This window comes from Brevibacillus sp. AF8 (assembly GCF_021270385.1).
GTDB lineage: Bacteria > Bacillota > Bacilli > Brevibacillales > Brevibacillaceae > Brevibacillus.
On the sequence record NZ_JAGQDN010000002.1, the window covers coordinates 286,968 to 517,653 of the forward strand.

Annotated in this window: 244 protein-coding genes, 4 tRNA genes, 2 pseudogenes and 1 other annotated feature (1 of these 251 running past the window's edge); of the genes and pseudogenes, 214 read left to right on the plus strand and 36 right to left on the minus strand. The window is 47.7% G+C overall.

The window, feature by feature from the left end; translation table 11 throughout:
• Window positions 1-177: 177 nt before the first annotated feature.
• The 3 genes from mce to KB186_RS04515 all read left to right on the plus strand — a co-directional run bounded on the left by mce (window position 178) and on the right by KB186_RS04515 (window position 3,152).
• Complete coding sequence (mce, locus tag KB186_RS04505; protein ID WP_142065105.1) at window positions 178-594, plus strand: methylmalonyl-CoA epimerase; 417 nt, start codon at window positions 178-180, stop codon at window positions 592-594.
• A 91-nt stretch (window positions 595-685) separates the two neighbouring features.
• Complete coding sequence (locus tag KB186_RS04510; RefSeq protein WP_173609577.1) at window positions 686-1,807, plus strand: M20/M25/M40 family metallo-hydrolase; 1,122 nt, start codon at window positions 686-688, stop codon at window positions 1,805-1,807.
• A 145-nt stretch (window positions 1,808-1,952) separates the two neighbouring features.
• The gene (locus KB186_RS04515) at window positions 1,953-3,152 is read left to right on the plus strand and encodes a DUF3866 family protein (protein ID WP_221867135.1); all 1,200 of its coding nucleotides are present in this window, start codon (window positions 1,953-1,955) and stop codon (window positions 3,150-3,152) included.
• 7 nt (window positions 3,153-3,159) lie between these two features.
• Here KB186_RS04515 and KB186_RS28405 read toward each other — a convergent pair.
• Window positions 3,160-3,207: pseudogene (locus tag KB186_RS28405) on the minus strand (hypothetical protein); the annotation flags it as partial.
• A gap of 105 nt (window positions 3,208-3,312) precedes the next feature.
• Between KB186_RS28405 and KB186_RS04520 the strand changes: the two are divergent.
• The 43 genes from KB186_RS04520 (at window position 3,313) to KB186_RS04730 (ending at window position 45,493) form a co-directional block, all read left to right on the plus strand.
• A complete protein-coding gene (locus KB186_RS04520) occupies window positions 3,313-3,870 on the plus strand; it encodes an NUDIX domain-containing protein (RefSeq protein ID WP_007720749.1) in 558 nt (185 codons plus the stop codon).
• A 4-nt stretch (window positions 3,871-3,874) separates the two neighbouring features.
• Window positions 3,875-5,047 (plus strand): endonuclease Q family protein, encoded by a 1,173-nt coding sequence (locus KB186_RS04525; protein ID WP_173609575.1) that lies wholly within the window; start codon window positions 3,875-3,877, stop codon window positions 5,045-5,047.
• A gap of 67 nt (window positions 5,048-5,114) precedes the next feature.
• Window positions 5,115-5,741 carry a stage II sporulation protein M gene (gene spoIIM, locus KB186_RS04530; RefSeq protein ID WP_232773168.1) on the plus strand — a complete coding sequence of 209 codons (627 nt, stop codon included), beginning with the start codon at window positions 5,115-5,117 and terminating at the stop codon, window positions 5,739-5,741.
• A 94-nt stretch (window positions 5,742-5,835) separates the two neighbouring features.
• Window positions 5,836-6,300 carry a ferric iron uptake transcriptional regulator gene (gene fur / locus KB186_RS04535; protein ID WP_007720739.1) on the plus strand — a complete coding sequence of 155 codons (465 nt, stop codon included), beginning with the start codon at window positions 5,836-5,838 and terminating at the stop codon, window positions 6,298-6,300.
• Window positions 6,301-6,454: 154 nt separating this feature from the next.
• Complete coding sequence (locus KB186_RS04540) at window positions 6,455-6,694, plus strand: YqzK family protein (RefSeq protein ID WP_173609573.1); 240 nt, start codon at window positions 6,455-6,457, stop codon at window positions 6,692-6,694.
• Between the two features lie 94 nt (window positions 6,695-6,788).
• Window positions 6,789-7,676: a site-specific tyrosine recombinase XerD gene (gene xerD / locus KB186_RS04545; protein ID WP_173609572.1), complete on the plus strand. Its 888-nt coding sequence runs from the start codon at window positions 6,789-6,791 to the stop codon at window positions 7,674-7,676.
• A 118-nt stretch (window positions 7,677-7,794) separates the two neighbouring features.
• The gene (deoB, locus tag KB186_RS04550) at window positions 7,795-8,967 is read left to right on the plus strand and encodes a phosphopentomutase (RefSeq protein ID WP_232773169.1); all 1,173 of its coding nucleotides are present in this window, start codon (window positions 7,795-7,797) and stop codon (window positions 8,965-8,967) included.
• A 60-nt stretch (window positions 8,968-9,027) separates the two neighbouring features.
• The gene (locus tag KB186_RS04555) at window positions 9,028-9,837 is read left to right on the plus strand and encodes a purine-nucleoside phosphorylase (RefSeq protein WP_056492641.1); all 810 of its coding nucleotides are present in this window, start codon (window positions 9,028-9,030) and stop codon (window positions 9,835-9,837) included.
• Between the two features lie 24 nt (window positions 9,838-9,861).
• Window positions 9,862-11,169 carry a pyrimidine-nucleoside phosphorylase gene (locus tag KB186_RS04560; RefSeq protein WP_173609570.1) on the plus strand — a complete coding sequence of 436 codons (1,308 nt, stop codon included), beginning with the start codon at window positions 9,862-9,864 and terminating at the stop codon, window positions 11,167-11,169.
• Window positions 11,170-11,499: 330 nt separating this feature from the next.
• Window positions 11,500-11,970 carry an Lrp/AsnC family transcriptional regulator gene (locus tag KB186_RS04565; protein WP_012686077.1) on the plus strand — a complete coding sequence of 157 codons (471 nt, stop codon included), beginning with the start codon at window positions 11,500-11,502 and terminating at the stop codon, window positions 11,968-11,970.
• 114 nt (window positions 11,971-12,084) lie between these two features.
• Window positions 12,085-13,734, plus strand: coding sequence for a peptide ABC transporter substrate-binding protein (locus KB186_RS04570; RefSeq protein WP_173609569.1), 1,650 nt, complete (start codon window positions 12,085-12,087; stop codon window positions 13,732-13,734).
• Between the two features lie 249 nt (window positions 13,735-13,983).
• The gene (locus KB186_RS04575) at window positions 13,984-14,916 is read left to right on the plus strand and encodes an ABC transporter permease (RefSeq protein ID WP_173609568.1); all 933 of its coding nucleotides are present in this window, start codon (window positions 13,984-13,986) and stop codon (window positions 14,914-14,916) included.
• A 6-nt stretch (window positions 14,917-14,922) separates the two neighbouring features.
• Window positions 14,923-15,840, plus strand: a complete 918-nt coding sequence (locus KB186_RS04580; RefSeq protein WP_173609567.1) for an ABC transporter permease — start codon at window positions 14,923-14,925, stop codon at window positions 15,838-15,840.
• Between the two features lie 14 nt (window positions 15,841-15,854).
• Entirely contained in the window at window positions 15,855-16,844 is a 990-nt protein-coding gene (locus KB186_RS04585) for an ABC transporter ATP-binding protein (RefSeq protein ID WP_012686081.1), read from the plus strand.
• Window positions 16,845-16,858: 14 nt separating this feature from the next.
• The gene (locus KB186_RS04590) at window positions 16,859-17,818 is read left to right on the plus strand and encodes an ABC transporter ATP-binding protein (RefSeq protein ID WP_370646646.1); all 960 of its coding nucleotides are present in this window, start codon (window positions 16,859-16,861) and stop codon (window positions 17,816-17,818) included.
• A gap of 179 nt (window positions 17,819-17,997) precedes the next feature.
• On the plus strand, window positions 17,998-20,070 hold the full coding sequence (locus KB186_RS04595; RefSeq protein WP_232773170.1) for a methyl-accepting chemotaxis protein: 2,073 nt from the start codon (window positions 17,998-18,000) through the stop codon (window positions 20,068-20,070).
• A gap of 144 nt (window positions 20,071-20,214) precedes the next feature.
• Entirely contained in the window at window positions 20,215-21,399 is a 1,185-nt protein-coding gene (locus tag KB186_RS04600; protein WP_232773171.1) for a D-alanyl-D-alanine carboxypeptidase family protein, read from the plus strand.
• Between the two features lie 147 nt (window positions 21,400-21,546).
• Entirely contained in the window at window positions 21,547-21,897 is a 351-nt protein-coding gene (spoIIAA, locus tag KB186_RS04605; protein WP_007724108.1) for an anti-sigma F factor antagonist, read from the plus strand.
• Window positions 21,897-22,346, plus strand: a complete 450-nt coding sequence (gene spoIIAB / locus KB186_RS04610; RefSeq protein WP_232773172.1) for an anti-sigma F factor — start codon at window positions 21,897-21,899, stop codon at window positions 22,344-22,346. The genes spoIIAA and spoIIAB overlap by 1 nt, the downstream gene beginning before the upstream one ends.
• 11 nt (window positions 22,347-22,357) lie before the next feature.
• Window positions 22,358-23,113, plus strand: coding sequence for an RNA polymerase sporulation sigma factor SigF (sigF, locus tag KB186_RS04615; RefSeq protein WP_221867132.1), 756 nt, complete (start codon window positions 22,358-22,360; stop codon window positions 23,111-23,113).
• 141 nt (window positions 23,114-23,254) lie between these two features.
• A complete protein-coding gene (locus KB186_RS04620) occupies window positions 23,255-23,869 on the plus strand; it encodes a stage V sporulation protein AA (RefSeq protein ID WP_173609563.1) in 615 nt (204 codons plus the stop codon).
• The gene (locus tag KB186_RS04625; protein WP_173609562.1) at window positions 23,866-24,285 is read left to right on the plus strand and encodes a stage V sporulation protein AB; all 420 of its coding nucleotides are present in this window, start codon (window positions 23,866-23,868) and stop codon (window positions 24,283-24,285) included. The genes KB186_RS04620 and KB186_RS04625 overlap by 4 nt, the downstream gene beginning before the upstream one ends.
• Window positions 24,286-24,366: 81 nt before the next feature.
• On the plus strand, window positions 24,367-24,852 hold the full coding sequence (spoVAC, locus tag KB186_RS04630; protein WP_172137891.1) for a stage V sporulation protein AC: 486 nt from the start codon (window positions 24,367-24,369) through the stop codon (window positions 24,850-24,852).
• Window positions 24,853-24,865: 13 nt separating this feature from the next.
• Window positions 24,866-25,891 carry a stage V sporulation protein AD gene (spoVAD, locus tag KB186_RS04635; protein WP_173609561.1) on the plus strand — a complete coding sequence of 342 codons (1,026 nt, stop codon included), beginning with the start codon at window positions 24,866-24,868 and terminating at the stop codon, window positions 25,889-25,891.
• Window positions 25,891-26,241 (plus strand): stage V sporulation protein AE, encoded by a 351-nt coding sequence (gene spoVAE / locus KB186_RS04640; RefSeq protein ID WP_173609560.1) that lies wholly within the window; start codon window positions 25,891-25,893, stop codon window positions 26,239-26,241. The genes spoVAD and spoVAE overlap by 1 nt, the downstream gene beginning before the upstream one ends.
• 29 nt (window positions 26,242-26,270) lie before the next feature.
• Window positions 26,271-26,885 carry a stage V sporulation protein SpoVABEA gene (gene spoVAEA, locus KB186_RS04645; RefSeq protein ID WP_173609559.1) on the plus strand — a complete coding sequence of 205 codons (615 nt, stop codon included), beginning with the start codon at window positions 26,271-26,273 and terminating at the stop codon, window positions 26,883-26,885.
• On the plus strand, window positions 26,839-28,308 hold the full coding sequence (locus KB186_RS04650; protein ID WP_173609558.1) for a spore germination protein: 1,470 nt from the start codon (window positions 26,839-26,841) through the stop codon (window positions 28,306-28,308). Before spoVAEA ends, KB186_RS04650 begins: the two co-directional genes overlap by 47 nt.
• 179 nt (window positions 28,309-28,487) lie before the next feature.
• On the plus strand, window positions 28,488-29,810 hold the full coding sequence (gene lysA, locus KB186_RS04655) for a diaminopimelate decarboxylase (protein ID WP_173609557.1): 1,323 nt from the start codon (window positions 28,488-28,490) through the stop codon (window positions 29,808-29,810).
• 124 nt (window positions 29,811-29,934) lie between these two features.
• A complete protein-coding gene (locus tag KB186_RS04660; protein ID WP_232773173.1) occupies window positions 29,935-32,208 on the plus strand; it encodes a GGDEF domain-containing protein in 2,274 nt (757 codons plus the stop codon).
• A gap of 67 nt (window positions 32,209-32,275) precedes the next feature.
• Window positions 32,276-32,704: a peptidylprolyl isomerase gene (locus KB186_RS04665; protein WP_173609555.1), complete on the plus strand. Its 429-nt coding sequence runs from the start codon at window positions 32,276-32,278 to the stop codon at window positions 32,702-32,704.
• Between the two features lie 183 nt (window positions 32,705-32,887).
• Window positions 32,888-33,556, plus strand: coding sequence for a site-2 protease family protein (locus KB186_RS04670; RefSeq protein ID WP_232773174.1), 669 nt, complete (start codon window positions 32,888-32,890; stop codon window positions 33,554-33,556).
• 19 nt (window positions 33,557-33,575) lie between these two features.
• Complete coding sequence (locus KB186_RS04675; RefSeq protein WP_232773175.1) at window positions 33,576-34,340, plus strand: segregation/condensation protein A; 765 nt, start codon at window positions 33,576-33,578, stop codon at window positions 34,338-34,340.
• The gene (scpB, locus tag KB186_RS04680; protein WP_016739982.1) at window positions 34,330-34,914 is read left to right on the plus strand and encodes an SMC-Scp complex subunit ScpB; all 585 of its coding nucleotides are present in this window, start codon (window positions 34,330-34,332) and stop codon (window positions 34,912-34,914) included. The genes KB186_RS04675 and scpB overlap by 11 nt, the downstream gene beginning before the upstream one ends.
• Window positions 34,915-35,058: 144 nt before the next feature.
• Window positions 35,059-36,228 carry a D-alanyl-D-alanine carboxypeptidase family protein gene (locus KB186_RS04685; RefSeq protein WP_232773176.1) on the plus strand — a complete coding sequence of 390 codons (1,170 nt, stop codon included), beginning with the start codon at window positions 35,059-35,061 and terminating at the stop codon, window positions 36,226-36,228.
• Window positions 36,221-36,811, plus strand: coding sequence for a nucleoside recognition domain-containing protein (locus tag KB186_RS04690; RefSeq protein ID WP_173609551.1), 591 nt, complete (start codon window positions 36,221-36,223; stop codon window positions 36,809-36,811). Before KB186_RS04685 ends, KB186_RS04690 begins: the two co-directional genes overlap by 8 nt.
• 11 nt (window positions 36,812-36,822) lie before the next feature.
• The gene (locus tag KB186_RS04695) at window positions 36,823-37,356 is read left to right on the plus strand and encodes a spore maturation protein (protein ID WP_007724050.1); all 534 of its coding nucleotides are present in this window, start codon (window positions 36,823-36,825) and stop codon (window positions 37,354-37,356) included.
• Between the two features lie 114 nt (window positions 37,357-37,470).
• Window positions 37,471-38,220 (plus strand): pseudouridine synthase, encoded by a 750-nt coding sequence (locus KB186_RS04700; protein ID WP_232773177.1) that lies wholly within the window; start codon window positions 37,471-37,473, stop codon window positions 38,218-38,220.
• A 108-nt stretch (window positions 38,221-38,328) separates the two neighbouring features.
• A complete protein-coding gene (resA, locus tag KB186_RS04705) occupies window positions 38,329-38,853 on the plus strand; it encodes a thiol-disulfide oxidoreductase ResA (protein ID WP_173609549.1) in 525 nt (174 codons plus the stop codon).
• A 13-nt stretch (window positions 38,854-38,866) separates the two neighbouring features.
• Window positions 38,867-40,501 (plus strand): cytochrome c biogenesis protein ResB, encoded by a 1,635-nt coding sequence (gene resB, locus KB186_RS04710; protein WP_173609834.1) that lies wholly within the window; start codon window positions 38,867-38,869, stop codon window positions 40,499-40,501.
• 24 nt (window positions 40,502-40,525) lie between these two features.
• Complete coding sequence (gene ccsB, locus KB186_RS04715; RefSeq protein ID WP_173609548.1) at window positions 40,526-41,755, plus strand: c-type cytochrome biogenesis protein CcsB; 1,230 nt, start codon at window positions 40,526-40,528, stop codon at window positions 41,753-41,755.
• Window positions 41,756-41,844: 89 nt separating this feature from the next.
• Complete coding sequence (locus KB186_RS04720) at window positions 41,845-42,561, plus strand: response regulator transcription factor (protein ID WP_012686105.1); 717 nt, start codon at window positions 41,845-41,847, stop codon at window positions 42,559-42,561.
• Between the two features lies 1 nt (window position 42,562).
• Window positions 42,563-44,347, plus strand: a complete 1,785-nt coding sequence (locus tag KB186_RS04725; protein WP_173609547.1) for an ATP-binding protein — start codon at window positions 42,563-42,565, stop codon at window positions 44,345-44,347.
• A gap of 15 nt (window positions 44,348-44,362) precedes the next feature.
• Window positions 44,363-45,493 (plus strand): HAD family hydrolase, encoded by a 1,131-nt coding sequence (locus tag KB186_RS04730; RefSeq protein WP_232773178.1) that lies wholly within the window; start codon window positions 44,363-44,365, stop codon window positions 45,491-45,493.
• Between the two features lie 41 nt (window positions 45,494-45,534).
• On the opposite strand, the gene KB186_RS04735 is transcribed toward KB186_RS04730, so the two are convergent.
• The 6 genes from KB186_RS04735 to KB186_RS04760 form a co-directional block, all read right to left on the minus strand.
• Complete coding sequence (locus tag KB186_RS04735) at window positions 45,535-45,810, minus strand: hypothetical protein (protein ID WP_229088043.1); 276 nt, start codon at window positions 45,808-45,810, stop codon at window positions 45,535-45,537.
• 13 nt (window positions 45,811-45,823) lie between these two features.
• Window positions 45,824-47,107, minus strand: coding sequence for an ArsB/NhaD family transporter (locus KB186_RS04740; protein ID WP_221867122.1), 1,284 nt, complete (start codon window positions 47,105-47,107; stop codon window positions 45,824-45,826).
• A 119-nt stretch (window positions 47,108-47,226) separates the two neighbouring features.
• A complete protein-coding gene (serA, locus tag KB186_RS04745) occupies window positions 47,227-48,810 on the minus strand; it encodes a phosphoglycerate dehydrogenase (protein WP_221867121.1) in 1,584 nt (527 codons plus the stop codon).
• A complete protein-coding gene (locus KB186_RS04750) occupies window positions 48,803-49,957 on the minus strand; it encodes a pyridoxal-phosphate-dependent aminotransferase family protein (RefSeq protein WP_232773179.1) in 1,155 nt (384 codons plus the stop codon). The genes serA and KB186_RS04750 overlap by 8 nt, the downstream gene beginning before the upstream one ends.
• Before the next feature lie 70 nt (window positions 49,958-50,027).
• Window positions 50,028-50,276 (minus strand) — a binding site (T-box leader).
• Between the two features lie 369 nt (window positions 50,277-50,645).
• Complete coding sequence (locus KB186_RS04755) at window positions 50,646-50,852, minus strand: ferredoxin (protein WP_047068940.1); 207 nt, start codon at window positions 50,850-50,852, stop codon at window positions 50,646-50,648.
• 103 nt (window positions 50,853-50,955) lie between these two features.
• The gene (locus KB186_RS04760) at window positions 50,956-51,867 is read right to left on the minus strand and encodes a hypothetical protein (RefSeq protein WP_173609541.1); all 912 of its coding nucleotides are present in this window, start codon (window positions 51,865-51,867) and stop codon (window positions 50,956-50,958) included.
• Window positions 51,868-51,947: 80 nt separating this feature from the next.
• Here KB186_RS04760 and KB186_RS04765 point away from each other — a divergent pair, with 80 nt between their 5' ends.
• From KB186_RS04765 to KB186_RS04790, 6 genes are all read left to right on the plus strand, one after another.
• Complete coding sequence (locus tag KB186_RS04765; RefSeq protein WP_173609540.1) at window positions 51,948-53,063, plus strand: YpbB family protein; 1,116 nt, start codon at window positions 51,948-51,950, stop codon at window positions 53,061-53,063.
• A complete protein-coding gene (locus tag KB186_RS04770; protein ID WP_232773180.1) occupies window positions 53,060-54,571 on the plus strand; it encodes a RecQ family ATP-dependent DNA helicase in 1,512 nt (503 codons plus the stop codon). Before KB186_RS04765 ends, KB186_RS04770 begins: the two co-directional genes overlap by 4 nt.
• Before the next feature lie 16 nt (window positions 54,572-54,587).
• Window positions 54,588-55,166 (plus strand): CPBP family intramembrane glutamic endopeptidase, encoded by a 579-nt coding sequence (locus KB186_RS04775; RefSeq protein ID WP_221867118.1) that lies wholly within the window; start codon window positions 54,588-54,590, stop codon window positions 55,164-55,166.
• Window positions 55,163-55,840, plus strand: a complete 678-nt coding sequence (locus KB186_RS04780) for a LysM peptidoglycan-binding domain-containing protein (RefSeq protein WP_221867117.1) — start codon at window positions 55,163-55,165, stop codon at window positions 55,838-55,840. Before KB186_RS04775 ends, KB186_RS04780 begins: the two co-directional genes overlap by 4 nt.
• Before the next feature lie 50 nt (window positions 55,841-55,890).
• Complete coding sequence (locus KB186_RS04785; RefSeq protein WP_173609536.1) at window positions 55,891-56,805, plus strand: NAD(P)/FAD-dependent oxidoreductase; 915 nt, start codon at window positions 55,891-55,893, stop codon at window positions 56,803-56,805.
• A 375-nt stretch (window positions 56,806-57,180) separates the two neighbouring features.
• Window positions 57,181-57,780: a genetic competence negative regulator gene (locus tag KB186_RS04790; RefSeq protein WP_007723994.1), complete on the plus strand. Its 600-nt coding sequence runs from the start codon at window positions 57,181-57,183 to the stop codon at window positions 57,778-57,780.
• A 73-nt stretch (window positions 57,781-57,853) separates the two neighbouring features.
• Here KB186_RS04790 and KB186_RS04795 read toward each other — a convergent pair whose 3' ends face one another.
• Window positions 57,854-58,597, minus strand: a complete 744-nt coding sequence (locus KB186_RS04795; RefSeq protein ID WP_173609535.1) for a PIG-L deacetylase family protein — start codon at window positions 58,595-58,597, stop codon at window positions 57,854-57,856.
• Between the two features lie 310 nt (window positions 58,598-58,907).
• Here KB186_RS04795 and KB186_RS04800 point away from each other — a divergent pair, with 310 nt between their 5' ends.
• Window positions 58,908-60,197, plus strand: coding sequence for a Glu/Leu/Phe/Val family dehydrogenase (locus tag KB186_RS04800; protein ID WP_007723992.1), 1,290 nt, complete (start codon window positions 58,908-58,910; stop codon window positions 60,195-60,197).
• A 639-nt stretch (window positions 60,198-60,836) separates the two neighbouring features.
• On the opposite strand, the gene KB186_RS04805 is transcribed toward KB186_RS04800, so the two are convergent.
• On the minus strand, window positions 60,837-61,808 hold the full coding sequence (locus tag KB186_RS04805; RefSeq protein ID WP_232773181.1) for an asparaginase: 972 nt from the start codon (window positions 61,806-61,808) through the stop codon (window positions 60,837-60,839).
• 82 nt (window positions 61,809-61,890) lie between these two features.
• Here KB186_RS04805 and prsW point away from each other — a divergent pair, with 82 nt between their 5' ends.
• The 17 genes from prsW to KB186_RS04890 all read left to right on the plus strand — a co-directional run bounded on the left by prsW (window position 61,891) and on the right by KB186_RS04890 (window position 75,001).
• Window positions 61,891-62,565, plus strand: coding sequence for a glutamic-type intramembrane protease PrsW (gene prsW / locus KB186_RS04810; RefSeq protein WP_017248088.1), 675 nt, complete (start codon window positions 61,891-61,893; stop codon window positions 62,563-62,565).
• Between the two features lie 20 nt (window positions 62,566-62,585).
• Window positions 62,586-62,744, plus strand: coding sequence for a hypothetical protein (locus KB186_RS04815; RefSeq protein WP_232773182.1), 159 nt, complete (start codon window positions 62,586-62,588; stop codon window positions 62,742-62,744).
• Between the two features lie 26 nt (window positions 62,745-62,770).
• Window positions 62,771-63,430, plus strand: a complete 660-nt coding sequence (locus KB186_RS04820; RefSeq protein ID WP_221867114.1) for a cell wall hydrolase — start codon at window positions 62,771-62,773, stop codon at window positions 63,428-63,430.
• A gap of 32 nt (window positions 63,431-63,462) precedes the next feature.
• Complete coding sequence (ypeB, locus tag KB186_RS04825; RefSeq protein ID WP_173609531.1) at window positions 63,463-64,830, plus strand: germination protein YpeB; 1,368 nt, start codon at window positions 63,463-63,465, stop codon at window positions 64,828-64,830.
• A gap of 113 nt (window positions 64,831-64,943) precedes the next feature.
• Window positions 64,944-65,627, plus strand: coding sequence for a flagellar brake protein (locus tag KB186_RS04830; protein ID WP_173609530.1), 684 nt, complete (start codon window positions 64,944-64,946; stop codon window positions 65,625-65,627).
• A 16-nt stretch (window positions 65,628-65,643) separates the two neighbouring features.
• Complete coding sequence (locus KB186_RS04835) at window positions 65,644-65,835, plus strand: hypothetical protein (protein ID WP_229088044.1); 192 nt, start codon at window positions 65,644-65,646, stop codon at window positions 65,833-65,835.
• Between the two features lie 210 nt (window positions 65,836-66,045).
• Window positions 66,046-66,717 carry a (d)CMP kinase gene (gene cmk, locus KB186_RS04840; protein ID WP_173609529.1) on the plus strand — a complete coding sequence of 224 codons (672 nt, stop codon included), beginning with the start codon at window positions 66,046-66,048 and terminating at the stop codon, window positions 66,715-66,717.
• Window positions 66,714-67,307, plus strand: coding sequence for a lysophospholipid acyltransferase family protein (locus KB186_RS04845; RefSeq protein ID WP_221867113.1), 594 nt, complete (start codon window positions 66,714-66,716; stop codon window positions 67,305-67,307). The genes cmk and KB186_RS04845 overlap by 4 nt, the downstream gene beginning before the upstream one ends.
• A gap of 185 nt (window positions 67,308-67,492) precedes the next feature.
• Window positions 67,493-68,665, plus strand: a complete 1,173-nt coding sequence (rpsA, locus tag KB186_RS04850; protein WP_173609527.1) for a 30S ribosomal protein S1 — start codon at window positions 67,493-67,495, stop codon at window positions 68,663-68,665.
• 74 nt (window positions 68,666-68,739) lie between these two features.
• The gene (gene fni, locus KB186_RS04855; RefSeq protein ID WP_232773183.1) at window positions 68,740-69,792 is read left to right on the plus strand and encodes a type 2 isopentenyl-diphosphate Delta-isomerase; all 1,053 of its coding nucleotides are present in this window, start codon (window positions 68,740-68,742) and stop codon (window positions 69,790-69,792) included.
• A gap of 83 nt (window positions 69,793-69,875) precedes the next feature.
• Window positions 69,876-70,511 carry a YphA family membrane protein gene (locus KB186_RS04860; RefSeq protein ID WP_232773184.1) on the plus strand — a complete coding sequence of 212 codons (636 nt, stop codon included), beginning with the start codon at window positions 69,876-69,878 and terminating at the stop codon, window positions 70,509-70,511.
• A 7-nt stretch (window positions 70,512-70,518) separates the two neighbouring features.
• Window positions 70,519-71,424 carry a YIEGIA family protein gene (locus KB186_RS04865; protein WP_173609524.1) on the plus strand — a complete coding sequence of 302 codons (906 nt, stop codon included), beginning with the start codon at window positions 70,519-70,521 and terminating at the stop codon, window positions 71,422-71,424.
• Between the two features lie 3 nt (window positions 71,425-71,427).
• Window positions 71,428-71,610 carry a capping complex subunit for YIEGIA gene (locus tag KB186_RS04870; protein WP_173609523.1) on the plus strand — a complete coding sequence of 61 codons (183 nt, stop codon included), beginning with the start codon at window positions 71,428-71,430 and terminating at the stop codon, window positions 71,608-71,610.
• A 54-nt stretch (window positions 71,611-71,664) separates the two neighbouring features.
• Entirely contained in the window at window positions 71,665-72,978 is a 1,314-nt protein-coding gene (gene der / locus KB186_RS04875) for a ribosome biogenesis GTPase Der (protein ID WP_173609833.1), read from the plus strand.
• A 15-nt stretch (window positions 72,979-72,993) separates the two neighbouring features.
• Entirely contained in the window at window positions 72,994-73,596 is a 603-nt protein-coding gene (plsY, locus tag KB186_RS04880; protein ID WP_173609522.1) for a glycerol-3-phosphate 1-O-acyltransferase PlsY, read from the plus strand.
• Window positions 73,597-73,609: 13 nt separating this feature from the next.
• Window positions 73,610-74,662 (plus strand): NAD(P)H-dependent glycerol-3-phosphate dehydrogenase, encoded by a 1,053-nt coding sequence (locus KB186_RS04885; protein WP_217367021.1) that lies wholly within the window; start codon window positions 73,610-73,612, stop codon window positions 74,660-74,662.
• A gap of 72 nt (window positions 74,663-74,734) precedes the next feature.
• A complete protein-coding gene (locus KB186_RS04890; protein ID WP_173609521.1) occupies window positions 74,735-75,001 on the plus strand; it encodes a stage VI sporulation protein F in 267 nt (88 codons plus the stop codon).
• Between the two features lie 120 nt (window positions 75,002-75,121).
• Here the strand turns inward: KB186_RS04890 and KB186_RS04895 are convergent, their stop codons facing one another.
• Window positions 75,122-75,607, minus strand: coding sequence for a hypothetical protein (locus tag KB186_RS04895; protein WP_173609520.1), 486 nt, complete (start codon window positions 75,605-75,607; stop codon window positions 75,122-75,124).
• A gap of 133 nt (window positions 75,608-75,740) precedes the next feature.
• On the opposite strand from KB186_RS04895, the gene KB186_RS04900 reads away from it, so the two are divergent.
• From KB186_RS04900 to KB186_RS05115, 44 genes are all read left to right on the plus strand, one after another.
• Window positions 75,741-75,929: a DUF2768 family protein gene (locus KB186_RS04900; protein WP_173609519.1), complete on the plus strand. Its 189-nt coding sequence runs from the start codon at window positions 75,741-75,743 to the stop codon at window positions 75,927-75,929.
• A gap of 12 nt (window positions 75,930-75,941) precedes the next feature.
• Window positions 75,942-76,238, plus strand: a complete 297-nt coding sequence (locus KB186_RS04905) for a 2Fe-2S iron-sulfur cluster-binding protein (RefSeq protein ID WP_173609518.1) — start codon at window positions 75,942-75,944, stop codon at window positions 76,236-76,238.
• Window positions 76,239-76,254: 16 nt separating this feature from the next.
• A complete protein-coding gene (locus KB186_RS04910; protein WP_173609517.1) occupies window positions 76,255-76,602 on the plus strand; it encodes a 2Fe-2S iron-sulfur cluster-binding protein in 348 nt (115 codons plus the stop codon).
• 16 nt (window positions 76,603-76,618) lie between these two features.
• Window positions 76,619-77,347, plus strand: coding sequence for a hypothetical protein (locus tag KB186_RS04915; RefSeq protein ID WP_221867110.1), 729 nt, complete (start codon window positions 76,619-76,621; stop codon window positions 77,345-77,347).
• A 180-nt stretch (window positions 77,348-77,527) separates the two neighbouring features.
• Window positions 77,528-79,006 carry a stage IV sporulation protein A gene (spoIVA, locus tag KB186_RS04920; protein ID WP_047069484.1) on the plus strand — a complete coding sequence of 493 codons (1,479 nt, stop codon included), beginning with the start codon at window positions 77,528-77,530 and terminating at the stop codon, window positions 79,004-79,006.
• Between the two features lie 237 nt (window positions 79,007-79,243).
• Window positions 79,244-79,516, plus strand: coding sequence for an HU family DNA-binding protein (locus KB186_RS04925; protein ID WP_005831316.1), 273 nt, complete (start codon window positions 79,244-79,246; stop codon window positions 79,514-79,516).
• A gap of 236 nt (window positions 79,517-79,752) precedes the next feature.
• A complete protein-coding gene (gene folE / locus KB186_RS04930) occupies window positions 79,753-80,316 on the plus strand; it encodes a GTP cyclohydrolase I FolE (protein WP_173609515.1) in 564 nt (187 codons plus the stop codon).
• A gap of 69 nt (window positions 80,317-80,385) precedes the next feature.
• Window positions 80,386-80,462, plus strand: a tRNA-Pro gene (locus tag KB186_RS04935).
• A 111-nt stretch (window positions 80,463-80,573) separates the two neighbouring features.
• Entirely contained in the window at window positions 80,574-81,284 is a 711-nt protein-coding gene (locus KB186_RS04940) for a lytic transglycosylase domain-containing protein (protein ID WP_232773185.1), read from the plus strand.
• Between the two features lie 37 nt (window positions 81,285-81,321).
• Window positions 81,322-81,552 (plus strand): trp RNA-binding attenuation protein MtrB, encoded by a 231-nt coding sequence (gene mtrB / locus KB186_RS04945; protein ID WP_047068979.1) that lies wholly within the window; start codon window positions 81,322-81,324, stop codon window positions 81,550-81,552.
• Between the two features lie 76 nt (window positions 81,553-81,628).
• Complete coding sequence (locus tag KB186_RS04950) at window positions 81,629-82,144, plus strand: hypothetical protein (protein WP_232773186.1); 516 nt, start codon at window positions 81,629-81,631, stop codon at window positions 82,142-82,144.
• A gap of 135 nt (window positions 82,145-82,279) precedes the next feature.
• The gene (locus KB186_RS04955; RefSeq protein ID WP_232773187.1) at window positions 82,280-83,116 is read left to right on the plus strand and encodes a heptaprenyl diphosphate synthase component 1; all 837 of its coding nucleotides are present in this window, start codon (window positions 82,280-82,282) and stop codon (window positions 83,114-83,116) included.
• Window positions 83,117-83,120: 4 nt separating this feature from the next.
• Entirely contained in the window at window positions 83,121-83,840 is a 720-nt protein-coding gene (locus KB186_RS04960; RefSeq protein WP_304502561.1) for a demethylmenaquinone methyltransferase, read from the plus strand.
• 48 nt (window positions 83,841-83,888) lie between these two features.
• Window positions 83,889-84,758 carry a UbiA-like polyprenyltransferase gene (locus KB186_RS04965; protein WP_173609512.1) on the plus strand — a complete coding sequence of 290 codons (870 nt, stop codon included), beginning with the start codon at window positions 83,889-83,891 and terminating at the stop codon, window positions 84,756-84,758.
• Window positions 84,755-85,351, plus strand: coding sequence for a UbiX family flavin prenyltransferase (locus KB186_RS04970; RefSeq protein WP_007716550.1), 597 nt, complete (start codon window positions 84,755-84,757; stop codon window positions 85,349-85,351). The genes KB186_RS04965 and KB186_RS04970 overlap by 4 nt, the downstream gene beginning before the upstream one ends.
• Window positions 85,352-85,355: 4 nt before the next feature.
• Window positions 85,356-86,219, plus strand: a complete 864-nt coding sequence (locus tag KB186_RS04975; protein ID WP_232773188.1) for a menaquinone biosynthesis protein — start codon at window positions 85,356-85,358, stop codon at window positions 86,217-86,219.
• A gap of 9 nt (window positions 86,220-86,228) precedes the next feature.
• Window positions 86,229-87,194: a polyprenyl synthetase family protein gene (locus KB186_RS04980; RefSeq protein WP_173609510.1), complete on the plus strand. Its 966-nt coding sequence runs from the start codon at window positions 86,229-86,231 to the stop codon at window positions 87,192-87,194.
• 104 nt (window positions 87,195-87,298) lie between these two features.
• Window positions 87,299-87,742, plus strand: coding sequence for a nucleoside-diphosphate kinase (gene ndk / locus KB186_RS04985; protein WP_007716560.1), 444 nt, complete (start codon window positions 87,299-87,301; stop codon window positions 87,740-87,742).
• A gap of 128 nt (window positions 87,743-87,870) precedes the next feature.
• Window positions 87,871-88,644, plus strand: coding sequence for a CheR family methyltransferase (locus KB186_RS04990; protein ID WP_173609509.1), 774 nt, complete (start codon window positions 87,871-87,873; stop codon window positions 88,642-88,644).
• Window positions 88,645-88,720: 76 nt separating this feature from the next.
• On the plus strand, window positions 88,721-88,879 hold the full coding sequence (locus KB186_RS04995; RefSeq protein ID WP_173609508.1) for a hypothetical protein: 159 nt from the start codon (window positions 88,721-88,723) through the stop codon (window positions 88,877-88,879).
• Window positions 88,880-89,216: 337 nt separating this feature from the next.
• Window positions 89,217-90,380, plus strand: a complete 1,164-nt coding sequence (aroC, locus tag KB186_RS05000; RefSeq protein ID WP_173609507.1) for a chorismate synthase — start codon at window positions 89,217-89,219, stop codon at window positions 90,378-90,380.
• A complete protein-coding gene (gene aroB, locus KB186_RS05005) occupies window positions 90,380-91,480 on the plus strand; it encodes a 3-dehydroquinate synthase (RefSeq protein WP_232773189.1) in 1,101 nt (366 codons plus the stop codon). Before aroC ends, aroB begins: the two co-directional genes overlap by 1 nt.
• Before the next feature lie 2 nt (window positions 91,481-91,482).
• Complete coding sequence (gene aroH / locus KB186_RS05010; protein WP_048032642.1) at window positions 91,483-91,860, plus strand: chorismate mutase; 378 nt, start codon at window positions 91,483-91,485, stop codon at window positions 91,858-91,860.
• 288 nt (window positions 91,861-92,148) lie between these two features.
• A complete protein-coding gene (gene trpE, locus KB186_RS05015) occupies window positions 92,149-93,663 on the plus strand; it encodes an anthranilate synthase component I (protein WP_173609505.1) in 1,515 nt (504 codons plus the stop codon).
• Window positions 93,657-94,682 carry an anthranilate phosphoribosyltransferase gene (gene trpD / locus KB186_RS05020; RefSeq protein ID WP_173609504.1) on the plus strand — a complete coding sequence of 342 codons (1,026 nt, stop codon included), beginning with the start codon at window positions 93,657-93,659 and terminating at the stop codon, window positions 94,680-94,682. The genes trpE and trpD overlap by 7 nt, the downstream gene beginning before the upstream one ends.
• Window positions 94,672-95,472, plus strand: coding sequence for an indole-3-glycerol phosphate synthase TrpC (gene trpC, locus KB186_RS05025; protein ID WP_173609503.1), 801 nt, complete (start codon window positions 94,672-94,674; stop codon window positions 95,470-95,472). Before trpD ends, trpC begins: the two co-directional genes overlap by 11 nt.
• Window positions 95,469-96,137, plus strand: a complete 669-nt coding sequence (locus KB186_RS05030; RefSeq protein ID WP_173609502.1) for a phosphoribosylanthranilate isomerase — start codon at window positions 95,469-95,471, stop codon at window positions 96,135-96,137. Before trpC ends, KB186_RS05030 begins: the two co-directional genes overlap by 4 nt.
• A complete protein-coding gene (trpB, locus tag KB186_RS05035; RefSeq protein WP_173609501.1) occupies window positions 96,100-97,320 on the plus strand; it encodes a tryptophan synthase subunit beta in 1,221 nt (406 codons plus the stop codon). Before KB186_RS05030 ends, trpB begins: the two co-directional genes overlap by 38 nt.
• A gap of 2 nt (window positions 97,321-97,322) precedes the next feature.
• Window positions 97,323-98,141 carry a tryptophan synthase subunit alpha gene (gene trpA, locus KB186_RS05040; RefSeq protein ID WP_173609500.1) on the plus strand — a complete coding sequence of 273 codons (819 nt, stop codon included), beginning with the start codon at window positions 97,323-97,325 and terminating at the stop codon, window positions 98,139-98,141.
• Window positions 98,142-98,170: 29 nt separating this feature from the next.
• A complete protein-coding gene (gene hisC, locus KB186_RS05045) occupies window positions 98,171-99,265 on the plus strand; it encodes a histidinol-phosphate transaminase (protein WP_173609499.1) in 1,095 nt (364 codons plus the stop codon).
• A gap of 69 nt (window positions 99,266-99,334) precedes the next feature.
• The gene (locus KB186_RS05050) at window positions 99,335-100,438 is read left to right on the plus strand and encodes a prephenate dehydrogenase (RefSeq protein WP_173609830.1); all 1,104 of its coding nucleotides are present in this window, start codon (window positions 99,335-99,337) and stop codon (window positions 100,436-100,438) included.
• Between the two features lie 91 nt (window positions 100,439-100,529).
• The gene (gene aroA, locus KB186_RS05055; protein WP_173609498.1) at window positions 100,530-101,810 is read left to right on the plus strand and encodes a 3-phosphoshikimate 1-carboxyvinyltransferase; all 1,281 of its coding nucleotides are present in this window, start codon (window positions 100,530-100,532) and stop codon (window positions 101,808-101,810) included.
• Window positions 101,811-102,133: 323 nt separating this feature from the next.
• Window positions 102,134-103,255, plus strand: a complete 1,122-nt coding sequence (locus KB186_RS05060) for an amidohydrolase family protein (protein WP_173609497.1) — start codon at window positions 102,134-102,136, stop codon at window positions 103,253-103,255.
• Between the two features lie 148 nt (window positions 103,256-103,403).
• A complete protein-coding gene (locus KB186_RS05065) occupies window positions 103,404-103,994 on the plus strand; it encodes an RNA polymerase sigma factor (protein WP_007716581.1) in 591 nt (196 codons plus the stop codon).
• A complete protein-coding gene (locus KB186_RS05070; RefSeq protein WP_173609496.1) occupies window positions 103,991-104,641 on the plus strand; it encodes a zf-HC2 domain-containing protein in 651 nt (216 codons plus the stop codon). The genes KB186_RS05065 and KB186_RS05070 overlap by 4 nt, the downstream gene beginning before the upstream one ends.
• A gap of 128 nt (window positions 104,642-104,769) precedes the next feature.
• Complete coding sequence (locus KB186_RS05075) at window positions 104,770-105,717, plus strand: tetratricopeptide repeat protein (RefSeq protein WP_232773190.1); 948 nt, start codon at window positions 104,770-104,772, stop codon at window positions 105,715-105,717.
• Between the two features lie 103 nt (window positions 105,718-105,820).
• On the plus strand, window positions 105,821-106,939 hold the full coding sequence (locus KB186_RS05080; RefSeq protein ID WP_232773191.1) for a hypothetical protein: 1,119 nt from the start codon (window positions 105,821-105,823) through the stop codon (window positions 106,937-106,939).
• 9 nt (window positions 106,940-106,948) lie between these two features.
• Window positions 106,949-107,164, plus strand: a complete 216-nt coding sequence (locus KB186_RS05085; RefSeq protein WP_173609493.1) for an IDEAL domain-containing protein — start codon at window positions 106,949-106,951, stop codon at window positions 107,162-107,164.
• 88 nt (window positions 107,165-107,252) lie between these two features.
• Window positions 107,253-107,675 carry a DUF2487 family protein gene (locus tag KB186_RS05090; RefSeq protein ID WP_232773192.1) on the plus strand — a complete coding sequence of 141 codons (423 nt, stop codon included), beginning with the start codon at window positions 107,253-107,255 and terminating at the stop codon, window positions 107,673-107,675.
• 251 nt (window positions 107,676-107,926) lie between these two features.
• Window positions 107,927-108,445 carry a Rieske (2Fe-2S) protein gene (locus KB186_RS05095; protein WP_173609491.1) on the plus strand — a complete coding sequence of 173 codons (519 nt, stop codon included), beginning with the start codon at window positions 107,927-107,929 and terminating at the stop codon, window positions 108,443-108,445.
• A 1-nt stretch (window position 108,446) separates the two neighbouring features.
• The gene (gene qcrB / locus KB186_RS05100) at window positions 108,447-109,118 is read left to right on the plus strand and encodes a menaquinol-cytochrome c reductase cytochrome b subunit (RefSeq protein WP_007716591.1); all 672 of its coding nucleotides are present in this window, start codon (window positions 108,447-108,449) and stop codon (window positions 109,116-109,118) included.
• A gap of 28 nt (window positions 109,119-109,146) precedes the next feature.
• Complete coding sequence (locus KB186_RS05105; protein WP_173609490.1) at window positions 109,147-109,938, plus strand: menaquinol-cytochrome c reductase cytochrome b/c subunit; 792 nt, start codon at window positions 109,147-109,149, stop codon at window positions 109,936-109,938.
• Window positions 109,939-110,014: 76 nt separating this feature from the next.
• Entirely contained in the window at window positions 110,015-110,614 is a 600-nt protein-coding gene (locus KB186_RS05110) for a DUF1405 domain-containing protein (RefSeq protein ID WP_017248137.1), read from the plus strand.
• A 48-nt stretch (window positions 110,615-110,662) separates the two neighbouring features.
• Complete coding sequence (locus tag KB186_RS05115; RefSeq protein WP_173609489.1) at window positions 110,663-111,478, plus strand: sporulation protein YpjB; 816 nt, start codon at window positions 110,663-110,665, stop codon at window positions 111,476-111,478.
• A 68-nt stretch (window positions 111,479-111,546) separates the two neighbouring features.
• On the opposite strand, the gene KB186_RS05120 is transcribed toward KB186_RS05115, so the two are convergent.
• Complete coding sequence (locus KB186_RS05120) at window positions 111,547-112,404, minus strand: YitT family protein (protein WP_173609488.1); 858 nt, start codon at window positions 112,402-112,404, stop codon at window positions 111,547-111,549.
• 215 nt (window positions 112,405-112,619) lie between these two features.
• Between KB186_RS05120 and KB186_RS05125 the strand changes: the two genes are divergently transcribed.
• From KB186_RS05125 to KB186_RS05195, 15 genes are all read left to right on the plus strand, one after another.
• On the plus strand, window positions 112,620-112,967 hold the full coding sequence (locus KB186_RS05125) for a nucleotide pyrophosphohydrolase (protein ID WP_016740047.1): 348 nt from the start codon (window positions 112,620-112,622) through the stop codon (window positions 112,965-112,967).
• Window positions 112,960-113,712, plus strand: a complete 753-nt coding sequence (gene dapB / locus KB186_RS05130; protein WP_232773193.1) for a 4-hydroxy-tetrahydrodipicolinate reductase — start codon at window positions 112,960-112,962, stop codon at window positions 113,710-113,712. Before KB186_RS05125 ends, dapB begins: the two co-directional genes overlap by 8 nt.
• 50 nt (window positions 113,713-113,762) lie before the next feature.
• Window positions 113,763-114,173: a methylglyoxal synthase gene (locus KB186_RS05135; RefSeq protein WP_173609486.1), complete on the plus strand. Its 411-nt coding sequence runs from the start codon at window positions 113,763-113,765 to the stop codon at window positions 114,171-114,173.
• Window positions 114,170-114,865: a bacillithiol biosynthesis deacetylase BshB1 gene (gene bshB1, locus KB186_RS05140; protein ID WP_221867099.1), complete on the plus strand. Its 696-nt coding sequence runs from the start codon at window positions 114,170-114,172 to the stop codon at window positions 114,863-114,865. Before KB186_RS05135 ends, bshB1 begins: the two co-directional genes overlap by 4 nt.
• Before the next feature lie 16 nt (window positions 114,866-114,881).
• Window positions 114,882-116,024 (plus strand): N-acetyl-alpha-D-glucosaminyl L-malate synthase BshA, encoded by a 1,143-nt coding sequence (gene bshA / locus KB186_RS05145; protein ID WP_173609484.1) that lies wholly within the window; start codon window positions 114,882-114,884, stop codon window positions 116,022-116,024.
• 127 nt (window positions 116,025-116,151) lie between these two features.
• A complete protein-coding gene (locus KB186_RS05150) occupies window positions 116,152-117,375 on the plus strand; it encodes a CCA tRNA nucleotidyltransferase (RefSeq protein WP_232773194.1) in 1,224 nt (407 codons plus the stop codon).
• The gene (locus KB186_RS05155; protein WP_173609482.1) at window positions 117,365-118,348 is read left to right on the plus strand and encodes a biotin--[acetyl-CoA-carboxylase] ligase; all 984 of its coding nucleotides are present in this window, start codon (window positions 117,365-117,367) and stop codon (window positions 118,346-118,348) included. Before KB186_RS05150 ends, KB186_RS05155 begins: the two co-directional genes overlap by 11 nt.
• Window positions 118,349-118,607: 259 nt before the next feature.
• Window positions 118,608-119,471 carry a 3-methyl-2-oxobutanoate hydroxymethyltransferase gene (gene panB / locus KB186_RS05160; RefSeq protein ID WP_173609481.1) on the plus strand — a complete coding sequence of 288 codons (864 nt, stop codon included), beginning with the start codon at window positions 118,608-118,610 and terminating at the stop codon, window positions 119,469-119,471.
• A complete protein-coding gene (panC, locus tag KB186_RS05165; RefSeq protein WP_232773195.1) occupies window positions 119,468-120,334 on the plus strand; it encodes a pantoate--beta-alanine ligase in 867 nt (288 codons plus the stop codon). Before panB ends, panC begins: the two co-directional genes overlap by 4 nt.
• Before the next feature lie 20 nt (window positions 120,335-120,354).
• Window positions 120,355-120,738 (plus strand): aspartate 1-decarboxylase, encoded by a 384-nt coding sequence (panD, locus tag KB186_RS05170; RefSeq protein ID WP_007723146.1) that lies wholly within the window; start codon window positions 120,355-120,357, stop codon window positions 120,736-120,738.
• Window positions 120,739-120,820: 82 nt separating this feature from the next.
• Window positions 120,821-122,275: a tetratricopeptide repeat protein gene (locus tag KB186_RS05175; protein WP_173609480.1), complete on the plus strand. Its 1,455-nt coding sequence runs from the start codon at window positions 120,821-120,823 to the stop codon at window positions 122,273-122,275.
• 91 nt (window positions 122,276-122,366) lie between these two features.
• Window positions 122,367-125,270 (plus strand): ATP-dependent DNA helicase DinG, encoded by a 2,904-nt coding sequence (gene dinG, locus KB186_RS05180; protein WP_232773196.1) that lies wholly within the window; start codon window positions 122,367-122,369, stop codon window positions 125,268-125,270.
• Between the two features lie 41 nt (window positions 125,271-125,311).
• Window positions 125,312-126,217, plus strand: a complete 906-nt coding sequence (locus KB186_RS05185; RefSeq protein ID WP_232773197.1) for a ComEC/Rec2 family competence protein — start codon at window positions 125,312-125,314, stop codon at window positions 126,215-126,217.
• Between the two features lie 15 nt (window positions 126,218-126,232).
• The gene (locus tag KB186_RS05190) at window positions 126,233-126,856 is read left to right on the plus strand and encodes a redox-sensing transcriptional repressor Rex (RefSeq protein WP_173609477.1); all 624 of its coding nucleotides are present in this window, start codon (window positions 126,233-126,235) and stop codon (window positions 126,854-126,856) included.
• Window positions 126,857-126,872: 16 nt separating this feature from the next.
• Window positions 126,873-128,177, plus strand: coding sequence for an amidohydrolase (locus KB186_RS05195; RefSeq protein WP_173603902.1), 1,305 nt, complete (start codon window positions 126,873-126,875; stop codon window positions 128,175-128,177).
• 63 nt (window positions 128,178-128,240) lie between these two features.
• Here KB186_RS05195 and KB186_RS05200 read toward each other — a convergent pair whose 3' ends face one another.
• Window positions 128,241-128,420: a hypothetical protein gene (locus tag KB186_RS05200; protein ID WP_133257456.1), complete on the minus strand. Its 180-nt coding sequence runs from the start codon at window positions 128,418-128,420 to the stop codon at window positions 128,241-128,243.
• 133 nt (window positions 128,421-128,553) lie between these two features.
• Between KB186_RS05200 and KB186_RS05205 the strand changes: the two genes are divergently transcribed.
• From KB186_RS05205 to KB186_RS05310, 22 genes are all read left to right on the plus strand, one after another.
• Entirely contained in the window at window positions 128,554-129,255 is a 702-nt protein-coding gene (locus KB186_RS05205; RefSeq protein WP_221867091.1) for a hypothetical protein, read from the plus strand.
• A 29-nt stretch (window positions 129,256-129,284) separates the two neighbouring features.
• A complete protein-coding gene (locus tag KB186_RS05210; protein ID WP_173609475.1) occupies window positions 129,285-129,764 on the plus strand; it encodes a cell wall elongation regulator TseB-like domain-containing protein in 480 nt (159 codons plus the stop codon).
• 151 nt (window positions 129,765-129,915) lie between these two features.
• The gene (locus KB186_RS05215) at window positions 129,916-130,443 is read left to right on the plus strand and encodes a hypothetical protein (protein ID WP_173609474.1); all 528 of its coding nucleotides are present in this window, start codon (window positions 129,916-129,918) and stop codon (window positions 130,441-130,443) included.
• Entirely contained in the window at window positions 130,436-131,947 is a 1,512-nt protein-coding gene (locus tag KB186_RS05220) for an AAA family ATPase (protein WP_173609473.1), read from the plus strand. Before KB186_RS05215 ends, KB186_RS05220 begins: the two co-directional genes overlap by 8 nt.
• A 177-nt stretch (window positions 131,948-132,124) precedes the next feature.
• Complete coding sequence (locus KB186_RS05225) at window positions 132,125-134,911, plus strand: WIAG-tail domain (RefSeq protein WP_232773198.1); 2,787 nt, start codon at window positions 132,125-132,127, stop codon at window positions 134,909-134,911.
• A gap of 216 nt (window positions 134,912-135,127) precedes the next feature.
• Window positions 135,128-136,417 (plus strand): asparagine--tRNA ligase, encoded by a 1,290-nt coding sequence (asnS, locus tag KB186_RS05230; protein ID WP_221867089.1) that lies wholly within the window; start codon window positions 135,128-135,130, stop codon window positions 136,415-136,417.
• Between the two features lie 120 nt (window positions 136,418-136,537).
• A complete protein-coding gene (locus KB186_RS05235; protein ID WP_173609470.1) occupies window positions 136,538-137,221 on the plus strand; it encodes a DnaD domain-containing protein in 684 nt (227 codons plus the stop codon).
• Window positions 137,222-137,326: 105 nt separating this feature from the next.
• Window positions 137,327-137,749: a hypothetical protein gene (locus KB186_RS05240; protein WP_173609469.1), complete on the plus strand. Its 423-nt coding sequence runs from the start codon at window positions 137,327-137,329 to the stop codon at window positions 137,747-137,749.
• A complete protein-coding gene (locus KB186_RS05245) occupies window positions 137,730-138,902 on the plus strand; it encodes a glycosyltransferase family 4 protein (RefSeq protein ID WP_232773199.1) in 1,173 nt (390 codons plus the stop codon). Before KB186_RS05240 ends, KB186_RS05245 begins: the two co-directional genes overlap by 20 nt.
• Before the next feature lie 122 nt (window positions 138,903-139,024).
• Window positions 139,025-140,071, plus strand: coding sequence for a glucose-1-phosphate thymidylyltransferase (locus KB186_RS05250; RefSeq protein ID WP_173609467.1), 1,047 nt, complete (start codon window positions 139,025-139,027; stop codon window positions 140,069-140,071).
• Window positions 140,068-140,871 carry a glycosyltransferase family 2 protein gene (locus KB186_RS05255; protein WP_173609466.1) on the plus strand — a complete coding sequence of 268 codons (804 nt, stop codon included), beginning with the start codon at window positions 140,068-140,070 and terminating at the stop codon, window positions 140,869-140,871. Before KB186_RS05250 ends, KB186_RS05255 begins: the two co-directional genes overlap by 4 nt.
• Window positions 140,868-141,818: an NAD-dependent epimerase/dehydratase family protein gene (locus KB186_RS05260; RefSeq protein WP_173609465.1), complete on the plus strand. Its 951-nt coding sequence runs from the start codon at window positions 140,868-140,870 to the stop codon at window positions 141,816-141,818. Before KB186_RS05255 ends, KB186_RS05260 begins: the two co-directional genes overlap by 4 nt.
• A gap of 26 nt (window positions 141,819-141,844) precedes the next feature.
• A complete protein-coding gene (locus KB186_RS05265) occupies window positions 141,845-142,918 on the plus strand; it encodes a glycosyltransferase (RefSeq protein ID WP_173609464.1) in 1,074 nt (357 codons plus the stop codon).
• Between the two features lie 12 nt (window positions 142,919-142,930).
• A complete protein-coding gene (locus tag KB186_RS05270) occupies window positions 142,931-144,217 on the plus strand; it encodes a UDP-glucose dehydrogenase family protein (RefSeq protein WP_232773200.1) in 1,287 nt (428 codons plus the stop codon).
• Window positions 144,218-144,314: 97 nt separating this feature from the next.
• Window positions 144,315-146,174, plus strand: a complete 1,860-nt coding sequence (gene pepF, locus KB186_RS05275; protein WP_173609462.1) for an oligoendopeptidase F — start codon at window positions 144,315-144,317, stop codon at window positions 146,172-146,174.
• Between the two features lie 248 nt (window positions 146,175-146,422).
• Window positions 146,423-147,646, plus strand: coding sequence for an efflux RND transporter periplasmic adaptor subunit (locus KB186_RS05280; RefSeq protein WP_232773201.1), 1,224 nt, complete (start codon window positions 146,423-146,425; stop codon window positions 147,644-147,646).
• Between the two features lie 4 nt (window positions 147,647-147,650).
• Window positions 147,651-150,746 (plus strand): efflux RND transporter permease subunit, encoded by a 3,096-nt coding sequence (locus KB186_RS05285; protein WP_173609460.1) that lies wholly within the window; start codon window positions 147,651-147,653, stop codon window positions 150,744-150,746.
• A 124-nt stretch (window positions 150,747-150,870) separates the two neighbouring features.
• Window positions 150,871-151,659, plus strand: coding sequence for an SDR family oxidoreductase (locus KB186_RS05290; RefSeq protein WP_173609459.1), 789 nt, complete (start codon window positions 150,871-150,873; stop codon window positions 151,657-151,659).
• Window positions 151,660-151,679: 20 nt separating this feature from the next.
• Window positions 151,680-152,171 (plus strand): YajQ family cyclic di-GMP-binding protein, encoded by a 492-nt coding sequence (locus KB186_RS05295; RefSeq protein WP_047069044.1) that lies wholly within the window; start codon window positions 151,680-151,682, stop codon window positions 152,169-152,171.
• Window positions 152,172-152,298: 127 nt separating this feature from the next.
• Window positions 152,299-152,775, plus strand: coding sequence for a hypothetical protein (locus tag KB186_RS05300; RefSeq protein ID WP_173609458.1), 477 nt, complete (start codon window positions 152,299-152,301; stop codon window positions 152,773-152,775).
• A gap of 141 nt (window positions 152,776-152,916) precedes the next feature.
• On the plus strand, window positions 152,917-154,575 hold the full coding sequence (locus tag KB186_RS05305) for an AMP-binding protein (RefSeq protein ID WP_232773202.1): 1,659 nt from the start codon (window positions 152,917-152,919) through the stop codon (window positions 154,573-154,575).
• Between the two features lie 115 nt (window positions 154,576-154,690).
• Window positions 154,691-155,197 carry a GNAT family N-acetyltransferase gene (locus KB186_RS05310; RefSeq protein ID WP_173609456.1) on the plus strand — a complete coding sequence of 169 codons (507 nt, stop codon included), beginning with the start codon at window positions 154,691-154,693 and terminating at the stop codon, window positions 155,195-155,197.
• A gap of 75 nt (window positions 155,198-155,272) precedes the next feature.
• On the opposite strand, the gene leuD is transcribed toward KB186_RS05310, so the two are convergent.
• Window positions 155,273-155,857 (minus strand): 3-isopropylmalate dehydratase small subunit, encoded by a 585-nt coding sequence (gene leuD / locus KB186_RS05315; RefSeq protein ID WP_173609455.1) that lies wholly within the window; start codon window positions 155,855-155,857, stop codon window positions 155,273-155,275.
• Window positions 155,854-157,284: a 3-isopropylmalate dehydratase large subunit gene (gene leuC, locus KB186_RS05320; RefSeq protein ID WP_232773256.1), complete on the minus strand. Its 1,431-nt coding sequence runs from the start codon at window positions 157,282-157,284 to the stop codon at window positions 155,854-155,856. Before leuC ends, leuD begins: the two co-directional genes overlap by 4 nt.
• Before the next feature lie 114 nt (window positions 157,285-157,398).
• Here leuC and KB186_RS05325 point away from each other — a divergent pair, with 114 nt between their 5' ends.
• The gene (locus KB186_RS05325; protein ID WP_173609454.1) at window positions 157,399-158,286 is read left to right on the plus strand and encodes a LysR family transcriptional regulator; all 888 of its coding nucleotides are present in this window, start codon (window positions 157,399-157,401) and stop codon (window positions 158,284-158,286) included.
• Window positions 158,287-158,314: 28 nt separating this feature from the next.
• On the opposite strand, the gene KB186_RS05330 is transcribed toward KB186_RS05325, so the two are convergent.
• Entirely contained in the window at window positions 158,315-159,004 is a 690-nt protein-coding gene (locus KB186_RS05330) for a class F sortase (RefSeq protein WP_232773257.1), read from the minus strand.
• 31 nt (window positions 159,005-159,035) lie between these two features.
• Window positions 159,036-159,254 (minus strand): hypothetical protein, encoded by a 219-nt coding sequence (locus tag KB186_RS05335; protein WP_173609453.1) that lies wholly within the window; start codon window positions 159,252-159,254, stop codon window positions 159,036-159,038.
• 150 nt (window positions 159,255-159,404) lie between these two features.
• Between KB186_RS05335 and KB186_RS05340 the strand changes: the two genes are divergently transcribed.
• The 3 genes from KB186_RS05340 to KB186_RS05350 are packed head-to-tail and all read left to right on the plus strand — an operon-like array spanning window position 159,405 to window position 161,872.
• Window positions 159,405-159,752, plus strand: a complete 348-nt coding sequence (locus tag KB186_RS05340; RefSeq protein WP_173609452.1) for a thioredoxin family protein — start codon at window positions 159,405-159,407, stop codon at window positions 159,750-159,752.
• A 33-nt stretch (window positions 159,753-159,785) separates the two neighbouring features.
• Window positions 159,786-160,694 carry an RluA family pseudouridine synthase gene (locus tag KB186_RS05345; RefSeq protein ID WP_221867081.1) on the plus strand — a complete coding sequence of 303 codons (909 nt, stop codon included), beginning with the start codon at window positions 159,786-159,788 and terminating at the stop codon, window positions 160,692-160,694.
• 59 nt (window positions 160,695-160,753) lie between these two features.
• Window positions 160,754-161,872: a YheC/YheD family endospore coat-associated protein gene (locus KB186_RS05350; protein WP_173609450.1), complete on the plus strand. Its 1,119-nt coding sequence runs from the start codon at window positions 160,754-160,756 to the stop codon at window positions 161,870-161,872.
• A gap of 66 nt (window positions 161,873-161,938) precedes the next feature.
• Here the strand turns inward: KB186_RS05350 and KB186_RS05355 are convergent, their stop codons facing one another.
• The 3 genes from KB186_RS05355 to KB186_RS05365 all read right to left on the minus strand — a co-directional run bounded on the left by KB186_RS05355 (window position 161,939) and on the right by KB186_RS05365 (window position 163,786).
• Entirely contained in the window at window positions 161,939-162,739 is an 801-nt protein-coding gene (locus tag KB186_RS05355; protein ID WP_173609449.1) for a VOC family protein, read from the minus strand.
• Window positions 162,740-162,823: 84 nt separating this feature from the next.
• The gene (locus KB186_RS05360) at window positions 162,824-163,276 is read right to left on the minus strand and encodes a GNAT family N-acetyltransferase (RefSeq protein ID WP_173609448.1); all 453 of its coding nucleotides are present in this window, start codon (window positions 163,274-163,276) and stop codon (window positions 162,824-162,826) included.
• Between the two features lie 18 nt (window positions 163,277-163,294).
• On the minus strand, window positions 163,295-163,786 hold the full coding sequence (locus tag KB186_RS05365) for an NUDIX hydrolase (RefSeq protein ID WP_173609447.1): 492 nt from the start codon (window positions 163,784-163,786) through the stop codon (window positions 163,295-163,297).
• A 163-nt stretch (window positions 163,787-163,949) separates the two neighbouring features.
• Here KB186_RS05365 and KB186_RS05370 point away from each other — a divergent pair, with 163 nt between their 5' ends.
• On the plus strand, window positions 163,950-165,311 hold the full coding sequence (locus KB186_RS05370) for a D-serine ammonia-lyase (protein ID WP_173609446.1): 1,362 nt from the start codon (window positions 163,950-163,952) through the stop codon (window positions 165,309-165,311).
• A 124-nt stretch (window positions 165,312-165,435) separates the two neighbouring features.
• Here KB186_RS05370 and KB186_RS05375 read toward each other — a convergent pair whose 3' ends face one another.
• Window positions 165,436-166,182 carry a class I SAM-dependent methyltransferase gene (locus KB186_RS05375; RefSeq protein ID WP_173609445.1) on the minus strand — a complete coding sequence of 249 codons (747 nt, stop codon included), beginning with the start codon at window positions 166,180-166,182 and terminating at the stop codon, window positions 165,436-165,438.
• A 239-nt stretch (window positions 166,183-166,421) separates the two neighbouring features.
• Here KB186_RS05375 and KB186_RS05380 point away from each other — a divergent pair, with 239 nt between their 5' ends.
• A complete protein-coding gene (locus KB186_RS05380; RefSeq protein ID WP_017248186.1) occupies window positions 166,422-166,871 on the plus strand; it encodes a hypothetical protein in 450 nt (149 codons plus the stop codon).
• Between the two features lie 66 nt (window positions 166,872-166,937).
• On the opposite strand, the gene KB186_RS05385 is transcribed toward KB186_RS05380, so the two are convergent.
• Together KB186_RS05385 and trhO are read right to left on the minus strand one after the other, a co-directional pair.
• The gene (locus KB186_RS05385; RefSeq protein WP_173609444.1) at window positions 166,938-168,389 is read right to left on the minus strand and encodes an amidase family protein; all 1,452 of its coding nucleotides are present in this window, start codon (window positions 168,387-168,389) and stop codon (window positions 166,938-166,940) included.
• 139 nt (window positions 168,390-168,528) lie between these two features.
• Window positions 168,529-169,473 carry an oxygen-dependent tRNA uridine(34) hydroxylase TrhO gene (trhO, locus tag KB186_RS05390; RefSeq protein WP_173609443.1) on the minus strand — a complete coding sequence of 315 codons (945 nt, stop codon included), beginning with the start codon at window positions 169,471-169,473 and terminating at the stop codon, window positions 168,529-168,531.
• A gap of 196 nt (window positions 169,474-169,669) precedes the next feature.
• On the opposite strand from trhO, the gene dut reads away from it, so the two are divergent.
• Window positions 169,670-170,206 carry a dUTP diphosphatase gene (gene dut / locus KB186_RS05395; RefSeq protein ID WP_173609442.1) on the plus strand — a complete coding sequence of 179 codons (537 nt, stop codon included), beginning with the start codon at window positions 169,670-169,672 and terminating at the stop codon, window positions 170,204-170,206.
• A gap of 91 nt (window positions 170,207-170,297) precedes the next feature.
• Here dut and KB186_RS05400 read toward each other — a convergent pair whose 3' ends face one another.
• Window positions 170,298-170,600, minus strand: a complete 303-nt coding sequence (locus tag KB186_RS05400) for a DUF3846 domain-containing protein (RefSeq protein ID WP_255688421.1) — start codon at window positions 170,598-170,600, stop codon at window positions 170,298-170,300.
• A 149-nt stretch (window positions 170,601-170,749) separates the two neighbouring features.
• On the opposite strand from KB186_RS05400, the gene KB186_RS05405 reads away from it, so the two are divergent.
• The gene (locus KB186_RS05405; RefSeq protein WP_232773204.1) at window positions 170,750-172,000 is read left to right on the plus strand and encodes an NAD(P)/FAD-dependent oxidoreductase; all 1,251 of its coding nucleotides are present in this window, start codon (window positions 170,750-170,752) and stop codon (window positions 171,998-172,000) included.
• Between the two features lie 125 nt (window positions 172,001-172,125).
• On the opposite strand, the gene KB186_RS05410 is transcribed toward KB186_RS05405, so the two are convergent.
• Entirely contained in the window at window positions 172,126-172,578 is a 453-nt protein-coding gene (locus tag KB186_RS05410) for a VOC family protein (protein WP_221867075.1), read from the minus strand.
• Window positions 172,579-172,672: 94 nt separating this feature from the next.
• Window positions 172,673-172,808 (minus strand): annotated as a pseudogene (locus tag KB186_RS28365) (IS1595 family transposase); the annotation flags it as partial.
• Window positions 172,809-173,138: 330 nt separating this feature from the next.
• On the opposite strand from KB186_RS28365, the gene KB186_RS05420 reads away from it, so the two are divergent.
• From KB186_RS05420 to KB186_RS05440, 5 genes are all read left to right on the plus strand, one after another.
• Complete coding sequence (locus tag KB186_RS05420; RefSeq protein ID WP_370646654.1) at window positions 173,139-174,131, plus strand: sulfate ABC transporter substrate-binding protein; 993 nt, start codon at window positions 173,139-173,141, stop codon at window positions 174,129-174,131.
• A 30-nt stretch (window positions 174,132-174,161) separates the two neighbouring features.
• Window positions 174,162-174,998, plus strand: a complete 837-nt coding sequence (gene cysT / locus KB186_RS05425) for a sulfate ABC transporter permease subunit CysT (protein ID WP_232773205.1) — start codon at window positions 174,162-174,164, stop codon at window positions 174,996-174,998.
• A gap of 12 nt (window positions 174,999-175,010) precedes the next feature.
• Entirely contained in the window at window positions 175,011-175,877 is an 867-nt protein-coding gene (gene cysW / locus KB186_RS05430; protein WP_173609436.1) for a sulfate ABC transporter permease subunit CysW, read from the plus strand.
• The gene (locus KB186_RS05435) at window positions 175,874-176,995 is read left to right on the plus strand and encodes a sulfate/molybdate ABC transporter ATP-binding protein (RefSeq protein WP_173609435.1); all 1,122 of its coding nucleotides are present in this window, start codon (window positions 175,874-175,876) and stop codon (window positions 176,993-176,995) included. Before cysW ends, KB186_RS05435 begins: the two co-directional genes overlap by 4 nt.
• Window positions 176,996-177,345: 350 nt before the next feature.
• Window positions 177,346-178,959: an ABC-F family ATP-binding cassette domain-containing protein gene (locus KB186_RS05440; RefSeq protein WP_047069488.1), complete on the plus strand. Its 1,614-nt coding sequence runs from the start codon at window positions 177,346-177,348 to the stop codon at window positions 178,957-178,959.
• 65 nt (window positions 178,960-179,024) lie between these two features.
• On the opposite strand, the gene KB186_RS05445 is transcribed toward KB186_RS05440, so the two are convergent.
• Complete coding sequence (locus tag KB186_RS05445; RefSeq protein WP_048032716.1) at window positions 179,025-179,210, minus strand: hypothetical protein; 186 nt, start codon at window positions 179,208-179,210, stop codon at window positions 179,025-179,027.
• A 43-nt stretch (window positions 179,211-179,253) separates the two neighbouring features.
• Window positions 179,254-180,897 (minus strand): PucR family transcriptional regulator, encoded by a 1,644-nt coding sequence (locus KB186_RS05450; protein WP_221867071.1) that lies wholly within the window; start codon window positions 180,895-180,897, stop codon window positions 179,254-179,256.
• Window positions 180,898-181,050: 153 nt separating this feature from the next.
• Here KB186_RS05450 and KB186_RS05455 point away from each other — a divergent pair, with 153 nt between their 5' ends.
• The 18 genes from KB186_RS05455 to KB186_RS05540 all read left to right on the plus strand — a co-directional run bounded on the left by KB186_RS05455 (window position 181,051) and on the right by KB186_RS05540 (window position 197,941).
• A complete protein-coding gene (locus KB186_RS05455) occupies window positions 181,051-181,248 on the plus strand; it encodes a DUF3311 domain-containing protein (protein WP_026043050.1) in 198 nt (65 codons plus the stop codon).
• Window positions 181,245-182,735 carry a sodium:solute symporter family protein gene (locus KB186_RS05460; RefSeq protein WP_173609433.1) on the plus strand — a complete coding sequence of 497 codons (1,491 nt, stop codon included), beginning with the start codon at window positions 181,245-181,247 and terminating at the stop codon, window positions 182,733-182,735. The genes KB186_RS05455 and KB186_RS05460 overlap by 4 nt, the downstream gene beginning before the upstream one ends.
• Window positions 182,736-182,762: 27 nt before the next feature.
• Window positions 182,763-184,385, plus strand: a complete 1,623-nt coding sequence (locus KB186_RS05465) for an amidohydrolase (protein WP_232773206.1) — start codon at window positions 182,763-182,765, stop codon at window positions 184,383-184,385.
• Window positions 184,382-185,641, plus strand: coding sequence for a M20 family metallo-hydrolase (locus tag KB186_RS05470; RefSeq protein WP_221867069.1), 1,260 nt, complete (start codon window positions 184,382-184,384; stop codon window positions 185,639-185,641). The genes KB186_RS05465 and KB186_RS05470 overlap by 4 nt, the downstream gene beginning before the upstream one ends.
• A gap of 128 nt (window positions 185,642-185,769) precedes the next feature.
• The gene (locus KB186_RS05475) at window positions 185,770-186,627 is read left to right on the plus strand and encodes a carbon-nitrogen hydrolase family protein (protein ID WP_221867068.1); all 858 of its coding nucleotides are present in this window, start codon (window positions 185,770-185,772) and stop codon (window positions 186,625-186,627) included.
• 36 nt (window positions 186,628-186,663) lie between these two features.
• Window positions 186,664-187,335: a GNAT family N-acetyltransferase gene (locus KB186_RS05480; RefSeq protein WP_221867067.1), complete on the plus strand. Its 672-nt coding sequence runs from the start codon at window positions 186,664-186,666 to the stop codon at window positions 187,333-187,335.
• A 41-nt stretch (window positions 187,336-187,376) separates the two neighbouring features.
• On the plus strand, window positions 187,377-188,048 hold the full coding sequence (locus KB186_RS05485; RefSeq protein ID WP_173609428.1) for a GNAT family N-acetyltransferase: 672 nt from the start codon (window positions 187,377-187,379) through the stop codon (window positions 188,046-188,048).
• Window positions 188,049-188,168: 120 nt separating this feature from the next.
• The gene (locus KB186_RS05490; RefSeq protein ID WP_173609427.1) at window positions 188,169-188,504 is read left to right on the plus strand and encodes a DUF4406 domain-containing protein; all 336 of its coding nucleotides are present in this window, start codon (window positions 188,169-188,171) and stop codon (window positions 188,502-188,504) included.
• Between the two features lie 24 nt (window positions 188,505-188,528).
• Window positions 188,529-188,771, plus strand: coding sequence for a hypothetical protein (locus KB186_RS05495; RefSeq protein WP_173609426.1), 243 nt, complete (start codon window positions 188,529-188,531; stop codon window positions 188,769-188,771).
• Entirely contained in the window at window positions 188,768-190,066 is a 1,299-nt protein-coding gene (locus KB186_RS05500) for a sigma-54 interaction domain-containing protein (RefSeq protein WP_232773207.1), read from the plus strand. Before KB186_RS05495 ends, KB186_RS05500 begins: the two co-directional genes overlap by 4 nt.
• Before the next feature lie 162 nt (window positions 190,067-190,228).
• On the plus strand, window positions 190,229-191,098 hold the full coding sequence (locus KB186_RS05505; RefSeq protein ID WP_232773208.1) for an energy-coupling factor transporter ATPase: 870 nt from the start codon (window positions 190,229-190,231) through the stop codon (window positions 191,096-191,098).
• On the plus strand, window positions 191,095-191,955 hold the full coding sequence (locus KB186_RS05510) for an energy-coupling factor transporter ATPase (RefSeq protein WP_173609423.1): 861 nt from the start codon (window positions 191,095-191,097) through the stop codon (window positions 191,953-191,955). Before KB186_RS05505 ends, KB186_RS05510 begins: the two co-directional genes overlap by 4 nt.
• Window positions 191,956-191,968: 13 nt before the next feature.
• Window positions 191,969-192,805, plus strand: a complete 837-nt coding sequence (locus tag KB186_RS05515) for an energy-coupling factor transporter transmembrane component T family protein (protein ID WP_173609422.1) — start codon at window positions 191,969-191,971, stop codon at window positions 192,803-192,805.
• 66 nt (window positions 192,806-192,871) lie between these two features.
• The gene (locus tag KB186_RS05520) at window positions 192,872-193,429 is read left to right on the plus strand and encodes an ECF transporter S component (RefSeq protein WP_056493023.1); all 558 of its coding nucleotides are present in this window, start codon (window positions 192,872-192,874) and stop codon (window positions 193,427-193,429) included.
• Window positions 193,429-194,391, plus strand: coding sequence for a P1 family peptidase (locus KB186_RS05525; RefSeq protein WP_221867066.1), 963 nt, complete (start codon window positions 193,429-193,431; stop codon window positions 194,389-194,391). Before KB186_RS05520 ends, KB186_RS05525 begins: the two co-directional genes overlap by 1 nt.
• Window positions 194,392-194,428: 37 nt before the next feature.
• A complete protein-coding gene (locus tag KB186_RS05530) occupies window positions 194,429-195,646 on the plus strand; it encodes a M20 family metallopeptidase (protein WP_173609420.1) in 1,218 nt (405 codons plus the stop codon).
• A 144-nt stretch (window positions 195,647-195,790) separates the two neighbouring features.
• The gene (locus tag KB186_RS05535) at window positions 195,791-197,578 is read left to right on the plus strand and encodes a M3 family oligoendopeptidase (protein ID WP_221867065.1); all 1,788 of its coding nucleotides are present in this window, start codon (window positions 195,791-195,793) and stop codon (window positions 197,576-197,578) included.
• Between the two features lie 120 nt (window positions 197,579-197,698).
• Window positions 197,699-197,941 carry a hypothetical protein gene (locus KB186_RS05540; RefSeq protein WP_173609418.1) on the plus strand — a complete coding sequence of 81 codons (243 nt, stop codon included), beginning with the start codon at window positions 197,699-197,701 and terminating at the stop codon, window positions 197,939-197,941.
• A 77-nt stretch (window positions 197,942-198,018) separates the two neighbouring features.
• Here the strand turns inward: KB186_RS05540 and KB186_RS05545 are convergent, their stop codons facing one another.
• Window positions 198,019-198,927 (minus strand): C40 family peptidase, encoded by a 909-nt coding sequence (locus KB186_RS05545; RefSeq protein ID WP_173609417.1) that lies wholly within the window; start codon window positions 198,925-198,927, stop codon window positions 198,019-198,021.
• A 177-nt stretch (window positions 198,928-199,104) separates the two neighbouring features.
• Here KB186_RS05545 and KB186_RS05550 point away from each other — a divergent pair.
• The 11 genes from KB186_RS05550 (at window position 199,105) to KB186_RS05600 (ending at window position 206,712) form a co-directional block, all read left to right on the plus strand.
• A tRNA-Asp gene (locus tag KB186_RS05550) sits at window positions 199,105-199,181 on the plus strand.
• A 42-nt stretch (window positions 199,182-199,223) separates the two neighbouring features.
• Window positions 199,224-199,299 (plus strand) — tRNA-Thr (locus tag KB186_RS05555).
• 7 nt (window positions 199,300-199,306) lie between these two features.
• Window positions 199,307-199,393 (plus strand) — tRNA-Leu (locus tag KB186_RS05560).
• A gap of 179 nt (window positions 199,394-199,572) precedes the next feature.
• Entirely contained in the window at window positions 199,573-200,619 is a 1,047-nt protein-coding gene (locus KB186_RS05565) for an NAD(P)/FAD-dependent oxidoreductase (RefSeq protein WP_173609416.1), read from the plus strand.
• Window positions 200,620-200,777: 158 nt separating this feature from the next.
• On the plus strand, window positions 200,778-201,068 hold the full coding sequence (locus tag KB186_RS05570; RefSeq protein WP_232773209.1) for a hypothetical protein: 291 nt from the start codon (window positions 200,778-200,780) through the stop codon (window positions 201,066-201,068).
• A 3-nt stretch (window positions 201,069-201,071) separates the two neighbouring features.
• Window positions 201,072-201,410 carry a VanW family protein gene (locus tag KB186_RS05575; protein ID WP_370646649.1) on the plus strand — a complete coding sequence of 113 codons (339 nt, stop codon included), beginning with the start codon at window positions 201,072-201,074 and terminating at the stop codon, window positions 201,408-201,410.
• Between the two features lie 133 nt (window positions 201,411-201,543).
• The gene (locus KB186_RS05580) at window positions 201,544-202,089 is read left to right on the plus strand and encodes a hypothetical protein (RefSeq protein WP_173609414.1); all 546 of its coding nucleotides are present in this window, start codon (window positions 201,544-201,546) and stop codon (window positions 202,087-202,089) included.
• Window positions 202,090-202,147: 58 nt separating this feature from the next.
• On the plus strand, window positions 202,148-202,774 hold the full coding sequence (locus tag KB186_RS05585; RefSeq protein ID WP_173609413.1) for a fumarylacetoacetate hydrolase family protein: 627 nt from the start codon (window positions 202,148-202,150) through the stop codon (window positions 202,772-202,774).
• Window positions 202,775-203,075: 301 nt separating this feature from the next.
• Window positions 203,076-203,978: a C40 family peptidase gene (locus KB186_RS05590; RefSeq protein WP_173609412.1), complete on the plus strand. Its 903-nt coding sequence runs from the start codon at window positions 203,076-203,078 to the stop codon at window positions 203,976-203,978.
• Between the two features lie 225 nt (window positions 203,979-204,203).
• Complete coding sequence (locus KB186_RS05595; RefSeq protein ID WP_173609411.1) at window positions 204,204-205,787, plus strand: acetate--CoA ligase; 1,584 nt, start codon at window positions 204,204-204,206, stop codon at window positions 205,785-205,787.
• 109 nt (window positions 205,788-205,896) lie between these two features.
• On the plus strand, window positions 205,897-206,712 hold the full coding sequence (locus tag KB186_RS05600; protein ID WP_173609410.1) for a transglycosylase domain-containing protein: 816 nt from the start codon (window positions 205,897-205,899) through the stop codon (window positions 206,710-206,712).
• Between the two features lie 67 nt (window positions 206,713-206,779).
• On the opposite strand, the gene xerS is transcribed toward KB186_RS05600, so the two are convergent.
• Window positions 206,780-207,892 carry a tyrosine recombinase XerS gene (gene xerS / locus KB186_RS05605; protein WP_232773210.1) on the minus strand — a complete coding sequence of 371 codons (1,113 nt, stop codon included), beginning with the start codon at window positions 207,890-207,892 and terminating at the stop codon, window positions 206,780-206,782.
• 146 nt (window positions 207,893-208,038) lie between these two features.
• Between xerS and KB186_RS05610 the strand changes: the two genes are divergently transcribed.
• From KB186_RS05610 to KB186_RS05630, 5 genes are all read left to right on the plus strand, one after another.
• The gene (locus KB186_RS05610; RefSeq protein ID WP_173609408.1) at window positions 208,039-208,416 is read left to right on the plus strand and encodes a (2Fe-2S) ferredoxin domain-containing protein; all 378 of its coding nucleotides are present in this window, start codon (window positions 208,039-208,041) and stop codon (window positions 208,414-208,416) included.
• Window positions 208,417-208,709: 293 nt separating this feature from the next.
• Complete coding sequence (locus KB186_RS05615) at window positions 208,710-209,903, plus strand: glycine C-acetyltransferase (protein ID WP_173609407.1); 1,194 nt, start codon at window positions 208,710-208,712, stop codon at window positions 209,901-209,903.
• Complete coding sequence (locus KB186_RS05620; RefSeq protein ID WP_048032750.1) at window positions 209,900-210,862, plus strand: L-threonine 3-dehydrogenase; 963 nt, start codon at window positions 209,900-209,902, stop codon at window positions 210,860-210,862. The genes KB186_RS05615 and KB186_RS05620 overlap by 4 nt, the downstream gene beginning before the upstream one ends.
• 133 nt (window positions 210,863-210,995) lie before the next feature.
• The gene (locus KB186_RS05625; RefSeq protein ID WP_173609406.1) at window positions 210,996-211,331 is read left to right on the plus strand and encodes a hypothetical protein; all 336 of its coding nucleotides are present in this window, start codon (window positions 210,996-210,998) and stop codon (window positions 211,329-211,331) included.
• Between the two features lie 36 nt (window positions 211,332-211,367).
• A complete protein-coding gene (locus tag KB186_RS05630) occupies window positions 211,368-211,526 on the plus strand; it encodes a hypothetical protein (protein ID WP_173609405.1) in 159 nt (52 codons plus the stop codon).
• A 107-nt stretch (window positions 211,527-211,633) separates the two neighbouring features.
• On the opposite strand, the gene KB186_RS05635 is transcribed toward KB186_RS05630, so the two are convergent.
• From KB186_RS05635 to KB186_RS05645, 3 genes are all read right to left on the minus strand, one after another.
• A complete protein-coding gene (locus tag KB186_RS05635; protein ID WP_173609404.1) occupies window positions 211,634-212,188 on the minus strand; it encodes a spore coat protein in 555 nt (184 codons plus the stop codon).
• 107 nt (window positions 212,189-212,295) lie between these two features.
• The gene (locus tag KB186_RS05640; protein WP_173609403.1) at window positions 212,296-212,523 is read right to left on the minus strand and encodes a YozQ family protein; all 228 of its coding nucleotides are present in this window, start codon (window positions 212,521-212,523) and stop codon (window positions 212,296-212,298) included.
• Window positions 212,524-212,577: 54 nt separating this feature from the next.
• Complete coding sequence (locus KB186_RS05645) at window positions 212,578-212,946, minus strand: hypothetical protein (protein WP_047069110.1); 369 nt, start codon at window positions 212,944-212,946, stop codon at window positions 212,578-212,580.
• Between the two features lie 131 nt (window positions 212,947-213,077).
• Here KB186_RS05645 and KB186_RS05650 point away from each other — a divergent pair, with 131 nt between their 5' ends.
• On the plus strand, window positions 213,078-213,242 hold the full coding sequence (locus KB186_RS05650) for a hypothetical protein (RefSeq protein ID WP_173609402.1): 165 nt from the start codon (window positions 213,078-213,080) through the stop codon (window positions 213,240-213,242).
• A 78-nt stretch (window positions 213,243-213,320) separates the two neighbouring features.
• Here the strand turns inward: KB186_RS05650 and KB186_RS05655 are convergent, their stop codons facing one another.
• Window positions 213,321-214,925, minus strand: coding sequence for a glycosyl hydrolase family 18 protein (locus KB186_RS05655; protein ID WP_229088046.1), 1,605 nt, complete (start codon window positions 214,923-214,925; stop codon window positions 213,321-213,323).
• 148 nt (window positions 214,926-215,073) lie between these two features.
• On the opposite strand from KB186_RS05655, the gene KB186_RS05660 reads away from it, so the two are divergent.
• Complete coding sequence (locus KB186_RS05660) at window positions 215,074-216,048, plus strand: YpdA family putative bacillithiol disulfide reductase (protein WP_232773211.1); 975 nt, start codon at window positions 215,074-215,076, stop codon at window positions 216,046-216,048.
• Window positions 216,049-216,061: 13 nt separating this feature from the next.
• Here the strand turns inward: KB186_RS05660 and KB186_RS05665 are convergent, their stop codons facing one another.
• Complete coding sequence (locus KB186_RS05665; protein ID WP_007727375.1) at window positions 216,062-216,400, minus strand: histidine triad nucleotide-binding protein; 339 nt, start codon at window positions 216,398-216,400, stop codon at window positions 216,062-216,064.
• 74 nt (window positions 216,401-216,474) lie between these two features.
• Complete coding sequence (locus tag KB186_RS05670) at window positions 216,475-217,764, minus strand: acyl-CoA thioesterase/bile acid-CoA:amino acid N-acyltransferase family protein (RefSeq protein ID WP_232773212.1); 1,290 nt, start codon at window positions 217,762-217,764, stop codon at window positions 216,475-216,477.
• Between the two features lie 155 nt (window positions 217,765-217,919).
• Between KB186_RS05670 and KB186_RS05675 the strand changes: the two genes are divergently transcribed.
• On the plus strand, window positions 217,920-218,360 hold the full coding sequence (locus tag KB186_RS05675; protein ID WP_173609397.1) for an Rrf2 family transcriptional regulator: 441 nt from the start codon (window positions 217,920-217,922) through the stop codon (window positions 218,358-218,360).
• A gap of 86 nt (window positions 218,361-218,446) precedes the next feature.
• Here the strand turns inward: KB186_RS05675 and KB186_RS05680 are convergent, their stop codons facing one another.
• On the minus strand, window positions 218,447-219,502 hold the full coding sequence (locus tag KB186_RS05680; protein WP_173609396.1) for a bifunctional transcriptional activator/DNA repair enzyme AdaA: 1,056 nt from the start codon (window positions 219,500-219,502) through the stop codon (window positions 218,447-218,449).
• A 264-nt stretch (window positions 219,503-219,766) separates the two neighbouring features.
• Between KB186_RS05680 and KB186_RS05685 the strand changes: the two genes are divergently transcribed.
• The 13 genes from KB186_RS05685 to KB186_RS05745 all read left to right on the plus strand — a co-directional run.
• Window positions 219,767-220,141: a response regulator gene (locus tag KB186_RS05685; RefSeq protein ID WP_173609395.1), complete on the plus strand. Its 375-nt coding sequence runs from the start codon at window positions 219,767-219,769 to the stop codon at window positions 220,139-220,141.
• A gap of 138 nt (window positions 220,142-220,279) precedes the next feature.
• Window positions 220,280-221,641 carry an ethanolamine ammonia-lyase subunit EutB gene (locus KB186_RS05690; protein WP_173609394.1) on the plus strand — a complete coding sequence of 454 codons (1,362 nt, stop codon included), beginning with the start codon at window positions 220,280-220,282 and terminating at the stop codon, window positions 221,639-221,641.
• 20 nt (window positions 221,642-221,661) lie between these two features.
• Window positions 221,662-222,495: an ethanolamine ammonia-lyase subunit EutC gene (gene eutC, locus KB186_RS05695; RefSeq protein ID WP_232773213.1), complete on the plus strand. Its 834-nt coding sequence runs from the start codon at window positions 221,662-221,664 to the stop codon at window positions 222,493-222,495.
• 76 nt (window positions 222,496-222,571) lie between these two features.
• Entirely contained in the window at window positions 222,572-222,781 is a 210-nt protein-coding gene (locus KB186_RS05700) for a hypothetical protein (RefSeq protein WP_047069123.1), read from the plus strand.
• 374 nt (window positions 222,782-223,155) lie between these two features.
• A complete protein-coding gene (locus KB186_RS05705; protein ID WP_173609392.1) occupies window positions 223,156-224,085 on the plus strand; it encodes a helix-turn-helix transcriptional regulator in 930 nt (309 codons plus the stop codon).
• Between the two features lie 82 nt (window positions 224,086-224,167).
• The gene (locus tag KB186_RS05710; protein WP_173609391.1) at window positions 224,168-224,662 is read left to right on the plus strand and encodes a GyrI-like domain-containing protein; all 495 of its coding nucleotides are present in this window, start codon (window positions 224,168-224,170) and stop codon (window positions 224,660-224,662) included.
• 126 nt (window positions 224,663-224,788) lie between these two features.
• Window positions 224,789-225,373 (plus strand): TVP38/TMEM64 family protein, encoded by a 585-nt coding sequence (locus KB186_RS05715; RefSeq protein WP_232773214.1) that lies wholly within the window; start codon window positions 224,789-224,791, stop codon window positions 225,371-225,373.
• A gap of 11 nt (window positions 225,374-225,384) precedes the next feature.
• The gene (locus KB186_RS05720; protein ID WP_221867056.1) at window positions 225,385-226,074 is read left to right on the plus strand and encodes a response regulator transcription factor; all 690 of its coding nucleotides are present in this window, start codon (window positions 225,385-225,387) and stop codon (window positions 226,072-226,074) included.
• Window positions 226,075-226,081: 7 nt separating this feature from the next.
• The gene (locus KB186_RS05725) at window positions 226,082-227,428 is read left to right on the plus strand and encodes a HAMP domain-containing sensor histidine kinase (RefSeq protein ID WP_232773215.1); all 1,347 of its coding nucleotides are present in this window, start codon (window positions 226,082-226,084) and stop codon (window positions 227,426-227,428) included.
• A gap of 80 nt (window positions 227,429-227,508) precedes the next feature.
• Complete coding sequence (locus tag KB186_RS05730) at window positions 227,509-228,135, plus strand: LysE family translocator (RefSeq protein ID WP_173609387.1); 627 nt, start codon at window positions 227,509-227,511, stop codon at window positions 228,133-228,135.
• A 215-nt stretch (window positions 228,136-228,350) separates the two neighbouring features.
• A complete protein-coding gene (locus KB186_RS05735) occupies window positions 228,351-229,562 on the plus strand; it encodes an MFS transporter (protein ID WP_173609386.1) in 1,212 nt (403 codons plus the stop codon).
• A 79-nt stretch (window positions 229,563-229,641) separates the two neighbouring features.
• Window positions 229,642-230,616, plus strand: a complete 975-nt coding sequence (locus KB186_RS05740; protein ID WP_173609385.1) for an LLM class oxidoreductase — start codon at window positions 229,642-229,644, stop codon at window positions 230,614-230,616.
• A gap of 27 nt (window positions 230,617-230,643) precedes the next feature.
• Window positions 230,644-230,686, plus strand: the beginning of a protein-coding gene (locus KB186_RS05745) for a winged helix-turn-helix transcriptional regulator (RefSeq protein WP_173609384.1). The gene runs 287 nt beyond the window's last position; the window shows 43 of its 330 coding nt (coding positions 1-43); its start codon is at window positions 230,644-230,646; the stop codon falls past the right edge of the window.

Consider the following 230,686-nt stretch of genomic DNA (forward strand, 5'->3'; position numbering starts at 1 on the left):
ATTGGTGTCTCATTCTAATCAAACCTCCTTTCAAGGTAGAGGAAATTATCAGGTGATTCTGTAAGTGGCTGTGCTAGAATGAAGAAAAGGATATCATTGGCTTTCTTTTTTCGCCCATGGTGAAATTGTACCGAAATGTAGCCAATGAGACAACCACTTACAAAAGGATGATGATTCGTGAGCGCACCGAAAAAAATTGCCCATATCGGCATTGCGGTAAAAAGCTTGGAAAAGACGCTTCCCTTTTATACCGAGCAATTGGGATTGGAGTTGGTTGGAACCGAAATCGTAGAGAGCGAACAAGTACAAGTGGCATTTTTAAAGATCGGGGAAAGTCATATTGAATTACTAGAGCCGTTGAGTGATGAGAGTCCGATAGCAAAGTTTATGGAAAAACGCGGAGAAGGCATTCACCACATTGCGTTTGATGTAGATGATGTTGCGGGTCGGCTAGTTACATTAAAAGAACAAGGTGTACCTCTAATCCACGAGGTCCCCAAAGCGGGTGCGCACGATGCGTTGATTGGATTTTTGCATCCGAAGGCTGCGAATGGCGTGTTGTATGAGCTCTGCCAATATCCGAAAGAATCATAGGCGTTTACGTAGTAGAAAAAATTTTTTTGCGGTATACTGGAACTTGTGAATATGTACCAAAATCGGGCAGTACGATCAGGAGGTAACGAGTGTGAGTACGATCAACCAAGAGCGTTTGTTAAATGAATTTTTAGAGCTCGTCCAGATTGACAGTGAAACGAAGAACGAAGCAGAGATCAACAAGGTGCTCAAAGAAAAACTGATTGAGATGGGCTTTACCGTAGAAGAGGATGACGCAGCAGCGAAAACCGGACATGGTGCCAACAATCTGATCGCAACTTTGGAGGGCACTGGAAAAGGTCCAACCATCCTATTTAGCAGCCATATGGATACGGTTGTGCCAGGAAACGGAATCAAGCCTCAGATTCGCGATGGCTACATTTATTCTGATGGAACGACGATCCTCGGTGCGGATGACAAAGCAGGAATAGCAGCGATTTTTGAAGGCATTCGCAGCATGAAAGAGCAAAACCTGCCACATCCAACGATCCAAGTCGTATTGACGGTAGGAGAAGAGTCCGGACTTGTAGGCTCCCGTGCAATGGATTCCAGCCTGCTGAAAGCAGAAATGGGCTTCATCCTTGATTCGGAAGGTCCAGTTGGAAAAATTACAGTAGCTGGTGCTGGCCAATACCGCATCGTAACCAAAATCCACGGCAAAGCAGCGCATGCAGGTGTGAATCCAGAGGATGGCATCAGTGCTATATCGGTGGCTAGTAAAGCAATTTCCCGTATGCCACTGGGCCGTATCGATGCGGACACAACTGCGAACATCGGTCGTTTTGAAGGCGGAAAAGCGTACAATATCGTAACAGATTATGTGGAAATTTGGTCTGAGGCTCGCAGCTTGGTAATGGACAAGCTGGAAGCTCAGGTGAAGAAAATGACGACAGCATTTGAAGAAGTGGCAGCCGAGATGGGTGCGACTTGCGAAAATGAGGTTATCTTTATGTACCATGGCTACAAGTTCAACGAAGAAACGCCAGTTGTACAAAAAGCGATTGCAGCGGTTAAACGTGTAGACCGCAATCCTGAACTGGTTGCAAGCGGCGGTGGAAGCGACGGTAACGTATTTAACGGCTACAACGTACCAAGCGTAAACTTTGCCATTGGCTATGAAGAAATCCATACAAAAAATGAGCGCATGCCAATCGCTGAACTGAACAAAGCGGCTGAGCTGGTGCTTGCTGTTATTGCAGAAGTACAAGAGTAACCAACAGAAGTCGGAATCTCCTTGCGAGGGGTTCCGGCTTTTTTATTCGCTTGCTATCTGGTTTTGCATGATTGAGACAACCACTGTTCATCATAGACTGAATAGAAAGCTCGGGGACGAGGCAGGCATGAAAGGGGGAGGCTGAGTGCTTCGTTTGGCGGTGGGGACGGTCCAAAAAGTTCTGGAGAAGCAAGCGGGTATGCAGATACTCGAAGTCCGGACAGAGTCAGTTGCTGGATGCAAGCTGCAGAGAGTACTGTCTTTTTTGCAGGAGGATTATAAAAGTGGCGATTTACTTTTGATCAATACAACCGCTGTTCACCTTGAATTGGGAACAGGCGGGTATCACTTTGTTGTAGGGAAGGTAAACCAACCCGTGGAAACCGATGTCCTTCCGAATGAGTGGGGCCATGTCATGAAAATGCGCTATTCACCTTGGCAGCTCGCGGTTGATTCGGTAGAAGAACAGGCCAGCCCGTACCACGATTTGTTTGTACAAGAAGACTTGTCCTTGGAAGGTACCCCTGTTTTGATCGGCGAGCTGCACAGTCTTCTACCTGTTGCTGTCCTTACTTTGCGTAAAAAAAATCCAAATGTCCGTATCGTATATGTCATGCCAGATGGCGCATCCTTGCCGATTGCCTTGAGCCAGCACGTCCAACAATTAAAAGCAACCGGGAGCTTGGCTGCTACAGTGACGACAGGTCATGCATGGGGTGGTGATCGTGAGTCGTTGACGATTCATAGTGGCTTATTGGCTGCACGCCATGTAGAACATGCCGATATCATTATATGCATGTTGGGACCTGGGGTAGCAGGTACGGGTACATCTTATGGTTTCTCGGGAGTTCAGTTGGCTGAAGTCATTCATGCTGTATCCACTCTTGGCGGAACACCCTTTTTTATTCCCAGAATCAGCTTTGGGGATCAACGTGCCAGACATTACGGCATCAGTCACCATACTATATCGATCGTAAACAGGTTTACTCTCTGTCCTGTTCTGGTTACAATCCCGATTTTCGGAGATGAAAGAGATGAAATCCTTTCACGGCAGATGAAAACAATAGAAGGTGCGGGGAAGCATATTTTCATAAAGGGAAAAGTCCCAGATCTGTCAGGGCTGGCATCACTGGAAAAGGGGTATGGCTTGTCCTTTTCTACAATGGGGCGGAATTGGCAAGAGGATCCTGCGCCTTTTCAAACGGCATGGATGGCAGCCGATTTTGTAGGAAACAGTCTGGGGTACATCGTCCAAACCGTTAACGACGCTCCGCATTCGCCCGCCTCATCAAGTACTCTTGAAGGGTTAGGTCTTTATTTGACCAGAAACGAAGTGCGGCCTTGATCTGCCAAGCTTTCCCGACCATACGCAATTGCTTTTCGCTAACATATGTTTTCATTCATGATCTCCTCCGATACAATAAGGTGGACAAGCTCTATGCTCCCAACTTATGGAGGGAATCGACGATTTAGAACGACTTCATGGAAAAAGGATGATGATGACCGTGAATAAATATGATCACTTATATGAAAAAACCATTTCGAGTCAGCCGATTTATGACGGGAGAATTATCAAGGTTAAGGTAGATGAAGTTCTTCTGCCCAATGGCAACACAGCCAAGCGAGAAATCGTAAATCATCAAGGGGCGGTTGCCGTATTGCCGATCACTGATGATAACAAAATGGTGGTGGTTCGACAGTTCCGCAAGCCGTTGGAGCGTACGATCGTGGAGATTCCAGCAGGAAAACTGGAGCCAGGGGAAGAGCCGCTTGCATGTGCAATGCGTGAGCTGGAGGAAGAGACGGGTTATGTTGCGAGTCAGTACACACCGCTTAGCTCTTTTTACACATCGCCGGGCTTTGCAGATGAAATTTTACATGTTTTTGTAGCCACTGGTTTGAAAAAAGGAGAGAGCAAGCCGGACGAGGATGAGTTCGTTGATGTGCTGGAAGTGACACTGGAAGAAGCGCATGCCCTGCATCAAAGTGGAGAAATTCGAGATGCCAAGACGGTCGTGGCATTGTTTGCGTGGGAAAACAAAATGCTGCGTGAGCGTGGATAGACCCATGCTTCCTACCTATTTTTGCGACATGCATATTCACATCGGTGGTACGTGGACAGGTAAACCTGTGAAAATAACGGCTTCACGCCAAATGACTCTCACAAAAATTTTAGAGGAGGCCTCCGATAAAAAAGGGATGGATGTCATCGGGATAATCGATGCACATTCGCCTGAGGTTCAGGATGAGCTGGTAGATCTGTTGGAAAAGGGAGTAGCGACTGAACAGGAGTATGGAGGAATTTCCTACAAAGATACGTTGTTAATCTTGGGGTGCGAAGTAGAAATCAAAGAGCCAGAACGCGGTGCAGCTCACTTTCTCGTTTATCTGCCGAAGCTGCAAGAAATGAAGCGATTTACCGCATGGCTGTCAGAACGCTGCAAAAATGTTCAATTGAGCTCTCAGCGTATCTACACATCACTTAAGGAATTGCAAGCTTGTGTCCAGCAATTACAGGGTCTTTTGATCCCGGCACATATTTTTACACCGCATAAAGGGTTGTACGGGAGCTGTACGGATTCAATGGCTGAAGTGTTTGATCCTTCGCTCATCTATGCGGTTGAGCTGGGCTTGAGTGCGAATACGAATATGGCGGACCGCATATCCGAGCTACATGACAAAACCTTTCTCACGAACTCAGATGCCCATTCTCTGGCGAAGATAGGCCGGGAATATCAAGCGATATATATGCAAGAGCGTTCCTTCGCAGAGTGGGTGAAAGCGATCAAGCGCATCGGTGGAAGAGGGGTTCATGTGAATTACGGTCTGCATCCCGAGCTAGGCAAGTATCACCAGACGGCGTGCCAAGGTTGTCAGTCTCTACTCGCGGCGGATGCCTCAGGCAAATGTCCGGAATGCGGCTTCCAACGAATTGTGCGAGGGGTTGCAGCGCGCATTGATCAGCTAGCGGATGTTGAGGTCGGCCAGCATCCGGCGTTTCGTCCTCCTTATATCGAGCAAATCCCGTTGGAATTCATTCCGGGAATTGGTCCCAAATTATTGGACAAGCTGTATCGGTCGTTTGGTACACAGATGAACGTGCTGCATCGCGTGAACGAAGAAGAGCTCTCCCATGTTGTTGGAGAGAAAATCGCTTCACTTATCGTACAAGCACGAGAGGGAAAACTCTCTGTCCAAAAGGGCGGCGCCGGTACCTACGGAAAGATCGTCCCGATGTAGATTGTCATAGGGGAGAAATCGTCCGCATAAGCTGTACAGTAATCAGCCAAGCGGGAGGCGACGAAGCGTGCGTTCACGAGTCGGACAAACTATCCAATCCTATGCGAGAGAACATCAGTCACTCTACTGGTTCACGATCGTCCTGTTTACAATGGGCATTATTTTCGGAGCCGTCCTCGTCAATTCACTGCCATTGTCACAGAAGCAGGAGCTATACAGTTTTCTGCAATATTTTTTCAACAGTCTTGGCAGTGATGGAATCCCTGAGACCAGTGCCCATTTTCAGCAGGCATTTGGTCATTATGCCAAGACCACTGCAATCATGTGGGTACTAGGGTTATCCATCATTGGGTTGCCGATGATTTTGTTGATGCTCTTCTTAAAAGGAGTCGTGGTCGGTTTCACCGTCGGTTTTTTGGTGAGTCAGCTCCAATGGCAAGGCGTAACATTTGCCATGGTGGGTGTTCTCCCACAAAATTTATTAGTCGTCCCTGCCCTTTTTATTGTAGGCGTCAGTGGAATATCGTTTTCACTTCGACTCATACGTACGAGAGTGCTGAGCAAAAGAGATGTTATCATGCCGCACTTTATGGGCTATACCGTCCTCGTGCTTAGTATGCTGGCGGTATTGACGATTGCAGCCTTGTTTGAAACCTTCATTTCCCCTAGGTTAATGCAGCTCGTACTTAATTAAGAATAATTCTCAGGTAAGAACTTATGCATTTGACTTATTCGATGCCCCTCTACTATAATAGGAACAGGTTTCATGCGAGCGGGGAGGGGCATTAATGTTGGAAGAAAAATTAGAGAAAATTAAGCAGCAGTTGCATTCACAGAACTACAAGCTGACACCACAGCGTGAAGCCACTGTTCGCGTGTTGTTGGAGAATGAAGAAGATCACTTGAGTGCGGAAGATGTTTACTTGCTGGTGAAGGATAAAGCACCGGAAATCGGGCTTGCTACCGTATACAGGACATTAGAGCTGTTGAGCGAACTAAAGATCCTTCATAAAATGAATTTTGGCGATGGCGTAGCTCGTTACGATCTCCGTGATGATAATGCTGCCTATCACCATCATCACCTTATTTGCCTCAATTGTGGTACGGTGGATGAAATTTTTGAAGATCTGCTTGTCACAGCAGAAGAAAAAGTCAAGAATGTTTACAACTTTTATATTACCGACCACCGATTGACCTTCTACGGGATCTGCAATCGTTGTGTAGATAAAGTGAACGTGGAGGACTTCAAATAAAGTCGACTTCTCTGGGAACGGAGAAGTTTTTCTTTTTTCCTGGGAGCTTTTGTAATGGCAGACCTATTCCTGTGGAATCCTAAGAGAGGATGAATCGCATGGAGCAAGGGACAAGTGCATATAGATGAAAGAAAGTCTGTAAGGAGGCTTACGGATGAAAGTCTCTTATCGTCGCGTGATGGAGGGTCTGCGTTTCTTGCTTCTATTCATTACTTGTACCTTGCTCTCCTACGGCATCATTACCTTGCTGGCGGACAAATTTCTCCCGGCAAACCCTTATCATGAACCACATGGAAATGCGGTGAAGGTAGTAAAAGTCATCAATACCTCTCAGGCACAGGATTTTGACGGATATGTCGCACGACTTCAGCTCTTTTTTTTAACGGGAGAGTAAATGCAAGTTTGTGTTTTTTATCTGGAGAAGCAGGAGTTTCTTTTTCTTTGTGGAAAGCAATACAAGATACTTATCAGCTGAAGGGGACAGCTTCATGGACAGTCTGATTGATCAGTTTATTCATTTCCTGACTGTGGAGAAAGGGTTAGCGAGAAATACCCTGGAATCCTATCAACGGGATATGGTGGCCTTTACCTCGTATTTACAAGAGCAAGGTGTCGCTCGAATAGAGGATTCTACTCGGACGCACATCATTGGGTACTTGCTTGTTTTACGGGAAAAAGGACGTGCTACAGCAACGCTTTCTCGCAATATGGCATCGATACGAGCGTTTTATCAGTTTCTCATTCGGGATAAATACATAGATAAAGATCCATCCATTCATCTAGAAACACCGAAGATCGAGAAACGCTTACCCAAAGTGCTCTCTGTTGAGGAAGTGGAACGTCTTTTGGAAAGTCCTCCTGTCAATCATCCTGCCGGGCTGCGGGACAAAGCGATGCTTGAGCTTTTATACGCGACAGGCATTCGTGTCTCGGAGTTAGTCAATCTGGATAGTGCTGATGTGAATCTGGATATGGGCTTTGTCAAATGCTTGGGAAAAGGATCAAAAGAGCGAATCATTCCGTTAGGCTCGGTTGCCATTCAAATGGTTCGCCACTATTTGCAGGCAGGGCGCCCCAAGCTGGTAAAAGGAACTGGCGATACTGCATTATTTCTGAATCACTTGGGCAAACAAATTACACGGCAAGGTTTTTGGAAAATTATTAAACGATATGCCCAAAAATCAAACATTCGTGCTGAGATTACACCCCATACGCTTCGCCACTCTTTTGCCACTCACTTACTGGAAAATGGAGCCGATTTGCGCTCTGTTCAAGAGATGCTTGGGCATGCTGATATTTCAACCACCCAGATTTACACACATGTGACCAGAACGCGGATTAAGGACATCTATGCCAAGACGCATCCGCGAGCATGAGTATGAAAAAACGATCGTCTCCGCCTGATTGTCGGGCGGAGAAAAATTTTCTGAATCAGGTCAGACGTCTGACGACTTGATGAGCGAAATGAATGACTGGTAAACAGGAGGCGTTAAGATGCAGTATTCACGAGTTTTTTTGATCGTAATGGACAGCGTAGGGATTGGCGAACAACCTGATGCGCCTAAGTTCAATGATGCAGGAGCGAACACCTTAGGTCATATTGCGGAACGAGTTGCGGGATTTTCATTGCCCAACTTGCAAAAAATGGGTTTGGGAAATATAGCACCACTCCAAAACGTTGCGCCAGTTGCAACTCCTATGGCCCATTATGGAAAAATGCAGGAAATTTCTATGGGGAAAGATACGACGACGGGCCATTGGGAAATCATGGGTCTGCATGTGTCCACTCCGTTTAACACGTATCCAGACGGATTTCCTCAAGAGCTAATCTCGGAATTTGAGCAACGTATCGGTCGTAAGGTACTCGGGAACAAAGTCGCTTCTGGGACAGACATTCTCGACGAGCTTGGCGAAGAGCATATGAATACGGGTGCAGTGATTGTCTATACATCTGCGGACAGTGTATTTCAGGTGGCAGCACACGAAGAGATTGTTCCGCTTGAAGAGCTGTACCATATTTGCGAGGTAGCTCGTGAGTTGACGCTTCGTGATGAGTTCGCCGTAACTCGTGTCATTGCGCGTCCATTTGTTGGACAGCCAGGCAATTTTAGCCGTACAGCAAATCGTCACGATTATTCCGTGAAGCCATTTGCTCCGACAGTCATGAATCGTTTGCAAGATGCTGGCCTTGCTTCTATTGCCATTGGCAAAATCAGCGACATTTACGCGGAAGAAGGCGTTACTCAATCTATCCGTACCAAAGATAACATGGATGGTGTGGATCAAATTCTGGGTACGATGAAACAATCGTTTACGGGCCTTTCCTTTGTCAATCTTGTGGACTTCGATGCGAAGTTCGGTCATCGCCGTGATCCAGAAGGGTATGGTCAGGCATTGATGGAGTTCGATGCTCGTATTCCAGAGCTTTTGGAAGCGCTACAAGAAAATGATTTGTTGGTAATCACGGCAGACCACGGAAACGATCCAGTACATCATGGCAGCGACCATACCAGAGAATACGTTCCGTTGCTTGTCTATCACAAGGGTATTCAAGCTGGACAACATTTGGGCATCCGCGAAACATTTGCGGACTTGGGTGCGACCATCGCAGACAATTTTGGGGTGACTGCTCCGACAATTGGGAAGAGCTTCCTTAATCATTTATAAAGGTAAAGTAAAAATAAACATTTATATAATAGAAGAAACACAAAAAAGGAGAGAGTTAAATTGGCAAATTTCCATGATGCAGTAGCATATATCGAACCGAAATTGACAGAAAAACCAACCATTGGTCTCGTGCTTGGATCAGGGCTAGGTGTATTGGCAGATGAAATCGAAAATCCAGTGATCATACCTTATCATGAAATTCCTGGATTCACAGTGTCCACTGTTGTTGGGCACAAAGGACAACTCGTGATTGGTAAGCTGCAAGGCAAACAAGTCGTTGCGATGCAAGGTCGTTTCCACTTTTATGAGGGACATGGTCTGGATGCCGTTGTTTTCCCAATCCGTGTCATGAAGTTGCTCGGCGTAGAAACGATTATTGTGACCAATGCGGCTGGCGGAATTAACGAAGGCTACAATCCAGGCGACCTCATGCTGATTTCCGATCACATCAACATGACGTTCCGCAATCCGTTGATTGGTGCAAACGATGAACAATTGGGAGCGCGTTTCCCGGATATGTCTGAGGCTTATTCCAAACAGCTCCGCAAGCTCGCCCATGAAGTTGCGTCCGAGCAAGGAATCCAGCTTCGTGAAGGTGTATACGCAGGTCTACTAGGACCAACCTATGAAACTCCTGCTGAAATCCGTATGCTTCGTCTGTTGGGCGGGGATGCTGTAGGGATGTCAACCGTACCAGAAGTAATCGTGGCACGACACATGGGTGTGAAGGTGCTCGGTATTTCGTGCATTAGCAACATGGCTGCAGGTATTTTGGAGCAACCTCTGTCCCATGATGAAGTTATGGAAACAACAGAGAAGGTAAAATCGCAATTCCTGGCTCTGGTGAACGGTATCGTAGCCAAAATGTAAGTAACGGATTCGGAGGGATTAACAATGCGTATGGTCGATATGATCGCCAAAAAACGTGATGGCGGAGAACTGACAACAGAAGAGATTCAATTTCTGGTGACAGGCTATACAGATGGAAGTATTCCTGACTACCAAATGTCCGCGTGGGCAATGGCAGTCTTTTTCCGTGGCATGACTGCGAGAGAGACGGGAGATCTAACCTTGGCAATGGCAGGGTCAGGCGAACAGCTTGACCTGTCTTCTCTGCAAGGAATTAAAGTAGACAAGCACAGTACAGGCGGAGTAGGGGACAAGACTACTCTTGTAGTTGCGCCATTGGTAGCGGCAGCAGGTATTCCTGTGGCAAAAATGTCTGGAAGAGGCCTTGGATACTCAGGAGGCACCATTGACAAGCTGGAATCCTTCGCAGGTTTTGAAGTAGAACGCACACGCGAGCAATTTTTGCAGCAGGTGCGTGATATTGGCGTGTCTGTAATCGGGCAGTCCGGCAACCTGACACCTGCAGATAAGAAGCTGTATGCTCTGCGTGACGTGACAGCTACTGTAGAGGCTGTGCCGTTGATTGCAAGCTCCATTATGTCCAAGAAGATTGCTGCTGGGGCAGATGCCATCCTGCTTGATGTAAAAGTAGGGAAGGGCGCTTTCATGAAAAGCATTGAAGAGGCAGAAACATTAGCAAATGCGATGGTTGCAATCGGCAGCCAAGTAGGACGTAAAACGGTGGCGGTTATCAGCGATATGAACCAGCCGCTTGGCTTTGCTGTGGGCAATGCACTGGAAGTGAAAGAAGCGGTTGAGACACTTGCAGGTAAAGGGCCACGCGATTTGACCGAGCTGGTATTGGCTATTGGTTCGCGCATGCTTGTTATGGGTGGCCTTGTTACTGATGTGGAAGAAGGGCGCAAGAAGCTTGAAGACCTGATGGCTTCCGGAAAAGCAGTGGATAAACTGGCGGAAATGGTAGAGGCTCAAGGCGGCAATAAGCAGGACGTCTATGATTTGTCTCGTTTGCCGCAAGCAAAGATCATTCATACGGTAACAGCCGAGCAGGACGGCTTTGTAAGCGCGATTGATGCGGAAGCGATCGGTCATGCTTCTGTTGTCTTGGGTGCTGGCAGATTGACAAAAGAAATGCCAATTGACTTGGCAGTAGGTCTTGTCCTGCACAAAAAACGCGGGGATCAGGTGAAGGCTGGAGAAGTTTTGGCCACCATCCATGCTAACGAAGACCATCTTTTGCAAAATGCGTTAAAAGAGATGGAAGGCGCCTTCCAAATTTCGACAGCAATCGATGGAGAACAACCGTTGATTTATAAAATTATCGAAGTATAGAATGTCCAGGTATTAGTTGATCAATCAAATAAAACAAGGCGTGCACAGCACTTGAGCACGCCTTGTTTTATGAGTAAAAATACAGTTTCTCGAAAAAATATTGTTGATTAAATCGAGTTTTTCATATTCAATAGAAAGATATAACTCGTTTTTTGTTATATAAAATATATTTTACTGTTCGGATTGACTTTATAAAGTTTTATTATTCTACTTGTCAAATTTCGTTGACACCGCTATCATTTCCGATTACTTTTATTGTATTAGACTGTTTGTAAAAGATTATTGCGAAATTCGTAAAAAAATGATGGAGGTTCCCAGAAAATCGTATTTATGAAAAAGCTGGACCATGTCGATAGACAGATTCTGCAAATCCTCCATGAAGATGGGCGTATCCCATATACAGAAATCGCCCATCAACTAGGCGTGAGCGAAGGAACGATTCGATCGCGCATCACTCGACTTTTGCAAGACGGAGTATTCCAATTCGTAATACAACCCGATCCAGAGAAATTAGGATTACATGTGCAGGCTATCATCGGGTTAACCACAAAGCTAGGTTTGCAGAAAGAAGTGGCAGAGAAATTGAGCAAATTTTCTGCAGTACGCTTTGTAGGCGCTTATAGCGGTAAGCACGACTTGATCATCCAAGCGTGTTTCCATAGTAATGATGAGCTGATCACCTTTGTCAATGAACGACTCTCTCAAATTGAAGGCATAGCAGCTGCGGACGTTTCACTGGAACTGAAGCAGTACAAAGACACCTTCTCTTTCGTTCAAGACGACGAGGTGACCCTGCAATGAAAGGGGTTGATGCCTTCCAGCCGAAGTCAAGCAGCTTCGTGTAGTTTTCATTTTTTTTCGTCCTTTATTTTCAGAAAAAAGACAAAAAAGAAAAACGTACTGGGGGTTATTGCGTTGAAAAAGAATGTGTTTGCACTTGTGAGCTCGATTGCTGTTTTAGGAACCGCCCTAGCAGGGTGCGGAGGAGGACAACAAACTGCCACTCCACCGGCAGGAGGTACACCAGCACCTTCACAGCCTGCAACACCAGCTGCTGAGAAGAAGCCACAAGTTTTAAAGATGAACCTGCACTCGGAGCCACCTACAACTGATCCTGGGCTCGCAGAGGACACGACTTCAGGCGCGATTATCTTGGCAACCTTTGATGGTTTGACCCGCATTGGGACTGACGATAAGCCGCATGAAGCTGCCGCTGAGAGCTACACCGTCTCTGATGATAAGCTCACTTACACATTTAAAATCAGAGACGCGAAATGGAGCAATGGTGACCCAGTAACAGCACATGACTTTGAGTATGCTTGGAAGCGTGCTCTCGATCCAAAAACAGCTTCCAACTACGCATATCAGCTGTACTACGTGAAGAATGGCGAAAAAGCAAACAAGGGCGAAGCAAAGCTTGATGAAGTAGGCGTGAAGGCACTAGACGATAAGACGCTGGAAGTGAAGCTGGAGAATCCGACTCCTTACTTCCTGGAACTGCTCGCATTCCGTACCTACTTCCCAGTTAACAAAAAAGTAATTGAAGCAAATCCGAAGTGGGCAGGCGAAGCAAGTTCGCACGTCGGGAATGGACCTTTCAAAATCGAATCTTGGGAGCACAAGAGCAAGATGGTGCTCGTGAAGAACGAAAATTACTGGGATAAAGACAATGTAAAGCTTGAGAAAATCGAATTCTCCATGGTAGAAGACGAAAATACAGAGCTCTCCATGTTCGAAAATGGCGAAATCGATTGGGCTGGCGCACCTATGAGCGCTTTGCCAACAGATGCGATTCCTGCATTGAAAGAGCAAGGAAAAATTCAAACCAATCCAATCGCGGGTACTTACTGGTACAAGTTCAATACCGAAAAGCCGCCATTTAATAACATAAAAGTAAGGAAAGCATTTGCCTACTCGATCGATCGACAAGCCTTGATCGACAACATTCTCCAAACGGGTCAAATCCCGGCAATTGGCGCTGTTCCTCCATCCATGGTGCTGAATCCAAATGGCTATTTCAAAGACAATGATGTAGAAAATGCGAAAAAGCTCTTGGAAGAGGGACTGAAAGAAGCAGGTATGAGCAAGCTTCCACCGATTGTCTTGTCCTACAATACATCTGAGGCTCACAAGAAGATTGCGGAGGCCATCCAAGACCAATGGAAGAAAAATCTCGGCGTAGAAGTGAAACTCGAGAATAAAGAATGGAAAGTTTACCTCGAAGATATGCATGAGGGTAAATTCCAGATTGGACGGATGGGTTGGCTGGGTGACTTCAATGACCCAATCAATTTCCTGGAACTCTTCAAAGATAAAATGGGTGGGAACAACGATACGCGTTGGGAAAATGCAAAATATAAAGAGTTGTTGAACCAATCTGCAAAGGAATCCGACCTCGAGAAACGTAAGAAAATTTTGGCAGATGCCGAGCAAATCCTGATGGATGAAATGCCAATCATGCCAATTTACTGGTACACACAATCTTGGGTTCAGAAACCAGAGGTGAAAGGTGTTCACCAAACGGGTCTGGGTGACGTGGATTGGAAAGGCGCATACATCGAGTAATTTCATAACGAAGGAAACGGGATTTGCAGCAGAGGGTATATGGTTGCACATATACCCTCTGCTATGCAAGCCCTTCCCATAAATTTCAGCTGACATGATTGCCAGCAAAGAGAAAATAGAGAGAGAAGCTTTACTGCAAGAGATCTAAGGGTTATTTACACAGCCGATTTTTACACTGTGTCGGCAGCGTTCCGCAGTGTAAACATGGGACGTGAAAGCAATCAAAAATCTACCAAGGGGGTAAGTTAGTTGATCCGTTATCTCGGTAAGCGCATCATTTTTATGCTCATCTCGCTCTTCTTAATTGTAACGGCCACCTTCTTCATCATGAAAGCAGTACCAGGTGGTCCATTTACATCCGAGAAGCAGGTCCCGCCGGAAATTAAGGCAGCACTAGAGGCAAAGTACAAGCTGAACCTGCCGTTGCATGAACAATACTTTGAATATTTGAAAGGTGTAGTCACATGGGATCTCGGTCCGTCGTTTACGGAGAAATCTTCGAATGTTAACGACATGATTAATCGTGGTTTCCCTGTTTCTGCTCACTTGGGAGCACAAGCTTTATTGCTCGCTATCTTTGGTGGAATTACGTTAGGGGTTATCGCAGCGCTAAACCACAATAGATGGCAAGACTATTCTGCAATGGTTATCGCCGTTTTGGGATTATCGGTACCAAGTTTTATTTTGGCGTCCTTTTACCAATACATTTTCGCTATTAATTTGGGCTGGTTTCCAATCGCGAAATGGGAAGGATTCGAATACACCATCCTTCCATCATTGGCACTCGCCGCATCACCGATGGCATTTATCGCGCGTTTGACGCGTTCCAATATGATTGAAGTTATGGGTCAAGATTACATTAAAACAGCAAAAGCAAAAGGGTTGCACACTTTTACTATTACAGTAAAACACGCTATCCGTAATGCGCTCTTGCCAGTTGTTACTTACCTGGGTCCACTGATTGCTGGTATTTTGACAGGTGCATTCGTTATTGAACGTATTTTCGGTGTTCCTGGTCTTGGTCGCGAATTCGTTTTGTCTATTACAAACCGTGACTATACAGTAATCATGGGTACGACCGTGTTCTACTCCATTATCCTGGTTGTGATGATTCTGATTGTTGACATCGCATACACCTTGGTAGATCCACGGATCAAACTTTCGGACGCAGGAAAGGAGTAATGACACGTGCAAAACTTGACTAAAGAACATTTCGAGCCAATTTCCGTTGACCTTCGTCAAGCTGAAGCAATTAAGCGCCCAAGTCTCTCTTTTTGGTCTGACGTTTGGCGTCGTTTGAAAATGAATAAAGTCGCAATGATTTCTATGATCTTCATTGCTGCGTTAATCGTATGTGCCATTGTGGTCCCATGGCTAACTCCACAAGATTATTTTACGACGGATCTGGCTGGCAAGAACAAAAAGCCGTCTGCTGAACACTGGTTTGGCACAGATGACCTAGGTCGTGACGTATTTGAGCGTATTTGGTACGGTGCACGTATCTCTCTGCAAGTAGGTCTTGCGGCAGCGTTCATTGACCTGATCATTGGTGTGATCTGGGGTGGTATCGCAGGTTTCTATGGCGGTAGAGTAGATGAAATGATGATGCGTATCGCGGACATCCTGTTTGCGATTCCTTACCTGCTGGTTGTTATTTTGTTGATGGTAGTGTTAGAGCCTGGTGTCGGAACGATTATTATTGCCTTGACGATAACGGGATGGATCGGTATGGCCCGGATTGTGCGTGGTCAGATCCTTCAATTGAAAAACCAAGAATTTGTACTGGCTGCACGCTCCCTTGGTGCTGACGCCAACCGTCTGATCTTCAAACACTTGATTCCTAATGCTTTGGGTCCAATCATCGTAACGCTGAGCTTGACTGTACCGTCCGCGATTTTCGCAGAATCCTTCTTGTCCTTTATCGGACTAGGGGTTTCGGCACCGATTGCATCGTGGGGAACGATGTCCAATGAGGGCTTGCCGGCCATGAAGTACTATCCATGGCGTTTGACATTCCCGGCAATCTTCATTTCCGTGACCATCTTGGCATTTAACTTGTTCGGTGACGGTCTGCGCGATGCAGTAGACCCACGCCTGCGTAAATAGGAGGGATAGTCGTTATGGAACGCATTCTTGATGTAAAAGACCTGCACGTATCCTTCCATACGTATGCAGGTGAAGTAAAAGCAGTCCGCGGTGTGAATTTTCACGTCAACCGCGGAGAGGCTGTAGCGATTGTAGGGGAGTCCGGTTGCGGTAAATCCGTAACCGCTCAAACCCTCATGAAGCTGATTCCTATGCCTCCAGGTGAAATTAAAAAGGGACAAATTCTCTTCAATGGAGAGGATATCGTCAAGAAGTCCAAAAAAGAAATGGAATCGATCCGCGGTAAAGATATCGGGATGATCTTCCAAGATCCAATGACTTCCTTGAACCCAACAATGACCATCGGCAGCCAAATTACCGAGGGCTTGATCAAGCACCAAAACATGTCGAAAGCAGCAGCACGTGATCGTGCCATTGAGCTATTGACCATGGTTGGTATTCCGCAACCTGAGAAACGTGTGGAGCAATATCCACACGAGTTCTCCGGCGGTATGCGTCAACGTGCAATGATCGCGATCGCACTCGCCTGTTCACCGAAGCTGTTGATCGCGGATGAACCGACGACAGCTTTGGACGTAACGATTCAGGCGCAAATTTTGGACCTGATGAAAGAATTGCAAAAGAAAACAGGCACTTCCATTATCTTGATCACACATGACCTTGGTGTAGTTGCTGAGATGTGTGACCGCGTAATCGTTATGTACGCAGGAAAAGTGATCGAGACAGGAACAGTTGACGATATTTTCTACAATCCGCAACACCCTTACACCAAAGGCCTGCTTCGCTCGGTACCACGTCTTGACTTGAACCGTGACGAGCCACTGACACCGATTTTTGGTACGCCGCCAGACCTTCTGCGTCCGCCAGTTGGCTGTGGATTCACTGCGCGTTGCGAATCAGCGATGCGTGTGTGCCAAGAGATCGATCCTGAGCTGAACGACATCAGCACAACTCAGCGAGCAGCTTGTTGGCTTCAGCATCCGCTTGCTCAGAACCGTGCGTAGAAGGAGGGATATCAGTGGGTAAACGTGAAAATTTGATTGAAGTACGCAATCTAAAGAAATTCTTTTCCATTGGCGATAATACTCTGAAAGCTGTAAATGATATCTCGTTTGAGATCAAACGTGGAGAAACATTGGGCGTAGTAGGAGAGTCAGGCTGTGGAAAGTCCACTGCTGGTCGTACCATCTTGAGACTGTACGATGCGACTGAAGGGGACGTCCTGTTTGAAGGCAAGAGCATCATGAACCTGAACCAGCAGGAAATGAAGGCAATGCGCCGCAACATGCAAATGATTTTCCAAGACCCTTACGCATCCTTGAATCCGCGTATGACAGTAGGGGATATCATCGGCGAGGCGCTGGATATTCATGGCCTGGCGACTGGTCAGAAGCGCAAAGAGCGCATTCAGGAGCTCCTTTCCTTGGTGAGCTTGAATCCTGAGCATATGAACCGCTTCCCACACGAGTTTTCAGGTGGTCAGCGCCAACGTATCGGAATTGCCCGTGCATTGGCAGTAGAGCCAAAATTCATCGTGTGTGACGAGCCGATCTCTGCTTTGGACGTATCCGTACAAGCACAGGTTGTAAACCTGCTCGAACAGCTGCAAGAAAAAATGGGTTTGACCTACATGTTCATTGCCCATGACTTGTCCATGGTAAAATACATTTCCGACCGTGTAGCGGTTATGTACTTGGGTAAAATGGTTGAGCTGGCAGAAAGTGATGCTTTGTATGAAAAGCCGCTCCATCCGTATACGCAAGCGCTGTTGTCTGCGATTCCGATCCCAGACCCAGAGATTGAGCGTAACCGTGAGCGCATTGTATTGCAAGGCGATGTACCTAGCCCGATGAACCCACCAAGCGGTTGCCATTTCCGTACCCGTTGCCCGAAAGCAATGCCGGAATGCGCTGCATCCGTACCTGTGTGGAAAGAAGTAGAGCCAGGACATTTCGCGGCTTGTCATTTGTATAACTAAATCAATTGCAAATAGCGAGTTCCGAGGCTACTCGTGCAGCCCGGAACTCGTTTCCCTTCATAAGGGAGGTTTTACCTCTGAAAAAAATGGGTATTGTACCCAGAGGCAGTTTTTTCAGGGGTATTTTTTCGGAATTCTTGCACTGGAAAATGGTAGCAGTGATAAAGGGGGCAAGTAGCATGAGCAAATTTTTGTCGCCACGATGGAAAAAGAAGGAGGGAATATTGAATCTCTTAAAAAAAGTGAATCTGACTAGCCAAGTAGCAACGGAAAAGCTAAAAGGCTCTCTTGCTACAAAGATGATTGTGTTTGGTCTAATTCTCGTACTTATTATTATCGGTTCTTTGCAATACATAGCCCTTTCCTTCTCGAAATCAACGCTGTTTAGCATTACCTCTAATCAAGCAAAAATGCTGGCTGACCAGCATGCGAATAGCATGGAAGATGACCTGAAAGCGATTGTGAACTCGACGAAATCGGCGGCAAGCAAGCGTGTGATGATGACAGAGCTGCAGCCGCTTATCATGGAGCAGTTTACTCTATTGCGCCAGGCACATAAAGAAGTATCCCGAATCTATTTGATTGACACGGCTAGCGGAAAATCTCTGTATTCCTTGACAGGTACAAATGAGATTGACTTCAAGCAAAAGCAATACTTCCAGAGAGCACTAACTACGAAATCCTTGGTCATTTCTGATGAAGAAATCGTTGAGGGCAGCAACAAGAGTTTTCTTTATATTGCGACACCCATAGGGGAAAAGGCCGATGATACGAGCCGATTGTTCGTTGTTGGTTTTACGATTGACCAAATGATTCAAAAAATTCCTGAGATCTCTTTCATGGAGAATGGCTACGCTTTCGTCGTTCGACAAGACGGTTTGGTTGTCGCCCATCAAAATCCGAATAACAACAACAAGCTCGTGTTGGCTGGTGACAAAGATTACGAAGAGATGCTTTCCCTGATGAAGCAAGAGACAAGCAACAGCTTGCTGTACTCTGACCATGGCATTGATTCATTTGCAGCTTTTGCACCGATTCCCATGTTGAAATGGAATGTCGTTTTATCAACGGGAACTGACGAGGTATATGGTGAAGTAGACGGAATGTGGCTGTACTTCGTGCTCTTCAGCTTGCCAATCATCGGACTCTCGGTTTGGGCAATCTGGTGGTTTGCGAAGCGGATTCGACTATCCCTGTTCGCGATCGCCCGAGATATGGATCAGATCGGCGCCGGACATTTTAATATCAACGTAAAAGTAAATGGCAATGACGAGCTGGCTATGGTTGGCCGCAAAATGAATGAGATGGCAGCTGAACTTCGCAAGCTGATTGCCCTTGTACAGGGACAAGCAACACAACTGAACGTAGCGACAGATGAGTTGACTCTGTTTGCGCAAGAAAACAAAGGAGCCATTAACGTTATTACGGATAATATTTCGACGATTGCCCATCGCGTTTCTACGCAGACGAATGAAGTGCAAGCAACGGCGAATACTGTCTCGGAAATATCGGAAGGCGTTGAACAAGTGGCGGTGGCTGCTGAATCTACATCGGTTGCCACGACTCGTACGTTTGAGAGAGCGCAAGGCGGAATGGAGTTAGTAGAAAACGTAATCAATACGGTAAGACGTGCCACTAGCGAAGTAGAGCGTACTGCTGGGCAAATGCACAGTCTTCGTGAGCGGGCTCGTGAAATTACGAGCATCGTCGAAATGATTACGAGTATTGCGTCGCAGACGAATTTGTTGGCGCTGAATGCCGCCATTGAGGCTGCACGTGCTGGAGATGCTGGACGAGGCTTCTCGGTTGTCGCCAGCGAGGTTCGCAAGCTTGCAGAGGAAAGCAGCTCCTTCTCTGAGCGTATCGCTGCCATTGCCCATTCGATCAATGATGAGGCAATGGATATGAGCAAGCATATGGACGAGATCGTTACCATGGTGAGTGGAGGCTTGCAGTCTGTAGAATCTGTGGGTACTGCTTTCCAAAATATCGTGGCAGAGATTCAATCGGCTGCAGAGCAGAGCGAATCGATGACGGCGACCTCAGAAGAAATGGCGGCGGGTAATCAGGTTGTGACGAACTCCATGCAACGCCTTGCCACCATGTCGGATGAAATTAGTGAATCCATCTCAGGTGTGGTAGAGACAGTGGATGAACAATTGAATTCGATTGCACGCATTAATGAAAACGTAGAGCAATTGAAAAAAATGGCGGACGAGTTAACGCAAAATGTGAGCCGCTTCGTCATTTAAGAAAGTATCCCTTCTGCTAGTAGCGGAAGGGATTTTTTTGTGAAACCGGATGGTCTTTTGAGAAGATAATCTTGCTGTTTTTGTGTGAATATTTTCCTTTCATGATGGTGAGAATAAAACCATGAATGGAGGGAAGAGACTGCTATGAAACGGAATGGATACCTCGCTCTATGCTTCGTTATGTGCTTTACCATCTTTTCTCCGATGGCGATTGCCAAAGAAAAGGCTGGACAGCAAAAGAGTGACAATCATTTTGCCCCACAAGCTTCATCCGCAGTGATGATTGAAGCGGATACGGGAACAGTCTTGTATGAAAAGAACGCCAATGAAAAAATGCCACCCGCCAGTATCACCAAAGTTATGACCATGCTTTTGATCATGGAAGCGGTGGAGCGGGGAGAGCTTAAGCTTACCGATAAGGTTCGAACAAGTGAAAGAGCAGCATCAATGGGCGGGTCGCAAATTTTTCTTCAGCCCGGTGAAGAAATGACGGTAGAGGACATGATGAAAGGGATTGCGATTGCCTCAGGGAATGATGCCTCTGTAGCGATGGCTGAGCACTTGGCTGGGACAGAAGAGAGTTTTGTCGCGCGAATGAATGAACGCGCTCAGCAGCTCGGCATGAAAAATACGCATTTTGTTAACTCTAATGGACTTCCTGCCGCGAATCACTACTCTTCGGCAGCAGATATTGCGATCATGTCACGCGAGCTCTTAAAGCATGAAGGCATCACGAAGTTCACTGGTACGTACCAAGACTATTTGCGAAAAGATACAGAAAGCCCCTTCTGGCTTGTGAATACGAACAAGCTAGTGCGTTTTTATGAAGGGGTGGATGGTTTGAAAACAGGGTACACAGGTGAAGCGAAATACTGTTTAACAGCGACTGCCAAACGCAACAACATGCGTGTCATTGCAGTCGTCATGGGCGAGCCTGATGTAAAGACACGCAATAATGAAGTATCGACTATGTTCAATTACGCATTCACACACTTTCAGGTGACACCGATGTACAAAAAGGGAGAACCTGTGCGTGCACTCGTAGTGGATAAAGGACAGAAACCGCAAATCAATGCGGTAACACCACATGCAGTGAGTTTGTTGATGAAAAAAGGAGAATCGGCCGATACATTCCAGAAGGAAATTGTCATCAATGAGACTGTTCACGCTCCAATAGCAAAGGACCAAGTAATCGGCCACATTTTCATCCGGACGAAAGATGGCAAGGAAGTAAATCGAGTCGATCTGTTCCCGGAAGATCAGGTAGAAAAAGCCAACATGTGGGAGATTCTCAAGCGAACCACCAAGAGCATTTTGATTAGCTACTAACAGACAGCATGAGCGCGAAAAGAATCGAGTTGCCCCGAATGGAATGGCGCGGCTGCTCGATTTTTTTGTTCTTTTGTCGGCTGGCAGGAATTGGTTTCGCTGAGGAAGAAAGAGAGTTTCTATCAAGGGAGAAGGAGTGTGGCAGCTATGAGTTTACGAGTTGCGATGGAGACACGGCAGGACGTGCTAGTGATCCGTTTGCAAGGTGAGCTGGATCATCATACGGCAGAGGAGTTGCGCAAGAAGGCGGATGATCTTTTGCGTACCTCTACTATCCGTCATATTGTGCTGAGTCTGGCTGATTTGACGTTTATGGACAGCTCTGGCATCGGGGTTATTTTGGGAAGATACAAGCAGATCTCTGCCCGATCTGGAGAAATGTACGTCTGCTCGATCAATCCTACGATCTATCGAATATTTGAGATGTCCGGGTTATTCAAGGTGATCAAGTTTCGCGAAAACGAAGCGGATGCTTTGCATGTTCTGGGGGTGGCGTAATGATGGTACAGCGTAACTTTATGTCAGTGTCGTTTGCAGCATTGAGCCAAAATGAAGCATTCGCACGTGTAGCAGTTGCAGCTTTCATTTCGCAACTCGATATTACGATGGACGAACTGGAAGAAATCAAAACCGTAATATCCGAGGCTGTTACGAATGCCATTATTCATGGTTATGACGAAAATCCAGAGGGTGTGGTACAGATCTCTTTGCGAATTCAAGAGGACAGCATTGATCTAATTGTGGAAGACAATGGACGAGGAATTGAGGATGTAGAGCAGGCCATGCAGCCACTCTATACGACGAAACCGGAGCTGGAGCGCTCTGGAATGGGCTTTACGATTATGGAGAATTTCATGGATTCTTTGGAAGTGGCAACGGTTGTGGGTAAGGGAACAACTGTGCGCCTCACCAAACGCCTGGCGTTTGCCAAAGCCTTGCAAAATTAGGGGTAGTGCCTATGGGTGCCGATATCAAAAACGCGAGTCAACCATTTCTGACCAATGACCAAGTAAAAGAGCTAATCGCCAAAAGCCAATCTGGCGATACTGAGGCACGAGAGCTTCTCGTCAACAGCAATATTCGGCTGGTCTGGTCCGTCGTTCAGCGCTTTATCAACCGTGGATACGAAGCGGATGATTTGTTTCAGATCGGTTGTATTGGCCTTTTGAAGGCCGTAGACAAGTTTGATCTCTCCTATGATGTTCGATTTTCAACCTATGCTGTGCCGATGATTATTGGGGAAATTCAACGCTTCTTACGCGATGACGGTACAGTCAAGGTGAGTCGATCACTCAAAGAAACAGCCAACAAGGTACGACGAACAAAGGATGAGCTGTACAAGCAATTCGGTCGCGCACCCACGATTGCTGAGGTTGCGGACGCGGTGGGGATTACACCAGAGGAAGTCGTGTTTGCGCAAGAAGCAAATCGGGCACCTTCTTCCATCCATGAAACGGTTTTTGAAAATGACGGGGACCCCATTACGCTGATCGATCAGATTGCGGATGAAGGAGTCAACAAATGGTTTGAAAAGATTGCGCTCAAGGATGCGATCAGTCGATTGACCGAGCGGGAACAACTCATTGTCTACCTGCGCTACTACAAGGATCAGACGCAATCGGAAGTAGCGGAGAGGCTGGGAATCTCGCAAGTCCAGGTATCGCGCCTCGAGAAGCGCATTTTGCAAACGATCAAAGACCAAATTGAGCATTAACAGATGCAAACACTCCGGTCACTACGTGGCTGGGGTGTTTTGTTTTGTGAAAAAAACGGCCATTTCCGTTTAATTGCATGGGTTTTGTGGCTCGGCACATACTAGCGAATAATCAGGTATGTGAGGGAAGGGGAAGGTACCATGAAAGACGCGTTGTTTCTGCTCCTGAGAAAGCGATTGGCTGTACAGCCACAAGCCATGATTACACTTGGAGACATTTGCCAGCTTTACTGGGATGGAGAGCGCGAGGAAGCGTTAAGGCGGATGCCCATTTATCAGACAAAGCCAACGGATGGCAATTTGATCATCATCGATATTATGCAGGTAATTAAAAGGCTGCGTTCTGTCTATCCTGACGTGGAACTGGACGTCCAGGGTGCTCCCCAAATCATTGTGGAGGTGCTTAATCCACGAAAGAAATCGAACCCGATTTTGGTGGCGATGGTGTGGATTCTGCTGTTCATTGGCTCTGGATTGGCGATCATGAATTTCCATACCGATGTCAGCATGATGCAGGTTCACGAACGAATCTATTATTTGATTACAGGTGAAAAGAGCCATCAGCCCTTGTGGATGCAAATTCCTTACTCCATCGGAATCGGTTTGGGGATGATTCTGTTTTTCAACCATATCTTCCAGAAAAAAATCAACGAAGAACCTAGTCCGCTAGAAGTGGAATTGTTTATGTATCAGCAAAGCCTGGATCAATACTACATACAAAATGAAAACAAGGAAAACCAACGGACGAAGAAATGAGCGTCATCAAGTGCTTGTTGCTTATTTTGATCGGACTGGGTGGAGGTCTTGCTGTAGGGAGCGGGCTGGTCGCGTTTATTACCGTTCTGGACATCATTCCGAGGTTGACACAATTAACGAATGCTCATCGATATATCCGCTCCCTGGAATGGGCCTTGGTGGCAGGAGCGCTTTTTTTTACGTTTATTGATTTTTTTCACTGGGGTGCTCATTTACCCGTTCTCGTATCTTCGATTTACGGGATATTTGCAGGGATATTTGTGGGCACACTCGCCGCGGGCCTGACGGAGGTATTGAATGTCTTCCCCATATTAGCGAAGCGAATCCACATGGATGGCAGTCTTCTCTTTCTGTTGATGGCAGTAGTTTTGGGAAAAGTGACGGGTTCCTTACTGCAATGGCTGCTCCATCTGTGAAATGGTAAATACCACTATTCATAGGCATCTTTAGAAAAAGGAAGGATATAGGAAGAAAGCTTACAAAGGGAGTGAAAGGGCATGGCAACCAAAACAAAATCCAAAAACCCCGGATCGATGCAGATGACCAAACAACTGTATCAACAGCAGGCTTCGAAGTTCCAGCCCAAACGAAACGTTCTGCTTAACTCGTTTCGTGCTTTCTGGGTAGGAGGGACCATATGTTTGTTGGGTCAGGCCATTCAAAATATGTATATTACCTTCTTCGGATTTACGGAGAAAACGGCAAGCAATCCGACTGTTGCGACGCTCATCTTTCTGTCCGTTTTGCTGACAGGGTTAGGTGTGTATGACAATATCGGGCAGTATGCTGGAGCAGGATCAGCCGTGCCTGTTACAGGCTTTGCCAACTCGATAGCGTCTGCTGCCATCGAACATCGGAGCGAAGGGTTAGTGCTCGGCGTTGGCGGAAATATGTTTAAGCTCGCTGGTTCGGTCATTGTATTTGGGGTTGTTGCTGCTTTCATTGCGGGAATAATAAAGAGCCTGATCAACATGCTTTTCTAAGGGAGGGCTGTCGGTGTCAAGCAATCAACCAGTGAAACGAGTCAATCGGCAAACCTGGCACTTCGATCAAAATGTTCGTCTGCAAAGCTCGGCAGTTGCTGTGGGACCAAAAGAAGGCGAAGGACCGCTGGCGCACTTGTTTGATAAAATCCACGACGATATGTATGCAGGCCAACAGACGTGGGAAGACGCGGAACGCCAACTGATGGAGGATGCGGTTAATACATTGCTGCAAAAGGCGGGTATCACCGGCAAGGATGTGGATCTCATTCTCGCTGGCGACCTGTTGAACCAGAACATCACGACCAACTTTACAGCAGAAAAGCTGGCCATGCCTCTGCTCGGCATGTACGGAGCATGCTCAACCTCGATGCTCACACTGGCAAATGCGGCGGCTCTGGTAAACGCAGGCTATGCGAGCAAGGCGATCGCTGCTTGCAGTAGCCACAATGCCACAGCGGAGAGGCAGTATCGTTATCCCACGGAATACGGAGGACAGAAGCCCCCAAGTGCCCAGTGGACGGTGACAGGAGCTGGCGCAGGATTGGTTGGAATCGGGGGGAATGGTCCGCGCATTACATATGCGACGATGGGAAAAGTAGTGGACATGGGGATTAAAGACCCGTTCGACATGGGGACGGCCATGGCGCCAGCAGCTGCATCGACGATCCAGACGCATTTTCAAGATACAGGGCGTTCCCCACAATCCTATGATTTGATCGTGACTGGCGACTTGGCTGGTGTCGGCTATCCGATTCTAAAGGAGCTCATGTTGACGGAAGGATACGACATGGATCAAGTCTACAATGATTGTGGGCTGATGATATACTCCCCTGATCAGGATGTGTTTTCAGGAGGAAGCGGTTGCGCAAGCAGTGCCGTGGTCACGTATAGCTACATTATTGATCAGCTCAACCGTGGGTTACTGAAAAACGTGTTGGTTTGCGCCACGGGAGCACTCTTAAGCCCGGTAAGCACTCAGCAGGGAAATTCGATACCGTGCATCGCTCACGCGGTTGCGCTTGAAGGAGGCAGCTAATGGAATACCTGATTGCTTTTGTCGTAGGGGGATTGGTTTGTGTAGTGGGTCAGCTCCTTTTGGATGTTGGCAAGCTAACGCCTGCTCATGTCATGAGTACGCTGGTCGTGGCAGGAGTTTTTCTCGATTTTATCGGCGTGTATGACAAATTTATCGATTTTGCAGGCGCAGGTGCGACTGTACCGATCACGAGCTTTGGTCACTCTTTGTATCATGGAGCCATCGGCGAGGCCGAACAACATGGGTTGATTGGTGTCGCCACGGGGATTTTTGAGGTCACGAGTGCGGGTATATCGGCTGCGATCGCATTCGGATTTTTGGCCTCACTCATTTTTAAACCCAAAGGGTAAGTCCAAGCAGGAAAAGGCGGTGACCCAGCATGGACACAGTACGCCGGAAAGTCATAGTGGTGACAGACGGAGATCATATTGCCCAAAAAGTAATCGAGAATGTCGCCAAGCAATTTGGTGGTCGATGCATATCACTGTCTGCCGGGAATCCGACTCCACTGCGAGGGAATCAGATGGTCGAACTGATTAAAATGACGCCATACGATCCTGTTATCGTCATGTTCGATGACAATGGAGATTACGGCAAGGGTAGAGGGGAACGAGCCCTCGAATACGTGGTGAAGCATCCTGATATCGAAGTAATCGGTGCGATTGCAGTAGCCTCGAATACACATTGGGTCAAGGGTGCGACCGTCGCTTATTCCGTAAACAACCAAGGACAAATTGTAGAAGAAGCCGTGGACAAGGACGGGTACGCAGACGAGCAACTTCAGCATCACATTTATGGAGATACCGTAGATATTTTGAATTCCCTGCATGTACCCAATGTCATCGGTATTGGAGATATAGGCAAAATGGAAGGTAGAGATAGTTTACAAAACGGTTGTCCCATCACAACGAGAGCGGTGCAATGGATAATGGAAAGGAGCGGCGCTCATGGCACAGGTCACGGAAAAACGTCATCCCATTTCAACTTATCTTGAAGAGAATCAGAGGTATTTGAACGACAGACTTGGTGTCGGTAAGAGTTTTGACATTGGGGTTCATGATTTTTATGTGGGTCATACACGAATGTTGTTGTATTACATAAACGGCTTCGCAGAAAGCATACTGATTTCGCAGATCATGCGTGAGCTGAACGATGTACGTGAGCGGGATATGGGTGACAATGCTTTCGACCATTTGTTTCATAAATTCATCCCTTTCTACCAACTGAGCAAGGTAGAAACCACTGACGAGTTTATGGATAAATTGCTCGTTGGCCAAGTAGGACTGATCATTGACCGATCTCCCCATGCCATTATCCTCGATGCCAAAATCCTGCCGAATCGCACACCGCAGGAGCCCGATACGGAAAGAATCGTCCGCGGCGCCCATGACGGCTTTACTGAAGTGCTTGTAACCAATACAGTTCTTACGCGCCGACGGATTCGTGACGAACGGCTCCGATTCGAAATCATGCAGATAGGGGAGCGTACTAAGACAGATGTTGCGGTTGCCTACTTGCACGATGTAGCAAATGAAGAGCTGGTCCATACATTGAAGGAGCGTCTACAAAACATCCAGATTGACGGGATACCGATGGCAGAAAAAACCGTCGAGGAATTTATCATTGGAAAAACGTTGAACCCCTTCCCGTTAGTCCGATATACAGAGCGGCCCGATGTGGCTGCTGTACATCTATTGGAAGGTCACGTACTGATTTATGTGGATACTTCACCGAGTGTCATGATCACACCCGCCACCTATTTTCATCATGTACAACATGCGGAGGAGTATCGACAAACACCGGTAATCGGTGCTTATCTGCGCTGGGTTCGTTTTCTGGGAATCTTTGCTTCCGTTTTTGTTTTGCCGATCTGGTTGCTGTTGGTCATGCACCCTTCCATGATACCGGAGCCGCTTCATTTCTTAGGGATTAAAAAGATGGGCAGCATTCCTATTTTGGCACAATTTGTGATCGCTGAGGTCGGTCTGGACTTGATGCGAATGGCCGCCATTCATACGCCTGCGCCGCTCTCGATTGCCGTAGGTTTATTGGCCGCGATTCTGGTCGGGGACGTGGCGATCAAGGTAGGACTCCTTGCACCTGAGGTTATTTTGTATTTGGCAGTGGCGGCAATCGGGATGTATTCGACTCCCAGCTATGAGTTAAGCTTGGCCAATCGACTTATTCGCTTGTTTCTGATACTTATGGTGGGCTTTTTCTCTACACCGGGACTGATGATCGGGATTACGATCATCCTGATTTTCTTGGCTTCTACCCGTTCACTGAATACGCCTTACTTATGGCCGTTCATTCCATTCAACTACAAAGGGATGAAGGATATTGTGGTACGGCTGGCTGTGCCAAGCAAAAACAACAGGCCGAGTATCGTTCGCTCGCAAAATTCCTCTCGGCAATAATATTCTGAAAACGGATGGGATCACCCATTGTCAAACGCACAACCTTGTAGTAAATTGTAGGGAAGCCTTACGAACAAAAGTTTCTGTATGGCAACTGACGCTCCTTGTTGGTTGCCTTTCTCTATACAAGGTTGTCTATATACATCATCGGTGCGAATGAATTGGGGAGGAAACAGAACATGTACTTACACGGGACAAGTCGAGTGAATGAACAAGGAAACCTGGAAATCGGAGGCTGTGATACGACACAGCTAGCTGCTACTTACGGAACACCTTTATATGTGTATGACGAACAGCAAATTCGCACCAAATGCCGAGAATTTGTCAATGCGTTTCACAATACGGGTTTTTCGTTCCAGGTTGCTTATGCGAGCAAAGCATTTTGCACGTTGGCGATGTGCAAGCTTGTTGAAGAGGAGGGCTTGTCACTCGATGTAGTATCTGGCGGCGAATTGTATACGGCTCTGCAAGCTGGATTCCCCGTAGAGCGCATCCATTTTCATGGCAACAACAAATCTCATGATGAGTTAATCATGGCGCTTGATGCCAAAATTGGCTGTTTTGTTGTGGACAACTTTTATGAGTTGCACATGTTGGCACAATTGGCCGAAGAGCGAAACGAAAAAGTCGCCGTACTCTTGCGTGTCACGCCGGGTGTAGAAGCTCATACACATGAATACATTTCTACTGGGCAGATCGACTCCAAGTTTGGCTTTGATGTGCAAAACGGCCAGGCTCTTGAGGCGATTCAATTCTCTCATGAAAGCAATCATCTCCATTTATTGGGAGTTCATAGCCATATTGGCTCACAAATATTTGAAACAGAAGGCTTCCTCGTGGCTGTCAAACGATTGACAGAGCTGTTGGGCGAAGCAAAAGAAAAGCTAGGATTCCTCCCGGAAGTTTTGAATGTAGGAGGAGGCTTTGGTATTCGGTATGTAGAAAGCGATACACCGCAGCCAGCGGAAACGTATATCAAAGCCATAACAGATATCGTTCGCCAAGAGCTAACAGCGCTTGCGATTCCTCTACCTGAGATTTGGATCGAGCCAGGTCGGAGTATTGTAGGGGATGCAGGGACAACCTTGTACCGAATTGGATCGCATAAGAACATTCCAAATGTCCGAAAGTATATTGCGGTCGATGGTGGGATGACAGACAATCTGCGACCAGCTTTATACGATGCAGAATACGAAGCAGCGATTGCGAACAAAATGAATGCACCTGCCTCAGAAGTTGTATCCATTGCAGGAAAGTGCTGTGAGTCAGGTGATATGCTCATCTGGGATGTGAAGCTGCCAGAAGCGCAAGCGGGCGATATTCTCGCAGTCCCAAGTACAGGTGCATACGGTTATTCCATGGCGAACAACTACAACCGGATTGCTCGTCCGGCAGTTGTATTTGTAAAGGACGGAGAAGCAGAAGTAGTCGTACGGCGCGAAACGTACGCAGAAGTAGTCGGTCACGATGTTTTGCCAAAACGTGCGCAGCTTATGCGTTAAACTTCATAAAAAATGCACAAACCTTCCCGATCGTTTGGGAAGGTTTTGTATTTCCTTCATCTCCCATTCATGATTGCTTAATGTTTTCTCGGCATAATGAAAGGGTGAGGGGGAGCGATTCATCATGTTGTCGACTCTTATGAAGCGGTTTCGACGAATACCCTATATTTCATTGGACAAACGCCAATGGATGAAGGCGATGATTCGGCAAGAAGTGGAGAGAGAGAAGAAAGTCGTCATGTTTTATATAGATATCGTCAAGCTGACGGAGGTGGAGCATCGCTATGGTGATACGAGCGCCAAGAGAGTTCTTCATATATTCGAAAGCATTTTGCCAGCTGTCGCTCGTCAAGCATTTGAAATCAAAGGGAGAATCATCGCGATTCAAAAGCTGTGGGGCGATGATTTTGCCATCTACACTTCCTTTTCGAAAATGATGAGTGAAGAAGACTGTCAAATGCTATCCATTCATTTTCAGGAGCTGGCTGAACGACAGTTAAATCGACAAGTGAGCTTCGTTAATCGCGAGGAGCTTCGTGTCCATATCGGCTTTTCGGAAATCATCGGGGAAGATATCGTGAAAGAGATGTATACCTCTGTCAAACATGCTGTATATATGGCCAAGTATGGGATTACCTCCGAAAAATATGCACACATTAGACAATTTCACAAGCTGCTTGCAGAGGAAAACGTTCAGATGCACTTCATGCCGATCATTCATTTGCCAAATGGCGAAGCACTGGGGTGGGAGGCACTGGCGCGCGGACCGGTCAACAGTCTTTTTGCAACTCCCGCAGCCTTGTTCAATTATGCCCAAGAGACGGATACGGTGTTTCGTTTGGAGCATATATGTCGCAAGCGGGCATTGGAGCATATACGCTACCTGAAGCCTCATGAAAAACTATTCATTAATTTGGACCCACGGGCGATTGACGATCCGTTTCTGTTGCGTGGCAAAGTGCAGATGCTTTTGGCAGAGTATGAGTTGACGCCACAAAACATTGTTTTTGAAATTACAGAGCGTCATGCGATCACGAATTACGCTGTCTTTCGAAAAATCATTGAGGAGTATCGCAAGCAAGGATATATGATCGCCGTAGATGATGCAGGAGCAGGGTATTCCAGCTTGGAATCGATTACAGAAATCTACCCGGACTTTATTAAGCTCGACATGTCCTTGATTCGTAACATCGATGTCGATCCGATTAAGCAGGCGTTGTTGGAGACGTTTGTATCCTTTGCTGACAAAGTGAACTGCAAAATCATAGCAGAAGGGATCGAGACAGAGCGTGAGCTGGAAACGCTCATGGAAGTCGGTGTCATCTACGGACAGGGTTACTATTTAGGCAAGCCGGACAAAGGAATGGCGCAGCTATGTGGAAAGGCGATGAACTTTCTGCGTTTTACGATGGAAAAGCGGATTGAGCAAGAAGCAGCGCCAATACTGCCCACTCCCGCTATGACGGAAATCTTGGCGAAGACGATCAGTGTTGAAAAGCACGTGAAAGTAAGACGCATCCATGAGATTTTCGAGCAAAATCAGCGGATTGAAAGCGTGGTTGTGCTGGAGAACGGCATACCGGTAGGACTTGTCATGAGGTTTTCTCTGTATCAGATTCTTGGTGGTCAATACGGAATCGCACTGTACTATGAAAGACCCGTTTCTCAAATCATGAATACCAACCCGCTCAAAGCTACCAAAGACGACAAGCTGGATGAGGTAGCGAAGCGGGCGATGGCCAGAGATGCTTATCATTTGTATGATGTGGTCATTATTATTGATGAGAAAGGGGAGTACATCGGTATCGTTACTGTGCAGAGGCTGTTGGACAAAATGGCTTCCATTAAACTCGAGATGGCGAGCTCAGCCAATCCACTGACAGGATTGCCGGGAAATGTGCAGATTGAAAGAGAATTGAACCAACGGCTAAAACGGTATGATCATCAGGTGGTCATCTACTGTGATCTCGACCGTTTCAAATGGTTTAATGACCGCTATGGGTTTGAAGTGGGTGATCAGATCATTGTTCGAACCGCGAATTTGTTGCGGGAAGCCTCGAAATGGTACGGAAGCGGGACTGACTTCATCGGTCATATTGGCGGAGATGATTTTATTCTGATTACGACGGCGCAGTGTGCGAATGATGTAGTTTTGTTTATCATGGATGCTTTTACGCCATACTTTTCGGACATTTATGAAAAGCGCAGAATGGGGGACGGTCAGGAGCTCTCGATGTCGATGGCAGGTGTCGTCCTTTACGCAGGGAAGTACACTAGTGCGGAACAAGTTGCAGAGAAGGCTGCGTACGTGAAAATGGTGGCAAAAGCGAAGGCTGGGACTGTTTTTATTACCGACTGTGAGTTGCCTGGCGAAGAGCAGATCCGCATCGAGGGATAAATTGGACGTCAATCGATCTCCATGGTAGAATGGGTACGTTAACTTTACAAGGTATGGAGGTCAACATATGAAAAAGGCGCTCATCACCATGGAAAATGGTAACCAAATCGAGCTGGAGCTGTTCGATCAAGAAGCTCCTGGCACAGTTGCAAACTTTGAGAAATTGGCTAACGAAGGCTTCTACAACGGTCTGTCCTTCCACCGCGTTATCCCTGGCTTCGTAGCACAAGGCGGATGCCCTTACGGAACAGGAACAGGCGGTCCTGGTTACACCATCAAATGTGAAACAAAAGGAAACCCACATAAGCATCTCCGCGGTTACCTGTCCATGGCACACGCAGGAAAAGACACAGGCGGAAGCCAATTCTTCATCTGCTACGATTCTTTCCCTCACCTCGATGGCGTACATACCGTATTTGGTCGCGTCACTTCCGGTTTGGAACACGTTGATGCAATCAAACAAGGCGATAAAATGGGTACAGTAAAAGTAGGATAATAGAAGTTGAATGAACACCGATGAGGGAATCCTTGTCGGTGTTTTTTCGTCAGGCTACATGCTGGGTCAAGCTGGATTGGGGTTGTAAGCCTATCTATCTGCTGGTATGCTAGAAGATAGACGATTTTTATCAGGGGTTGTTCAAAAAGATGACTTTTTGAACGCGCATGATTGGAGGAAGCAATGGATCTTTTTCACTTTGATTGGAAAACGGTACCGTTTCGCTTAATTGCGTTCGTTATCGCTTTCACTTTGCATGAATGGGCGCATGCCTTTGTCGCTTGGAAGCTGGGTGACAATACGGCGAAATCGGAGGGCCGCTTAACTTTAAATCCAATCCCGCATATTGATCCGTTCGGCTTGATTCTCATTTTGTTTGGTCCATTTGGTTGGGCGAGACCAGTGCCGATTAATCCTCTGCATTTCCGTGGGAACAAGCGATTAGGGATTGTTTACGTTTCATTTGCAGGTCCACTCATTAACCTGATACTCGCGGTATTGTTTTACATGGTGTATTTCGTAGTAATTAATTCCGGAGTACTAGTAGGAATGCATGAAAAAGTGGCTTACGCAATTGATATGACACTACGATTTTCTGTTTTGATCAATACAGCTCTTTTCATTTTCAACCTGTTGCCGATTCCGCCATTGGACGGTTACAAAATACTGCGATTTTTGTCTCCGCGAAGTTGGGATGGAAAGTTTTACAATTATGAAGTCTACGGGCCGTGGATTCTCCTATTACTCATCTTTATTCCGGGGGTCAGCACAATCATTTTTGGTATTCCCCATGGGATTGCCCTGGAATTGGTTCAACGAATTGGAAGTAGTATCTTAAGCGTGTTCATCTAACGGAAACGAGGGACGACTTTTGGCTTACAGCATCAAACTTGATTCCTTTGAGGGACCACTCGATCTGTTGCTCCATCTGATCGACAAGGCTGAGGTGGACATCTACGACATACCGGTAGCGGAAATTACGGAGCAATACCTCGCGACGATTGACAAGATGCAAGAGCTTCAACTGGATGTGGCCAGTGAGTTCGTAGTGATGGCGGCTACGCTCCTCTCTATTAAAAGCAAGATGCTGTTACCTAAAAAGGAGGAGCATGTCTTTCAGCAGTTCCTCGATATGGATGTAGACGAGATAGACCCGCGTGAAGAACTGGTTGCGCGTCTGTTGGAGTACAAGCGCTATAAGATGCTTGCCGAGAACCTGCGAGAAATGGAAATCGGTCGTAATCAAGTCTTTACACGTCCCGCAGAGAATTTGTCTCCTTATGTGCGTGAAGAGGATCATACGGTATCAAATGTGACACTCTACGATTTGATCAACGCGCTGGAAAAGCTGGTAAAGAAAACGAAAGGAAAAGAACCGATGACCAAGGTATCGCGAGACGAAATCTCCATCAAGGATCGAATGACAGAGATACGCCAAGCGGTACGCAGCGGTGGGATGGTTCGCTTTTCTGAGTTGTTTACGCAAGGGGCGACGCGTACAGAGATTGTGACGACCTTTCTCGCCTTGCTTGAGCTTATGAAGGCTAAGCATATTACGTGTGTACAAAATCAATTGTTTCAAGACATCATCATATGTGAAAACGGAACGGAAGGAGCCCACACTGATGGACTATGACAAGCTGAAAGGCGTAATCGAGGGCTTGCTGTTCATCTCGGGTGATGAAGGAATCGATGCCAAAGAAATCAGTGAAATCACTGAGGTGTCGGAAGAAGAGGTCATCGACTTGATCGAAGACATGAAAGCTGACTTCCGCCGGGCAGGACGCGGTATTCAAATCGTGGAAGTGGCAAAAGCGTATCAGCTGACCACTCTGCCCGAGCATGTGCCCTATTTTGAACGGTTAGCAACATCACCAGGTCAGTCAACGCTATCCCAAGCAGCGTTGGAGACACTCGCCATTGTTGCGTACAAGCAGCCCCTGACCCGTTCGGAGATTGAAGAGATCCGTGGCGTTAAATGCGAAAAAGCACTGAACACCCTCTTATCCAAGCAACTCATTCGTGAAGCGGGGAGAGCAGAGGGGATCGGACGCCCCATTTTGTACGCGACCACCAAAGAGTTTTTGGAGCATTTTGGTTTACGGGAACTGGGGGATTTGCCAGAACCGCCTGTCAATCTTGATATTGAAGAAGCGCGTCTTGAAGCATCAGCGCTATTCGGAAAAGCAGAAGAAGCGACAAACGACTAGTTACAGCCCGGACAGTTTTTCGTACTATCATACGACTCGTCCCCATATACTATGGTACAAACCTGTGTATCGTGGTATAACGACGGCTTATCTCTTGCCTTATAGGCAAGGATGAGTCCAAGTTTTCAAATGGGGAGGACGTTTATGAACATCCGAAAATATCTGTCCGGCGTACTCGTCGTTTTTCTTTTTATACAGATGACTTTTACGCCGGCAGTGGTGGTAAAGGCTGCTGCAGCTCCACCTGGCTTGTCCGCTGAAGGTGCAGCACTAATCGATGTCGAGAGTGGACGGATTCTTTATTCCAAAAATGGTACGAAAAAAATGAGGATTGCGAGTCTGACCAAAACGATGACAGCAATCGTAGCAATCGAGATGGGCAAATTGGATGCACAGATAACGGTACCGCCACAAGCAGTAGGTGTAGAAGGCTCATCCATCTACTTGAAAAATGGAGAGAAGCTCACGCTGGAAGAACTGCTGTACGGTTTGATGCTGCGATCTGGCAATGACGCAGCCGTCACCATCGCTACCCACATCGGAGGATCAGTGCCCGGATTCACTTACTTAATGAATGAAAAGGCTGCAATGATTGGAATGGAGCATACGAATTTCACCAATCCGCATGGTTTAGATGACAGTAACCAGCATTACTCCACTCCGGAAGATATGGCAAAGCTGTCCGCCTATGCCTTGCATAATCCGGTGTTTCGTCAAATCGTCTCAACGAAAGTCAAGGATATTTCGTGGGAAGGCGAACAATGGGACCGGCGCTTACTGAACAAAAACAAGATGCTTCACCTTTACAACGGTGCTGATGGTGTGAAAACGGGATACACCAAACTCGCGAAGCGCTGCCTGGCTTCCTCTGCCACAAGGAACGGAAGACAGCTGGCGACAATTACTCTGAATGCTTCTGATGACTGGAACGACTCCGCCAAGCTGATGGACTGGGGCTTCGCAAATTATCCGCTACAAGAGTTGGTCAAGAAAGGGCAGGAGGTAAAGCCTGAAACGCCAGTCACATTTGAAGCAGGAACTCATCTTGTCACCACAAACACATTTCAATATCCACTGCAAACGGCAGAAACAGAGGCGATTCACAAGCGTGTCGTTATGGGAGAATCAACGGTGACATCGAAAATGGATGGTCAACTGGCAGGATTTCTTCAGCTCTATTTAAAGGAAAAGATGATTGGGCAGGTTCCGTTGCTGGTTCGTGTGGATGCGCCGACTTCTGCAACCCCGCAAGCTTCACGCTCAATGTGGCAGCAGTTTTGGGGAATAGTGTCAGGGGGGCTGTGGAGTGCTTAATGTCATCTGGCTCGGGCTCATTGTCATTAGCATTGTCGTTGCGGCCGTGACGGGGCGGATGGAAGCGATCAACGCAGCAGCGTTTGAGGGAGCCAAGACGGGAGTAACGGTTTGTCTCGGCCTTCTCAGTGTTCTCGCCTTTTGGATGGGAATGATGCGGATTGCTGAAAAGTCAGGACTCCTTGAACTATTGGCGCGGGCATTGTCACCGATCATTCAAGTCCTTTTTCCCGATGTTCCAAAAGGGCATCCTGCTATGGGGTATATCCTCTCAAATATGAGTGCAAACCTGCTCGGGCTAGGTAATGCAGCAACGCCGATGGGGCTGAAAGCGATGGAAGAACTCCAAAAGCTGAATCCAGACAAGCAAAACGCTTCGGCTGCCATGTGTACACTGCTGGCGATCAATACGGCGAGCATAACGATTATTCCTACAACCATGATCGCAATCCGTATGCAGTATGGCTCCGTGAATCCCGTAGAAATCGTAGGGACTACGCTGTTATCTTCCTTTGCCGCCACGATTGTCGCGCTGTTGATTGATCGCATGTACCGTTATCGACATATACGAAGACACAGATAGGGGGAGTCCTTATGTACCAATGGGTATCCCTGCTCTCTCTTTGGGCCATTCCCGTTACGATTGCCTTTGTCTTGTTGTATGGGTGGCGGAAACAAGTCCCCGTCTACGAGACGTTTGTAGATGGAGCAAAAGGCGGCTTAACCACTACCATTCGCATACTCCCGCACCTGATTGCCATGATGGTCGCGGTGAGTATGTTTCGGGAATCAGGAGCGTTGGATCTACTGCTTCGCGCGCTCAAGCCGCTGCTTGACCTGCTGCATTTTCCGGAAGAACTGGTCCCGTTGGCGTTGCTTCGTCCGTTGACGGGAACAGGCTCGCTTGCGATTGCAACAGATCTGATCGCGCAGTACGGTCCCGATTCTTTTTTGGGCAGACTGGCCGCTACAATGCAAGGGAGTACAGATACGACTCTGTATGTCCTAACCGTTTATTTTGGCGCAGTTGGTATTCGCAATTCTGCTTATGCACTAAAAGTAGGCTTGTGGTCAGATCTGGCAGGTGTCATATTTTCGCTGCTCATTGTCTCCTACATTTTCGCTTAAAAGAGCTCAAATAGAGTAGGCTTTGAAAACTTCCTCATGGATATGGGGAAGTTTTTCCCTTTTTCTTGTCCACACTAGTAAGAATGGGTATGATGTTGTAGAGGTGAACCAACGATGGAACGTTTACAGAAAGTATTGGCGCATGCTGGAGTCGCCTCTCGTCGCCATTGTGAAGAATTGATTGCGCAAGGCAAGGTGCAGGTAAATGGCCAAGTCGTACGAGAGCAGGGAATAAAAGTCGATCCGCTCAAGGACAAAATTGTGGTGAATGGACAGCCGGTTAAGCTGGAGCAACATGTCTATCTCTTGTTGTACAAGCCTACTGGTGTCATTACGAGCGTCACAGACCCACGCGGCAGACGGGTAGTGATCGATCTGTTGAAGGGAATTAAAGAACGGGTATATCCAGTAGGTCGCTTGGATTACGATACTTCCGGCTTGCTGCTCTTGACGAACGACGGGGAGCTCGCCAACAGGCTGGCACATCCAAGCTATGAAATCGATAAAGTGTATCGGGCATGGGTAAAGGGAATCCCCAGTCAGGAAAAAGTGCGCAAGCTAGCAACCGGCATTCGTTTGGAAGACGGCATGACTTCTCCCGGTCAGTCTAAATTGCTAAAGACAGAGTCTAGCAGTCAAAGAGCATTGGTAGAACTGACCATACATGAAGGACGAAATCGCCAAGTACGCAGAATGTGTGAGGCGATCGGTCATCCGGTGTTGACATTGGAGCGAATCCGTTTAGGATTTCTTACATTAGATGGACTGAAGCCTGGTGAATTTCGCAAGCTCACGCATGAGGAAGTGGAGAGGTTGAAGCGGGGCTTGGTTCAAAAGAAAAGGAGCCCGCGCGCGAAACATTGATTCGTTCAAAATCTGTTCATAAGTTGTGCGCTGTCGGAAAAACTAGGAACGCTATAATAGAATGGGAAAAGGATGCAATTTATTAGCAGTAGATGGGAGTAAGGCCTCATGAACAAAAGCAATCGTACATATGTCAGGATCGCGGTATTGGGTGTTTTGCTTGTGGCGCTGGTCTTTGCACTCTATTCCAGCTTTGTGAAGGACCCCGGTGCTGTGAAAGTAGGTAGCGATGCTCCGAATTTTAGTTTGGAACAATTGAATGGACCAGAGCTGGCTCTGGAAAGTTTGAAAGGAAAAGGCGTTATCCTCAATTTCTGGGGCACATGGTGTGAACCCTGTAAGGAAGAAATGCCGGCATTGCAAAAGCAATATACGAAGTTTAAAGATAAGGGATTGGTTGTAATTGGCGTCAATATCGGAGAATCGCCAGTTGCCGTAGAACCATTCGTAAAGCAGTTCGAGATTGACTTCCCTATTTTGCTAGATCGCCAATCGGAAATTACAAAGCTGTATCGAATTGGTCCGATTCCGACGACCTTTTTCATCGACCCAGATGGAGAAGTGCAGGAAGTATTTATCGGGCAATTGGATGAAGCCATGATTGAGTCAAAAGTAACAAAAATCTTGCCGTAAGTGAGGAGCAATGATGGATCAGCGAAAATGCGAATGCGGTCATACCAACCCGGTTGGGACGCTGCTCTGTGAGTCTTGCGGGAAGCCTTTGAACGTGGAAGTCCACGAGCAGACATCGTTTCCTGACATGCGTTATGAAGGAATGGCAAGACGTTCTCAAACGAATAACACGAAGGTAATCGACCGAGTCTGGAACTTTTTTTCTTCGGTCAAAATTGCAATCGGTATCATTATTGTCATTTTGGTGGCGTCCGCAGTCGGAACCATCTTTCCGCAGCAAATGTACATACCAGTACCCGTACCGACAGAAGCAGATGTTGCCCGCTTTTATACGGAAACATATGGTACGCTTGGAACGATTTTTTACGGCCTTGGATTTCACAATATGTACTCGTCCTGGTGGTTTGTGACGCTTCTGGTTATGCTCGGTACATCTTTGGTTATCTGTAGTCTGGACCGCGTAGTACCGCTGTATAAAGCGTTAAAGAAGCCGAGATTGAACCAGCACAAGTCCTTCTTGAAAGGGCAAAAGCTGTTTGCAGAGGGTGAGCTTGCTCCAGACGCCAATCAGGAAGCAATACTGGACGCCTCCGCTCTGGCATTAAAAGAAAAAGGATACCGCATTTTCCGCACGGAGCGAGCGATTATGGCTGAAAAAGGCCGTTTTAGCCGTTGGGGTCCTTACATTAATCACATTGGATTGATTTTGTTTTTGGTCGGTACCTTAATGCGAAGCCTGCCTGGCTTTTACTTGGACGAGTACGTCTGGGTGCGTGAGGGACAAACAATGGCGATTCCGAATACCCCTTACTACATAAAAAACGAGAACTACACGACAGAGTATTGGTCGGAAGAAGAAATGCCGGAGCAACTGGAGCTTAAGGGCGGAGCCATCGTGAAGAGCTACCAGACAGATGCCATTTTGTATGAAAATAAAAGCGCTGACGTTCCAGGAAAAAAGCCGGATTTGGTAGAAGTACAGAAGGGGCCGATCGTCGTGAATCATCCGATGGAGCAGGACAGCCTCTACATTTATCAGAGCGGCGTGCAAGAGATGCAGCTTGGAGCGCTCAATTTTACAGTGGTCGATTTGAAAAACAATAAAAAAGAAATCGGCCTTATCAAAATTGATCTGTACAATCCACAGCCCGAGCAAACCATTGCGGATGGGTTCACGGTACGGATTTTGGATTACTTCCCCGATTTTATAATGGGAAAAGACGGGAAGCCTGCGACGAAAACCAATTTACCTAAAAATCCGATGGTCGCATTAGAACTCATTGGAGACAATGGCAAGTACAACGAAAAATTGGTATATCTTGAAGGAACCATTCTTACACAGAAAAATGATCCTCGTTACGGCCTCGACATCAAAATGCCTGATTTAATCGATATTGCAGGGCTGAATGTACGGGTGGACAAAGCATTGCCACTGATTTATTTCGGTTCATTCATTTTCCTTGCGGGCGTTGCAATCGGTGTGTTCTGGCAGCATCGCCGGGTTTGGGTACAGACGCAAGAGGGAAGTATCTTGGTAGCGGCCCATACGAATAAAAACTGGTTCGGTCTTCGCAGGGAAGTAGACGGGCTGGTTAAACAAGCGGAGCTCCCTGTCACGATAGAAGATAAAACGAAGGCTAAGGCCTAAAGCTTCAAAGGGGGTACTAACAACGTGCAGCTCATTCAACTGAGTGACTGGTTATTGGATATCGCGTTTCTGCTCTACGTGATCTCGTCTATCGTCTTCGCTGTAGCCGTGACGGGTAAAAATTGGGCAGGGCGTGATCCCAAGCAACATGAAAATCGCTATGGACGGATTGCGTATTGGTTAGCCGTTGTCGGTTTTGTGGCGCAAACAGGGTATGTGGTTGCTCGCTGGATTGCCGGCGGCCATAGCCCGACGAGTAACATGTTTGAGTTTATGGCATTCTTGGATTACTGTATTATTCTGGCCTACTTAATTATTTACCGGATTTACAAGCTGACCTCGATTGGGGCGTTCGTTCTTCCGCTTGGGGTAATCATGCTCGCGTACTCGTACGTGTTCCCGAAGGAAATCACCCCACTGATTCCGTCTTTGCAGAGCTACTGGCTGCACATTCACGTGACAACTGCAGCCCTGGGTGAAGGGATTTTGGCGGTTGGTTTTGCAGCGGGTCTCATGTATTTGATCCGTACCGTTCCGCAGCATATTTCCACGAAAAGTACGAAATGGTTGGAGATTGTGCTGGCTGTGGTCCTGATGCTCGTTGGATTCATTTTAATGGATTCTACCTTTGCTCGTATGGATCAAAAGACGGTATTCGAGATGAAGAAAGAAGAAATGAATGCAGCGGGACAAAAGGTAAAACCGAAAGTGGAGTACATCCTGCCTGCAATTGTTGCACCGGCTGATTCAACCATCATCAAGGAAGGGCCAATGTCACCACTCTTTGAGGCACCTACCTGGATGGAAGGAAAAGACGCTGCACGGAAATTGAATACGATGCTGTGGTCAATCCTTACAGGGGTAATTCTGTATGGCGGATTGCGTTTGATTTTCCGAAAACGATTAGGGGCTGCTATCAAGCCTTCGGTTGAAAGCGTCGATCCTGAGCTTCTGGATGAGATCAGTTATCGAGCAATCAGTATCGGATATCCAGTGTTTACTCTTGGAGCCCTTATCTTTGCGATGATTTGGGCAGAAGAGGCGTGGGGACGATTCTGGGGGTGGGACCCGAAGGAAGTATGGGCATTAGTTGTCTGGCTTTTCTACAGTGCCTACTTGCACTTGCGTCTATCGAGAGGCTGGATCGGTGCAAAATCAGCATGGATGTCCGTCATCGGGTTTGTCATTATTTTGATTACACTGGTCGTGGTCAATTTGGTCATTGCTGGTTTGCACTCTTACGCTGGGGTGTAGAATTTCCTCAAAAAGCTGGTTATACCACCAGCTTTTTGGACTATCTTCTAACGGTTTTACGATATTATGAGAGCAAGAGGTGTTCCAGTATGGAAAAAATGGCACGTATACTCGTGGTGGATGATGAAGAACGCATTCGCAGACTACTGAAAATGTACTTGGAAAGAGAAAACTTCCTGATTGATGAAGCAGATAATGGAGAGCAAGCAGTCGAAATGGCTGTGGGAAGTGACTATGATATCATTTTGCTCGACTTGATGCTGCCAGGAATGGACGGGATCGAGGTATGCCAGCGTGTTCGTGAATTCAAGGCAACCCCTATTATTATGCTGACGGCAAAAGGGGAAGAAACGAACCGCGTTCACGGGTTTGAGGCAGGGGTAGACGATTATGTTGTGAAACCGTTCAGCCCGCGTGAAGTCATGTACCGGGTAAAAGCGATTCTTCGCCGTTCTTCCGCGACAGCTTATTTGAAGACAGAGACATTCAACAGTCATTCCGTCCTTGTTTTCCCGGAACTGACCATTGACCACGATGCACACAAGGTCATTGCAAGTGGCCAAGAGGTGAGCCTGACTCCAAAAGAGTATGAGCTTTTGCACTACTTGGCATTGTCGCCGGATAAAGTCTTCACGCGTGAAGAGCTGCTGAAAGATGTGTGGCACTACGAGTTCTTTGGCGATTTGCGTACGGTGGATACGCATATCAAGCGTCTCCGCGAAAAATTGAACCGTGTTTCTCCACAAGCAGCCAATATGATCGCCACGGTTTGGGGCGTCGGATACAAGCTAGAGGTGCCAAAGTAAAGTGGACGTTATTTTTCGCAGTGTAGTCGGAAAGCTATGGATGACCATTATTGCCTTATTTGCTCTTGTCTTGACGATCTTCAGTTTGTTGCTCGTTCAATCCTTTGACAGCTTTTATAGCAATCGGCAGTCCAAGAATTTGCACGATTTGGCAGACGGGATCGCAGTCGGTTTGGCGCAGAGTCCAGATATGACTGCCGCTATGGAGATGGCCTCCAGGTTTGGTTTGGTCCATCATACGGGCATGGTCATTCTCGATGAAAAAGGCAAGCAAGTCGGTATGAGCGAGGGGGCTGGGCTCCCTCGTATTCCGGTTGAGCGATTGCTCCAAAATCCTGCATTGCGTTTGTCTGATGCGCTGGCGGGCAAGCATCCTGCACCCAAAACGATCTATATTGATGTGAATAATTCGGCCGATCATACAAATAACAAGCATGAACTTCTCGCCGTCGCTGTTCCTTTAGAAATGGCAGCAGGGAAAACGGGTGCAGTGGTCATGTATCAGGCGATTGAAGATTTTGATGATACGGTTAGGGAAGTCAGATTTTTAATTTTTGTGGTTGGCGTCATCGGATTTGTTTCTACCACTGTATTCGCCTTTTTCCTTTCATCGCGTATTGCGACTCCATTACGTCAGATGAAAGAAACGGCGCATCGCATTGCGGAAGGGGACTTTCATGCTGAAATCCCGATCAGGACCCAAGACGAGACTGGTGAACTTGCGGCTTCGTTTAACACGATGGCAAGCAAGCTCAATCAGTTAGTCGATGCACTGTCCAAAGAGAAGGAGCAGCTGGCGAGCGTTCTTAGAAGCATGGTAGATGGTGTTGTGATGATAGATGCGAACGGTAAGCTGGCTGTAACGAATCCGCCAGCGGAACGTTTTTTGCGAGATTGGGATTTCGAGCATTCGGATGAGCCTGTTCCGCTGTTCCCGTTCTATCAGCAGGTTTTGCAAACCGGACAGGAAGTGACAGAAGATATCCCTGTTCAAGGACGCATATGGTCGGTTGTCATGGTACCTTTGAATGATCGGGATCAAATCCGAGGTGCTGTCGCAGTTCTTCGAGACATCACGCAGGAGCGTAAACTGGATAAGATGCGCAATGATTTCGTGGCGAACGTATCCCATGAGCTGCGAACACCTCTATCCATGTTGCAAGGGTACAGTGAAGCGATTGTGGATGATATTGTGGCAACACCGGAAGAGCATAAAGAATTGGCCCAGATCATCTATGACGAGTCAGCGCGTATGACCAAGCTGGTGAATGAATTGCTCAGTTTGGCACGGATGGAAGCGGGGCATGTTGAGTTGTTCCAGGAGACGATGGAACTGCGTCCGTATTTGGAGCGCATTCAACGTAAATTCACCAATTTGGCGAGAGAACGCGAAATCCATCTCTTCCTTGAAATATCGACGACGCATACCCATGTATTCATTGATCCCGATCGCATGGAGCAAGTGCTAACGAACTTGATCGATAATGCGCTGCGACATACACCAAGTGGAGGAAGCGTCACCATTCGGGCTCGCGGGGATAAAACATTGCTGGTTGAGATAAGCGATACAGGCAGTGGCATCCCACAAGAAGATTTGCCGTTTGTTTTTGAACGATTTTATAAAGCTGACAAGGCTCGCACACGTGGACGACTAGGCGGAACTGGTCTTGGACTAGCCATCGCGAAAAACCTTGTCGAGGCACACGGGGGCACTATCAGTGTGCAAAGTAAGCTGGGTGAGGGAACGACATTTACAATCGCCTTGATGCTGCATAAAAACAAGTAGGAGTGTAGAGAGAAAATGATCAAAACGATCTTATTTGATGTTGATGGGGTTATGTTGAGTGAAGAGCGTTACTTTGATGCTTCTGCATTGACCGTATGGGAATTTTTGTACAGCCCGCAGTATGTAGGGCTTGCAGGCGAGGAATTCACACCTTCTCCGGAAGAAGCACAAATCAGACGAGTGCGCGAGCAAGTTTTCGCTCATGATGAAGTGCTGAACTTCATCAAGTCACGTGGAATCAACTCCAACTGGGACATGGTTTTCCTCGCGTTTTCCTATCAGTTGATTCGTTTGATTGAAGCGGTTAAAACGCAAGTTCCAGAAGCAACGAGCCTTCTTGTCGAACAAATTGATCGACCGCAATTGGCAAAAGTGAAAGAGTGGGCTGCCACTTATGCTCATGATTTCCAAGTAGACTACGCAGCGTTCACCGCTGATTTTGCCAAAGGTTCTGCACAAAAAGCAGAAATGCTGCTCTACTTGAATCAAATTGCAAAAGAGCGTTGCGGTATTGCAACAGAAATGTTCTCACGCAATAGTGATCTATGGCAGTTGATTCAAAAGACGTTTCAAGAATGGTATCTCGGTGATGAGCGTGTGGCAGCATCGATTGGGCGTGAAACCATGCAGCCAGGTAAGAAAGGATTCTTGTCAGACGAGATTCCCATTGTACCACCTGCTGAAATGGTCGAGTTGTTCCGTACATTGAAAGAAAAAGGCTACACACTGGGAATTGGAACAGGGCGCCCTACCATCGAAACGCATGTTCCTCTCAGTGAGATGAACATACTGGAATGGTTCGACCCGAACCGCGTCGTAACTGCCTCTCACGTACTCGATGCGGAAGAAGCGTTTCCTAGCTTTGCGCCGATGTCCAAGCCACACCCTTATTCCTATATCAAAGGGTTGCTTGGACTCGATACACCGATTAGCGATGCTGTCCATTTTGCATTGCCAATCGAAAATGGGGATGAGGTGCTGATCGTCGGCGATTCACTCGCAGATTTTCTAGCGGCTCGCTCAATCGGTTGCAAGTTTGCAGCGACATTGACTGGACTGTCCGGTCAAGACGCTCGCAGCAAGTTTGAAGAGGAAAAAGCAGATTTTATTCTCGATGATGTCCGCGATATCCTTTCCATTCTGTAGATAAAAAAACTCCGCCGTATGTAGAAACGGCGGAGTTTCTTTTATTCCCAACTAATCGATTGCAGACATTTGAAGCGAAAGGCATGGATCAAAAAGGATTCGATCATGTTGAGACGTACGATTACTTCGAAAGATCCATCCTCTCGTGAAAAAAACAGGACATCCGTGTAGTCTTTGTTCCCCTCAAAATAACGCCGTACCTCTTTGACACGACCTCGCATGGACTCGGATTTAACGACAATGTGGTAGGTAGCATCCTGTTGTGAAATTTGTTCCTTGATCTCAATTTCTTTTTCATTAAAGGTATAATGGAACATTAGGGGTTCCTCCTCACCAAATAAAATAGCGCAAGTAAACATAGACATGAGCAATCAAGATAGACAGGATCATTAACGGGAAGGCGACCTTCATAAAGCTGAAAAAACCGATATGATGTCCTTCCTTTGCAGCCAAGCCAGCAACAATCACATTGGCACTAGCTCCAATCAAAGTACCGTTCCCACCTAAACACGCTCCAAGTGCAAGACTCCACCAAAGCGGCTCCAAATTGGTGATCCCGAGGGCTCCCATTTCCTTGATCATTGGAATCATGGTGGCAACGAACGGGATATTGTCAACAAAGGCAGAGGCGATGGCACTCAACCAGAGAATCAGCAGGGAGGTCTTGAGTGAATCTCCACCGGTCAGATTCATTGCTTCCGTTGCGAGCTTTTTGATCACGCCTGTTTCCACTAAACCAGAGACGAGAACAAACAGACCGATGAAGAAGAAAATCGTATTCCACTCGACTTTGCTGATCGCGTCTTCTAAATAATGCTCTCCGGTAAGGAGGAGCAAAAGAAATGCTCCAGTTAAAGCGATCGTTGCCGACTCCAAATGAAGGGCACCATGAAGCATGAAACCAATAATGGTCAAACCCATCACCGTCAAAGACTTTTTCAATAAACGGCTGTCGGTAATCTCATCACGCTCATTTAACTGCATGATTTTTGCACTCAACTCAGGTGATGTTACTAACTGCTTGCGGTAAATCAGGACCAAACAAACAACAGTTACAGCCATAATCACGATGATAACGGGGCTCAAATTCACGAGAAACTTCATAAAATCAAGCTCTGGTACTGAACTGCCAATCATGATATTCGGTGGGTCACCGATCAACGTAGCTGTTCCTCCGGCATTGGAGGCGATGATTTCACTGATTAAAAAAGGAATCGGATTAAGCTCGAGCTGGCGGGCGATGCTAAACGTCACAGGTACGATGAGAAGTACAGTAGTAACGTTGTCCAAAAAGGCGGAGGCAATGGCCGTGATCAAGCTCAGATAGACGAGGATGCGAATCGGTTTGCCTTTTGCGACCTTTGCCGCACGGATAGCCACATACTTGAATACGCCGGTCTGCGCCGTAATGGCAACCAAGATCATCATTCCGATAAGTAAGCCAAGCGTGTTAAAGTCGATATGGTGAATCGCTTGTTCCTGTGTAATGATCCCGAACAAGACCATGAGAATTCCGCCAGACATGGCGACGATGGTTCGATGTAACTTTTCGCTAATAATAAATGCATAGGTAACTAAAAAGATACCAATAGCGAATAATGCCTGATTCGTCATAAGAAGCTCCTTCCTTGGTGTGCAGAATTATCTTGTCCCATTATAGCTCTAACCAAAATCAGGGTAAAGAAAAAGACCCGGCATATGGCCAGGTCTATTCTCAGGTGAAAGGGATAACCTTACAGCTCGATTTGTGTAACGCTTTTCACTTCCGCCAGCTCGCCCATCGTATCGAGAAGCTCTGGCGTCAATGGTTTGTCGACAGAGAGCATCATGATCGCGTCTCCACCGATATCACGGCGTCCTACCTGCATCGTTGCGATGTTCACGCTGTTTTCACCCAAGATGGAGCCGACACGTCCGATCACACCTGGACGGTCATTGTGGTGAATGTAGAGCAGGTAGCCCTCAGGCGCTACGTCAATCGCAAAGTCGTCAATTTTCACAATACGCGCACCGTAACCATTAAGTCGCGTTCCAGCCACTGTGCGTGTCTCTTGCGTCGTTTTCAAGCTAACGGTCAGTAAGTTCGTAAAGCCTTTGTTTTGCGCTGCCTTTTGCTCCGTTACGGTGATGTCGCGCACTTTTGCGAGAATCGGGGCGTTCACATAGTTGACTTCCTCGCCTAGACGGAAGGACAGTACTCCTTTGAGGACTGTGCGAGTCAGCGGGGATGTGTCTACCTCTGTCAATTCACCGCTATATTTAATCGAAATCTCCGAAATGGAACCTACTGTCACTTGGGCAAGGAAATGGCCCAGCTTTTCACCTAACGTGAAGTACGGTTGGACTTTTTCCATCACATGTGCAGGGATCGAAGGCAAATTCACGGCGTTTTTGAATGGCTCGTCACGAAGAACCTTCAGGATTTCTTCCGATACGTCTACAGCCACGTTTTCCTGTGCTTCAATGGTCGAAGCCCCCAGATGTGGAGTCGTTACCACTTGTGGCAGACCTACAAGAGGGTTGTCTACAGGTGGTTCTTCTTCGAAAACGTCCAGAGCTGCCCCAGCAACTTTTCCTGCAGTAATCGCCTCGTAGAGAGCCTTCTCGTCAATGATTCCTCCGCGAGCGCAGTTGATCAAGCGAACGCCATCTTTCATTTTCGCGAATTCACGCGTGCTGATGATGTGGCGGGTTTCTTTCGTCAGCGGAGTATGGACGGTAATGAAATCTGCTTTGCGGCAAATTTCATCCACAGTTGCGTTGGTTACACCCATCTTTTCCGCACGTTCCTCGGTCATGAAAGGATCGAAGCCCATAACGGTCATGCCAAATGCTTTCGCACGCTTCGCAACCTCAGAACCGATACGCCCCATACCGATGACTCCCAATACTTTGTTATTCAACTCAACCCCTTGGAAGCTTTTGCGATCCCATGTACCGTCTACCAGCTTCTTGTGAGCTTGAGGGATGTTACGAGCGACAGCCATCAGCATGGCAAACGAATGCTCTGCAGTAGAGATGGTGTTGCCGTCTGGAGCGTTGATAACTGGAATACCTGCTTGGGTGGCAGCGTTGATATCAATATTATCGACACCGACACCCGCGCGACCGACTGCCTTCAGCTTTTTGCCGGCAGCGAGGACTTCTGCTGTTACTTGGGTTTGGCTGCGTACGAGGAGTGCATCGTAGTCGCCAATCACACTGATCAGTTCGGCAGGGGAGAGGTTTGTTTGGCGAACAACTTCTACATCAGAAGCGTCCAAGAGCTGTTGAATTCCAAATTCGCTAAGTGGATCGGTAATGAGTACTTTATACATGTGCAATGAGCACCTCCTGAGCAGCTTTTACACCAGCACCCAGCTCAACTGGAGCACCGATTTGGTGAAGCGACAATTCGATGGCAGAGATAACTTGCAGAACATCCAATGGCTCGCAATAACCCATGTGCCCGATACGGAAGATCTTGCCTTTCAGGTGCTGCTGACCCCCAGCAATCGTAATGTTGAATTGCTGCGTTAACATTTTGCGGAGAGCTTCTGCATGAAAGACTCCAGCTGGATCACAAGAAGTAACGGTCGTCGATGCGTACTGATCTTCGGCCATCAGTTTTATGTTTAATGCCCTCATCGCTGCGCGAGCCATGTCTCTCATCAGTTCATGGCGCTTTACGATAGCTGGCAAGCCTTCTTCCTCCAACATATCCAATACCTCGGCGAGACCGAAAATGAGGGATACAGCAGGCGTATACGGAGTTGTTTGCTCTGCCAAGCTTTTACGGTATGCTTTTAAGTCCAAATAGAAGGCGAGCGATTTGTTTTGCTCAATCACTTGCCATGCACGTTCACTCGCAGCGAGGAAAGCAAGACCTGTTGGCAGCATGAAAGCTTTTTGCGAGCCGGTTACCACGATATCGACACCCCACTCGTCCATTTCGCATGGAACCGCACCGAGGTTGCTTACTGCATCCACAATGAAGAGGGCGTCCGAATGTGTGCGAATGGTTTTTGCCAAGTCAGCAATCGGATTTTCAACCCCAGTGGATGTTTCACAGTAGGTTGCGAAAACGGCTTTTACCTGTGGCTTTTTTTGCAAGAATGTTTCAACCAAATCAGGTGTAACAGCTTTGCCCCAAGGAACTTCCACGCGATGGGCGATGATACCGTAACGCTCGCAAATTTTTGCAAAGCGCTCACCAAATGCACCGCTGACGAGGACGGCAGCTTCATCGCCTGGTTGAAGCGTATTTACGACGCCCATCTCCAGTGCGCTCGTTCCGCTACCTGCCAAGATGTATACATCCTGCTTGGTGCCAAAGTAAGGCTTCAGTCTTTCAGCAGTACGGGCGAAAAGGGCAGAAAATTTGCCGCTGCGGTGTCCAATCATCGGTTGGCTCATCGCCGTTTGGACACGTGGTGGAATAGGGGTAGGGCCAGGGATTCTCAAGATCATTTTGTCTGCGAACATGGTTCTCTCCTCCTAAATATGTGCATATCAAAAAAACCTCCCGTTCTCACACTGCTCCTATTACAGAACAGTGAGGGACGAGAGGCTTTGCTTCGCGGTGCCACCCTCATTCGCTCCTTTTTTCTCAAAAAAGAGCCTTGGTAGGTACATGACCTAAAAGAGATAACGGATCTACCGTTTGCGTCTACTGGGAAGGTGAACCCTCTTTTCAACGCAGCAGCTCAGAAGTGCTTAACCGTGGGAGAAACCGCCGATTCGCAGCAACCATCGGCTCTCTGGGGATTTCTCGATCACAGCGTTTCTTCGTCAACGCCGTTGTTTTATAAGGTGTTTCGTAAGATTTGTACTTACAATATCACGTCAAAATAACACCGTCAAGAATAAAAACGAGAAAAAATGAACATTATTTATTTTAAATTGATTATCGTTCGTGAATAATACTCAGTTTAACGCTTGATACATATCAAAAACGACCAAAATACGAACATTAAGATATTGACATCACAAAAAATGGAAAAAACGCATTTTAATGTTCGGTTTTTGCTGTTGCTTTTATCTTACCGAAAAATCTCAAAAGAAAGAACGGAAAATTGCCGATCAATCGTTCAGCAAAGGAAAGGAGGGCATAATGAAAAACCTCTTACATACCGAAGTACGTAAGAGGTCTCTTCCATTAGTAGATGGAATACTATTCCACTTTAATAGAGTCGGTCGGGCATCCTTCAGCAGCATCACGAACATCGTCATGCAGGATATCCGGGATTTCAACACTGTTAGAGTTGTCATCCAACTTGTTGAACGCAAGGCCCTCATCGTCGTAATCAAAGACGTCAGGAGCCGTGGCGCCACAAGCACCGCAAGCAATACAAGTATCTTTATCTACCCATGTAGTCATCGTGGTTTCACCTCCCATACCGAAGTGGTACGTCCACTATCATAGACCATTGTATGCTCTTGGTGACAAGATTTCAAGATTGAATCAGTCTAAAAATGTACGACTACTTATAAAGAGGGATTTCAGGTGCCTTCAGCACGGAGTAGAGCTGTGTATTCAAGCGTTTAAAATCTCCCGCAGATACTGCATCTGTCGCGTTCAAAATCTTCACGGCAGCGGCTAAATCCTTGATTCCTAGTGCCTGAACTTCATTAGATGCGATGAGCAAATCAAGTCTTGCAGTCAGGTCCTCCGGATTATAGCTGCTCCATTGAGTGCTTGCTGACATAGCAACAGCTGCAAGATAGGTGCGGTAATGGAACGGATATTGCTTCCACTGTGCGGTGTTAACGGTTCCAGGTAATTGCTTCGGCATAGCTTGCTTCACCACATAAGCCGATTCCCATGACGCGATGGAGTGATAAACCATTTCCTGTGCAGTTAGCCAGTTATTTTGGAAAAGTGTCAGGCTAGCTCCAATGGAAGCAGGCGTAGCCTTATTTTGATCGGAACGAATCTGCTCCATACTATCCAAATACGCCCGTACACTGTTTGTAAAGGTGGCATGAGCTTGTCTCAGCATGGGTGACGTCGGCAAGGGAACGTTTTTCTCCAGCTCTTTCCTCGTCTGGTCAGCTATTTTACTGAGCTGCTTCAAGCCTTCGGTCCGTTCACTTTCGTTCATTTGATTCCATTTATCCATCGTATCAAAATGTGCTTGCTTCAATTCAAGCAGCGGTGCATAAACGGCATAATAAAATCGGATAAAGTCCTGTTCGTTGTACAGCTTTTGCTCACGTAGCAGTTTTTCTTTTTCGGCTTCCTTTTTCTCAGCTTCGAGTACGGCGGCTTGTTCCGACTCCAGTTGTGTCTTCATATAATGGGCCCCGAAAAAAAATCCACCAACCGTGCATGCAAGTGTTATGATGATCATGTACGCCATCATAAATTCAGTTCTTTTCAATCGTTTTGTCATACTATCCTCCAAATACAATGATGCAGTTTACTTCGCTTACTTTGAGCTTTGAAAAATATAGAATGATGTAAGGAGTACCAATGAACAGTCGGAACAGTGCGGCAGAGGAGCAGGACCTTCTATGTGCGGTCGCCTTGAATGCCATGTTACCTCTGGCCAATGAACGAACGCTGCAATCAGCCTACTACATACTGCGTGGCAGAAAAGCCAATCAGACACTGCAAGATGTGCATTTGTATACCCTTTATCCGTATTATCGGATGTTTTCTCGTTTTCCAAGAGAGGATTGGGAGAAAATAGTTTCAACTTTATTTCAGGCGGGCTGGATTTTACCTGTTAATGCAGTTGGAACGAACGGGAAGCCGACCTTTACCTTTTCTGATAGTGGATTGCAGCATGCCAAACACACGTACCAAAAATATCGGTTTGATGTGTGGTTCGCACCTTTCACCCAATCCGACTTGGCGGAGCGAATCGAACCGTTTTGGAGCAGACTTCATCTTATGGTGCAGACGATCTCGCAAATGCATCATGGTGATCTCGGCTTCATTCCGGTCGTTTCGGACAAGACGGCACAGCGTTGGGTAAAAAACCAATTGGCTGATGGGGCAATGCGAAATACTTGGAAACAGCAATTGTCTGACGAGTTATATCGATTGTGGGAGCCTCTGGATGAAGGTGTGCAGGAGCTTTTATTTTGCCAACTGTCAGGAGCAGGACAAGTTGGCAAGACCATGGGACAAGTAGCAGAGATTCGCCAAACGAGTCGCAGCTATCTCATGCTGCAATTTCGATACGGACTGGCCGCGTCAATTCAGACGCTGCTTGCAGAGAGCAATCATTATCCTCTTTTATCAAAACTTGTTACAGAGTCGCACAAGCTTGATGCTCGCCTGACCGAAAGTGCTGCTCGAACGTACGCACTGCTTCAGACTGGCTGTGACAAAACAGAAATAGCGAAAAGACGACAAATGAAAGAAAGCACAATAGAAGATCATTTGGTAGAGATTGCCCTGCGCTGTCCGGAATGGGATATGACAACGTATTTGCCGAATGAGCTGGCAAAAAAGATCGTGGAGACCAGTGAGCGACTCGATACAAGCAGACTCCGGCTCATCAAGGATCAATTGGAGGCAACAGTATCGTATTTGCAGATCCGATTGGCACTGGCACGAGCGACAAGGGGGGCAAAATGAATAAACAGTTCATGTACGACAGATTAAAGCTGCATTTTGGATACGACTCATTCCGCCCCGGTCAGGAGTCTATTATTGAACGTCTACTGCATGGACGAAGTGTTCTCGGGCTGTTAGCAACAGGTGGCGGGAAATCAGTGACGTATCAGCTGCCAGCAATGCTTTTGCCGGGTCTGACCGTCGTTGTTTCCCCGTTGATCTCCTTGATGGTTGATCAGGTGCAGCAGCTCCGAGCGCGAAAAAAAATTCCGGCTACTTATTTGAACAGCATGCAGGATCAGACAGAGTCCCGCGAAATCTTAAAAGGGCTCTCGGAAGGTGCTTACAAGCTGTTGTATATTTCTCCAGAAAAGCTTCAACAGACCTATGTTCAACAAGTGTTAAAGCGGGCGAGGGTGTCTCTGATCGCGATTGATGAAGCGCATTGTATCTCGCAATGGGGACATGATTTTCGTACAGATTACCTGCGATTGCCTGAAGTCGTGAAACAATTGGGAGCACCTCCTGTTCTGGCTGTGACAGCGACTGCGACGGAATCTGTTCGTGAGGAGATTTGCAACTTATTTTCCATTGAAAAGGAAGATGTTGTGTTGCAGTCCCTTAATCGGGCGAATATCGCTTATGATCTGGTTGAAGTTGTGGAGGAAACAGACAGGCGCTCCTATGTATTTGATCAGATGAATCGTCTGCAGGGTCCAGGAATCGTTTACTGCAGCACGCGACAAGCGGTAGATGTGTTGGCTGCCTCTTATCAACTCGATGGAAAAAAACGCGTACACGGTTACCACGGGGGCATGAATAGCATGGAGAGAATGCTGATCCAGTCCCAATTCCTCGCAGGAGAGCTCGATGTTATTATTGCAACCAATGCATTTGGTATGGGAATCGACAAGCCAGATATTCGCTACGTCATCCATTATCAAATGCCAGCCAGTTTGGAGGCATACGCACAAGAAATCGGGCGGATCGGCCGTGATGGCAAGCCTGGTTATGCGCTGCTTTTATTTTCGTGGGACGATTGGCAGATTCACCAACACATGCTGGAGAAGGAGTACCCGACACAAGTGCAAGTTCAAAAATACGAGCAGTTGTGCAATACCGGAGTACCCTTGACGAATGAGGCCTTGGCGATGATGGACATATCCGAAGAAATGGGCGCACTCCTTGGCTTTTATTCGGAAAGAGTGCTGGCCTCATGCGAAGCTGCCGCTGCGGGAGAGTCGTATCCAAAGGCTCAAATGATTTGGCAGGAAACGGAAAAAAGGAAAAGCTTTAAGCAAAAAAAGCTGGCAGAAATGGTGTCTTTCGTTAGAGGAGAAAACTGTTTGCGTGCGAGCATCAATACGTATTTCAAAGAAAATGATCATCAGTTTGATCTGTACTGCTGTAAGAAATGCGGCTTAAATACGGAAGCGTATTTCCAAACGAATGACCATGCAATCACAAAGAATGAACAAATCAAATGGAATTTGCGGCAGGCGTTAGATACTCTTTTGCCGAACAAATAAAGGAGAGAAACATCGAGTGAGGGAAGATCGGCTAGAGGTGGATGAAGCCACTCTTCGGCTGAATCTATGGTTGACACAAGGAATCGTAATGGGAGTGGCTGCTGCCGGTAGCTTATTAGTGCTGGGCTGGGATGCTACTCTGTCCTTGTTTATTTTGCCAGGCTGGAATGCCGTCCTGTGGGCCGTGGTTGTAGCCGCAGGTATTATCATCGCGAGCATTGCGATGGATCGTTCCTTGCCTAAGCGATGGCAAGATGATGGCAGTATCAATGAAAAAGTTTTTGGCGCCATGTTACCATCTACCACAATTCTCGTCTGTATGGTAGTAGGGGTGGGAGAGGAATGGCTATTTCGTGGAGTCATTCAAACGCTTACCGGGAATTTTTGGAGCAGTCTTATTTTTACTCTGATCCACGTACGTTATTTGAAAAAACCACTCATGATCATAAGTGTATTTGGTACAAGCTGGATCTTGGGAGTCTTGTTTTCCTACTATCAGTCCCTATGGCCCTCGATTGTGGCTCATATCCTTATTGACGTCATGCTAGCCTTTCATTTACAAAAAACGATCAAGAAAAAGGGGGAGGAAGAGTGAATCTTGAGCATAATCCATTACCACCCCGACGCTCCCGTCATACTCGCCCTAAAGCGTCGTTCTCGTTTAAAAAGTGGATTCAACCTGGATTGTACTTGTTTGGATTCGTCTTTTTCGGGTTGATTGGTCTTGAGTTGTACAGGGCCAATATCCCACACGAGTCAGCAGCTACTGGTAGTGTTGAAGTGAAGGATGTTAGCAAAGCGATTACCGCTTCGCAAGGAAGCAAGGCAGGGGAAAAGGAGCCAGCATCCGTCGTTCTTCCTTCTGCTCCTGATCCCAATGCAAGCGCGAACACCCCGCCTGCCAAAGCAAAAACGACCGAATCAAAACCAGTTGAGCCTGTAGTGAAGGCGACCCCAAGCGTTCAGACACCTGCAGTGAGCCCAGTCCCAGCCCAAACTACGACTGGTACACTAGTAAACAAGCCAAACCAGATCGCGAGTCCTTCTGCTACTAAAGTAGCTACACCGGGAAAGCAAGCTTCAACACCGTCTACAACAAAGTCAAAGGTCGTCAAGCATGTGGTGAAGAAGGGTGAAACGTTGTTTATGCTGTCACGAAAGTACTACGGAAATAATTCGAACGTAAGACGAATTGCAACATACAACGGGCTTCATTCAGAAGCAGGGCTCGTCGAAGGGAAAATTGTTTTGGTTCCCCTCGTTCAGTAATGAGATCGTGCTTCACTGGCAATGCTATCGGGAAAAGGATAAGCAGGTGGATGCAAGTGGAGTATGATACGGTCATCGTCGGCGGCGGGATTGCAGGGCTTCAAACTGCGATTCAACTTGCAAGATGCCTTCGGCGCGTTGCAGTCATTGACATGCCAGCTGGTCGATCAACAATCGCCAAAGCCTACCGAAACATTCTCGGATTTTCGGAGGGGGTTAGTGGCGATTTTTTGCGTCAAGCGGGCAGGGAGCAAGCACAAAAATACGGCGCAACCTTGATAACAGATGAGGTAACCCAGCTTTCTACGGACCCAAGCGGTTTATTTTCGATAGGTACGAAAAGTGGCATACATACGCTTACTTCGCGAACGCTGGTTTTGGCAACCGGCATTCGTGATCCGTTCCCAGCGATCCCTGGCTTTTCCGAGTGTGTAGGGGTATCGATTTTCTTGTGTCCCGACTGTGACGGCTATGAAACAGTCGAGAAAGATACGGCAATCATAGGAGCGGGTCCTCAGGCTGTTTCGATGGCGGACGAACTTATTTACTATACAAGCAGGTTAACAGTCATAAACCATGCAGAAGTGCAGGTGGATACGCAGGCTCTCTCTGGACTTAGCAAGCGAGGGATAATGTATCGAAAAGAAAAAGTATGTACCCTTCATCATACGGCGGGTCAATTGCAGGAAATCGAGCTCTCTTCGGGTGAACGGTTGTCTGTGGAAAGAGCATTTCTTGCTTTTCCTGGTGCTCATGCATTGACAGAGCTTTTGCGTGGTTTTTCCGTGCAAATCCTCGAAAAGGGCCACATCCATACGAATCCGCGAACAAAAGAAACGGATCATCCCAACATCTGGGCGGTTGGCGATATCAATGAGCATTCTCAACAAGTGTCGATTGCCATGGGAGATGGAACACAGGCTGCTATTTGGATTCAAAAGCGGCTGCGTGAATATGAGACGTAGAAAAACGCCTGATTCTGGGCGTTTTTTCATGTACAAACCTTTATGAACGAGAAGGAACCCGAACTAGCAGAGCCAAATATAAATACAGAAAAAGAACAATGAGGGGGAACTTTTCCTGGGAAAGCGCAGGAAATGACAGGCAACAACAAAGTTTCTTTTTTCATGAGTTGATTCGACATCGATAAGCGAATGCTGTGTAGGTGTCATGGTAGCTTTGTTCCCGTAAATAAATGTGATATGATAGGACTACCCCGTATTTTCCAGTCCATCAAAAAATGGATGAATGCCAACAGGTATTCGCCGGAGAATGTGGAGAACTCTTACAGGCTTACCATCATATTTTGTAGTACGACTGGATGGCGAGGAGGGACAGTCATGCGTGTTGAACGCCTTGGTCAAGATAAAATACGAATCTTTTTAACTTTTGACGACCTCTCAGAGCGCGGGATAGAAAAAGAAGACATGTGGCGTGACATTCCTAAAGTTCATGAACTGTTCAACGACATGATGGAACAGGCTTATCACGAATTAGGGTTTGAGGTATCAGGGCCTGTTGCAGTTGAAGTGTTCGCCTTGCCAGCTCAGGGAATGGTCGTAATCGTAACGCGTGGCAAGACGGGCTCAAAGGACGGGAAAGAGGAAGAATTCGAAGACGAGGATGTATACGAGCTAGAGGTCACGTTGGAAGAAAGCGATTTAATCATGTATGCCTTCCGGGACTTTGAGCATATGGTTGAAGCCGCCCACCGCATTAACGCTCTTTTGACCAATGGCGGAGCTGCCTACTTCTACCAGGGGAAATATCATCTGGTGCTGGAGGAAGTCGACTTGGATCAGGAGCGTTATCACAAACTAATTGCGATCCTCTCTGAGTACGGAGAAGCGACGCCGATAACGATTTATGTGTTGGAGGAATACGGGAAAGTGATCGTTGCCGACGATGCTGTAAAAGAAATATGCAGGCATTTCACGTAATCAAAAAAGAAATGTCTGGGAATATAAAACAGCACCTAGTCAACCAACTAGGTGCTGTTGCTGTCTGTACAGATTATGCTAGGCCTTCAAAAAAGTCAGCTTCTTTACCTTGAAGGGTATAGTTCGGAAGGCTGTGCCAAGCCAAGATGTAATGGTTGTTTGGCGGAACAGAATGGTGCTCGCCTTTTGTTACACCTGGGAAAACGCGTTCTACTGAGAGGTGTTGTGTCCTATGTGCCCGCAAGGCATCTGCTACTTTTTGCATATATTCAGGTGCGTGAATGATCGTCGTAATGCTCTCGATTGGATCCGTAAAGGGAGGCTTCATCGTACCAAATCCTTCGTCGGATGAACGAGTCGCATAATAAAGCTTTCGTACGCTCGTATCTGGGCCTAAAGAAAGGACAGCCTGGGTGGTTGCATGACTAATCGCCAAATGGTCAGGATGTCCGGAGATGCCATGCGGTGCAAACGTGACGACAATTTCCGGTTGGATCTGGTGAATAGCCTGATGGATACGAGTAACGAGCTCATCTACGGGCACTGTGTTTAGGAACTTATCCTGATATTCCCAGACGTCTACTTGATCGAACCCAAGAATGGCACAAGCGTCGCGAAGCTCTTGCTCACGAAATCGGGGGAGTTCTTCTGGTGTGCATAACGGGGGGTCACCAGCTTTTCCTGCTTGCCCTTTTGTTGCACACAAGAGATGAGTGCTGGCCATTTTGGTCTCACTATATTTGGAAATGGAAATCCCACAAGCAAACGTTTCATCATCGGGATGGGCAAAAATAAACAAGATAGACTTTTTTTTCATAAAAACACCTCCATGAATAAACTTCCACATTACGTTATCCATTATGGCATAAATTCACTAATCCTGTAATGAAAGAAACAAGTTTGGGGACAATACAAGCATGGCTGGACGTGCATTTGAAGCAATTTGTACAAAATGTAGTCTGTAAAAGCGATTTCAAAATGGATGGGAAATAATTGAATGATTATGCAAAACAAGGCACGAAAACGTTTTCGAAATGGAAAAAAAACATTTTTAAGCTTCTCATAAATGATACAAGCGTGTATACTAAAGGCGGCATTGACCGAAAACATTTTTGAGGTGGTAAGTAATGGGTAATCAAGACGTGGTAACCGAAAGCACCGAAGGGAAAGAAAAGCAAGAATCATTGAACTTGCTCCATTCAACTCAAACGGTGATCAAGGAAGCACTGGAGAAACTAGGTTACCAAGAATCGATGTTTGAACTCTTGAAGGAACCGCTACGCGTTTTGACTGTACGTATTCCGGTTCGCATGGATAATGGCGAAGTAAAGGTATTTACGGGCTATCGTGCACAGCACAACGATGCAGTAGGTCCGACCAAGGGGGGCATTCGTTTCCACCCGGAAGTTACTGAGGATGAAGTTAAAGCACTTTCTATCTGGATGAGCCTCAAAGCAGGTATCGTCGATCTGCCATATGGCGGTGGTAAAGGCGGTATCATTTGCGACCCGCGTGAAATGTCCTTCCGCGAATTGGAAAGACTGAGCCGCGGTTACGTTCGCGCAATCAGCCAGCTTGTGGGCCCTACTAAAGATATTCCAGCTCCGGACGTCTTTACGAACTCACAAATCATGGCATGGATGATGGACGAATATAGCCGTATCCGTGAATTTGACTCGCCTGGTTTCATTACGGGTAAACCAATTGCGCTGGGTGGTTCCCATGGCCGCGAAACAGCAACTGCAAAAGGTGTAACCATTTGCATCCGTGAAGCAGCGAAGCGTCGCAACATCGATGTAAAAGGTGCTCGCGTAGTTGTACAAGGCTTTGGTAACGCTGGTAGTTACTTGGCAAAATTTATGCATGATGCAGGCGCTAAAGTTGTAGGTATCTCTGATGCATACGGCGCGCTGCATGATCCAAACGGTTTGGATATCGACTACTTGTTGGATCGTCGTGATTCCTTTGGTACAGTTACAAAACTGTTCAACAACACGATTACCAACAAAGAGCTTCTTGAACTGGAATGCGACATTTTGGTTCCTGCAGCGATCGAAAACCAAATCACAGCTGCAAACGCTCACAACATCAAGGCGTCAATCGTAGTAGAAGCGGCAAATGGCCCAACTACACTGGAAGCGACTAAAATTTTGACTGAGCGTGGAATTCTTCTGGTTCCAGACGTACTTGCTAGTGCTGGTGGTGTGACTGTTTCCTACTTCGAGTGGGTACAAAACAACCAAGGCTACTACTGGTCTGAGGAAGAAGTAGAAGAGAAGTTGGAAAAAGTAATGGTTCGTTCGTTTGAAAATGTATACTCCATGTCCCAAACTCGTCGCATTGATATGCGTCTGTCTGCTTACATGGTTGGTGCCCGCAAAATGGCTGAGGCTTCTCGCTTCCGCGGTTGGGTATAATTTTTCAAACAACCCTCCATATATTGAGAAAACATGGCTCCGCCTTTTGGCGGGGCCTTTTTTATTGGGGCGTGTGATGTGGCTGTGGTGGAGAGAAGAATATTTCCATGCTAGGCTCCAGGCTCCGTCCTGCTGGGGGCTGAGACTGTCCACTCCGAAGGGATTCGCGGGGAAACGCAAAAGTGGTAGCCGCTTCGTCGCGAGGGCACGTTGCGTTTCTTTTGCCCGCGAATCCCTTCTCCGCTTGGTAGGACTCCACAAGTCGCTACGCCTGGAAATATTCTTCTCTGTAGTAACTGATCACATTCTTCAATCTTTTAAGGCATTTAAAACTCGGTAAAACATGGATAGTTCGTAGAGGAAACAGGAGAAAAAAGCGAAGATCTTAGGTACACCGACCGAGACGAAATGCAAAAAGCGAAACACGCTCTTAAGCGTCCACCTCTGAAACACATCCTGAAGGGACAACTTTGGACGCGATTTCGCTTTTTGCATGGAGTCGTGCAGTCAATCCCCAGCGGGTGACCCTAGAATCTGAGCGTTTTCTCCTGTTTCCTCCCACCACTACAGCACCGTTCAAGTTCTGTTTTTAAGGAAAAAAAAACCTCCTGAAGAATCAGGAGGCTGTAGTCCTATTATTTAGTGGTCGAACAACTGCTGCAGTTCTTTGAAAGTCCGTGTTTTTTGCAGCGTTACAATTAGTTTGAGACGAGCCTTTTGCCCGTTCAAGCCGTTGGAGAAGATGATGCCCATCTCTTTTAGTTTGCGGCCTCCACCTTCATAGTCATAGATATCCTGCACCTGTCCATTGTAGCAGCGGGAGACGAGCACGATCGGTACGCCTTTGTCGAGAAGTTGCTGCAGGGTAGGGATGATAGCGGGTGGAAGATTTCCTAATCCAAACGCCTCTACGACGAGTCCATCAATGTGCTGCTCCAATAAAAACTGTAGCCAAGCAGGCTCCATGCCAGCAACTGCTTTGATCAGCGGCACATTCGCATCAGCTTGCGTGATGGCATAATGCTCTCGATCCAACGGAGCATGGTGGTATTGCACACTTTTTTTCGCAATGGTTCCAATCGGTCCGTATTGTGGCGACTGGAAGGTAGCGACATTGCTCGTGTGTGTTTTCGTTACGTGACGTGCCGCGTGAATTTCGTCATTAAAAACAACGATAACACCTTTGTTCAAACTGTCGGTGTCTGCGGCTGCACGAACGGAAGAAATGAGATTGACGGGACCGTCAGCACCAAGCTCATTGCTGCTGCGCATGGCTCCAGTCACGACAATCGGGACGTTGACCGACAAAGTCAGATCGAGGAAGTATGCGGTCTCCTCCAACGTATCAGTCCCGTGGGTAATAACAATGCCATCATAATGATCTTGTTGAAAGGCTTCCTCAATATAGAGTCGCAGTTGATTCATGATCGCAGGAGTCATATGAGGGCTAGGTAGGTTGAGTACATTTTTCATGGTGACATCCGCGTGTTTTTCTAAAAAAGGAAGGATTTTGTTGACAGCTTGATCATCCAATGGCTTTACGCCTTCTGAGTCATCGACAGACATGGCAATCGTACCGCCTGTGTTCACTACCAAAATTTTTTTTGACATGATCTCTCTCCTGTAGCGGGTTTTCATCAACCAGTATTCATGGTACGATGAACAATAGCCTTGTGTAAAGGAGTAATAAAAGATGATTGCTTTGATCGGCGCGGCAGTTGCCCCCGGTATCGCCATCTTAAGTTACTTTTACCTGCGTGACAGTCTCGAACCGGAGCCGATTTCGATGGTAATCCGGTCGTTTATCTTTGGTATGTTGCTGGTCGTACCCATTATGGTACTTCAGTACATCATGCAGAATGAATGGAACTGGCGGGATGGCATTGTCGCGGAAGTTTTCCAATCCGCTGTCGTGGAAGAATTTTTTAAATGGATGGTCATCTATTTTACGGTTTATAAACATTTGGAATTTGATGAGCCATACGATGGAATTGTTTATGCAGTTGCGGTGTCACTTGGTTTTGCTACGTTGGAGAATTTGTTCTACCTTATTATCAATGGAACGAATATCGCCATCTGGCGTGCCTTTTTGCCGGTATCCAGCCACGCGTTGTTTGCGGTGTGGATGGGATATTATCTCGGACGGGCCAAGTTTTCCAAGGACGCCAAACATGAGCGGCTTTTTTTATGGATGTCGATTACCTTGCCGATCGGCTTGCATGCCCTGTACAATGTGATTTTTTTGGCGGTGCAAAACTGGTTGGTAGTGATTGTGCCATTCATGCTTGTTTTGTGGTGGCAGGGCTTAAAAAAGGTACAAAGAGCACACGATTTCGGTTCTAAAAATCTCTCTTCACGTCCACAATAGACGGTAAGGAGGAGTCGTACGTGCTAAAAGCTGATCGAGCAAAAGTGACCATTCAATGCAATGTATGTGGAGAAAAGTTTACACTACGTGGCCAGCGAGAACCTGGAGGACAAATAGAAACAGGGTTCAAGCAGTGCCTGTGTGACAACGACAAGCATTTTCGAATTGACGAGTCCTGATCTTTTCCATTCCCAACTGAAAAAGCGTGACCAATCTATGTGGGCCGATGCAAATAGCATCGGTCTTTTTCTATATCCAGATTTTCATGCATAATCCATTCTTCCTCCACCAACACTATGCAAAGATTTCAATACATGCCAAGGAGGATTCAGCCGTGCGTACAATCTGGATCGCAGGTGTGTTGGTGATGTTGGTAGCAGCGGGCTTGAATGGATACAAGGTTGTCTGGAAGGAAAAGAATGCAGCTGCTGTACACGAAGAACAGATGGCTGCACCTGCTGCAAAGAATCAGACGGCCAAAACCAAAGCCAGCTTTCATCCTTCAAGGGTCTCTGACAATGATTTGAAAATCATGGCAAATGCTGTTTACGGAGAGGCAAGAGGAGAGCCGTTTGAAGGGCAAGTAGCTGTCGCAGCCGTTATTTTAAACCGCGTCAAGAGCCCTTCGTTTCCTGATACGCCCTCGGCTGTGATATTCGAACCACGCGCTTTTACAGCAGTTGCTGATGGTCAAATATGGCTTACACCTAATGAAAGTGCGATGAAAGCAGTGAAGAACGCACTAAACGGCTGGGACCCGTCGGGAGGCTGCACGTACTATTTCAATCCAGATACAGCAACGTCCGGTTGGATTTGGACCAGACCGCAGGTTAAAAAGATCGGGAAACACATCTTTTGTAGATAATGGATGCGTAATCAAAGGAGGAGTGGCAAGGGATGGTATATGGAGCAACAGCACGCGTGTTATTTCCCGTTGCCCTGGTCGCCTTAATAGGCGCTGGCGTGTGGGGATATCAGGAGCACAATGAGAAGAACTCGGTCTTGATCAAAGCGGAAAACTCATACCAAAGGGCTTTCCACGATCTCACTTATCATGTGGACAAGCTGCATGATGAGCTTGGCAAATCACTGGTGGTCAACTCTCGCAGACAAATGACTCCCATCTTGACGAATGTCTGGCGCCTTTCCTATGCGGCACAAGCGGATGTCGGACAACTGCCATTGACCCTGATGGCATTTAACAAAACAGAAGAAATGCTGTCGAGGGTTGCGGATTTTTCCTATCGTGTCGCTGTGCGTGACTTGGACAAGCAGCCGTTGAGTCAGAGTGAATACAAGACATTGAAGAGCCTACACACACAAGCACAGGATATCCAGAATGAGCTGCGCAAGGTACAAACCGTCGCGATGGACAAACAATTGAGATGGATGGATGTCGAGACGGCATTGGCCTCTAATAAAAACAAAGAGGACAATACCATCATCGACGGATTCCAAACCATTGAGAAAAAAGTGCAGGAATACCCTGATTTAGACTGGGGCGTCGGAATACAGAGTCTCGACAAGAAAAAGCAGCAGCGAATCAAAGGGATCGATGGCAAACCAGCCACCAAAGAGGAAGCAGAGAAGAATGCACTGGCGTTTCTCGGGTTGAAGCCAGGAGATGCGAAAGTAGAAGTAAACGATAACGGCAAGGGGCAGGAATACTCAGCGTATAGCGTACGTGTCACGCCAAACGGGCACAAGACGGCCATTAACCTCGATGTCACCAAACGCGGTGGAAAAGTTGTTTGGATGATGAACGAGCGTGGAGTTGGCGAGGAGAAGTTGGACATGAAGCAGGCCGAAGAAAAAGGTCGCGTGTTCTTGCGCAACCATGGATTTGACAATATGCAGGTCTCTGAGATTGACAGCTACGACCGCAACGCGCTCTTTACGTTTGTGCCAGTTCAGGATGGCGTCAGAATTTATCCGGACGGGGTGGTCGTCGAAATCGCGTTGGACAACGGAGAGGTTACTGCCTATAATTCGACGGAGTATCTGTTTAATCACAAAAAGAGAATTCTCTCCGAGCCGCGCCTCTCCAAAGAAGAAGCAAGGAAAAAAGTCAATCCGAGCGTAAAAGTGACGGATCAGCGACTTGCTCTTATCGAAGGGAAAAACGATGGAAAAGAAGTACTGACGTGGGAAATGACAGGGAGCTTTGAAGGAAATTCGTACATGGTCTACATCAATGCCATGAACGGAGAAGAAGAAGAAGTTGTGAAAATGGAAACGGGATCGGGACAGAACGAGGGACAATAGTGTTAAAAAAATAGGGGGAAAGCTAGTTTTTTAGCGGCTTTCCCTATTTGCTGATTCGAAACAAAAGGGTATATAATGGAAAGGGTGATAGGAAGGGGAGGAACAGTTACTTTATGATGCTTCCACGAATAGGACAAACAATAAGACTAAACTTCACGAGTTCCTCAGAAGAAACGGAGCTGCAAACTTTCAAAAGCCGTGTGGCCGATTTGAAGGATGATGTAGCTTCCATCGAGCTGCCAACCAGCGAAAACACTGGACGGACTGGGGTATTTCAACCAGGGACACCATGCTTGGTTTGGTATGTTGGCGAGGATGGCTCACGCTATGAATTTCGCTCTGCAATTATCGGCAGGGAAAACAATCACATTCCTGTACTGCTTCTGCAACTGCCGGCTAAAGAGGAGATTGTGCGCACACAGCGACGAAACTACTTGAGAATTGACACTACGTTAGACATCGCAGTCAAACTGGATGATCCGATTCGACGCTATCATTTTCTAGCACGAACGTTAGATATCAGTGGTGGTGGGCTGTCTTTTAGCTGTGAGGAAAGCTATCATTTGAAGGAAAAAGACAACTTGCACGTCTGGATTTCCCTTCCAAGTAAAAATGGACAGGTTCAACATGCTTTTGTTGAGATGGAAATCGTCAGACAAAAACCGGCGGAAGAAAAAGGTTTGCACCAATGGATTTCGGGTAAGTTCACCCAAATCAGCGAGCAAGATCGGGCAAAAGTGGTTAGAGCGTGTTACGAGAGACAGCTAGAGCTTCGCAAAAAAGGCGTTGTAGATTGACGCTTCATCAGAGGAAGTGACCCTATTGACCAGTCAGTACAACGATCGTTTTCGGAGCTTTTCCAAACGGGTAGAAAAAGGCATCATGATTGGAATTGTCGTATGTGCGATTGTACTGACCATAGGCGAGGTCCTCATTCAGTACGTACCCGCTAGACTAGTATTAATCGAAACAGAGCGCTTGGAAGGCGTGTCCAGAGAGCCCTAAAGGTTTGCGCATGCTTCCATACTATGGTACTATTATAGATAACATAGAAAACGGTCTTGGATCGTTTTTTTTGTAGACCGCTAGTGGTCACAGCCAAATTCGAAAAACGCAATATCGTTTTTCATCACACAAAGAATGGGAAAGGGCTTCGACAGAAGCTTTTCTTGTTTTATTCCCATCCGAACTAACGTACATAGCAGGTGAGAAGTAATGAACATTGCCATTGATGGACCAGCGGGAGCAGGCAAAAGTACTGTCGCCCAAAAAGTAGCGGGACAACTGGAATACGTGTACATTGACACGGGTGCCATGTATCGTGCCCTTGCTTGGGCAGTCCACCACCATCAGCTCCCTATCAGCGACGAGTCTGCAGTTTCCGAACTTTTGCAAAAAAACAAGATTCAACTGATTCGGGAAAACGGACAGCAACATGTATACTGGAATGAAATCGATGTCACGAGCTGGATCCGTTCCACAGAAGTGAGCCAGTACGCCTCCATTGTAGCGAGCTACGGTTCCGTCCGTGAACAAATGCTTGTGCTCCAGCGACGCTTGGCAACCCAAGGCAATGTCGTCATGGACGGCAGAGATATCGGTACCCATGTTTTGCCTGATGCTGATGTGAAGATATTTCTGACGGCCTCCATCCAAGAGCGTGCAGAACGCCGCTGGAAGGAACTACTCGCAAAAGGTACCCAGACAGACTTGGCTGAGCTGGAAAAAGAAATCGAAGAGCGAGATCGACGGGACATGCAGAGAGAAGTCGCACCGTTGCGTCAGGCGGAAGATGCCGTTTTGGTAGACACAACAGGAATGACCATTGATCAGGTGGTCGATCGCATCTTGCAAATCTGCGAGCGAACGGGAGAGTCAACCCATTGAGTTACTATCGTCTATTCAGAGGTTTTTTTCGCATCATTTTTTCGCTTGTCTTTCGTTGGCAAGTGATCGGGCGTGAACATATACCTAAGGAAGGCCCAGTGATCCTTTGTGCTAACCACATTTCTTTGTGGGATCCACCTCTTCTCGGGGGTGGCATCGAGCGTCAGGTTCATTTCATGGCCAAAGAAGAGCTGTTCAAAATTCCGGTCTTATCCTTTCTCATTACCAAATTCGGTGCATTTCCGGTCAAACGGGGTGCAGGAGATCGTGCGGCCATTCGTACGACTCTCAAATTGCTTGAAGATGGGAAAATCTTTGGAATCTTTCCTGAGGGAACCCGCAGCAAAACAGGGGAACCAGGGGAAGCGATGCCGGGTGTGGCAATGTTCGCGCTCAAATCAGAAGCTGCGGTCATTCCGGTTGCCATTATCGGGCCATATCGACCGTTTCGTTCCATTAAGATCGTATACGGAAAACCGATCGATCTTGCTCATTTGCGTGAGGCTAAGTCCAGCGCAGATACATTGAAGGAAACGAGCGACCTGATTATGGAGCACATCAAGCAATTACGGAACCAGCATCTCTCTTAGCAAACGGTATAGAATTGCTAAAGGGAAGAATACTAAATCTGCTGGAACTTACTGGCTTCATCAGTACTAACTGCCAGCCATCAGGCGACAGTTAAAAATATACATGCTCCCGCTTCGTGTAGTGAGGTTGTATACAACCTGTACATAGACGTTTGGGACTGGATGGTATTAAGGAGGTCTTTTGAATGATGGAAGAAACGAACGTAAGCTTGACGGATGCAACAACCATTTCTGTAGGAGATGTCGTAAAAGCAACCGTAACAAAAGTTGAGGACAAACAAGCGCTTGTAGATCTAGGCTACAAGTACGATGGTCTGATTCCTATCAGCGAACTGTCTCCACTGCATGTTGAAAAGGTATCTGATGTAGTAGCAGTTGGTGATACTTTCGAAGTGAAAGTCATCAAGCTAAACGATGAGAAAGAAGAGCTCGTTGTTTCCAAGAAAGCAGTAGCGATGGAATCCTCGTGGTCTGATCTTGAGCAAAAAATGCAAGCGGGTGAAATCATTGAAGCGACCGTGAAAGAAGTAGTGAAGGGCGGCCTTGTTGTTGATGTAGGCGTTCGCGGCTTCATTCCGGCTTCCATGGTAGAGCGTCATTTCGTTGAAGATTTCTCTGATTACAAAGGCAAAACATTGGCTTTGAAAGTAGTAGAAATGGATAAGGAAAAGAATAAAGTCATCCTGTCCCACAAAGCGGTTTTGGAAGACGAAGCAAAAGTGCAAAAGCAATCCATTATGGATAAAATCCAAGTGGGTCAAGTATTGGAGGGAACGGTTCAGCGCATGACCGATTTCGGCGTATTCGTGGATATCGGTGGTGTTGATGGATTGGTTCACGTATCTGAACTTGCTTGGAACCGTGTAGATAAGCCGTCCGATGTTGTGAAGGAAGGCGACAAAGTACAAGTGAAGGTCCTCAAAATTGACCGCGAAAACGAGCGCATTGGCCTTAGCATTAAGGAAACGCAAGCAGGTCCATGGGCGAGCGTTGCAGAAGATTTCAAAGCGGGCTCTATTTTGAATGGAACGGTAAAACGTTTGGTGTCCTTCGGTGCATTTATTGAGCTGGCTCCTGGAATCGAAGGCCTCGTACACATCTCCCAGATTGCAAATCGCCGGGTGAATACACCGAGTGAGGTGCTGAAAGAGGGCCAAGAAGTACAGGTGAAGGTTTTGGATGTTGTTCCACAAGAACAGCGTATTAGCCTGAGTATCCGTGCAGTCGAAGAAGACCGTGTGGAGCAGGCAGAACGCGCGAGCAAGCGTGAACAGCAACAATTCACGCAGGAAAATAACCAACCAATGGGCGTGACATTGGGCGAGTTGTTCGGTGATCTGAAAGACAAGTTTAAGTAAGATAAAAGTAGGATTCATGGGGATACGCTCTGGCGTATCCCTTTTTTCTGGGAGTGAAAGCTAGGAGGGGTACAATGGATCGTCGTTCGATTAGAAAACTGGACCATATTCGAAACGCTCTTGTCACCGGGGAAGATAGTGCGAATAGCTTTGATGATGTTAGCTTTGTTCCGAACAGCTTGCCGAATGCAGCGTTTGCTGAAACCTCACTGGACACCGAGATCGCATCTTTGCGACTCTCCTCACCGATTATAATTAATGCGATGACGGGTGGAGCTGGTGGGACTACGCAGATCAATCAAAAACTGGCGATCATTGCGAGAGAACGAAATCTGACTATGGCTGTTGGCTCACAAATGGCCGCTCTGCGTGATCCAGATGTTATGGATAGCTATCGGATTGTCAGAAGGGAGCATCCACAGGGGATCTTGTTTGCAAATGTAGGGGCAGAGGCAACAGTGGAGCAGGCAATAGCAGCTGTGGAGATGATTGAAGCGAACGGACTGCAAATCCATCTGAATGTCATGCAAGAGCTGCTGATGCCTGAGGGGGACCGGGATTTTCGCGGCTATCTTGAGCGGATACAAGCAATCAGGGAGAGTCTGGATGTGCCGGTTATTGTCAAAGAAGTCGGTTTTGGAATGGCGAAGGAATCAATCGAGAAGCTCATAGGAATCGGAATCAGAACAATCGATGTGGGTGGAAGAGGCGGAACAAATTTTGCTCAGGTCGAAAATATGCGAAGTGATCAACCTCAGGTCATGTTCGAGGATTGGGGATTTACGACGGTGGAGAGCTTACTGGAAGCGAATGCTATCGGTCATTCAGGAATGTCGTACATAGCAACTGGTGGTGTTCGTCATGGACTCGATGTTGTCAAAGCAGCTTCTTTAGGTGCGTCCGCTGTTGGAATGGCAGGGGCAATGCTGCGTCTGGTTCAACGCGAATCTCTGGAAGAGTGCTTGTCTACCGTCGACAGATGGCATCATCAAATTCGTGTGGCGATGACCGCACTAGGAATGAAAGGTCTGGCTGAGGCCGTTTGTACTCCTGTAATGATCACGGGTAAAACAGCAGAGAGAGCTAAGCTTCGTCACATGCAATTAGAGGAACTGGCGCAACGTTAAGTAGTGGACGAGCATTCGATTCATGAAATTTCCTTGGTTGAGGCATACTTTGGGGAGACAACCATCATTTTGAGGAGATGAACATGAACGAGGGAACCGTTGCGATCCTTATCCAGTGGTCTTTGCTGTGTCTGGTATGGATGGGAAGCTTTGACTTTCAGCTACGAAACATGAAGATGGAACGCAGACGAGTGCTCGCAGCGATCAGCGCATTTTTAATTTGTACGTTTGTTAGCTGGGAAATCTATTTTGCCCCCATTCAAGTTAGTCTGAGTGGAACGATATTGCCACTGATCGCAAGCATTTTCCTTTACACCAAGCTCACGTCCAAAATACGCAGATTGTACGTGCTGAGTGCGCTGGCAACGGCCCTTTTGCTATTTTGGCTGCGCTGGCTGTTTTTTACCGATCCGATCTTGCTGTTTTGGGATGAGAGGATCATCGTACCCGCTGTTGGAGTCAGTACGATTTTTTTGATGAGCAGAACAAATCTGGGACAGCTGTTTCAGCTTATGCTCGCTATGCCTCTGGCAGATGCGATACATTCGCTATATTTTTGGAAATTGTCGGGTTCCTGTCATTGGGGATCGGAGTATGCGCAAGATTTGCTGTGGAGTAGCCTATCTCTATGGGCTCTCGTCAGCATAGTCTGGTCTGCGATTCGTCGTATCCTTGGTAGAACTGAAACAGAGTCTTCTCATTCCGATACGGGTAGGTGACGCTAGGGTGTTGAAGGGATTGCTAGCTTATGATTATGTTTTTCCGTTAGTTCTCGGTTTCCTATTCGGCATTATGTGCCGGATTCATCTTTTGCGCACGGATTATCGACAATATCCAACTTATCCGCACGGAAAAATTATTCACGTTTCACTAGGGGTGATCGCATCCGCGCTCGGAGCGTTAGCGATGCCTGCGCTGCTCAAGGAGAATTACACGGCAGTCACATTTTTGACGTTGGCTGCTCAACAATTCCGTGATGTCAGGAACATGGAACGCACTACGCTCAACGAGATCGATAAACAGGAGCTGGTTCCCCGTGGAGGCCCCTATATCGAAGGGATTGCCATGGTGTTTGAAGGACGCAATTACATGGTCATGTTTACCTCATTGGTGACAACGACGGCGACCATTCTCTTTCATTGGTGGGGGGGTGTCATTGCAGGTGTCATCGCCTTATTGATTTCTCGCAAGCTGCGCTCTGGAAAAACATTATCGCTGATTGCAGAGATCGAGCCGGGAGAAGTGAGAATGGAAGGAAGAGACTTGTATGTGAACGACATTTACATCATGAACGTCGGGTTGGCAAATGCCCAAGAGATCATACGCGAGCAAGGCGTGGGCTTTGTTCTGACACCGAGGGATGCCAATGCCAAGGTCACGATTGCCCATCCAGGTCAGCGGCAAGCAATTTTGCACGATGTTGCGACGCAACTCGGCGTATATACAGATACGGGAGAGCCATCGCTAACACCTTTGGTAAAACGTGATATAAAGTCAGGGAGACTGGGTGTATTTTTATTGCCGCAAGAAAAAGATGTGGAACGTGCAACGTCCGTCATTCGTGCAGTCCCGATTCTCGAAAGCGTCTTCCGAATGCCAACGAAGACTAGAATCGTGAAAAAGGAGCTGTAGGCCATGACAGGAGTAATCTTGGCGGTGATTACCACGAACAAAGACAGGATAGCGGGTGGTGTGCCGATTTTTATCGAGTCTACTACCGAGAAGATGCAACAAACAGCCTTCACGCTGGAAAAGATACTAGACGGGATGGTGCATGAAGTAAGCGCCGATACCCTTATCATTGTTCGGCATAAGTAGTGTATGGTATGATTAGCTAGTCAAAACGTAAAATGAGAGAGAGTGTTGTTGATTATGGGATTACCAGTGGTAGCCATTGTGGGGAGACCCAACGTGGGGAAATCCACGATTTTTAACAGATTGATTGGCGAACGAGTCGCGATCGTGGAGGATATGCCGGGAGTAACCCGTGACCGCCTGTACGGGAAAGGTGAATGGTTAACTCATACTTTCCATGTGATTGATACCGGTGGAATTGAGTTTGGCGAGACCGACGAGATTCTTACACAGATGCGTTACCAGGCAGAGCTTGCGATTGACGAAGCAGATGTCATCATTATGATTGCAGATAGCCGTACAGGTGTGACAGATGCGGACGTTGAACTGGCACGAATGCTGAATCGGACAGGAAAACCTGTCGTACTCGCGGTGAACAAAGCGGATAATCCGGAAATGCGTGCGGATATTTACGATTTTTATTCCCTGGGCTTGGGCGAGCCATTCCCTGTCTCGGGTAGCCATGGTCTTGGCTTGGGCGATATGCTGGAAGAAGTGGTTCAGCATTTCCCAGCAGAGGATGACGAAGAGAAAAGAGATGATGTCATTCGTGTATCCATCATCGGTCGTCCAAACGTCGGGAAGTCTTCCTTGACGAATGCGATTCTAGGTGAAGAGCGAGTCATTGTCAGTGATGTTGCCGGAACGACCCGTGATGCGATCGACACGCCATTTGAGCGTGATGACCAAAGCTACATTCTCGTAGACACGGCAGGTATGCGCAAGCGTGGAAAAGTGTATGAAACAACGGAAAAATACAGTGTGATGCGTGCCATGCGTTCCATTGAAGATTCCGATGTCGTTCTTGTTGTCATTAACGGGGAAGAAGGCATTATCGAGCAAGACAAGAAAATCGCGGGTTATGCACATGAGGCTGGCCGTGGTGTCATTATTATCGTGAACAAATGGGATGCGATTGAAAAAGACGACAAAACGATGCAACGCTTCACAGAATTGATCCGCGAAGAGTTTAAATACCTGGATTATGCTCCGATTTTGTATGTGTCTGCAAAATCGAAGCAACGTGTCCATACGATTCTACCGAAGGTCAATGAAGTAGCTCAAGCACATGCGATGCGCATTCCTACCGCGGTTCTCAATGACTTGGTAACCGATGCGACGATTCGTACACCTCCACCATCTGATCGCGGCAAACGCTTGAAGATCAACTATGCGACACAAGCAACAGTGAAACCACCGACGTTCATTCTGTTTGTGAACGATCCGGAACTCATGCACTTTTCCTATGAACGTTACATAGAGAACAAGATCCGTGAAGCCTTTGTATTTGAAGGCACACCAGTTAGAATCTGGACACGGAAAAAAACGTAGGGAGAGAAAAACGCCATGGTGTTATTATCCTGGGTGCTTAGCTATTTAATCGGTTCTATTAGCTTTAGCTATCTTATCGCCAAAAAAGTCGCAGGAATTGACATTCGTTCTCATGGCAGCGGAAATGCCGGTGCAACCAATACCCTCAGGGTGTTAGGTAAAGGCCCCGGCATTGCCGTTCTCCTTCTTGATGCACTAAAAGGAATAGCTGCGATGGGACTGACTCACCTGATGACGGGGGACCCGGCAGCATACGCGGTGGCAGGCCTGTTTGTTATCGCGGGTCACAATTGGCCGATCTTTTTTGGATTCCGTGGAGGGAAAGGCATTGCGACCACGCTAGGTGTCGTGTTAGGGTTTTCTCCCTTGGCATTTTTGATCGCTGCCGTGTTGGCTGTCGTAGTCATTGCGATCACTCGCTTTGTTTCATTAGGATCATTGGTGATCGTAACGGTTATTCCATTCACCCTTTACTTGTTGGACAAACCTATCTCCTTTGTTTGGGCGAGCTTGGCGATCGCAATCTTTGCTTACATTCGTCATTATAATAATATCCGCAATCTTCTTGCAGGAAACGAACGGAAACTAGGAGACAAGTCCAACCGGAAGCTGGGATAATGTACGAACGGACATGAGAAAAGTGGAGGGGGACGTATTGATTCAAAATGTTACGGTGATTGGTGCCGGAAGCTGGGGAACGGCACTTGCTACAGTCTTGGCGGACAATGGGCATCAGGTTACGCTTTGGGTACGGGATAAAAAGCTGGCAGAAGAAATAAACAGCAAGCATGTGAATGAGAAGTACCTGCCGGGAGAAAAGCTTTCGGCCAACATTGTTGCAACCACCAATATTCAAGAGGCTGTCGTTGGCAAGCGCATTGTTCTTCTCGTTGTTCCTTCCCATGCCATGCGCCAAATCTGTCAGCAAGTAGCTCCGTACCTGGAACCGGATGTACTTTTGATTCATGCGACAAAAGGCTTTGAACTGGAAAGCCTGAAGCGAATGTCAGAAGTCATTGCGGAAGAGGTACCGAAAGAGATTGCGTCCAGATTGGCTGTGCTGTCAGGACCGAGCCATGCTGAGGAAGTAGTCAAACGGCAACCAACGACAGTTGTGATGGCGTCTGAATCCGAAGAAAGCATGCTGCGCTCTCAGGATCTGCTGATGAATACGAATTTTCGTGTGTATACCAATCCGGACTTGATTGGCGCTGAGATCGCCGGAGCGTTGAAGAACATCATTGCACTTGGTGCAGGGATGTCTGATGGTTTAGGGTATGGGGACAACGCTAAGGCAGCCCTGTTGACCCGAGGCTTGGCAGAAATAAGCCGTCTTGGTATCAAGCTCGGCGCTAAGCCGCTAACGTTTTCGGGCCTTGCTGGTGTTGGCGATTTGATTGCCACATGCACGAGTAAACACAGCCGAAACTGGCGCGCAGGCTATATGCTCGGACAAGGAAAAAAACTCGATGACGTACTGGCACAGATGGGTATGGTCGTCGAAGGCGTTCGCACGACAAATGCAGCCTTTTCCTTATCGCAACGCGAGCAAGTTGAAATGCCAATCACCTCGGTTCTATATGGCATGCTGTTTGAAGGAAAAGAAGCTCGTCAAGGCGTGGAAGAATTGATGGGGCGCGGAAAAACCTTTGAAATGGCGTTCCTCAATCCCGATGCGGAATAAAATCATGTATCACCGATTTAGGCTTCTGCACATACGATAGGGTGAAAGCCCATGTGCAGGAGGAGATTTCATATGAATAATATGTCGAAACGACTTTTTGAGCGTTTGCAAGGAAAAGCAACGGAAAATGTTGATGAAGAAAAGCTTCGCTCACTTGCTGGTCAGGTCAAGCGTAGTGACTTTGAAGACGAGACCAAGCTGCGGCAAATCATTCGCACGCTCGCTACCCTTAGTGGCAAGCAATTAACTCCTGAAAAGGAGGATAAGGTCATTGAAATGTTTCGCAATCAGGAAATCAACCTCAATGACATGTCCACCTTGACCAAGCTGCTCAAATAAGAGAAATGGGCGATTATGCCCGTTACCTGCAACAAAAACCGTCATACAGTAAGACTAGGAACAATCATGGCTCTACAGGGACATGGCTGACCTACAGATTGCAAGAAAAAAAGAGGGATCTTATCCCTCTTTTTTTCGTTCTTTGGAGTTGCTGCTTACCTGTGTAATCAGGTTCTGGACCAAGGGGGATTGCAGGAGCCCCAGTAATTGCCCGATATCTATATTGGCCAATAGGTTGCCTAAGCCTGATTCCGGCGGTGTTGTTGTTTCTGCAGCCTTTTGTGGCTCTGGAGCAGCTTTGCGTTTGCCAGCAGCAGCAGGCTTTTCGGCAACGACCTCTGGCTCAGGCGTGCGTTTTCCGAGGTTCTCAATCATCTCCATCGCCCCGTACAACGAATCCATCGTGTCTTCTACCTGCCGAATCGTGCTCCCGATCCCTTTGATGTTATGGCGCATTTTCGTAACAGAGGTGCGCAAATCAACGGCGGGCAGGATTCTTTTCGGTGAAATGGAAAGGGAGACATTCTCGACTTGGTCGCTTAATTTTTTGCTGGGTATAGGCGCATATGGATTCCGCCATTTTCGATTACTTACTTTATTACTCAACGTTTCATCCCTCCAATGGGCGAATTCATCACGATAGTCTATGCGAATGTCTAGTATTAGGTTCGCAAGCGTCAGACGATGAGGGGGAATTATGGTATAATAAAGCAAAAATGCAAAGGATGCTGCAGTCCCGATGTATATTGATCCTATGACAAAGATGAACATTTCCTTAATCGCCATTGGGCTCATGTTCGTCTGCAATTTACTTATGATCTTTGCCAGAAAAATAAGTAATGGGTTTTTGCGGTTCCTTGTGAAGACCATCGCATTCTTACTATTACTCGTCGTGCTTGTCATGATTTTGATTGTGATTTTTGTCTAGGGAGGATGAAAAATGTCAACAATCACACTACTTACTCGTGCAGGCAGTCATGAAGTCTTGATCGAGTTGAATCAATCGATTGTTGCTCTTGCAAAAAAGAACAACATCGTGTGGGGCCATGCATGCCAAAGAGGGGTATGTGCACAATGCCGTACACATGTTTTAGAAGGTGCGGAGCACTTAAACGAAGTGACACCAGAAGAAAAACTGAGATTGAGAAAAGCTGAACGCGCAGAAGGCTACAGATTAGGCTGCCAGACGAAGGTTGTTTCATCAGGAACAGTCAAGGTAGCTCATCGGCCGTACTAGTAAAGGAAGTGACGAAATGGGGAAAGTAACCTTTCTCCCGAGCAAGAAAAGTGTGAAGGCGCGGACAGGGCAAACCTTGGTCGGTGTAGCTTCGTCAGCTCGCGTCGTAATCCCGCAGAGATGCGGTGGACACGCATCTTGTCTAATGTGCCGCGTGGTCGTTGAGAATGGCCTGCTGTGCCCGCCAACGGCGCTGGAAAAGCGCAAGCTGCCTGAAAAGGATCTGGCGAAAGGGATTCGTTTGGCTTGTCAGGCAAAAACGACAGAAAAGGATTGTACGGTCAGGATTCCAGAAAGTAAGCTGAAATCAGTGGTAGCGGCTGCACTCGAGCGACAACGCAAAGAAAATGAAGATGGGATATAAGAGGTGTGTACATAAGATGTGGCAATCGTGGCGAAAATCGTTCAAGCTTGTGTTCAGTTTGACGATTCTGTCTTCCCTTTTATCTGGATGCTTGTATCCGGATGAGCGCAGAGCAGAGAATCAAATTCCGAGTACCTTTTTTGTAGAAGCAACACAAAAAGCGATTGAGCAATTCCAAAAAGACACAGCAGTGTTGCCAATCGTAACCAAATCGCTCGATACTCCTATTTTTGAAAAATACGAGATTGATTTCCGCAAGATGATCCCAAAATACATGCCGGATGTACCTGGGAACGCATTTGAAAAAGGTGGCGTGTACAAGTACGTACTGATTGATGTGGAAACTAAGCCAACAGTGAAGCTCATTCATTTGACAGCTGTCAGTACTGTAGCGGATGTACAGAGCGAAGTAGACCGTTACAAGGGACATTTCGAAAAGCTGCCTGTACTCGCGGACTTGGGGAATGGATACTATTCCATCGATCACGAGCGGCTCGGCTTAAAAGCGTGGCAGGTGCCGTCCACGATGGGGACTTACTTGTTGCCGCTGGTCATGAACGCTGAAGGACAAGTCGGGATTGATTATGCTTCGGATATCGCGCAATTGCTTCGGGATACAAAAGTAACCGTGCCGGAAAAAACAGACCCGAGATACGTGCTGGCGCGCAATTCCATGTTCGTGCCCGCAAAATCGTTCCCATATGAAATGGTCAATGGTGAACCACAGCTTCTCAAACTAAATTAACTTCGTGAAAAACGACTCTCATCAGGGTCGTTTTTTTTGTTCTAGTTAACGCAAAAATACATATATTTGTACTGTCCACAAAACTAGTACGAGATTCCCTACGAAAATACTGGCGGTCAGGGATAATTCGGAAAATCGGTCATAGTGTAAAAATAGACAAATAGAAGGAGGTCATCGATGGTGGAACGAGTCGACATCTTTAAAGACATTGCCGAGCGGACGGGCGGAGACATCTACCTCGGAGTGGTAGGCCCTGTTCGTACGGGAAAGTCGACCTTTATCAAACGGTTTATGGAGCAAGTTGTCATCCCGAATATCAACTCTGAAGCGGAGCGGATTCGAGCGACAGACGAGTTGCCGCAGAGCGCTTCAGGACGAACAATCATGACAACCGAACCCAAATTTGTTCCGAATCAGGCAGTTAACGTACATGTGACAGAAGGACTCAGCATCAATGTCCGCCTCGTTGACTGCGTTGGCTATACGGTGCAAGGGGCAAAGGGCTTCGAAGACGACAATGGTCCAAGAATGGTAAATACACCGTGGTATGAAGAGCCTGTACCATTTGAGGAAGCGGCTGAAGTCGGAACACGCAAGGTTATCCAAGAACACTCAACCATCGGGATCGTTGTGACAACGGATGGCAGCATCGCGGAAATCCCGCGTGTAGGATACATCGATGCAGAGGAGCGGGTTGTAAACGAGCTGAAGGAAGTCGGAAAGCCGTTTGTGATCGTTGTCAACTCGACGCGTCCGCGCTCCGACGAAGCACAAAACCTTCGTGTCCAGCTTCAGGAAAAATACGATGTACCAGTGGTGGCCTTGTCGGTTGATCATATGACAGAGCAGGAAATCTTGCTCCTTATGAGAGAAGTCCTATTTGAATTCCCAGTTCATGAAGTAAATGTAAATCTGCCAAGCTGGGTTATGGTGCTGGAAAACGGGCACTGGCTCCGTCAGAACTACGAGGAAGCTGTACGTGAAACCGTGCAGGACATCCGCCGGTTACGCGATGTGGACCGTGTCGTCGGCTTCTTCAATGACTATGACTTCGTAGAGAGAGCCTCTCTTGCTGGTATGCACATGGGGCAAGGGATCGCTGAGATTGACCTCTACGCGCCAGATGAACTGTATGACCGCATCTTGATGGAAATCGTTGGTGTGGAAATAAATGGAAAAGATCACTTGCTGAAAATCATGCAGGAATTCGCACATGCCAAGCGCGAGTTTGATCAGGTAGCGGAAGCGTTGCACATGGTCCGAAGTACGGGCTACGGTATAGCAGCCCCGTCGTTGCATGAAATGACCTTGGACGAACCTGAACTAATCCGCCAGGGACCGCGCTTTGGAGTCAGGCTCAAAGCAACAGCACCGTCTATTCACATGATTCGGGTGGATGTCGAGTCTGAATTCGCTCCGATTATCGGAACAGAGAAGCAGAGTGAGGAACTTGTCCGCTATCTGATGCAAGATTTTGACAAAGACCCGCTATCCATCTGGAACTCCGATATCTTTGGACGCTCGCTCCATTCCATCGTAAGAGAGGGGATTCAGGCAAAAATTACCATGATGCCAGACAACGCCAGATACAAATTACAGGAGACTTTGGGTCGAATCATCAACGAGGGATCGGGTGGCCTGATAGCGATCATACTCTAATAAATAGTTCTAAAGTCCTATAAACAATAAATATAGGGAAGGCATCTGACATGACGAGATGCCTTTTTTTCTTGTATTTCGTTCAATTTCGACAGGAGGGGCTTGAATTTAAGAAATCGGTGTATTACTATAAGCTTGTCAGATCGGTAAAAACAACCAATCGTGTATAAAACGCTTCGTTTCGGTTAAGAAAAATAATAGCTAGGACTTGGTGTTCTTTGAGGGGAGGTGAATAAAATGAACAAAACAGAACTGATTGCAAAAGTGGCTGAAACCACAGAACTCACCAAGAAAGATGCAACAAAAGCAGTTGATGCAGTTCTTGACGCAATTGCAGATGCATTGAAAACTGGTGATAAAGTCCAACTGATCGGCTTTGGTAACTTCGAAGTTCGTGAACGTGCGGCTCGTAAAGGTCGTAACCCACAAACTGGTGAAGAGATCGAAATCGCTTCCAGCAAAGTACCTGCGTTTAAACCAGGTAAACAACTCAAAGACTCCATCAAGTAGTTGTTTCTTTTGAGAACGAAGCACTTACATAAAAAAATCCACATTGATAAAATGTGGGTTTTTTTCTATCTACATACAGTTTGCCTATGAGAATTCTGGGATATCTTTTTGTCTTTTTTTAAACGATATGGTAAGATTGGCTTTGATCGCGAGCAGGCACTAAGTCTGGCACTGATTTGGAGCAGGCAGACCTTAGTGATGAGAAACAAGGCGTATGCCGTTACGTAGGAGGTACAATGATGAACGTCGACTTAGATAAAATACAGCAAGCTGTTCGCATGATCCTAGAGGCAGTGGGGGATGATCCTGATCGTGAAGGAGTGCTGGATACCCCTAAGCGAGTTGCGAAAATGTACGCCGAAGTATTTGAGGGCATGCATATAGACGAAGAGCAGTATTTCGAGACTGTCTTTAGTGAAGATCATGAGGAAATGGTATTAGTAAAGGACATTCCGTTTTACTCTATGTGTGAGCATCACTTGGTTCCCTTCTTCGGAAAAGCGCATGTCGCTTACGTACCTCGTGGAGGCCGCGTAGTAGGACTGAGCAAGCTCGCGCGTGCGGTTGATACCGTGGCAAAACGTCCGCAGTTGCAGGAAAGAATTACAGCAACAGTAGCTGACGCGATTATGCGCAAGCTCGATCCGCACGGCGTCGTTGTGGTAGTAGAAGCAGAGCATATGTGCATGACGATGCGTGGCGTGAAAAAGCCAGGCTCGAAAACGATCACCTCTGCTGTTCGCGGTATGTTTGAAAAAGATGCGGCTGCGCGTGCAGAAGTCATTAGTTTGATGCGTTAATCAGAATGCAAAAATAAGGAAATTATATTGACTTTATAGGTAAAATATTGTATAGTACGGATGTACAGTCGGGATGTGGCGCAGCCCGGTAGCGCGCACCCTTGGGGTGGGTGAGGTCCAGGGTTCGAATCCCTGCATTCCGACCATCTGCATATAATGATCAGAAGCCTTGAGCAGAGGCTTCTTTTTTATGTGAAATGGATACTCTCCCAAGTAGTACCATTTTGCTATTGGCTTCCTGATCTTTCTTTTTTATAATGATAGGTAGACAAGCTAGGGAAGGGTTGTTCAATGCTATGAAGGTGCCAGTATCACTTCAACCATATTTGCAAACATTGCCGCAAACCTATGATGCCTCTTCGCTTTCGTATGGAGACGAGGGGCTCTTCTCGGACATCTTGCAGTCCCAGTTAGCAACAACCGGCCAGCGGGTAATCAGTTCGCAGGAGATTTTGGCCAAACTAGATGGATCCAGAAGCTGGAAGATTCCTACCCATATTCAAAATGAGCAGTCCCTGTCTTTTGCAAAAGGGCCATCTGTTCCTACCCCGGAAATCTTGGACAAGATTGATCAGACAGCGAAAGCGATCGGAGTGGACGTTGATCTGGTGAGAGAGGTCGTCAGGGCCGAATCCAATTTCAATCCGAATGTAGAATCGCGTGCAGGGGCGAAGGGCTTGATGCAGCTGATGGATAATACGGCAAAAGCCATGCAAGTCCGCAATGTATACGACCCTGATGAAAACCTTGAAGGTGGAACAAAATATTTGAAGTCGCTTTTGGATCGTTATGATGGAGATGTGAAAGTAGCACTTGCTGCTTACAATGCTGGTCCGGGTCGGATGAGCCGTCTGGGGATCAGCAGTGATGACGAGTTAGAAGCGAAGTTTGACCAATTGCCGCAAGAGACACAGCGCTATGTAGACAAGATCATGAGCCGTCTGGAGTCGGAAGGGGCATCATACTAGACATACGCGCATACCGTATTGGTCAGGAGGAAACACATTGGCACAACCATCGGGATTCAATCAGGATTATTTCGTAGTCAAAGCGAAGGAAAATGGCGTTCATGTAATCGGATTAACAAGAGGTTCTGATACGCGTTTCCATCATACAGAGAAGCTCGATAAAGGCGAAGTCATGATTTTTCAATTTACGGAGCACACCTCTGCAATTAAGGTGCGAGGAAAAGCGGTGATTTACTCGCAGCATGGCGTCGTGGATACGACCGAATAAAGAGCAAGTCGTTTTGCTAAGAAGCAGGCATAGCCTGCTTTTTTTATTTGTACAATGGAGGAGAGGAGGGATGTCTATGCCACGCCAATTGTTGATGGCGATTGCTGTTTCCACTTTCTTGGCTCTGATGCTGTCGCTGGTCCCCACAAACCAGTGGATGCAAGCGGATATACCGACATTTCAGTCAGCTGGTGCCATTCACTTAAGTGAGCAAAATGCCCTTGATTTGTTTACAAGGATGTCGACACATTATAATATTAAGCGTATAAAATGGGAAAACCCATCGATCTATGTTGATTTTGTGGTGAAACCTGCCGAAAAAGTAGAGTTAAATACCGTTTATCAGGATTTTTACCGTTTGACATACGACTTGCGTACCTATGCAGACAATGTCGGGCCCGTGTACTATCGCTTGTTAGAGGAGACGGATCCACCAAAAGAATCGAGATTATTGATTGCCATACAATCGACAACTGGAAATCTCGCAGGACATGACAAACCTTTGGCCGACCCTTCCGATATCCAGACCTTTGTAAGCAGTACATTTCCTATTCGAATCGAGCCGTATTTTTATGAGCGAATTAGTCCCTGATGGAAGAAGTATGGTATGATAGTAGAGACGGCCTTTTGACCGGACGGCAGAGGAAGACCGAAGAGTAAGGAACAGTACGGAACAGTACGGAACAGGCAGACATCTTTAGGTTGTGCAGCTTGTGGAGGAGGACGCATGAGCAAAGAACTTTCCCCGAATGTAGAAGAGGTTCGGTCCATTATCGAACAAATCTACAAGAGAATCACCCATTCCTATGTAGAACATTATGTTGACGTTCCTTCCATGGCGGAAAATCGTCTTGAGCTGTTGTACCTTTTTTTGCTGGAACAAGGCATGCCGAAGGAAAAGGCTTCGGTTTTATGTACAGCAACAGGGCTTGTCCAATTGGGACTGGACACGCATGAGCTCGTAAAAAATGAGTACGACTCCTCACAGAGCGCGGAGAGAAACCGACAGCTGACCGTACTTGCGGGTGATTATTACAGCAGTCGCTATTATCACCTTCTGGCTTCAGCCGGTGAAATCCAAGCCATTCAAGCGTTGTCGGCAGCCATTCAGCGAGTGAACGAAGCGAAAATGAGACTCTACATCGCTGGGCGAGATAGCAAGACTTTATCAGATGAAGAGTACTGGGAATTGCGAAATACGATTGATACAGGCTTATACGTGGCTGTTGTAGAGGAGTATTCCGATTCAGCTGAACGCCGTCGCTTCTGGAGCGATCTGATGAAGCAAACAGCCAAGGTAGAGAGTGTGATCGGTGAGTGGGAGCAGCTCAAATGGCAAGAACAAGTCCCTTTTGGTTTTGCCCGTTTTTTGCTGCAAAAACCCGGGGCTACACTCGCGCAAGTTTTGTCTGGCGTTGAGGGGAAAGCCCTCGAATTAATCGGTTTATGCGAGCAAATGGTGCGCACGCTGCATCCGGCAGAGACGCGGAATATGCTTGCATCCATTACGGCACGGTACTCCCATCGGATCAGTCGCTTGAAGAAGGTAATTGAGGAGATGTAGCCAAGTGAACCAGACACAGATGAATGAGAAAGCAGAGTACGTTCACTCCGTTTTCGAGAGCATTGCAAACGATTACGACAAAATGAATAATGTAATCAGCTTTGGCAGTCATATTGCTTGGCGTAATTACACGATGAAGCAGATGAATATCCAGCCAGGGCATACAGCGTTGGATGTTGCTTGTGGTACAGCAGACTGGACGATTGCATTGGCTAAGGCTGTCGGAAAAGAAGGCAATGTTGTTGGCCTTGATTTCAGCCAGAATATGCTGGATGTAGGGGCATATAAAGTAGCGAACGCAGGTGTTGGCAACAACGTAAAGCTAGTGAACGCAGATGCAATGAATCTGCCTTACGAGGATCATACCTTTGACTTCGTAACAATCGGGTTTGCTCTGCGCAATGTACCGGATGTTCAGCAGGTCTTGAATGAAATGGCACGTGTTGTAAAGCCGGGCGGTAAAGTCGTTTCTTTGGAAGTGTCCAAGCCCCCATTCATTCCGTACCGGAAGCTATTTTACTTATATTTCTACAAAATCTTGCCATTTATTGCGAAGCTGACAGTCAACAAATACGAAGAGTATGCTTGGCTGCCCCAATCCCTGACCAATTTCCCGGACAGTCGCGAGCTGGCAAGCATGTTTCAGAAAGCAGGCTTGGACCCGGTTCAGGTCAAATTGTTTATGGGCGGCGTATCAGCCTTGCATATTGGCACAAAGCCATAATTATGAGGAGTAAACCGGTATTTCTTCACTAGATAGGAAGTGTCATAAATGGGTCTACGTAAATTGAAAATCATCTTGGAAATGATTAAATTCGAGCACTCCCTTTTTGCCTTGCCTTTTGCCTTTATGGGAGCTGTTTTGGGAAGCATTGTGGTAGAGAATGCTTGGCCTACTTGGTCGGAAATTTTTTGGGTGACGGTAGCGATGGTGGGCGCTCGCAGTGCAGCGATGTCCTTAAACCGCGTCATCGACCGGGTAATTGATGCGAAAAATCCTCGGACAGTCACACGAGCGATTCCTGCTGGCCTGATTTCGATTGTGGAAGTCATTTTGTTTATCGTGGTGTCCTTTGCGGTGCTGTTCATTGCCGCATTCCAGTTAAATGATTTGGCTGTGAAATTGTTGCCGCTCGCTGTGTTTGTTCTTGTGCTTTATTCTTATACGAAACGCTTTACCTGGCTTTGCCACTTTGTACTCGGTGTTGCCATCGGCTTCGGCCCGCTAGGGGGCTGGGTAGCGACAACGGGTCAAGTAGATGGTGTCGGCCTTCTATTGTTTGCATCGGTTATGTTCTGGACAGCAGGATTTGATATCATTTATGCATGCCAGGACGCCGATTTTGACCGGAAAGAAGGACTTTATTCCATGCCGAGCCGCTTCGGAATTGCCAATGCACTTCTGATCGCCCGCGTATGCCACGTTCTTACTTTCGTTGGTCTGATGTCGTTGTATGTAGTTGCAGACCTGTCGATCTGGTTCCTGGTAGGTGTGCTCATTTCGGGTGCGATTTTGATCTATGAACACACGCTGGTGAAGCCAACAGACCTGTCCAAGCTGGATATGGCATTCTTCAACATGAACGGCATCTTGAGTGTCGTGATGTTTACCTTTACGATGATTGATTTGGTGATTGCATGAACAAGCAAAAGTGGGCTGTCGGGATAACGGGTGCAAGTGGTGCTATCTATGGTGTTCGAGTCGTCCAGGAGTTATTGCGTGCTGGACATATCGTTCACTTGATGATTACAGAAGCAGGCTGGCAAGTATTTCGTGATGAACTGGATTGGCACACAGATGACAGAGAAGCTCTGTTGCAGGAGAAGCTGCAACTAGACTTTTCTGGTGAACTACATTATTGGGGACTGCGAGATTTCAATTGTCCCGCAGCCAGTGGTTCCTATCGCTGTGACGGTATGATCGTCGTACCGTGCTCGATGGGGACTGTTTCTGGCATCGCACATGGCGCATCAGGTAATTTGCTGGAGCGCGTTGCTGATGTCATGATCAAGGAAGGGCGGCGTTTGGTCATCGTTCCGAGAGAGACGCCGCTCAATGCGATTCAGCTCGAGAACATGCTCAAATTAAGCCGTCTGGGCGTCAAGATTCTGCCTGCTATGCCAGGCTACTATCAGAAACCGCAAACTATGGATGATCTGATCAATTTTGTGGTAGGGAAAACTTTGGATGCAATTGATGTACCACATTCGCTGTTCCGGCGTTGGGGGGAATAAACGCATGCAAAAGTCTTTGCGTGTTGGACAAATTTTGTATACCAATGTATTGCCGGTTTACTTCTATTTTGATCAAGAAAAATTCGAAGACCGAATCGAATTCATCCGCCAAGTTCCTGCCCAGTTAAACACCGCAATGGCGAATGGCGAGATTGACTTGGGACCGATTTCTTCGTTTAGCTATGCAGAGCATGCCTCCGAATACGTGGCATTGGCAGATCTGTCTGTCAGTGCCAAGGGGAGAGTAGGCTCCCTTTTCTTATTCAGCAAAAAGCCGATTGAACAACTAAACGGCGCCAAAATTGCCTTGACCAACACATCGGCTACCACCGTGAATCTCTTAAAAATCATTCTCCATAAGTTTTACGAATATGAGATTTCCTACGTTACACAGGAACCTATTTTGCATGAAATGCTGGAGGGTGCTGATGCTGCCCTCTTGATCGGGGATGACGCCATTTCCGCTGAGCGAACGGCCAAAGACCTTCATGTCTACGATTTGGGAGAGCTGTGGCATCAATTTACAGGCTATTCCATGACCTTTGCCATTTGGGCTCTCCGTCGAGCAGTTATTGCCGATCATCATGACTTGATCGCGGACGTCCATGCCTCTTTTTTAGAGAGTAAAAGGAAGACCAGGGAGAATACAGCCCCATTGATTGACTACGTTCACACGCATTTCGGTGGAGAGAAAGAGCAATGGATCCACTATTTCCAAGGATTACAGCACGATTTCGGTGACGTTCAGCGGATTGGACTGGAGTACTATTACCGATGCGCAGCGGAGCTGGGACTTCTATCGGCACCTGCAACCGTCGATCTGTGGCAAGCTGGCGGCCGACAGACCAATACTACGTTGACGAGATAGGTGGAACGGATGAATCTAGTCGATATTTACTTCAAGATGAAAAAAGATGTCCAATACATAGAAGATGAACTGGAGAAAGCAATTGACACGCCGGTTCGAGAGCTGTATCTATCCTCGACTCACTTGCTCAAGGCAGGAGGAAAGCGGATTCGTCCCGTTTTTGTTTTGCTGGGCGGTAAGTGGGGCAATTACGACATCAAAAAACTAAAGCATGTGGCTGTTCCTCTTGAACTGATCCACATGGCATCCCTGGTGCATGATGATGTAATTGATGATGCGGATAAGCGTCGCGGAAAAGATACTGTTCGGATGAAGTGGGATAACAAAGTAGCCATGTATGCCGGCGACTATATTTTTGCACGGGCATTGGCCATTGCCTCCCAGCTCCCGATCCCGCAATTGCACCAAATTCTCTCGAATGCAATCGTCGAGGTTTGCAAGGGAGAGATCCAGCAAGTAAAGGATTTGAATAACTGGGACCAAAACTTCCGTACCTATTTGCGCAGAATCAAACGAAAAACGGCGCTTTTAATTGCGATTAGCTGTCAATTAGGAGCAGTGGCAAGCGGAGCGTCAGATGATATGATTCGTAAAATGTACTGGTACGGCTACAACGTGGGGATGGCTTTTCAAATAACCGACGACATTTTGGACTTTACAGGGACTGAGAAGCAGTTAGGAAAGCCGGCTGGAAGCGACCTGGTGCATGGTAACATTACGTTGCCTGCGCTTTATTCGGCTCATCATGGAAAGGCACGAGCGCAATTCCAGGAATGGATCGCCCAAAATACGTTCTGGGATCATACAGATGAAGCAGTTCGTATGGTGCGAGAAGATGAGGGCATTGCCTTTTCGCAGCGCCTTGCTGAACGCTATATCGCCCGTGCGCATGCCATTCTCGCTGATTTGCCTAATAACCAAGCTAAGACATCTTTGACAGGTATCGCCAATTATATTATTGATCGTAAATTTTAATGATATTTTGACGGTCTGCCTGTTGCTTGACCACTCTAGTTTTGATAAAATTTTCGTTGGTGTCCTATTCACCAATACATAGCTCTAATGGAGGCATACTTACAATGGAAAAAACATTCCTTATGGTAAAACCAGATGGCGTACAACGTAACCTGATTGGTGAAATCGTATCCCGTTTTGAGAAAAAAGGCTACCAACTCGTAGGTGCTAAGCTGATGACAGTAAGCCGCGAATTGGCTGAAGAACACTATGCAGAGCACAAAGAGCGTCCATTCTTCGGTGAACTGGTAGACTTCATCACTTCCGGACCAGTATTCGCTATGGTATGGCAAGGTAACAACGTAATCACAACTGCTCGCGCTATGATGGGCAAAACAAACCCGGTAGACGCTGCTTCCGGTACGATCCGTGGCGATTTCGCTACTTCCGTTGGCATGAACATCATCCACGGTTCTGACTCTCCTGAGAGCGCTGAGCGTGAAATCGGTCTGTGGTTCTCCGCAGAAGAAGTTCTCTCCTTCGAGAAAACCATCCAACGCTGGATCTAAGATGGATCGAGAAGACCCCATTTGTTGGGGTTTTCTTTTTTTTGTCAAATTCTTTGTCAAAACAGATAGGATAATGACGAAATATAGCGAATGAAGTTAGGGAGTTTTCAAAGGGGGTACGATTCAGCATGGAAGATAAGGACTTTCTCCAATTTATTGCTAGTGTGAAAAAAATGACTGGAATTGATCTTGCCCTCTACAAGGAAGCACAGATGAAGCGCCGTCTAACCTCGTTGAGACAAAAGCGGGGGTACAACACATTTGCCCAGTATTTCGATGCCATCGCTAAAGACAAGGAGCTTTTCTATGAGTTCCTCGATAGGATGACCATCAACGTATCGGAATTTTTCCGGAATCCAGGCCGGTGGGAAGTTCTCGAGAATAAAATTTTGCCACGCTTGGCAAAGCAATCGCCGCGGGTGAAATGCTGGAGTGCGGCATGCTCGACAGGGGAGGAGCCGTACACACTCTCACTGATTTTGCTACGCATGAAGATGGATGCGACCGTGCTCGCTTCCGATATTGATGAGGGAGCACTGGCAAAAGCGAAGCAAGGGGTGTACACGGACCGCTCCCTGCAAGATTGTCCGAAAGACCTCGTAGCAAAGTATTTTGAAAAAGATACACTCAGCTATCGCATCACGGACGAAGTGAAGAGAAAAGTGACGTTCAAAAAACATAATTTATTGGCGGACTCATTTGATTCTCAATTTGATTTAATTATTTGCCGGAACGTGATGATTTACTTTACCGAAGAAGCAAAGCATGAGCTGTATCACAAGTTTAGCCGGGCCCTGAAACCTGGTGGAGTACTCTTTGTAGGTAGCACGGAACAAATTTTTCAGCCGCAACAATACCAACTGGAGACAGAGGATACGTTCTTCTATCGGAAAATGGGTTGATTCCTGTTGGCCTTGGTATATCTCTGCTGTTTTTTCCCAAGACTAGGAATACCTACTTTGCAAGAGGAGGCAGCAGATGGATAAACACAAGGTCATCGAAGCATACCGTCGAGGGCTGATCACGCTGCAGGAATGTGGTCAGATTTTAGGGGCGGAGAGGACACAACTAGATGATTTGTTACGCGTGGATCACACTCGCAAACCGCTGAGCCCCAATCCTTTTTTCAACGTGTAGGAATATATAAACACTTCGTTTATATATTCCGGAACGCATGGAAACTTTCCCCTAAAACGCAGTCGCTCCTCTGTGAGCGATCAACGATAGAGGTTTCCTTAACTTGTAGGAATATCAATCCTGATTCATTCGCGATAGCGTAAAGAGAGCGCTTCTCCCCATGCGGAGGGGCGTTTTCCTGTAGGAAGAAAAGGTTTTTCGCAGACGTTTCCCACTTTTGTATTTCCACGGCGTACTAGGTATGATATTATAGCGCTTAAAAGTGATAAAGGACAGCACCCCAAAAAGAGAACCTGAAGGGGATACAGGCTGCCTGGAGGATGGAGGAAGGATAGAGATGCGTTACTTGACAGCAGGGGAATCCCACGGGCCGCAATTAACAGCTATCATTGAGGGCGTACCGAGCAACCTGCCGATTTCCATTGAGGAAATTAATGAGCAGTTGGCACGTCGTCAGAAAGGCCATGGCCGCGGCAGAAGAATGCAGATTGAAAAGGATCAGGTGAAAATTCTTTCTGGTGTCCGTCATGGATATACAACCGGAGCTCCTATCACACTGGTCGTTGAAAATAATGATTGGACGCATTGGCAAGGAATCATGAGCGCTGAGCCTGTAGAGGAAGGCACTGAAGAAAAGCGTCGTGTCTCCCGTCCACGCCCTGGACATGCTGATTTAAACGGGGCGATTAAGTATCATCAACGCGATATGCGCAATATTCTGGAACGTTCCAGCGCTCGTGAGACTACTGTCCGCGTAGCTGTTGGTGCAGTCGCTCGCCAATTGCTGGCTCAATTTGGTATCCGTATAGGCGGGCAGGTACTCCAGATCAATGAGATCGTGGCGAAGAGACAAGAAGTAAGTCTGGACGAGCTGATTGCCCGCACCGAAGAATCGCCAGTACGCTGTTTGGATAAAGAAGCCGAACCACTGATGATGGCAGCGATTGACAAAGCAAAAGAAGACGGGGATTCCCTCGGTGGTACCGTAGAAGTGATCGTTGAAGGCGTGCCAATTGGTTTGGGTAGCCACGTGCAATGGGACCGCAAGCTGGATGGACGTCTTGCACAGGCAATCATGAGTATTCAGGCTTTCAAAGGTGTCGAAATCGGTATCGGATTCGAGGCAGCCGGTCTGAAAGGCTCACAAGTTCATGACGAGATTATTTGGAACGAAGAAACTGGCTACAGCCGAAAAACAAATCGTGCAGGTGGACTCGAAGGCGGTATGACGACAGGAATGCCTGTAGTTGTTCGCGGTGTCATGAAGCCGATTCCTACCTTGTACAAACCGTTGATGAGTGTGGATATCGACTCGAGAGAGCCATTCTCAGCGAGCATTGAGCGTTCTGACAGTTGTGCTGTTCCTGCCGCAAGTGTCGTTGCGGAGGCAGTGGTAGCATGGGAGATCGCGAGTGCTATGTGCGAAAAATTCCCTTCTGATTCTCTTGATGACATGGAAGAAAACGTACGTCAATACCGTGCGTACACGGAGAAATTCTAATGAGCGTGGAGATGCTGACTGTTGAGCTGGGGGAGCGCTCCTACGAGATTGTGATAGGTGATGGTCTTTTGCACCAGGCTGCAGCGTTGCTAGTAGAGGCAGGCATTGCTTCTACTAGCAAGTTGATGATTGTCACAGATGAGAATGTAGCCGTTCATTATTTAGAGCCTTTGCTCGATGTATTGCGGCAGCATGGGTATCAGGCCCACTCAGCTGTCATCGCTGCTGGAGAACAATCGAAGAGCCTGACTGTCTACGAACGATTGATAACAGAGGCAATTGATGCAGGACTGGACAGGAAGTCTGCTGTATTGGCTCTCGGTGGTGGAGTCGTTGGAGACTTGGCAGGATTTGTGGCTGCTACGTACATGCGCGGCATTGATTTTGTTCAAATGCCGACTACCTTGCTCGCACATGATAGCTCGGTTGGTGGAAAAGTAGCGATCAATCATCCGCTCGGAAAAAATCTCATTGGTGCTTTCCATCAGCCCAAAGTTGTCATTTACGACACGAAAGCCTTGCATAGTTTACCGAAGCGTGAAGTCGCAGCAGGCTTTGCAGAGGTTGTTAAGCATGGACTTATCGCCGATGCTGCCTTTGTCGATTGGCTGGAAGACAACGCTGAAAGGCTATGGCAGCTCGATTCAGAATTATTAGGGAAAGCCATTGAAAAAGGCTGTGCAGTCAAAGCGGCTATTGTTTCCCAAGACGAGACAGAACAAGGGCAACGTGCATTGCTTAATTTGGGTCATACGTTTGGTCATGCCTTTGAAGCGCTATCTGCTTACTCCACTCTAAATCATGGGGAAGCCATCTCAATTGGCATGTGTTTGGCAGCCAAGGTAGCGGAACGGATTGGTTTTGCCGAGACTGGTGTATACAACCGCACGAAACGGATGCTGGAATTGTTCCACCTGCCAACGGCGTGGCCGGGCAATCTCTCGCCAGAAGCTGTGCTGGAAGCCATGAAACGAGACAAAAAGACGGTAGGCGGAAAGCTGGCATTGGTGTTGCCTAGGGCTATCGGGCAGGTGGAAGTCGTCAAAAATATAGAAGAAGAACTCATACTGGGAGTCATGAGAGAAGAAGTGGAGGGATAAGGATGGGAATGAGAGGAATCAGAGGCGCGGTCACGGTGGAAGCCGATACGCGCGAAGAGATTGTCTCCTCAACAAAATGGTTGTTGGAGGAAATGGTAGCCCGCAATGAAGTAAACCCCGAAGACATTGGCAGCATTATTATCACGACGACAGAGGACCTCTGTGCGACCTTCCCCGCTCAAGCGGCCCGTCTGCTTGAAGGAGAAGCTTGGCAATACGTACCGCTCATGTGCGCAAGAGAAATCCCGGTGCCAGGTGGCTTGCCGCTTTGTATTCGTGTCATGATGCATGTGAATACGGACAAGACAGCAAAAGACATTCATCATGTGTTTTTGCGCGAAGCAGTCAAGCTGCGCCCGGATTTGACAAATCGCGGTTGACAATTAGGGCGCTCTCTTTTACCATAAGTGAAACGAGAGCGCCTCGTTTTTCCGGTAATAAGCAAAAGCCGGCTGAGAGCAGAGAATGAGTTGAGCAGAGTTGAGATGAGTTAGGTTGAGGAGAGAAGAGAAGGCTGGGTACATATTGACACCCAATCCAGGTCTCTTTGTCTGGATTTTTTTGTATACAAATATTTCTCCCCCCTACCTCTCGCTCTAGAAGCGGGTGTAGAAAAGGTGGATGTCTCATTCCCTTTTCTCTCCCACTAATTGAGGAGATGAGAGTCCATGTATTTCCCTTCCCTTGCCGAGGTTAAGACCCTATCGGCGTCGTATTCCCTTATCCCTGTAAGCATGAAACTGTTGGCGGATCAAGAGACACCGATTCGTTTGTATCAGAAGATTCGCAAAAGTGATTCCTTTTTGCTGGAGAGCGTAGAAGGTGGTGCTCGCTGGGCGCGTTTTTCGTTCATTGGCATGAATCCTTTTCAAATCGTGGAAGCAAAGGGTGAAGAAATTAGCGTTTCCTATCGCACTGGTGAAAAGCTTGTTCACACAGGAAATCCCGTCTCCTTTTTGCGTGAAGAAACCGATCGTTACAAAAGCCCGAAGCTGCCTGGGTTGCCTCGTCTCAGTGGTGGTGCGGTAGGCTTTTTCGGCTACAATACGTTGCGCTATTTCGAAAATTTACCAGCACATCGCAAGGAGGCTGTACGAGTCCCGGATATGCGCTTCCTGTTCGTCGATGAGATGATAGCCTTTGATCATTTGAAGCAGGAAATTCAATTGATTGTGAACCTCCATGTGGAACCAGGAGACACTGAGGAAACTATTGGCGAAAAATACAAGCACGTCTGCGAACGAATCGAGGAGTTGGCTGCCAAAGTCATGGCTCCGCTTGAAATGGATCAACGCATTCAAGTAGCAACTGATACACCAGCGCCATTGACAGTAGAGCCAAATATGACGCGGGAGCAATACGAGCAGCTAGTCGTGCAGGCGAAAGAATACATCGCAGCCGGCGACATTTTTCAAGTCGTGTTGTCCCAACGTTTTTCCGTAAAGACTGAAGTCGATCCTTTTGCAGTGTATCGATTGCTGCGTACGTTGAATCCTTCCCCATACATGTACTATCTCGAATACGAGGGAGAGACAGTCGTCGGGACTTCCCCAGAACTGCTCGTGCGTGTAGAGGATGAAAAAGTAGAGATGCGTCCGATTGCAGGAACGCGAAAAAGGGGGGCGACCCCACAAGAAGATGCTGCATTGGCGGCTGATCTTTTGGCAGATAAGAAGGAGAGAGCCGAGCACTACATGCTGCTGGATCTAGGGCGCAACGATGTTGGAAAGGTCTCTGCTTATGGAAGCGTGAAAGTGGAAGAAGCATTGGTGATTGAAAACTACTCCCACGTGATGCATATGGTTTCGCATGTGACTGGCAAGCTTCGGGAGGGACTGCACGCTTTCGATGCATTGCTGAGTGCTTTTCCGGCTGGTACAGTATCTGGTTCTCCGAAGCTGAGGGCGATGGAAATTATTGCAGAGCTCGAGCCTGACGCACGCCATTTGTATGCGGGAGCAATCGGCTACATTTCGTTTGATGGTTCACTCGATAGCTGCATCACGATTCGAACGTTGTTCTTTCAGGATGGATACGCACATGTGCAGGCAGGTGCAGGCATCGTAGCGGACTCGGTCCCTGCGAGTGAATACCAAGAGACGGTGAACAAAGCAGCAGCGATGCTCTCTGCGCTAGAAAAAGCGGAACAGTTGTTTGTCAGAAAGGTGGAGTTGTCATGCTAACATACGCGCTAGAACAAATTCTGCTTGGGAAGCATTTAACACGGACGGTTGCAGAAGAGGCCATGGGCGAGATTATGGACGGAAAGGCAACTCCAGCTCAGATCGGTGCATTTTTGGCAAGCCTTCGCTTGAAGGGTGAGCAGGTGGAAGAGATTATCGGTTTTGCCAAAGCCATGAGAGCGCGGGCGATGAGTTTTCCCATCGAACTGCCAGGTCTGGTAGACACCTGCGGAACAGGCGGAGATGGAAGTCATACCTTTAACATTTCGACGGCAAGTGCAGTTGTCGCAGCAGCTGACGGTGTGCGCATCGCCAAGCACGGGAATCGTGCGGTTTCCAGCAAAAGCGGCAGTGCTGATGTGTTGGAAGCGTTGGGAGTGCCCGTCAATTTATCTCCCAAGGACACCGCAGATTGCCTGCGCGCGACTAATCTCTGCTTCCTGTTCGCTCCTCTTTACCACCAAGCGATGAAGCATGCGGCTGGCCCGCGAAAAGAATTGGCGATTCGCACGGTGTTTAACTTACTTGGACCATTGACAAATCCAGCAGGTGCCAGCCATCAGCTGATGGGCGTCTATGATGCCAAGTTGCTTCCGAATGTGGCCGCAGTCTTACACGAGCTCGATGTGAAAAGAGCGCTCGTTGTAGCAGGCTCGGATGGACTGGATGAATTGACTGTTACGGGAACGAGCCATATTGCCGAGTTGCGGGATGGGCGGATTTTGACATATGAAATCGAGCCAGAACAGTTCGGTCTGCGCAGACATGAGAAAGATGCTTTGCGCGGCGGTGATGCCAATGAGAATGCCAAGATCATTCACGACGTGTTTTCTGGAGCACGCGGGGCAGCACGCGACATCGTTTTGCTGAATGCGGGCGCGATCCTCTACCTGGCAGATCGGGTTAGCTCGATTGAAACAGGGGTTATACGTGCAGCGGAACTGATCGACGGCGGACTGGTCATGCGCAAGCTCGAGCACGTTCGTCAAATCGCAGGAGGTATGATTCATGCTTCGTAAAATCGTGGAAAAGAAACGTGAAGAGATCGCACGACTTTATACAGATACAACCGTGTCAGCATTGCTTTTTGCAACGAAGGAAGTCCAGCGTCCACGCGGATTTCGTCAAGCATTGGAGACGAGTGTACGGCCTGTAAGCGTGATTGCCGAAGTGAAAAAAGCATCCCCGTCCAAAGGGTTGATCCGACCTGCTTTCCAAGCAGTAACCATCGCGAAGGCTTATCAGGCCGCTCGCGCAGAATGTTTGTCCGTTTTGACAGACGAGTCTTTTTTTCAGGGGAGTTTGAGCTATCTACGGCAAATTCACGAGGCAGTTGATCGTCCGTTACTTAGAAAAGACTTTCTTCTGGATGAAATTCAAGTCGTGGAAGCAAGAGCAGCAGGTGCTGATTGCGTGCTACTCATTGCTGCCATTCTCGATCGGGAAACGCTTCGCCACCTGAACCAAACTGCCGAGGAGCTGGGTATGGATGTACTGGTCGAGGTTCATGACAAACGCGAATGCGAGCTTGTTTTTCAAGCAATGGAACCGAAATTGCTCGGAATCAACAATCGAAACTTGAATACGTTTCAAACGGACCTAGCCGTTACACATGAGTTGATTGCAGAACTGCCTGCGTCATTGACGATCGTGAGCGAAAGTGGGATTTCGACACCAGCGGATATTGAAAATGTACGAAGTGCAGGTGCCAGGGCTGTACTGGTTGGAGAGCATTTTATGCGCCAAACAGACGTAGAGCGCGCAGTAATTGACCTTGTAGGAGAAGCAGCACCGGGGGTGAGTCTATGACTCGTTTGAAAATATGTGGGATCAAGCGGGCGGAAACACTTGCGCTGTTAAAGGCACTGGAAGTCGATTACGTTGGCCTTGTTTTTGCCCCAAGTAAGCGACAAGTTGATGCCCAAACTGCGGGACAATTGCTTGCAGCCGTTCCAGGCCATCCTCCTGCTGTAGGGGTGTTCGTTAATCCGACGATGGAAGAGCTGGAGGAAGTGCTAAGCAAGGCACCGCTATCCGTGATCCAACTGCATGGACAGGAGACGCCGCAATTTTGCCAGCAAGTTCGGGAGCGGTTCGCTATTCCGGTGTGGAAGGCGTTGGCCGTGGGCGGAGAAGCGGATGCTGCGCAAGCAATTCAATCCTATCGTGGCATTGTCAGTGCCTTTTTATTTGATACGTATGACCCTACTCAAGCAGGCGGCACAGGGAAAAAGTTTTCGTGGGAGCAAATCCCTGCATTGCAAGCAGCATGCGAGGAAGCAGACTGCATCATCGCTGGCGGGATTCATGCGGGGAATGTCGGAGAATTAACGGGACAGTATCAGGCAGGAATTGTCGATGTGTCCAGTGGTGTAGAGACGGATGGCGAAAAAGACGCTGAAAAAATGAAAACATTGGTGGAGAGGGTGAAGGCGCATGAACAACATTCAAACAACTACGCGAGTCGTGCCTGACGAAAACGGGCGATTTGGTGACTTCGGAGGCAAGTTTATTCCAGAGACCTTGATGAATGCAGTGACAGAGCTCGAGATCGCTTTTGAAGAAGCGCGTCGTGACCCGGCATTTGTTCAGGAATTAAATGGACTGCTCAGCGAGTATGCTGGACGCCCAACCCCGCTCACCTATGCAGAGCGTTTGACAAAAGCGGTCGGCGGCGCCCAAATCTATTTGAAACGAGAAGATCTCAATCATACGGGGGCGCATAAATTAAACAATGCTTTGGGCCAAGCATTGTTAGCCAAACGGATGGGCAAAAAATCAATTATTGCCGAAACGGGCGCTGGTCAGCACGGAGTGGCAAGTGCAACTGTCGCGGCAAAGCTCGGACTCTCTTGCAAGGTGTTCATGGGGGAGGAAGATATTCGTCGCCAGTCTTTGAATGTTTTTCGGATGAAGCTGCTTGGAGCCGAAGTCATCCCTGCGGTATCCGGCTCTCGTACACTTAAGGATGCGACAAACGAAGCGATTCGCCATTGGGTGTCTCACGTAGATGACATGTTCTACGTCATCGGATCTGTCGTTGGCCCACATCCATACCCATACATGGTTCGCGAATTCCAAAAAATTATCGGTGAAGAGACACGGAGTCAAGTCCTGCAAATGCTCAGAAGGCTGCCAGACGAGGTCGTTGCTTGCGTCGGTGGAGGCAGCAATGCGATTGGCATGTTTTATCCGTTCATACAGGATGAGTCGGTCGCGCTCAGAGGAGTAGAAGCGGCAGGAAAAGGAATCGATACCGAAAAGCATGCGGCAACACTAACACTTGGACGCCCGGGAGTCATCCATGGTTCCTTAACTTACTTGTTGCAGGATGAAGGCGGACAGGTGCAAGAAGCGCATTCGATTTCGGCTGGCTTGGATTATCCAGGAGTAGGACCTGAGCACGCTTATCTCAAAGACAGTGGAAGAGTAACCTATACATCGGTAACAGATGCGGAAGCACTCGAGGCGGTACAAGTACTTTGCCAAACGGAAGGCATCATTCCAGCGTTGGAGAGCGCACATGCGATAGCGGAAGCAATAAAACGTGCAAAAGAGATGTCTTCAGACAAAATATTAGTAATCTGTTTGTCCGGTCGAGGCGATAAGGACGTACTGACTATTCAAGAAGCGCTGACAGCAGAAGGGGGAGAGTAATCATGACGACCGCTCTTAACAGAATCGATCAATTATTCGCGGATCGTGATCGCAAACGATTCATCCCGTTTCTAACGGTAGGCGATCCTTCGATAGAAGCAACCTTTCATCTCGTAAAAGCGATGGTCGAAGCCGGAGCAGATCTCATCGAGCTCGGGGTCCCTTACTCTGATCCTTTGGCAGATGGCCCAACGATACAACGGGCTTCAGAGCGTGCATTGAAAAATGGTGTGACGATCAGGGAAGCTTTGCAATTGGTCAAAAGGCTCCGGGAATCAGGTATGGAGGCATCCATCGTCCTGTTCACCTACTTCAATCCGGTTTTGCAATATGGTATCGAGCGCTTTTTTGCCGATCTCGCTGCCTATGGTGCGGACGGAGTTGTCATTCCGGATTTGCCGATTGAGGAAAACGGTCCAGCAGTAACGGCAGCAAAACAGCATGGCATTCATGTCATTTCACTCGTAGCACCAACTTCCAGTTCCAGAATGAACATGATCGGCGCGCAAGCAACGGGATTCCTTTATTGTGTATCGTCTCTCGGTGTGACGGGTGCCCGCGCGGATCTGCGCGAGGATTTGGCAGATTTTCTGGAACGAGTAAAAGCCAGCACATCGGTTCCTACTGCGGTAGGCTTCGGCATATCCACACCGGATCAGGTACGAGCAGTAGCACCCCATACGGATGGTGTCATTGTGGGAAGTGCCATCGTACAGCAAATCGAGGAGTATGCTGAGCAGCTGAAAGACCCCAAACAGATGCCAGAAGCTGTAGAAAAAATAAAAACCTTTGTACATCAGTTAGCCAGTGCGCTACAATAGTGGGAAAAATGTGACTGGAGTGAACGTGGATGCAACCGAAACAACGCATACTCAATGCCCCGGTATATCAACCTGGCAAGCCGATTGATGACGTGAAACGTGAATATGGTTTGACCGAAGTCATCAAGCTGGCGTCCAACGAAAATCCTTTTGGTTCCTCACCGAAGGCGAAAGCTGCCATTGCGGAACAGTTGGACAATTTGGCCCTTTATCCAGACGGTGCAAGCCTTAATCTGCGCTGGGATCTTGCTGACTTCCTCGGAGTCAAACCAGGCCAATTGTTTTTCGGCAACGGGTCTGATGAAATTCTGTTGATGATCTCTCGTGCTTTTTTGAGCGAAGGAACAAATGCAGTCATGGCGACGCAAACGTTCTCGCAGTATCGCTCAAATGGGATTATTGAAGGTGCAGACTTGATTGAGGTGCCGTTGAAAGATGGCGTTCACGATCTTGAAGCGATGGCGGCTGCCATCAACGAACAAACAAAGGTCGTATGGATATGTAACCCGAACAATCCGTCAGGTACGATTGTAACAACATCCGAGTTGGAAGCTTTTATGAAAAAGGCTCCAAAAGATGTCCTCGTCGTGTTGGATGAGGCTTACTACGAGTATGTGGTGGACCCAGAATATCCACAAACAGTACCGATGCTTGCTGAGTATCCGAACCTGATTATTTTGCGTACGTTCTCCAAAATCTACGGTCTGGCTGCCCTTCGTATCGGCTACGGGATCGCGTCAGAAGAGCTCATTTCCTCACTGGAACATGTGCGTGAGCCTTTCAATACAGGCACACTTGGACAGGTAGCAGCACGTGCGGCATTACAAGACCAGGAATTTGTGAAAACATGCCGTGATCGTAACCGAGAAGGCATGAAGCAGTTTACCGATTCATTTGACGAGTGGGGACTCTCCTACTATCCATCTCAGACCAACTTTATCTTGGTTGATTTGAAAAAGGATTCCGATGAGGTATTCAAAAAGCTGCTCTCTCAAGGCATTATCGTTCGCTCTGGTAATGCGCTAGGCTTCCCGGGTTTTCAACGTATTACGATCGGGACCAAAGAGCAAAATGACAAGATTCTTTCTGTCTTAAAAGAAATCGTGACTGGAGCATTGAAATAAAGGACGAAGATGCCGGGCATGCCTCGGCATTTTTGTCTAAGAGAGATATAGGAAGGATAGAGAGTGGAGATGAAAAAAACCACTATTACTGTAATCGGCGTCGGATTGATCGGCGGCTCCATCGCGCTGTCAATGCGACGCGATCCCAATATTCGGGTAGTCGGTTACGATTTACGTCAGGATTGTTTAGATAAAGCACTGACCTTGGGTGTCATTCATGCAGGCACAACTGATTTGCAGACCGCAGTTCGAGAAGCAAATGTCATTTTCCTCGCATCACCTGTAGAGCAAATCGTTGCAACCATTCGCTCGTTAGTGGAAATGGAACTGCAGCCGGGTGTGATCATTACAGATGTTGGCAGTACAAAAGCAGGTATTGTGAGACAAGCGGGGGATGTCATTCCCGACCATGTAACGTTTATAGGTGGACATCCAATGGCCGGCTCGCACAAATCCGGCGTGGAAGCTGCTTCTGATCGTCTGATGGAAAACGCCTATTATGTTTTGACACCAGCGCCGGGAACATCTGAAGAAAAAGTAAAGCAATTGTCTGAACTACTTTCACTGACTCGCGCAAAAATCGTGCAAATGGACGCGGATTCGCATGATCAGGTCGTGGGTGCAGTTAGTCATTTCCCGCATATTCTCGCTTCTGCTCTGGTCAATCTGGTGGCAGGGTACGACGAAGAAAATGCTTGGCATGCAACCCTTGCTGCTGGTGGCTTCCGTGACATTACGCGCATTGCTTCGAGCAACCCTCAGATGTGGCGTGACATTTTGCTGCAAAATCGTGATCCGATCCTAAAAATCGCAAAAGATTGGGCAAACGCATTAGAAGATGTCGTTTCTCTGGTAGAACAGGGAGATCCAAAAGGAATCGAGCATTTCTTCAAAACGGCCCGAGAATTTCGCGACAGTTTGCCAGAGCGTAAAACGGGTGCATTGCCTCCTTTGAACGATTTGTATATCGATATCCCGGACCACCCGGGTGAAATCGGACGAATTACGACATTGTTGGGAGCAAGACAAATCAACATCACGAATCTCCAAATCAGAGAGACACGAGAAGACATTTATGGGGTGCTACGGATTACGTTCCATTCGCAACAAGAGTTGGAAAAGGGAGAGGAAGTTCTTCGCTTTTTCGATTACAATGTATACAAGCGCACATAAGTGTTTTTATGCAAACACACTTTACAACGAAGACGCTTCACAGTGCGACTGGTGATCTGGGAGAGCGTGAGAGAGAAAAGGAGTGGAAGTAATGCTTCGCGTACAACAAGCCAAACAAATCAAAGGTACCGTTCGCGTGCCAGGAGATAAATCCATTTCCCACCGTGCAGTTATGTTTGGTGCTCTAGCAGAAGGAACGACGACTATTGAAGGCTTTTTGCCAGGTGCCGATTGCTTGAGCACGATTAGCTGCTTCCGTCGGATGGGTATCGAGATTGAACAACAAGGAGATGCCGTAACCGTACAGGGAAAAGGCTGGTATGGTTTGCAGGAACCATCTCAACATTTGGATGTTGGGAACTCCGGTACGACCATTCGCTTAATGGCAGGGATCATGGCGACACAGCCTTTCCATGTGGTGATGGAAGGCGATGAGTCTATAGCCAAAAGACCAATGCGCCGCGTGATCGGACCACTCCGTCAAATGGGCGCCAAAATCGACGGAAGAAAAGACGGCGAATTCACACCGCTATCCATTCGGGGTGGGGAGCTTCAAGGGATCGCGTATCAATCCCCGGTTGCAAGTGCACAAGTGAAGTCAGCGATTATGCTGGCAGGGTTGCAGGCAAAAGGCGTGACGAGTGTAACAGAGCCACATTTATCCCGCGATCATACAGAGCGTATGCTGCAAGCATTTGGTGTACAGGTTGTGCGTGATGGTTTGACCGTTTCAGTAGAGGGTGGACAAAAACTGAAGGGCCGTGCCATTTCTGTTCCTGGTGACATTTCTTCCGCTGCCTTTTTGATTGCAGCTGTAATGGTCGTACCAGGCAGCTCTCTTCTCATTGAAAACGTCGGAATCAACCCAAGCCGCACGGGCATCATTGATGTTGTCAAGGCGATGGGGGGAAGCCTGGAGCTTTTGAATGAGCGAGTCGTAAATGAAGAGCCGGTTGCAGACCTCCTCGTGACGCATTCGGAGCTACATGGTATTGAAATCGCCGGAGATATTATTCCGCGTCTGATTGACGAAATTCCAGTGATTGCAGTCATGGCAACGCAGGCAAAAGGACAAACCGTTATCCGTGATGCCGAAGAGCTGAAAGTAAAAGAAACGGATCGTATTGCCACGGTGGTGAGCCAACTGTCCAAATTCGGTGCGAGGGTGACACCTACAGATGACGGAATGATCATCGAAGGAAAGACTGGACTTACAGGGGCTGTCATCGATAGCATGGGGGATCATCGAATTGGCATGGCGATGGCGATCGCAGGTCTCGTTGCCGATGGGGAGACGACAATCGAAAATGATGATGCGATTGATGTATCGTTCCCTGGCTTCCATGACTTGCTTGTGAAGATCAGCCAGTAATGAAAGAATGAAAGAGAAGTCTGTTCCTTTATAGGGGAGCAGGCTTCTTTTTTTGTGCGAAGGAAAAGCGTTCCGAATTTTAGCAAAAATGATTTGACAAGCGCTTACATTCCGTTTATTATAAAACTACAGTATGGTTTCTCTCCACTCCTATCCAATATAAGAAAGCACGTGTGTGCTACCGTCGTTTGAATGCGCTTACATCAACGGCGGTCTTTTTTTGTTTAAAAAGCGGTTTGACTCGAATGAGTACTTTTTCCCCGGTCTGTGCATATGCTCGTACAAAGGTAGTGTCCGCAAGAGAAGTAGGAGGGGGACGAGCTATGCTGGAGCGAGGGATGGTCATACGCGGGGGAACGATTGTCACAGCACGGGGAATGAAAGAAGCAGATATTTGGATCCGTCAAGGAAAAATTGTACGAATTGCTAAAGACACCTTGACGAAAAACCCCTTCAACGATTTATTTGAAGAAATAGATGCTACCGGTATGTATCTTCTGCCCGGTTTTGTCGCACTCCTGACACATTCGTTGTATAAAATCAAAGATGTAGATGTTTATATAGCGGCCATGCGAAATCTCATCAGCACGGGATGTACAAGCCTGGTAGACGTCTTCCGGCCAGAGCGTTGGATGAGCAGACCGCAAATTCACTTCCAACAAACGCAGCATTTCAACAGCTTGTTGGATTACGTTTGGCACGTAGAAATCGATGTCGCTGATCTTCATGGTGACCGCTTAGGGGAATGGATGAATCATGGCTATTCTTCGTTTCATGTCACGATTCGAAATCCAGAAGAAATTTCCACAATAAAATGGGAAACGCTTTTGCAACTTCATACGTCTAAACATACGATCCTGCACATGCAGGTACAAAATGATCCGTTTCTGAAAAAGGAACAACGGGAATTCATTCGAAAGAGTTGGCTGGAGGCTACTCGTTATTGGCGGTTGCGTACTGTCATTACTGATTCTCAAGCGGCCTTTCATTTTGAAGAAAATGACCCGTACCTGCATATCTTTCGTTTGCCGGCTGAAGTGACGGATCAAGGTCTTCGTCAATTACATCGCCAATGGTTTGGGAGCTGGCAAGTAGCATCTCCGATTCACGATGTGCGGATTGATACACGGAAGAGCTGGTGTACGCCCGAAGAATTGCTATGCTTGCTAGTCAGGCTCGCTTCGACAAATGTTGCAAAAGCAGTTGGACTGTATCCACGAAAAGGAAGCTTGACAACTGGCGCAGACGCTGATATCGTTTTCCTGAAAAAGGAAAACTGGTTGACAAAGAATGATCTTTCCACTATTCTCAATTTTAGTGAAATGCATCTTCCAACATCTGTTATGTCGAACGGTAAATGGATATATCGAAATATGCGATTTATCCCCTTGATTGGTATGGGTAAGTGTTTATTCGACACGAAGCCCTACGCTTATGTCATATAACCCCGGTTTGGGGGTTTTTTCGTGAATGGTTTCCAGTAGACAGACGTGAAAAAGAATCGTAAGGTCGCGCAACTTTTTACATCCCCAGCAGTCTAATTATGCAAAAGGCCGCTGAGGGATCGGAATCGCAAGGAGGTAATCTCTGATCATGACCGATTCCCAGCTTATCCGAGAGATTAAAGAAGGTAATCTGGAATGCTATGCTGAACTGATTCGTCGATATGAAAAAAAGATCCTCTCATTTGTCACTCATCTTTTGCGTCAGGCACATTTAGAGCATATAGCGGAGGATATATGTCAGGAGACGTTTTACAAGGCGTATAAGAGCATTCATTCTTTCCGAGATGTAGAAGCTACATTCTCCACCTGGCTCTATACGATTGCACGCAACTCCGTACTCAGTGAATTGCGCAAGAGTCGCAATTCAGACGTGTATCTGGATGATACGTTGCAAGTACCTATGGCATCTCCCAAGACACTGCCTGAGCAAGTTTTGCTCCGGAATGAACGGGAGAGCATGGTAAGACTGGCGATCAACAGCTTGCCAGAGAAGCAACGCTCTGCACTGATATTACGTGAGTACGAACAAATGGATTACACAGAAATCGCTACGATTCTGGATTTAACAGTGAGCTCTGTGAAGTCTCTACTGTTTCGAGCGCGGCAAAGTATTCGTGGACAGTTGGAAAACTACATCCTGGACCCTCATTTGGATGAAGCTGAAGGGATGAATCGATGATGAGATGTGAAGAAGTTCAGGAAATTCTGCCTGAATACGCCGAAAATCTGTTGCCTGAGGTGACCCAACGCCGGGTTGATCACCATATGGCGGCATGCTATGCCTGTCGTTCCGACTATGAGATTTGGTCGGACAGTGGTGAATGGATGGAAATGGATAAAGAAGAATACCATTCTGTAACTCCATCACGTTCCATTGTTGACGCGGTGATGGCCCGTATTTTATCGGAAGAGCAGTGGGCGATCCCGATTGGCAGAAAAATTTTTAGCGTGACAGCGAGAATGCGACGCATGGCTGCGAGTGTAGCTGTTTTGTTGCTCATGGTCTTTTCGTTCACTTTATATGTGAATACAAGCACCACGGAGCATGCGAATTCGCTCGTGATTAACGGAGAAGTTATGGAGATTAACTCGCCAAAAGCGCAGGTTATTTCTTCTTCCATGCAAACAGACGACGGTACATACGTGGTAGAAGCCCAGCCATATACGACGCAAGAAGATTCGCTGGAACATGCTACTGCTTCGATCGTACCGCTCGATGGGAAGCCGACTTCTACTGATTCAGCCAAACCGAATTACAGCATTGTACTTAGTATTTTTGGAATCCTTATTACTGTTCTTACAATGAGCTGGCTAACGCGAGCATAATGGTATATGATCAAGAGTAAAAGAAAAGACCGTCTTCGGACGGTCTTTTGTGGCTATTTTATTAGAGTGGTTGTTCAACAAGCGCGAAGAGCAACAAGGCCACGCAAAATACATATGAGGTGAAAGAAATGCCGAAAAAGTGGCTGTATGTTATAGACGAAGCGATCAAGCGGATCGAAAACGATGAAGTGGAATTGGGCTTGACCGCTCTGCAAAAGGTTCAGGAGCATGGAAAGGATTTGCCGGACGTCATGATGTATTTGGCAGAGGTCTGGTATCGACTCGGTCATTTGGAAGAGGCGAGTCAATTGCTGACAGATGTCATGGCCAAAAATCCGCAAATGGATTCTTCTTTGCGCAGAGAATGCCAGCTGCTGCTAGCGGAGATTGCTTTGGATTCCAGTGATTTTGAGACGGCGCAACATCTTCTTTATGAATGCAAAGAATCTGGCTTTGAAAGCATCCAGCTTGATTTGTTGCTAGCGGATCTGTATTCACTTCAAGACTTAGATGAAGTGGCGGTCAAGTATTTGGAGCAAGCAAGACTCAAGGAGCCAGACAACCAAGATATTATGGCAGCGCTGGGTAACTTGTATTTCCGCATTGGCGAAGACGAGAAAGCAATGAAGCTCCTGGAACAAGCCGGGGATGAAAGTCTGTCTATGCTTTTGACAAAGGGGCGCTCGTACGCACAAAGTGGTCAATTCGAACAGGCTTATCAGGTATTCCGTCAGGCGCTGGTCATGGATCGTTCGCCAGAAGTACTCTACGGTTGTGCACTGATGGCATTCCACGTAGGACGACTGGATGAAGCATCAGAATTGGTCAGCAGTTTGCAAGCGGTTGACGAGGAGTATGTGGCTGCTTACCCATTAGCTGCAGATGTGAATCTATCGATGGGAAAAACAGAAGCCGCTATTGAGGCGTTGAAACAATATGTGTCTTTGTCCGGTTTCGATTTGGATCAGATTCGCAGGCTGATTGCCCTTTTGACTCAAGCCGGGCGCTATGAGGAAGCGAAGGAGTACCAACAACTTCACGATTTGTGGGACCATGAATCCGACGAGGAGCAATAAAAAATCGACAAACAGGAAGTCACTTCGGTGGCTTCCTGTTTATTTTTCCGCATTTTGGCAAGAATGAGTGACAAGTAAGCCATCGTAAAGAAGGGATGCACAGATGAACTTGGCTGAGATCTTGGTTTACACCGATATCCGGCAGCTCCATCAGATTGCCAACCATTACGGATGCGAATGCAACCCTCATTCCAAAAACGAATTGATTACGTCACTGTTGTCTAGCTTGAGGCACAGGTTGACAATCTCTCAAGAAGTTGAGCAGCTGAGTAGTGTAGAAACCCATTTTTTGCTGCAATTGTTCCTGGACAAGCGTACGGTCATGTCGCTTGAGGATTTGTTGGCGAAGGCTGGAGTGGCACTGGCGTGTGAAAAGGAAAAAAAGCAGGAGGAAGGACGGAAGTTTGTCGCGGCTGCAATGAAGCGAGGATGGGTTTTTCCGGCGAAAAGTAAGACAGTAGGGCAGTACCAAATTCCGCTGGACATCCGCGAGCCGTACTTGCAAGCATGGCTGACAAAATGGCGTGAGTCAAACGCATCTTTTCATCCTGGGCCGCAAGCGTACAGGGATGAAGGAACAGCACTATGCGATGATATCATGCAATTTTTACAATTTCTCCAGCAGGAGCCAGTACCGCTAACCGCAGAAGGTGGCATGTACAAGAGACATCAGCAGCAGCTTTTTCAATTTTTGTACGTAAAAGAAGAGCCGCTATTGCCGCAAAAATGGCGTTTTGGGTACGGGCTGCATTTTGATTTATACCCTGACCGCTTTTCCTTGCTCTACGATTTCTGCTACTATCACCGATGGATCGTCGAAGTCGACGGCAAAGTAGCCGTAACGGAAGCAGGAAGAGAGCGACTGGAGCAACCGTATAACGATCAATTGTACCATGATGTCATTCGCTTCTGGATGAGGCTGTACAAGCGGGCTGTCCCCAACTTGCCGATGTTGGTTCAGCTCATTCCGTTGATCGCGTCGGCTGGATGGGTAAGTCAGCAATCTCTGATGGACACGCTACTCCATTGGATGAAAGAGTTTTACTACGATTCACCCACAGATATCTTGGTGAATCGGGTATGCAAAATGATGGTGCATCTTGGATTGTTGCGCGTCGGCCAAGACGAACAGGAGCAGTGGCTATACACCGCGACGTATGCGAGCCAGACTTGGCTTCGAAAATACAATGGTTTTACCGAAACGACTATTTTATTGAAGTGAGGGATGGGTATGGAGTGGCCGAATTTCTATTCCAACGCGTACGGAACGAACAATCAAATGGTTTCCGGTTTGCTATCTGAAATGGTGATCGACGAGCAGATGCGTCAATACCGCAAGCGCACGCTGATCCAGGAGATTGATGAGGCACTTGCATCGAAAAACAAAGAGCTGTTTATGCGCTTAACAGACGAATTGAAAGAAATCATGGCTTACGAGCAAGCCTAAATACATATCGTATGCGTTATTGCGAGTCTCCAACCATTCATGGTACGCTTGTTTCCAGAAATGAACAAGGAAATGAGGAGACGGCTCTATGCAGTGGAACTTGAACGATTTTGAAAACTGGGAGGAGTTGCGATCCTTTGTGGATACCGCGCTGCTCCCTCTTTATTTGTACAGTACGGACAGAAAAGTAGAAGAGCATGTTGTTCGGATGAACTACTTGTTAAATGTAGCTGCCGGGATTGAACACCGCTTGAAGGGGCGCGTGCTGCTGTTTCCGTTAAGCTATCAAATAGGAGAAGAACAGCTGGAACAACGAACACCGGCGGAATTCCCTTATAAAGTAGTGCTTCATTTTCGCGGAGAACAGATTCAAGTAATAGAGAGGGCAGAAGAAGGCGTGTTGACGTTATTGGTAGGGGATGAAGATTTGGAATCTTCTTTGCGCTTCGAAGTGACCGTGGATGTGCTGTACAAAGAGGTCATCAAGTTGTGGCAAACTGGGCAGCGATAATCCATTTGACTAAAATAAGAGACGCAATAGAGAAAGCGTTTTCCGGTAATACTACAGAAAAATGGGTGGGGCAAGGTCTTAAATTTGACAATCTGGCAACAATATCCTGTCACACATCGTTTGTGCAAAGACATGTCCACTGGACATTCTTGACATCTTTATAGGCGTTAGCTATGATTGGGATTGACCTAGTGTATATGTATAAAAATGCCATCGTAGCGCTATTTTACAGGATAAGGAGGGAAAAAGATATGGGAGACAAACGCGAAATTTCCAGGCGTACATTTTTGAACTACGCCCTTATGGGAACTGGCGGATTCCTTGCTGCGGGAATGATCACCCCAATGATTCGTTTTGCGGTAGACCCCCTTCTGCAAGGACATGCAGGTGGAGATAAAGTAGCTGTCGGCAGTCCGGATGAGTTTAGTGCCGTGCCAAAACGCGTTGAATTCAAGGTCCATACCAAGGACGGTTGGTATGAATCAGAATCAACACTTACTGCATGGGTTACCAAGAACGACAAGGGTGAGATTCTTGCTCTGTCCCCGATCTGTAAGCACTTAGGGTGTACGGTTGACTGGGGAACTGGTGCAGGCCAACCGAATGAGTACTTCTGTCCTTGCCACATGGGTCGTTATACGATCAATGGCGAGCACATTTTGGGAACGCCACCCACGGCCTCTCTCGATGAGTATGAGACAGAAGTCAAAGATGGAAAATTGTATTTAGGTAAAGTAAAAGCAAATCCTCGTCCGGGGGTGAACGGCTAAAATGATGCAAAAAATGTATGATTGGGTCGACGAGCGCTTAAACATCACTCCGATGTGGCGTGACTTGGCTGACCACGAAGTACCTGAGCACGTGAACCCGGCACATCATTTTTCCGCTTTTGTTTACTGCTTTGGTGGACTTACGTTCTTTATTACCGTTATTCAAATCTTGTCTGGTATGTTCTTGACGATGTACTATGTACCAGACGTTATCAATGCTTACGAATCCGTTAAGTACCTGCAGAACGAAGTAGCGTTCGGGGTAATCGTGCGCGGTATGCATCACTGGGGTGCCAGCTTGGTCATCGTGATGATGTTCCTACATACTCTGCGTGTATTCTTTACAGGTGCATACAAAAAGCCTCGTGAATTGAACTGGGTAGTCGGCGTATTGATTTTCTTCGTTATGCTGGGTCTCGGTTTCACAGGTTACCTCTTACCTTGGGATAACACCGCATACTTTGCGACCAAAGTAGGTGTGCAGATCGCTGACTCTGTACCTTTAATCGGTCCATACGTGAAAACATTGCTTACAGGCGGAGACATTCTAGGAGCGCAAACGCTTACCCGTTTCTTCGCAATTCACGTGTTCTTCCTTCCAGGCGCGCTGCTTGGTCTGTTGGGAGCTCACTTTGTAATGATCCGTTCGCAAGGTATCTCGGGTCCACTATAATCGGTCTTCGAAAAAAGGAGGAAATAGCATGGCAAAACAAGATAAAGATGCTACCTTCGTCGGAGATTCCCGAGTATCGGCGAAGCGTATTCCAAACATTTCTCCATCCTACTCCGACTTTCCAGGAAAAAATGAGCCGTTTTGGCCAAACTTCCTGCTGAAAGAGTGGATGGTGGCAGCCGTTTGCTTGGTTGGTTTCCTTGTGTTAACGGTTTCACACCCGTCGCCGTTAACTGACAAAGCAAACCCGAATGATACATCATTCATTCCGTTGCCAGACTGGTACTTCTTGTTCCTGTATCAATTGCTGAAATATCCATGGGCTGCAGGGGATTGGGTCGTTCTTGGGATCGTTGTTATTCCAGGTATCGCATTTGGTGCACTGATGCTGGCTCCTTGGCTGGATACCAGCAAAGAGCGTCGTCCTAGCAAACGTCCAGTTGCTACAGGATTGATGCTGACTGCACTCGTTGGTATTTTCTACTTGACTTGGGCAGCAAACCATGAATATCATCTGGCTCACCCAGATAAAGGTAAAGGAACTGGTGGCAAAGAGGGATCGAGTGCAACTGCACCTGCTCCAGCTGACACCAGCTTTAAAGCAGATGCGCTTTGGAAAGCGCAAACAAGCTGTATGGGGTGCCATGGTAAAAACATGGAGGGTGGCATGGGTCCAAACCTCCAAAAAATCGGCGCAACTTTGGATGCAGCCAAGATTACTGATATCATCAAGAACGGTAAAGGCGCAATGCCAGGCGGTATGATCAAAGATGATGCAGAAATCGCAAAGCTGGCTGACTACTTGGCTGGCTTGAAATAAGCTAATAGGGGAAAAGCTGGCTGGTAATGCGGTCAGCTTTTTCGTTAGCGGCGTACACAGCGGGAGACGATTATAGATGATCTGGATATGGGAGTGGTTTCGGCAATCTTTGGGCAAAAGGTGGTTTCTTTGGACGCTGTTCGTCGTCAACTTTTTAGGAACCATATATGGATTCATCTGGTATGGTAACCAATTGGCTGAGACACCAGCATATTTGATTCCTTTTGTTCCGGACAGCCCGACAGGTAGCGGACTTTTTTCGCTTGTACTCCTTACCTATTTGTTGGGTCGCCACATTCCTGTACTGGAAGCTTTGGCTGGCATCACCAATTTTAAGTATGGTGTCTGGGCCGTCTGCATTATCGTGGCTGGTTGGATGATGGGCAATGAAGTGCGTTGGACAGACGTGATGCTGATTATTTCCCACACGGGCATGGCTGTGGAATCTGTTTTGTACGCACGTTTTTACAAGCTAAGTCTTCTGCCGGTGGGAATCGCTGCGCTGTGGACACTGAATAATGATTTTCTCGATTACGTCATGGATATCCATCCGTGGCTGCCGAGTGTGCTGGATCCGTATGAGGGTTTCGTAGGTTTGTTTACGGTTCTTCTCAGTCTGATCTCGATCTCGGTGATCTGGTGGGTAAACATGAAGTATACGACAAATAAGGTCTAATCTTGTCCTCCTTTCCATAGTCTGTACTAGGGAAGGAGGTTATTTGCGTTGAAGAAAAACATCCGGTTTTTATTATTCTTTCTCATGATCGGGTTGTTCTTGTCGTGGCCCATTCATAACTTGTACTCGAAGCTAAATCAACCGATAGAACAAAAGCAGTTGGCAGCATTGGATCAAATTGCGCATGAGTTCCTGACGTATGCAAAAAAGGGAGATCTTGAAGGCGCAGAGCAGCGCATCGTCCAGCTAGCAGACCGATTTCCGAACCAGCATTTGCCCAATCCGATACGTATTGAGAGTCTGAATGCAGTGACCCAGTCTATATTGGCAGCCAAGCAAAGCTTTGCTTCCGCAAATGCAAGTGAACAGCAATTGCTGTGGCATGCCACGCGGGTCCGTATCGCCATAGACGCCCTTACCCATGATCACCAGCCGATGTGGCGTAGCTACTATCCTTCTCTCGTAACACAGGTCCAAAACCTGCAGCTATCCGCTGTTGAGCGGAATTTCAGTCAGTTTCGCGAACAGTTCGATGAGAACTACCGGTTATTTTTGGCCATCAAGCCGGGGATGAGTATTCAGCTTCCAGAGGGGCAAATGTCCTCGATTACGGTTGCGTACGATATCATATCCAAAGAGATGCGGAACACCCAAGTAGATTGGCAGCTTGTTCGAGAGGCATTGCGAGAATTGAACAGCTCCTTTCAAGTGGCTTTTGTGGGAGAAGAGAAGAGTACGCTTGCTCGTTTGATGATGCGTCCAGACTCTCCGATTGTTACTCTCGCTTCTATCATGATAGCTTTGATCATGGCCTTGTCTTATGTGGCATGGAAGAAATACAACGGAGAAATCCGTTCGACCTAATAGGTGCAAAAAGGTGCAAAAACCCTTGCCTGTATGAAAAGGCAAGGGTTTTTCTGTGCTGCTTCATGTTAGTCGTGAAGCGGTTTCTTGTTTTCATCAAGGGTGAAGCCTTCTCCGAGAACTTCATGCACATCATTGACGATGACAAAAGCATGCGGATCAATTTCTTGCACAATGGTTTTAAAACGCATGACTTCGTTTCGGCTGACAACGACATAGATGACTTTCTTTTCCTCGCCAGAGTAGGCGCCTTTACCGGCTAAGAGTGTCACACCACGACCTACATCGAGAATGTGCTTGGCGATGCTATCTGCTTCGTTGGAGATGATTGTCAATGCTTTTCCTGCATAAGCGCCATCTTGGAAAAAGTCGATGACACGTGCTGCGATAAAGACGACGACAAGGGTGTACATGGCGCTTTCTAGGTTCAAATAGACGAGGGACGCCCCAATGACCAAGATGTCTCCGAAGAACAACGTCCTTCCCATACTGATACCCATGTATTTCTGAAGGAGTCTGGCAATGATGTCCACACCGCCGGTCGTTCCGCCGTACCGGAAAATAATCCCTAAGCCGACACCAACAGCTACCCCGGCATACAGGGAAGCAAGCAAGCGATCTTTCATTGGCAACGGAAGCACGCCATCAAATAAGGATAAAAAGACGGAAAGAGAAACCGTTCCCAAAATCGTGTAGAAAAAAGAGGTTCGTCCAAGAATTTTCCAGCCCAAGAAAAATAACGGTACGTTCAGGACAAAGAAGACGATTCCCTGATCCACAACAGGAACTAACAGCTTGATCAAAATACTGATACCGGTGATACCGCCCTCAGCTAGATGATTGGGAATGTTGAACGCGTTAATACCAAATCCCATAATGGCAGAACCGATGATAATGGCAATGATACTGTCAAGACGAATTTTCATATTTCCTCCTGTTCGCCGGACCAGGAAAAGGCTTCCCCCCGGACTTGATGTGCAGGTAATACTTGTGTTACCTGAGGGCTATCCGAAAGCCATTATAAATGAACGCTCGTTTGATTGTCCATATGCTGGAAAGACGAAGTATTGTGATTTGGCAAACGAAGCCTTTTTTAGTACGATAGGTGAAAGAGAGAAGAATGTGAAAAAGGAGTGGTCGGATGGAACGGCAAAAGACTATGCAAGAGATGCAGCAAGAAGTTGATCAATACATATCGCAATTTAAAGAAGGATATTTTTCTCCGCTGTCCATGCTGGCTAGAATGACAGAAGAAGTAGGCGAATTAGCCAGAGAGATTAACCATTTTTATGGAGAAAAACCGAAGAAAAAGGACGAAGGCGAAAAAACAGTAGAGGAAGAGCTGGGTGACGTACTCTTCATTGTAATTTGTTTCGCAAACTCACTCGGAATCGATTTGCAGGAAGCGTTTGATCGTATTATGCACAAGTTTAATACACGCGATAAAGATCGCTGGACAAGAATAGAGGAGAACGAGCAGCATGACTAAACAAGTTCGTGTAGCAGTTGCTGGCGCAAATGGTCGAATGGGGCAAGAAGTAGTGAAAATGCTAGCGCAGGATACCGCGCTCGTTTTTACAGGCAATTTGGATACGCGTGTGAGCGAAGAGGGAATCAATCAACAATTGGACGAAATGAAGCCAGATGTTTTGGTAGACTTTACGACACCGCATACGGTGTATCGTCATATGGAGCTCTGTCTGGCTCGTGGTGTGCGACCGGTGGTTGGTACAACAGGGCTGACAACAGAGCAGCTACAAGAGATGACGGAGCGCTATAGAGAAGCGGGACTGGGCGCCATCATTGCTCCGAATTTTGCAATCGGAGCGATTCTATGTATGAAGTTTTCCGCAATGGCAGCAAAATATATGCCACATGTGGAAATTATCGAGCTGCATCATGACCGAAAGCTGGATGCGCCAAGCGGAACTGCATTGAAGACCGCCGAGATGATTGCAGCGGTTCGTGAAGAGCTCAAGCAAGGGCATCCTGAAGAGGTAGAAACAATTCCAGGCGCTCGCGGAGCAGATTACGAAGGCTTCCGAATTCACAGTGTCCGCCTGCCAGGCATGGTCGCCCATCAAGAGGTTTTGTTTGGGGCAACAGGCCAAACGCTGTCCATACGCCATGATTCGATTAACCGGGAATCTTTCATGCCAGGGGTAAATATGGCTATTAAAGCCGTAATGAATATGAACGGATTGATTTACGGATTGGAACATCTGATTGATTAAACGTTTGATTAACATACACACGATACCCAGCCATAAAGGGAGAGGTTTTCTTGAAAATTGCATTGATTGCCCATGATCGAATGAAAGAACAGATTGTGCAACTAGCGATGGCCTATGAATCCATTTTGGCAAAGCATGACCTGTATGCCACTGGAACAACTGGGTCGCGAATCATGGAAGCTACGTCGCTTTCCCTAACCCGATTTCTTTCAGGGCCATTAGGAGGCGATCAACAAATCGGTGCGATGATCGCCCGCAATGAGATGGATTTGATTATCTTTTTGCGTGATCCGCTTACCTCTCAACCGCATGAACCTGATATTATCGCACTGCTTCGACTGTGTGATGTGCACAAGATACCGTTTGCCACCAATCTCGGTTCGGCAGAAATCATGCTGAAGGCCTTGGAAATGGGACAACTGGATTGGCGCGAAGTGGTGCGTGAGGAGAATGAAGCATGAGTTCACTCGATATTTTGGCAATCGGCGCTCATCCTGACGATGTCGAGATCGGAGCGGCAGGCAGTCTGATATTGGCAGCTAAAGAGGGAAAACGCGTGGGGATTCTCGACTTGACCTACGCAGAATTGTCTTCGAATGGAACGGTGGAGAGAAGGCAACAAGAAGCGGCTGCGGCTGACCAAGTGATGGGAGTGGCTGCACGCTTTAATTTTGGACTGCCTGATCGCGGCTTGGAAGCAGTCAGGGAAAGTGCGATTGAACGTGTCGTAAAGCTCATTCGTGAAACACGCCCAGCCATTGTGCTTGCGCCTTATCACGCGGATCGTCATCCAGATCACGAAAGCGTAAGTCGGATCGTTCGCGAAGCGGTGTTTAATGCGGGTATCCGCAAGTATTTGCCGGAGCCTTCTTTGCCTGCCTATCGCCCATCGCAATTTCTTTACTATTTTATTAATTCCACTGTCACGCCACAGGTTGTCGTGGATATCACTGCTGTTTATGAGCAAAAAATGGAAGCGCTGCGTTGCTATCGCAGTCAGTTTGAGCTTGAAGAAGGTAGTGTCCAAACACCACTTACCAACGGTTATCTGGAGTCTGTTGAGTATCGAGAGCGACTGTTTGGTCAGCAGGCTGGTGTAGCCTACGCAGAAGGATTTGTCAGTGCAGCTCCGTATGTATTAAAGAGCTTGTGAGAAGGGGTGACACTGTATGAAGATCGGGATTACTTGCTATCCGTCATTGGGCGGATCGGGCGTAGTAGCCACAGAGCTGGGCAAGCTATTGGCTGAGCGAGGACATCAAGTCCATTTCATTACAGGTGGAATGCCATTTCGTTTAGGCGCGTTTCACCCAAACATTTTCTATCATGAAGTAGAAGTGAACAACTATGATGTTTTTAAATATCCACCCTATGACTTGACCTTGGCGAACCGAATGGCGCAAGTGGCGAAAAATGAAAGCCTGGACTTATTACATGTGCATTATGCTGTGCCACATGCATTGTGTGCGTTCCTCGCCAAGCAAATGGTAGGGGATCATTTGAAAATTGTGACCACACTGCACGGGACGGATATTACTGTTCTGGGTTATGACTCGAATTTGAGTGATATGATCCGCTTCGGCATTGAGCGAAGCGATTTGGTAACAGCGGTGTCCAATGATTTGATCAGGCAGACAAAAGAGCTGCTGCATACTGAAAAAGAAATTGTTCCTGTGTATAACTTTGTAGACAAGCGGCGTTATTACCCGAAAGAGGTTACGAAGCTGAAAAAGGTATTTGCACCGAATGGTGAAAAAATTCTTATGCACATTTCTAATTTCCGTCCGGTCAAACGAGTGCCGGATGTGATTGAAATATTTTCGCGTGTACGTGAAGAAGTGCCTTCCAGGCTGATCCTTATTGGTGAAGGTCCCGAAATGGGGCTGGTCCGCAAGATGATTGCCGAGCTCGGTCTGAATGACGATGTTTGCTTCCTCGGCAAGCAGGAAGACGTCGCCGAGGTATTGTCGATGGCAGACATTATGCTGCTTCCATCAGAAAAGGAAAGCTTCGGTCTCGTCGCACTAGAAGCAATGGCTTGCGGTGTGCCAGTCGTCGCAACAGTGGCAGGTGGTTTGCCTGAAGTCGTACTGGATGGTGTGAACGGCTTCTTGCGTCCAATTGGCGACGTGGAAGGCATGGCGAAAGAAACGATACGTCTCTTGCAAAACGAAGAGCTCTACCGCGAATTCTCCGCGAATAGCATTGAGCGATCCTGCAAAACGTTTTGTCACGAAACGATTGCTTCGCAGTATGAAGCACTGTACGCCAACTTACTGGCAAGCAAAACTGAAGAAAACCTAAGTTTTTGAACGTAAGATGGAGCTTTTAGCTAGCTGATGCACTTTGGATATAAAAATAAACAATCCATACAAAACTCTCATGATAAACGCCTCCTTGAGTAGATCAGGCGGAGCAAACCAGAAAGGGGGGATTGGATTGGCGATAGAATTGGCAAAGCGTGTTCTCGACAGATTGGAGGAACACGGTTTTGAAGCTTACTACGTGGGTGGTTGCGTCCGCGATTGGCTATTACAACGACCTGTTCATGATATAGATATATGTACGAATGCCCATCCCGGCGACGTCATCCGATTGTTTCCCGATCATGTCCCGACTGGTCTGAAACACGGTACTGTATCTGTAAAAGTCGAGGGGGAGCTGTTCGAAGTCACGACGTTTCGGACGGAAGGAAAATATGAAGATTACCGTCGACCCGCTGAGGTTCAATTCGTTTCGGAACTTCGGCTCGATCTGGAGCGACGGGATTTTACGATGAACGCAATGGCGATGGATCGTCATCAAGTATTGCACGACCCGTTCGGTGGACAAGAGGATATGGAGCATCGGCTGGTTCGTGCTGTAGGCATTCCGCTAGAGAGATTTCAGGAGGATGCCCTTCGGCTTTTACGGGGTGTGCGATTTGCTTCCCAGTTAGGTTTTGCTATAGAAGACCAGACCATGCTCGCCATGAAACAGACTGCGCCATTGTTAGCTCATATTGCTGTGGAACGCATACGGGAAGAGTTGAATAAAACGCTCGACAGCAAAGCCCCAGAGGTTGGTTGTCAGTTGTTGAATGAAACGAGGCTCATGGCTTATGCCCCCGAGGTAGAAAAACTGTTCATCTTCTCGAATGAGCATGCTTGGCGGCTCCGTCATTTGCAAACCGCGACGCAAAAATGGTCGTTGCTACTGTTTGCTGCGAAATATTCGCCTGTGCAATCGCGTGAAGTATGCCAATTCCTCAAAATGTCCAAACGCGAAACAGAAGCAATTTGTTGCTTGGTTGAGCTTTTGACGCGATTGCAGCCGCAATGGGATGTCCCCCAAGCGATGGAGTGGGGGCCATTGCTGCTTGAAGTCGGGTGGGACACTTGCAATGAGTTTTTCCTTTTACTGCAAGCGTGTTGGTGGAAGGAGAGGCATTCGTTTTCGAAGCAAGCACTCTTCGATCAATACGAAAACATGCCTGTCAAAACCATCAAGGATTTGGCAATTACGGGGCTTGACCTGCAAGTAGCCGTTCAGAAAAAGCCCGGCGAGTGGATTGTCCGCGTCTTGGAATCGTTGCTTAGACAAACGGCACTGCATGGTTTACCAAATACACCAGAAGCACTCGTCGAAGTTGCAAAGAAAGAGGTTGCACAAGATGAACATTAAGCAAGTCATCCTTCAAGCATTCCGTGATCAGCCAGGCAGTTTCATCTCTGGTGAAGAATTGAGCCAAACATGCGGTTGCTCCAGGACAGCGGTTTGGAAACATATCGAAGAGCTGCGCCGGGATGGTTACGAGGTAGAGGCGGTGCGAAAATCGGGGTATCGCCTGTTGGTTGCCCCTGATCGCTTGTCAGCAGCAGAAATCATGGCTGGATTGGAAACGAACCGGATTGGTCAAAATGTCATCGCTTACGATGAGGTGGTATCTACACAGCCACTTGCACACGAGGCTGCGGCAAAAGGGGCAGTAGAAGGTACGATTGTACTGGCAGAGCTGCAAACAGGTGGGAAAGGCAGACTCGGTCGCCCCTGGCATTCTCCGAAAGGAACGGGGATCTGGATGAGTTTGATCATCCGACCTGCGATTCCGCTACCAAAGACACCTCAGATGACGTTGCTAACGGCGGTTGCTGTAGCGAGAACGATCCGGGAAGAGACTGGGCTCCCTGTCAAAATCAAATGGCCGAATGATATTTTTATTGGTGACAAAAAAGTATGCGGGATTTTGACGGAACTCAATGCCGAATCTGATCGGGTCAATTATTTAGTGATCGGAATCGGGCTTAATGCCAACAGTATCGAGGCGGATTTTCCATCTGACTTGGCACAGATTGCCACTTCACTTCGAATTGAATCTGGCGAGCCACTCAAGCGCGTTTCTTTTATTCAGCGGCTCTGTCGAATTTTTGAAGAAGAGTATGACCACTATTTGCAGGCTGGCTTCGAGCGTGTCAAACAAGAGTGGGAGAATCATTCGTACACCATTGGCAAATGGGTGACCCTCCAGACGATTTCACAACAGTTGGAAGGTCGTGCCGTTGGCTTGGATGAAGAAGGCGTACTCAAAGTCGAGGATCAGACTGGACAGATTCACAAAGTTTATTCGGCTGATGTCAATTATCGTGCAAATGATTAAATCATTTGCTATACTCCAATTTGGAGGCTGTATCACTTGGTGAACGGTACTCCCGGAGTATTTTTGTATCTATCGTGTAATCTTAAATCAATACGTGTAAGGACAAAAATCTGCTCAGAGCCTGTGTGGACCGAGACAGAAGGAATCCGCTAACGCAAAATGTCTTTTTGACATGGACAACCTTCTCCCGATTGACGCGAGAAGGTTTTTTTATTCCTCACACGATCCACGGGCTTGATGCGAAGAGGAGCAATGAAAAATGGCACAAAACGACAGACCTATTACGACTTCGAGTATCCGCAAGAAAAAAGAAATGCGAACCCCGATTACCATGGTGACCGCTTATGACTATCCGTCAGCGAAATTAGTGGATGAAGCTGGCGTTGATATGATTCTGGTTGGTGATTCGTTGGGAATGGTCGTACTCGGTTATGACTCCACCATCCCTGTTACGATGGAGGACATGCTACACCATACGAAAGCAGTAACGAGAGGGGCCAAGCGTGCATTTGTCGTGGCAGATTTGCCTTTCCTCAGCTATCACGGAACAGTTGAGGAAGCGGTGAAAAACGCGGGCAGACTAATGCAAGAAGGGCTGGCCAAGGCCGTCAAAATGGAAGGGGGCCGCGAACTCGCCCCAATCATTACACGCTGTGTACAAGCGGGCATCCCTGTCGTTGGACATATTGGACTTACTCCGCAATCGGTACATCAATTAGGCGGTTACAAAGTACAAGGAAGAGATCTGGAGGCAGCCAAAAAATTGCTGGACGAAGCCCTTGCGATTCAAGAAGCAGGTGCATTCGCCATTGTGCTGGAATGTGTTCCGGAAGAGGTCGCTGGCATGATTGCAGACAAGCTGGACATCGCTGTGATTGGAATCGGAGCGGGTGCGACTTGTGATGGGCAAGTGCTGGTGTTCCATGATATGGTCGGCTACGCATCGGATATCACACCGAAATTCGTGAAGCGCTATGCAAACATTGGCGAAACAATCCGTGAAGCTGTGGAGACTTATAACAAAGAAGTGGAAGCAAGAAGCTTCCCAGCGCAAGAGCATGTCTTCCATGCCTCCGAAGAAACCATCAAGGAACTGTACGGGGAAGGAGTGAAGCAGTCATGATGCAAACCATGATGCAGCAAGTCTCCACGATTGCAGAGATGCGTGTTCATATAAAAGAAGCGCGTCGGCAAGGAAAAACGATCGGAATGGTACCAACCATGGGCTTTTTGCATGAAGGACATCTCAGCTTGGTGAAAGCTGCCCGTGAAGTATGTGACTTGGTTGTGATGAGCATTTTCGTAAACCCGTTGCAATTCGGACCGAATGAAGACTTTGAACGTTATCCACGCGATATCGAAAGGGATAGCAAAATGGCGGAAGAAGCGGGAGTGGACTTTCTTTTTACCCCGGAAGTCAGCGAGATGTATCCGACGCCGATGTTGACCAATATTTCAGTAGCAAATGTGACGACACCATTGTGTGGAGCTTCTCGTCCAGGTCATTTTGATGGCGTATCGACCGTCGTCAATAAATTGTTTCAAATTGTCCAGCCCGATCTCGCCTTTTTTGGACAAAAGGATGCCCAGCAGGTAGCCGTTGTAACGCAAATGGTCCACGATTTATCGATGCCAGTACAAATCGTTCCATGCCCGATAGTACGGGAAGCGGATGGGCTTGCCATGAGCTCTCGGAACGTGTACTTGTCAGCAGATGAGCGAGCACAAGCACTCGTCCTATCACAGAGCCTGAGGCAAGCAGAAGAATGGCTAAGTGAGGGTGTGGCTCTTTCTACAATCAAGGATCGTATCACGCAAATGATTTCCGAGAAGCCGTTGGCTGATATTGATTATGTGGAAATTTTAAGCTATCCAGCGCTTACACCATTGGAGCAGGAAACGGCAGGTCAGACCATCATCATCGCGCTGGCTGTTCGTTTGGGTAAAACACGTCTGATCGACAATACGATTACATCAATCAAGTAGAGATAAGGGAGGAATTGTTAGTGTTCCGCACCATGATGAAAGCAAAAATCCATCGCGCAACGGTAACTGAAGCAAACTTGAACTATGTCGGCAGTATTACCATCGACAAAAATTTGTTGGATGCGCTGGATATTTTGCCAAATGAAAAAGTACAAATCGTCAATAACAACAACGGAGCGCGTCTGGAAACATACGTCATCGAAGGTGCTCCAGGCAGTGGCGTCATTTGCTTGAACGGAGCAGCTGCACGTCTTGTACAAGAGGGCGACATCGTTATTATTATTGCCTATGCGATGATGACGGATGAAGAGGCGAGAACCTACAAGCCACGTGTCGCCATCATGGATGAAAAAAATCAGATCAAAGAATTGATTGCAGAAGAAGTACACGCGACGATTCTGTAAGCGATCTGTCGACTCCTGCATAGAGCCACCTGCCTTGTGAGACAATGAAAGTACTCATGCCTCATAGGGGGTGGCTTTTCTTGTGAAAATCGAAGACTGGTTTCATACGCTTCGGAACAAAGCGCAGACGATCGAAGAGAAGTGGCAGGGGGCTTCTGAACAAGAACGTCTTCAGCTCGCGGAACAATTGTTTCAATTGCGCCAAGTAAGTGATACAGTCGTAGACCTGTGGCTGCAATTCGAAGAAAAATTATCGAATGCGATCCGTAACATCAAGGAAATGGAAGGACAGCTTCCGGCAGAAGAGAAAAAGCCGGATCAGTTGAAGGGTAATGCAGAATCACCAAAGGCAGTAGAAACAGAAAAAACAGCAGAGGGAAAAAAGAAAGAGTATTCCCCGGAAGCGGGTCCATACGAGCCGATTTTTCGACGTGGGGAAGGCTTTTATCATCTGCGCATGTTTCAAGACGCAAAAAAGTGCTTTGCAGAACTAGTTCAAAAATCGCCAGACTGGGAAAGTGGGCGCTTGTACTACGCTTACAGTCTCCTTTTGTGTGAGGAAACAGAATTAGCCTTTCGGGAATTCCGTCTTCTCGGCAGGACGGCAGGCTCACCTACCGTTGTGGCCATCAGTTTTAATGCCATCGGATGCATACTTGCGGAGGAGGAGCAATGGCTGGAGGCGGCGCAAGCTTTCAAGACGTCTCTCGAGATCAAGCCAGAACAGGAAGAAGCCAAATACAACCTCGCGCTATGCTATTTAAGAGATGGCGATGCACAGGAAGCTTTGGACGAATTGGAACCGTATTTAGAAAAAAACGAGCACGATTGGGAAGCGCAGATGCTATGGCTGCGTGCTGCCAAGTTATTGCATACGATGGACCAGACGGTGGAATGGAGCCCACCGAAAGGCTTGCAACTGCCGACACGTGATTTGGACAGCGATACTCTTCAGGAAATGGCCTCTTTATACGAAACAGTGGGCAATTACCACCGGGCACAGATTTGCTATCACTTTTTGACGGAGCGTTCCCCAAAAGAAGGCTGGACGTGGCATGGCTTGGCCTGGAATACATGGCTCATTGCGGGTACGAAAAGGGCATTGACGCTCGTTAAAAAAGCGATTAGTCTCGCACCCGAAAATGATGACTTTCTTTTTAGTTATGGCTGGATGTTGTTGTTTGACGGAAGGGTAGACGAAGCGATCAAAGCGTTTCGGATCATACTAGAGAAAAACCGAGACAATCGCCTCGGACAATCCGGGATGATTTCCGCATACGAAAAGCTGGGGGATACACAAGAAGCAAAACGGTTGGCAAAGTATTTCCTGGAAGACGCTGAGCCATATGTACGTTCGTTAGGGTATTTTCATCTGGGGAGAATCGCGGTTGTGGAAGAAAATTGGCGCCTAGCTGAACAATATTTTCAACGGGCATTGCCATTCGCAGAACAGTTATGGGAAATCCCCATCTATCTGCAATTGTGTGCAAGCAAGCTCGGTCAAACAGAAATGCAAACCGAGCTCGTACAGCCTTAAATGTACAGGAGAGCAGGAATATTTCCCATCGTTGCCGAATGTGAATGGGTGCGGATTGAATGTTTCCGCCCAGGTTACGAGGTGACAACGTTTGAATCGATTACTAGTTGTAGATTTTGAGACGACGGGAAGCCATCCACGCCAAGGGGATAGCATCATTCAGATTGGTGCTGTCGCAATCGATGACGGGCAGATTACCGAGAGTTTTTCCACCCTGATTCATCCGGGCCAGGATATTCCACCGTTTATTACTCAATTAACAGGGATTACCAATGAAATGGTTGCAGATGCTCCTTCCTTGGAAGAAGTGTTTCCAGATTTCTTACGTTTATTGGACGGACGAGCATTTGTAGCACATAATGCAAGCTTTGATCTCCAATTTTTACAAGAAGCCCTGCTGAGCCAGGGCTATTATGCGTTTGACGGCTACGTGCTCGATACAGTGGAGCTATCCCGTGTTCTTTTGCCAATGCAAAATAGCTACAGACTCGGAGAACTGGCGTCTGAGCTGGAAATCGAGCACGATAATCCCCATCAAGCAGATAGTGATGCACTCGCAACGGCGCAGCTGTTTCTCCACTTGCTGGATATTTTAAAGAGACTGCCACTCGTGACGATCCAGCGCCTGCAGATGCTCGTTTCTTCGTTTCGCTCGGATATCGAGGTTCTTTTACGTCAGATCGAGATGGAAAAGCTCATAGAACTGCCAGAGCTGGATGGAACCACAACCGAAACGGATTCCTCAGACATGTGGGATATTTATCGCCAGTTGGCTCTACGGAAGCGCGAAGAAAAATTAACAGCGTCTCTAAAGCGTCCTCATGTCGATGCGACAGTGACTAAAGCGTTTGCCGACCAGCTCGAGGAGGTTTTGGGCGAAAACGGGTACATGCAGGCAAAAATGTCGGGATATCAACGTCGGGATGCTCAGGAAGCAATGATGCATGCCGTTTATGAGGCAATGGAGAATGGCGCCCATTTATTGGTAGAGGCAGGGACAGGTACGGGAAAATCATTAGCCTATCTCTTGCCGGGGATCATTTGGGCTCATTACAATCAGCAACAGCTGGTGGTCAGTACCAATACCATTCAATTGCAGGAACAGCTATTCCATAAGGAAATCGCTACCTTGCAGGAGTCGTTGCCGTTTTCGTTTACGGCTTCGACGCTAAAAGGCAGAGGAAACTACTTATGCTTGCGTAAATTTGAACAAGCCGTAGACGAACCTGTAGAAGGAAGCAGCCAAGAAATGCGCTTGGTCAAAGGACAGATGCTGACGTGGCTCACGCAAACCGTTACCGGTGACGTGGAAGAGCTAAGCATGCCTCCAAGTGGTCAACTGCTGTGGCAACAGGTAAAAAGTGATACGAGCTCTTGTTTGAATCGGGCTTGCCCGTGGTTTAGTCGCTGCTACTATTTCCAGGCGAAGGAACGGGCTCGCGATGTCGATGTCCTCATCGTCAATCACGCCCTATTCATCAGCGACTTGCAAGCGGAAAACAGAATCCTCCCTTCGTATGAAGTTGCTATCGTCGATGAGGCCCATCATTTGGAGGATGCAGCGACACAGCATTTAGGCAAGCAGTTTTCAACCACGCAGCTTCTTTTCTTGTTAGATCGTGCATCGGTTGAGGAGGGTGGGGCTATAGCCCGCTTCGCAGAAGAGCTGCAAAGCTGGATGCCAGCGGTACAAGAAGATGTCGCTGCCAAGCTTTTGGAGCTAAGAAAACAGTCCGCTGCCTTGCGAGAGAAAGCGCAGCAATGGACACAGCTCTTGTATGCATGGGCATCAGATCGTGCGGAGGAGACGACGGACGCTGGTCGTGAGACAGTACGATATCGGATCGAATCGTTTGTAGGTAAACACGAGAAGATACGCAAAGTAACCAAAAAGCTGATTGAAGGGATGACCGCATATGCAGCGGGCATCGAACAGCTTTTGCGAACGACTCCGCAAGAGGAAAAGCCTCCTTTTGCCGTACGCAGTCTACTGACAGATTTATTCGGTCTCATCAAAGACTGGCAGAACGCCGTGGAGCTGCTTCACTTCTTTTTACTTGAGCAGGATGCCGAGTATGTGTATTGGATGGAAGTAGAGTCCCGTACAGCTCGCAAGCAGGTTCATTTGTCAGCGGCACTCTTGAAGGTTGCCGACTCACTGGCAGAACCGCTTTTCGCACAAAAGCGGAGTCTGATTTTGACATCAGCCACTCTGACGGTCAAGAACAGCTTCTCCTACATCAAAAGCCAGTTTGGTCTCGACCAGCTTCCCGAGGAACGAGTGCGTACCTTGTCACTGCCATCGCCGTTTCATTATGAAGAGCAGGGGCTGCTGTTGATTCCATCTGATTTCCCTGCACCAGGCAAAGAGAGTGACCACACGTACTTGGAGGCGGTCATTCAAGGGTGTGTGGACGTCGTACTGGCTTCGAAAGGAAGGACGCTGATCCTGTTTACCTCCCATTCGATGCTTCGACTTGTTTACCAAGCGATGAAAGAACGACTGGGAGAGGCTCCAGAACCGTATACGTTATTCGGTCACGGGATTGATAGCAACAATCGGAGCAAGCTGGTGCGACTGTTCCGAAGCATGGAGAGAAGTGTGCTGCTTGGAACTAGCAGCTTCTGGGAAGGTGTCGATATCCAGGGAGAATGGCTGAGCAGTTTAGTTATTGTTCGCCTTCCGTTTGCTCCGCCGAATCATCCTGTCTATCAAGGAAGGGCAGAGCTTTTGAAGGCAGAAGGAAAAAACGCCTTTATGTCGTTGTCTCTTCCACAAGCCGTTCTACAATTTAAGCAAGGGGTGGGGCGATTAATTCGCCATCACTTGGATAGAGGGGTCGTGATCGTTTTCGACACGCGTGTGGTTGAGTCGAGATATGGACGCTCATTCCTTCAATCTTTGCCGCCATTTCAAATCGAAAGCGGTCCATGGCCAACTCTGCGAGAGCGCATAGAGCCATTCCTTAGTATGCAATCCCTGTCAGATTCATAAAATGAAGCAATAGTCTCATAGGGATTAAGGTGATAAAATAAATGTTATGGAAAAAAGAGTGGCGTTGGTGGATAGTAGTTCTGAGTGTGTTTTTCCTTTGCGCATGCTCGATTGATAGCCATTTGTATTTGCAAGAAGCAGCAGTGAAGATAGATGACCCGTTTGAAACCGAGACAGAACAGGAATTTTCGGGTCTCATAATCACCTACTTCGCACTTCCACAAGGTGAGAGTACGCTTTTGAGAATGCCAGGCGGTAAAACGATGCTGATTGATACGGGTACGTCAGAAGATTGGCCCGTTCTTTCAGCGCGCTTGGCAGAGCTCAAGATTACACGGCTCGATTATGTGGTGTTAACGAACGACCAGCCGGAATATATGGGAGGCTACGCTTCATTGAGCCAACAAGTGCTCATCGATGCTGTCATTTTGCCAAAGCTGATCGCACCATCCATTCGGCATGTCGTGCTGCTTCGCTCCAACCAAAAGCAGATGGAAGCAGAGCAAGGACAAGTACTCACTCTTGACCAAGAAATCTCCATGGAAGTATTGCTTCCGGATGAACCGTTATTTTTATCGCCTCAGAACAATTCTCTTGTTTTTCGATTGACGCACGGTCAACTGCGATTTTTGTTTATGAGTGCCGTGAATGAAAAAGCAGAGGAGCGACTGTTGGAACGGCAAAATGACAAACTGAAGGCGGAAGTGCTAAAGGTAGCCGGTCAGGGAAGCAATCAGGGATCTTCACAACCGTTTCTGACGCAGGTCGATCCTCAGGTCGCCATTATTCAGACAGGCCGATCACGGGATCAAATGAAAGACGGTCAGACGGAGGTCATGGAGCGTTTGGGTGAGTCATGGGCCGAGACATACGTTACCAGCCACGACGGTTCCATTACCATTTTATCGAATGGAAAAGAATATCGGATTTTGAAGCAAAAGAATTAGGGGGGAAGACCGAACGTGGCAAAACACGAAAAGATTTCAGAAGCGGTCGTCCGTCGTTTGCCGATTTATCTGCGTTACCTCAGTTATTTGCAGCAAGTTGAGGTGACCACCGTTTCCTCCCAACAGATGGGCAAGAATCTTGATGTGAATCCTGCCCAAATCAGAAAAGATCTTGCAGCTTTTGGTGATTTTGGAAAAAAGGGAATCGGCTATGATGTCGATTATCTGGTGGAAAAAATACGTGAAATCCTGAAGCTAACGGATGAAATCCGTGTCGCTTTGGTCGGAGCTGGGCATTTGGGCCATGCCATCAGTAACTACAACGCTTATTTGAAAGATAACATGCGGATTGCGGCCATCTTTGACAATAATCCAGAGAAGCAGGGCAAAAAAGTCGCAGGTATACCGATTCAGCCTTTATCAGAGCTGGAAGAGACAATCGTTAAAAAGCAAATCAAGCTGGCGATTATTACGGTACCGGCCCCTGCAGCGCAATCCGTATGTGATCAGTTGACTCAAGCGGGTATCAGGGGGATCTTGAATTTTGCCCCTACGACGATTCGCGCAGGAAAGGATGTTCGCATTCACTATGCGGACGTGACGTCCAACCTGCAAAGCTTGGCCTACTACTTGACATAAGAATGGAGTGTATACTATGAAAAAGACGATCCTCATTCACGCAACAGTCATTACCGTTAACGATACGAATGAAGTCATTTACGATGGTGCCGTAGCATTCGAAGGCAACAAGATTACGTATGTGGGCCCAACTCCTGAGGACCTGTCGGAAGCGGGATACGATGAAGTTATCGATCAAAAAGGAGACTACATACTGCCTGGGTTAATCAACACGCATGGACATGCTGGTATGTCCCTCCTACGTGGTTATGCAGATGATTTGCCGCTACAACAATGGCTGGAAGACAAAATGTGGCCATTGGAGGCGCAATTCACGGGTGACACAGTAAAATGGGGTACCCAACTGTCGCTTATTGAGATGATTCGTACCGGAACTACCACGTTTGTGGATATGTATGACCATATGGATGTTGTGGCGAAGGAAGTCGATGCAGCTGGAATGCGTGCCCGCCTTTGCCGAGGAATGATCGGTCTGTGCTCCGAAGAAGAACGTCAAACAAAGCTGAAGGACGCGACACTTTTTGCAAAAGAATGGCATAATCAGGCAGACGGACGTATTACCGTCATGATGGCACCGCATGCGCCGTATACCTGCTCGCCAGAATTTATTACCCAAATTATCGAAAAAGCTGATGAGTTGTCCTTGCCGCTTCATATCCATATGTCAGAAACCGCTTGGGAAGTCGGTCAAAACGAGAAGGACTACGGACTGCGTCCAGTCGCTCACTTGGAAAAGCTGGGTATGTTCAATCGCCCAACACTCGTCGCGCACGCTGTTCACCTAACGGATGAAGAAATCGACATTTTGGCAAAATACAACGTGAGAGTTTCTCATAATGTAGTCAGCAACTTGAAGCTGGCAAGCGGTGTTGCGCCTGTTCCGAAAATGTTGGCAAAAGGCGTAAGCGTATCGCTCGGTACAGACAGCTCAGCAAGTAACAACAATTTGAATCTGTTCGAAGAATTGAAGCTCGCTGCGATTCTGCACAAAGGTGTGAACAACGATCCAGTAGCAGTTCCAGCAGAGGAAGCGCTTCGCATGGCTACCCGTTATGGCGCAGAAGGGGTATTCCAAGAAGAAACGCTTGGAAGCATTGAAGTAGGCAAGCAAGCTGACTTGATCGTGATGGATAGCCATCAAGCCCATTTCCACCCGGCGCACCAACCGATTTCACACGTGGTGTACGCAGCAAATGGACGAGATGTGAAAGATACGATTGTAGCGGGTAAATTCTTGATGCGTAATCATAAGCTGTTGACCATCGATGAGGAGCGCGCGATTTACGAAGCGAACCGCGTATTCCAAACGTTAAAACGGTAAAAGGCTCCTGTCAGGTGGGGGACAGGAGTAAGGCAGTGCAGGTGTAGGTAGGGGAATTGGATACTACGACGTTCCGTTGTTCATTTTTGCCACAGCTTTTGTCAGGAGATGATGGCGAAAATGAAGAGTGGGTGTGTGCGACCATTGACGCAAGGGAGACGACAATCCTGCCCAGGAGACGCGATATTCCTGTAACAGAAACCCAAGTATGTCAGGAGATGTAGTTTGTTGCGAAGATGTCACGCGCTCACCTCCTCGGGGTGTATGTGTAGTATGACCGCCCGACCTTAAGCTATGATTAGCAACTTTTCCGTGTCGTTCTAAAACCTTCCCGTATAGCATAGGCTAAAGACAAAAATGGGACAGGGGGGACGACATGTACATCCGGCCCAAATTGCTGTGGTGGCTCATTCCTATCCTACTCGGTCTATTTCTCCTGGGGATTGTATTGGGGACAGTAAGTCGATCAGCCAATACAGGCAGCACGGATCCTGCGTCTGCGGTCAGACAAACAACAGGAACGGGGCAGACGACGACGGTAGCGGAGCTTTTGGAGCAGATTACGCAGGACGAGGAACGCTCATTTCTGGTTTACATGAAGGATCAGACCTTACATGGGCGATTTCAAAATGAGCAATTTCAGCTCGCAGGAGAAATCGGTGGCCACCAGCTTGAAATAGCCAGAAAAGATGGGCAGCCAGTTTCGGTTCGAATTGATGGCCAGATACAGGACCATGCTGCACTGCCGTATGCGCTGTTCACCCCGTATGAGCACGCAGTATTGCTCAAGGGAGTTATGCAATCCGTTCGTCCTGAACGCCTTGAAGATACTGCGGGGCAAGGATGGAGTGGATATCGGATTGCGGTTCCACCTGAGAAAGTCTCTTCGTTATTATCGATGTGGCTAGGTCCATCCTTCCCTTTTCATGATTTGACTTCGAATGTAACGAACGGAATGAAAGTCAATTACCAACTATGGTACGAGTCAACTACGGGGCAGCTTCGTCAACTGGAGCTGGATTTGCAAATACAAACGGCAGTTGGAGTGAAGAGAGACCAGCTTCGATTCCGATTGTAATGTCAGCCACGTAAAGGAGTTACTTTGCTGTGTTAGTACGAATTATCCTATCAATCGTTGCCGTCATTTTACTTACGGGAGCTGGGTTCGCCTATCACCTGACGGCTTCTGTAGCAGGGGAACGCAATCAATTTGAGGAAACCGTTCGTCAGTGGGTCCAGGATCGCACAACGATCACGGAGATTGAATCCATTGATGAATATCGAGGCAAGGAGAGCTACGCTGTCGTCATTGGGAAAAATAAGGCGGGGACACAAGTTGTAGCTTGGATGACCGATCAGAAAGTTAGCTTTGATCGAATGGATCTTGCTGTTCCCAAAAAGAATGTAGAAGAGGCGGTTTATAAGTCCTTCCCACAATCAGAGATCACTCATTTGGTTCCTGGTCTCGAAAACGATAAGAAATTTTGGGAAGTCACTGTAAAAGACAAAGACGGTCGTTATCACTACATTCACTATGATCTATTCACGGGCGCTCTGTTAACCTCATACGTGCTCGCGCCAACCTGAGACGCTTGCATACGACAGGCCTTTTCCTTATGGGAGAAGGCCTGTTTGGCATTCCATCCAACATCTGTATAAGAAATTGATATACTCATATGATATACTTTGGATGTTGCTTAGAGAGAAAACGAGAACGATATTTATGGGGGGAGTAGCCGTGCAGTTGAAAAAGAGCGCAATAGGATTATCTTTGGTGGCAACATTGGCACTCCTGTTCGGAGGATGGTTCTTGTACCAAAAGATGGAGATTGAGGAGCCAATCCGTGCAGAAATTGGCCAAATGCAGTCCGCAACATTGGGCAATTTGGAGATCAGCAAAGATAAAATTCAAATAGATGTAACTGTTACAAAACCAGACACATTTCCAGCAGAATATCGAAATCTGCTAACGGAAACACAAAAGATCGCAGGTGAAAAAGAAGTGGTCATTGACATCGACAATCAGTCGACAGCGATGGACGATATTTGGCAAAGCGGTCAATTTGTGTTTACCGAAGCAGTGGAGTTGCATGAGTATAGCCGCATTCCAGCTCTCGTGGCACAATGGAAAAAAGGGAATCAACTCGACGAAGCATCTGCATCGATGGATGACGAAAACATTTATGTTTATTTGAAAAAAGGAACGGAGGATTTTTACACCATCATACCTCGTTCCATTGAAAAAGAGGTGAAGGCACGTGCGTAAGGAAGTACTGATCGGCGTCGTACCTGCACTGTTGATTTTTCTTGTTTTTCTAGGTGTAAACATTACCCCATTTTTGGTGTTCGGAGTCGTACTGGGTGCGCTTTACTTTCTGGTCATCCGTCAGCAAAATGGACAAGGCGGAAATGTCGCCCTCGGTGGGAAAAGAAAAATAAACAAGCATGAGCTGCCGAAATCGGACGTGCAGTTTGCCGATATCGGTGGACAGGAACGCGCCAAAAAAGAGCTGAAGGAATCGCTTGATTTTCTCGTGTATAAGGACAAAATTGAGCAGTACGGGATTCGTCCGATCAAAGGTGTTCTTTTGACAGGTCCTCCTGGTACGGGTAAGACACTGATGGCGAAAGCAGCAGCGAACTATACAAATTCTGCTTTTGTAGCGGCATCAGGTTCGCAGTTTGTAGAGATGTATGTCGGTGTCGGTGCACAACGCGTCCGTGAATTGTTTCAGGAAGCGAAGGCATTAGCAGAGAAAAATGGGCAAGACAGCGCGATTATTTTTATCGATGAGATCGATGTCGTCGGTGGAAAAAGGGACGGTCAACAGCAGCGGGAATACGATCAAACCTTGAATCAACTCTTGACGGAGATGGATGGTGTGGCTACGACCGACAAGCCGCGGGTTTTGGTCATGGCTGCTACGAACCGGAAGGACATGCTCGACGCAGCGCTGTTGCGACCTGGTCGTTTTGACCGTCATATTAGCGTTGATCTTCCAGACAAGCCAGCACGCGAGCAGATTTTGACCATTCACACGGCCAATAAACCGCTAGGCGAGGATGTCACACTGGAAAAAGTGGCACAGGAGACATTCGGATTTTCTGGCGCGCAGCTGGAAAGCGTAGCCAATGAAGCAGCTATTTATGCCATGCGTGACCGTCAGGAAAAAATCACTGCGAAGCATTTTGCCTATGCCGTAGACAAGGTTATGCTCGGGGAGAAGGTAGACCGTCAAGCATCAGAGGAAGAGAAGAAGCGTGTTGCTCTCCATGAATTGGGACATGCCATTGTCAGTGAGAGCGTGCGACCAGGCTCTGTCTCGCAGGTCACGCTGAGTCCACGAGGCAAAGCATTAGGATACGTCCGACAAAATCCAATGGAAGACCGCTATCTGTATACCAAGGAAGCGATGGAGAAGCAAATCATGGTTAGCCTTGGAGGAGCCGTAGCGGAGGAAATCTACTACGGTGGGCGCAGCACTGGATCGAAGAATGACTTCGAGCAAGCGCTGGGAATGGCACAGGAAATTGTACAAAGCGGTATGTCCGATCTGGGGATTGTACATTTGCAATATGTGGATAAGAACCGGATTCATGACGAGGTTGAGCGTCTGCTGGAAGGATTGCTCGCAGAAACCCGCAATCTTTTGAGACAGTATGACTCCGTATTCCAAACAGGCTTGTATACATTGTTGGAAGCGGAAGTTCTGCAAGGCGATGAGTTCAGGGCGCTATTATCACAAACGAAGGAAGAAGTTGCTGTATAAGTAAGATGAAGAACCTGTTAGCCAATGGAAGAGTTGGCGAAGCAGGTTTTTTTGTGTTAGCTGGCAACTTGAGCAAATCAGGATGAAACAATTTTGTAGACACGGTGCCAAATAGGGAAATGGTTGAATATCCTACAAAAGTGATACGGGAATGAAATCAGGAGGCAAGGAGACCCTATGGCCAATGTGAACCGGCGAAAAGCAAACAAAAGTCTGAGCAAAACCTTTAGGCAGACCATGCACGAGTTACCGCTCTCATATACATCATCACCCGATCGGGAGTGGATGGAAGACCTCGAATTAAATCTGCTTGAAAGTAATTTGGAGAGCAGTCACAGAATACCTCCCATTTCTGCTGCCACACCGAAAGAGCAACAACAACCGATTCCCAAAGTACCCAAGCAGGACCTATCCTCCAAACAGGACTCGCTTTCCAAACAGGATTTAACTCCCAGGCAGGATTCGACTTCCAAACAGGACTCGTCTTCCAGACAGGATTCACCTTCCAAACAAAACGTATCTTCTAAACAAAGCGTATCCTCCAAACAAAGCTCAACTGTCAATCCGAACTATTTTTCGAAGGTCATCAAAGACCGAAATGATGATCGTGTCCAATCTTTTGTTTATACAGACGACTTGACAGATCAATCGGTGACAACAGAAAAAATTGCGAACCGTGCCATTGACGCATCCAAGATTAAGCAAGGCGCCGTGGATAATTCGATTCTAAAGGATTATGCCGTGGATAGCAGCAAACTCGCAGACAAGAGCGTAACTTCCACCAAACTCGCACCGCATTCAGTACAGAGGGATCATTTGGGGCAGGGAATCGTAAGCGGCGAGCATTTGCAGGATTATTCGATTTCCGCACAAAAATTGATCAACCATAGCATTACGTCCGAGAAGTTAGCCGATAAAACCATCGACTCGATGAAATTTGCCGACCACTCGATCCAAAGCAAGCATATTCAGGAGCAAGCGATCACGAATGAGTTGATCCAGGATCAATCGATTACCTCGGAAAAAATAAAGATGGGGACCATTCAAACAAGTAATCTCGCCAATTATGTGATCAACACCGTGAAGATTGAGGATGGAGCTGTCACGGGCGATAAATTACGCGATGGTTCAGTAACATCCACGAAGATAGATGAAGATGCAATTGAGTCTCAACATATTCGTGAAGGCTCCATTTACCATCATCATCTCACGGAAGAGCTAATAGATGGCAGTAACATTAGCGCTGGCAGCATCACGGACCATCACATTGCATTTCAGGCCATTTATAGCCAGCATTTACATCCGGAAGCGGTGACCAGTGATAAGGTAGGGCCATACGCGATATTGACTGAGCATTTGGACAACAACAGTGTCACGGCAGAAAAGCTCGCCAAAGAATCAATCGGCAGCACACATTTACAAGCTGGCAGTGTCCTGTCGAGTCACTTGCAAGATGGGATGCTGACGGCTAAAAAAATTGGGGATCAGCAGATTACCACAGCCAAGATAGCTGATAAGGCTATTACTACCGACAAATTGGCGAACAGGAGTGTAGGAGAGCAACACTTGCTTGATGAGAGTGTGAGTTCACGACACCTGATTGACGGGACCATTCGCTCAGAAAAGCTGGCAAGAAGATCTATTGAAGAACAGCATTTAACTGACAGAATCATTGGGGGCAATCATCTACGCGAGTACATCATCCAGACCCAGCATCTGCATGACCACTTGGTAACCACCTCAAAATTGGCACCAGAATCTGTTTCCACAGACAAAATTTCAGATCTAAGCATTACGACAAGCAAACTTGGAGATGCCGTCATCACAGCGCCCAAAATAGCGAAAGATGCGATCAAGACACGCCACCTCGGCAGATCAGCCGTCACGGGGGAAAAGATTGCGGAAAAAGCAATTTCATCTACACATCTCAACACTCACATCATTCAAGCGGACCATCTCCAGGGTAACTCCATTTCTAAGGAAAAAATACAGGACGGAAGTGTCACTCGAGAGAAAATAGCCGATCAGAGCATTGATGCGAGCAAGCTGGATAGCCATTCCGTTCATGGTGCTCATGTCATAAAAGGCAGCTTGGATGGAACTCATATTAAGGAAGGGACGCTCAAAGGAAGTCATCTTGTTAGCAGGAGCATAACAGAACAGCATCTGCAAAACCGGATCATTACGCAGGAAAAACTGGCAGAGGACTCCGTGACCGGTTCTAAAATTGCGTCCAAAGCTGTCACTACCCATCACATTGCGGATCAGTCTATTGATGCTGAGAAATTATCCTTTCCGGTAATTGAGACGCATAATCATATAGGAGTAACCTTGCAACAATACGGTTTTGTCCCCTTCAGACTTTCTGCCGCAAGCAAGTCTACAGATGTGACCGTTCGATTGCCACAGCCTTATGCGGATACCCATTATTGTATGGTGGCGATGACAAACCAACCGGGCATTTATACGTCGCTCAAATATACGAAAAGGACTTCCGCGATCATCACCGTATTTCGCAATCAAGAGGGGCAGGAAGCGACAGGTGTGATTCACTGGATCGGGATTGGAGTAAAGGGAGTAGATGTTCCACACGAAATGTTGGAATGGTCAACAGAGAGGGGACAACTGGGGGCAGAAGAAGTCGAAGAAGATCACGACTTTGAAGAGGAAGACATGAATGATGAAGATACGGATGATGAAGACATGGAAGACCAAGATACGGATGATGAAGACGTGGAATATGAGGACATGGAAGACGAAGATACAGACGATGAAGACGAGGAAGATGAGGATATGGAAGACGAAGATACGGATGAGGAAGACATGGAAGATGAGTACAGGGACGAGGATGATATGGAGGATCACGACACGGATGAAGATGAGGAAGGCACAGATGAAAGTGATCTCGAACAAGATTATGAAAGTACTGAAGAATACGATAGCAATATCGAGAACGATAAATAATTCGGCAGGAAACAACAATGGGGCGAGTGGATGATTCAGGAGCAGGGAGGCCGATGCTGAGATCAGGTCTCCCAAATGCACATTTGTTTACATAATTAAATTATGGTTAACATTATACAGGGATACTTTCATTGAATTTGCAGGCCCCCAATAGTATAATTGTTTGGTATACTTAGTCTGTATTTGCGTGGCATGGTAAATGGAGGGAATCATTCAATGTTGACGACGATTGCCCGAATCGGGCAGCATGTTGGACAAGAAGTACGCCTAGGATGCTGGTTATACAATAAACGCAGCAGCGGCAAGATTCAATTTTTGCAGCTCCGCGACGGATCTGGCTTCATCCAAGGGGTAGTAGTCAAAGCGGAAGTAGCGGAAGAAGTGTGGGAGAATGCATCGCAGCTCACACAAGAAAGCTCACTTTACATAACCGGTGTAGTTCGTGCGGATGACCGTGCACCAAGCGGTTACGAACTGACAGTAACAGGTGTGGAAATTATTCAGATCGCCCAGGAATATCCGATTTCCTTGAAGGAACACGGTGTTGACTTCCTCATGGACCATCGCCACCTGTGGCTGCGTTCTCCACGTCAGCGTGCAGTCATGGCTGTGCGTTCCGAGGTGATTCGCGCCATGTATGAGTTCTTCCACGAGAACGGTTTCGTAAAAGTAGATCCACCAATTTTGACACCGACCTCTGCGGAAGGCACCACCAATCTGTTCCATACCAAATATTTTGATGAGGATGCGTATCTCTCGCAGTCCGGCCAGCTTTATATGGAAGCAGCCGCTATGGCGTTAGGTCGCGTTTACTCTTTCGGTCCAACTTTCCGCGCCGAAAAATCCAAGACACGTCGTCACTTGATCGAGTTCTGGATGATCGAGCCGGAGATGGCTTTCGTGGATCACGAAGAAAATCTGCGTATTCAAGAAGCGTTTGTTTCTCATGTGGTACAATCCGTATTGAAAAACTGTGAGCGCGAACTGAAAACGTTGGAGCGCGATACAACAAAACTGCAAAATGTAACGGGATCGTTCCCACGTATCTCTTATGATGATGCGATCAAACTCTTGCAGGAAAAAGGTAGCGAGATCAAATGGGGGGACGACTTCGGAGCACCGGATGAGACGATGATTGCGGACCACTTCGACAAGCCTGTTTTCATCACCCATTATCCTACCGAAATCAAGGCTTTCTACATGAAGCCTCACCCTGAACGTCCAGAGGTGGTTCTGTGCGCGGATATGATCGCACCGGAAGGCTACGGTGAAATCATCGGGGGTAGCCAGCGGATTGATGATCCAGAACTCTTGGAGAAACGTTTTGCTGAGCATGAGCTTTCGGAAGAGGCTTATCGCTGGTATATGGATCTGCGCAAATATGGTACAGTTCCTCACTCCGGCTTCGGTTTGGGTCTGGAGCGCACCGTTGCATGGATTTGCGGTCTGGATCATGTGCGTGAAACCATTCCATTCCCACGCATGCTGAATCGTCTCTACCCATAGAGTTCCTTTATCGATGAACGATCTACACCCTGTTGCGCGAGGGCAGCAGGGTGTTCCTATTGTTTGAAAGCGCGTTTTACGCACTCCCTTGTTATTCCAACCCAGAGGTGAATATGCGTTATGGACTCCCATATATTGCAACTGTTGCAAGAAGGAGCAACATCCGTCTCCAACCTTCTTTTAAAAATGTATAAGCGTATGTCATTGACTGATGACGAGATGATGCTACTGATTCATCTGCTGTCCTTTCAGCAGGAAGGGAATCGATTCCCGACCTTAACAGAGCTGGAGGAACGCATGTCCATGACGAGCAGGAGATTGATTCAATCTCTTCAAAAGCTATTAAAAGAAGATTGGATTACGATAGATGAGTTTATCGATCCACAAACGGGCATGCGTCATGAGCAATACAATTTGACCCCGTTGTACAAAAAGCTGTACCACACCTGGCGGGAGCAGCAAGTAGACCCGAGAAGCATGGACCCTTTTATGGAAGTGGCTGTTTCTCTGGATGCCGAACCTGTTGCCATTTACGCTCGTTTCGAGCAGGCATTTGGTCGCCCGCTAGCGCCGTTTGAATTGGAGAATATCCATATGTGGACCGAACAGGACGGCTATCAGGAAGAATTGATTTTGACCGCTTTGCGTGAGGCTGCAACCGTCGGTAAGCTCCACATCCGCTATATCGACAGGATCTTGCTCGAATGGCAAAAGCAACAGATAACAACCGTAGAACAAGCGCGTCTTTACAGCTTGAACTTCCGTAGACAAGCAAATATGAGAGACCACGGGCAACCGCTTTGATTTCATCCAAATCAAGCGGTTTTTTCTATGTCACCGTACACGTACCCATTTTCCTTGGCTGTCATAACATATTACGTAGATGCAAGCTTCAGGAGGCGATAACTTGTGGAAAAACGGAAAAAATGGGATCTGTCTCATTGGGTGACACCAGGTGTGTTTTCAGGGAGTTATGTCGTAGATGAGGCAGTTCAACGTATTTCAATTGTAAAAGCCAATGAAAAGCAAGAAGAGGAAGTAACGGAAAACGTCCAGGAGTTGGTCGTAAATACAACAGCAGAGCAGCCAAAGGAACTGGTCTTGGAGCCTACCTTTGAAATTATTATGAGAGAGACAGACGAGGCTGTCGTGGAACAGGTTCACAAGCTTGAGCAAGAAGTGATGGAACTGAAAGAGGCACTTGCGTCGTGGGAAGAAAGATGGGAGAAGCTTGAAGAAAACCATACCAAACAATTGCAGTACTTGTATCAAGTAGTTCTTTCACTGAAAAAGGAGTGGGAGATCGAGCGAAATGAACATCGCAATTATTAGTCCGGGCCCCTTTTCAGTGCCACCGGTCAAAGGAAGCTCGGTCGAGCACGATATTGACGAGGTCACAAAGATGATTGAGCCTATGCATAACGTAACCATCTACACTCGTCAATGTGCAACCTATCCGACCTCATCTGTGGAAGAAAACCGGCAGTTCATTCGCGTCCCGTATCAAGGGCCAAAGCCTTATTTGCGCCGGATTATTAACCATATCAAGAAGAACAAGCCAGATGTCATCCTCGTGGAAAACAGACCAATCTATGTTCTCACATTAAAACGCCATTTTCCCAAGATCCCAATCTTTGTAAATATGCACTCTCACGTGTATGGATCACAGCCGACCATCAGCAAGGAAAATATGCGGCGCTCCGTTCGACTGGCAACAGGCTTTATTACGAACAGTGAATTTTTACGTCAACATTTTATTCGGACGTGCAAGATTCCTGCAAATAAAATTCATGCGGTTCACCTCGGGGTTGATGTCACGCCTTATCAGGTTGCAAAGATAGCAGTCAAAAAAATGCGTCAAGAACTCGGGTTGAAGCCAGATGATCGCGTCTTGTTTTATGCCGGAAGACTCATGCGCGGCAAAGGGGTACATGTGCTGATCAAAGCATTTCGCCGGGTGAGCAAACAAGACCCGAAAGCCAAACTCGTCATTGTCGGCGGTACGGGATACGGCAGTAATCGCTTGAATCCGTATGTTCGTGAGCTCAAGCGCCTTGCGAAGCCGTTGGGGGAAAAGGTGCGTTTCGTCAATTTCGTCCCATCCGCAAAAATGCCCCTTTACTACCAAATTGGGGATGTCGTGGCGACACCGTCTGTTTGGAAAGAAGCGTTTTGCCGTGTCAATTTAGAAGCAATGGCTTCCGGAAAGCCCGTCATTTCCACTCCACGCGGCGGCATTCGTGAAGTTGTTGCCCACGAGAAAAGTGGCTTTATCATCCCGCCAAAAGATTGGGAAAAAGGATTGCCCGCTGTCTGGGAACTGTTGTGGAGTTCACCTGCTGTCCGGAATGAAATGGGCAAACAGGCCCTGCAGCGAGCCAAGTTTTTCTCTTGGTATGCAACTGCGCAGGGCTATCTGAACATATTTGAATCAGTCGTTCCAACACGAAGCGAAGAGAAACAACAGCTTTTAAAAACAGGATAGTTCGAGTGGAAATGATATAGGTGGTTGCCTTTTCTTGTGTCATTGTGGACGTCTGCCCTGTCCAGCAATCCAGAAACGCATACCTTATAAGTATCGCAGAGCACAACTGGGGAGTGATACTTGTGAAAGGGTTAATCTTGTGTGCTGGACGTGGGTCGCGACTGCACCCCTTTTCCTATTCGCAACCGAAAACCCTCCTCCCTGTGGCCAATCACCCGGTCTTACACTATTGCATTCGCAAACTGCGTGAAGTGGGCATTCAGGACATTGGCATCGTGATACATCCTTCTCAATCACAGATTCCTCCCATGGTGGGTGATGGTAGTCAATTCGGGGCTACCATTACGTTTATCAGGCAGGAGGTACGACTGGGAATTGCCCATGCAGTCCAGCTAGCGCAACCGTTTTTGCAAGACGAACCGTTTATCTTGCTACTAGGTGATAATTTATTGATGGATTCGCTTCACGGGCTTACCAAAGCGTTTGCGAAGGGGAAATCTGACGGTGTCGTGATGCTAAGTCAAGTGGAGAGACCACAGGATTATGGGATCGCAGAAGTACAAAAAGGACGACTAATCTCTGTAGAGGAGAAGCCACGTCAGCCAAAGAGCAACCTCGCTGTGATTGGCGCATACCTGTTTACGCCACCTATTTTTGAGTCAATTGCTACCCTACAGCCATCTCCCCGAGGCGAACTAGAAATAACGGATGCGATTCAATCGATGATTAATCGCGGATTCAAATTGGCTCACTCCGTCACCAACGGAAAATATTCGGATGTGGGAACTATTGATCGTTGGCTTGAGGCCAACCAGTGGATGCTTACGAGGGAGCTAGGCAATCAACATCAAATTGGCAAAGGAACGATTGTAAAAAATTCGAAGATTACGGGTCCCGTACTAATCGGTGAAGATTGTGTGATCGAAAATTGTCAAATCGGACCCTACGTCTCGATCCAAAATGGCGTAAGCTTGAAAAATTGCTCGTATCTCGAAAATAGTATCTTGCTGGAAAACTGCTCGTTGCATGACATTGCCTGGAAAATAACTAACAGCGTTTTCGGCCGCTCATCGATGATGACGGGTCAATCTTCTAACAGTACGGGAGTCTTCATTGTAAGCGACAAATCGTCCATTTGCATTCCGGCTGTAAAGAGGGAGGACGTATGAATCCGACCTTTACTGTAGTCATTCCGACATACAATCGCGCCAAGTTTATTCGCAAAGCCATCAAAAGCGTCTTGAATCAGACCTCAAAAGATTGGAAGCTGCTGATCATTGACGATGCGTCCACCGATCGCACCAGAAGTAAAATTGAAAAATATATGTACCACCCAAACATTATGTATCATCGAATGGAACAAAATTCTGGAATCGGCAAAGTCATGAATCAGGCATTGTCAATGGTGGATACCCCATATCTCGTACAACTCGACTCCGATGACTGGTTACCGAAACGAACGCTGGCCGTACTCAAAAAGTACATTCACAAAAGCAAGAAAAGCACAGCTCTCTTCTACGGAAACATGAACATCTGGAAAGTTAGGCGCGGAAAATATACCAAGTCGATTAAGGTGAAGCACAAGACATTTCATAACAAATACCAGTTTCTGAAATACAATCGCTGGATGGTTTCTCCACGTTGCTATCGTGTTGAAGCCCTACATCAAGTGGGTGGTTGGGATACCTCGGATCGATACGAGGGAAGGATTATGGAGGATCGGCGAATCATTTTGCGATTAATTGAAAAGTATCGGGTGAGGTACATCAACCAAACCCTTTACAACCGGACGAAGCATAAAGGTCAGCTCACGGATAGCAAGATGAAGTTTCGCCGTAATTATTTGCGAAAAAAAACATTCAAATTTTATCTGAAAAGGTGGGGCAAGAAGTACAAGGCCATTTATGGTTACAAGAACGGTTATTTAGTCATTAGAAGGCTCAAGAAAGTGAGGCGTCGGAGGCGATGAAGAAAGCTCTTGTCACCGGCTGTGCAGGTTTTATTGGGTCTCATTTGACGCAGCGATTGTTGAACGATGGCGTGACAGTCATCGGGATCGACGGATTCATCGATAACTACGATGTAGCTGCGAAACTGCGTAATCTGGCCGAAATAGGAAAGCACCCCGCCTTCACCTTCCACTCCACAACGCTTCAGACCGGGCGTTGGGACATTTGGCTCGAGAACGTCGATGCTGTTTTCCATCTCGCTGCCTTGCCAGGTGTGAGAAACAGCTGGGGAAAATCCTTTGCTGATTATGTTAGCCATAATATTTTGGCCACACAAGAATTGCTGGAGGCGTGTTTGCAAAGACCGAAGCCACCTGTCATCGTGGTCTCGTCCTCCTCTTCGGTATACGGAACGATGCAAGGGACAGTAACCAATGAAAATGCACCTCTTCGCCCAGTTTCCCCCTATGGGGTGACCAAGGAAGCGATGGAGCAAATTTGCTCGGTTTATGTAAAAGCTTATGGACTCCCGGTTAGCATGCTTCGCTACTTTACGGTATATGGTCCCAGACAGCGTCCAGATATGGCTTTTCATCGTTTCTTTCGTCAAATGCTGAAAGGCGAGCAGGTCATCGTCTATGGTGATGGACAGCAATCTCGAGACTTTACGTATGTAACAGACGCGGTAGAGGCGAACCTGCTCGCTGCACAGCATGCAGTTCCTGGTGACATTTTTAATGTGGGTGGAGATCGGGAAATCAAGCTCATCGATGTGCTGTCCATCATGGGCACGTTAATGAATCTGACTCCTCGCATTACGTATCAAAATGGGCCGGCAGGTGACTCCTTACGAACCTGTGCGGATATCCAATTTGCCCAACAACGCTTGGGATACAAACCAAAAGTGACGCTAGAAGAGGGCCTTCGCCATCAATTAGCAGAGATTCGTTCGCAATCAAAGGGGTAACACCCGTCATAAAGGAGGCCAGTTGCATGCATCGGGTCCTCGTTTATCGCAGAAAGTTTCTTCCCAAGAGTGAAACATTTATTTACGAGCAATTGCTTGGACATCAAGTGGTCAAACCCGTGGTGTTGACCCGACAGCGAGCCTTTAACCGAAAACAATTTCCTTATTCGCCGGTCTATGTGCGCAAGCATATGGCCGGCCTCTCCACTTGGCTGCGAAAAAAGAAAATTAAATGCCTGCACGCCCGTTTTGGTCCTGCTGGATTAGAATTGCTTCCTTATGCACAAAAAAGCAAGCTCCCCCTGATCACTTCCTTTCACGGCTTTGATGCGACTAAGCGCGTAAAAGAAAATCCAGTGTACAGAAGGTCCCTTATGCGTCTCTTTCGAAAGGGCCAGGCGTTTACAGTCGTCAGCAATCACATGAGAAAGCGCTTGATTCATCTGGGCTGTCCCCCGTCCAAAATTACCCTTATCCGCTCAGGAATTGATTTGCGTAAATTTCCCATGCTGCCGCCACAGCCCGTGGAAAATGGGGAGTACCGATTACTTAGCGTAGGAAGACTGACTGAAAAAAAGGGGATGGATACGCTTATCAAGGCGTTTACTCACGTGCATAAAAAACATCCCAAGGCAAAGCTGATCATCGTCGGTGATGGAGAAGAAAAAAAGAAGCTCAAACGACTGATCAAGAAAAACAGGTTAGGCACACAAGTCGTGCTCAAAGGAGCTCTGCCACATCGTGAAGTCCAGCGTGAACTGGCCAAGTGCCATTTGTTCATCATCGCATGCAAGACCGCGAGAAATGGCAACCAAGAGGGAATTCCCAATGTCATCATGGAAGCGATGGCTAGCGGACGCCCTGTCATTTCCACCTATCACGCGGGGATTCCGGAGCTGGTCGAAAACAAAGTGACGGGGTATCTGGTGCCGGAGAAATCACCGACTGCGCTTGGGAAAATGATAAACCGAGTACTATCAGAAAGTCACGAGTGGGCACAGATCACGGCAGAGGCTCGACTGAAAGTAGAAAAAAACCATGATATCCATAAGCAACGGATGAAGCTAGAAGAGCTCTATTTGCGTGTGTCAAAAAAATGATGAGGTGAAGGAATGAAAGTTGCCGTTATTGGGACCGGCTACGTAGGTTTGACAACTGCTGTTTCCCTTGCCATGAACGGTCATCAGGTGACTGGTATTGACCTCGTTGCATCCAAAGTAGACAAATTGCGCCAAGGGATATCGCCGATTTACGAGCCGGGCTTGGATGAGGCATTGAAAAAAGTACTGGATGATGGCGCGCTTACTTTTTATACAGATCTGGCAGAGGCAAAGGATGCAGAGATTTTGTTCATTTGTGTAGGGACACCTGAAGCAGCAGACGGCACAGCCGATTTAACCTATTTACTCGGGGCAGTTTCTGACATTGAAAAGGTACATTCGCTCGCACCGCAAGAACGCATCGTGGTAATCAAGAGTACCGTACCAGTCGGAACAGGGGAAAAAGTAGCGGGGATGCTGGCTGGCTGCCAAGGGATATCTGTTGCATCCAACCCGGAGTTTTTACGGGAAGGGAGTGCATTGTTGGACGCATTGGAGCCTTCGAGAATTGTCATTGGCGTAGATAATTCACAGGCAGCGGATCGCATGGAGGAACTGTACAACGGTGTGAAGGCACCGCGAGTAGTCACGACCAGAGCAAACGCGGAGCTGATCAAATACGCTTCAAATGCATTTTTGGCCACGCGAATCTCCTTCATGAATGAGCTAGCACGGTTAAGTACTGCGCTGGGAACGGATATCGTGACGATCGCGAGAGGAATGGGACTGGACAGCCGAATCGGTCCGCAATTTTTACGGGCCGGAGTAGGCTATGGCGGCTCCTGTTTTCCGAAGGATACGATTGCGCTATTGCAGCTAGCAGCTGAGCACAATATTCAATTAAGCATTTTGGATAAAGTGCGAGAGGTGAATAATACGCAGCCTGCCTGGTTTTTGGAACAGTTGTGCTTGCAACTCCCTGATCTGAAAGGGAAACAAATTGCCGTTCTGGGGTTGACGTTTAAACCGGATACGGATGACATCCGCGAAGCGCCATCGCTCAAATTGATAGAAGCACTTCTGCAAAAAGGTGCTTCCGTGAAGGCGTTCGATCCGATTGGAGCATCTGGTGTCAGTAAGCAGTTTCCACAGATCACGTATTCGCAATCCGCGACAGAAGCATGCGAAGGAGCACACGCCGCATTATTGGTCACAGAATGGGAACAGTGTGTCCAACTGGATTGGAAACAGGTTCACCAAAGCATGGAGCTGCCGATCTTGGTAGACGGTCGAAATGCCTGGCCGAACCAGGAGGTAAAGGAAGCAGGCTTTCATTATATCGGAGTAGGAAGAAGCTGACTTTTCCATTTCGGGAAAGCTCAGCTTTTTTTCTGTGGAAAACATGAAAGCGTCTGATTGATTTGAACCTGTAGGCATAATACGATAGGATACACATATGGATGATTTGACCATTTCATCTTACATGAATAACGAGGGAGTGATCACGGTGAATAAAAGCAAAACACTGCCGAAACGCAGTGACGTCCCCGCTGAATACAAATGGCGTCTTGAGGACATGTATCCCACGGATAATGATTGGGAAGCGGACGTTCAAAAAGTAAAACAGCTCACAGAAAAAATCGCAGCAATGAAAGGCTCTCTGGCTACTTCCGGTAAACAGTTGCTGGCCGTGTTGACTCTGCAAGATGAATTGTTGAAGACGCTTGACCAAGTGTACGTCTATGCACGTATGCGCCGTGACGAAGACAATGCGAATAGCAAGTATCAAGGGCTAACCGACAGAGCGACCAGCCTGAGCACGCAAGTATACGGTTCCATTTCGTACATACAGCCGGAGATTTTGGCGATTCCGACGGAAGACTTGCAAACGTGGATCAAAGAAGTAGAGGGTCTTGAGCACTACCGCATTTTGTTGGAAGAGATTACTCGCTTCAAGCCACATACGTTGTCCGCCGAGGAAGAAGCATTGCTGGCAAACATGAGTGAGCTTGCGTCCTCGCCTTCTAAAATTTTTGGGATGCTCAACAACGCTGACATGAAATTTCCGATGATCACCGATGAAAACGGCGAGGAAGTCGAGCTGACCAAGGGACGCTATACGCAGTTCATGGAAAGCAAAGACCGACGCGTGCGCAAAGAAGCATTCGAAGCGTTGTACAGTACGTATGGCAAGTTCCGCAATACGATCGCAGCCTCGCTGACATCTGCCATCAAAGGGGATGTTTTCTACGCGCGGACGAGAAAATATCCGTCTGCCCTGTACGCAGCCTTGTTTGCCGACAATGTGGAGCTCCCTGTGTACGATAACCTGATTGCAACGATCCACGAGCATCTTCCGCTTATGCACCGTTACATTGCCTTGCGCAAAAAATTATTGGGTGTAGATGAATTGCACATGTACGATTTGTACGTGCCGATTGTACCTGAGACGGACATGAAAATCCCGTATGACCAAGCTGTCTCAACGATCAAAGAAGCACTTCATCCACTGGGTGAGGAGTACGGTCGCATTTTGGAAGAGGGCTTTTCCAACGGTTGGATCGATGTGCATGAAAACGAAGGGAAGACAAGCGGAGCTTACTCATGGGGCGCTTATACGTCGCATCCGTTTGTCCTCATGAACTATCAGGACAACGTCAACAACATGTTTACGCTCGCCCATGAGATGGGGCATGCTTTGCATAGCTACTATTCCAATCACGCACAGCCTTACACGTATGCTGATTACAAGATTTTCGTAGCAGAAGTAGCCTCCACATTGAATGAAGCACTTCTGATGAATCATTTGCTCGAGACGACGACAGACAAGAAACAACGTATGTACCTGATCAATCACTATCTGGAGCAGTTCCGTGGCACCGTATTCCGTCAAACCATGTTTGCTGAGTTTGAGAAAATTGTGCACGCAAAAGAAGAGCAGGGAGAGCCGCTGACAGCCGAATCTCTCAGTACGATTTACCGTGAGCTCAATGTTGCCTATCACGGTCCAGATATGGTCGTAGACAGCGAAGTTGATTTGGAATGGGCACGGATACCTCATTTCTATCGCGGATTCTATGTGTATAAGTACGCGACTGGCTTCTCGGCCGCAACGTCTCTTTCGAAGCAGATTTTGGAGGAAGGTCAGCCAGCCGTGGATCGTTATTTACAGTTCCTCAAGGGCGGCAGCTCGGATTATCCGCTCAATCTGCTCAAGGGCGCCGGCGTAGATATGACGTCGCCAACACCAATTGCAGAAGCATTGAGTGTCTTCAAGGAATTGCTCGAAGAACTGGAACAGCTGGTCGAACAATAAAATGGATCAAATCCTAAAGGCAGTTCAGGTCTATGACTTGACTGCTTTTTTTTGTAAATTTTTCTTCGAGATCGTCCAATAAAAGGTAACTTTCCCAGTTATCTTACGTATCTATTTATGCGCTGTTCGGTACTGTTATCCGTCTCGGGGCGGAGATGAATTTCCACCCGCTGACTGTTTTGCAGCGGAGGTAAAAACTGGCACAATTACGCCATGAGGAATGATTGTGAAAATTTGGAGGAATTCTTGTGAAAAAACGGGCATCCATTATTCTGGCTTCGGTCATGTTGGTCGCTGCTGGTTGTTCAGCACCAGCACCAGAGGCACCGCAGCAGACAGAGGCAAAGGCGAAGGTAGTAGAGGTTGTAAAGGTACAAAAGGCAACAAAGCCAGTGATGCTCGCAGTCACAGGGATGGTGGAAGCCAAGCGTGACGCGGTACTGTCGTTTGGTACAGGCGGAACAATCTCAGCGATCTCCGCGACCAAAGGAGCAAAAATCGCGCAGGGTCAGTTATTGGCCACATTGGATACGCGTTACCACCAAAAAGAAATTGCAGCGGCACAGGGGCAGGTAGAGGAAGCAGCAGCGCGTAAAATCAAGACGTTAAAAGGTGCGACAACAGAAGCACTTGAACAGAAGCGTTTGCAAGTAAAAAGTGCGCAAGACAGCCTGGATAAAGCAAAGCAGGATCTCGCAACAAGTGAGAAGCTGTTTGCCGGTGGAGCCATTTCGCAAAACGAAATAAATGCAAGTAAACGGGCGGTTACGCAAGCAGAGATTACACTGCGTGACGCTCAGCTATCTCTAAATGAGCTACAAAAAGGAGCAGAGCCAGAAGATGTCATGGTCGCCAACGCATCGATTAAAGCTGCTGCCGGCGGTGTAGACCGTGCGAAGAAGAGCTTGGATGATGCGAAAATTCAGGCGCCATTTGCGGGAACAGTCGTGGATGTAAGGCTGCAAAGGGGAGAGCAGGCTTCTCCAGGTCAAGAAATTATTCGTATTGTCGATTTGTCTGACGTAAAAGTAACCTTGGATGTCTCCAATGAATTGATCGGTCAATTCCGTGAGAAAACGAAGGTGCAGGCTTTGTCGGACGATGGTAAGAAAAGTGAAGGAACCATTTCATTTATATCTCCGGTTGTGAACAAGGATACAGGGAAGTACCGCGTCGAGATCACGATTCCGAATGCAGATGGTTACTGGCGTGGAGGAATGGCCGCGACGATTGAGGTACCTCGCCAAGTGAATGGCTTCCTCGTGCCACTGGAAAGTGTCGGCGTGAGTCAAACCGACCATTACGTGATGGCAGTAGAGAATGGCCTGACTGTAAGAAAACCAGTGAAAACCGGTCAAATGGTCGGAGACTCTATCGAAATCGTATCTGGAGTGAAAGAAGGCGACCAGCTCCTTAGCAGTGGAATTACATTCTACGTCGAAGGGCAAAAAGTAGAGGCGAAGGGAGAATAGTTGCATGAACAAGATGATTCTCTTTTTGCTTAAGAGACAACTGATTGTCTATTTGTTTACTTTTTTGCTCGTCATTGCCGGACTGGGGTCCTTGTTCAGCTTTAATATTGAATTGGTACCGAAAACGAACTTCCCGGACATTTTTGTTCGGATATCGGGTGGGTCACTTCCTCCTGAAGAGATGGAAGAGAAAATAACGAAAAAAGTAGAACAAGAGCTAAAATCGATTAATGATATTAAAAAATATTCTTCTTCAACGAGTGCTGGGCACGTAAGTATCAATATTTCTGCGAACGAAGGAAAAGGCGAGCAAGTCAAGCAAGATGTGCAAAATGCCGTCAACCGCCTTCGCAATGGGTTCCCGAAAGCCATTGATTCCGTAGAAGTCAACCAGAGCAGCTTTGGTGGCGAACAGATGATTGACTATGCTCTCGTAGGTGCTGATCCGAAGACGATGCTGAGTCTGGCCAAAACATCGATCAAGGACCGCATTGAGGAAATCGAGGGAGTCAAGGAAGTATCGGTTTCTGACCGAAGCTTCGAAAATAAAATTGCCATTTCCCTGTTGCCTGAGCGATTGAATGCATATCAAACCAATCCTGCAGCAGTCATCTCGCAACTGCAGGATACGAACTGGAAACAAGGGATTGGGACGCTGGAGAACAAAGGTTTTGACACAGTAGTCATGATTGACAATTCGTACCAAAACGCGGAGGAAATGAGAGCTCTGTCGATCGATACGCCGAAGGGAGCGGTTTCCCTAGATCAGCTCGCAGACATTGAAGACCTGCGTGGAAAAGTGAAGGATCAAGTAGCGCTTACAAACAGCTCCGTTTTTGTTCATTTGAGCGTTACACGATCGGATGGTTATGATTTGATTACCACGCAAGCGAAGGTAGAAGAGGTTGTTCGCGAATTAAATGCAGAAGCGAATGGCAAATATACCATCAAAGTCATGTTTGAAGGAGCTTCCTTCATTAAGCATGCGGTTTCCAACCTCAGTCGTGATGTGATGATCGGTGGAGCGCTTGCGATTATCATCCTGTTCGTTTTCCTTCGTAACTGGAGGGTTACTCTCGTTATTGCAACGACGCTGCCACTCTCTGCTTTGATGACATTTATCGCGATGAAAATCGGCGGGTACAACATTGACATGATCAGCTTGTTGTCCTTGAGCTTATCCGTCGGATTGATTGTTGACGCCGCGATTGTGGTGCTGGAGAGTATTTATCACTATCGAGAGAAAGGCGAGGAGCTCAAACAGGCGATTGTAAAAGGAACGAGAGAAGTACTGACGCCTGTGTTTACTTCGCAGCTTACGATTATTATCGTTTTCTTGCCGCTCGTCCTTGCAGATTTTGAAGACTGGCTCAAACCGATTTTGGGAACAATCGCGTTTACCGTGTCTGCCGCCATTATCGCTTCAACAATCGCCGCATTCTTTTTTGTTCCCGTATTCTCCAATCGCTTCTTGCAAAAGGATAAGCACGTTTCGCTAGAAGGTGAAGGGAAAGAACACTTTATCATCCGTACGTTCAGCGGACTTTTGCAAATTGCGATTAGACATCGCGTCAAAACGATTTTACTGGCGATTTTGATGCTAGTCGGATCAGCATTCCTTACGCCAATGATGAAAACTGGCCAAGGGATCAATCCAAATGAAAATATCATTTTTGCCAATATTGACATGCCGATTGGGTCTACACTGGAAAAAACACAAAAAGCAGCTGTAGCCGGGGAAGATGCGCTGCGGAAAATCCCCGAAATTAACGATGTATTCTTCTTTGCTTCCAAGGAAAGTGCAGAGTTATTCATTTCCTTGATTCCGAAAACAGAAAGAACAAGGGATAAGGAAGCTTTGAATGAAGATATCAACAATATTTTGAATGGCTTGCCAGGAATTGAAACGGTCTCTATGTCTTACGGACAACAGGGTGGCAGTGCGCCGATCCAATTGGAAATCTTCGGGGACGACATGGAGCAGATGAGCAAGATCGCTACCGATCTGGAAGGAATGCTTTCTACCATCTCCGGTGTCGGCAACATTCGCAACGACTTTAAAGAAGGCAAGGAAAAGGTCACGTTATTGCCAAAAGAAGAAGCTCTCGCAAGGCTGAATGTAGATCATCGTTCGCTGTTACAACAATTGAGCGTGCTGATTGGCAGCCAACAAATTACTTCTATCACGCAGGACGGAATCGAAGTGAACGTAGTGGCTAAAATGCCTGATAACTGGCTGAAGCACCCGGATCAACTTAAAAACGTCATGGTGAGTGCGAAAAATGGTGCAGCAGTGCCTTTGGTTGATTTGGTAGAGATGACCTATAGCAAATCTCCCGTTACGATTCAGCACAAAAAAGGCGAGCGGATCATCACCGTTTCCGCTGAGCTTCAAGGTGGCGATTTGGCCGGAGTTGGTCGTGAGATCGGAGAGAAGCTCCCAGGTGTAGTCATTCCAGCAGGCTACAAAGTAGAGATCGCCGGAAAATTGAAAGAACAAAGCACGAATATGACACAAGCGATCTTTGTATTCGTTGGTGTACTTGCCTTGATCTATGTCGTCATGGTTGCTCAGTTCGGACGTCTTTCCCAGCCGTTTATCATCATGCTGACCATTCCAATGGCACTGGTCGGTGTCGTGTTAGGATTCGTCCTTACACAGCGGACTTTCGGTGAAATGGCGATGATTGGGATTATCATGCTGGTTGGTATCGTCGTTTCCAATGCGATTCTTCTGATCGACCGGATCAACTTGCTCCGCAAGCGTGGAATGGATACAGCCGAAGCCATTATCCAAGGAACCAAAGAACGAATTCGTCCTGTTATCATGACGAAGCTGACGGCGATTCTCGGGATGCTGCCGATGGGACTTGCGATGGCGGAAGGCTCTGATTTGGAGGCACCGCTCGCAACTGCTGTAATCGCTGGCTTGATCTTCCATACCATTGTTACGCTGGTGCTCGTTCCTGTCCTGTACTCCCTGTTTGAGGGGGCGAAGGAAAAAAGACTGGCGCGCAAAGCGGCTCGTCAAGCGAAGCGAGAAGCAAAACGAGAGGCAAAACAAAACAAAGACAAGAACGTACCTCCGACAGAGGTTTAGTGATTTGCAAGAGAAGGGGAGTATATGCTGTACCCCTTCTCTTTTGCTTTTCCTTCGTCTGAAAGTTCTGTAGAATAAAGAGATCAAGATACATACCTGAGTGAACCATGAAAGGAGCAAGCATATGGATCTATTTTTGCAAGGAAAAACGGCTCTGGTACTCGCCTCGTCAAAAGGCTTGGGCAAGGCAACAGCTCAGTGCCTCGCCGAAGAAGGAGCGAATGTCACGATATGCGGTAGAGATGAAGCTGCTCTGGAAATCGTTCGAGCTGAGATCGAACAGGCTACTGGAAAATCACCTCTTGCTGTAACAGTGGATGTGACAAAGGAGGAAGATATCAAGCGAGTTGTGGAAGAAACGGTCAAGCATTTTGGCAGCGTCGATATATTAATTAACAATTCAGGTGGGCCTGCAACAGGCAGATTTGATCAGCTCACCGACGAACAGTGGATGCAAGCCTTCCAGCTAAATTTGCTCAGCTATGTACGTGCTATTCGTGCTGTTTTGCCCCATATGCGAGCGAACCAATTTGGCAGAATCATCAACTTCGCTTCCTCGTCCTTTAAACAGCCGATTGAGAATTTACTTCTTTCCAATACGTTTCGTACAGGGGTATTGGGCCTTTCCAAGACGCTTTCTTCAGAACTCGGACCAGATGGGATTCTGATTAACACCATTGGACCTGGCAGAATTGCGACGGATCGGGTGGCACAACTGGATGGGTTTACCGCAGAGGCGAAGGGCATCAGTGCTGATGAAGCAAGGGAAAATTGGGAGAAGCAAATCCCATTGGGCAGATACGGTCAGCCTGACGAGTTTGCTCGCATGGTGACGTTTTTGGCTTCGCCAGCAAACAGCTACGTGACAGGTCAATCCTTCCTCGTCGATGGAGGCTTGATCCGCGCGATCTAATAAAAGAGAGGAGAATTCATTTGAGTAAAGAGAGCTCATTTGATATCGTGTCCAAAGTAGAGTTGTCCGAAGTGAACAATGCGATTCAGACCGCATTAAAGGAAATAGAAAATCGCTTTGACTTCAAAGGAAGCAAGAGCAGTATCTCCTTGGAAAAGGAAGAGCTCGTCCTCGTCTCCGATGATGACTTCAAGCTCAGTCAGGTAAAAGACATTTTGCTTGGCAAGCTCGTCAAACGGGATGTCCCGATCAAAAACCTTGACTACGGCAAAATTGAACCGGCAGCGGGCGGCACTGTCCGTCAGCGTGTCAAGCTGGTGCAAGGGATCGACAAAGACAATGCGAAAAAGATCAACAGCATCATCAAAGATACAGGACTCAAAGTGAAAACACAGATTCAAGACGATCAAATTCGTGTGACAGGAAAAAGCAAAGACGAATTGCAGCAAATCATCAACGCGATTCGCAAGGCTGATCTGCCGTTGGAAGTACAATTTATTAACTATCGCTAACTACTTGCTGAAAAGCTAACTTTTTGAGCAGTGAACTACTAGAAAAGTTTTTGCTTCTAACTCTCTTCACTCTCGCATATGCATGTACAAATAAGTGACAAGCACTTGCGAAAGGGAGAGTAGAGACATGAAGGTCTTTATTATCAGTATGCGCAATCTCATTTTAGGCGGAATTGTTTTTCTTGTAGCACTGGTGGCGGGAATCGTACTTTTGGTCAAAGATCCCCTGAGCGTCTCGGACTCTTATCGACCGTCAGATCCAACTGCTTCTGTTACAGCGACGGCTCCCGTGAACCAGCCAGCAGGGTCAGAAAAGCCGGCACTGAATATGGCGGTCAAGGTGGATGGGACGACGGCAGAAGTATCCTTGCTAACGGAGAACTTCACGTTTGTCCAGGATAATGGCGAATTGGCCGAAGCCCCAGTTTTTGGAGAGGGACACGCACATTTATACCTGAATGGCGAACCAAAAGGGATGATTTATCAACCAGAGTTTTTACTGAAAAAGTTGCCCAAGGGAGAGCATGAAATTCGCGTAGAGCTCAACTACAGCAACCATCTGCCATACAAGATAGAGACTACGAAAAAAATCGTTGTGAAGTAAAACAGATCGCGTTCCACAAAAGGGACGCTTTTCTTTTTGGGAGGAGAAATCGCATTTTATCAAGGAACACGAGAAAAAGAAGGGATTGTGGCGGAAAGGAAGAATCCTACAGAATAGTCTGAATGTTTTGGGGGTGCTTGTATGATTCATATGACCACAATCGGCAACATGTTAGACGACACAGCTAGTAAGTATCAGGAAAAGGAGGCTCTGGTTTATCACGAACGAGGGCTTCGCTATACGTTTGGAGAATTTCAAGCGATATGCAATCAGGCAGCGCGGGGATTTATGTCTCTTGGCATTCAAAAAGGGGACAATATCGCGATTTGGGCGACCAATGTGCCTGAATGGGTGATTTCGCAATTTGCCACAGCGAAAATGGGTGGCGTGCTGGTAACGGTTAATACGAGTTACCGGGTGCATGAACTGGAATATTTGCTGCGTCAATCAGAGTCGACGACGCTTCTCTTAATGGATTCCTATCGCGATGCGAATTATCTTGCCATGATTCAGGAGATTTGCCCGGAGTTACAGACATGTGAACCTGGAGCGTTACACTCCAAAAGGCTTCCGCATTTAAAAAATGTCATCTATCTAGGGAATGAGCGACAACCCGGAATGTTTTCGTGGAGTGATTTGCTCGAGCGTGCTTCACGGGTCACCGAAGAAGAGCGGATGGCACGCCAGGCGACGCTTTCACCTGATGATGTTATCAATATGCAGTATACATCCGGCACGACTGGTTTTCCAAAGGGAGTCATGCTGTCGCACGTCAATATCGTCAACAATGCCATCAAAGTAGCGGAATGTCAGCGGCTCGGGTTAGAGGATAAGGTGTGCATTCCGGTTCCGTTTTTCCACTGCTTTGGCTGTGTGATGGGGACCTTGGCATGTGTGGCGACAGGTGCAACGATGGTTCCAGTCATCGCCTTTGATCCCGGCGTTGTACTTGCGGTTGTGGAGGCCGAACGCTGCACAGCACTGTACGGTGTGCCTACGATGTTTATTGCCGAGCTGAACCATCCGACGTTTGCCGAGCGAGATCTCAGCTCGCTGCGTACAGGCATCATGGCTGGTTCTTTATGCCCGATTGAGGTCATGAAGAAGGTCGTCGATCAAATGGGAATCCGTGACATTACGATAGCGTACGGTCAAACGGAAGCTTCTCCTGTCATCACACAGACTGTACCAGAAGATTCCCTCGAGCGAAAAGTATCCACTGTCGGTCGTTTGCATGCAGAAGTAGAAGCAAAAATCATCGATCCAGCGACAGGTGATATTTTGCCGCCAGGTGTACAAGGCGAACTGTGTACGCGAGGATATTTGGTTATGAAGGGCTATTACAATATGCCAGAGGAGACAGTCAAGGCCATCGATCACGAAGGCTGGCTACATACCGGAGACTTGGCAACCGTCGATGAAGAAGGCTACTATCAGATTACAGGCAGGCTTAAAGACATGATCATACGCGGAGGGGAAAATATTTATCCTCGTGAAGTAGAAGAGTTCCTCTATACACATCCAAAAGTGCTGGACGTCCAGATAGTAGGTATACCGGATGCCAAATACGGAGAGCAGGTATTGGCGTGCATTCGGGTAAAGCCCAACGAGACGTTGTCCGAGGATGAGGTGCGGGACTATTGCGAAGGGAAGATTGCTCATTACAAAATTCCTCGCTACATACAGTTTGTAGACGAATATCCGATGACCGCTTCCGGTAAAATACAAAAGTTCAAGCTGCGGGAGCAAGCGTTGCAGCTGTTTGGACAAAGCAATCCAAATCATACGGGAACTGCATAGGATGAGGTTCAAGCGCTAGGGAGATGCTCCTGGCGCTTTTTTAGATAGTTCTTTACTTTCGAGCAACTCTTGACTAAGATAAGTGGAAATCAAAATAGGAGAGGTGCAGCCAAGCATGGAAATCAGATTTTTGGGACCAGAAGATGCAGAAGAGTTGGTAAAGATTAGACTGGAAGGGCTGCAAACAGATCCAGACGCATTCGGCTCTACCTATGAAGAGGCTATGCAGGTATCGATGGAAGAGTGGCGGCAAAGACTTTCTCAAGGGGATTCAGGCGATAGCGGCTATTTTGGTGCATTTGTGGAAGGACATCTGGCTGGCATCATCGGTTTTTTCCGCCACCGAGGGCTAAAAGCGAGACACAAAGCTTCTATCATCTCGATGTACGTTCGTGAAGTGTATCGCGGGACAGGTGTCGCACAAGCGCTCATGCAGGCAGAACTTGCCTACTTAAAGGAGCGGGGAGATATTGATACGGTACAACTCGCTGTCGTCACGACCAATCCGGCTGCCATCCGTCTCTATGAGAAAATGGGCTTTATTCCATATGGGTTAGAAAAGCGTGCACTGAAAAATGGCGATCAATACTTTGATGAGAGCCACATGTATATTCTTTTATAGAAAACATGAAAAAAGCGAAGGCTCACATTAGCGGATGCCTTCGCTTTTTCTATGCGCTACGCTATGGATGGGAGCTTATCGGCTTGCCTCGTATGCAGCGATCTTATCTTCATACTGCAACGTAATTCCAATATCGTCGAGACCATTCAGCAGGCAGTAGCGACGATAGGCGTCTACCTCGAACGGGTAGGAGAGACCTTCACTGTCACGAACAACTTGTTCTTGCAGATCGATGGTCAGCTGGTAGTTTGGCTTGTTTTCGGCACGGTTGAACAGCTCATCGACTTGCTCTTCACTCAACTTGATCGGCAGGATGCCGTTTTTGAAGCAGTTGTTGTAAAAAATGTCCGCAAAGGATGGAGCGATCACACAGCGGAAGCCATAATCAAGGAGTGCCCATGGCGCATGCTCACGAGAGGAGCCACAGCCAAAATTGTTGCGGGCAAGAAGGACAGTAGACTCCTTGTATGCAGGCGTATTCAGAATGAACGAATCGATGGGCGCACCATCGACAGTAAAGCGCCATTCATAGAACAGGAATTGACCAAAACCGCTGCGTTCAATGCGCTTCAAGAACTGCTTAGGGATAATTGCATCCGTATCTACGTTTACACGATCGAGTGGGGCTACCACTCCGGTGTGGATGACAAATGGATTCATTGGAAGACCTCCTTGCTAGCGTTCTCGTTTTTCCATTCACGAACATCTACGAAGTGACCTGCGATAGCTGCTGCTGCCGCCATTTCCGGGCTGACCAGATGTGTCCGTCCGCCGCGTCCTTGACGTCCTTCGAAGTTCCGGTTTGAGGTAGAAGCACAACGCTCACCCTCGGACAGGATATCCGGGTTCATTGCCAGACACATGGAGCAACCAGATTCGCGCCAGTCAAAGCCAGCTTCTTGAAAAATGAGGTGCAAGCCTTCTTGCTCAGCGAGCTGCTTAACTGCCTGAGAGCCAGGAACGACCATCGCGTGTACGGAAGGGGAGACCTTGCGTCCTTTTGCCACTTCGGCTGCCTTGCGCAAGTCTTCGATCCGACCGTTTGTACAGGAGCCGATAAAGACGCGATCGATTTTAATTTCGCTCATAGGAGTGCCAGGGGCAAGGTCCATGTACGCCAGAGCATCCTGGGCCGCTTTGCGCTGTGCGGCTGTCTCGAATGACTCAGGACTTGGAACAGTGCTCGTAATGTTCGTCCCCATACCAGGGCTCGTTCCCCATGTCACTTGCGGTGCGATCTCAGCTGCCTCGATTTCTACACAGGCATCAAACACAGCGCCTTCGTCCGTGCACAGCTCTTTCCAAGCCTCAACAGCTGCAAGGAAATCTTCCCCTTGCGGAACATAACGCTTGCCTTTCAGGTAATCAAACGTAGTCTGGTCAGGAGCGATTAAGCCAGCACGAGCGCCACCTTCAATCGTCATGTTGCATACCGTCATGCGTTCTTCCATGGTCAGGTTGCGGATCGCAGCACCTGTGTATTCTACGACGTAGCCAGTTGCAAAGTCAGTTCCGTATTTTGCGATAATCGCCAAAATTAAATCTTTTGCACTGACACCGAATGGCAGGTCGCCGTTTACGCGTACTTCCATCGTTTTTGGTTTGGATTGCTGCAAGCATTGTGTTGCGAGTACATGCTCCACCTCACTGGTACCAATACCGAAGGCGAGGGCACCAAATGCTCCGTGAGTGGAGGTGTGGCTATCACCGCAGACAATTGTTTTGCCTGGATGTGTGAGTCCGAGCTCAGGACCAATGACGTGGACGATCCCTTGATCCGGGCTGTTCAGATCTGCGAGTGTAATCCCGAACTCCTCACAGTTCGCCGTCAAGGTTTCCATTTGTTGACGAGAAATTGGATCCTTGACATTAAAACGGTCAGCAGTCGGAACGTTGTGGTCCATGGTTGCGAAGGTAAGCTCTGGACGGCGTACTTTGCGGCCAGCCAAGCGGAGACCTTCAAAGGCTTGCGGCGAAGTCACCTCGTGAACCAGGTGCAGGTCGATATACAAAAGGCTCGGCTTGCCTGCCTCTTCGTGAATAACGTGATTGTCCCAAATCTTTTCAAACATCGTACGGGCTGACATCATGTTTTCCTCCTTCGTTCAAAAACTCTTAACAAGGTTGTAACATGGCAAAGAGAATAGTTCAAAGATATAATAATTATAAGAAGGATAGTTTTTGCCTATCGGGAGGTCTATATGGAGTTACGACAAATTCGTTATGTACTTGCTGTTGCGGAAGAACGCAGTTTCTCCCGTGCAGCCAATCGATTACATTTGGCCCAACCGTCGTTGAGTCAACAAATTGCGAAGCTGGAGAAAATACTCGGTGTCAGCTTGTTCCATCGCTTGCCGCAGCACGTAGAACTGACTGATGCGGGCCAACGCTTCATACAGGTGGCGCAAACGCTCGTCGACATGTCAGAGGGGCTGGAGAGGGAAATGCGCGCTTATGCCGTAGGTGAAAGTGGCAAATTGTTAGTCGGAAGTTTACCGATCACAGGGGCGTACGTGCTTCCAAGGGTGTTGCCTACGTTTACACAGCAATTTCCAGGTGTCGAGCTGCAATTGATGGAGGAAACGTCGAGTCATTTGGAGCAGCTACTTGTGCGGGGGAAAATTGATGTCAGCCTACTAACCATGCCCATTAGTGATCCGTCTCTGGAAATCATCCCCGCAATCAACGAAGAAATCTTTTTGGCGGTACCAGCCAATCATCCGCTCGCGAAACGAAAAGAAGTCGATCTCGCGGAGGTAGCCGATCAGCCTTTTATCCTGTTAAAAGAGGGGCAAGGCTTCCGCACGATCTCGCTTCGGCTCTGTGAGCAGGCGGGATTCCGACCGCGAATCGTGTTTGAGAGCTCAAACATCCAGACGGCTCAGTCACTTGTTGCAGCAGGCATGGGGTTGTCGTTTGCACCGAAAATGATTACACTCGCACCCGGAACGATCGAACCGCCAACTTATGTTCGGATAAAAACAAAACCTTCACGCACACTCGTCGTGGCGTATCGTAAGGACAAACCACTGTCACGCCCGGCTGAAGCGTTTGTACGATGTCTCATTGAGCAGGGTGGAAAAATATAAAGGCAAACAAGAAACCCAGTCGCCGCAGTCATTTGCGAACACTGGGTTTTTCATCTTGCGGTTTTGTATCTTGAACAAGTTCGGAAAAGACGACGAGCCTTTGAGCGTGTTCCTGTGTTTTCTTGTTAAATTTGCCGGAGCAGGTAATCAAATTCAGATGGGAGCTCTCAGCCTTCCCAAAAATCTGATCGATGGGGGCCTCGGCTGTCTGGAAGCTATCTACTTTGCGAACCTGGAAGGTTAGCGTCCTTCCTTTTGCTTCACGCACTCTGATTTTGTCGCCGGGCTTTAGTTTTTTCAGATGGTAAAAAACAGCTGGACCCGTATAATGATCAAAATGGCCGGCGATCACTGCATTCCCCTTCATCCCGGGCTTTGTCCATGGCGCCAAAATACCGACGCGATCAAAAGCCTTTGGGACGTCCATTTGCCCATTCGGTAAAACGCCAACCGGTTCTACACGAGTTTGAAGGTTCAGTTTTGGAATATGTAGAAGGGTTGGCATGATTCCGTCTGGAAGAGGAGGGGCAGGAAGGAACGTCGGTTGAGGGGGCAGCGAGGGACCATAAACGGTAACCGTTTGTTTGATATGAATGGGCCCTGCTGGTTTTTGTATGGTACTTGCAATTTTTGGAGCTTCGACAGGTTCTTTAGTTGTATGGCCGCAACCAATTGTAACCAAACTAATGAATAGTAGGGACCCGAGCAGTTTTTTCATAGGCTGCAAAGAAAAGGGGGAAGCTCCCCCTTTAATTGCTTGCTCCACCCATACCGGTTTTCGGCATAGCCTTGATATGCACTTTGCCTTTATGTGCCTTGGTTTTCATATGGTGAGCTTTGGTCTTCATATGATGCGCTTTTGTTTGTACCTTGTGGTGTTTCTTGTGACCGTCATGAGTCTCAGCAGATACAGGAATTGCAGTAGTTACCAAGCATGCAACCATCAACAAAGCAGCGAATTTCTTCATGAGTAGCACCTTCCTTAAAAATTATTGGCTTACAACCACTAGGATTTCCGTTTGCTCGTTTGTTAGTGATGGCAATTGTTTCTCCTAAACGTCCCAAACAGCCCACACCTGTGGTACACTATTTCCAAATCATTCTGGGAGGAAGATAACATGAGAGAAATTAAGACAGAAGCTGAGTTCGAGCAAGTAATCGCAGCAACCAAGCCAGTCATCGTCAAATTCTTCACGGATTGGTGCCCAGATTGTCATCGGATTGATCCATTCATGCCTGCCGTGGAGGAAAAATACAAAGAACAGCTGGATATGATCGAAGTCAACCGGGATACTCTCCCGGACCTGTCCGAAAAGTACGATGTCTTCGGGATTCCAAGCTTTATTGCGTTCCATAATGGAAAAGAACTGGTTCGCTTCGTAAGCAAGCTCGGAAAGAGTCGTGAGGAGATCGAGCATTTCCTGGACCGTGCTATTCAAGTCAGTAAAGGTCTCGAGCAAGCATAATTGCATGAACATCGAACAGGGAGATAGACAGAAATGTTATTCATGAAAAAAGAAGGGGAATGGCTCGTTGCTCATTTACGAGACAATGACGATGCTATCCCGATTGGGAACCTGCTGCGCGAAGTGTGGAAGCTGCCTCGCAAGCAGGTCCATCTTTTATTCCAAAACAAAGAAGTGCTGCTGGACGGTGCACCTGTTGCTCAGCATGTTGCTGGAAAAGCAGGGCAGGAAATTCGCCTGCGGATGTGCAAGCCTGAGCCATTGGGGCTCGATCCGGCCAGTGAAGCACCGGAGATCTTGTACGAGGATGATCATTTGCTCATCGTGAATAAGCCGGTTGGCCTTCTGTTGCATCCGACCGAACGCTATCATCATGTGACGTTGGATCATCTTGTGTCGGGGCACTTTTTCCGTACGGGTTTGGAGGCAAAGGTCCGTCATGTCCATCGACTGGATCAAGATACGTCAGGCGTCGTCCTGTACGCGAAGCATGCGTGGGCCTCTGCACTTTTAGATGAAATGCTGCGTGAACGCACAATCAAGCGTACATACGTCGCGTATGTTTCGGGGCGAATGCCCAAAGAGCGCGGAAAAATTAATGAACCGATCGGGAAAGATCGGAACCATGGGACCCGCAGAAGGGTCACACCTAACGGCGACCCAGCGATTACCCATTATCAGGTGAAAGAACGTTTTCAAACAGCTACGAAAGTAGAATGTCAATTAGAGACCGGGAGAACCCATCAAATTCGCGTTCACTTCAGTCATATTGGGCACCCGCTTTTAGGGGATGAACTGTATGGTGGCAAGTGTGAACTCATTAAACGACAAGCGCTCCACGCAGCAGTGCTCAAATTTGTGCATCCATTCGGAGGAGAAGTCATCGAAGTCACGGCTCCGTTGCCACTCGATCTGTTTCATTTGGAAAAGAAGCTGAGATAATCGCCATTTGACGACGGACTGAATAAACTGCCAAGGAGGAAACGAGAGAGGGTGGTCTTTTGAAACGACCCATAATCGGCATCTTGACTTGGCGGGAAGGCAAACGTTTTGCAGAGCCAACCTATTTTCGGCGACTGCTCAAGGCTGGACAAGAACTGGGCTGTACCGTTTTCCTGTTTTCACCAAACGATGTACTTGGAGCCGGCAAACAGGTGAGAGGGTATGTCCCGGGGAAGAGTGGCGGCTGGCAAGCAAGGATATTTGACCGTCCAGACGCTGTTTTCGACCGATACCGCTATACACCGACACAATCGTTTAAGAACTATGTGGCCTTTCGGCGGACGAGTAATTTTTTGTACGCAAACAATCGCTTGGCAAACAAATGGCGTGTACATGAGGTGCTACATCGGGACCCCAGAATGCATCGGTGGCTTCCGGAGACGCACCTGTACAACCGACACAGCTTGGCCAACATGCTAGGCAAGCATCCATTGCTCTACGTAAAGCCACTCAATGGAACAGGGGGACGAAACATCCTGTCCATTGAAAAGCGTGGCGACGAACTTCGACTGCTCGGCCGGAACAAGCAAAGGGCGAAAGTGTCCACAGTAGTAAAAGACAAAGCCGCTGCCCAGAGATGGGTAGATCGTTGGACGAGACAGGAGAAATACATCGTTCAGCAAGGGCTTCGTTTGCAGTTGGTTCCTTCGCGGGCAGTAGACATGCGTCTCTTGATTCAAAAGAATGGGCAGGGAGAATGGAGCATTACAGGCCATGGGATTCGCGTAGGTCCAGAGCGCAGTGCCACCTCTAATCTGCATGGCGGCGGAAAAGCGATTCCTGTATCGGTATTTCTCCGACCGAGGTTTGGGGAGGAACGTACCGCGCAGATCGTGCATGATTGCGAGCAGCTCGCTTTTCAAACAGCGGAAACCCTCGAGGATCATTTTGGACGGATGGTTGAATTTGGACTAGATATTGGCATCGATGTAGAGGGGCGCGCGTGGCTGATCGAAGTGAATCCCAAACCAGCTCGGGAAATTTTCCGGGAGATGGGGGCAATGGAGCAGTACAAGGATGCCATTACTCGCCCGCTTGAATACGCCATCTACCTAGCCAAAACACAGGGACGCGAAGGTCGCGAGCCACTGTTGAAGAGAAAAGTCGCCAGGGGATAGTGTGAAAAAAGAACAGCGGCAGCCAGGGACAATGTCTGAAGCCAGTCCTCGCCTGCCGCTGTATTGCTAGGTGGAGATGGAAAGTGGTAATTGCAATTTGCTCGGGATGTCAGGGGCGAAATCGGGGGTATGAATAACAGAAAAAGAGTATCCTTCCCGGACGAATGTAAGCTCATGAGCATCCGAATGGAAGAGGACGTTACTTTTTTCAAAGCGCCTCCGCACCTTTTGCAGGAACGTTTGGTCAGGCGTTCCAAAAGTCACGTGCATTTTTGGTGGTAGCGCTTTCATCGCGATGGGAATCCAAGGCCTTTTTTTCCATGTGGCTACGATATGTGCCGTTCCCCCGATGACGAAGTTAAAAATTTCGCCATCCTCGTAAGTTTTCAGGCTTAGATTCGATTTTAGCCATTGCGTAAAAACAGGCACACTTTCTACGGGACAGCCCACTTCCCGTAAATACAAAATGTGCAGGGGAGTGGATGGCATAATGACCTTTTCTGACACATAGTCGTGGGCAATAATCTCAAGAAGATTCCCGTCTCCATCGCGGAAATACAGGTTCATCCGTCCTTTTTCCTGATCAATGTCATGCCCATCCTCCCATCGAACAATCAACAGACCAGATTCTCTGATCTTTTTCGCTGATTCATGAAAAAGGGTATAAGGCACTTGAAAAGTAATATGGGCGGGGGAGATTGGTTCATACACTTCATCAAAGGTTAAACGAAAATCGGGTGTGACTTGAAACGTAATCTGTTTGTCTGATTGAGACAAAATTGGAAAACCGAGACGGTCTGCGTAAACCTGGTGAACTCCTTGGATGGACACCGTTCGTAAGGTTAATTTAGAAAAGTGCGTAATCACCTGCCATCACCTTTTCCTATAAAAAGATAACATAATATAAATTATGTATACTCATTCGGTTCACACTGTTGCTAGACAATCTTCTCAAATATCTTGGGAGAGGCGAACCATATCTATCACCTGAATCCCGTTTTCGTAAATCTCTTCTTCATAATGCCGCAAGAAAAAGTCCCGATCGATCCAATTCATGCGAAATCCACACTTTTGATACAGGGCGAGCTGACTCACACTAGAATTCCCTGTTCCGACCTCGATTGTCTTATAACCGAGAGATTTGGCTACTGCTATGGAATGAAGAACGAGCTTTTTGCCAATGCCCTTGCCATGATAGGCTTCATCGACTGCAACATTCACGAGTTCAATCGTATCCGGTCTGGTTGGTATCAAGACGTAGACACCTACGATGCTCTCCTCCAGAACAGCGACATAGCAATGACCTCTTTGTAAATAATCCTCCACCAATCTGACAGAGGGGTCAGCCAATAAGAGTAAATCCATTGGTGGTTGTTCCTGTGCTGCAAGCTTGCGAATTTCCATCCGTGTTTCTCCTCCGATTCAAGTTGTTACTGGCTTTTGCAATGGAGCTGTTTCGTAGTTGACAACCAGGTTCTTTTCGTACGTAAAGATATGCCGACAAGGTTCAGCATCTTCCAACATGTATGGTAAAAATATGGGAAGGTTTTCTGGGACGCCAGCATTGTCAGGGTCCAAGATCCACGCTAGCTCTTTCCAGTCAAGGATGCCTTCTTCCACTACCTGTGGAGTTTGAGAGCGCTCGTAGTCTTCCGGAAGATGAGCGAGAAATGCATACATACCGCCTGTTTCAACTCCATCGACCAGCCAAGAGACAATTCCTTTGTAGCAAGCGGTTTCTAGTAAAATGCCCGTCTCTTCCCGAACCTCGCGAAGGACACTGTCCAGTGGAGTCTCTCCGTGCTCCAGCTTACCGCCTACGCCATTCCAAAGCCCCATTAACGGTGATTTGTTGCGATTCAGCATGAGTATTCCATTTCTATGTTTGAGAAAGCATATGGTATAGCGATACATGTTATCCCTTTCCTTTTTGTTGCAGTCGACTTCTTTAACACGACCATTGTATCAAATGAGTGCAATCATCAGTTATTTTTATTTGGTTTTCCAAAAGAAGTTTTGTAATATTTCGTTATAATAACAAAGAAGAGTGGAAGGATGAATAGGGGGTTCGTTCAAGATGGGAAACAATGAAAAGGTAGAAGGGCTAACAATAGAGGAGTGGAAAATGAAATATCCGCTTCTCCATAACATGATGGAGACAGAAGAAGTTTTCTGGACGAACCCATGCTATGATGAGATCGCAAAAGCAACACTCTCCGTTTCGCCAGAGGAAGTCCAGGATGCAGAAGAACGCTTGCGGCGTTTTGGCTCGTTCATTCAAGTGGCTTTTCCCGAGACGAAAGAATCTGGCGGACTAATCGAGTCTCCACTTGTACCGATTAAAGAGATGCAAAAGTACCTGGAGTCTCGTTTTGCATTGAATATACAGGGGAATCTCTGGTTAAAATGCGACAGCCATTTGCCTATTGCAGGGTCGATCAAAGCGCGTGGCGGTATCTACGAGGTGCTGGCACATGCAGAAGAATTGGCTCAAAAGCACCAGATGCTGCAACCGGACAATGATTATGCTATTTTGGCCTCGGAAGCGTTCCGCGAACTATTTTCCCGTTATTCCATTGCAGTAGGCTCGACAGGAAATCTCGGTTTGAGCATCGGGATCATCAGCGCAAAGCTCGGTTTTCAAGTCACCGTACACATGTCAGCAGACGCTAAAGTATGGAAAAAGGAATTGCTGCGGGCAAAAGGGGTCCATGTAGTTGAATACGCATCGGATTATGGGAAAGCGGTGGAAGAGGGCAGAAAGCAGGCGGAGGCCGATCCGAATTGTTATTTCATCGATGATGAGAACTCCAAGCGTCTATTCCTCGGCTATGCGGTAGCAGCCGGACGATTAAAGAAACAGGTAGAGGAGCAGCAGATTACAGTTGATAGCGATCACCCGCTGTTTGTCTACCTGCCGTGTGGGGTAGGGGGAGGTCCTGGCGGTGTGGCGTACGGATTGAAGCTTATCTACGGAGACAATGTTCATTGCTTTTTTGCGGAACCTACTCATTCTCCCTGCATGCTACTAGGTTTAATGACAGGACTGCATGACAAAGTTTCCGTTCAAGACTTTGGAATCGATAACAAGACAGAGGCGGATGGTCTGGCTGTTGGGCGTCCTTCTCGATTTGTAGGAAAAATGATGGAGGACTTGCTGAGTGGCGTGTTTACAGTGGACGACGAAGAGCTATATGCTTTGTTGCGTGCCTTGCGCGATCACGAGTCCATTCGATTGGAGCCGTCCGCATTGGCTGGAATGCCAGGACCTGTTCGATTGTTTCAGGAGACAGGACGTCATTATTTGGCAAAGCAAGGTCTAATGGAAAAAATGAAAAAAGCGACCCACATCGTATGGGCGACGGGTGGGAGTATGGTGCCTGGTAATATTCAAGAAGAATATTATGCGAAAGCTCTGGGTGAGAATGGAAAAAGATAACACGTTGCTTGTGAATACATAATATTTATTATGTCAACTCGATTCTATTTTCACATTCTTGCCTTATTCATAAGCATCGAAATGTTGCAGAAAGCCCGGAGCACTTCTCCGGGCTGTTGCTCATTCATTTCAAAGTCTTCTGGGTCTTGAAAATAATAAACGTTGGTCTTCTTACTTCTGAAATCTGATGCGGTTGCAAGCGGAGTCCTTCTGACGTGCAGGTTGGCTCGATGATCTCTTGCAGGGTAAGTCCGGCTCGGATTAACGTATTGACGGCAGTGGACATGGAGCGGTGGTAAAAAAGGGCCTTTCTGCCGTTCATCATGTACATTTCACGTTCTCCATCTTCCAGGTAGTTGTCCAAGGGCCAGAAATGCTTCTGTCCTTCTTCGTCGCGTACCCAGCCCTCGACCTTTTTGCGAGCGGTAATATGCGGATGGAGGGTAGAGTAAACGAAATGTCCTCCGTTGCGCAAGGCGCGGCTTACTTTGTTGATCACGTGCTCATAGTCACGAACGTAGTCCATGACGAGAGAGCTCGTTATTAGATCGTAGTCATGATCAGCAAGCGCAATGTCCTCCAGGGACCCATGCAGATATCGAATGTTTCTATGACTGTTATTCGTTTGCGCATACTCCAGCATATTGTGGGAGAGATCAACACCAATCACTTCACGTGCTCCTTGCTCCACACAGTACCTGGCAAACTGTCCGCCACCACACCCGAGGTCGAGTACACGCAATCCTTTTAGGGAGGGGAGGCATCCGCGAAAGGCAGGCTGTTCGATAATGTCATTCTCCGATTGACCGGACAGACGCAGTTTTTGATAGTCCTGATAAAAATCCGGTTGATCGTACAGATTTTGTTTCATCCTCTATCACCCGTTTCCAATTTTTCTCGGATTCCCTATTATGGATAAAGGATGATCATGATGTCAATTATTCGTTTAAAACGATTGAAAATGAGAGCAGGAGTTTGCTTTTTTTACGAGAATTAGTGAGAGACAACCCATTTTCGCGATTCCGTCCGCTTTGCTGTGACGGTTTTTTTCTGTAAGAAGATTTGGTTTCGGTATTTTTGGGCGAGACTGAAATCGAAGGAGGGATAGACGTGGACCAAATACTTCAACTGATCAAAGATTACTGGCCGATTGCGCTAGGTATCATAATCATCATCATGGCTGCCCAATGGGTGGTGCGAAGTATCATTCGAATCATTTCGCTTGCAGCTATTATTGGTGTTGTGCTCGTGTTGTTTTTCCAATTCAGTCCTGAAGAAGTGATCCAAATGGGACGCCAGGCAGCCGTAGCGACACAGGAAGTCGTCGATAAGACGATTACTCCGGTATTGGACAAAGAGCTTAAGGATGCGGATATTTCTTTCAAGGAAGATGGCACCTATGAAGTGAAGACAACGAGTATTCGTATCGTAGGGAAAAAAGGCGAATCCAAAGCGACTGTTTATTACAAGGATGAGGAATGGGAAGTAAATATCGGTCAATTGAGCAAGCTGTTCCAGGACCGACTCGGTAAAGCGGAGCAAGAAAGCAAGACCATGTAGAAAAAGAAAAACGCATGGGGCCAAAAAGGTCTCATGCGTTTTTTGCTGGATAGGAGAGTACTTCCTTTACACGGTAGTCATACTCGGCGCTACACGCAGTCGAGTTGCTTGCTCATAAGCGTAGGCCAGGCGAAGAAGAGTAGGTTCCTGGAATGCCAAGCCAGTCAGCATGATGCCAAATGGTTTGCCAGCGGAAGTATAGCCAGCCGGAACCGTAATCGAAGGGTAACCAGCTTTGGCCGGGATAGCATAACCAGTACTGCCCGGGTACAAAAGGGCATCGAGTTTGTGCTCTTTCATGACTGCATCAAGGCCTTGTTTCTGTGACATTTCCAAATCGAACAGGCGATTAGCGAGATATTCAGGCTCTGTCAACGTACCACTTGTTTGCTCGGATTCTTCCAGCAGCTCTTGCCCATATAGCAGTGCTTGTTCCTCATGTGCCCGATTAAAAGTGATGACATCCTGTAAGGAGCGAATCGGGTAGGAGGCGGGTAAGGTTTTTAAGTATGCATTTACCCCAACCTTGAATTCATGTACGAGAACATGGATGTCCCAGTTGGCATTTTCTGTAGGAATGGTAACCGAATCTATGACAGTTGCACCAGCCTCTTTGAGCTTTTCTATAGCTGCTTCGTACAAGGCCATTTCTTCTTCTTCACACTCAGCCAAAAAACTGGAGCGTACAACGCCGATGCGCGCCCCCCGCAATCCATCTGCATCGAGGAAGGGGAGGTAATCGGGATGACTTAGACCTTCGCTTTTTCCAGTTACCGGATCATTTACATCGATACCAGTAAGCGCGCCAAGCAAAATAGCTGCATCTGTCACGGTTCTCGCCATGGGTCCGGCTGTGTCTTGGCTATGTGAAATCGGGATGATACCCGAACGGCTAATTAAGCCAACAGTAGGCTTGATTCCCACAAGAGAATTGTGCTCGGCTGGGTGGAGAATCGACCCGGAAGTCTCTGTGCCGACTGCCACAACGGCAAAACCTGCGGCAATCGCAGCAGCTGAACCGGAGCTAGACCCGCCTACATCGAGTACGCCAGGGCCGTATGGGTTCAACACTTGTCCACCGCGAGAGCTGTAGCCATCGGGCATATTATAGGAGACAAAGTTAGCCCATTCCGTTAGATTTGTTTTTCCTAAAATAACGGCGCCCGCCTCTCGGAGCTTTGTCACAACAAATGCATCCGCTGAGGCAAACGAATCAGCCAAAGCTAGGGCTCCAGCTGTCGTGTGCATCTTGTCAGAGGTCGCAATGTTATCCTTGATCAGTACAGGGATTCCATGAAGCGGTCCGCGACTGCCTGACACCGCTCGTTCCCGATCCAGTGACTCTGCGATCGCCAGTGCATCTGGATTTAGCTCACAAATGGCATTGATTCGGATGTCTTGTTTGTTGTAGGTGGCAATCCGCTGTAAAAAGGCGAGGGTAAGTTCCCGGGAAGTCGTGGTTCCAGCTGTCATTGCAGCTTGCCATTCGAGTATGCTCGTTTCATGAATCTCTGACATAATGTATCCCCTTTTACGAATGATTTGATTTTTATTATAGTACCAAATTCAGGTAAAGGGAAAGAGAGGGGAGTGTGAGCCTTTTGCCAATAAAAAAACAAGCTGACTCTACGAGAGAATCAGCTTGTCTGTGTTCGTACTATGCGTTTGATCCAGTGGCTTGCAGCTTCGCATTTTCTTCCGCTTCTACATAACGGTTGCGAGGGTGCTCACGGCATTCATCGGAGCAAGAACGCTTGAATTTTGTTTCGCATTCTGTGCAGCAGAAGTGCTGTTTGTTACAGAATGGGTTGGCGCAGTTTACATAGCGGTCTTCCACAGTCCCGCAGTAATGGCAACGGCCAATGACGACGTCTTCTTCTGTATGGTTGATCGGCACAGAGATGCGCTCGTCAAACACGTAGCATTTTCCATCCCACAGGCGTCCTTGGACCTCTGGATCTTTTCCATATGTGACAATTCCGCCCTCAAGGTGGTAAACATTTTCAAAACCTTGTTGCAGCAATATACCTGTCAGCTTTTCACAACGAATACCGCCTGTGCAGTAGGTGAGGACTTTTTTATCCTTGAATTGGCTCATGTTTTCACGAATCCACTCAGGGAACTCACGGGATGAATCCACTTCTGGGCGAATCGCACCACGGAAATGTCCCAAATCGTATTCGTAGTAGTTGCGACCGTCAAGGATCACGACGTCCTCTTCCTGCATCATTTCATACCATTCTTTTGGTTTCAGATAGGTGCCGACTAATTTATTCGGATCAACATCCTCTTCCAAACGCCAGGTTACAAGCTCTTTTTTCGGTCGCACAAACATTTTTTTGAACGCATGTTCTTCCGATTCATCTATTTTAAACCACATATCACTAAAACGTGGATCTTTTCGCACATATTCCATGTAGGCGTCGGTTTGCTCGATCGTCCCGGATACGGTTCCATTAATGCCTTCCGGAGCTACGATAATCCGCCCTTTCAGCCCGTTATCCTTGCAAAATTGCAGGTGCTCGGCTGCGTACTCCTCATAATTTTCAATAGGAGTATACTTGTAATACAACAAAATGCGATATGGTTTTTGTACTTGCAAGGTACAATTCCACCTTTCTTTTCAATTGTGATTTTAGATGCAACGGTGATTATACCACATTCCATTGTTAAAAGCGCTGAAAAAGAAAGGGATTTGTGAGGTTTTTATGAAATTCGGTGCTTCTTGCTGGAAGTGGATGCATCCTGTACACTATGAATGGTATTCAGCCGACAGGCTATAGAGGAGAGACGATTACATGAACATGACAAATGAGCGCCTGGTCACACAGGTGAAAATTAAAAAGCTCCACCAAGACGCCGTGATCCCAGCGTACGCGAGAGCAATGGACGCGGGCTTTGATCTGGTCGCGGTAGAGGATACATTGATTGCCCCAGGACAATCTGCAAAGGTTCCAACAGGCTTGGCTTTCGCGCTTCCAGAAGGATTTGAATTGCAAGTGCGCCCTCGCTCCGGGATCAGTGCAAAAACAAAGCTGCGGTTGTCCAATGCACCAGGGACTGTTGATGCAGGCTATCGCGGTGAAGTATGCGTCCTGATCGATAACATTCGAATCGCATCCGGAAAAAGTGGCAAGGTATGTCTGGGCGCGGGCGAAAACGAAGTAACCGTTGAACAAGAAGTCGATGCACATAGCTACTTGATCAAAAAAGGGGACCGGATCGCACAGGGTGTGATTGCAATCGTTCCAGTTGCGCAGTTCGAAGTAGTGGATGAGCTGGATGAGACGGAAAGAGGAGCGGGCGGCTTCGGAAGCAGTGGTATCAAGAGCTAATTCTATCGAGTAAAAATACAAGACCCCTGATCATCAGCCGTGTCAATGGACTTGAGCTGATGCGTCAGGGGTCATTGTTTTAATCAAGTCCTCATCCTTTGGCGGATAAAAACTGGTCAATTCTCGAAAGGTCGTCAGCCGTCAGCGAACGACCATCCGCTTTGACGAATACGCAAGGTCCATAGACCCAGTCTAAAAAACCATCGGACGTGATGGGGAAATTGTTCGCTTCCACTCCGCGAGCATCTTCATTCACGACGAGGGAGATTCCCTCCAGATGGTCATCTTCCACTACCTCATAGTCACCACCCACCAGCTCCTGCAATTCATCCGTCCCAGCGATTTCTCGGACAACTGCATTTTCATGCGGAAGTTTTATGTACACCGTAGTCAAGCGCAATCACTCCTTCTGACACCCATCATACCGTATAAGCAATGAATTGGGCGATAGGGGAGCGGATGCCTGCTGATGTGTTGGTTATCCTATGGTTGAGAATTGAAGAAACGACTGTATTGATACTTTCAGCTTGAGGGGACATGCTGATGATATTCGTGACCGGAAAACTGTATTGGCCAGAAACATTGCCAGCGCCACCCCTATATCCCGCGCTGACCGAGGACGTGAAGTGTGATGTTCTGATCATTGGTGGCGGTGAAGCAGGAGCACTCGTTTCCTATTATTTGAAACAGCATGATATGGATGTCATCCTCGTGGATAAACGGCGGGTGAGTGGGGGCAGCAGCAGCGCTAATACCGGTTTGCTGCAAATATGCAACGATAAAACGTTGACAGCCTGCATCCATTCGTTCGGTGAGAAAAAAGGAGTGCGTTTTTACGAACTAACACGACAGGCTGTTGATGAATTGGAAAAAATCTCAGGGCAGCTAAACCAATCTCCCGATTACATAAGGCGTGACAGCTTGTATTATGCCAGTGAACCAGCTCATGCAAAGAGCTTGCGGACAGAGTTCCAGTTATTGAAGAAGTACGGCTTTCCAGTCACGTATTTGGAGCGTTCAGATATAGAGCAGCGATTCTCCTTTTCGAAGGCAGGGGCTATTTTGTCCAAGGGAGATGCAGAGCTCAATCCGTACAAATTTGCCAACGGTGTGATCGCCCACTCTGTGAAAAAAGGGATGCGCGTATATGAAAACACGGAAGTCGTGCATCAAAAAGTGCAGGATGGAGGACTTTTGGTCTATACAAAAAGTGGGCACACAATCAAGTGCAGGCGTGCCGTGTTTGCTACTGGCTACGAAGCACAAAACATGAAACGCAATGCCAACGCTGTGATTTCCAGCTCGTTTTCCATCGTGACCAATCAAGTCGAAGAGCTTACGGGTTGGCCGCATGCCTGTTTAATCTGGGAAACAGCTCGTCCCTATTTGTATATCCGTACTTGTTTGGAAGGGAGAATCATTGTCGGAGGACTTGATGAGCCGTTGAGAGACTTGCAAAAGAGAGAGGCCTCCAGTCTCAAGAAGCGGGATCAATTGCTGGCAAAGATTCAAGAGTTATTTCCACAGATTCCGATGCGAGCCGAATATTATTGGGGAGCGACTTTTGTTGGAACACATGACGGACTCCCGCTGTTTGGGGAGCAGGAGGGCTATCCGCATTGCTTGTTCACGCTAGGTTACGGAGGGAACGGAACCGTTTATTCTACGATCGGCGCGCAAATCATCAGTGATCTGATTACAAAAGGAAGTCATGCGGACGCAGATCTCTTTGCTTTTGACCGGGGGAAATATGCCAGTGCCACAGTCCGATCGAAACAAGCTTTCCCAATTTAAACGGGAAGGCTTGTTTTTTGAAAGGCTATGTTAAATCCTGATGTTGATTTTTCCGATCAGAAAGCCGCCTCGTTGAAGAGGCGGCTTATTTAGCTATCGTATATTTCAGTTAATTTAAACGTCGCTTATTTATTGCCGAGTTGTTCCGCCAATCCAATTAGAAGTCCATCTTTTCCACGAATGTAGCAGAGCCGATAGGAGTCCTCGTACTGAACCACTTCGCCAACGAGCTGAGCACCATACTTGGTGAGTCTGGATACCATTTCGTCAATGTCTTCAACAGCGAACATGACGCGTAGATAACCGAGGGCATTTACTGGAGCAGTTCGGTGATCTGATATGGTAGGTGGGGTGAGAAATTGAGAAAGTTCAAGTCGGCTGTGGCCATCTGGGGTAACCATCATAGCAATCTCTACACACTGTGAACCCAGCCCGGTTACGCGACCAGCCCACTCACCTTCGACAGTAGCTCGCCCTTCGAGCTTCAAGCCAATCTCCTCGAAGAAAGAGATTGATTCATCAAGGGATTCTACAACGATGCCAACATTGTCCATTCTTAACAATTTGTTTTTTGCCATAGTTTTATCTCCTTATGTGAACAAATTTTTAACATCTGAGCAGAAAGCCGAAGTTTGTCATTCGTGTCGGTCACAGAAAACAGACATGATATCACCAACATATTTTTCTTATTCGATGCTGTATTCTCATATTCCTTGCTGTCTAAGTACCGAAACCAAGCCAAATAATGTTGCAATATCCACTTTTTTAAGCGGCTGTGGTAGCTGTTTGCGTTTTGGATATGGTACACGTTGCTGCTCACCCTCATTAAAGAAAGATAATTCGTTTCTATCCACTATCAACAACAATGCTTAACATAGCCTTTTGAAAAAATCAGAACGGGCGGGCCCAAATTTGCTGGATAGGCGAATAACATTTGAACGTGGCCTACCTGCCTAGCATAGGGTAGATGGAAATATCGTTGACAGGAATGAAAAGGCAGGTATAATTTCAATAACAGAGTATTCCGAGTAAATTACTATAGATTAAAAGAGGAGTGAAGGTGAGCTGTATGAAAACCACGAAAGGCAAGGTCCAGACGATCCTGCAACGCGTAGGTATCGTTGCTATGGCGGCTGCAATGGCTGGCTGCTCGGCTACTGCACCAGCAGAAACTGGTAGTGGAGCGGGGAGCAGCAATTCTACGGTAGAGCTGCTCAATGTTTCCTACGATCCTACGCGGGAGTTTTACCAAGATATCAACAAGGAGTTTGCCTCAGAGTGGCAACAAAAGACAGGTCAAACAGTGACGATCAAGCAATCACATGGTGGTTCAGGCAAGCAATCCCGCTCCGTTATTGATGGATTGGAAGCAGATGTAGTTACCCTCGCCCTTGCCTATGATATTGACGCGATTGCCGAACGCGGTCTGATTCCGGCTGATTGGCAAAAGAAGCTCTCAGACAACAGCTCGCCTTATACTTCCACGATTGTGTTTCTCGTGCGCAAAGGCAATCCCAAGCAAATCAAAGATTGGGATGATTTGATCAAGCCTGGAATCTCCGTAATCACTCCGAACCCGAAAACGTCTGGGGGAGCCAGATGGAATTACTTGGCTGCCTGGGGTTACGCCTTGAAGACAAATGGGGGAGATGAAGCGAAGGCACAAGAATTCGTAGCACAATTGTTTAAAAATGTCCCCGTTCTCGATTCTGGGGCACGTGGTTCGACTACTACGTTTGTCGAGCGTGGCATTGGGGATGTGCTGATTGCATGGGAAAACGAAGCGTATCTCGCGGTCAATGAGCTTGGGAAAGACAAGTTTGAGATTGTAAATCCGTCCGTGAGCATTTTGGCTGAACCGCCTGTCACCCTCGTTGACAAATACGCTGACAAACACAAGACAAAAGAAGTAGCAGAAGCATACCTTCAGTTCCTGTATACCAAAAAAGGCCAAGAGCTCGCAGCCAAGCATTACTATCGCCCTCGTTCGCAGGAAGTACTCAAGGCACATAAACCCGCATTCCCTGACATTCAATTGTTTACCATTGATGAGTTGTTTGGTGGCTGGACGAAAGCACAAAAGACTCATTTTGCAGATCAAGGCGTCTTCGATCAACTTTATAAACCATAGACCTACACTTTCCTCAGAGGAGTTACCTTCATGAGAAAATCACTCCACAACAGAGGGTTTCTGCCAGGCTTTGGCATGACCATGGGCTATACAATCATCTACCTGAGTCTTCTGGTGCTGATCCCTCTGTCTGTCTTGTTTTTAAAAGCCTCAACGATGAGTTGGGAGCAATTCATAGGGACGATTATGGATACGAGGGTCCTTGCCTCCATTCGTGTGAGTATTATGACTTCTTTTTTTGCGGCTTGTCTTAATGCAGTGTTCGGGGTTTTGGTGGCATGGGTGTTGGTTCGCTATCAGTTTATGGGGAAGCGGATCATAGACGGCATTGTTGACCTGCCATTTGCTTTACCTACCGCTGTAGGCGGGATTGCCCTGACTTCTATTTACGCTGAAAATGGCTGGATTGGGCAGTACCTGGCGGAGTGGGGGATCAAGGTAGCGTACACCCCGATGGGTATATGGGTGGCACTAACATTTATCGGTCTTCCTTTTGTCGTCAGAACCGTTCAGCCTGTTTTGCAGGATTGGGATTTGCAAATGGAGGAAGCGGCGGCTACGTTGGGTGCTACTCGATGGAATACATTTTGGCGGGTGGTTTTGCCGCATCTGTTACCGGCGATCATTACGGGTTTTGCGCTCGCCTTTGCCAGAGCATTGGGGGAGTATGGCTCCGTCGTGTTCATCTCCGGGAACATGCCGTTAAAAACAGAGATTGTACCCCTCTTGATTATGACCAAGCTGGAGCAGTTTGATTATGCAGGAGCTACGGCAATTGCAACTATCATGCTTGTGATTTCCTTCGTCATGCTTTTGATCATCAACTACTTGCAATGGAGAATCAATAAATTCGATGCGGCCCGTTAGGAGGTATGACGTATGAAGCATTTAACGGAGCCAGCCTATATCCGATGGACACTGATTATCGTGGCCTTGCTCTTTCTCGGCTTGTTTTTGATCCTGCCGCTGGTAGCTGTTTTTACTGAAGCGTTTCGGCAAGGGGCGGAGGTGTTCGTAGCATCCATTACAGAGGAGGAAACGTTATCTGCAGTCAAGCTCACCTTGCTAGTCGCAGCCATTAGCGTACCGCTGAATGTGACGTTCGGGATCGCTGCTGCATGGGCAATCGCCAAATTTTCGTTCCCGGGGAAAAATGTGTTGCTTACGTTGATAGACTTGCCATTTGCCGTATCTCCAGTCATTGCGGGCCTTATCTTTGTCCTCTTGTTTGGGAGTCAAGGTGTGGCGGCGCCCTTGCTTGAGGCTTGGGATTTCAAAATCATTTTCGCGGTTCCAGGTATCGTGCTCGCGACGACCTTTGTTACGTTCCCGTTCGTTGCTCGTGAACTGATTCCGGTCATGGAAGCACAGGGAAGAGATGAGGAGGAAGCAGCAGTTTCGCTCGGGGCGAGCGGCTGGAAAACATTTTTACGTGTCACGCTGCCAAACGTAAAATGGGGGCTCCTGTACGGGGTCATTTTGTGTAATGCCCGCGCCATGGGTGAATTCGGGGCAGTATCCGTCGTTTCTGGTCATATCCGCGGCATGACCAATACGCTCCCGTTGCATGTGGAGATTCTCTACAACGAATATCAATTCGCTGCTGCCTTTGCGGTAGCCACCTTGCTTGCTGCCTTAGCCTTAGTGACACTTATTCTGAAAAGCTTGATCGAGTGGAAAACCGAGCGGCAGGCAAAGCTGGATGAGGAACAACACTACGACGTGACAGGAGAGAGAGCCGGATGAGTATTGAGGTAGTGAACATTACGAAGTCATATAAAAGCTTTACGGCACTGAAAAATGTAAATCTGCACATCCCGGAAGGCGAACTCGTAGCGCTTCTCGGGCCTTCCGGATCGGGAAAGACGACTCTTTTGCGTCTCATCGCTGGACTGGAGCAACCGCAGGAGGGGAGCATTCTCTTTCACGGAGAAGATAATACGAACCGTGACGTGCGCGAGCGGCAGGTAGGGTTTGTTTTTCAGCATTACGCCTTGTTTCGGCATATGAACATCTTTGACAACATCGCGTTTGGATTGTCCGTGCGCTCCCGCAAAACACGACCGAGCAAGGAGGAAATCAGTGAAAAGGTTCATTCGCTGTTAAAACTCGTTCAGCTAGAAGGTCTTGCACATCGCTATCCCTCACAGCTATCAGGTGGGCAGCGCCAGCGTGTTGCATTGGCGAGGGCGTTGGCAGTGGAACCAAAATTTTTGCTGCTGGATGAACCGTTTGGCGCTTTGGATACGAAAGTGAGACAGGAGCTGCGTCGCTGGCTCCGTCATCTGCACGGGAAGCTTGGGTTAACGATTTTATTCGTCACACACGATCAGGAGGAAGCGATGGAATTGGCGGATCAGGTTGTTGTGATGAATGAAGGGCGAGTGGAGCAGGTCGGTTCGCCCGAAGAAATTTATCATTATCCGGCGAATCCATTCGTGTACAGCTTTCTCGGGCGGGTCAATCTGTTTCACGGACGAATCCAAAATGGCAAAATCAAGCTCGGAGAAGCAGAGTTCGAGACGGATTGGAAGGATAAGGCGGTGGAGGCTCCCGCTGTCGGATACATGCGGCCACATGATGTAGAGATTTCATTGCGCGCGCCAGAGGGGAAGTCTGCCAGATCTGTTCAGGCTGAGATCAACCATATTTCTCTCTTGGGGCCGATCGTTCGCCTTGACCTGAAGCGATTGGACACGGAGGAAGTATTTGAGGCAGAGATGAGCAGGCAGCGCTTTATGGAGTTGAACGTAGAAGAGGAGAGCATTGTATACGTGACGTTGCACAATGTATCGATCTATGTAGATTCCCAACCTGTACAGACACAACGCCCTGCCCTCGTTCCGTTGCAGGCCAGTGTTTGATCCAAGCATGGCAAATAAACCGGTCTGCATATGCCGCAGGCCGGTTTTTGATTGGAGGCACTTGCTACTCGCCGCGTTGCTTGGAGCGTGTCTGTTCTTTGCTAAGTGTGTTGGAAGACCGTGTTTGCGAAGGGTTTTCTTTCTTTCCCATCTCATTTTTTACACCATTTTGCTTGGACATATCGTAAGCCTCCTTCCCACTGGATTGCCATGGTAGTTTTCCCTGCCAAAGTCCATTTCATGAATCAAGTATTTTTTGCTGTGCGCCAAATCGTTTATCTTTTGCAAAATGAGGTCATCTCTGGTAAGATAAGTGTTTGAACGATTCAAAAAAGGCAGGTATTGCGACGATGATAAGCACTCAGAACGTGACGCTGCGCTACGGCAAGCGCGCACTGTTTGAAGATGTATCCATTAAGTTTACCCCAGGTAACTGTTACGGCCTCATCGGTGCGAACGGTGCAGGGAAGTCTACCTTCGTGAAGATCCTCTCCGGAGAGATCGAGCCGACGAGCGGTCACGTTTCGGTGACACCGGGCGAGCGTATCGCTGTATTAAAGCAGAACCACTTTGAATTCGACGAGTACGAAGTGTTAAAAACGGTTATTATGGGCCACAAGCGCCTGTTCGAGATCATGGAAGAGAAGACCGCTCTTTACATGAAAGAAGATTTCTCCGAGGAAGACGGCAATCGCGCGTCCCAGCTTGAGGGAGAATTCGAAGAGCTGAACGGCTGGATGGCCGAAGCAGATGCAGCTAGCTTGCTGATCGGCCTCGGTATCCCGACAGACCTGCACGACAAGCAGATGAAGGACCTCTCTGGTACGGAGAAGGTACGCGTTCTGTTGGCGCAAGCGCTGTTCGGTAATCCACACATCCTGCTCTTGGATGAGCCGACGAACCACTTGGACATCGAGTCAATTCGTTGGTTGGAAAACTTCCTGGCGGATTATGAGAACACCGTCATCGTTGTATCCCATGACCGTCACTTCCTGAACAAGGTATGTACGCACATTGCGGATATTGACTTTGGCAAAATCCAAATGTACGTAGGTAACTACGACTTCTGGTACGAATCCAGCCAATTGGCGCTGAAAATGGTTCGTGATCAGAATAAGAAGAAAGAAGAAAAAATGAAGGAACTGCAAGAGTTTATTGCGCGTTTCTCTGCGAATGCTTCCAAGTCAAAGCAGGCGACCTCGCGTAAAAAGCTGTTGGAGAAAATTACGTTGGAAGACATTCGTCCTTCCAGCCGTAAGTATCCGTTCATCAACTTCAAGCCAGAGCGTGAAGCGGGTAAAAACCTCGTAGCGATTGAAGGCTTGAGCAAGACGATTGAAGGCGAAAAACTGTTTGAAAACCTTCACCTCACCATCAACAAAGGGGACAAAGTTGCGTTTGTCGGACCAAATGAGCTGGCGAAAACAACCTTCTTCCAAATTTTGATGGGCGAAGTTCAGCCTGATAGCGGTTCTTTCGAATGGGGCGTTACGACTTCCCAAGCGTACTTCCCAAAAGACAATGCGGAGTACTTTAACTCTGACTTGAGTCTGGTTGACTGGCTGCGCCAATACTCCAAAGATCAAGACGAGACATTCATTCGTGGATTCCTTGGTCGCATGCTGTTCTCTGGAGATGAAGCGCTGAAAAAGGCAAACGTACTGTCTGGGGGAGAAAAGGTTCGTTGCATGCTGTCCAAGATGATGCTGGCGAGCGCCAATGTATTGATCATGGACGAACCGACGAACCACTTGGATTTGGAATCCATTACTGCATTGAACAACGGCTTGATTGAGTTCGACGGTACACTCCTGTTCGTATCTCATGACCACCAGTTCGTCCAAACGATTGCGAACCGGATCATTGAGTTCACGCCGAAGGGTGTCATTGATAAGATGATGACGTATGACGAATACCTGGAGAGCGATGAAATCAAGCGCCTGCGTGACGAGCATTACGCGTAAGCTGCCTACGACATATAAAAAGCCCTTGGCTTCGCACAAATCGTGCAGAAGTCATGGGCTTTTTCTCATGTGACGGGGTCTTCCACGAACTCGATTTTGTTAAGAAACGCTTCCTTGCTCGAGAAAATAACACGCTCTTTTCGTGGGGAAGTAAAGAACACCACGATATACTGGTCATCGATATATTCTACCGTGCCGCGTTTCTTTGGTCTTTGTATCGTCTTCACGGGTTTATTCAACCACTCGTTCATCTGCTGTTCCTCCTACCTGACTTTCCCATTCATTATACCAAGTTTAATGACGATGCCCAATGACATGTGCAGTTATGGCGATGCGAAGCAGCATTTGATCGTGCCCGTTTTCCGCATTCAATCCGGTCCACTCGCGGATGAGCTGAATGCGGTATTTGATTGTATTTTTATGGACATACAAACGACGCGCGGCTTCGGCGTAATTACCATCGGCTTGCAAAAACACTTGCAAGGTTTGTAAGAGCTGTCCGTTTTTTTCTCGATCATAGCTTTGGATTTTACCCAGACATTCTTTTGCAAAGGCTTGGGCTTCTGTCGCAGGATCGACTGCGTACATGATTCGCTCAAGTCCCAAGTCGTGGTAGCTTTTGACGCGAAAAGAAGCGACGTTGGCTGGGCTTGCCGAATGTAATGCGGTTTGCAAGCTGACTACTGCTTCCCGATAACTGCGAACGATGCCTTCCCGTTCAGGATGATATCGCCCAATTCCTGCAAAGACGGGCTGATCCAATTGCTTGGTGAACGTCTGTAAGCACTGTTCTTGCAGCCATTGCGAGAGCGATTCAGTGGGTGCATGGTTAGATTTCGGCACGAGCAAGAGGACACGATTTTCCTGATCCAATCCATACAGAATCGCTCCATTGGTAGAAAAAAAGCTGTGAAACGCGTTCAGAAGATGATGATTTTCTTGCCAAAGTACCATGCCGGTCTTGTCATGAGGGGAGGTGCTTAGGAGCATCGCGACATAGTGATCGGACAACTCCCAGCCGACTTCATCCGCCTTTCGCATGAGCATTTCGTGTGAGACGATCTGCCCACTGACGAGTTGTTGCAAAAAATCATTGCGAAAACGTTGGAATGTTTCCTGGATGGCTCGTTGTCGCTGCATTTCAAGGGACAAGAGGGCAGCACTTTGCTCGATGGCGACTTTTTCCCACGCGTATAGATCACGCTCCCGCTGTCCAATGATGATGGTTCCCTGCACGATTTGGTCGTGGAGAAGCCACCGGACATGGATTCCCTCTTTTTGTTTGCTAAGCGGCTCTTGTGTTAGTCGGATCGGGGCGCGTTGACCGTACCGCTTGTCCAATGAATCATCGCGTGGGATCGAACCAAACGAGGAATCCCATTTCCATTTATGCTGGGGGACGTGGATGGAGACAGGAGCAGCAAGGATATCGGACAGTAAATCTGTCAATGCAGAAATCGGAGCTCCTCCCGTCAAAAAGTGATGGAACCGTTCATAAATGGCGTGGGTTCTGTCCAGCTCGATGCGCTGTTTGTCATTGATGTACTGAACGACTGGCACGATAACATCTGACCAAGCTTTTTCCATCGGAAAGGACAGGATGGGAAATGCTTTTTTCGTAGCGTGGGAGAGAACGGCTTCAGGAAGATTCTCGATGTATCGACCTAATTTGATGGCAAGCCCAGGTGTGCCGATGGCGACTAGCTCATCGATGAGTGTTATCAGTCGTTTTGTACATGTTTTTTGCTGAGAGAGGAATGGGAAGCCTGTCGTCAGAACGAATTCACCAGATCGCAACCACCTATGGCCATCGGGAGAATCAAAGGAAGTAACATTCAACAGCTCATTTTCTAAAGAGTCCGCGCCTGCAAGCACTGACGATTCATCAAAGCCACCAACTTGTATGAGCTCACGGACAGTAATCATTACGCTCACCATGCCTTCTTCATCTTTTGGCTACTCGCACAAAACCCCGTTCCGTTTTCTGGCCATGTGAACAAAGGAACTATTTGAATTTTTAGATAATACTAATGTACATGTCCAGGATGTGTACAGGCAATGGGACAAATCGAGCAAACTGGGGGGAGTCGTATGAAAGCGAGAGATTGGCTAGGGGTACTGCCATTCATTGGGATGCTGGGAGGAATTCCGTTTGTGAATCGGGTTGAGCCTTACGTATTAGGCATGCCGTTTGTCCTGTTTTGGATTGTTCTCTGGGTAGTCTTAACTTCCGTTATCATGGCATTCCTCAACAAAATCGATCCTGCTACGAAGGAGGACGGCCAATGAATATCGCCTTGATCATTATTTTTGCCTTTTTATTGCTGTCCTTCTATTCCGGTATTCGTGCGCAACAAGGGAAAGACATGAATATGGAACAATGGACCGTTGGCGGCAGAGGATTCGGTTCGATCTTTATTTTCTTGCTGGTAGCAGGCGAAATTTATACGACATTCACCTTCTTGGGGGGCAGTGGTTGGGCGTACTCCAAAGGGGCACCTTCTTACTACGTTCTCTCTTATATTTCCCTCGCCTATGTCATTTCCTACTGGCTCTTGCCGCCGATTTGGCAGTATGCAAAAGAGCACAAGCTCGTCTCCCAATCCGATTTTTTTGTAAGCAAGTACAAGAGTCCGATACTCGGCATTTTGGTCGCAGCAGTCGGAGTCATTGCGATTATTCCGTATCTCGTCCTCCAATTCAAAGGGCTGGGGATCATCGTATCGGAAGCATCCTATGGCTCGATTTCGCCTGCTGCTGCGATATGGATCGGGGTCATTGTTGTGACCATTTACGTCATGATCTCAGGAATTCACGGTTCGGCTTGGACGGCGGCGATCAAGGACATCATGATTTTCTTTGTCGTCGTTTTCCTCGGGCTTTATCTTCCGTTTCATTATTACGGGGGCATCCAGCCAATGTTTGAAGCCGTACAAGACTCCAATCCTGGTTTCTTGACGTTCCCTGAGGAGGGTTTAAGCATTTCCTGGTACATTTCGACGGTGCTGGTAACGGTGTTCGGCTTTTACATGTGGCCGCATACGTTCGGCTCTGTGTTTTCTGCGAAAAATGCGAATGTGTTCCGCAAAAATACGATTATGCTGCCGCTCTATACCTTGATGCTTTTGTTTGTGTTTTTTGTCGGCTTTACGGCGATCCTGCAAGTCCCCGGTTTAAAAGGGGCGGACGGTGATTTGTCCTTGCTTCGTCTGTCGTTGCAAACATTCGATCCGTGGGTAGTCGGGATCATTGGAGCAGCAGGCTTGCTAACGGCACTCGTACCAGGCTCGATGCTATTGATGACAGGGGCGACGCTTTTGGCGAAAAATGTGTACAAAGTTATGGCTCCGCACACATCTGACGTACAAATCGCCCGGATTGCCAAATGGTTGGTGCCTGTCATCTCGTTGATCTCGCTGTATTTTGCACTGAGTGGGGGAGATACGCTCGTTACGTTGCTATTAATGGGCTACAGTTTGGTCACACAGTTGTTTCCAGCCTTGCTTTTTAGTCTTCCTGCCAAGCCGTGGGTGAATAAATACGGAGCGTTTGCCGGAATTTTATGTGGGGTGTCAACCGTTGCGTATGTGACTATTTTCCAAGTGACGATTGCGACCCTGTTTCCGAATTGGCCAGCCGTTGTCAAAGACTTGAACATTGGTGTCGTGGCATTGCTAGTCAATCTTGTCGTGATGTTTAGTGTGACGTTAGTGACGAGGAATCTTTTTGCACTGAATCGTCATGCCGCAAAGACAGAAGGGACACCAACTCTTTAATACTAATCCTTTAAAGGAGGCAGTTATATGGCAGATACTGTTTTTATCAACGGACAGGTGATCACGGTAGATCAAGAGAATCGGGTGGCGGCGGCGGTGGCAGTCAGAGGGAATCGCATTCTTGCTGTCGGGTCTAATGAAGATGTGAAGCAGTTGATTCAATCACATACAAACGTCATTGATTTGCAAGGGAAAAGTCTATTGCCCGGCTTCATCGATGCCCACCTGCATATTACGATATACGGTACGAACAAGCTGGGGGTTGATTGCAAAGCGAGAGGGATCAGGTCAATTGATGATCTGCTCACTGCACTGAAAGAACAAGCGGAAAAAACACCCAGAGGGGAATGGGTGAGGGCATGTGGTTTCGATGAAAATCTCATGCAAGAGCAACGCTATCCGACACTCGCCGAGCTGGATGAAGTGACGACAGCATATCCCGTTTTTGTCATGAGGACGTGCGCTCATCACTCTGTCGTAAACAGCAGAGCGCTTGCCATTGCAGGTTACGACAGAGACACAGCCGATCCACAAGGTGGACGCATTGAGCGTGATGCAGATGGTGAGCTAACCGGATTCCTCATCGAAACGGCACATATGAACATGTTTGAAAAAGCTGCTTTTACAGAAGCCGAGTATATCGAAGGTCTGCGATTGGCTTCGAAAGACTTTGTTGCTGCGGGCATTACGAGTGTCCATGATGCGGGAGGATACGGTACAGAGAACTATCGGGCAATGCAAAAAGCGGTACAGAAAGGTGACGTAAAAGTTCGCATCTACGCAATGGTTTGTGCGCTGAATCAATCGGATGATTTTGTCCGCAGGATGATCGATGCGGGAATGGTAACGGGTACGGGGAATGCTCGCTTCCGTATCGGACCTGCGAAGGTTTTTACCGATGGGGCAAGCATTGCGCCCACGATGGCCATGCGTGAACCGTTCACCAGCCGACCAGATGATTACGGAATTCTCTACTATGAACAGGACGAGTTGAATACCATTTTGGGAGAGGCACATGCAAAAGGTTTTCAAATTACCGCTCATGCCCAGGGAGATCGAGCGATTGACATGCTGCTGACAAGCTTTGAAACGGCATTAGAAGCCCATCCGCGCGAGAACCACCGACATCGGATTGAGCATGCGGGTGTATCTGCGCCTGATCTGTTGGCGAGAATGGCTCGGCTAGGTGTCGTACCCATTCCGAATCCTGCTTTTATCTATGATTACGGCGATTCGTATGTGAAAAATATCGGAGAGCGTGTCGGACATATGTTTCCGGCGAGGGATCAGGTAGACGCGGGGATCATTGCGGCAGGCGCATCGGATAGTCCCGTGACTGATTTCAACCCGCTGATCGGGATTCATGCTGCTGTTAATCGGTTGAGTAAAACAGGTCAGGATGTGGGGATCAATCAAAGGGTCAGCATCATGGAGGCGATTCGCATGTTTACTTGGAACGGAGCGTACGCCAGCTTTGAGGAGGGGATCAAAGGGAGTATTGAAGTCGGGAAGCTGGCTGATCTCGTGGTGCTGGACGGCGATATTTTGGCAACGCGGGCAGATCGCATCAAAGAGCTGCGCGTAGACAAAACGATGATAGATGGAGAGTTCGTCTATCATCGCCAAGATGAGGAGGTTCTACAAGCATGAACGTAAAAGCGAGAAAGCTTGCGATCAATGAAGAACGCCTGCAAAAACGAATCGAGCAATTGGCGCAAATCGGGAAAATAGGTGAGACGGGTGTATGTCGACTCGCTTTGTCCGCTGAAGACCGGGCAGGCGTAGAGCTGGTGCGTAGCTGGATGGAAGAAGCCGGTCTTCAGACCCGGATCGATGACTTTGGCAATTTGATTGGCCGGATGATGGGGAAGGATGAGCAAGCCCCGATTCTGATGATTGGCTCTCATATCGATTCGCAGCCATATGGTGGGCAGTACGATGGTGTGATCGGCGTATTGGGGGGATTGGAGGTCGTCCAGACGTTGAATGAACAAGGAATCATACCCACACAACCTATTGAAGTCGTTGCGTTTTGTGACGAGGAAGGGTGCCGGTTTCAAAAAGGACTGTTTGGCTCCAAAGGCATTCTCGGCATGCTGGACACGACAGACTTGGAGCGGACGGACAAAAACGGGATTACACGCAGGCAGGCACTGGTTGATTTTGGCTGCGATCTTGATCGCCTGGAAGCGTCTATTTATCCAAAAGGCAGCATTGGTGCTTATCTCGAGCTGCATATTGAGCAGGGGCCGATTCTCGATGATGCCAAAGAAGCGATTGGAATCGTGTCGGCGATATCGGGGCCTTTGTGGTGGACGGTCGAGCTGACTGGCTTTGCCGGGCATGCTGGTTCCGTACCGATGCCGATGAGAAAGGATGCACTGGTCGGAGCGGCCAAAGTAATTTTGGCAGTAAACGAGTTGGCAAAGCTCGATCCACAAGCGCCGACAGTTGGTACAGTCGGTCATTTGGAGGTCTTCCCGGATTCGCGCAACATCATTCCCGAGCGGGTGCGTTTTTCGATTGATTTGCGCGACATTGATTTGCAGCGACGCGATGAGCGCGAACAAGCGTTGCGCGAGGCGATTGAGCTAGCCGCCGTAGAAGGCGGATTGCAATATACCATTACGGAAGATACGAATAGTGACCCGCGTTACTGTGCCGACTGGATAAAGGCAATCATGCATGAGGAGAGCAGCAAGCTCGGTGCCTCTGTGCGCGAGCTAATGAGTGGACCTTTCCATGACGCATTGGCGCTCTCCTACGTCTGTGATTACGGGATGATTTTTGTCCGCTGCAAGGACGGAATCAGTCATAATCCAAAAGAATACGCAGCCTATGAAGACGTGGCGCTGGGAACAGAGCTGCTCTACAAAACCGTATTGCGGATGAGCACCAACCATTAAAAGAGAGAGTCGCCCGTCTAAGCGGATAGGCGACTTTTTTCATACAGTCTATGACGAGACTTTACAGACTGTTTTTGATATATTTTATTCTTAGAGGTTCTTATCACGTCTGAGGAAGGAAGAATGACATGAAAATGCGTGTTTCCGCTGTGCAGTACCATCTGCATACCATACATAGCTTTGAAGACTTCGCCAATCAAGTTGAGCACTACGTGAAAAACGCGCAAGAGTACGACACAGAATTTCTCCTTTTCCCGGAGCTGTTTACGACTCAACTCATGTCAATCGGAGACGAACAGGGCCATGCGCTGCCGATTACGGCATTGCCATCGTTCACGGACCGTTATGTCGAGCTATTTCGTTCCCTCGCTGCCAAATATGAGATGCATCTGATTGGTGGAACGCACATCATCGAAGAAAACGGCAAGCTTTACAATACGGCTTTTCTGTTCTACCCGGATGGACGTGTAGGCCAGCAGAAAAAAATCCATATCACGCCATGGGAAGTAAAAGGCTGGAACATGGGGGCTGGCGACTCGCTGCAAATCTTTGAGACCGACAAAGGGAAGGTCGCGATGATTATTTGCTACGACATCGAGTTCCCTGAGTGGGTGCGCATCGCCAAAGCACGGGGTGCAGACGTCATTTTCTGCCCGTCTTGCACGGATGATCGCCATGCGTTCCACCGCGTACGTTATAGCAGTCATGCCCGGACGATTGAAAATCAAGTGTATGTGGTGCTGACTGGAACAGTAGGCTCGCTGCCGACAGTTGATTTCATGCGAGCGAACTTTGGACAAGCGGCGATCTTGACACCAAACGATGTGCCGTTCCCTCCGCGAGGCATTCTTGCTGAAGGGGAAATCAACCACGACATGATGGTAACCGCTGACCTGGATATTCAATTGCTATACGACGTGCGGGAAAAAGGTTCTGTCACAACCTGGCGCGACCGCCGCACTGATTTGTATACAGACTGGAAGTAAGCAACCCATCGTGATCAGGACAGCAGGAGGATGAATATGTACAGAAAAGAGCTGTATGTATTTGAAGGGAACAAGCCACGCAGAGCCGTCATACGCAACTACAATCGGGCAGACTTCTTCGAATTGATCCAAATACAGGCGGAGAGCTTTCCTCCGCCATTCCCGTCTGAGCTATGGTGGAATCAGGAGCAGCTGACGAACCATATTACGCTGTTCCCGGAAGGTGCCATTTGTGTAGAAGTGGATGGCGTTTTGGCAGGTTCGATGACAGGGTTGCTCGTGAAGTTTGATCCCGCTCAACCCGAGCATAAGTGGGAGGATGTCACGGATAGCGGTTATATCCGTAATCATGATCCGCAAGGGGACACGCTGTACATCGTAGATATTTGCATTCGCCCGAGCTTCCGCAAGCTGGGATTGGGCCAACAGATGATGCAAGCGATGTATGAGCTGGTGGTACAAAAGAAACTGCGCAGATTGCTCGGCGGAGGTCGCATGCCAGGATATGGTCGTTATGCAGACCAATGGTCGCCTGAGCAGTATTTAGAGCGTGTTCTGACAGGGGAAGTAAGAGACCCGGTGATTACATTTCTCATGCGCTGTGGTCGCACGCCTGTTCAGGTCGTAGCGAATTATTTGGAAGATGAGGAATCTCGCAACTACGCGACACTCATGGAATGGAAAAATCCATTTCAGCAGCATCTGTAGGGCGTTTATCCGACATAATCGATCGAGAGGGGATTCGACTGATGGAATTCGTACGTATTCAACATATTGACAATCCGCTGTTTGCGAAGATGCACCGTTTGATGCAAGAGGTTTTTCCGCCTGAGGAAGTATTGGCGTACGATCTGTGGAAAGAACCACTGGAAGATCCGGGCATTCGTGTATTTGTAGCTGTACACGAAGGAGAAGTTGTGGGCGCTACCGAATACCGTTATTACACGGACATGAACGTAGCCATGACAGATTTTACGATCATTGGTCGCGAAGGACTCGGAGTAGGACGATTCCTCGCTAGAGAGCGTCAAAAGGACCTGCTCGCGCTGGCTGCTGAAAACGGCAAGGAGTTGTACGGGATGTTTGCCGAAATCTACGACCCGTACCGTGTGGAAGAACACAGCTTTGGCGGAATTAAGCCCATGGACCCATTTGTACGCCGTGAAGTGCTCTCTCATCTGGGCTACAAACGTACGAACTTTACCTACGTACATCCATCCTGGCAAAATGACGGCGAAGCGGTATCCGGACTCGATCTGGGTTTCATGCCGACAAACGAAGAGCAAACGACGCTCGAAGCCGAACTGATCGTCACGTTCTTGAAGCGTTATTACGCTGTGCTTCCACAAAAGCCACAGGCATGGCTCGATATGGTGAAAGACTTGGAGAGCAAAGAAACGGTGGAACTGCTCCCCATCTAATCGAAAGACAACAAGAACCAACTCTCCTGTGGAGCTATGTTCACGGCTCCATGGGAGTTTTTCGTAGTAGGCTAGTCAGATTATTACGAAAAAAACAGACCATATGGAGAGGGACATAAAATGAAAATCATCACCCTATGTGGGTCTACCAAATTCAAAAAGGAATTTGAGCAGGCGAATACGTATTTGACTCTCCAAGGAAACATCGTAATGAGTGTTGCCTTTTTCGAGCAGAGTGAGGGCTTTGCAATATCACAGGAGCAAGCAGTTTTACTCACAGACATTCACTTTCGAAAAATCGACTTGTCCGACGAGATATTTGTCATCGATGTAGAGGGCTATATCGGGAACAGTACAAGACAAGAAATTGCGTATGCGAAAGAACAAGGAAAGCCCGTTCATTATTACTCCAAGAGTGGGATCAACGATAAAGTGATTGCCGCATTCTTTCTCTAACCAGAAACAACAGAGGTGAAACAGGTGAAAGCTCAAAATCTAGCATCGATCTTCCTTTACATAGCCGTCATCTTTCACTTGCTGGGCATGAGCGGCTGGACTTCTGCCAAGCTGGCACAACCGATTGAGCTGGCCATTCTCGCGCTGATGCTCCTGTCCATTTTCGTTTTACGGAAAAAGAAACGAAAAAAGCGTCGGGCAAGAAGGCCAGCACCAGAAGTAGCCGTTCTGCTTGAGCAAGCCGAGGAAGGAGAGCCAGGCAAATGATTCACGACATCCACATGCAGGCGATTCTGGACGCTTCTCACGACGGGATTATCGCGGTCGATCGGGATTCCATGATTATCGGGGTCAATAAAAACGCGATGGAAATACTCGGTCTGCCAAGCAATATCGTTGGACAAAAAATTACCCGTTATATCCCCAATTCAGATATGTTGAGGATTTTGGCAACAGGAAAAAAAGAGATTGGGGACATTGCGACGATTCTGAATCGACAAATTATCATCAACCGTTTGCCGATTGTCGTGGAGGGTGAAATCGTGGGTGCGGTGTCTACTTTTAAAGAGATCACCGACATTCAAAAAATGGAGATGCGCATTCGCAAGCAGAGCATGGAGAGCGGCTTGGAAGCCAAATTCCGCCTGGAGGATATCGTGGGAGAGTCTTTTGCGATCCGGGAAGCGAAGGAATGGGCGGAAACATTTGCAAGGACAGATGCGACAGTTCTCATACAGGGGGAGACTGGGACTGGCAAGGAGCTGTTTGCCCAAGGGATTCATTTGAGCAGCCAGCGCGCAACCGGTCCGTTCATCCCGGTTAACTGTGCGGCTCTCCCTGGCAATTTATTGGAGAGCGAGTTGTTTGGATACGAGGAAGGAGCTTTTACAGGCGCACGAAAAGGCGGAAAGCCCGGGCTGTTTGAATTGGCCCACGGAGGCACTCTGTTTCTCGATGAAATCGGTGAGTTGTCAATCCCGATCCAAGCATTGCTCTTGCGTATCTTGCAAGAGAAAAAAGTGCGCAGGATCAGCGGGGAGCGCATCGTCCCGGTCGATGTGAGAATCATCGCGGCAACGAATCGGGATTTGGAACGGCTGGTAGAAGAAAACCAGTTTCGATCAGACTTGTACTTCCGATTGAACGTGTTGACGCTTGAGTTACCTGCTTTGCGCGAGCGAATTGAAGATATTCCGTTATTGGTGGCGTCGATTATGGAAGAAATCAAGGAACGGGAAAATAAAAGGCATTTGAAAGTAGAAGAGGCCGTTTTTCACGTTTTCAAACAATATGACTGGCCAGGCAATGTACGAGAGTTGCGCAACGTGGTGGAAAGAATGGTCTTGCTTTGCAAGGACGACGCGCTTGGCAAGAAGGACACAGCTTTTTTTGCCAAGAAGCTGTATCAGCGACAATCTTACCGAGACCAAGAAGAGGGAGAAGCAGAAGTCATCCGAAAGGTGTTGGCTGAGACAAAGGGAAACAAGGGGGAGGCGGCGAAAATTTTGGGAATGGATCGATCCACCCTGTGGAGAAAAATGAAGCGCTACGAAAGGTCGTAGAAATTGATGCAAGTGCAACATCAGCGATGCATGTTTGCAACAGAGTAAGCACCGTTAATTGCATAATTAACAGAAAATTAAAAACATATTCGTTTGGCATGGTAGTTGCTTATTTATGGGGATCACAACATAACGACTTTTACGAAGAGGCGAGGGGAGAGCATGACACCACAACCGATTATTCGTGTAGAAAATGTCTCGTTTGCCTATCAGGTTAACCAAGATCAACAAATTCCTGTCCTGCAAAATGTCTCCCTAGAAGTGTTTCCAGGAGAATATGTCGCCATTATCGGTCATAATGGGTCCGGTAAGTCAACGCTGTCTAAGCATCTCAATGGAATTTTGACTCCAAAGGAAGGTGACGTCATCGTTAACGGCATCAACACGCGTGAAAAACAGCGCATCCATGAAGTGAGGAGCCGTGTCGGGATGGTTTTTCAGCATCCGGACAATCAGATTGTCGCGACGATTGTAGAGGACGATGTGGCTTTCGGATTGGAGAACATCGGGACATCGGCGGAAGAGATGAAAACACGAGTGGATTTTGCCTTAGAGGCAGTAGGAATGAGTGCATTTCGCCATCGCCCGCCTCATCATTTGTCTGGCGGACAAAAGCAGCGGATCGCCATTGCGGGTATATTGGCGATGAAGCCCCAAGTCCTTGTCATGGATGAAGCGACGAGTATGCTGGACAGCTACGGTAGACTGGATATTTTGGCAGTCGTTCGCAAGCTGCATCGCGAAGGAATGACGATTGTCACAGTGACCCATCACATGTCAGAGGTAGCAGAAGCAGATCGCGTCATCGTGATGGAGGGCGGCAAGATCGTATTGGAGGGGACTCCACGAGAAGTATTTTCCCATCAGGAAAGACTTCGCGAACTCCATCTGGATGTTCCAGACGCGAGCCGAATCGCTCATCTCGTCCACTCCGAATATAGCGAATTTACCCCTGATCTCATCCACAATGAGGAAGTTGTTGCGGAGGTTAATCGTCTATACGTCAGACAAGCGGAGGCGAGTGGTTCATGACGCAACCGATCGTAAACGTAGAAAATCTTTCTCATGTCTATATGCAGGGAACACCTCTCGAACATCGGGCTCTCGATCAGGTAAGCATCCAGGTGGCAGAGGGCGAATGCTTGGCCATTATCGGTCATACCGGATCGGGAAAATCGACGTTAATCCAGCATTTTAACGGTCTGATTCGCCCGCAGTCCGGTACGGTCATCATCAATGGAATGGACGTATCTTCACCCAAAATCGATATTCGTACATTGCGCAGACAAGTAGGGCTCGTTTTTCAAAATCCGGAGGATCAACTGTTCGAAAAACTGGTCGGTGATGATGTAGCCTATGGCCCTTTTCGGATGGGGCTGCCTTTAGAGGAAGTGCGGCGACGTGTTCAGTGGGCGATGGACTTGGTCGGCCTCTCGTTTCAGGAGATGAAAGATCGTCCGACATTTGCCCTAAGTGGAGGGCAGAAGCGCAAGGTGGCATTGGCTGGTGTCCTTTCCTTGCAACCCAAGGTTCTCGTGCTTGATGAGCCAACTGCCGGGTTGGACCCGCGCTCTCGTCTTGAGCTATTGGAACGCATCCGCAGTCTCAATCGGGAAGAAAAGCTAACGGTTATTTTCGTCTCACACAATATGGAAGAGGTCGCCAAGCTTGCAGATCGTGTCTACGTTATGGCAAACGGCCAATCAGTCTGCGAAGGGACACCACGACAAATTTTTAGCAATCAGGAATTGCTGCGACAGCATCACATCGGCACACCGGAATCAGTCGATATTTTATACAGGCTCCGTGAGCATGGCTACAGCATCGATCCTAGCGCTTTTTTACCCGAAGAGACAGCGATGGAAATTTTGAAACTGTTGAACCGCTAAGGAGGGGGTCCACATGTCAGCAGAATTTGAATTGACGCGAAATATTACGATCGGTCAATATTTGCCCACTGCTTCGGTCGTTCATCGTCTCGATCCTCGTTTCAAGCTTGGTGCTTTCGTCATTCTCATCTTAGCGATTGCCATCTGCGATACATATGTGGGCAATCTGTTTGCTTTAGCCATTTGTATCTGGATGTTTCAAATCTCGAAGATCCCTCTGCATTACGGCATATCCGGGATCAAGCCCGCTATCCCCTTTATCATTATATTGGCGATCATGCAGTTGCTTTTTTACGGGGAGGTTGTCAATGGCGGAACGGTTTATTTGAAATACGGCTTCATCACGATCACGAGTGAGAGTGTACGCCTCGTCATTGTGTCTGCCATGCGCTTTGTAGAAGTGATCTTCTTATCGAGTGTCCTCACGCTCAGCACTTCTACGACGGAACTCACGCACGGCATGGAGCGACTGCTGGGGCCTTTGGAAAAAGTGAAGTTTCCCGTTCACGCGTTTGCATTGATCATTACGATTGCTGTGCGCTTTGTACCTACCTTCGCGATGGAAATGGAAAAAATGATGAAAGCACAAGCGTCTCGCGGTGCAGACTTCGGTACAGGAGAATGGTGGCGGATTATCCAGAGAACAAAAGATATGTTTCCTATCATTATCCCGCTGTTTAATGTGGCGCTCTCCAGAGCTGAAGATTTGATTTTGGCAATGGAAGCCAGATGCTACACACCAGGTGCCGCACGGACCAGATACACCCAGTACAAGGCAGTAGGCAAGGATTACGTCGCGCTGATCGCAAGCATAGTCATTTCTGCCGCCATGCTCGCCATACCTTGGTAAGGAAGACTAGCGGGAACTCGCCCGAGTAGGGCATTCCACATAAAACTCGTAAAAGGAGGAGTATGCATGGAAAAAGGCTTGACCGTTCGCAAGATTGTCATTGCAGGCGTTTTGGGGGCGATCGCGATTTTGCTCGGGGTGACTCGTCTCGGCTACATTCCGGTTCCGACAGCAGCAGGCAATGCCACTATTATGCACATCCCGGCAGTTATCGGGGGCATAATGGAGGGCTGGGGCGTTGGTATGATCATTGGCCTTATATTTGGAGTCTCTTCTTTCTTAAATGCCACCGTCCCGCTGTTTAAAGACCCTCTTGTCGCCATCCTGCCACGGTTGTTCATCGGCGTGACTGCTTACTTGACCTATGTTGGTTTGAAAAACGTCAATCAGTACTTGGCGATTGGTGCCGCTGGTTTTATCGGGGCGATGACAAACACGATCCTGGTACTGGGCATGGCCGTTATTCGAGGCTACATGACGCTTGGTGTAGCGACAACAGTCGCAATCACGAGCGGCTTGCCAGAAGCAATTGTTTCTGTCATTGTGACATTGGCAGTCGTGGCGGCCTGGAAGAAGTTAGGCTCAGCGGGCAGGCAAAAATCAAAAATTTCAGGAGACTTATAATGACCGGAACGATAGTTGACGTACCCGGCGTTCTTGTCGGGCATGCACAAAACGAAGAAACATTAACGGGATGCAGTGTGATTATGCTGGAAAAGCCGTCTGTCTGCGGCGTGGATGTCCGGGGTTCAGCCCCGGGCACTCGTGAGACGGATCTCTTGGACCCGCTCAATCTGGTGAGTGTCGTCCATGCAATTTGCCTTTCGGGTGGTAGTGCATACGGCTTGGATGCTGCCTCAGGTGTCATGCAGTATTTGGAGGAACAAGGCATCGGGCTAGATGTTGGCTATGGCGTCGTTCCTATCGTTCCAGCAGCAGTCTTGTTCGACCTGGCTGTAGGCGACTATCGGGTTCGTCCAGATCGTCATATGGGCTATGAGGCAGCACAGGCAGCAAGCCGTGAGACAGTAGCACAAGGAAACGTCGGTGCTGGTACAGGTGCGTCAGTAGGCAAGCTGAATGGATTTGAGAATGCGATGAAGAGCGGGGTGGGCACAGCTTCCGTGATTCTACCGAAAGGACTCGTCATAGGCGCAATCGTTGCTGTAAATGCAGTCGGTCATGTCGTAGATCCACAGTCAGGGACGATCATAGCCGGACCGAGAGATGAACAGGGTACCATTCGGGATAGCGTGGAGATGATGCGCCAGCAAGCTTTTGCCCCAATCCCTCCAGGTACGAACACGACAATTGCCGTAGTCGCGAGCAATGCCCGCTTGTCCAAAGCAGAAGCAAACAAAGTTGCGCAAATGGCTCATGACGGGCTTGCCCGTACGATCCGTCCGATTCACACCATGTACGATGGCGATACGATCTTTGCTGTAGCAACAGGCGAAGTAGAGGTGAGTGTAGACCTGGTGGGCGCGTTGTCCGCAGATGTGCTGGCAGAAGCCGTCGTCCAAGCGGTTAAGCAAGCTGAGGAAGCAGGGGGGCTGCCATCTTATCGCAGTTACTTCCAGGAATAGGTGTAACAAAATTGGATGCAGAGGAGAGGGTTGGCGGATGAATCAGGTAATATCCTTTGTTGACGAGCAGGAAGTTGTACGCCTTACGCAGGAGCTGGTAAGAATTCCGAGTGTATTTCGCCCTGATCAGGCAGGAGCGAATGAAGAGCGGGTCGCGCTATTTGTCGCCGATTATCTTCGCAATATGGGTTTGCAGGTCTTCTATGAGGAGGTTGTTCCGGGCAGGCCGAATGTCATCGCTTTTTACGATTCGGGTAGACCTGGCAAAACGCTTTTGTTCGAAGCCCATACAGATGTCGTAACAGAAGGGGACCGGGATGCTTGGAGCTATGACCCTTTTGGCGGGACAATATCTGGTGGGCGTATCTACGGGCGTGGCTCCTGTGACACAAAAGGAAATCTGGCAGCTGCGATATGTGCCGTCAAAGCAATCCAACGATCCAAACAGTCTTTTACAGGAAAAATCCTCCTGTGCATCCCTTGCGATGAGGAGAGCATGATGATCGGGATCAAAGATTTCATCCGCCGCGGCTGGGCCAACAACGTTGATGCTGCGATCATCTGCGAACCGGAAGAAAATCAGCTCTGCATCACGCAAAAAGGAGCCATGCGAGCGATTCTTCGTACGTTTGGCAAAATGGCGCATGGTGCCATGCCACTGACAGGAATCAATCCAAACACAAGGATGGCACGCGCCATAGTCGCATTAGAAGAGCTGGAGCGCAAGGAAATGGCTCGTCTGGGAGAGCACCCGATGTTGGGGTGGCCGAGTATCACTCCGACGATTTTGCAGGCACCGGTCAAAGGAGACGCCCAGATCAACGTCGTACCCGATCAATGCATGACCACGCTTGATATTCGCACGGTACCCGGGCAGGACCACCAGGCGCTGTATAAAGAAATCAGTGAGATATTAGAAGGATTAAGCAAAGAAGATGACAAGTTCAAAGCCACCTTGGAAGTCATCGAAGAGCGCCCATGGACGTTGACTGGCATGAAGGAAGAAGTCGTGACTGCTGTCGCTAGCGCGTATCGGGAAATTACCAAAAAAGAACCCGTTTATAATGGCGTCCCAGGTGCGACAGATGGTACCTTCCTGCACAAGGCCGGCATTCCGATTTTGACGACAGGCGCAGGCGATCGTCACATCCCTCACCATGCAGATGAGTACGTAGCCATTGACCAATTGGTGGAATCCACCCAACTTTTTGCCTTGTCAGCGTTGACGTTTTTGACGCAGCCAGTTCGAGCTTGATCGCCCTATAAAAGAACTCTGCTTATGCTAGCGGCAGAGTCTTTTTATTCTCGAAAAAGAAGTTTTCATAGTAAAAACTTGCAGAATCCATCTAATTTTTTTTACAATAGGCTTGTTACATAAGCGAAAAGGAGGCGCGTGCCCATGAATATGCGTTGGAAATTGGATGTCTTGTATTCCTCGTTTGATGCACCAGAATGGAAACAAGATTGGGAGAAGTTAGTACGTGAAACAGAAGAGATCAAAAGCTGGGCAGCGCAAAACTTGCAATCTTCAGAAGATGCAGTAGCGAAAATGGAGAAATACATCACCATGATGACCTCTGTCCTGCAAACGCAATTTCGTTTGTACGCCTACGGAGAGTTGACTGCTAGCGTGGATGCCAAGAATGAAGCAGCACTGCTCGCAATTGAAAAAGTACAGAATCAGGCTGTTGAATTGGTTGAACCAGGCGTACAATTCCAAAAATGGTTAGGATCGTTGAGCAACCTGGACGAGTTGATCAGCCAATCGGAGCTGTTAGAGACACATCGCTTTATGTTGACAGAAATGTCAGACAAGAGCAAATATATGCTGAGCGAAAAAGAAGAAATCGTTCTGGCAAAAATGAAAAATACAGGGTCAAATGCATGGACAAAGCTCCATGAAATGCTGACTTCCACGTTACTGGTAGACATTACAGTCGATGGGGAGCACAAACAGCTTCCATTGCCAGTAGTACGAAACATGGCGAACGAAAAAGATCCGCAGCTTCGTAAAACGGCATATGAGGCGGAACTTGCCGCTTACAAAAAAATCGATGAGGCTGCAGCTGCCAGCTTGAATGGAATTAAGGGTGAGGTTATTACCGTAGCGAAGCTCAGAGGCTATGAATCGCCGCTGGATAAGACGTTGCAAGACTCCCGCATGGACCGCGAGACGCTCGAAGCGATGCTTCAGGCGATGCGTGAGAGCCTTCCATCCTTCCATCAATACTTCCGTACAAAGGCGAAGTTGCTCGGTCATGAGAGCGCTCAGTTGCCGTTTTATGATTTGTTTGCGCCAGTTGGTGAGGCAGACATGCGGTTCTCGTATGAGGAATCCCGCGACTTCATCGTGAAGCACTTTGGTAGCTTTAGCGAAAAGCTCGCCAACTATGCAGCACGAGCTTATGACAATCAGTGGATTGATGCAGAGATTCGAGAAGGCAAACGTGGAGGGGCATTCTGTTACAACCTGCACATCGTAGGGGAGAGCAGAATTATGTCCAACTACACAGGCAGCTACAGCGATGTGAGCACAATGGCACATGAATTGGGACATGGTTATCACGGAGAATGTCTCGTAAACGAAGCATTCTTGAATAGCGAATACCCAATGCCAATCGCCGAGACTGCGTCCATTTTGTGCGAAACCATCATTGCCAATGCAGCGCTGGAACAAGCGACAGCCGAGGAAGCATTTGCGATTTTGGAAAATGATATCAGCGGGGCAAGTCAGGTGATCGTCGATATTTATAGCCGTTACTTGTTCGAGACTGCTGTATTTGAGCGCAGAACAGAAGGTGCCTTGTCTGTTTCCACGCTGAACGAACTGATGCTGCAAGCGCAAAAGGACGCGTACGGAGATGGTTTGGATCCGGCGGCCCTACACCCTTACATGTGGGTATGCAAACCGCACTATTATAGCGCGGATTACAATTTCTACAACTTCCCGTATGCTTTTGGGCTCTTGTTCGCAAAAGGCCTGTACGCAGAGTATCTCAAGCGCGGGGAGGCTTTTGTTGAGCAGTACGACAAGCTCTTGTCAGTAACGGGCAAAATGAGCGTTGCGGACGTTGCAGCTATCATGGATGTTGACGTACGCTCAGTTGATTTCTGGCGGAATTCTCTCTCTTTGGTTGCAAAAGATATCGACAAATTCGTTGAGCTCGCATCTGCTCGCCTGAACTAAACAGGAAGAACGTCCGCTATGTCATGAGCGGACGTTTTTTATTTATGATACAAAGCGTTTTTGTGCGCATAGGGAACAGAGGGGAAGGAGAAAGTAAGAAAAAACAGATGAGGTGATTACGTGGTAAACGGATTGCAGTTACTCGACCTATTACGGGAAACGGAGAACAAGATGCTGCATTTACATAGAGCCATCGACAGAGTAAGCAGCGAGCCGGATTTCAAGGAATCTGTCAGTGTTCTTACCGTAGTCGTTCGCGATTATCAACTCCAACTCGACAAAATGAAGCAAGCGTTGGGCAAAATCGAAATCGGAGGGCAACAACAACAGAATCAGCAGGCCCATAATAACGAAATACATTAAGCACAAAAAAGACAAACAGCCCTCGACCTGCTGTAAAAGCAGAGAGGGCTGTTGTTTGCTTATTTGTGTAGGAAAGCTTACTGGAAATTAGCGTAACGCTTCACGCCGTAAAACGGGTAGAGCTTATGCATGTATTCGACTTTGCCATAACGAACATCTTCGCCATTCGCATGCACGATTGCCCCATTACCCAGATAGATCGCTACGTGAGACACGCGTCCTTTGCCAAGCGAATCGTAGAACAAGAGGTCACCAGGCTGTGCTTGATCCAATGATACTTCTTGACCACCACGGAATTGATCTTCAGAAGTGCGCGGAAGTGTAACCCCAAGCTGCTCAAAAACGTATGAAGTAAAGCCACTACAATCAAAGCCATTCGGAGTAGTTCCGCCTAAGACGTATGGTGTATTAAGCAATGGTTCAAAAATTTCCTTCAAACGACCCAGATCTTCTGCATTTACCTCGGCAGGCAGCGAAACGGTAGAAGTGAGGTTTGGACTTAGGAACTCTGTAGAAACGTATGCTTCACGATCTTCGAATTCGATTTTCGTCCATTCACTACCCGTCTCTACGACTTCTACAATAGAACCGAATCGTAGCTTGCCTAATACTTTTGCGTCAGTCGAAGGCTTTTTACGAACATTCAGCACGTCACCAGTGACGCGGGCTTTTTCACCAGCTGTTAGTTCTTTAGACTCAGTGGTAGCGTTATCATTCTGATTGACAGCTACATCGGAAGGAGTGTCAGTCGCAATGGAGCCAGAAGTGTTTTCACCATGAATAGACAATGTTTGTCCAATTGACAATCTATCATCATTCAGTTGGTTCCATTGAATGAGTTGTTCCACTGATACTTGATGCTCGCGAGCGATTTTGCTCAGCGTATCACCTGCTGATACCACATATGCCGATGAGGAAGCATGGGCAGCAGTAGGCAGCAGAGTGAAGAGGGCGAGGAAGGTGAGTAGCCTCGAAGTCTTTTTCATGTCATCGTCTCCACCAATCTACTAAAATCTGCATATCTAGCTAAAATTCTATCGGATTTTGCTTGGTAAATCTATGAAAAAAATAATCTTTATTTTATTTTTTAAAAACTATTGCATCACGAGATAGGATCGTGCTATATTACAGAAGTCGCCGCGAGATGGAGACAAAAACCACATGGAGCTGTGGTGAAGTTGGAGTTCACGCCGGTCTGTCACACCGGAGGTCGCGGGTTCGAGTCCCGTCAGCTCCGCCATTCTTTTACGAGAATGTGCGAATTTAATAGTTTTTCTAATGTGCCGGTATAGCTCAATTGGTAGAGCACCTGACTTGTAATCAGGGGGTTGTGGGTTCAAGTCCTATTGCCGGCACCATTTTTATGCGGTCGTGGCGGAATTGGCAGACGCGCTAGATTCAGGTTCTAGTGGTGGCAACACCGTGGAGGTTCAAGTCCTCTCGACCGCACCATATGGCAAACAACAGGTTCGTACATTAGCTGATGAAGCTAATGACGAGCCTTTTTATTTTTCTTGCATGTTGAATCCTCCTCCATTTTCCATTACAATCACATTATGATAATGAATCTCATTTTCACTATCGTTTTTGATGATTCATAAACAAACAAGAAAGACAGTGGAGGGGTAGTTGTGGGAGAAAAGTTGGAGCTGTTTGATGTAACCATTATCGGCGGTGGCCCTGCGGGGATGTACGCTGCCTTTTATAGCGGAATGCGCGATATGAAGACAAAACTCATTGAAGCGAAAGAAGAACTCGGTGGACGAATGTTGATCTATCCAGAAAAAATGATCTGGGATGTAGGCGGTGTACCACCACAGTTATGTGAAAAGCTAATTGCCAATCTGGTACAACAAGCAAAGACGTTTGATCCTACCATCGTCTTAGGTGAGGCGATCATTGGATTAGAGCCACAAGAAGATGGAACTTACATACTCGTTGCAAAATCGGGGAGACGACATTGGACCCGCACGATCATATTGGCTTTGGGTCGAGGTATTTTGAAGATGGCAAAGCTGGAGATCGAAGGAGCCGAGCGCTACGAGGTGACAAATCTTCATTATACGGTGCAGGAACTGGAGCCATTCCGTGGGAAGCATGTCCTCATCTCAGGGGGCGGGGACTCCGCGGTCGATTGGGCAAATGAACTGGTACAAATCGCAGCATCCGTCACTATCGTGCATCGCCGAGATGTATTTGGAGGACATGAGCGGAATGTAAAGCGCATGAAAGAGTCCTCTGCGATCGTTCGTACGCCATATGCGGTCACGCAATTGCAAAGCTCAGACAAAGAAACGATCGATAAAGTGACGATACGTCATCTGGAGACAGACGAGACAGAGCAAATCGATGTAGACGCCATTATTGTCAATCACGGATTGAAGGCCGATTTCACTGGAATTAACGAGTGGGGCTTGGACATGGATGAGTGGAACGTGTTTGTCAGTCCTCGTCTGGCAACGAATCTGCCAGGGATTTTTGCGGCGGGAGATTTTGCTAGCTTTGACAGCAAGATTACGCTGATTGCGGGAGCATTCACCGATGCGGCTGTGGCTGTAAATAGTGCCAAATTGCATATTGACCCGGTAGCAGACCGAATGGCGTACGTTTCTTCTCATAACCAGCGCTTTAAAGAAAAGAACAAAGCCCTTGGGGTTATCGATGAGGACGACGAGTAGAATTGATGTAGGACAAAAAGCCCAACATTTGCAGGTTGATCGTCGCTTTTCCCATACGTTACATTGTAAGAGGCAAGGTATAAAAATATTGACAGTCTATATAAATAGGGAACTCCGCGTCAGCAAATCGATCAACAAATATGGGAGAGGAAGTAGAAATGAAGAAAGTTCGGCATTGGCCGATCACTATGGCGATTGTAGCCCTTGTGTTCTCGCTCGGTATGAACTATGCCCCTGAGCATGCAATGGCATTACAAGTAGACCACCGGTTATCTCCTGCTATCGAGTTGCAGGATAAGTTACAGGAAAAGTATGTGGAGAAGATGGGCCTCAAGGAAGAGGAGGTTCTTGGCTTTTATTACTCATCGATGAAAGACAGCACAGATGCTCGTAAACATAACATCAAGCAAGCATTGAGCAAGATTCATAATGAAAAAATCAAGCCGTAACAGGTGTTTTCTTTCAATGAAATAGTGGGAAATTCGAATTTGCCAGTGGATGGTTGGCAACAGGCCGGGGTTATTCAGAACGGCCAGCTCGTCGATGACTATGGAGGCGGGGTTTGTCAGGTTTCCAGCACGCTTTACAATGCAGTTGCTGAAGCGGGAATGATCATGGTGGAACGGCATAACCACAGCAAATCAGTGAGATATGTGCCAGTGGGTCAAGATGCCACAGTCGCGTATGGCTATAAGGATTTTAAATTTACCAACTTGTACGATTTCCCTGTGAAAATCAAAGCAAAATCATATGATGACGAACATGTTGTGATTGCGATCATACGTGCGTAGCTAAGCAGGAATAAAGGGGGCATCCTATGGATGAACCCTGTTTTTTTCGGTATTTCTTCAGGGAAAAAATGGATGGAGATTTGGTTTTGAGTCATGCATTCCTGACCATACTGTTTTAGAGGGAGGTGCCGTGATGTTCGTTCAGGTGACAGGTGATTCACACAATCAAGAGGTTCTCGTCTTGGGAGAACGGTTAGATCGCCAGCAGGATGGTTGTTATCTCTTGCCTGGGAGACTTGTCCACGCATTGAAGCCACATGATTTGCCGGTAGGAATCCCGTTCAAGCTCTCAGGTGCGCTGCCCTCTGGCTACGGGTTTTATCGGGAGGATACTGTTGTTTTCCGGCGGACGAATGATACTCCCTCCCTGTGGATTGATGTTACTTCTACATATATGGTTGCGGAATGGGATGGTTTGTTCTCGGCAGAAGCGACGGTTGAAGCCAGAAAGCATGTCGTGGAACAACAACAGCAGTTTGCCTTTGTCCTCTCCGAAGCGACAGAGCAGCAAGTGATTTTCCATTACGAATTTTCCTGGAGCTCTGAGCAAGAGATGGATTTGGAGAGTGCGTTGGAATCTATTTGTGATACCGTGATTGAAGTAGAAGCACGAGGAAATGCCCGTCTTTGGCCTGGCTATGGAAACTACATGGAAGAGGGCGAACAAGACAAGCTGTAATACACCATGCAGCCATGATATAGTGAAAAAAGAGACAGCCACCAAAGGAGAGGACGAGATGGAGCCAGTCAAAAATATTTACTGTATCGGTCGCAACTATCGATTGCATGCTGCGGAGTTAGGGAACGATGTGCCAACCAAGCCAATGATCTTTGATAAGCCAACACATGCGCTTGCGATGGCAAATGGTGAGGCCATCGAGCTTCCGGCATCTCGTGGAGAGCTTCATTATGAGGCGGAGCTTGTGATTCACATCGCGAGACCGTATGAGGCTGGGGTTACACTTGACGAAATGATTGACAAAATAGCACTCGGGATCGACTTTACTTTGCGTGATGTTCAGAGCGAGCTGAAGAAAGCAGGGCATCCATGGTTGTTGGCAAAAGGGTTTAAAAATTCAGCCATTTTGACATCATTTCATCCTTTCCCTGGTATCCATGAGCTGCACCAAACGGATTTCTCGTTGCTGAAAAATGGAGAGCAGGTGCAACGAGGCAATCTGCGTGATGTGATTTTTGATTTGGAAACCATTATTGCCTATATTTCCGAAAATCTGGGACTGGATCAAGGAGATATCATTTACACGGGTACACCAGCAGGGGTAGGCCCGGTTTCGGATGGAGATGTGCTCACTCTCAAGTGGGGAGAAGAGACGTGGGGGCAGTTTACAGCCAAAATGAAATAGAGACGAATCGCGAACCATCTTCTGACAGAAACAAGCAGAAGATGGTTTTTGTTTGGGGCTCAGGCCAGGAAAATAGCCACTTTTCGCGAAGAAAATCAACTTTGAAACCGTTTTGTAACCTTTATGGTTCCATGGAACTAAGAAGTAACAACCGCCTACTTTGCACACCGTTTTCTGACTAGTCCCATGCTACCAATTCCATCATTGGAAAATTTTACGGTCTTATCCTCCTGTTTCCTCCTGCGCTATTCTGTCCATGTACCCAAGACGGGTGCCACAACATGACAAGGAGGAAAAGAAAGTGACGAAACGAGATTGGGTAATGAGGTCAACAGTAGCAGTCATGCTGAGTACGTCCCTGTTAATGGGTGGTCAAATTGGAGAAGTGGCCGCTAAGACACCAGATTCAAAACAATCAGAGATTGCGAACATTGCTACTTCTTTGATCGGGAAGGATTATGAGTACAAAGCAAAGGGACCGAAGCAATTCGGATCAGCAGAGCTGGCTACGTATGCGTACAAACAAGTAGGGATTTCCATCGGGAGCACAATCTCTAGCCTGTACAAGACCGGGACTAAAGTATCCGAAAAAAGCGTGGTGCCAGGAGATTTGGTGTTCTTCGCCTCTAGCGGAAGCGGCAGCCCAACTTTTATGGGAATATACATAGGCAGTGATCAATTCGTTTATTCTTCAAAAGGGGAAGACGAGGTAGTTGTAAAAAAATATTCGGAGTACAGTGACAAATTTGTAGGGGCTCGTCGTGTTATTGATAGCAATTCCTCAGAGACTACGCCTACTAAGCCAGAAAAGCCGGCAAGCAATCTTGCTGACCAAGTCATTAAAAATGGCGAAAAGTATATGGGTACCAAATACAAATACGGGTCAAGCAGCAGTACGACCAATACATTCGACTGCTCTTCCTTTACACAGCGCGTGTTTAAAGAAGCCGGCATTACATTGCCGCGCGATTCCCGCCAGCAATCAACTGTGGGGAAATCTGTTTCCAAGAGCAATCTGCAAAAAGGTGATCTGATCTTCATGAAGGCATCCGTAACCACTTCTTCTGATCGGATTACACACGTAGCCATTTATGCAGGGGATGGGAAAATCCTGCACACATACGGCAGTCCTGGTGTGACTTATTCCAAGTACGACGGAACGAACTGGGAAAAGCGCACAGTTAAAATCAAGCGCGTCATTTAAGCATCAAATCCATTTCAGCTCTCATGCACTTGCATGGGGGCTTCTGTATTATATAGGACGCTTGTTCGCACAGATCGTTTCGCGTCAATTTTTGCCAATAGTAGTACGGAGCAAGTAGCGTCATAGGCCTTTTTTTGTCCCAATTTTTTGTCGAAAGAAAAAGGTGAGAAATATAGTGATGTCGAATTATTATTCATCAATCTTAGAAAAGGTGGAGATGTGCCTATGGAACTAAACATGCCAGTGAACTATAACTTCGCTGCCCAGGTGGACGAATGGGCGAAAAAACACCCGGAGAGACGAGCGGTTTGGGAGTTAGATGAACAAGGTCAGGAACATATCCTTACGTACGAAAATTTGCGCCAATATTCAAATAAAATTGCAAATGGACTAGGTTCCATTGGAATCGAGCATGGGGATCGGGTACTCGTTCTGGTTTCCAGGGGAACATTGGCTTATGGTCTCTATTTGGCTCTGCTGAAGCTGGGGGCAGTGATTTTGCCAGGGTCTGAGATGCTGCGTTCCAAAGATATTGAGTACCGGATCAATCATGCAAAAGTAAAGGCTGTGATCAGCTTCGGGGGAGCAATGAGTGAGGTTGATCTGACGAGAGGCAACTGTTCTACGCTGCAACACTACATCACGACGGGAGAAGTGAAAGAAGGTTGGATTTCGCTTGAGGGGCTACTCCAAGGGCAGGACACAGAATTTGAGGTAGTAAACACGAAGTCGGATGAGCTGGCATTCCTGTCTTATACATCAGGCACGACTGGGGGACCAAAAGGAGTTATGCACGTTCACGGTTGGCCGTTTGCGCATCTGGCTGTAGCCGCTACACAGTGGCTGGACGTTCGAGAAGGTGACGTGGTTTGGGCAACCGCTGGGCCTGGTTGGGCCAAGTGGATCTGGAGCCCGTTTGTCTCTACGTTAGGACTGGGAGCGACCGCATTTGTCTATAAAGGAAAATTTTCCGCGGAGAATTATTTGACGATTCTGCAAAATTATCCGGTTTCTGTCTTGTGTGCGACGCCAACCGAGTACAGAATCATGGCAAAAGTAACGAACCTGGAACAATACAAGCTGTCCGCCTTGCGCTCCGCATGTTCCGCCGGTGAACCACTTAATCGGGAGGTGATCGACACATTCCGCCGAGTATTCCAGTTGACCGTACGAGATGGATACGGACAGACAGAGAACACGTTGCTGGTAGGTACCTTTGTTGGCATGGAGCCAAGGCCAGGTTCAATGGGCAAGCCATCGCCAGTTGTGAGGATTGCCATTATTGACGAAGAAGGAGCGGAGCTGCCGGTAGGCAAAGTGGGCGATATTGCAATTGATCGTCATATGGTGGCGCTGTTCAAAGGCTATCTGGATGATCCCGAGCGCACTGCCAGAGCATTTCGCGGAGACTGGTACGTGACGGGTGACCAAGGTCGCATGGACGAAGATGGCTACATCTGGTTCGAAGGACGTTCAGACGACATTATCATCTCAGGCGGATATACGATTGGTCCGTTTGAGGTTGAGGATGCGTTGGTGAAGCATGCGGCAGTAGCGGAGTGTGCGGCGGTTGCCAGTCCTGATCCAGAGCGTGGGCATGTGGTAAAAGCTTTTGTCATCCTGAAAAAAGGGAATGAGCCATCCGAAGAGTTGATCGCGGAATTGCAAAACCATGTCAAACAATTAACTGCTCCTTATAAATACCCGCGCAAAATCGAATTTGTTCAGGAACTGCCGAAAACGACCTCCGGTAAAATCAGACGGATCGAGCTGCGTCAGCAGGAGGTACAGCAAAATCAGCATATGTAGTGAATAGTTTGTCTTACGAAATTGTAAGATTGCTGTAAGTGGATTCGATGGGACGAAATGCGCGCATCCCCTACAATGTGAGTAGAAGCAAGGCAAGGGGGAATGCAGCATGAACCACCTTCCAATCCCATTAGGAAGAAACACCGACTTGTATGAAGTGGCGAGCATGCCTAAGAGCATGAAGAAGCTCGGTGTTCGTTGGAAAAAACGACTGCGTATCAGTTTTCTCGTGATCATGATGGCAGCCATCTTGGCACCGATCATGCTTGCGTGGACAGGGAATATATGGATAGATGAAAATAAGCTGGCTGCTGTTCAGCAATCCAACAGCTATGTAAAGTTGGACGAAATGCCTGATTATGTGTGGAAGGCGTTCGTTGCGATAGAGGATCATCGGTTTATGCAGCATCCAGGAGTGGACCCGATTGGATTGAGCCGCGCTATCTGGGTGGATATCAAGGAAGGTGCCTACGTGCAGGGCGGAAGTACAATCACCATGCAGTTGGCGCGGAACCTGTTTCTGACAAACGACAAAACGATGACCAGAAAAGTGAAGGAAGTTGCGATCGCTTTGCAATTGGAACAGCGATACAGCAAAAAAGAACTGCTCGAAATGTACCTCAACGTCATTTATTTCGGGCACGGAAAATACGGGATCGGCGAGGCTGTTCCCTTTTACTTCGGAAAAAAAGCAACAGAAACAGGGGATCGAGCGGTAACACTGGGAGAAGCGGCAATGCTGGCTTCTTTACCGAAAGGACCAGAGCGCTACTCACCGGTAAAGAACTGGGGCCGAGCCAAACAACGGCAGGAGGTAGTGCTGAATCGGATGAACGAATTGGCCGTGATCGACCAAAGCGAAAGTACATTGGCGAAGAACGAACAGATATCCGTTGTGCCTACTGTCAAACGCGCAGTGAAATAATCGAATGTGATGGAAAGTGACCAGTCCGCAGTTGATGCAGATTGGTCACTTGTTTGTTGAGGACTTCTTACGTCGTTCGGTTCACAGCCTTGCCCAGCGCATCTTCTAATACATGGGCATACTGCATGGTCGTCTCGATTTTGGAGTGCCCCAGCTGTGCTTGGAGCTGATGGGGGTCAGGGTTCAACCGAAGAAACTGTGTAGCAAAGCTGTGACGAAGCTTATGTACGGACAAATCGGGGATGCCGAATGCTTTCGCGTACTTTTTGACCAGCTTTTGGACAGACCGCACTTCTATGCGATGCCCATTCGGATTGGCAGGGGAAACAGCGAGAAAAACAGCGTCCTCTTGTGGGTCGGGATTGTATTTGTCACGCAGCTGCAAGTATTTGGCTAAGTACTCTTTGCCCCAGTCACTGAAAAAAGGAGCGTCTTCTTTCTTTCCTTTGCGGATCAATTTCAACTGGTTTTTTTCCATAATAATATCGGATAGATCGAGACTGACGATCTCTGACACACGGAAGCCACCGGATAAAATCATCGCGATCAAGGCAGTATCCCGGTCGCGGTTTTGCTTGTGATACTGCTTCTTTTTTTCCGTATCGCAGTGAGCCAAATATCCGTTGTAGACAAAATCGACGAACTGATAGATTTCGTCGTCAATCAGGATTTTTGCCCGAATGGCATGGGCGCGTGCAAGGGGAGTCAGCTCCGTGATCTCCAGCTCGATTTTGGCGAGTACATTCCGCGTCAAATACGATTCCCCATTCTCATCCTCAGCAAGAGCAGACAAGTAATGAAAAAGCGATTTCAGGCTCGATATTTTTCTGCTGATGGTGCGGTCGCTGTACTCTTTCTTCGCGCTTTTGGTAGGGTTCGAGAGCAAAGCAGATCGCTCATACAGATGCGACTCCTGCAAGTATAATATGTAGCTTTCTACCGTTTCCTTCTTCAAGTCATTCAAATCGCTTAACGGGATGTCCTTCATATCCGTCGCGGTACTCAAACCTTCTGTCATCATCCAGCGAAAGAAAAAAGAGAAATCGCGGAGGTAGCCAAGCAAGGTGGAGGGTGAATTCTTTTTTGCTTTTTTATGCTCAATAAACTTTTCGACATACCAAGGGTAGGAGCCCACTGTTTGCAAAAGCTGCAAGGCATCGCGCTGTTTGGTAACGGACATGCTTTCACCACCAACATCTTTTTGTAAATCGTATACGAACATATATTCTATCAAAAACCAAACGTTCTGGGAATTGCAAATTGAACAAGAAACCGTCATGATGGGGAGTGTGGATAGATGTTGGACAAGAACGGAGTGGATTTGTAGTGGCAACATGGGACTTATCTCAGACGAGACATCACGTGTTGATTTGCAACGGTGGAAGCTGTATGCGCAAGGGCGGCGAAGAGGTTACGGTAGCGATACGTGAAGCAATTACCACCGCAGGCTTGGATGACTATGTACATACCACCCGCACGCGTTGCAACGGACGCTGTGAGGACGCATGCGTGATGATCGTGTACCCCGAGGGAATCTGGTACGAAAACGTGACGCCAGAAGATGCACAGCTGTTGGTGGAAGAGCATTTTCAAAACGGCAGACCAGTAGAGTCCTTGATGACGCATCGCTTTGAATCGAACGGTTTTGTGCGTACGATTGACAACAAACCTGGCATCTTAAAATCACAAAAGGCAAAAAAATGAGGAAAGAGCCACGATCTGCTTATAGGAAGCAAGAGAGTGGTTTTTTCATTTTCGGGAGTCTACGAATATCGACAAAAGGAGAAAGTAGGAGAGATGACATTATGGAAAGGAAAATGATTGAAAACGTTAACAATATGTCTTTGTGATGTGGACGTTTTAAGTAAATGGTGGTAAAATGTCTGTAGATTAAGTTGATTTTATGCGAATTTTATCAAAATGATATGTCCATACAGTGTGAACAATTGTTTTTGTGGAAGTTACTAATCGATGGCTGAATAATGGAGGGATTCTCGTTGGCGAGCAAAACACTTGAACATTTTTTACATGAAAATCTGGCAGATTTGAAGAGCAAGGGACTGTACAACGTCATTGATCCTTTGCAAAGCGCAAATGGTCCTGTCATTACGATTGCAGGAAAAGAACTGATCAACCTCTCCTCCAATAACTATCTGGGCCTGGCTACTGACCAACGCCTTGTGGACGCTGCGATTGCAGCAGCGAGCAAATACGGCGTAGGAGCAGGGGCTGTGCGCACAATCAATGGTACCTTGGACTTGCATGTGAAGCTGGAAGAAAAGCTCGCTGCCTTCAAGCATACGGAAGCTGCAATCGCTTACCAATCTGGCTTTAACTGCAACATGGCTGCGATCTCTGCTGTGATGGACAAGGACGATGCAATTCTTTCTGACGAATTGAACCACGCTTCCATTATTGATGGATGCCGCCTGTCACGTGCACAAATTATTCGGGTGAACCACTCCGATATCGATGACCTGCGTACGAAAGCGAAGGAAGCGAAAGAATCCGGCAAATATAAAAAACTGATGGTCATTACTGACGGCGTATTTTCGATGGATGGCGATGTTGCCAAGCTGCCGGAAATCGTAGAGGTAGCCGAAGAATATGACTTGATTACGTATGTAGACGATGCCCACGGCTCTGGTGTTCTCGGCAAAGGCGCAGGAACGGTTAAGCATTTTGGCCTGTCGGATAAAATCGACTTCCAGATCGGCACACTTTCCAAAGCAATTGGGGTAGTCGGCGGTTATGTCGCGGGACGCCAAGAGCTGATCGACTGGCTCAAAGTACGCAGCAGACCGTTCCTGTTCTCGACCTCGCTGACGCCAGCGGACGTGGCTGCTTCGATTGCGGCTATCGATATTTTGATGAACAGCACTGAGCTGCACGACAAGCTGTGGGATAACGGACATTACCTGAAAAAAGGCTTGAAAGAACTCGGCTTCAATATCGGGGAGAGCGAAACGCCTATTACTCCTTGCATTATTGGAGACGAACAGCAAACTCAAGAATTCAGCAAGCGATTGTATGAAGAGGGCGTGTATGCGAAAGCGATCGTGTTCCCGACTGTCCCAAAAGGAACTGGTCGTGTACGGAATATGCCAACAGCGGCGCATAGCAAGGAAATGCTGGATCGTGCCCTTAGCATCTACGAAAAAGTTGGGAAAGAAATGGGGATCCTGAAATGAAAAAAATTCTGGTAACCGGGGCGTTAGGACAAATTGGTTCCGAGCTCATCATGAAATTACGCGATATTTACGGAGCGGATCAAGTCATCGCTACAGATATCCGGAAAAACGAAGACGATCCTGTGGTGCAATCGGGTCCATTCGAAGTTCTTGATGTCACAGACGGGAACCGGATGTTTGAACTGGCGAAGAAACATGGCGTGGATACGATCATGCATTTGGCTGCCTTGTTGTCTGCAACAGCAGAAGCAAAGCCTCTCTTGGCGTGGAACTTGAATATGGGCGGGTTGGTTAACGCTCTGGAAGCAGCGCGTGAGTTGAACTGCCAGTTCTTTACACCGAGCTCGATTGGTGCATTTGGTCCGACTACCCCGAAGGACAACACGCCGCAGGACACGATTCAACGCCCTACGACCATGTATGGTGTAAATAAAGTTTCCGGTGAGTTGCTCTGCGATTACTATTATCAAAAATTTGGGGTAGATACGCGCGGTGTACGCTTCCCAGGTCTGATCTCGTATGTAGCGCCTCCGGGCGGTGGTACGACCGACTATGCAGTTGACATTTACTACAAGGCGATTCAGCATGGGGCGTATACGTCCTACATCGGCAAAGGCACGTACATGGATATGATGTATATGCCTGATGCGCTGAATGCGATTGTTTCCCTGATGGAAGCAGATGCCTCCAAGCTCATTCACCGCAATGCGTTCAACGTGACTGCGATGAGCATTGAGCCAGAAGATGTAGCAGCAGCGATTCGCAAACACATTCCTGAGTTTACGCTCTCTTATGAAGTCGACCCTGTGCGTCAGGCGATTGCCGATAGCTGGCCGAACTCGATTGATGCTACGGCTGCCATGCAAGAGTGGGGCTTCAAAGCGGAGTACGACTTGGACAAAATGACCGAGGACATGCTCGCAAAACTGCGGGGAAAGTTGCTCCAGCAAGTCGGATAAACGAATAGAGAAAAGGAAAACTGCTACTTCTTCTTGTGCGAGATGCGAGAGAGGTGGCAGTTTTTTTGAATGCCTTTCCTCTTCTAAGGGCACATTAACAAAGGATGCTTGGAGGAAAGGATGAACGAGATCGATGAGCAAAAAGGATTACATCCTTACGATTATTGAAAAATTCGAGAAACACAACGATATGATGCCAGAACGGTTGCAGGCTGTGATAAAAGAGGTGAAGCAGGATATTGAAAATGTCCCCGCAGAAGCCTTCTATTTGCAAACGAATGGGGTAGTGACACATTCTGCAACGAGTGGTGATTCTGAGCGTAACAACCCTCTATTTCGATTATCAGAAGTGTATTTCGATCTGAAAAAGCTCGCTGAGACAAATAGAGATACTCATCCAGATTTGATTTCAGCCATTACCCAGTATGAGGGCTTGCTGAACGAATCCGAGGGGTATTCTCCAGAGTAGCTAGCTCAAGCCAACGAAAAAGAGAGGGGGAGAGCCATGGACATGCAAAAAAACCTACATGGCAACCATTCGAAGCACGGCAAAGAAGGACAGGTCATCCAAAATCTTCCGGATGCGAAGGTCAGTAGTCCTGAGGAACAAACAATAGAGAGCTGGGGCTGGTCTAATAATACAGAGACCGTTCGAGATCGCTGACACATCGTAACAAATAAAACCTTCCGGAAGCGGGAAGGTTTTTCTTATTCCAAGATGCCATGACACACATAATATGAAAACCGTCCAAACGAGGACGGTTTTTTGGCTTACAGGAGCATTTGTTGTTGGGGCTGGTAAGCGTTAATCATCGTGTTCATCGTGTGATCGGCAAGCTGCGGAGCTTGGTAGTAGCCTTTGGCATTCATGTATTGCCAGGTTTCATAAGCCATTTGCTGGCAAGCATTTGCACCATTTACGTGATATTGGCGGATTCCTGGATCGACGCACTCAGCCGCCCAAAGCATGCCAATTGCCGAACCCGCTTTATGCCAGTTCAGCATGAGGGTAGCAATTGTCATATCTGACAAGCGGGTCGGGTGTGGGTTGGGAGCAGCCATCTGCGGGTTATTAAGACCAACTGCTGTAGGTTGTGCTACACGCAATTGAATAGGAGCTGGTGCAATGTTGAAACCTTTTCCTTGCAAGAGGCTAATCCCTTGCTGGTAGGCGTTCATGATTAATTGCTGATGTCTGTTAATGATGCCTGTTAATTGAGGGTCCTGTGCCATCTCGGCAAGTACACCGTGCATTTCAATCGCGGCGTGTTTGGAGCGGAGTGCTTCTTGTGTTTCCAAAAACTCATGAGCAGCAAATCGTTGCATAATGGCCTCCTGAAATTGAATTGGGTTACTGTCAACCTTTGATAGTGTTTGTATAGAATCAATGGATATTCAGGAAAAAAGTGGGGAAAGGGGATGTCAACCGGGCTCTAAAACATGTTTTCGTAGCCAGTGCGTGGTATCTCGATATTTTTTTGTCCAGCATTTTCATCGATTTTTCCGTCGTTTGTACCTTCCATGTAGTTGTCACTGACTTGTTCGTGTGTAATGGCGAGTCCTTGCTCTGTCAACGATTCACTTTTATAAAAGGACGGGTCGTACGTTTTGTCGGCGACCTCCTCGGCAGCTTTAAGCAAATCTTCATCGTTGTTTTTCATCGTGTTCCCTCCTGAAGTTAAAAGATAATCCAACGGACATTTTGCAAAGTGGTGCTAGCTTACGTATTCAGCCGAGTACGAATTGAAGCCTGCATGTACCGAAAGCAATGTATTTGCATAACCCACCAAACGATTGACTGTCTCATCTACCACTGCGTAGACCAGCGGATGCAGAGTAGGGTCATGCAGCTTTGGGTCATCGAAAATCACGGTGGTGTTGATAAACACATCCCGATTTCCAATCAAGTCGTAATGAATAAATACTTTCCCGCAAGCCCCTTCTGTCTGCGGATCTCGATATCCCGGCAAAAACAGATACCATTCCTCGGCTGTTGCAGAACGGAAATTTTTCGTGAAAGTGAGACCTTGGATAGCTTCCTCTGTTTTTCTTTTTAATTCAGGGCTCATCAAAATATCCGACAAGAATCTTTCCTCCTTCTGCTCCCTTTCAGTATGAAGAAAGGAGGGCAATCCCATGCAGAACACCAAAGATTGGCTAATAATCGTTTAAAGGAGGCAAACTACTGCTAACTTGCATGCTGGAGGGATCGCAATTGACTGAACAAAACAATCAGGAAGTGGAAAATAAAGAACTGAAAGTACTGGGGACGCACGCAGCAGGAAGCACCGATTTATTTGAGACGCGAAAAGCGGCGAAGGACGAAGTTGTCGAGGCGCCCAAACATCCTGGAGGCGCAGGCTCATCAGGAACTTACTAGGAGGATTTGCCTAGCCTAACAAAAAGAAGCGCCTCTGCCACGGCTATAGCCGGACGAGGGCGCTTCTTTGCATGATTCTTACAGTTTTTCACGTGCATGTTTGAGGGTGATCGAATTGGCAATGGCTGTCCACATATCAGGTGATTCAGAGCCAACGTACCAGTACGCCAGTCCACCAATTTGCCATTGCAGACTAGCCTGAGCCTTGAGCCCAATCGACCGGCTTTCTTCCAGCCAAATCGTGTGTGTGACGCCTTGCTTTTGATACGTCGAACGGTATTGTCCAACTTTGTCGTCCCAGATTGTTTTTGCTCTGTATTGCGAGAGTAACTGGTATGACTGAGGGATGCTGATATCTGTCGATTTCAATGACCCATTCGATTGGTACCAGTCGCGTGTATAAAGAGGCATTCCGGCGATCAGCTTTTGGGTCGGAACCTCGTCAAGCAGGTCGGTAATGACTTTCGTAAACCAAGGCAAGGATGCTACGGAGCCTGCTTCTGACCCGCCTACCCAATGCTCTTCATAGGCCATTACTACCAAATAATCCGCGTGTTTTGCTAATTTAGCAAAATCGAAAGGATCGCTCCAGTCTGAATCACCATCAGGCGGTATATCTACAGATAGAACAGCACCTTTTGCGTGAAGAGCAGTCGCGAGCTCCTGGATAAACAAGGTGAAGTTGTTGCGATCCGCAGGGGAGAACCCTTCAAAATCGATGTTAATCCCATCTAACTGGTACTGTTCAATGAAGGAAGAAAGCTTTTGCACGGTTGCTTTTCGTTTATTGGGATCGGACAGCATGGCGTGAGTAGCGTCGGGATCGAATTTATTTCCGAATAGAGGCCACACCTGCTTGCCATTTGCCTGCGCCCAATGGACGAGTGAAGCATCCGTCAAGTCGCTAATCGTTCCGTCTTTTTGCAGGAAGTACCAACGTGGAGATAGCGTGTTGACTCCGCTTGTTTTGACCTGTGCAATGAACTCCTCTGTCGTGGATTGGTATTGCCATCCGAGAGAGACGAGCGGTTTTGCTGTAACGTTTTGCTTCTTGAGATTCTCCTGAATTCGATACAAAATAACAGCCGTTTCTTCTCTCGATAGTGCTTGAGTCGGACGGAAGTAGCCGTTGTAGCCAACCAACCATTTTTTCTCTATGGCGTGGCTGACTGAGGCCCGTGCCCAGCTGGAAATCGTATAGGCATCCTTCACGGACAACTGGTATGAAGGAGAAATGCTCTGCTCCAGTGCGCGTACGAGAAACGCAGCGGCCTCTTCGCGAGAGATCGTCCGCTTCGGAGCAAAAGTAGTAGGGCCGATGCCATTCGCAATGTTAAGTCCAGCAGCAGCTTGTACGTATCCGTATGCCCAAGAGTTTTTTTGGACATCCGAATAGGCTGCGACGTTGCTGGCCACCGGCTTAATACCGAGCGTGCGTGTGAGCATCGCAACAAACTCAGCACGCGTCACCGGGCGAGTTGGGTGAAAATACCCGTTTTCATCCCCAGCGATGACACCTGCCACCTGTAGCGAACGGATTTGCTCTTTCGCATAGCTGTTTGCGATATCTTTTAAATTTTTTGTCGATGCTGTGGATGCAGGGACTCCTATGGCAAAAGAGAGACCGTACACCAGAAAAGCAAAGGAGACTAACCAGATATGTATGTTTTGTTTTTTCATCATACATCCAGTATAAGGAGAGAGAACCATTCTTTCATTGGTCAGATTTTGGTAGAAACCTTGCAGGAGTGCTGGGGAACTCTTTTGTTGTAAACGCGATATGATATGATGGAGGAATAAGAATAGAGAGAATAAAGCGAGGCGGAGAGAAATGGAAGACGTACTGATTGTAGGCGGTGGGCCTTGTGGACTGGCAGCGGCAATAGCCTGCAAGCGAGCTGGACTTGATCCCATCATTATTGAAAAAGGGGCGCTTGTCCATTCGATTTATCGCTACCCGACCTATATGATTTTTCATAGCACACCTGATTTACTGGAAATCGGAGGTGTGCCTTTTGCAACGGCGAACGACAAGCCGACCAGACAGGAGGCACTCAATTACTATAGATTGGTAGCAGCACGAGAAAAATTGCGCGTGAACGTATATGAAACGGTGACAGGTGCGAAGAAGACGCCAGTTGGCTTTCAAATCACGACCACAGACCGATTCGCCAAAACACATACGTACGAAGCGAAAAACTTGGTGATCGCCACAGGTTACTTTGACAATCCGAATCGACTACATGTACCAGGTGAGGAGTTGCCGAAGGTTTCGTCCTTCTACAAGGAAGCACATCCGTACACTGGGCTTGCAGTAGCGGTAGTAGGGGGAAACAACTCTGCTGTTGACGCGGCAATGGAACTGGAGCGGGCTGGAGCAGAAGTTACGGTGATTTGCCGCCGAACGGAGCTATCTGATAAGGTCAAGGCATGGACAAGACCTGTTTTTGAGAGTCTGATCAAAAAAGGACGCATCCAGATGCTGTTCGGTGCAACAGTCGAGAGCATTGAGGAGCGTTCCATCAAGGTGAAAACAGGGGAGGAAGTCATTACGCTTGCCAATGACCATGTGTTTTCTTTGATTGGATACCGTCCGGATCGTACCTTCCTTCATTCACTAGGAGTTATGATTGACGAGGAAACGGGAATTCCAGCGCATCATCCAGAGACAATGGAGACGAACATCCCAGGACTCTATATAGCGGGAGTCATTGCGGCGGGCCATCACGCGAACGCCATTTTTATTGAAAATGGAAGGTTTCATGGTGAAGGAATCGCCCGCCACATTGCCTCTCATAAGGAGTAGTAGCTATTATTGATTAGAACTGCCACTCCAATTGTCTGCCTCCGATGAGGTGGTAGTGCAGATGGAAGACAGTTTGTTGTCCATGCTTGCCAATGTTGGTTACGATTCGGAAGCCATCCTCGTTCACGCCCATTGTTTCTGCCACTTTTTGCAGGGATAGATGGAGGTGACCGATCAGCTCCTTGTCCTCCGGCTCGATAGCCAGAACGGATTGAATATGCTTTTTCGGAATCATCAGGACGTGAACAGGGGCAACAGGATTAATGTCATGAAATGCCAATACATGCTCGTCCTCATACACTTTTTTAGATGGAATGTCTCCGTTTACAATTTTGCAAAATAGGCAGTCCATATGGCGATACATCCTTTCTAATAATGATAGATCGTAATGCCTACTTCGTCATGCGAGTAGGCTTTCCCTGTTTTTTACTCTGGAAAAGTCTGTTCCAAAAACTGAAGAACCTCACGCCAGGAGTGCTCAGATGCGTAGGCGTTGTTTTTGGGCGTACCACCATTGAGCTGTGTACGGGTCGTCGGTATGTAAGGAAAGCGGATCCCGTGTCCTGTATCCGCGTAACGCAAGTGCAGCACCGAATGAGCAAACTGATGGTTTTTTAACCGCTCGACCATTTGCTCGCAATGCTCTGCTGCTGGCCACCAGTGATCGTCATCCGAGGAGAGGAAGAGGATCGGACCATTGATTTTTTCAACCGGAATTTCGGTATCCTCTAACCACTCACAAGCAACCCATGCTTCGGCATGGATATGATCAATACGTTGACCAGCGTCGAGCCGCTCCTGCGAGACTTTTGTCTGCTCCTCTGTCCATGGCACGAATGGAAGAGGCTCTCCTTGAAATGACCAAGAGGATTGTGGGGAGAACGTATCTGATCCAGTGAATGCTTTATCTGTACCGATACTAACTGTAGAGCTGGGACTTGAAGCAATAACAGCATGTACATGTTGCTCGAGCGATGCTGTGACTAATGCCAATTCTGCTCCTTTGGAGCGTCCGAATAACGTGATTTTCTCAGGGTGTACGGCGGGCTGCTGCTGTAGCCAATGAATGGCTCGCTGAACATATTCGATCGGGATCTGGCGGATATCGTCAGGAAGATCATTGCATTGGAAGTAAGCAAGTGCTAGCGCCGGATAGTCGTGAGAGGCGAACAAAGCTGCGAATTGTGAACAGGAACCGATTCCACCTTCGCTTCCACCAAGTACGACAATGGCGGGTCTTTGCTCCGTGTGAGGTTTTGAGAAATACAGACCGACTAGCCCGTTGTCTGTCACTTTCTGAATCGATACGTCACGAGAGACAAAAATACGTTTCACAACGGCTTTCGCTACGGGTTTATCGTAGACTTCTGCCGTTAATTCAATCTCAGTGGAGCGTGGGGTGAACTGAAAGTCGTCAAGAGAATAGGCATGATAAAAGCGCATGGTTTGGACATTCATCGACCAGAAAAGCCCCATCGGATCAATTCCCTCATAAGTACCAAATAAAGGAGCTTGGGAAACCAAATCCACCGAGCCATTTTCGTCTGCTTGGAATATAGCATGTGATGATGCAGTCAAATCTCCTCCAGGCAACCCATTTTTCAGAGTGGCATGAAGGGTGATTAATTGATTGGGGATAAACCCGCTCAGGGTGATATGGACAGGAACATCTATTAAGGCTGTCCCAGGCGTAACTTCAATTTGTGGAAGCATCATTTTTGTCAACACTCCTTCCAGATTGCGGGAACACTTGACACAGTCATTATAGTAGAATGAATAAAAGTTCGCCGGGACGAAATGTGACGGTATGGTTAACTTGACTTCTCGTCTGTGATGTAACTATAATCATTACAACGAAAGGGTGACTACGTATGAAAATCAGCAGCCGGTTCTCTATTGCGGTTCACATCTTATCACTGCTTTCCATTGATTCTAATTCGCATTGCACTTCCGAATGGATCGCAGGTAGTGTGAATACGAATCCGGTCGTGATCCGACGTGTGCTGGGGCTGTTGAAGAAGGCTGGGCTCGTGAACGTACGTGCCGGAGCTGGCGGCGCGTCTCTCGCCAAGGAATTGGATCAAATCACGCTTCTTGAGATTTACCGTGCAGTCGATGTCGTGGAGGAAGGGCAACTTTTTCACATCCATGAGCAACCGAACCCCGATTGTCCAGTGGGAGCGAATATACAGTTTGTGCTGGAGTTGATTTTGATCCGTGCGCAGAATGCCATGGAGGATATTTTGGGCGGAGTGAAAATGTCCGAGCTCGTAGATAACCTGCGTCAAAAAATAACCGAAAAAGCGCAGTAAGAATAAAAATGCCCTTGCGTAAGCGAGGGCATTTTTACGAGAAAGGAGTGCCCGCATCCATTTTTCAAATATTTCATGAATCCAGGTCAAATGGGGCGGGATGTTTCTTTTTCATGATGAAGCAGCCAGCGTTTGCGCGAAAGTCCTCCTCCGTAACCTCCCAAATCACCATTGGAGTTGATGACCCGGTGACAAGGAATGACAATCGCTAACTGATTCGCGCCATTTGCTTGCGCGACAGCACGAAAGGCACTTGGTTTCCCAATAGCTGCTGCAACCTCAGAATAGGATGAAGTTCGACCGGGGGGGATCGATTGTAACTGCTCCCAGACCATCCTTTGAAAAGGCGATCCGCACAAAAACAAAGGCGTTGCAAATTGTGTGAGCTTTCCGTCAAAATACTCCTCTAACTCACGTTCAATGGAACGGATTGGCGCTGTGGAACCAGGGATAATCGCTGACTTCGTTCTTTGTCTAAGACGTTCAACTTCTCGTTCCAAGCCGCGGCGATCAATGAATTCAAGTAAATATAGCGCTTCTTCATCTGCGATTGCTATCATGGGACCGAGTCGCGTATCCAGCCACGATGCCTTTAAGATATGATGATCTCCGAGAAGAGTAGGGGCTGCCCCCATGATTCGTGAAAATGCGTCTCGAAAACCACTGCTGGACTCGTAACCGGTAGATAGTTGGGCATCGATGATGGCTTTTCCTTCTCTGATTTCTTTTAGTGCAATCCCCATACGCCGCGCCCTTGCATACTCGACGAACGTCATGCCAAAACGTTTTTTGAATTGGCGTCGCGCTGTTGCAGCGTCCACGGATAATCTTTGAAAGTCTTTTTCCGTCCAGCGCTGCTCGGGGTTTTCTTCTACAGCGTTTACTAGCAGACGCACGAGCTCTGAGACATGATTGGGATGTGAAAGTGGACGGCAGCGTTGGCAGGGCCGGAAGGAAGCCAGGAGTGCTTGTTTGGCATGATCAAAAAACTCACAATTAACAAACTTAGGTTTTCTTGCTGGACATGTCGGGCGACAGAATACGCCAGTTGTCTTGACTCCAACAAAAAAGACACCTTCATATTCAGAATTTTTATCCAGTAACGCCTGATAATACTCGGACTTCATCTCGGCCGTTATCATTCGGTTCCCCCTCCATTTTTATGTTTTCATTTTACCGCTCGCCAAAAACGACTGCAGCCGAAAATCGTACATTGATTTTTTCTTGTTCCTTCACTATGAAGTCATGAGGGCGAAGGCTGGACAGGATTTAAGCTGGAATTAGCCTGAAAATATAGATATAATAAAAGTATTCAGAAATAGGCAAGAAACCGACAACGGCGTCGGTTGCGTATTGAATGAAGAGTAGTTGGCACGTCCGTTCACTGGTGATCGGGAGGTGGAGTATTGCGTCAGCATTATCGAGTCATCATCATAGACGACGACCCCATAACACGTATGGACCTGGTCGAGATGTTGCAAGAGCAGGGATATAACGTCGTAGCTGAAGGAAAAAACGGCAAAGAGGCCGTTCGATTGACGCAAATGTGGAACCCGCATCTCATTATTATGGATGTGAAAATGCCAATTATGGACGGTTTGACAGCGACTGGGATTATCCGAGAGCATTCGGACGCGGCTATCCTTCTCTTGACTGCTTACAGTCAAAAGGACATGGTCATGCAAGCCAAAGCAAAAGGGATATGTGCCTATCTGGTCAAACCCGTCATGGAGGAAGAACTGCTACCGGCAGTGGAGTTCGTGCTTGCGGGTAAACAATGAACGCAAAAAAGTGAATCGTATGAAGAGCAACGGCGCTTGGACCAAGGCGAGCATTTCGTCTTATGTTTCGAAGCGCTTTTTTTCGTTCTATTAGATAGAGTTTACGGAAATTTGAAAAGAAAGTGAGTGAAGCTAGAGATGAAATTGGCTTGCGTTGTACGTAAACAGCATTACCAGTTTACTTCGGTTCGTGATGTATTGGCAAAAGCCAGTGAAGAAAAGTCTGGCGATCACATGAGTAAACTAGCAGCCAATTCCGCACTGGAGCGGATGGCGGCCAAAGTCGTATTAAGTGAAATGCAACTGCGAGATATATATGAAAATCCCGTCATTCCGTACGAAAAAGACGAAGTGACGCGGATCATTTATGATGATATCAATCTCTCCATTTACGATGAGATCAAAAATTGGACAGTAGGGGAGCTGCGGGAGTACATCTTGTCGTTTTCCACAGGAATGCCTGAGCTGACACGAATTAGTCGTGGGCTGACCAGCGAGATGATTTCCGCTACGGCGAAGCTGATGTCCAGTATTGACCTGGTTATGGCTTCACAAAAAATGAAGCATCAAGCCTACTGCAACACACTCATTGGCGAGCCGGGAAGACTGGCGTTCCGCTGCCAGCCGAATCACCCAATCGATGATCCCGATGGCATTTTGGCTTCGATGAAGGAAGGCTTGTCCTATGGATCAGGCGACGCTGTCATTGGAATTAACCCCAATAATGATTCCGTTGAAAGCGTTACCAAGCTCTTGAAAATGACACATGATTTCATGCAAAAGTGGGAAATTCCTACGCAAAACTGCGTACTGGCTCACATCACGACTCAGATGCAGGCTCTTCGCGGCGGAGCGCCCATTTCTCTGATGTTCCAAAGTCTGGCAGGCTCACAACGAGCGAATGATGCGTTTGGCGTAAACAAGGAGATTTTGGATGAGGCAATGGATTTGATGCTCCGAAAAGGCACAGCTTCGGGACCAAACGTCATGTATTTTGAGACAGGGCAAGGCTCCGAAGTGTCGCTGGACTCCCATGAAGGTGTCGATATGCAGACGCTGGAAGCGCGTACGTACGGTTTTTGCCGTCACTGGAAGCCGTTTATGGTCAATAACGTTTCTGGCTTTATTGGACCAGAAACACTCTATGATGGCAGACAGATGATTCGTGCCGATCTGGAGGACTTGTTCATGGGCAAGCTGCATGGTTTGCCGATGGGAATCGCTCCGACTTATACGAACCACATGTACGCGGATCAGAATGACCAGGAGATTGCAGGGATGCTGACGACCTTGGCAGGGGCGAATTTTTATATGGGCGTACCAGGTGGGGACGATGTCATGCTCAGTTACCAGGACACGAGCTATCACGATGACGCCAGCTACCGTGAGCTCTTGGGACTGCGACCTCTCCGGGAATTTGAGAAATGGATGGAAAAAATGGGCCTTATGGAAAATGGTCGTTTGACAGAGCGCGCAGGCGATTTAACCATTTTTGACTAACGAGCGGGGAGGGAAGCAAGATGAAACAGATCAATATGGAAGACTTGGTCCAGCGCGTAATCGATGAGCTGTCCAAAAAAGGCCAAGGAGTTATTCATTTTCCAGAGCAAAAGCAATGCGGAGTCAAGAACCCAAACAATCCAGAAGCATTGGAGCTAGCGATGAAACGAACGCCGGCTCGCATCGGAATCGGGCGTGCGGGTACCCGAATGAAGACGGGAAGCTACCTCCAATTTCGGATTGATCAAGCAGCAGCACGCGATGCGGTCATGAAAACGATCAGTCCAGAGCTGATCGAGAGTCTGCAGCTACCTGTCCTCCATTCAAGAGCGACGAGCATGGAAGAGTATTTAATGAACCTCGACTCCGGACGGATGCTATCGGATGAGTCCGCTCGCTGGCTGGAGCAGAATGGGGATAAAAACAAAGATGTGCAAATCGTCATTTCGGACGGACTGAGCACGTCTGCATGTGAGGCGACCATTCCAGATCTCTTGCCTGCATTGATGCAGGGGCTGTCCATGCGAAGCATCAGCGTTGGGAAACCAGTGTTTATTCACAAGGGTCGCGTTTGGGTTCAGGACCAGGTCGCGTCCATCGTCAATTGCAAGGTCGTCATTTCCTTGATCGGGGAGCGACCGGGGCTTGCGACGGCAGAAAGTCTCAGTGCTTACATGATTTACAAACCGGATGCCAATACGGTAGAATCGGATCGTACGGTTATTTCTAATATTCATAAGGGTGGCACGCTTCCGATTGAGGCGGGTGCTTACCTTGCAGAGCTTTTGGAGGAAATTTTGAAGTACCAGGCGAGTGGAGTAAAATTATCACAGCTTCGGGCGATTAACGGGTAGATTCCCACTGGCGCTTCCTCCTGTCTTGCACTAGAATACATAGAAGATAACCAATTTCTATGAGGAGTTGCTACGCATGACGGAGCCAAACCAAAACGAAAAAGAAACCACAGAGCAAAAGCCTGGGAAGATCAGCCTGCAAGAGGCGATGAAGCGCAAACTGGCAGAGAAGAAACAAGCGCAAGCACAGGCCAATAACCCATTGAATCAAAAGGCGAAAAATCAAACGATGAAAAGCCAGCTCACCAAAAAACCAAACAATCAACGCAGACGTATGGGCGTATAGTTTCGAATGAAGCAAGGCAAAAAGGAATGTGCAGCAACTTTAGGCTGCAGATTCCTTTTTTGTATGATCATTCATACGGGAGTGATCTTCAAATTTTTAAAAGGTATCGATGAGCCAACTAAGCTGGCGAGAAGAAAAAGCACAGGGCTCGTAGACCTTGACAACGCCTACCCAGTCGGAACTTCAAGAAGGGGACCCGCTTGTCGAACACTTCTCCTCTGAGAAACTTCCGCCCGTAGGGTGGCTTTGGCTCGATGGTCCCCTTTTTGAAGTGGAGACGTCCAGTCAATCCCCCATGCTGGCGTGTCAGAGTCGAAGAGAACTGTGCTTTTTCTTCTCCTCCACTATGTTGACTCAAAAAAATGGAGGCGTTCATGAAGGTAGAACGGCTACTCGCTATTGTCATCATGCTGTTGAATAAGCGTCGTGTGAGCGCTCGTGAACTATCCGACCACTTTGAAGTATCCTTGCGTACAGTCTATCGGGATTTGGAAACCATTAATGCAGCCGGCATTCCGATCGTCGCGTACCCTGGGGCAAGCGGCGGATACGAGATCATGGAGAATTTTACGATCGATCGGCAATATTTATCCTTGGACGAGCTGGTCGCGGTAATCGCTGCGTTAAAAGGGGTTCATTCCTCTACAGACGACAAGCAAATCGGACAGCTTCTGGAAAAAATAAAAGCGTTGCTCACCACTGCACCATCCTCACTGCAAGGAAGTTCACATCCCGTTGTTTATGACTTTAATCCATGGGGTAGTACACCTGCGATTGCCGAAAAAGTAAACAAGCTGCGGGAAGCCATCGAGAAGAGACATCGTGTGCGAATCACTTATACGAAAATGCAAGGCGATGCGACAGAGCGCATCATTGAGCCTGTCACACTGATTATCAAAGGCTATGTGTGGTATGTGTATGGCTATTGTTTACAGCGGCAGGAGGATCGTCTGTTTCGCTTGTCACGGATTGCAGACATGTCCGTGCTGACAGAGGAGTTTTCCCCGCGCCCGTATCAAATAGACAAACTGGAATGGCTCGAATCATGGGATACGGCAGAGCGTATTTCTCTTGTCCTTGAATTTGCTCCGCGTGTGCATGTAAGGGTACGAGATATGTTTGGGCCAGAAACGATAGAGACCATGCAGGATGGCTCCTTGCTCGTACGGACGATGATGACAGACGATGAATGGTTAAATGGTATGCTGCTTAGCTTTGGCGATGCCTTGTGTGTACATGAACCTGCGTATGTTAGACAGAGAATTGGGGACACGGTAAAAAGAATGACGAAACTTTATGAATAAACGTTGGAACGTTGACAGATAGTTGTCAGGGTATGGTCGTTATACTGAGTCATGTAAACAAACTCATACAGGAGCGTGGATAATGATGAACCCAACGATTGTCAAACTGGATGAAATGCGTGTAGCAGGCTTGCAAATTCGGACAACCAATGAGGCGGAGTGCGGACCGAATGCGAAAATTGGGGGACTATGGCAGCGCTATTATCAAGAAGAGCATCCCTTCAAAACTCCCCATCAAAAAGAGCCGGGTGTTGTTCTGGGGGTGTACTCCGATTACGACAGTGACGAGACCGGTGAGTACTCCTTGTTAGTAGGAACCGTTGTAGAAACAAACGGTGAGCTTCCTGCTGAGCTTACAGTCAAGACCCTGCCGGCTTCTACTTACGCTGTATTTACGACTCGCGTAGGACCGATGGTAGAGGTTGTGATGGAGGCCTGGGCGAAGGTGTGGGAGTGGTCCCATCAACCGGGGAACAAGCGAACATTTACCGGAGATTTCGAACGATATGACGGAGTGCGCTGCGCTGATGCCAACAACGCACAAGTGGATTTGTACATCGCGATCGCAGAAGAATAATAGTACAGCATCTCATCCATGCAGTCGTAGTCGATCAGGCTACGACTGTTTTGCTTTTTTCCATGATTTCTTCACAAGTTTCGTTTACTCTAGAGGAAGAGTGGCAGAGGGGAGTCATACAGACGAATGGATTGGATAACCAATATAGAAGCCCTGGCAGAGTGGATTCGCTCTTTGGGGATGCTGGGGATTGTCGGTAGTATTTTATTGAACATCGTGATCAGTGTGGCGGGGGTATTGCCGTCCATTTTTTTATCGGGTGCGAACGCAGTCGTGTTCGGCTTGTACGGAGGGTTCTTGATTTCCTTAACGGGAGAGGTGGTTGGGGCTTGCATAGCCTTCTTTCTTTACCGCTACACGATCAAAAAAGCAGATCGAAACGAAAAGCTAAAATCATTCAAATGGGTACATACCATCAATGGAACGACGAGTTTTCGCAAGTGCCTTGCCATCGTTTTGCTCAGGATAAATCCGCTGATGCCTTCAGGTGTAATCAATTTAGGCGCGGCTATGACGAATATCACCTTCGTGCAATTTTTGGTGGCGACCTTGCTAGGAAAAGTGCCGTCGATGGTTTTTGAAACATTCGTCGGTCATGATCTGATTACTTTTGGTGAAAACAAGTTTCGCTTGCTCTTTGCCTTGCTGGCAGGCGCTCTCGTCTTTTTACTTTTCTGGAAAAAAGGAAAGGATCAAACACAAGAGGAGTAGGGAGGATTTACATGTCTACCATTTTGCTAGTCGATGATGAGCCGCAAATCTTAGAAATATTGTCCTCCTATTTGCAAAAGGAAGGATATCATGTCCTGACCGCCCAAACAGGCAAGGAAGCAGTCGAAATGGCCACGACGATTTCATTGACCTGTATCATTTTGGATCTGATGCTTCCTGATTTGAGTGGGGAAGAAGTCTGCGTCCAAATTCGCAAAGAGTCGCGTGTCCCGATTTTGATGCTAACAGCGAAAAGTGGAGAGGCGGATCGGATTCGCGGGCTTACGATTGGCGCTGATGACTATTTAATCAAGCCTTTTAGCCCGAGAGAACTTGTAGCCCGTGTTCGAGCCGTTATGCGTCGTGCGGGCGATTATTCAACACTCTCCGATTTCGTTGAAGTGGGCGACTTGACCATATCAATGAATGAGAAGAGAGTCACGAGAAAGGGAGTCGCTTTGGAGGTTACGCCAAATGAATACCGCTTGCTCACAACGCTTGTCCGTTATCCGGGGAGGACGTGGGGCAGGGAGGAACTCGTGCGTGAGGTCATGGGCTTTGATTTCGATGGATACGATCGAACCATTGATACGCATATCAAAAATCTTCGCCAAAAGATAGAGGCAGACCCGAAGCAACCGGAGTATATCAAGACGGTGTATGGATTGGGCTATCGCTTTGACGATCCCATGAAGAAGTGAGGCCACAATGAAGCATATTTGGGTAAAGCTCGCCTTTGTGATCATGACAGTCGGTGCTTGCGCTGTTCTTTTTTCCTCGTTGTTGTCCGTAAAGGAAATGGATGTTCATTTTTCCATGTATGCCAATGAAGTGAGGAATCAGCATAACCAGGAAATATCGCGTGTCGCACTCCAGGCGTATCAGGACAATCAAGGCTGGGGAGCAGAAGCCTATCATAAGCTTGAAGCGGTTTCCGAGGTCTTGGGATTGCATATCACACTCCTCGATCAACAGCATCAAGTACAAAACGAATGGGGCAAGCGGCCAGTCCATACGAGCAATTACAGTGTAGACAAGATTCCCCTTGTCAGTAAGGGAGTCATGATCGGGCAACTGGTGATTAGCCATGATGATCGCAGTGCGTATATGACATTGGAAAGTCATTTTCAATGGGCGCATAAAAACACAACATTGTGGACAATGGCTGTGCTGCTCATCCTGGTCATTATCATCAGCATACCACTCGCCCGGACTATGGTGCGTCCTGTCGTACAAGTGAGTACCGCAGCACAACGAGTCGCGCGAGGCAATCTGTCGATACGTGTACCGGAACCTCGTGGCAAGGATGAAGTTACGTCATTGGTCGCTGCCTTTAACAACCTGGTCCAAAGTCTTGAGCATCAGGAGGAGCTGCGCAAGCGACTGACCTCCGATATTGCCCATGAATTGCGAACTCCGTTGAACACCTTGTTGGCGCAAGTAGAGGGGATGATCGATGGCATATGGGAAGCGACTCCCAAAAATCTCGAAAGCACGAGGTCTGAGGTACTGCGGTTGAGCCGTCTCGTCCGTGATTTAGATCAGGTGATCCAAGTGGAGTCAGGCTCCTTGCAAATGCGCAGTGAAGAGGTGGAACTGCGTGAGGTTGTCAAAGAAGTCACCGAGTCGATGAGTGCGACGTTTGCCCGTGCCCAAGTGAATTTTCACTTCAAAGGAGATCACGTTGCCTGGATCAAAGGGGACAGGCAGCGACTGGCGCAAATCGTGGCCAATTTGTTGACGAATGCCTGCAAGTATACTCCAGCGGGTGGAGAAGTCGTAGTTACAGTGGACAAACCGAGTACGATGGTCCGGTTGCAAGTAAAGGACAACGGCACAGGTATCGACCAAAAGGATCTCCCGTACGTATTTGAGCGTTTTTATCGGGGAGATCGCTCGCGAGCAAGGGAACGCGGTGGAGCAGGATTGGGGTTGACGATTGTGAAAGGGATTGTGGAGGCGCACAAGGGAATCATCTCGTTGGATAGTAGAGTGGGTGAGGGAACGACCATCACGATTTTGTTTCCGTCACAAGCTTATGAAGGCGAAAAGTAAGCCTAACCCGTATCGTTCTCGCAGCACATCGTTTATCATAGGAAGAGAATTTGAATATTCGATACAAAGAGGGAGAGCACATGTTTGATTGGACTACCATGGGAGCATTTTTGGCTGTTGTGATCGGCCTCTTTTTAATTCCGGGTCCCGCTGTTCTGTTAACTGCGACGCGTACCGTCCAGGGAGGCCGTAAAGCGGGGATAATGGCTGGGCTGGGCATTGCTACAGGCGATTTCATTCATACGATTTTTGCTGCAGTCGGTTTGTCCGCGATATTGATGACATCTGCATGGGCATTCAATCTCGTAAAATTTGCGGGAGCGGCTTATTTGGTCTATTTAGGTGTTCGGGCCATGCTTGAAAAACCATCTGACCCAGAGCTGCCAAAAGTAACACCGTTGCCTCCGCTGCAATCGTATGGGCAAGCTATCCTCGCAGAAGTTTTGAATCCGAAGACGGCATTGTTCTTTCTGGCGTTTCTGCCACAATTCGTACATCCGGAGCGTGGGGGAGCCATTTACCAATTCCTTGTCCTGGGACTGATATTCGCTATCTTGGGGTTCTTTTACACCGCATTGATTGCGATCAGCATCAGACCACTTGGGCATATGGTGAAGCGAATTTCCTGGCTGGGTCGCTGGAGTGGCAAGATCGTAGGTTCTGTTTACATCTTATTGGGCTTAAAAGTAGCACTGCAAGAAAGATAAAGAAATGAGTCGGGAAGACAGTCTTCCCGGCTTTTTTATTGTATGTTTACGGCTATTAGGTACTTTTTAGTGCCTATGATACTTGAAAGTACGTACTTCCTACCAAGTGAGGCATGAGACATAATAGCATTCAGAACCAACATATTCGCCAATCATGATAAGTAAGGGCCCTGCTTTGTGAACGGCAAGAAAAATTAAGGGAGGATACAACTCAGATGAGCACAATTACATCCAATGTGAAGCAGCAAGCAACTGGTGCCAAAAACTCCACTCTTGCTTTACTTGCTCTCGCAATCAGCGCATTCGGTATCGGGACTACTGAATTTGTTATCGTCGGTTTGTTGTCTACAGTCGCACAGGATTTGGAAGTAACCATTACCTTAGCAGGACTTCTTATTTCTGGATATGCATTAGGGGTAGCTGTTGGAGCTCCGATTATTACAGCACTCACAAGTCGAATTCCACGCAAAGCGCTACTCATGCTTTTGATGATTGTCTTTGTTGTCGGAAACAGCGCGGCAGCCTTGTCGAGTAGTTTTACACTTTTAATCATTGCCCGTTTCTTTACCGCGTTTTCTCATGGGGTATTTTTCTCCATCGGTTCGACGATTGCAGCCGATCTGGTGCCAGAAAACAAGCGCGCCAGTGCGATTGCTACCATGTTTACGGGTCTGACTGTCGCAACTGTTACAGGCGTACCTTTGGGAACGTTTATTGGACAAATGTTTGGATGGAGAGCGACTTTTTGGGGAGTGGCCATTCTTGGCGTAATTGCACTTATCTCGACAGCGATTCTGGTACCAAGCAATTTGAAAAAAGCTAAGCCTGCTTCCATTAAAGACCAAGTGAAAATAATCACAAACTTGCCATTGTTGCTTGTCTTTGCGATTACGGCTCTTGGCTACGGCGGTACCTTCGTAACCTTTACATTCTTAGGTCCGATTCTGGAAGAAATCACAGGTTATCAGGCGAGTGCCGTCAGTCTGATTCTGCTCGTCTATGGGATTGCGGTAGCGATTGGAAATACGGTCGGAGGAAAAGCGGCCGACAAGAATCCGATAAAAGCGCTGCGTTGGATGTTTATCATTCAGGCGATCATTTTGGTCATTCTCACGTTTACTGCGCCTTTCAAATGGGTGGGAACCCTCACGATTATGCTGATGGGCCTCTTGGCCTTTATGAACGTACCAGGCTTGCAAGTATATGTCGTGCAGCTGGCTGAAAAATACGTGCCAAGTGCTGTTGATGTAGCTTCTGCGATTAACATTGCGGCATTCAATCTCGGCATTGCGATAGGAGCGTTCGTGGGAGGAATCATCGTCGATACCATTGGACTGATTCATACACCATGGGTCGGCGGAGTGATGGTGTTAGGTGCAGCATTACTGACGGTGATCAGCAGCAAGCTGGAAAAAGCTCGTCGCTAATTGTACAAAGACGGCGGATGGATGAAAGCACTGTGTCCGCCGTTGGTTTCCAAAAACATCACGTGAGGAGAGAGCATCGATGAGCAAATTCGACGGTCACTATGGTTTTCAGCGAATGTTCCAAGAAGGGAAGATGACCTTGGGATTTCACATTCCGCTGGAGGCATACGAATGGGAAGCACCGACAATGGAGCGACAGGTTGAACTCGTTCAAGCGGCAGAAGACTACGGCTTTACCGGAATCTGGCTGCGCGATGTGATTTTGCAGGACCCTGCTTTTGGTGACCCCGCAACCGGGCAAATTTATGACATGATGATTTATTTAACCTATTTGGCTGCGCAAACCAAAAAAATCGCTTTCGGTACCTCGAGTATCGTGCTTCCACTGCGTCATCCGTTGCGAGTGGCAAAAGAGACAGCGACCATCGAAAATTTGTTTCCCCAACGTTTGATGATGGGGATTTCTTCAGGAGACAGACGGGCAGATTTTCATGGATTGAATGTGCCCCATGAACAGCGTGCAGAGCTGTTTCGCGATGGCTACGACTACTTGCAGAAGGTCATGGCAGAGGATTTCCCAAAAATCAACTCTCCATACGGTATGATTAATGGAGCGAATCTGGTGCCTAAATCGACTGCGCCCATTCCTACTTTTATCACGGGGTACAGTCAACAAACGATGGACTGGTTCGCGCAAAACGGAGATGGGTGGATTTATTATCCGCGTGACCCATACAACCAAGCACATGCCATCCAGGAATGGAGAGAGCTTGTCCAGAAATATCATCCAGGTGTATTCAAGCCGTTTATTCAGCCTCTTCATCTGGATCTTGCAGAAAACCCGGATGAGTCGGTCACGCCGATTCGATTAGGGTACCGGGTCGGAAGAAAGATGCTTATAGAACTGTTGGCCATGTATCAAGAGGTCGGCGTCAATCATTTGTTCTTCGCCTTGTTCCCTAGCCAGCGTCCTATTGACGAGGTCATCGATGAGCTTGGACAAGAAGTACTTCCATATTTCCCGGCCCATATCGATACACCGGAGCAGGTTTGAAAACATCTTTTATGAGGAGGGGAGGACATGCAAAAATACAATATCCCTGTAGAAGCAACATTGGAAGTCA

Coding starts and splice junctions, on each gene's coding strand:
- KB186_RS04525 (WP_173609575.1), top strand. CDS start 3,875: ATGCTTCCTACCTATTTTTGCGACATGCATATTCACATCGGTGGTACG.
- fur (WP_007720739.1), top strand. CDS start 5,836: ATGTTGGAAGAAAAATTAGAGAAAATTAAGCAGCAGTTGCATTCACAG.
- KB186_RS04540 (WP_173609573.1), top strand. CDS start 6,455: ATGAAAGTCTCTTATCGTCGCGTGATGGAGGGTCTGCGTTTCTTGCTT.
- xerD (WP_173609572.1), top strand. CDS start 6,789: ATGGACAGTCTGATTGATCAGTTTATTCATTTCCTGACTGTGGAGAAA.
- deoB (WP_232773169.1), top strand. CDS start 7,795: ATGCAGTATTCACGAGTTTTTTTGATCGTAATGGACAGCGTAGGGATT.
- KB186_RS04560 (WP_173609570.1), top strand. CDS start 9,862: ATGCGTATGGTCGATATGATCGCCAAAAAACGTGATGGCGGAGAACTG.
- KB186_RS04565 (WP_012686077.1), top strand. CDS start 11,500: ATGAAAAAGCTGGACCATGTCGATAGACAGATTCTGCAAATCCTCCAT.
- KB186_RS04585 (WP_012686081.1), top strand. CDS start 15,855: ATGGAACGCATTCTTGATGTAAAAGACCTGCACGTATCCTTCCATACG.
- KB186_RS04595 (WP_232773170.1), top strand. CDS start 17,998: ATGAGCAAATTTTTGTCGCCACGATGGAAAAAGAAGGAGGGAATATTG.
- KB186_RS04600 (WP_232773171.1), top strand. CDS start 20,215: ATGAAACGGAATGGATACCTCGCTCTATGCTTCGTTATGTGCTTTACC.
- spoIIAA (WP_007724108.1), top strand. CDS start 21,547: ATGAGTTTACGAGTTGCGATGGAGACACGGCAGGACGTGCTAGTGATC.
- spoIIAB (WP_232773172.1), top strand. CDS start 21,897: ATGATGGTACAGCGTAACTTTATGTCAGTGTCGTTTGCAGCATTGAGC.
- sigF (WP_221867132.1), top strand. CDS start 22,358: ATGGGTGCCGATATCAAAAACGCGAGTCAACCATTTCTGACCAATGAC.
- KB186_RS04620 (WP_173609563.1), top strand. CDS start 23,255: ATGAAAGACGCGTTGTTTCTGCTCCTGAGAAAGCGATTGGCTGTACAG.
- KB186_RS04625 (WP_173609562.1), top strand. CDS start 23,866: ATGAGCGTCATCAAGTGCTTGTTGCTTATTTTGATCGGACTGGGTGGA.
- spoVAC (WP_172137891.1), top strand. CDS start 24,367: ATGGCAACCAAAACAAAATCCAAAAACCCCGGATCGATGCAGATGACC.
- spoVAE (WP_173609560.1), top strand. CDS start 25,891: ATGGAATACCTGATTGCTTTTGTCGTAGGGGGATTGGTTTGTGTAGTG.
- spoVAEA (WP_173609559.1), top strand. CDS start 26,271: ATGGACACAGTACGCCGGAAAGTCATAGTGGTGACAGACGGAGATCAT.
- KB186_RS04650 (WP_173609558.1), top strand. CDS start 26,839: ATGGCACAGGTCACGGAAAAACGTCATCCCATTTCAACTTATCTTGAA.
- lysA (WP_173609557.1), top strand. CDS start 28,488: ATGTACTTACACGGGACAAGTCGAGTGAATGAACAAGGAAACCTGGAA.
- KB186_RS04660 (WP_232773173.1), top strand. CDS start 29,935: ATGTTGTCGACTCTTATGAAGCGGTTTCGACGAATACCCTATATTTCA.
- KB186_RS04665 (WP_173609555.1), top strand. CDS start 32,276: ATGAAAAAGGCGCTCATCACCATGGAAAATGGTAACCAAATCGAGCTG.
- KB186_RS04670 (WP_232773174.1), top strand. CDS start 32,888: ATGGATCTTTTTCACTTTGATTGGAAAACGGTACCGTTTCGCTTAATT.
- scpB (WP_016739982.1), top strand. CDS start 34,330: ATGGACTATGACAAGCTGAAAGGCGTAATCGAGGGCTTGCTGTTCATC.
- KB186_RS04685 (WP_232773176.1), top strand. CDS start 35,059: ATGAACATCCGAAAATATCTGTCCGGCGTACTCGTCGTTTTTCTTTTT.
- KB186_RS04695 (WP_007724050.1), top strand. CDS start 36,823: ATGTACCAATGGGTATCCCTGCTCTCTCTTTGGGCCATTCCCGTTACG.
- KB186_RS04700 (WP_232773177.1), top strand. CDS start 37,471: ATGGAACGTTTACAGAAAGTATTGGCGCATGCTGGAGTCGCCTCTCGT.
- resA (WP_173609549.1), top strand. CDS start 38,329: ATGAACAAAAGCAATCGTACATATGTCAGGATCGCGGTATTGGGTGTT.
- resB (WP_173609834.1), top strand. CDS start 38,867: ATGGATCAGCGAAAATGCGAATGCGGTCATACCAACCCGGTTGGGACG.
- KB186_RS04720 (WP_012686105.1), top strand. CDS start 41,845: ATGGAAAAAATGGCACGTATACTCGTGGTGGATGATGAAGAACGCATT.
- KB186_RS04730 (WP_232773178.1), top strand. CDS start 44,363: ATGATCAAAACGATCTTATTTGATGTTGATGGGGTTATGTTGAGTGAA.
- KB186_RS04735 (WP_229088043.1), bottom strand. CDS start 45,810: ATGTTCCATTATACCTTTAATGAAAAAGAAATTGAGATCAAGGAACAA.
- KB186_RS04740 (WP_221867122.1), bottom strand. CDS start 47,107: ATGACGAATCAGGCATTATTCGCTATTGGTATCTTTTTAGTTACCTAT.
- serA (WP_221867121.1), bottom strand. CDS start 48,810: ATGTATAAAGTACTCATTACCGATCCACTTAGCGAATTTGGAATTCAA.
- KB186_RS04750 (WP_232773179.1), bottom strand. CDS start 49,957: ATGTTCGCAGACAAAATGATCTTGAGAATCCCTGGCCCTACCCCTATT.
- KB186_RS04755 (WP_047068940.1), bottom strand. CDS start 50,852: ATGACTACATGGGTAGATAAAGATACTTGTATTGCTTGCGGTGCTTGT.
- KB186_RS04760 (WP_173609541.1), bottom strand. CDS start 51,867: ATGACAAAACGATTGAAAAGAACTGAATTTATGATGGCGTACATGATC.
- KB186_RS04765 (WP_173609540.1), top strand. CDS start 51,948: ATGAACAGTCGGAACAGTGCGGCAGAGGAGCAGGACCTTCTATGTGCG.
- KB186_RS04770 (WP_232773180.1), top strand. CDS start 53,060: ATGAATAAACAGTTCATGTACGACAGATTAAAGCTGCATTTTGGATAC.
- KB186_RS04785 (WP_173609536.1), top strand. CDS start 55,891: ATGCAAGTGGAGTATGATACGGTCATCGTCGGCGGCGGGATTGCAGGG.
- KB186_RS04790 (WP_007723994.1), top strand. CDS start 57,181: ATGCGTGTTGAACGCCTTGGTCAAGATAAAATACGAATCTTTTTAACT.
- KB186_RS04795 (WP_173609535.1), bottom strand. CDS start 58,597: ATGAAAAAAAAGTCTATCTTGTTTATTTTTGCCCATCCCGATGATGAA.
- KB186_RS04800 (WP_007723992.1), top strand. CDS start 58,908: ATGGGTAATCAAGACGTGGTAACCGAAAGCACCGAAGGGAAAGAAAAG.
- KB186_RS04805 (WP_232773181.1), bottom strand. CDS start 61,808: ATGTCAAAAAAAATTTTGGTAGTGAACACAGGCGGTACGATTGCCATG.
- prsW (WP_017248088.1), top strand. CDS start 61,891: ATGATTGCTTTGATCGGCGCGGCAGTTGCCCCCGGTATCGCCATCTTA.
- ypeB (WP_173609531.1), top strand. CDS start 63,463: ATGGTATATGGAGCAACAGCACGCGTGTTATTTCCCGTTGCCCTGGTC.
- KB186_RS04830 (WP_173609530.1), top strand. CDS start 64,944: ATGATGCTTCCACGAATAGGACAAACAATAAGACTAAACTTCACGAGT.
- cmk (WP_173609529.1), top strand. CDS start 66,046: ATGAACATTGCCATTGATGGACCAGCGGGAGCAGGCAAAAGTACTGTC.
- rpsA (WP_173609527.1), top strand. CDS start 67,493: ATGATGGAAGAAACGAACGTAAGCTTGACGGATGCAACAACCATTTCT.
- fni (WP_232773183.1), top strand. CDS start 68,740: ATGGATCGTCGTTCGATTAGAAAACTGGACCATATTCGAAACGCTCTT.
- KB186_RS04860 (WP_232773184.1), top strand. CDS start 69,876: ATGAACGAGGGAACCGTTGCGATCCTTATCCAGTGGTCTTTGCTGTGT.
- KB186_RS04870 (WP_173609523.1), top strand. CDS start 71,428: ATGACAGGAGTAATCTTGGCGGTGATTACCACGAACAAAGACAGGATA.
- der (WP_173609833.1), top strand. CDS start 71,665: ATGGGATTACCAGTGGTAGCCATTGTGGGGAGACCCAACGTGGGGAAA.
- plsY (WP_173609522.1), top strand. CDS start 72,994: ATGGTGTTATTATCCTGGGTGCTTAGCTATTTAATCGGTTCTATTAGC.
- KB186_RS04885 (WP_217367021.1), top strand. CDS start 73,610: ATGAGAAAAGTGGAGGGGGACGTATTGATTCAAAATGTTACGGTGATT.
- KB186_RS04890 (WP_173609521.1), top strand. CDS start 74,735: ATGAATAATATGTCGAAACGACTTTTTGAGCGTTTGCAAGGAAAAGCA.
- KB186_RS04900 (WP_173609519.1), top strand. CDS start 75,741: ATGTATATTGATCCTATGACAAAGATGAACATTTCCTTAATCGCCATT.
- KB186_RS04905 (WP_173609518.1), top strand. CDS start 75,942: ATGTCAACAATCACACTACTTACTCGTGCAGGCAGTCATGAAGTCTTG.
- KB186_RS04910 (WP_173609517.1), top strand. CDS start 76,255: ATGGGGAAAGTAACCTTTCTCCCGAGCAAGAAAAGTGTGAAGGCGCGG.
- KB186_RS04915 (WP_221867110.1), top strand. CDS start 76,619: ATGTGGCAATCGTGGCGAAAATCGTTCAAGCTTGTGTTCAGTTTGACG.
- KB186_RS04925 (WP_005831316.1), top strand. CDS start 79,244: ATGAACAAAACAGAACTGATTGCAAAAGTGGCTGAAACCACAGAACTC.
- folE (WP_173609515.1), top strand. CDS start 79,753: ATGATGAACGTCGACTTAGATAAAATACAGCAAGCTGTTCGCATGATC.
- KB186_RS04940 (WP_232773185.1), top strand. CDS start 80,574: ATGATAGGTAGACAAGCTAGGGAAGGGTTGTTCAATGCTATGAAGGTG.
- KB186_RS04950 (WP_232773186.1), top strand. CDS start 81,629: ATGCCACGCCAATTGTTGATGGCGATTGCTGTTTCCACTTTCTTGGCT.
- KB186_RS04955 (WP_232773187.1), top strand. CDS start 82,280: ATGAGCAAAGAACTTTCCCCGAATGTAGAAGAGGTTCGGTCCATTATC.
- KB186_RS04965 (WP_173609512.1), top strand. CDS start 83,889: ATGGGTCTACGTAAATTGAAAATCATCTTGGAAATGATTAAATTCGAG.
- KB186_RS04970 (WP_007716550.1), top strand. CDS start 84,755: ATGAACAAGCAAAAGTGGGCTGTCGGGATAACGGGTGCAAGTGGTGCT.
- KB186_RS04975 (WP_232773188.1), top strand. CDS start 85,356: ATGCAAAAGTCTTTGCGTGTTGGACAAATTTTGTATACCAATGTATTG.
- KB186_RS04980 (WP_173609510.1), top strand. CDS start 86,229: ATGAATCTAGTCGATATTTACTTCAAGATGAAAAAAGATGTCCAATAC.
- ndk (WP_007716560.1), top strand. CDS start 87,299: ATGGAAAAAACATTCCTTATGGTAAAACCAGATGGCGTACAACGTAAC.
- KB186_RS04990 (WP_173609509.1), top strand. CDS start 87,871: ATGGAAGATAAGGACTTTCTCCAATTTATTGCTAGTGTGAAAAAAATG.
- KB186_RS04995 (WP_173609508.1), top strand. CDS start 88,721: ATGGATAAACACAAGGTCATCGAAGCATACCGTCGAGGGCTGATCACG.
- aroC (WP_173609507.1), top strand. CDS start 89,217: ATGCGTTACTTGACAGCAGGGGAATCCCACGGGCCGCAATTAACAGCT.
- aroB (WP_232773189.1), top strand. CDS start 90,380: ATGAGCGTGGAGATGCTGACTGTTGAGCTGGGGGAGCGCTCCTACGAG.
- aroH (WP_048032642.1), top strand. CDS start 91,483: ATGGGAATGAGAGGAATCAGAGGCGCGGTCACGGTGGAAGCCGATACG.
- trpE (WP_173609505.1), top strand. CDS start 92,149: ATGTATTTCCCTTCCCTTGCCGAGGTTAAGACCCTATCGGCGTCGTAT.
- trpD (WP_173609504.1), top strand. CDS start 93,657: ATGCTAACATACGCGCTAGAACAAATTCTGCTTGGGAAGCATTTAACA.
- trpC (WP_173609503.1), top strand. CDS start 94,672: ATGCTTCGTAAAATCGTGGAAAAGAAACGTGAAGAGATCGCACGACTT.
- KB186_RS05030 (WP_173609502.1), top strand. CDS start 95,469: ATGACTCGTTTGAAAATATGTGGGATCAAGCGGGCGGAAACACTTGCG.
- trpB (WP_173609501.1), top strand. CDS start 96,100: ATGAACAACATTCAAACAACTACGCGAGTCGTGCCTGACGAAAACGGG.
- trpA (WP_173609500.1), top strand. CDS start 97,323: ATGACGACCGCTCTTAACAGAATCGATCAATTATTCGCGGATCGTGAT.
- hisC (WP_173609499.1), top strand. CDS start 98,171: ATGCAACCGAAACAACGCATACTCAATGCCCCGGTATATCAACCTGGC.
- KB186_RS05050 (WP_173609830.1), top strand. CDS start 99,335: ATGAAAAAAACCACTATTACTGTAATCGGCGTCGGATTGATCGGCGGC.
- aroA (WP_173609498.1), top strand. CDS start 100,530: ATGCTTCGCGTACAACAAGCCAAACAAATCAAAGGTACCGTTCGCGTG.
- KB186_RS05060 (WP_173609497.1), top strand. CDS start 102,134: ATGCTGGAGCGAGGGATGGTCATACGCGGGGGAACGATTGTCACAGCA.
- KB186_RS05065 (WP_007716581.1), top strand. CDS start 103,404: ATGACCGATTCCCAGCTTATCCGAGAGATTAAAGAAGGTAATCTGGAA.
- KB186_RS05070 (WP_173609496.1), top strand. CDS start 103,991: ATGATGAGATGTGAAGAAGTTCAGGAAATTCTGCCTGAATACGCCGAA.
- KB186_RS05075 (WP_232773190.1), top strand. CDS start 104,770: ATGCCGAAAAAGTGGCTGTATGTTATAGACGAAGCGATCAAGCGGATC.
- KB186_RS05080 (WP_232773191.1), top strand. CDS start 105,821: ATGAACTTGGCTGAGATCTTGGTTTACACCGATATCCGGCAGCTCCAT.
- KB186_RS05085 (WP_173609493.1), top strand. CDS start 106,949: ATGGAGTGGCCGAATTTCTATTCCAACGCGTACGGAACGAACAATCAA.
- KB186_RS05090 (WP_232773192.1), top strand. CDS start 107,253: ATGCAGTGGAACTTGAACGATTTTGAAAACTGGGAGGAGTTGCGATCC.
- KB186_RS05095 (WP_173609491.1), top strand. CDS start 107,927: ATGGGAGACAAACGCGAAATTTCCAGGCGTACATTTTTGAACTACGCC.
- qcrB (WP_007716591.1), top strand. CDS start 108,447: ATGATGCAAAAAATGTATGATTGGGTCGACGAGCGCTTAAACATCACT.
- KB186_RS05105 (WP_173609490.1), top strand. CDS start 109,147: ATGGCAAAACAAGATAAAGATGCTACCTTCGTCGGAGATTCCCGAGTA.
- KB186_RS05110 (WP_017248137.1), top strand. CDS start 110,015: ATGATCTGGATATGGGAGTGGTTTCGGCAATCTTTGGGCAAAAGGTGG.
- KB186_RS05120 (WP_173609488.1), bottom strand. CDS start 112,404: ATGAAAATTCGTCTTGACAGTATCATTGCCATTATCATCGGTTCTGCC.
- KB186_RS05125 (WP_016740047.1), top strand. CDS start 112,620: ATGGAACGGCAAAAGACTATGCAAGAGATGCAGCAAGAAGTTGATCAA.
- dapB (WP_232773193.1), top strand. CDS start 112,960: ATGACTAAACAAGTTCGTGTAGCAGTTGCTGGCGCAAATGGTCGAATG.
- bshB1 (WP_221867099.1), top strand. CDS start 114,170: ATGAGTTCACTCGATATTTTGGCAATCGGCGCTCATCCTGACGATGTC.
- bshA (WP_173609484.1), top strand. CDS start 114,882: ATGAAGATCGGGATTACTTGCTATCCGTCATTGGGCGGATCGGGCGTA.
- KB186_RS05155 (WP_173609482.1), top strand. CDS start 117,365: ATGAACATTAAGCAAGTCATCCTTCAAGCATTCCGTGATCAGCCAGGC.
- panB (WP_173609481.1), top strand. CDS start 118,608: ATGGCACAAAACGACAGACCTATTACGACTTCGAGTATCCGCAAGAAA.
- panC (WP_232773195.1), top strand. CDS start 119,468: ATGATGCAAACCATGATGCAGCAAGTCTCCACGATTGCAGAGATGCGT.
- KB186_RS05185 (WP_232773197.1), top strand. CDS start 125,312: ATGTTATGGAAAAAAGAGTGGCGTTGGTGGATAGTAGTTCTGAGTGTG.
- KB186_RS05195 (WP_173603902.1), top strand. CDS start 126,873: ATGAAAAAGACGATCCTCATTCACGCAACAGTCATTACCGTTAACGAT.
- KB186_RS05205 (WP_221867091.1), top strand. CDS start 128,554: ATGTACATCCGGCCCAAATTGCTGTGGTGGCTCATTCCTATCCTACTC.
- KB186_RS05225 (WP_232773198.1), top strand. CDS start 132,125: ATGGCCAATGTGAACCGGCGAAAAGCAAACAAAAGTCTGAGCAAAACC.
- asnS (WP_221867089.1), top strand. CDS start 135,128: ATGTTGACGACGATTGCCCGAATCGGGCAGCATGTTGGACAAGAAGTA.
- KB186_RS05235 (WP_173609470.1), top strand. CDS start 136,538: ATGGACTCCCATATATTGCAACTGTTGCAAGAAGGAGCAACATCCGTC.
- KB186_RS05245 (WP_232773199.1), top strand. CDS start 137,730: ATGAACATCGCAATTATTAGTCCGGGCCCCTTTTCAGTGCCACCGGTC.
- KB186_RS05255 (WP_173609466.1), top strand. CDS start 140,068: ATGAATCCGACCTTTACTGTAGTCATTCCGACATACAATCGCGCCAAG.
- KB186_RS05260 (WP_173609465.1), top strand. CDS start 140,868: ATGAAGAAAGCTCTTGTCACCGGCTGTGCAGGTTTTATTGGGTCTCAT.
- KB186_RS05265 (WP_173609464.1), top strand. CDS start 141,845: ATGCATCGGGTCCTCGTTTATCGCAGAAAGTTTCTTCCCAAGAGTGAA.
- KB186_RS05270 (WP_232773200.1), top strand. CDS start 142,931: ATGAAAGTTGCCGTTATTGGGACCGGCTACGTAGGTTTGACAACTGCT.
- pepF (WP_173609462.1), top strand. CDS start 144,315: ATGGATGATTTGACCATTTCATCTTACATGAATAACGAGGGAGTGATC.
- KB186_RS05285 (WP_173609460.1), top strand. CDS start 147,651: ATGAACAAGATGATTCTCTTTTTGCTTAAGAGACAACTGATTGTCTAT.
- KB186_RS05290 (WP_173609459.1), top strand. CDS start 150,871: ATGGATCTATTTTTGCAAGGAAAAACGGCTCTGGTACTCGCCTCGTCA.
- KB186_RS05300 (WP_173609458.1), top strand. CDS start 152,299: ATGAAGGTCTTTATTATCAGTATGCGCAATCTCATTTTAGGCGGAATT.
- KB186_RS05305 (WP_232773202.1), top strand. CDS start 152,917: ATGATTCATATGACCACAATCGGCAACATGTTAGACGACACAGCTAGT.
- KB186_RS05310 (WP_173609456.1), top strand. CDS start 154,691: ATGGAAATCAGATTTTTGGGACCAGAAGATGCAGAAGAGTTGGTAAAG.
- leuD (WP_173609455.1), bottom strand. CDS start 155,857: ATGAATCCATTTGTCATCCACACCGGAGTGGTAGCCCCACTCGATCGT.
- leuC (WP_232773256.1), bottom strand. CDS start 157,284: ATGTCAGCCCGTACGATGTTTGAAAAGATTTGGGACAATCACGTTATT.
- KB186_RS05325 (WP_173609454.1), top strand. CDS start 157,399: ATGGAGTTACGACAAATTCGTTATGTACTTGCTGTTGCGGAAGAACGC.
- KB186_RS05330 (WP_232773257.1), bottom strand. CDS start 159,004: ATGAAAAAACTGCTCGGGTCCCTACTATTCATTAGTTTGGTTACAATT.
- KB186_RS05335 (WP_173609453.1), bottom strand. CDS start 159,254: ATGAAGAAATTCGCTGCTTTGTTGATGGTTGCATGCTTGGTAACTACT.
- KB186_RS05340 (WP_173609452.1), top strand. CDS start 159,405: ATGAGAGAAATTAAGACAGAAGCTGAGTTCGAGCAAGTAATCGCAGCA.
- KB186_RS05345 (WP_221867081.1), top strand. CDS start 159,786: ATGTTATTCATGAAAAAAGAAGGGGAATGGCTCGTTGCTCATTTACGA.
- KB186_RS05360 (WP_173609448.1), bottom strand. CDS start 163,276: ATGGAAATTCGCAAGCTTGCAGCACAGGAACAACCACCAATGGATTTA.
- KB186_RS05365 (WP_173609447.1), bottom strand. CDS start 163,786: ATGTATCGCTATACCATATGCTTTCTCAAACATAGAAATGGAATACTC.
- KB186_RS05370 (WP_173609446.1), top strand. CDS start 163,950: ATGGGAAACAATGAAAAGGTAGAAGGGCTAACAATAGAGGAGTGGAAA.
- KB186_RS05375 (WP_173609445.1), bottom strand. CDS start 166,182: ATGAAACAAAATCTGTACGATCAACCGGATTTTTATCAGGACTATCAA.
- KB186_RS05385 (WP_173609444.1), bottom strand. CDS start 168,389: ATGTCAGAGATTCATGAAACGAGCATACTCGAATGGCAAGCTGCAATG.
- dut (WP_173609442.1), top strand. CDS start 169,670: ATGAACATGACAAATGAGCGCCTGGTCACACAGGTGAAAATTAAAAAG.
- KB186_RS05405 (WP_232773204.1), top strand. CDS start 170,750: ATGATATTCGTGACCGGAAAACTGTATTGGCCAGAAACATTGCCAGCG.
- KB186_RS05410 (WP_221867075.1), bottom strand. CDS start 172,578: ATGGCAAAAAACAAATTGTTAAGAATGGACAATGTTGGCATCGTTGTA.
- KB186_RS05420 (WP_370646654.1), top strand. CDS start 173,139: ATGGCTGGCTGCTCGGCTACTGCACCAGCAGAAACTGGTAGTGGAGCG.
- cysT (WP_232773205.1), top strand. CDS start 174,162: ATGAGAAAATCACTCCACAACAGAGGGTTTCTGCCAGGCTTTGGCATG.
- cysW (WP_173609436.1), top strand. CDS start 175,011: ATGAAGCATTTAACGGAGCCAGCCTATATCCGATGGACACTGATTATC.
- KB186_RS05435 (WP_173609435.1), top strand. CDS start 175,874: ATGAGTATTGAGGTAGTGAACATTACGAAGTCATATAAAAGCTTTACG.
- KB186_RS05440 (WP_047069488.1), top strand. CDS start 177,346: ATGATAAGCACTCAGAACGTGACGCTGCGCTACGGCAAGCGCGCACTG.
- KB186_RS05445 (WP_048032716.1), bottom strand. CDS start 179,210: ATGAACGAGTGGTTGAATAAACCCGTGAAGACGATACAAAGACCAAAG.
- KB186_RS05450 (WP_221867071.1), bottom strand. CDS start 180,897: ATGGTGAGCGTAATGATTACTGTCCGTGAGCTCATACAAGTTGGTGGC.
- KB186_RS05455 (WP_026043050.1), top strand. CDS start 181,051: ATGAAAGCGAGAGATTGGCTAGGGGTACTGCCATTCATTGGGATGCTG.
- KB186_RS05460 (WP_173609433.1), top strand. CDS start 181,245: ATGAATATCGCCTTGATCATTATTTTTGCCTTTTTATTGCTGTCCTTC.
- KB186_RS05465 (WP_232773206.1), top strand. CDS start 182,763: ATGGCAGATACTGTTTTTATCAACGGACAGGTGATCACGGTAGATCAA.
- KB186_RS05470 (WP_221867069.1), top strand. CDS start 184,382: ATGAACGTAAAAGCGAGAAAGCTTGCGATCAATGAAGAACGCCTGCAA.
- KB186_RS05475 (WP_221867068.1), top strand. CDS start 185,770: ATGAAAATGCGTGTTTCCGCTGTGCAGTACCATCTGCATACCATACAT.
- KB186_RS05480 (WP_221867067.1), top strand. CDS start 186,664: ATGTACAGAAAAGAGCTGTATGTATTTGAAGGGAACAAGCCACGCAGA.
- KB186_RS05485 (WP_173609428.1), top strand. CDS start 187,377: ATGGAATTCGTACGTATTCAACATATTGACAATCCGCTGTTTGCGAAG.
- KB186_RS05490 (WP_173609427.1), top strand. CDS start 188,169: ATGAAAATCATCACCCTATGTGGGTCTACCAAATTCAAAAAGGAATTT.
- KB186_RS05500 (WP_232773207.1), top strand. CDS start 188,768: ATGATTCACGACATCCACATGCAGGCGATTCTGGACGCTTCTCACGAC.
- KB186_RS05505 (WP_232773208.1), top strand. CDS start 190,229: ATGACACCACAACCGATTATTCGTGTAGAAAATGTCTCGTTTGCCTAT.
- KB186_RS05510 (WP_173609423.1), top strand. CDS start 191,095: ATGACGCAACCGATCGTAAACGTAGAAAATCTTTCTCATGTCTATATG.
- KB186_RS05515 (WP_173609422.1), top strand. CDS start 191,969: ATGTCAGCAGAATTTGAATTGACGCGAAATATTACGATCGGTCAATAT.
- KB186_RS05520 (WP_056493023.1), top strand. CDS start 192,872: ATGGAAAAAGGCTTGACCGTTCGCAAGATTGTCATTGCAGGCGTTTTG.
- KB186_RS05525 (WP_221867066.1), top strand. CDS start 193,429: ATGACCGGAACGATAGTTGACGTACCCGGCGTTCTTGTCGGGCATGCA.
- KB186_RS05530 (WP_173609420.1), top strand. CDS start 194,429: ATGAATCAGGTAATATCCTTTGTTGACGAGCAGGAAGTTGTACGCCTT.
- KB186_RS05535 (WP_221867065.1), top strand. CDS start 195,791: ATGAATATGCGTTGGAAATTGGATGTCTTGTATTCCTCGTTTGATGCA.
- KB186_RS05545 (WP_173609417.1), bottom strand. CDS start 198,927: ATGAAAAAGACTTCGAGGCTACTCACCTTCCTCGCCCTCTTCACTCTG.
- KB186_RS05570 (WP_232773209.1), top strand. CDS start 200,778: ATGAAGAAAGTTCGGCATTGGCCGATCACTATGGCGATTGTAGCCCTT.
- KB186_RS05580 (WP_173609414.1), top strand. CDS start 201,544: ATGTTCGTTCAGGTGACAGGTGATTCACACAATCAAGAGGTTCTCGTC.
- KB186_RS05585 (WP_173609413.1), top strand. CDS start 202,148: ATGGAGCCAGTCAAAAATATTTACTGTATCGGTCGCAACTATCGATTG.
- KB186_RS05595 (WP_173609411.1), top strand. CDS start 204,204: ATGGAACTAAACATGCCAGTGAACTATAACTTCGCTGCCCAGGTGGAC.
- KB186_RS05600 (WP_173609410.1), top strand. CDS start 205,897: ATGAACCACCTTCCAATCCCATTAGGAAGAAACACCGACTTGTATGAA.
- xerS (WP_232773210.1), bottom strand. CDS start 207,892: ATGTCCGTTACCAAACAGCGCGATGCCTTGCAGCTTTTGCAAACAGTG.
- KB186_RS05620 (WP_048032750.1), top strand. CDS start 209,900: ATGAAAAAAATTCTGGTAACCGGGGCGTTAGGACAAATTGGTTCCGAG.
- KB186_RS05625 (WP_173609406.1), top strand. CDS start 210,996: ATGAGCAAAAAGGATTACATCCTTACGATTATTGAAAAATTCGAGAAA.
- KB186_RS05630 (WP_173609405.1), top strand. CDS start 211,368: ATGGACATGCAAAAAAACCTACATGGCAACCATTCGAAGCACGGCAAA.
- KB186_RS05635 (WP_173609404.1), bottom strand. CDS start 212,188: ATGCAACGATTTGCTGCTCATGAGTTTTTGGAAACACAAGAAGCACTC.
- KB186_RS05640 (WP_173609403.1), bottom strand. CDS start 212,523: ATGAAAAACAACGATGAAGATTTGCTTAAAGCTGCCGAGGAGGTCGCC.
- KB186_RS05655 (WP_229088046.1), bottom strand. CDS start 214,925: ATGATGAAAAAACAAAACATACATATCTGGTTAGTCTCCTTTGCTTTT.
- KB186_RS05660 (WP_232773211.1), top strand. CDS start 215,074: ATGGAAGACGTACTGATTGTAGGCGGTGGGCCTTGTGGACTGGCAGCG.
- KB186_RS05665 (WP_007727375.1), bottom strand. CDS start 216,400: ATGGACTGCCTATTTTGCAAAATTGTAAACGGAGACATTCCATCTAAA.
- KB186_RS05670 (WP_232773212.1), bottom strand. CDS start 217,764: ATGATGCTTCCACAAATTGAAGTTACGCCTGGGACAGCCTTAATAGAT.
- KB186_RS05675 (WP_173609397.1), top strand. CDS start 217,920: ATGAAAATCAGCAGCCGGTTCTCTATTGCGGTTCACATCTTATCACTG.
- KB186_RS05680 (WP_173609396.1), bottom strand. CDS start 219,502: ATGATAACGGCCGAGATGAAGTCCGAGTATTATCAGGCGTTACTGGAT.
- KB186_RS05690 (WP_173609394.1), top strand. CDS start 220,280: ATGAAATTGGCTTGCGTTGTACGTAAACAGCATTACCAGTTTACTTCG.
- eutC (WP_232773213.1), top strand. CDS start 221,662: ATGAAACAGATCAATATGGAAGACTTGGTCCAGCGCGTAATCGATGAG.
- KB186_RS05700 (WP_047069123.1), top strand. CDS start 222,572: ATGACGGAGCCAAACCAAAACGAAAAAGAAACCACAGAGCAAAAGCCT.
- KB186_RS05705 (WP_173609392.1), top strand. CDS start 223,156: ATGAAGGTAGAACGGCTACTCGCTATTGTCATCATGCTGTTGAATAAG.
- KB186_RS05710 (WP_173609391.1), top strand. CDS start 224,168: ATGATGAACCCAACGATTGTCAAACTGGATGAAATGCGTGTAGCAGGC.
- KB186_RS05715 (WP_232773214.1), top strand. CDS start 224,789: ATGGATTGGATAACCAATATAGAAGCCCTGGCAGAGTGGATTCGCTCT.
- KB186_RS05720 (WP_221867056.1), top strand. CDS start 225,385: ATGTCTACCATTTTGCTAGTCGATGATGAGCCGCAAATCTTAGAAATA.
- KB186_RS05725 (WP_232773215.1), top strand. CDS start 226,082: ATGAAGCATATTTGGGTAAAGCTCGCCTTTGTGATCATGACAGTCGGT.
- KB186_RS05730 (WP_173609387.1), top strand. CDS start 227,509: ATGTTTGATTGGACTACCATGGGAGCATTTTTGGCTGTTGTGATCGGC.
- KB186_RS05735 (WP_173609386.1), top strand. CDS start 228,351: ATGAGCACAATTACATCCAATGTGAAGCAGCAAGCAACTGGTGCCAAA.
- KB186_RS05740 (WP_173609385.1), top strand. CDS start 229,642: ATGAGCAAATTCGACGGTCACTATGGTTTTCAGCGAATGTTCCAAGAA.